Raw genomic sequence first — 230,686 nt, 5'->3', positions numbered from 1 at the left:
GGCACGGGGTCCGCGCTGGTCCGGAGCGTGACGCCGATCCCGGGGTGGGTGGACCGCAGTCGCGCCAGTGCTGGTGCCACCAGGTTCGCCCCGGCCGTGGCGACGTAGGGGATCGTCAGGCTGCCGGTGCGGCCGGCGCGGAGGTCGGCCAACGCGGCCTCGGCTTCGGAGATCCCCTTCCCGATCGTCGCCGCGTGCTCGGCGAGGAGCCGGCCGGCGGCGGTGGGGCGCACTCCCCGGCCCACGCGTTCCAGCAGAGCGGAGCCCGTTTCCCGTTCCAGGGTCCCGATCTGCTGGCTCACGGCGGAGGGGGTGTAACCCAGGTTCGTGGCGGCCGAGGTGATCGACCCGGTGGTGATCACGGCACGCAACGTCTGGAGGCGACGAACGTCCAACATGTAGCTCAGCTTACGCGTTCCTGTTGAACCTTTCGCTTGTCCTTACGTATGTGGCGGGGCAGGCTTCAACGGGACAGGACGTGGTCGAGTCGAGGAGGTCGGCGGTGCTGGGCGAAACCAGGGGCGTGGCGGGGCGGATGGTCGTGCTCGCCCTGCTGTGGGGTTCCGCGTTCCTCTGGGTCGACCTGGCGTTGGCGGGCGGCATGACCCCACCCTTGATCGCCACGCTGCGCAGCGCGTTGGGCGCGGTGGTGCTCCTGCTCCTGGCCGGGCTGGCCCGGCAACGGCTGCCCGCGACCTGGCCACCTGGGGTCGGGTCACGGTCGCGGCGTTGTGGTGCAACGCGGTGCCCTTCCTGCTGATCGCCGTGGGCCAGCGGACCGTGGATTCGGGGACGGCCGGGGTGGTGAACGCCACGACCCCGTTGTGGTCCCTGCTGCTCGGACTGGTCCTGGGGATGGAACGCCGCCCCCACCCCCTGCGGCTGACGGGCCTGCTCGTCGGTTTCGCGGGAACGGTGGTGCTGCTCGCCCCGTGGCGGCAACCGGTGGACATCGGCCTCGGCGCGATCGCCCTGCTCGGCGCGGCGATCAGCTACGCGGTCGCCTTCACCTACATGGCCCGCCACCTCACCGGCACCGGCTCGGGCCCGCTGGCCCTCTCGGCGGCGCAGCTCCTCGCGGCCACCGGGCTGAGCATCCCCCTGCTGCTGGTGGACGGCCTGCCCGCGTCCCCGCCGTCGGTGACCGCGACGGGCTGGGCCGCGGTGGTGGCACTGGGCGTGCTGAGCACGGGGCTCACCTTCTACCTGAACTTCCGGCTCATCGGGGACGTCGGCGCCACGACCACGGCCAGTGTCGGGTACCTCCTCCCGGTGGTCTCGGTGTCCCTGGGGGCGGTGGTGCTCTCCGAGGTGGTGGACGTCCGCGTCGTGCTCGGGATGGTGGTCGTGCTGGTGGGAGTGGCCCTGACCCGGCGGCACGCGCCGCCGCGGGCGCACGCCACGAGGTCGCGCGCGGGGTCGAGCGGGTCGTCGTGATCCTGGCCGGCCGCTGGGGCCGCGTGGCGCGGTCACCCCGAGCCGTGGGCGGCGGGCTCGCCCCCACGGTCATCCGGTCTCATCACCCGCGCGCGTCCGCCGGGCCCTGGGTGGGGTGGGAGAGGGGGAGGTCTCGGTCGCCCCGGGAATCTCCCCGGTCGCGGCGATCCGCTCGGCGAGGTCGCGAATCTTGACGTTGCGATGTTGGGACTGTGTCCTGATCAAGGCGAACGCCTGGTCCTCGGTCATCTTGTAGCGTTCCATGACGATGCCGAGCGCTTCACCGATGTGCTGACGGGTACCGATGGCCGCGTGCAGTTGTGCCCCCAGCCGGGCGGAGGAGAAGGCGACGGCAGCGTGGGAGGCCAGAATCCAGCCCACCAACTCGGAGCGCTCGGTGAACATGTTCGGCCGGGGGGAGTAGAGGTCCAGCGAGCCGAGTTCGTCGTCGTCGGTGTACAGCAGGAAGCCCATCATGCTGCCCACACCCAGCTCCTGGGCCCAAGGGGCGTAGCGCGGCCACCGCTGCTGCTCACTGGTCATATCCGCGATGCGGTAGACCTGCTCGCGGTGCTTCGCCGCGTCCAGACAGGGGCCTTCGTCCAGCTCGGCCTGGATCCGGTCGGACCGCCGGACCAGGTCATCGGTGGCGGCAGCGTCCGCACCTGCCGTGGCCGGTCCTCGCCGTGGCCCACACGCAGGGTGAGGATCCCGGCGTGTTCGCAGCCGTCCACCAGGTCCACCGCGTGTTCGACGACGCGGTTCAGTGTGTCCTGCACGGTGTTCTCCGCCAGCAGGCTCCGCGCCATGTGCGCCAGCGCGACCGCCAGCTCCTCCTCACGCTCGGTACTCATCGCGCACTCCTTCCTCCGGGACGGTGCCGGCACCTGTGGCCCCGATCGACCCGGTCGAATCCTCGACATGGGTCCGCGAGTGCCGTACGGTCAATGGTGGCTGGTTGAGCAGCAGCTGGCAGAGCCCGAGAGGCCCGCGACTGCATATGTTCCCGCCGTTTCGAACCCGTCGGTGATGCCGTCACGGTGTATCTCCTCGGCCACCGCGCCCACCCGTAGGTGAGCACGGTGGACGGCTCCTCCTCCACGTTGAACAGGAGACCGACGATGCCGCTACGCCCGCACCAGCGCGACGACGTCCATCCCCCTTCGCCCGGCGGCAACCCTGACCGGCCGCGGTCGACCTCCGCCGCGCCGCGACCGCATCTGGACGTGACCGATCAGGCAGTCGCGGTACTCACCGTCTCCGGCGACCTCGACTCGGCTGTGACTCCGCGATTGGCGGATCTGATGTGGCAGCGGTTGCTCGCCACGCCGAGCCGGCTCGTCGTCGACCTCAGGAAGGTCAGTTTCCTGGGTGTGGACGCTCTGCGACTGCTGGTGTGCGCGCACCGCTACGCCACGCACCGGGGCACCACGCTGTGCCTGGTCGACGGCACCCCTGCCGTGAACCGGGCACTGACGGCCGCCGGCCTGCACCACACCGTGCCCTGCTTCGGCAGTGTGGAGGCCGCCCGCGCCATGCCCTGACGCCACACCCACCACTTCGGGCCGGGTGGCAGGCCTTGAGCGCGGCCGACAACGCGGCCCCGGGGGAACGGGGCCGCTACCCCGGGAGGTCGCCGTGCCCGCGTCACACGCCAACCTCCCGACCCATCCCATCCCTCGGTCGACCCCGGATGAACCGCTCCGATGACGCGGGGCCCTGGGGGAGACAACACCCCGCGCGCCCCTCCGGGGCGACGCGGCGGCATGACGAACGAGCCGGAAGGACTTTCGCAGTGCACACACGCCACATCGCCCCGGACCTGGTCAGCGGCTGGCAGATCACCAACGCCGAAGGACAGCAGACCGCTCGCGTCGGTGGGAGCAGGCAGGACGCCCTCAATCGCGCGCACCGGCAGCTCAGCGTCGACGGCGGCGGGTACGTCACCGTCGAGGAGGACGAAGCCTAGGTCTCCCCCTCCCACTCCGGGTCGAAGGGTCGTGAGGAAAGCTCGTACCGGTGCTCGGGACCCCGCCCTGGTCGCACGAGACCCCGTGCCCAACGCCGGGCCGTCACCCACCCGGCCGCACCGAGGTCACCTCGCCGGCAGGGGGCCGGTACTCGGCACCCTGCCGCCCGGGTATCGCGGCCCCACCGCCGTCTCCGCCGCGCCCGGCGTTCTTGACCCGCGACCGGGGGCCCGGACCAGGTGGGGCACCAGGCACGCTGGCCGTGGGTACACCGCGCATCCCCGGTTCAACCCGCCTGCGCGATGTGCTGACCACCACTGGTTCCGAAGCGCGCCCGGCCTCGACGGGCGCACCAGGCCTGGTCCGCCGCGTCGTTCGACCCGACCGTCCTCACTCCGCCTCGGGCCCGGGTCCCTCCACCAGCCGTCCCTCGGACAACCGCAGCCAACGCTGGACCCCGATCGCCGAGAGGAACCGTTCGTCGTGGCTGACCACGACGAACGCACCCTGGTAGGCGTTCAGCGCGCTCTCCAACTGGCCGACGCTGACCAGGTCCAGGTTGTTGGTGGGTTCGTCGAGCAGCAGCAACTGGGGAGCGGGCTCGGCGAACAGGACACAGGCCAACGTGGCGCGGAGCCGCTCCCCACCGGAGAGCGCGCCCACCGGTAGCTGGGCGCGTCCGTCCCGGAACAGGAACCGGGCGAGCAGGTGCATCCGCCGCGACGGCGGCAGCTCGGGTGCGAAGGCGGCGAGGTTCTCCGCCACCGTCCGGTCGGGATCGAGCAGGTCCAGTCGTTGCGACAGCGCGGCGATCCGCCCCTCCACCCGACGGGTCGTCCCCTCGTCCGGCCGCCACTCGCCGGAGACGAGACGGAGCAGGGTGGACTTCCCCGAGGCGTTGGCACCGGTCAGCGCGATCCGTTCGGGGCCTCGGATGGCCAGGTCGACCCCGTCGCCACCGAAGAGGTCACGGTCACCACGCCGCACCCGGAGCCCCTGCCCGAGGAACACCGTCCGCCCGGCGGGCAGGTGCGTCGCGGGCAGGTCGAGGGAGATCCGCTGGTCGTCCCGGACGGCGCGTTCAGCCTCCTCCAACCGCGTCCTCGCCTCGGCCACCCTGGCGGCGTGGGTCTCCCTGGCACGGCCCGCCGACTCCTGCGCGCCGCGCTTCAACCCGCCCGCGACGATCCTCGGCAGGCCCGCGTTGCCCAGGTTGCGTGCCGCGGTACTGGCCCGCCGCTCGGCCCGCTCCCTGGCCTGTTGCATCTCCCGCTTCTCCCGGCGGACCTCCTGCTCGGCGCTGCGGACGGCGCGTTCGGCGGTCTCCCGTTCGGCGCGGACAGCCTGTTCGTAGGAGGTGAAGTTCCCTCCGTGGAAGCGGAGCCGACCCCGGTCCAGTTCGGCGATGCGGTCCATCTGGTCCAGCAGCGTCCGGTCGTGGCTGACGACGACCAGGCATCCCTGCCAGGATGCGAGCACCTCGGACAGCCGGCGGCGGGCGGCCAGGTCGAGGTTGTTGGTGGGTTCGTCGAGCAGCAGGACGTCGGGGCGGGCCAGCAGCCGGGCCGCCAGGCCGAGGGAGACGATCTGCCCCCCGCTGAGCGTGCCCAGCCGGTGTTCGGGACGGACGTCGTGGAGTCCGAGCCGGTCCAGCTCGGTGCGGGTGCGGTCCTGGACGTCCCAGTCGTCGCCGATGGTGTCGAACAGCTCCTCGCGGGTGTCGCCGGCCTCGATCGCGGCGAGCGCGGCCAGCCGTGGCGCCACTCCCAGCACCTCGGCGACGCTCAGGTCACTGGACAGCGGGAGCGTCTGCGGGAGGTACCCGACGACGCCGCGTGTGGTGACGCTTCCCCCGGTGGGCTGCTGCTCGCCGGCGATCAGGCGGAGGAGAGTGCTCTTGCCGGCGCCGTTGGGTGCGACCAGGCCGGTGCGGCCGGCCCCGAGGGCGCAGGACAGGCCCTGGAGGACCGTGGTGCCGTCGGGCCAGGCGAAGGACAGGTCGGAACAGGTGATGGCGGCATCGGACATGGGATACCTCGCGGTGCTCGGACCGTCCGGCCCCGCACGCGCGGGACGGGAACGGGAGGAGGAAGGGACGACGGCGGCCCCGGCGGCGTCACACGCTGATGCCGGCGGCCAGGGCACATCCGGGCTCACCCGGAGATGTCGTCGTCACTCACCACGTTCGGTCTCCCCCTGCTGGGAACACTGCTCCCGGCCACGGTAGCAGCAGTGTCCACCCAGTTCCGGGGGCCAGGCGCACCGAGGGCGGCGGGGAAACCGGCGGGAGGCGGACGACGCTGTCCACCTCCTGGTCACCGCTGGCGCCGCCGGACCCGGACGATGCTGTCGGTCATGGCACCGGGCTGGCCGTCCGGGCCGTCCTGGGCGCGGGTCCACTCCTCGCAGCGCAGCTCCTCCCACTCCTGATCCGCCAGCGCCAGGCTGTCCAGGACCTCCCGCGCGCTCGGGAACCTCACCTCCTGGTGCTCGCCCGTGGCCCAGGACGGGCCGGCGGCGTGCCCGACGACCAGCAGCGTCCCGCCCGGTCGCACCGCGGCCGCCGCCCTGCGCAGGACCCGTTCCCGGGGCAGTTCCCTCGGTGACTGGAGGAACTGCGCGGAGACGAGGTCGAACTCCCCGGCGGGGAAGGACACCGCGAGGTCGTGGTGTTCGTCGTCGACGAGGTGGCCGACGCCGGCCTCGTCGGCGTGTCGCCGGGTTCGGGCCAATGCCACCCGGGAGATGTCGGTGGCGGTGACCCGCCAACCCCGGCTGGCCAGCCAGACGGCGTCCCCTCCCTCACCGCACCCCAGGTCCAGGGCGTGGCCGGGGCTCAGGTCAGTGGTCTCCCGCACGAGTGCGGCGTTGGGTCTGCCGCTCCAGATCCGGTCCGAGCGGTCGTAGAGGTCGTTCCAGAACTGTTCGTCCTGGCTGGCGGCAGTGGACATGGTCGACTCCTCATCGCGGTGGTGGTGACGTCGTGTCTCCCGCCGTCGGCTCCGTCCGGGGAGCCCGTCGGTGGGCTGGGGCGGGCGGGCTGGTCTCGGGACGCCGGCGCCGGGGCGCGGCCCAGGAACGGGGACGCGGGCACCGGGTCATAGGCCGTGCCGCGCGCCACCCACGACCCGGTCGGTGACCTCCTGTTCCCGGCGGGGGGTGAACCCGCCGTAGGCCCGCACGGCCTCGGCGGTGTCCTCGGTGACCAGGTCGGTGTTGATCAGGGCCCCCGCGCGGACGCCCGAGGCGGCGGCTCCGACGATCTGGTCGGCCAGGCTCGTCACGTTGCCGGCCACCCACACCCCCGGCACGGTGGTGGCGCCCGTGGGGTCCGCCGGTACGTGCGCTCCGATGGAGTGGCCCCGCATCTCCTGGTCGGCGGCGGTCAGTCCGAGAGCGCTGAGCACCTCGGCGCGGGCCGCGAAACGCGGCGACACCACCAGCGCCTGGCAGTCCACCTGGCGGCCGCCACCCAGGGTGACCCCGGCCAGTCGGTCCTCCTCCAGCCGCACCCCGGTGACCTCTCCCCGCACCCGGGTGACACCACGTGCGGCGAGCTGCTCGGCCTCCTCGGGGGTCGGTCCGGCCCAGGTGTGCTCGAACAGCGTGACGTCGGTGCTCCACTGCCGCCAGAGCAGCGCCGCGTGCACCGCCATCGGTCCGGTGGCCAGCACCCCGATGCGCTGGTCCCGCACCTCCCAGCCGTGGCAGTACGGGCAGTGCAGCACCTCCCGGCCCCACCGCTCCCGAAGACCGGGCACCGGGGGCAGTTCGTCGACCAGGCCGGTGGCCACCAGCAACCGCCGGCTGTCCACCACCGTCCCGTCCGCCGTCGTGAGCTGGAACTCCCCGCCGCCCCGGGTGGCGGACACGACGGTCCCGGTCAGGAACTCCCCGCCGTAGGAGGCGACCTCGGCGCGACCGCTGTCCAGCAGTTCAGTCGGTGCCGCGCCGTCGCGGGTCAGGTAGTTGTGGGCGTGGGCCGCCGGCGCGTTGCGCGGCCGACCGTCGTCGATCACCAGCACCGAACGCCGCGCCCTGGCCAGGGTCAGCGCGCCGCTCAGCCCCGCCGGCCCGCCGCCGATGACGACGACGTCCCACCGGGGCCCCGCGCGCCGATCTTCCTGCGGGGCACCGTTCTCCCTCTCGGTCATCTCAGGACCTCCTCTCCGACACGAGAGTGCCGACCAAGACGCGATGTCGCCAACTCCTGTTGCCGGTATGGCAAAAATTGGTGTGCGCGGAGGGGACCCGTGACGCCACCACAGCCACCTCGGGCGCGCTCACCCCACGGACACGGCGTCCCACCGGACCACGACGACCACACCGAGGTCGGATGCCGGCACGGGCCTTCCGGGGCGCCGGGCGACGAACCCGACCACAGCCCTGGCCCTCGGCCCTCGGATCACTCCCCGGAGGCCGACACCGCCGCCGAGTAGCGGCGGGCCAGACGCGCGAAAGCCTCCCGCAACTCACGCGGCCCGACGATCTCCAGGTCGACGTCGAAGGAACCGATCTCGGCGGCCAGCCGCGTCCAGGACCACGAACCCAGGACCAGGCGACAGCGGTCCGGGCCGACGGCCTCCACCACCCCGTCCCACGAGTGGCGGGTCACCGCCGACGCGGGAAGATCGAGGATCACCTCACCACGACAGGGCCAGTCACCGGACTCGCCCGCCCCGAGGAACCGGCTGGTCACGAAGGCGGACACCCCACCTCCCGGTAACGGCCTGGGGGTGAATCGAGGCCCCGTCGGGGTGCGCGGGGTGATCCGGTCGGCGCGGAAGGTCCGCCAGTCCCCGCGATCCAGATCCCAGGCCACCAGGTACCAGCGCCCACCCCAGGCGACCAGGTGGTGGGGCTCCACCCGCCGAGGCGGTCCGCCCACGCCGCCCTCCCCCTGGTCCACCGGGCTGGCGTAGTCGAACCGGAGCACCTCCCTGGCGTGGACGGCGGCGCCGAGCGCCACGAGCACGGCGCTGGCGACACGGCCGCCCGTCCGCGCCGGTGGCTCCACCGAGGTGAACGGGAAGGTGTCGATGCGACGGCGCAACCGGGCCGGCAGCACCTGCCGCACCGTGGTGAGCGCCCGCGCCGAGGCCTCCTCGATACCCGCCCCCGTCACGGTGGCGATCTGGAGCGCGATGGCCAACGCGACCGCCTGCTCGTCGTCGAACAGCAACGGCGGCAGCTCACTGCCCGCCCCGAGCCGGTAGCCCCCGTCGGGCCCCTTCACGGCGCCGATGGGATAGCCGAGTTCCCGGAGGCGGTCGACGTCCCGGCGCACGGTGCGCGGGCTGACACCCAGCCGTTCGGCCAACGCCGGACCCGGCCAGTCCCGACGCGTCTGGAGCAGCGAGAGCAACGACAGCAGCCTCGCCGAGGTTGTCGGCATGGTTTCCAGCATGCCCGAAGAAGCGGACACACCCTGTCCTCTTCCGGTGCCATCGTGGGCGACGTGCCAGTCAACGACACCCACCACGAGGACGGAGACCCCGTGTCCACCACCCCCGCCGCCGCTCTCGACACCGAGCGGGCCGACCTGCTCGACGCGCTCGCCGCCGCCCGCGCCGCCCTGATCACGACCGTCCAGGGGCTCAGCGACCAGCAGCTCGCCGAACGGCCCACCGCCAGCGCGCTGTGCCTGGGCGGAATCGTCAAGCACGTGACCAGCGCGGAGGAGGAGTGGATGAACTTCGTGCTCCACGGCCCGTCGGCCCTGCGCTACGAGCTGCCCGAGGGCGTCACCTGGGACGACGTGGCCGCCGGCACCGCACGTGAGTTCCCCCAGTGGATGATCGACCACCAGAACGACTTCCAGTGGTCGCCGCAGGACACCCTCGCCGGCATCCTCACCCGCTACGAGCAGGTCGCCGCCCGCACGGAGGAGATCATCAACGGCGTGCCCGACCTCTCGACCGCCCACCCCCTGCCCGAGGCACCCTGGCACCAGCCCGGCACGGTGCACAGCATCCGACGGGTGGTGGCGCACGTGATCATCGAGACCGCCCAGCACGCCGGACACGCCGACATCCTGCGGGAGACGCTGGACGGGCAGACCTCGAGCTGACCGGACGGGGGCGGTGCCCGGTCCCCTTCCGGGCCCCGCCCCAGCCCGCGTCGGTCCGCTCCCCAGCACGACGACCCCGGTCGCGGCCGGGCCCGCTCCCACCCCCTTTCCACGCCCCGCCCCGGTCGCGCACGACACCGCCACCTCCCCGCGCACCCACCGCACCCACCGCACCTCGAGGAGAACGCCGCCCCATGAGCCCGACGACCGTCCTCGACACCCGGGCGCTCAACCGCGCGACACTGGCCAGGCAACTCCTGCTCGACCGCGCGCACCTCCCGGTCCTCGACACCGTCGCCCACCTGGGCGGGCTCCAGGCACAGGAACCGCAGGAACCGTTCGTCGGGCTCTGGTCGCGGCTCCGCGCCTTCCGCCCGGACGCGCTCTCGGAGCCGTTGACCGGCCGCCGCGTGGTGCGGGCGCACCTGATGCGCCGGACCGTCCACCTCCTCACCGCCGAGGACGCGCTGGCCTGGCGCAGCCGCCACGACGGGATGCTGCGCCAACGAGTGCTGGGTGTCTACCGCGACGCGCTGACCGGGGTGGACCTCGACGCGCTCGCCGCGGCGGGTCGCGCGGTGCTGGCGGACGGCGAGCCCCGGTCGATGTCGGAGCTGGCGCGCGCGGTGGCCGACGACTGGCCCGGGGTCGGCCCACGACCACTGGGGGAGATGCTGGTCGCCGCCCTCATCCCCACGGTGCAGATACCGCCCCGCGGGCTGTGGCGAACGAGGGCCGGAGCACGGTACCGCCCGCTCGCCTCCTGGTTGGGCCGGGAGCCCGCCGAGTCACCCGCCGAGGGGGAGCCCGACGCGGTCGGCGCGGCGCTGCTCCGCCGGTACCTCGCCGCGTTCGGGCCGGCGGCCTCGGCCGACCTGCGGGCCTGGTGCGGCCTGACCGGTCTGCCCGCGGCGGTCGCCTCGATCCGCGAGGAACTGGTCTCCTTCCGGGACGCACGGGGCCGCGAACTGCTCGACCTGCCCGACGCGCCCCGCCCGGACCCCGACACGCCCGCCCCGGTCCGGTTCCTCCCTGCCTTCGACAACGCGATCCTGGGCTACCACGACCGGACCCGGATCATCGACACCGCCCACCGCCGCCTGTCCGTCGAGGGAGCCCGCGTCGTCCTGGTCGACGGGCGCGTCCGCGCGACGTGGACCGTCGACTCCGCGACCGTGGTCGTCACGCCGTTGTCGCCCCTGTCCACGGTCGACCGCGACGCGGTGGTCGAGGAAGGCCGCGCGCTGGCGTCGTTCCTCTCCGACCACGACACCCAGGACGTGCGGATCGCCTCCACCTCGGATTGAGGGAGAACGACCCCGCGCGCCGTCCAGCGCGGAACCCGGTGCGGTGCCGATACTGGCTGCGACCGGACGACACCGACCCGTCAGCCGGGTTGACGGCGTGCGGGACGCACCCACGACGGAAGGAACACCACCGATGACGTTCCCCATTCTCGAAGGCAAGGTCGCGATCGTGACCGGCGCGGCCATGGGCATGGGCGAGGCCACCGCCAAGCTGTTCGCCGAGGCCGGGGCCCGGGTGGTGGTCGCCGACCTGAACGAGGAACGGGGCAGGGCCGTCGCCGCCGACATCGAGTCCGAGGGCGGCAGTGCCCTGTTCCACCAGGTCAACGTCGCCGTCAGCGACCAGGTCCAGGCGCTGGTCGCCGCGACCGTCGAGCGGTACGGGAGGCTGGACGTCGCCGTGAACAACGCCGCCGTGGCCCCCGACGACCAGCCTGTCTCCGACTTCGACGAGCAGTACTGGGACCGGGTGCTGGCGGTCGACCTCAAGGGCACCGCGTTGTCGATGAAGTGGGAGCTCCGCCAGCTCCTCCGCCAGGGCGAGGGCGGTTCCATCGTCAACATCTCCTCGGTCAGCGGCTTCCGCCCCCAACCCCACAACCCCGCCTACGTGGCCGCGAAGCACGGCGTCAACGGCCTCACCAAGACGGCGGCCCTGGAGAACGGCGCACACGGAATCCGGGTGAACGCGGTCGCCCCGGGAGCGATCGACACCCCGATGCTGCGGGGCGCGCTGGAACAGCTCGGCCTCACCGAGGAGCAGTACGCACCCCAGCTGAGCCTGCTGGGCCGTTTCGGCCAACCTCGTGAGGTGGCGCAGGCCAGTCTCTGGCTGGCCTCCGACCTCTCCTCCTACGTCACCGGGTCGGTGATCCACGCCGACGCCGGGTACACCAGTCGCTGACCGCCCACGCGGTACGCCGCGGGGCGGCACGCCCGGGACCGGTAGCTCAGCGTTCCGCCCGCCCGGTCGGGAGCCCCGCTGTCGCCGTGGACCGTGGGAGACGTGGGCCGGGGCGGCGGGGTGCACCGGCCCGCGGGGCAAGCCAGACGAACGGCCGCCGGCGCGCGGGGAAGCCGGGTCCCCGACGGCCGTGGCCCTCCGCCCTGGGCGGCACCGGATGGGCACACCCACAGCCGGTTTCGGCTCATCGGCCGTGAGGGCCCTCGACCAGGCTTGGAGCGGCCTCTCCGCCTGGCCACCTCGACTGCTCACGCTTCCCGGACCGGCGCGCGGCGGCCGTCGGTGCCCGACCGTGGCCGTCCCAGGGGACGGCACGTCACCGGCGGCCGGCGCCGGTCGTTTCCCGCGGGTCCCCTGAGCCACGCGGTGCGACCAGGAGCCGGTCCTCTCGTGGTGGGGTTGACCCGTCGGCCGCATGGGGCGTGCGCGATGCCGTGAGCGCGGTTCCCCGCCGATCCGCTGCCGTCCAGTCCCAGTCCTCACCGTGGTCCCTTCGGGGACGCCGCCGCGACCGAGGACCGTCCGCGTGAGGCCGACGGTCCCGCGCCTTCCCGGATCTGGACGCTGTTCGGCTGCCCACCGGCTCCCGGTGCGCCCCTCGCCGGTTCGGGTGAGGCGCGCGGCCGTCGCGCCCAGGACCGGCGCCCCGGGGTTCCTCGGGAGAACGTCCCGCATACCCCGTGGTGGTCCACCTCTGCCCAGGTCCGCCTGGGCCAGGGCCGGCGGGATGGCAGGGGACAGGCCCGCTCGGTGTGCGGCGCCACGGGCACCGTTACCGCTGCCCCACCGCTCGGGGCGAATCCGTGGTCAGGGCGGGGGAACCCGCCGGCCGTTCTTACGTCACCGTGACGGAACAGCCCGGTGTGGCTACGCCGGCGAAGATCCCTGCTCCACCCCGCCCAGGCGCCCCTCGACCCAGGGGCGCGGGGTTCACGACGTCACCGTCGAGGCACCCGCGCCCCTGAACCCGGCGGAGCGGCGCGGACTTGGGGGTTGTCCTCGCGCGGGGACGACCGCCCCGCCCCCTTCGCTGAGCCCCTACTCTTCCCCCGCCTTTCCGTTGGTTTCGTTTCGTAGTCACCAACCAAACGATACGAAATACCGTGTGCAGGTCAGCGCGTGACGCTTACCGCGCATAATCGCGCTTATGTGCGGTAAGCGGGTTGTGGGGGTGCCCTCGCGCGCCGAGGGGCGGCTATCCCGTGGCTCGCGGTTCCGAGACCCGGACGCCGGGTGCCAGGGTGCTGATCCGGTGGACGCGATCCCCCGGTCGCCGACCGAGCATCGACGACCGGGGGCGTCGGTGCGGCGGTGTAGACAGGGAGGCCGAGAGCACGCCCACCCTCCGTGCCCCCGCGAGGAACACGACAAGGAGACCCCGATGGCCAAGTACCTGCTGCTCAAGCACTACCGAGGGGCACCGGCCTCGGTCAACGACGTGCCCATGGCCCAGTGGGCGCCGGAGGAGGTCGAGGCTCACGTCCAGTACATGAACGACTTCGCCGATCGGCTCAGGAGCACTGGCGAGTTCGTCGACGCCCAGGCGCTCTCCCCCGAGGGCACCTTCGTCCGCTACGACGGGCCGGGGCGCCCACCAGTCACCCACGGCCCGTTCGCCGAGACCAAGGACGTGATCGCCGGGTGGATGGTGATCGATGTCGACACCTACGAACGGGCACTGGAACTGGCCGGCGAGCTGTCGGCGGCTCCGGGGGCGGGTGGCGAACCGATCCACGAGTGGTTGGAGGTGCGCCCCTTCCTGACCGAGCCCCCGACCACCGCGGAGTGATACGGAGGCGACACTCGTCGGCAAGGGTGACCGCGCCCTCCCGGGCGCCCGGGCAACGGGTTCCCTGCGCCGCTCCGGCTAGCTCGCCGACCACCCCTGCGCCGACGAGCTGCTCTGCCCGCACACCTCGGCCGCGTTGCCGTGTTTCCAACGGTTCTCCGGGCTCACCCCCCATCACCGGCACGCGGCGACGGTGAAGCTCATGGACCGCCCCCGCTGCGGTGCCTCCGACGTCGACCCGATCCAGACCGGCGCGGTCGCGGCCGACGAGGACACGACCCCTTCACCTTCTCGGTACTCCCCGGAACACGCACCGGGTCCGCTGGGCAGCGTTCAACGGCACCAGCCGACATGACCGACGAGGAGTTCCGGGGGAAGGCCGCGGTGGGCGCCTGGGACGGGATGCTGCCGATCTCCCTCCCTCCCCGGGCCTCGGTGGCTCGGCCAGCGTGACCCTCGACATCGGGTTCATCAGCCCGTTCCTGGCGTGGTGTTCGGTGAGCATGGTGGATTCCCTGGTGGACTTCGACCGGGACAACGCCTACGCCACCGACATCTTCACCGTGGACGAGACGCGCACGACCTCGCGGGTGACCGGCGGGGACCACTGGGGACCGCCGGGCAGCGACGACAACGTGTTCGAGCCCGCGCTGGTGGGTACCGGGCAACGAGTCAACTGCTGGCTGCGCGGCGTGCACGCCGACGATCTGGACACCTTCGGCTACGCCTGCCTGCTGGTCACGGAGTGACCGGCCACCCCCCAGCAGGTGCTGCCGTCACGTGGAGCCAGAGGTCCCGGGTGGCCCTGGCACCCATGCCCGTCGCGGGTGGTTCCGGTCTCACCCGGAGCGGCCAGGGCCGGTCGGGCGACGCGGCAGCCGCCGGGATCCTGGCGGGCCCCGGTCTCTAGGGTGACCTGATGACTGAGCTCGGACCCGTCACCTGGCCGCCCGCCCCGATCAGGACCGATCGGCTCGTGCTCCGCGAGTCCGAGGCCCGGGACCGCGCGAGGTTCGTCGAGCTCTTCGCCTCGCCCGAGGTGGGTACGCACATCGGCGGGTCCCGCCCGCACGCCGAACTCGAACGCGCGGTGCCCGAGGTGCCCGGGCGGCGACCCGGTTCCTTCGTGGTCGAACTGGGCGGGACGATGATCGGTGTCGTCACGCTCGACCGGCGCGACGCCGAGCACGGGGGCCAGGTCCGCCCGATCACCGGGAAGGTCGAACTCGGTTACCTGTTCCTCCCCGAGGTGTGGGGGCGGGGCTACGCCACCGAGGCGTGCGCGGCGGTCCTCGCCTGGTTCGCCGCCGCGCTGCCCGGCGAGCAGGTGGTGCTGCGCACCCGGACCGCCAACGACCGCGCCAGGCGCTTGGCGCTGCGGCTGGGGTTCACCGAGGTGGAGCGGTACGAGGAGTACGGTGCCGAGCAGTGGTTGGGGACGTGTGCCCCGAGCGCGTCGACCGGGTGAGTTCGGCAGCGGGGCGGGTGGTGTCCTTGAGCTCCCGGGACCCCTGACCAGCTGAACCACCGTGGGCTCACCAACGAGGGGTGGCGCACGGTGGGCTGGCGCCGGACCGCACGCGCCCGCGCCTAGTCGCGCCCGCCGTCGAAGGTGATGTCGAGTTCCGCGAGGAACGCCGTCGCCGCCGGCGTCAGGGTCCCCTGGTTCCAGATGAGGTGCTCCACCCGAGTGGGAGCGTCCCGGACCGGGACCGTGACCACCCCCGACAGGTGGGGGGCGTAGCGGGAGGGCAGCAGCGCCACGCAGAGGTTCTGGCGGACCAGGCGCACCATCATGACGTCCACCGTGGTCACCTCGAAGGCGACCTCGCGGTGGACACCGGCGGCGGCGAACGCCTGGTCGGACTGCGCTCGTCCCGCCGTCCCCCCGGGGAGGTCCACGAACGGTTCGGCGCCCAGTCGGGCCAGGTCCACCTCGGCCTCGTGGGCCAGGGGGTGGGTGGGCGCGACCACCGCCACCAACCGGTCCTGGGCCAGTCGCCGCGCCCTGACGCCCTCTGGTCGGGACGTCACCGGCAGCCCGAGGAACCCGATCTCGATCTCGCCGTTCCTGACCTGGTCGACGAGGTGTTCGCTGGGCCCGACCCGCAGGGCGACCCGCACGTGGGGGTACCGCTGGCGGAAGGCCCGCAGGGCGGCTGGGATGTCGACCGCGGCGACGGTGGGGATCACCCCGACGGTGAGGCGCCCCCGCACCTGGCCGACCGCCGCGGCGACCTCGGCGGCGGCCCGTTCCGCGGCGTCGAGGCACTGGCGGGCCAGGGGGAGGAACGCCGCGCCGGCGGGTGTCAGGCGCACGCGTCGGCTGGTGCGGTCGAAGAGGCGGGCGCCGAGTTCCCGTTCGAGGCGGGCGATCTGGTGGCTGAGCGCGGACTGGACGACCAGGCACCGCTCGGCGGCCCGAGTGAAGTTGTTCGTCTCGGCGACGGCGACCACATACCGCAGTTGGTGAAGTTCCACGAAATCCATCGTGATCGTCGATCAATGCCATGACAACCATGTGTTGGACTCATTGATCGTCGGCGGTGATGCTGGTCGTCGTGAGAAACCTGATCACGGTGCCCGCGGCGGCCGGTGTCGCGGGTGTCGTCACGACGGCGTTCGCGCCCGCGGTGTGGGGGACGACCTACGTGGTCACCACCGAACTGCTGCCCCCGGGCCATCCGCTGTTCGCGGGCGTCGTGCGCGCCCTGCCGGCTGGGCTGGTCGCGTTGGCGATCACTCGCGCGCTGCCGCGTGGGGTGTGGTGGATGCGGGCGGCGGTGTTGGGGGTGCTCAACATCGGGGTGTTCCTCCCCCTGCTGTTCGTGGCCGCCGAGCGCCTTCCCGGCGGGGTGGCCGCCACCCTGGCCGCGGCCCAGCCGCTGGTCGTGGCGGTCCTCGCGGTGGTGGTGCTCCGGCAGGCCCCGTCGGTCCGGGGCATCGGGTGGGGGTCGCGGGGGTCGCGGGGGTGGGCCTGGTGGTCCTCGGTCCGGACGCGGTGTTCGACGCGGTCGGGCTCCTCGCGGGTCTGGGCGGTGCGGCGGCGATGGCGTTCGGGGTGACGTTGACCAAACGGTGGGGACGACCGGCCGGTGTGGGTGCGACCGCGTTCGCGGGTTGGCAGCTCGCGGCCGGTGGTCTGTTCCTGGTACCCCTCATGCTGCTGGTCGAGGGCCCGCCGCCACCGGTCGACACCCCCGCCGTGCTCGGCTACCTCTGGCTGGGCCTGCCGGGCGGGCTCCTCGCCTACATCCTGTGGTTCCGGGGCATCACGGCACTCCCGGTGACCTCGGTGGCCGTGCTCACCCTGCTCTCGCCGCTGGTGGCGGCCCTGCTGGGGGCGGTCCTGCTCGGTGAGCTCCTCGGCCCCCTCCAACTGGTCGGGTTCGCGCTCTGCCTGGCCGCGATCGTGGCGAGCCAGGCCACCCCGAACCTCGTTCGGACAGTCAAGCGAAAGGAAACCACCTCATGAGGATCATCGTGGTCGGAGCCGCCGGGATGGCCGGTTCCCGTGTCGTGACCGAAGCCGTCGAGCGGGGCCACCACGTCACCGCCGTGTTCCGGGAGACGCGTCCCGAACACCTGCCCGCGCAGGTGGAGATCACGCACGGCGATGTGACCGATGTCGACCGCATGACCGGGGTGTTCGAGGGTGCCGACGCGGTGGTCGGCGCCACCCGACCCGCCCCGGGTGCGGAGGACACCGTCACCGCGACCACCACGGCGCTGCTGGACGCCGCCGAGGCGACCGGCGCCCGTGTCCTGGTCATCGGCGGTTCCGCTCCGCTGCGAGGGCCGTCCGGTGGCCTGGTGTTCGACGACGCGCGGTACGTGCCGCCAGCCGTGCGCGCCATCGCCGGCGCCAGCATCGCGCAGCTGGCCGCCTGCCGGGTCCACCCCGCCGACTGGGTCTACCTGAGCCCGCCCGCGTTGCTCGAACCCGGCCGTCGGACCGGTGGGTACCGGCGTGGCACCACCACACTGGTCACGGCCGCCGATGGAACTTCCCGGATTTTGGCGGAGGACCTCGCGGTGGCCGTGCTGGACGAACTGGAGAACCCCAGCGGGGATCGCCAGGTCACCGCGGCCTACTGATGAGATCGGCCGCACGGGAGGTGGCCCCGGATGTTCACGGCCCGCACCTTCCGCGCGGTAGGACCGGGGACGGGCCGTTGGGGCGCGGCCGCCGTCCGCGTCGGGACGAGTGGTCGGCCGCTCTCCCCGACGGGCCGCATCTCCACCCCGCTGGGCTGGGTGGTGGGTGCCAGGACCAGCGACCGGGGGCGGTGTCCCTTCTCCGCCGGGGGTTCCGGTCGGGTCGCGGCGGGCCGGGGGCGAGGCGGCGCTGTCCTCATTTGCCCATCGCCGCGGCCAGGGCGGCCCGTCGGGCGAAGACCCGGTCCTGGGAGGCGGCCATCTCCCGCAGAGCGGATTTCCGTTCCCTCCCGGACAGCCTGTCCAGGTACAGCTGACCGTTGAGGTGGTCGGTCTCGTGGCGCAGACACCGGGCGAAGTAGCCCCTGCCCTCGATGACCAGGGGGTTTCCGTCCAGGTCCTGGCCTCGGGCCACCACCCGGTCGGGGCGGGCCACCACCCGGTAGGGCCCGGGCACCGACAGGCAGCCCTCGGGTTCCTCGACCAGCCGCCGCTGGTCGGCCGGGATCTCGTCGAGGACGGGGTTGAGGATGTGGCCGACGTGGCGGATCCCCCACTCGTCGGTCATGTCCCACACGAACACCCGCAGGTCCACGCCGACCTGGTTGGCGGCCAGGGCCGCGCCCTCGGCCGCCTGGTTGCTGGCGAACATGTCGTCCACCAGCTGGGCGAGTGCGGCGGTGCCGAACTCGGTGACCTCACGGCACGGGCGCCGCAGCACCTCCTCACCCACCACGGTGATGCGACGGACCGCGCCCCGCTCGACCTCGGGCGGAACGCGGGGGTAGGAGTCCACGGGGATTCCCCGCAGTCGCACTCGTCGGTCCCGTGCCGCCCCTGCCTGGACATCCATCGTGCACCGGCGCCTTCCCTGCTCCCTGGGCGGCTCCTCCGCGTCCCGTGGGACACCACCGGGCGGGGGGCCGCCGTGATCGAACATTCTGCAAAGTAGCAGACTTTGCAAAATGGACGTTGATCCGAGGTCTCCCTCCACACCAGGCGGGGGCAGGCGCCGCTCCCGGCGCAGCCTGCCCGACCACCCGGTGCGGGTCGCCCTGCTGGACCTGCTCGCCGAGCACGGCAGTCTCACCTCGAGCGAGGCCGGGGCCCGCCTGGGCCGCAGCTCCGGCGTCTGCTCCTTCCACCTCCGCCAGCTCGCCCGGCACGGCCTCATCGAGGAGGTGCCCTCCGACGACGGACGTGCCCGGCCCTGGCGGTTGCGCTGGGGCCCGACTGAGGATCCCGACCCGCACCCGAGGCGCACCGCCACCCTGCCGTCGAAGGACGGGGTGGCGGCGGAGGACCCGGGTGGGTCGCGGCACCGGGAGGTGGCCGAGCCGTCGACACCGGACGCCGCGTCGTTCACCGCCGTCCTGCACCTGTGTCCCGAGGAGGCGGCGGACCTGGCCGCGTCGATGCGCCGCCTCGTGGCGAGGTATCGGGAGCGTGCCCGTCCCTCCCCCTCCCGCCCCTCGGGGGGCGTGCCGGTGGCCGCCCTCGTGCAGCTCCTCCCCCTGCTGCCCGAGGAGCGCTGAGCAGCTCGGCCCGCTACCGGCCGGTGGGCACGGGGGCGCGGTGACGCGGGCGCGACCCCACCGGTCGGGTCGTCGAGGGGTGTCGCCTCGTGGCCGGCCCGGCCGGCCCACCACCCGCGCGCCCCTCGGCTCCCTCGACCACTGCCGCCGGCGGGATAGCCGGGGTCAGCCGGCGGCGGCGAAGGGGCCGCCGGCTCCGAAGACGCGGGCGGCGAACCGCTCGCCGATCCGGTGGTGCGTCGCGGTGTCCGGGTGGAGACCGTCGGGCAGAGGGAGGTCCTCGGCGTCCCCCCTGCCGTAGAGGTCGAGCCCGTCGAGGTAGTGCAGGTGCGGGTCCTGGGCCGCGCGGCGGCTGACGACGCGCGCGAGTTCGTCGCGGATCACGGTGAGCGTGAGCTTGCCGGCGGTCCGCTCGGCCGGGTCACCCAGGGCACGGAACGCCAGGGTGCCCGAGCTCGAGTCGGGCACCAGGGGACCGGGGGTGTCCTCGTGCAGGGGGCAGAGCAGCGGGGAGATCACCAGCAGGGGGATGCCCGGGTGGCCCTCCCGCAGGGTGTCGAGGAAGCCGTCCACCGCCGGGGTGAAGGCCCGCAGTCGCATCAGGTCGACGTTGACGAGGTTGATGCCGATCTTGACGCTGATCAGGTCGGCGGGGGTGTCCCGCATGCTGCGCGCGGTGAAGGGGTCCAGCAGCGCTCCGCCGCCGAATCCGAGGTTGACGAGGTCCACCCCGCCGAGGGAGGCGGCCACGGCCGGCCAGGTGGAGGTGGGGCTGGCCGCGTTGGAGCCGTGGCTGATCGAGCTGCCGTGGTGCAGCCACACCCTGCGGCCCTGTCCCGGGCTGGCGTCGAGGGGCGCGTCACTGCGCAACGCGACGAGTTGGGTGATCTCGGTGTGCGGCAACCAGATCTCGACGTCCTTGACCCTGTCGGGGAGGTCGGTGAACCGGACGGTGCCCACGGGTCCGGGCACGGTGCTCGTGTCACCGGTGGAGGGGTCCAGGGTCAGGACGTCACCGCCGGACAGGACGCCCCGCGCGGTCAGCCCGCCGTCCACGACGAGGTCGTAGACACCCTCGGGGAGCGCGAGATCGGCCATCCCGGCGTAGCGGGTCGTCGTCCGGTGCGCGTCGAGTTCCAGGGTGGTGGCGCGGGTGCGGAACGCCAGCCGGACGCCGGCGGGCCTGGCCTCGGCCAGCCCCAGGTGCTGGTCGGGGATCTGGGCGCGGGCCCAGGCCGGGAGGCGGTGGGGCAGCAGGCCGTACTGGCCGTGTTCCAGGTCGAGGGCGCCGCGCACCAGGCTCGCCGTCACCGGTGTGGTGATGGGGGCCGCGGGTGCGTGGTGGTGCCCGGCCGGGACCGGTTCGTGCTGGGGGTTCATCCGCTCACCCTGGCAAAACCCGCCGCCGGGAGGCACCCCGTTTCCCGTGCTTCCCCCGACCGCACCGCCCCTCCCTCACCCGATCGGGGCGGCGGTCGGCGGTGTGTGCCGGTGGTGCGCGGCGGAACCGCCCGTCCCGACCGCCCCGGGCCGCCCGCCCACTCACCCGATCCGCGGGCGCACCAGGGGTGATCCCGGGTTCCCCGGGAGCGGAGCGAGGCGGCCGTCCCGGCGACGAGCCCGGTGAGCGGGTGGCAGGGCTCCACCAGGGCGAGGGTGCCCTCGGTGTCGGGCGCGCGTTCGTGCTCGGCCACACCGGGGTTCGGGTATGACCGCGTCTCCCAGCAGGACGGCGACCTCGTCGGGACGGTGCGGATCTCGCGGGTGAACGCGGTAGCCGCCCGCGGCGCCGGGCCTCCCGCCTCCCCCGCCCGGGGTGCTGGTGGAGAAGGCGACCGTGACGACCCCGAAGATCGACCCGCGCGGGAGCGTGGACCGTGGGACTCGACGTCGAGGGGGACACCGTGCCGCCCTGACCCCACGGGGCTCGCGCGGCCTCCGGTCCCCCTGGTCGAGCAGCGAAGAGCGGCCGGCAGGGCCGCCCGGTACCGGTCCATCGTGCCCTCCGGTGCCCTGACCTGGTCCTGGGTGAGCGCCCCGGTGGCGGCCAGGCGGTCGAACCCCGCGCTCACCACCGCCGCCGAGTCGGGGGGTCGACGGGGAACGCGGGCGGGAGCGGGGGCCGGGCCGGCGCCGGGTCGATCCGGTGGAGTGCCTGGGCGTGCGAGTCGACCTGGTGGAGCGGGTGCGGCCGCTGGTCGGCGGTGCGGGTGGGCCAGGGCCTCCTCCTGGTTGCTCCAGGCGTTCACCGGGGGGACCCGCTCGTGGCCGAACGGGGTGCCGGCGTCACGCTCCCCGGGGCGCCGCCCTCGGCGGGGAGGACGGCGGTGAGCCGGGACTCCCGGAGGAGGCCGGACCGGGGGGCGACCCGGATGAGGGGCCGCTCGGCGAGCCAGGCCGCGTTCGTCCACCCCGCCCGTCCGTCCCCTGGTCGGGGTCGACGCCGTGGTTGCGGTGCACGGCGTCGACGATCAGCCAGGGCGGGTGTCCCTTCCCGCTGGTCCGCCTCGGGCGTGGTCCGCGGGTCGGGCGTGTGTGGGCGGCCTTCTCCGGGTGTGTGGGGGGAGAAGGCCGCACGGGCTCAGACGAGGGTGGACAGGCAGAACGGGTGGCCGGCGGGGTCCAGCAGGACGCGCCACCGGTCCGGCGCGGGTTGGTCCACGGCCTCGACCGCGCCCAGCGCGACCAGCCGGTCCCGTGCGCCGTCGAGGTCCTCGACGCCCAGCTCGAGGTGGGCCTGCTTTCCCCGGGCGGGTGCTGGCCAGGTCGGCGGCTGGTAGTCCTCCACGCGGGTGAAGCCCAGGTCCGGGCCACCGTGGACACCGAGGAGCACGAAGTGGTCGCTGGAGTGGATGACCGGCAGTCCCAGTGCCTGGTGGTAGAAGCGGGCGAGGGCGGCCGGGTCGGCGCAGTCGAAGGTCACGGCGACGTAGCGGGGCAGGCCCTCGGTGGGGGTGGTGGTCGTCATGGGGAGGACTGTAGGAGGGGATCAGGTCAGGTTCGGTCCTGTTCGTGGTGGCCTCTGGTGGTGTCCCGCCGTGTCGGCCGTGCCCACGCGGTGCCGCGCGTACCCGCCGGGTTCCGCTGGGGGTTCCGGGACGGCGGCGGGGCGCGGGGTGTCGCGGGGTTCAGTCCTCGGTGAGCGCGGCATCCCCGACGAGGTTCCGCAGCCGGCTGGTCGCCTGGTCGAGGACGGTGAGGGCGGTCTCCCGGTCGGCCGGGTCGAGGTCACCGAGGGTGTGCTCGGCGAGGTCGGCCCAGGCCCGTTCGATCTCGGGGACGAGGGCTCGCCCGGCGTCGGTGACCACGATGCGGACCTGCCGCCGGTCGGTGGCGACCGGTTCCCGGCGGAACCAGCCGCCGTCCTCCAGGCGGGCGAGGCTGCGGGTGGCGGTGGGCGGTTCGACGCCCAGGCGCGCGGCGAGTTCCGAGACGGTCATGCCGTGCCGTTCCCTGGCGAGGATCCACAGCAGCACCTCCTGGCCGGGATGCAGCCCGAGCTCGGCGAGTCGCCGCGCCTTGGCGGCCCGGTAGAGCTTGCTGAGTTTGTTCAGGGTCCGGTTGATCCGGATCGCCGCACTCGGTTCCACCGCGGCATCCTACCGGTATATAGTCGGCTAACCATAAGTCGACTAACTAATTGGGGTGCGCATGGACCTCGGACTCGACCGCCGCGTCGCACTCGTCACGGGAGCCTCCGGAGCCATCGGCCACGCCACCGCGAGGACCCTCGCCCGCGAGGGAGCGCTGGTCGCCGCCACCTGGTACCAGGCGGAGACCGAGGCGCGGGCCCTGGTGGAGACGATCGAGCAGGAGGGGGGAACGGCCCTCGCCGTCCACCTCGACCTCACCGACCCCGCCTCGATCACGCGGGCGGCGCGGCGCATCCGCCGCGACCTGGGAGCGGTCACGGTCCTCGTGGCCAACGCCGTGTCCTGGCCGCCCCGCGAGGCCGACACCGCCGGCGCGCTCGCCGCCTCGTTCGCCGCCAACACCACCGGGACCGTCGCCCTGGTCGACGAGGCGCTCCCCGACATGCGCGCCGCCGGATGGGGACGCATCGTGGTGATCTCCACCGACCTGGTCGACCAACCGCTGCCCGGGCCGGTGGCCTACCCCGCGGCCAAGGCGGCGCTGGAGGGCGTGGCCCGGGTGATGGCCGCCCGGGAGGCCCGACACGGGATCCTGACCAACGTCGTCCGCCCCGGCTTCACCCTGACCGACCGGGTCCGCTCCCTGCCCGACCACGGCCAGGCGGTCATCGACGCCGAAGCGGGGCGCACCCCGACCGGGCGGCTCTCCTACCCGGAGGACATCGCCGCCACCGTCGTCTACCTGGGCTCCGCCGCCAACGGCCACGTCAACGGGGAGGTGGTCTCGGTCTCCGGCGGGCGCGGTCTGACCCGGTGAGCGGCGGGAGGGCACCGGAGGCGGCTCACCCCGGTGGGGAAGTCGACCGGGCCGACCGCAGGGCGCACAAATGCCGGACCGCACCCACCTCGGCGACGTTCTTCGTCAGCTCCACCGTGACCCAGCCGGCGATGTCGACCAAGCGCAACCCGCGGCCCCAGGGCAGGCCCTCGACCCGGTCGGTCGCCTCCAGGTCCTCCTCGGTCAGCCGCCCCAGTTCCGCCCGCCACCGCTGGTGGAGATCATCAAGCCAGGCGACGGTCTCCACCGCGCCACCCGGCCAGGTGATGTCGGTGCGCTCCGGGGCACCCGCGCCGAAGCAGTGCTCCAGGGTGGTGGTCCACCAGTAGCCGAGGTGCCAGGTGATCCACCCGATGGTCTGGGCCGGGACGGGGTCGGGTTCGGGCACCTGCCAGTCGGGCAGCCACCGGCCCCGCTCGTCGGGTCGCACCGTCCAGCAGTGGGGATCGGGTTCCCACAGGCAGGTGGCATCGTCGAGATCGCGGACGTGGTGGGAGAACAACGCCCAGGCGATGTCCAGCTGACGGAGGAGGAGGTCGACCCGCGGGCTCGGCACCGGCGGAGTGTGCCACCCGGCGGCCCACCCCGACCACCGAATATCCCGTGACCAGCTCCTCCGCCCCGCGGCGTCCGCGACCGCCAGCCCGGGGGGTGAGCACTCCCGCCCGGACACCACGCCGGCTCGGGCTGGGCGCGCCGGCCGACCCAGGACGGCGCCCCGGAGCACCCGATCCCTTCTCGTTCCGAGTACCCACACCGGAACGGCCCACCCGATTGAGTGGTCGCCATCATCTACTAGTGTGATGATCGTGACTGCCGGGTCGGCCATGGGCCAATCACGAATGGGGCTCCCGGCCCTGGCGTGAGCACGGTGCGGGCACGCGCTCCGCCCGCCCCTCCGTCGCCGGCCCCCGCCGTCGTCCCCGCACGGTGGCCGTCGATCCTCCACCCCTCCGCGCGCCGTTCCCCCCGTCCCGCGCACGGGACCGACACCGCGCGCCCGCGCCCCACCCGGCTCCCCCGCCGCTCCAGGCCACGCCGGGTCGGGCGTTCACGCACTGGCCGCCCCCTGCCGTGTGGCGCTCGGCCACACCTCGACTCCCCGGGAGAGAACACCGCACATGTCCCCGTCCCCTGACGTCACGACGTCGATCATCGAGGAGTTCCGCGCCAACGAGGGCCGAGTGGGTGGCCCCGTCGACGGCACCCGACTCCTGCTGCTGACCACGACCGGAGCGCGCAGCGGCGCCCCCCACACCGTTCCCCTGGGCTACCTGCCCGACGGGGGAGAACGCATCCTCGTCATCGCCTCCGCCGGCGGAGCACCCCGGCACCCCGCCTGGTTCCACAACCTCGTCGCCCACCCCCGGGTGACCGTCGAGGACGGGGTGTTCACCTACCAGGCGGAGGCCGAGGTCCTGCGCGGCCCGGAACGGGACGCGGCCTTCGCCCGCGCCGTCGAGTCCGACCCGGAATGGGCGCGGTACCAGGAGAACACCTCCCGCACCATTCCCGTGGTGGCGCTGCGGGAACTCCCCGGACCGCCGTCCTGGCCGTCCCCCGGCGCGGGCCTGCGCATGGTGCACGACGCCTTCCGCCGGGAACTCGACCTGGTCCGCGCCGAGGTCACCTCGGCCGGCACGGGCCTGGGGGTCCAGCTGAGGATGAACTGCCTGACGCTGTGCGCCGGGCTCGGCGCGCACCACCGGTTGGAGGACGAGCACCTGTTCCCGGCGCTGCGCGCCCGCCACCCCGAGTTGGGTGCGGTCCTGGACCGGTTGGACGAGGAACACGAGCGGATCGCCGCCGCGCTCACCGAACTGCGGGCGGTCCTGGACCGCACCGACCTCGACCGGGACGAACTGGTGGAGCGGGTGGACCAGCTGACCGGGGAGGTGCTCGGCCACCTGGACTACGAGGAGGAAACCCTGATCCCCGTCCTGGACGCGCACCTGAGCTGAGGCACCGCGCCGGTCGGGGGCAGGCCACCGAGGACGCCCCGCCCCCGACCGGACACCCGGCGACTGCCAGACTCCCCCGCGACACCACGCCGGCCTCCCGAACCCGGCCGGGGAGAGGGGAACATCCGTGGCAGAGCCACCAACGCCTGGACCCGCCGCCGAGACGACCCTGCGCGCGGACTGCCAACGGTGCGTCGGGTTGTGCTGCGTCGCGCTCCCCTTCACCGCCTCCCAGGACTTCGCGGTGAGCAAGGACGCCGGCCAACCGTGCTCCCACCTGCGGGAGGACCACGCCTGCGGCATCCACGACCAGCTCCGCCCCCGGGGGTTCGCCGGGTGCACCGTCTTCGACTGCTTCGGAGCCGGCCAACAGGTCACCCAGGTCACCTTCGGAGGGCGGGACTGGCGGGGCGACCCCGGTGTCGCCGGACCCATGTTCGCGGTGTTCCCGGTGATGCGGCAGCTCAACGAACTGCGCTGGTATCTCACCGCCGCACTGGCCCTGCCCGCCGCCCGCCCGGTGCACGCCGACCTCGACGCGGTGCTCACTCGGGCCACCGCACTGGCCGACGCCGACGCCGAGGTCCTGCTGGGGCTGGACCTGCCCGCGCTGCGAGCCGAGGTCGGTGCCCTGCTGGGGCGGGCCGGCGACCTGGCCCGCGCCGAGGCACCCGTGGCCGGCCGCGACCACCGGGGCGCTGACCTGATGGGGGCGCGGCTGCGGCGGGCGGACCTGCGGGGCGCCACCCTGCGGGGGGCCTACCTGATCGCCGCGGACCTGCGCGGCGCGGATCTGCGGTGGGCGGACCTGCTCGGCGCCGACCTGCGGGACGCGGACCTCTCCGGCGCCGACCTGCGGCACGGCGTGTTCCTCATCCAGGCCCAGCTCGACGCGGCCCGGGGCGACGCGGCCACCCGGCTCCCCGCCGGTCTGCGACGGCCCTCGCACTGGGCGGACCGCGAGCGCAGCTGACACCCGAGGGCGGCCGCGTCCCGGCCCCGGGCCCGCCCGGCGGCGGTCCTGGCGGCGGTGGTCCGCCCAGGTGGCGGCCTCCCGCCCTGGCCGCCACCGGGCAGGACCAGTGGCGCCCCGACCTCGACGGGGCCGGGGAGACCGCCAGCCCCGCCGGGGCGACGGCCCCGCCCCGCGCGTCCCACCAGGACACGGGGGTGGCGGCGTCGGCATCCCGCCACACGCGCCCGCCCGAGGCCACCCCCGGAGTAGAGTTGCCCCCGCACGAAGATCAACTCGACGAGTGCCGGTGGCCCGACCGGGCCGGCGTCCGGCGGGGGTGAGGCCCACCCGCTCGGCAGACCGGAGGCGCCCTGTGCCGAACACGCCGACCCCACCCCCCTCCGATCCCGTCGTCGACGCGCTGCGGGAGGCCGGCTGCGTGTTCGCCGAGGACGAGGCCCGCCTGCTGCGAGATGCCGCCCGCACCCCGGCGCACCTGGACGCCCTCCTCCGCCGCCGGGTCGCCGGCCTGCCCCTCGAACACCTGCTCGGCTGGGCCGAGTTCGCCGGATGCCGCGTGCGGGTGGCCCCCGGCGTGTTCGTCCCCCGACGCCGCACCGAGTTCCTCGTCGACCGCGCCGCCGAGGTGACCGGTCCCGGCAGCGTCGTGGTGGACCTGTGCTGCGGGTCGGGCGCGCTGGGACTGGCCCTGGCCACGCGGCGTCCCGGGATCCGCGTCCACGCCAGCGACATCGATCCCGCCGCCGTGTCCTGCGCCCGGGACAACCTCGCCGACCTCGACGGCCAGGTGTTCCTGGGGGACCTCTACGCCCCGCTGCCCGCCGGGTTGCGCGGCCGCGTGGACGTCCTGCTGGCCAACGTCCCCTACGTCCCGACCCGGGAGATCGCCCTGCTCCCACCGGAGGCCAGGTTGCACGAGGCCCGGGCCGCGCTCGACGGCGGCGGCGACGGCCTCGACCTGCTGCGCCGGGTCAGCGCGCGGGCCGAGGAGTGGTTGTCCCCCGGCGGTCACCTGCTCGTCGAGACCAGCGACCGGCAGGCCGGGCCCGCGGTCGCCATCCTGCGGGCGGACGGGCTCGACGCCACCGCCGCCCGCTCCCCGGACGTGACGGCCACCGTCGTCCTCGGCTCCGCCCCCGCCCGCTGAGCCCCGCCGCCCCGGCGATCCCGCCGCGTGGGACCGTGACCTCCTCCGGTACGCCGCCCGGCACGGGCAGGTGGTGGCCGAGCCCGTCAACGCCGACGCCGCGCCACCGGGGACGGCGTGGACCAGGGCGCGCCCACCCGGCCACCCCGCGCCCCGTCGGACCCCGCCCCCGGCGACCGGGCCCCGTTCCCTTCCCGGGCGCGGTCCACTCCACGCTCTCCCCGCCCCGGCCGTTCAGCACTCGGACGGTCCCCGCAACCCCACCGGGAACACCGAACACCCCCGCAGCCGCTGGGGACCACTGCCCTCCTGCCCGCACACATCCCTCGGATTGGCCAGGGCGCACCGGTCCAGCGACAGGCACCCGCAGCCGACGCAGTCGGTGAAGTCGTCCCGCAACTGCTCCAGGTACCGGATGCGCTCACTGAGCTCGTGGTGCCACCGCTCGGAGATCCGCTGCCAGTCCTCCCGGTTCGGTGTCCGTCCCTCCGGCAACAACGCGAGCACCTCGGCGACCTCGGACAGCGGGATGCCCACCCGCTGGGCCACCCGGACGAGCGCGATCCGGCGCAGCGTGTCCCGCCGGTAACGCCGCTGGTTGCCACTGGTCCGGCGGGAGCGGATCAGCCCCTGCCGCTCGTAGAAGTGCAGGGCGCTGACCGCCACCCCCGCCCGCCGGGCCACCTGGCCCACCGTCAGCTCGTCCTGGTCCCACCGTGGACCCTCCACTGTCACCACATCCCCCACCACGCGCAGTTGACCTGAAGATTGGTTCAGGTTCTACCGTTCCGGGGCGGCGCCGGTCAAGGAACCCGCGCCCCACTCCGAGAACAGGAACTCCGATGACCACGACACACACCGGCCCCCGCGCCGGCCGCCGGCAGTGGCTGGGCCTGGCGGTCCTCGCGCTGCCCACGCTGCTCATCGCGATGGACATGACGGTGCTGCACCTGGCCGTGCCCGCGCTGACCGCCGACCTGGCGCCCACCGGCACCGAACTGCTGTGGATCACCGACAGCTACGGGTTCCTCATCGCCGGCACGCTCATCACGATGGGCACCCTCGGCGACCGCATCGGCCGGCGGCGCCTGCTGTTGATCGGCTCGGCCGCCTTCGGTGTCGCCTCCGTGCTCGCGGCGTTCTCCCCCACCGCCCTCACCCTGATCCTCAGCCGGGCACTGCTGGGCGTGGCCGGCGCGACCCTCATGCCCTCGACCCTGTCGCTCATCCGCACCCTGTTCACCCACCCCCGGCAACGCACCCTCGCCGTCTCGGTGTGGATGACCTGCTTCGCCGCCGGTACCGCGCTCGGCCCCGTGGTCGGCGGGATACTCCTCCACCAGTTCTGGTGGGGATCGGTGTTCCTCCTCGGCGTGCCCGTCATGGCCCTGCTCCTGGCCACCGGCCCCTTCCTGCTGCCCGAGACCCGGGGCGAACGCGCCGCGGGCCTCGACCTGACCAGCGTCCTGCTGTCCCTGACGGCCGTGCTCACCGCCGTGTACGGGATCAAACACCTCGCCGAACACGGCCCGACCGGCACGTCCCTGGTGTGGTTGGCCACCGGCGGCGTGCTCGGCGTCGTCTTCGTCCGCCGACAGCGCACCCTGACCCACCCCCTGCTGGACCTGGGACTGTTCCGCAACACCACCTTCACCGCCTCCCTTCTCGCCCAGACCGTCACGGTGTTCGCCATGTCGGGGGTGATGTTCTTCCAGGGCCAGTACCTGCAACTCGTCCTCGGCCTGTCCCCCCTGGACGCCGGCCTGTGGATGCTGCCCGCCGTCGCGGCCGGAGTGGTCGGCACCCTGTGCGCGCCGCTGCTGGTGCGCTGGATCCGCCCCGCCGTCCTGATGGCCGCCGGCCTCACCCTCGGAGCGGCCGGCCTGATCACCCTGACCTGGACCGACAGCGACGGCGGGCTACCCGTCCTGGTCGCCGCGTTCACCGCCATCCAGTTCGGGCTGGGCCCCACGCTGACCCTGACCACCGACGTCATCCTCAGCTCGGTGCCCGCCCAGCGGGTCGGCTCGGCCTCCGCGCTGTCGGAGACCGGGAGCGAACTGGGCACGGCCCTGGGCATCGCCGTCCTGGGCAGCGTCGGCACCGCCCTCTACCGGGGCGCGATGACGGACCTGCCGAGCGGCCTGGGAGCCGACGCGGCCACCGCCGCCGGGGACACCCTCGGCGCCGCGGCCGCCCTCGCCGACACCCTGCCCGCCCCGCTGGCCGGCGACCTGCTCAGCCTGGCCCGAGCCGCGTTCACCGACGCCTTCCACGGGGTGGCCCTCATCGGGACCGCCCTGACCCTCGCCGTCGCCGTCACCGTCGTGCTGACCCTGCGAACCCCACCGACCGCCGACACCGCCACCGACGCGGCCTGACCACCCCACCCCGTTCGGAGACACCATGAGCATGGACATGACCGCGTGGACGTCGCTTCACCACGCGATGCACGGCCAGCACCGCCGTCACCCCCTCTCCCGCGACACCCTGCGCCGCATCGCCCGGTTCGCCCACCCCCACCGGCGTCTCCTCACCGGCTTCCTCCTGCTCAGCGTGATCACCGCCAGTCTCGCCGTGGTGACCCCCGTGCTGGCCGGCCGCGTCGTCGACACCATCACCGCCGGAGGCCCGGCCAGCGCCGTGGCCTGGGTCGCCCTGACCATCGCCGCGGTCGCCCTGGCCGAGGCGGGCCTGGGACTGCTCACCCGCTGGCAGTCCGCCCGCCTCGGCGAGGGCCTCATCCTGGACCTGCGCACCGCCGTGTTCGACCACGTCCAACGCATGCCCCTCGCCTTCTTCACCCGCACCCGCACCGGCGCCCTGGTCAGCCGGCTCAACAACGACGTCATCGGCGCCCAACGCGCCTTCAGCGACACCCTCTCCGGAGTCGTGGGCAACCTCGTCACCCTCGCCCTCACCCTCGTGGTGATGCTCGGCATCTCCTGGCGGATCACCCTGCTCGCCGTGCTGCTCCTGCCCGTCTTCGTCCTGCCCGCCCAGCGGATGGGCACCCGGCTCGCCCGGCTCCGCCGGGAGGCCGCCGCCCACGACGCCGCCATGGGCACCCAGATGACCGAACGGTTCTCCGCGCCCGGCGCGACCCTGGTCAAGCTCTTCGGCCGGCCCCACCAGGAGTCCGAGGAGTTCGCCCGCCGCGCCGACCGCGTCCGGGACATCGGCGTCCGCTCGGCGATGGTCCAACACGTGTTCCTCACCGCCCTCACCCTGGTCTCGGCGCTGGCACTGGCCCTGGTCTACGGCGTCGGCGGCGTCGCCGCCCTGACCGGGCAACTCGAACCCGGCGCGGTGGTGGCACTGGCGATGCTGCTGACCCGCCTCTACGCGCCGCTGACCGCGTTGGCCAGCGCCCGCATCGAGATCTCGACGGCCATCGTGGCATTCGAACGCGTCTTCGAGATCCTCGACCTGGTGCCGCTCATCCGGCAACGCCCCGACGCCCGCGACACCCCACCCGGGCCGGTGGCAGTCGAGTTCGACTCCGTCGACTTCACCTACCCCACGGCCGACAGGGTCTCCCTGGCCTCCCTGGAGGACGTCGCCACCCTCGACACACGGGAGAACCAGCCCGTGCTGCGCTCGGTGTCCTTCCGGATCGAACCCGGCACCACGGTGGCCCTCGTCGGCTCCTCCGGCGCCGGCAAGTCCACCATCGCCCACCTGCTCTCCCGCCTCCACGACGTCACCGCCGGGGCCGTGCGGATCAACGACGTCGACGTCCGAGACCTCACCAGCGCCTCCCTACGCGACACCGTCGGCATGGTCACCCAGGACGGACACCTCTTCCACGACACCATCCGCGCGAACCTGACCCTGCCCCGCCCCTCGGCCACCGACGCCGAGGTGTGGGACGCGCTGCGCCGAGCCCGCCTGGCCGACCTCGTCGCCGACTTACCCGACGGACTGGACACCGTGGTCGGGGAACGCGGCTACCGCTTCTCCGGAGGAGAACGCCAGCGGTTGACCATCGCCCGACTGCTGCTGGCCGCCCCCCGCCTGGTGATCCTCGACGAGGCCACCGCCGCCCTCGACGCCACCTCCGAGGCCGCCGTCCAGGACGCCCTGGCCGAAGCGACCACCGGCCGCACCTGCCTGGTCATCGCCCACCGACTGTCCACCGTCCGCGCCGCCGACACCATCCTCGTCGTCGAGGAGGGCCGCATCGTCGAACGCGGCACCCACGACGCACTCCTCACCGCCGGGGGCCGCTACGCCGAACTGCACCGCACCCAGTACGCCACCTCCCCCACCGCGCCGGTCACCTGACCCGCCCGCCCCGGCGCACGACTACGATCCCTGCCTCATGGCCCCCGAGAACCCCGGCCCCGCCGACCCGGCTCGCAGCCTCGCCCTGCTCTGGAGGACCAGCGGCCCGTCCGGCCGGCGGGGCCGGCAGGGCATCGACGTCGAGGACATCGTCCGCGCCGCCGTCGACCTCGCCGACACCGAGGGCCTGGCCGCGCTGTCCATGCGCCGCGTCGCCCACCAGCTCGGAGTGGGCACGATGTCCCTCTACACCTACGTGCCCGGCAAGGACGAACTCGTCGAGGCCATGGTCGACGCCGTCTACGGGGAACTCGACCTCACCGCCCCCGCCCCCGGCGGGTGGCGGCGGCACCTCGAGGCCGTGGCCCGGCGCAACTGGGAGCTCTACCAGCGGCACGGCTGGTTGGCGCAGGTCGCCACCGGCCGTGCCGTGCTGGGCCCGCACGCCATCGCCAAGTACGACCACGAACTCCGCGCCCTGGACGGCATCGGCCTCACCGACGTCGAGATGGACGCGGTCCTCACCCTCGTCCTCGGGCACGTGCGCACCGCCGCCCGGGCCGCGTGGGAGGCGGCGCGGACCGAACACCGGTCCGGCATGAGCGACGAGCAGTGGTGGGCCGCGCACGCCCCCCACCTCACCCGGGTCCTCGACCCCGACCGGTTCCCGGTGGCCGCCCGGGTCGGAGCCGCCGCCGGCACCGCCCACCGCGCGCCGCACGACCCGGCGCACGACTTCGAGTTCGGCCTGCTCCGCGTCCTCGACGGCATCGAGGCCCTCGTGCGAACCCGCACCGTCGACCCCGGCGCGACCACCCCGCGCTGAGACCGTCGGCCCGGGGAGAAGACCTCGACCCCACGGCTCACCACCCGGTGGCCACTGACGGAATACCGCGACAGTCGAGTGACCAGTCAATTCCTGAGGTACCCGCTCCACGCGGGCAGGGGTTGTTCCCCGCCCCTCCCCCTGCGGTAGGTTGATCGTCCGCCAATCCACCCCCACCGGGGGCATGGGACATACCAGGGGGAACCAGGGAAATCGAACCCGACCGAATCAGCGGACCCCGCCGTGAAAGCACGTTCGTCGCCCAACGATCCCCGCAGGGCGGCCGCACGGTCCACTCCACGCGAATTCCCCTGACCAGTCTGGACGTCATCCTGACCACTCCCAACCCGGATGAACCCGACCCGGACAACCGCAAGGTGGACAGCCGCCACGCGAAGGCGTTCGGTGACGACATCCGCCAGCAGGAGACCTGGGTGGCTCCCACGCTGCTCGCCCGGGACAACGGCGGCTGCTCCTTCGAGGAGGCAGCGGGAACCAACGGCCACATCGGGTACCTGACCATCCCCTGGGCGACAGGGGCGCTCTCCCCGCTGTCGACCATCGACGGCCAACACCGAATCCTGGGAGTGCACCTGGGAATCAAGGGCCTCGGGGACGAGATCACGAAGATCGACCGGGAGATCGGACGCACCACCCGGAAGGACACGCTCGCCACCCTCGAGAACACCCGCCAGAAACTCCGCGTCCAGTTGGACCGACTCGAATCGGAATCCATCGGCGTCGACATTGACGTCGAACCCAGCACTGTGCTCGCGCGGCAGATGTTCGTCGACGTCGCGGACAACGCCAAGGGGATCTCCAGCGCACTGCGGGCTCGTTTCGACAGCAGCAAGGTGGCCAACCGCATCCTCGACCGTGTCGTGAACCACGCGCTCCTCACAGGGAAGGTGGATCTCGAACAGGACAGGATGACCAGGAAGAACCCCAACCTCATGGGCGCCGAGCACGTGGCGGACCTGACCCGGGGTGTCGCCGTCGGCGTCGCGGGCCGCATCGGGAAGCAGCGCGAACGCGAACTCGCCGACGAAAGCCTCGTCGAGCTGGTGCACGGCTTCCTGGACTGCCTGACCGACGGGTTCAAGGACCTCGGCGCCGTGGCCGAAGGGACCCTCACCCCACTCGACCTGCGATCGCAGTCGCTGCTGGGCCACGTCGGCATGCTGCGCGTCCTCGCCGGCGTCCACCACACCCTCATCGAGGAGCACGAGGCGAACGACGAGGAGGTCACCACCTTCTTCACCGCGCTGGACCCGCACATGAACGCCCCGGTGTCGGCCACCAGCATCTGGCGCGGCACCGAGGCCAGCGCCGACTTCGAGGTCAACGCATTCTCCCCGGTGATGCGCACCCAGAACCTGGCCCACCTGGTGCGGGTGATCTCCGGCTGGTACCGCACCCGCCCCTCGGGCCTGTAGGGCACCGGGCCGGCGGGAATCCCCGGGCCACCCGCCGGCTCACCCCGCACCGCCGGGACCGAAACGGCCGGTGAGGTCGGCGAGCAGGACGCGGAGCAGGTCGGCGAGGTGCTCCCGCTGCTGGTCGGTGAGCCCGGAGAGCAACGACTCCTCGTGACGCAGCAGTTCGTCAACCGTGCCCCCGATCACCTCGTGCCCCTCCGAGGTGAGCTCGACCAGCACCGCCCGCCCGTCCGGCCCCTCCCGCCGGCGCCGCACCAGCCCCGCCGCCTCCGCGCGGGCCACCCGCTGGGACACCGCACCCGGACTGACCAGCGCGCGCCGCGCGATCTCCGAGGGCGCCAGCTGGTAGGGCGACCCCGCCCGACGCAGAGTGCTCAACAGGTCCCGGGTGGCGGCGTCCATGCCGAGCCTGGCCATGGTGCGCCGCCGCTCGTCGTCCAACAGCTTCGCGACCCGCCAGATCCTGGTGATCACGCCGATGGAGCCCACCGGCGCGCCGGGGCGTTCCCGCCGCCACGCCCGGACGATCAGGTCGACCTCGTCGACCGCTCGTCCGGTGTCGTCGGCGTCCACGCCGGACGCGGGTCCCTCGCCGCCCGAGTCGTCCCGTGCCGGTCCGGCGCTGGTTGCGGTGGTGTCGTGTTCGGGAGTACGGTCAGCCACCCCACTAGTTTAGACCTAAAGGAGTTTGTGTGGTGCGCAACATCGTGGTCACCGGCGGCGGTACCGGTATCGGACTCGCCGTGGCGGCCCGGTTCGCCTCCCAGGGCGACTCGGTCACCATCACCGGACGCCGAACCGACGTGCTCACCGAGGCCGCGAACACCCTCGGAGCCCGGGCGGTCGCCTTCGACGCCAGCGACCCCGACGCGGTGACCGCCGCCCTGCCCGCCCTGCCCGACCGGGTCGACGTCCTGATCAACAACGCCGGCGGCAACGTCGGCTTCGACCTGCCCGCCCACGACAAGGACGACCTCACCGGACTGGCGCGGGAATGGCGGGCCAACCTCGCGACCAACGTGCTCTCCGCCGTGCTGGTCACCACCGCGCTCACCCCGCGACTCGCCGACGACGGCCGCGTCATCATGGTCGGGTCGATCGCGGCCCGCACCGGAGCCGGCTCCTACGGAGCCTCCAAAGCAGCCCTGGAAGCCTGGACCATCGACGTCGCCACCCGCCTCGGGCCCCGCGGCATCACCGCCAACCTCGTCTCCCCCGGACTGATCGAGGACACCGAGTTCTTCCGGGGCCGGCTCAGCGACCAGCGACGGGCCACCCTGATCTCCCGCACCGCCACCGGCCGCGCCGGCGCACCCGACGACATCGCCGCCACCTGCGCATTCCTCGCCTCCCCCGGAGCAGGTCACCTCACCGGCCAGGTGCTCCACGTCAACGGAGGCGCCCACTTCGGACGCTGAACCCCACCGCGACACCACCACCGGAACCGCGTGCCGCCCCGCCTCGGCTCCCCGACCGGACACCACCCCGCCAGGACGGGCCCCGGCCGGGCCCGATGTGGTCGAACCGGACGTCCCGGCATCCCGCGTCGACCGGGGTGCCGGGTCAGTCCACCCCGAACCACCGGTCGGCCACCGAGGCCAAGGTCGGCTCCTCCGGAGCAGGCAACAACCGCAGGTAGGTGCTCAGGTCGCTGTAGACGTGCAGCAACGCGTAGGCCAGGAACCGGCGGGACAACACCGGCCCGACCGCCGCCCGGTCCAGCCCGTACCCGGCCAGCAGCGCCGCCAACGCCCCCGCATCTCCCCGGGTCAGGAACAGCCCCACCGCGGCGAACTCGTACTCCGCGGCTCCCCGCATCGCCGGTTCGAAATCGAACAACCCCGACACCTCCCAGCCCGCCGCCCCCGGGCGGACCAGCACGTGCTCGGCCATCACCTCGGTGTGCAGCAGCACCGGCCGCCCCGCCGGCACCGGGGTCGCGTCCAGGAAGTCCGGGATCTGCTCCACCCAGGCCTCCGGCAGCCCCCGAGACCGCTGCCGCCGCACGCAACCCGCCCGCTGGGCGGCGAGGAACTCCTCCCAGCAAGGCGGCCCAGCACGTCCAGACCTCGGTGGTCCACCTCGTGCAGGGCGGCCAGCGCACCCCCGACCCGAGCGGCCACCGACCGGCGTTCCGCCGGGGACAGCGCTGGCCACACCTCACCCAGCGGCCGGCCCCGCAACCGGCTCATCAGCACGTACGCCCACCCGTCACGGACTCCCACCTGATGCACCCGGGGAGTCGCCACCGGCAGCCGCCCCGCCACCAGGTCAAGGACCCCGGCCTCCACCGCCGCCTCCCCGGCGTGGACCGGGGGGTACAGCGTGAGCACCAGGTCCTCCCCGACCGCGTACACCGGCAAAGACCCGTCGGCGAACCGGACCAGCTCACCCCCGATCCCCAACCGGCGGCACAGCTCCACCACCCCGGGCCGCAACCGCGCCTCGTCCTCGACCACCGCCTCGAACCGCGCCACCGTCGTCGCCTCGGGCAGGGAACCACCGCTCACACGGCGGGTGACCGTAGACACGACCTCCCGGTCACCGCACCCCAATTTCCCCCGGCACTCCGTCCTTCCCCAGCGCGCGCCGCAGGTGCCGGGCGGTGTGCCCCCGACCGGACGCCACCTCCTCCGGGGTGCCCACCGCCACCACCCGACCGCCGTCCCGCCCGCCACCCGGGCCGAGGTCGATCACCCAGTCCGCCGCCCGCACCACATCCATGCTGTGCGAGACCACCACCGCCGTGTGCCCCCGGTCGACCAACCGGTGCAACACCCCGACCAGCCGCTCCACGTCCCGCGCGTGCAACCCGGTCGTCGGCTCGTCCAACACGTACACGGTGTGCCGGCCGGCCCGGCGGTGCAGCTCGGCGGCGAGCTTCACGCGCTGCGCCTCCCCACCCGACAACGTCGTCCCCGCCTGCCCCAACCGCAGATACCCCAACCCCACCTCGCACAGCACCCGCAGGGGCCCGCGCACCGCCGGCGGATCCTCCCGGAAGAACTCGGCCGCCTCCTCCACGGTCATCGCCAGCACCTCGGCGATCGTGCGACCCCGGTAGGTGACCGACAACGTCTCCGCGTCATACCGGCTCCCCCCGCACTCCGCGCACGGCAGGAACACGTCCGGCAGGAAGTGCATCTCCACCCGCACCACCCCCTCCCCCGAACACTCCTCGCACCGGCCCCCCGGCGAGTTGAACGAGAAACGGCCCGGGGTGAACCCGCACCGCCGCGCCCGCTCGGTCCGCGCGAACAACGTCCGCACCGCGTCCAACACGCCGGTGTAGGTCGCCGGGGTCGACCGCGCCGACCGGCCGATCGGGGACTGGTCGACCCGGATCACCCGGTCCACCAACTCCACCCCCTCCACCCGCTCGTGCGCCCCCGGCGGGGGAGCATCGCCCCCCAACGCCCGGTCGATCACCCGGTACAGGATCTGATCCACCAACGTCGACTTGCCCGCACCCGACACCCCGCTCACCGCCACCACGCACCCCAGCGGGAACGCCACGTCCACTCCCCCCAGGTTGTGCTCGACAGCCCCCCGCACCACCAGCTCCCGCCCCGGCTCCGAGGCCCGACGCCGCTCCGGCAACCCCCGCCCCCACCGGCCCGCGAGGTACCCGCCCGTCACCGACTCCTCCGAGGACCGCAGCGCCTCCACCGGCCCCGAGAACAGCAACCGACCACCGTGCTCGCCGGCGGCCGGCCCCAACTCGACCACCCAGTCCGCGGCCTCGATCACCCGCGCGTCGTGCTCCACCACCACCACCACCGAGTTGCCCCGGTCCCGCAACGCCCGCAGCGTCCCCACCAACTCCTCCACGTCCTGCGGGTGCAACCCGGCCGTCGGCTCGTCCAACACGTACAACAACCCGAACAACCGCGTCCCCACCTGGCCCGCCAACCGGACACGCTGCGCCTCACCCGTCGACAGGGTCCGCGCGGGGCGGTCCAGCGTCAGATACCCCAACCCCACCTCCACCAGGCGCGACAACCGCTCCAGGATCTCCTCCACCGCCTGCTCGACCAGTACCCGCTCCCGCTCCGCCAACTCCAACCCCGCGAAGAACTCCCGGCACCCGGTGACCGGCAACGCGCTCACCTCGGTGATCCCCCGACCACCCACCCGCACCGCCCGCTGCTCGGCGCGCAACCGCCCTCCCCCGCAGGACGAGCACGGCACCGGACGCAGGAACACCTGCCCCGGGAAGGAACCCCCCGCCGCCGCCCGCTGCCGCTCGGCCAACCACGGCAGCACCCCGGTGAACACCTCCGACCGCCCGGGCACCGCCACCTCACGGCCCCGCAGCAGAACCTCCCGCAACCCCGGCGGCAACGACCGCCACGGAGCCTCCGGCCGAACCCCCCACCCCGACACCACCGCGACCGCCGCCTCCCGACACCCCGCCGCCGACCGCTCCCGCCACGGAGCCACCGCGCCCTCCACCACCGACAACTCCAGGTCAGGCACCACCAACCCCTCGTCCCCCGCCAACACCACACCCACCCCCGCGCAGTCCGGGCACTGCCCGAACGGCAGGTTGAACGAGAACGCCGGCCCCGCCACCTCCACCGGCCCCACCTCGTGCCCCGCCGGACACGCCCACCCCCGATCCCCCGGCCAAGCCCCTCCCCACACCTCGGGCAGTGCGGCACCCCCACCCGCCCCCACAACACCCGCATCAGGTCGTACACCTCGGTCACCGTCCCCACCGTCGACCGAGGACTCCGCGACGCCGAGGACCGCTGATCCACCGCGACGGCCGAGCACAGACCCTCGACCTGGTCGACGTCCGGGCGACTCATCTCACCGAGGAACTGCCGGGCGAACGACGACATCGACTGCACCTGCCGCCGTTGCGCCTCCGCGTAGATCGTGTCGAACGCCAACGAGGACTTCCCCGACCCCGACACGCCGGTGAACACCACCAACGCCCGGTGCGGAACGTCGAGGTCCACCCCCCGCAGGTTGTGCACCCGCGCCCCCCGCACCCGCAGGGTGTCCGGCAACACCGCCCGGGCCGAGCCGGGCAGGACGTCACGGGCATGGGACATCGTCATCGGAAACTCCTCCACCAGGGATCGGAACGCCGCCGAACACGCACACGGGGCAGGTCCCCGCACGGCGTCACCACGACCCCGAGAGCATACTCAAACTTGTGTACCCGTCCCCGCGGCCACCCACCACACCACCGCGACACCAGCCGGAACCCCCGCCACGCACCAGCCCACCGGCCTGGCAGACGATCTCCTCCTCGCGCATGGTCAGGAAGTCAACCGAGACCACGGACTCGTGGGCGAACATCTCCTCGAACGAGGTGCGGCGAGCGCCCTCAGCCAACCCCTCGACCACACCCGGGTGGCCACCCCCCACCACGACACCCAACCTCTAACCTGAGCCCGGCCTCGAACAACGGCAGAGCGGAACGGCATGTCAGCGACACGACTCCTCGTACTCGGCGTAGTACGCCAATGCGGAACAGCACACGGCTACCGAGTACGAGCGGAACTGGTCGCCTGGGGCGCCGAAGAATGGGCCAACATCAAATGGGGCTCCCTCTACCACGCCCTCAGGCAGTTCGCCAAGGAAGGGCTGATGATCGCCACCCCCGCCAAAGACACCCCAGGACGCACCGACTACTCCCTCACCACCACCGGAGAAACGGAGTTCCACCGCCTGCTCCGCGACGCCCTCCGACGACCAGAACACCGACCCGACACCCTCGGAGCCGCACTCGCCCTGCTCCCCGCCCTCACCCGCGAGGAAGCCATCACCCTCCTCACCGAAAGACTCCGCACCCTGGAAACCGAACGCACCGAGAAGGCCGAACTCGCCGAACTCGGCACGGCCCCCGGCACCGAACACCTCCGCGAACTACCCCGCCTGTGGGAACACACCGCACGCGGAGGCATCGAATGGACCCAAGGACTGCTGCACCGACTGCGCTCCGGCACCTACGCCATGACCAACGACAACACCCACACCACCCCACCCTGAGGCGGGAGAGCGGACGCGCACCGGACCGGCACGCAGGCACACGCCGCCCTCCCCACCCACCCAGGCCGCCGATCCACCCGGCACTACGACGACCCGCGGAAGGGATCCCTTCCCCGCGACACCTCGTAACAACGGTTCAACTCCGCCACGAACCGCCTGACCCGCATCACCAGAGCCCGCATCCCACTCACCTCCCCTCCTCCACCGACACGGCCCGCCCCACCGGCGCCGACCACTCCACCGCCCGCTCACCGCCACGCACCTCCGAACCACCACGCCACACCAGGTCAGCCACCACCCCACCACCAACACCACCCCGCTCACCACCGCGAACAACCGCACCGCCCCCTCCAACGGCACCCACAACGCCAACGCCCCCACCCCGACCGCCGGCACACCCGCCCCCAGGTAGAACAGGACGTACAACGCCGAGGTCGTCTCCACCGAGGCCGACCGGGGAGTCACCGACTCCACCTCCGCCGTCGCCCCCCAGTACACGAACCCGTGCCCCACCCCCGCCGCCACCGCCGCGGCCCCCAACACCCACAACCCCGACTCCGCCACCGGCAACGCCAACCCCACCAACCCACCCCCCAGCAACACCACGCCCACCCGCTGCGCCACCACCGGCCGCAACCCCGGCGTCATCACCTGCGCCACCGCGGAACACGCCATCACCACACCGATCACCAGTCCCGACACCACCGGACTCGACACCCCGAACTCACTCCGCAACAAGTCCGGCACCAGCGCCAGGAACAACCCCACCACCGCCCAGGCGACCCAACCGTTCACCCCGCCCACCACGAACGACCGCCGCACCACCCTGGGCACCCTCGGCCACGCCAACCGCCACCCCCGCAACGGCCCCGACCGCTCAGGGAGACGGCGCACCAGCCCCATCACCACCACCGTCGCCACCACATGCACCGCGAACGACATCGACAACGGCGCCGGCGCGAACGAAGCCAACAACCCAGTGCCCAACGGCCCCACCGCCCCACCCACCACGAACACCACACCCGCCACCAACGCCCCCCGCTCAGGCGAGGAACACCGCGCCACCACCACCGCCACCCCGGCCCCGGTGCCCGCCCCCAACGCCAGGCCGTGCAGCACCCGACCCGCGAAAAGAGCACCCACCCCCTCCGCACCCACCAACAGCAACGACGCCACCGCCGACACACCCAACCCCCACAACAACAACCGCCGCGGCCCCACCCGCTCCACCGCCGCACCGAACACGACCAACGCCGGCACGCTCACCAGCGAGTACGTCGCGAACAGCGCCGTCGACGTCAACGACGAGAACGCGAACTCCCGCTGGTACAGCGGGTACAACGGGCTCACCATGTTCGCCCCCGCCGTCAGCACCAACAACGCCGCGGCCGAAGCGACCAGCGCACCCGTCCCGCCCCCACCCCGGGCCCCGCACCGTCCCCGGCACCCGTGAGGACCCCCGCCACCAGGCATCACCACCCAGCCAGCTCCCCACCGACCACCACGGCGACGCACCGAACCACCGACCGGACAGCACACGAGATCGAGACACACGCCCAGGGTGCGCAACTCGATAGGCGACGAAAAGCAAACGTTGATGCAGCGATCCGTACAGTTGCACTACATGATCGACCGGCGACTCCATATGCTGCAGCTACTCGACCGACACGGCACCGTCCACGCGGTGGCCACCGCCCTGCACTACACCCCATCGGCGGTATCCCAGGCCCTCCGCAGCCTCAGCGCCGAACTCGGAACCGACGTCGTCCGCCCCCGAGGACGAGGCGTCCGCATCACCCCCGCCGGCCGCACACTCCTGGCCCACGCGGAGATCCTCTTCGCCCAGTGGGAACGGGCACGCGCCGCCCTCGACGCCTACGACGAGGAACCGTCGGGCACCCTCGGCATCTGCGGTTTCTCCACCGCGGCCGCGGTCGTCCTCCCCCGCGCCGCCGGCGCCCTCCGAGAACGCTTCCCCAACCTCGGCATCCGCATCACCGAGGCGGAACCCACCGAATGCTTCGACCTGCTGCTCTCCGGCGAGGCCGACATCGCCCTCGTCGTGGCCACACCCGACACGCCCTCACCCAGTGACCCCCGCTTCGACCAACGTCCCCTCTTCGACGACGCCCTGGACCTCCTGATCCCGCAGGACCACCCGCTGGCAGGCGCGGGTGAGGTGCGACTCGTCGACGTGGCGCACGAACAGTGGATCGTCTCCAAACCAGGGTCGACCTACCACCAACTCGTGCTCGCCGCGTGCGCGACCGCCGGGTTCTCCCCTCGGATCGCCCACCGCAGCGACGAGTGGGAGACGGCCACCGCACTCGTCGCGCAGGGCTTCGGGGTCTGCCTGGTCCCCCAGCTCGCCGGACTTCCCAGCACCCACCCGGTGTCCCGCCTCCGACTGACCGGGGACCCGGCTCCGGCGCGCCGCGTGCTCACCGCCACCCGGCTGGGGAGCCGGGACCGCCCTGTGATCAGCAGTGTCCTCGACGCGATCACGGCCGTCGTTCGGCGACTCGACCTCCGCCCGCTGGCGGGATCGGCTGACCACCCCTCGGCGGTCAGTTCGGACCTCCCCCACTGACCCCGCTCCGCCCCGGAACCCGACCACCGCGTGGGAGAACTCAGCTGCCTTCGGCCTCGAGACCGAGCCGGCGCCTGGCGTCGTCGATGCGCTTCAGCCCTTCCATCGCCGTCGCACGGGCCGCCGCGCACTCCTCCGCCGTGGTGGCCCTGGCGAGCAGCTCACCAGTCGCCCTCCACCGCTCGCTCGCGTCCTCCCACGCACGGCGGGCGACGACATCGTCACCGACGCCCAGCGTCTCGACGTGGAAGCCCAGCCGCCGGTACGCCGAGCGCGCGGCGGACTTGGCCGAGCGAACCTCCCGGTGCCGTGACGCTCCCAGGATGACCGGAACGAGCACCCCGGCGGCGACCGCGGTCGCGCCGACGATCCACAGGATCATGGACACCATCTGTTACCTCGATCAGTTGACGGGGCCGCCAGTATCTCACCCGTCCGCAGGTCCACCTCCACCTCGTTCCCTCTCGTCCCCCACTGGCCCGCCGCGGGCCCAGCACCCGCGATGGCACGGTCCCCCCGCCGCCACGAGGACAGCACCCATCCACGGGTGCTCCGGATCTTCGCACGTCAGGGCTTCGATCAGTGGGCACGGGAGCGGGTGTGATCGTCGGCGGAGGTACCGGCGCGTTCCGGAGGGGCCACCAGGCGAGTGGGCGGCACCCGGCGGACGCACAGGGCTCCGCGTCCCGCTCCAGGTGCTCCGACCCATACTCCCCGGTAGTGACTCTTGGTAGTCGGGGTGCCTTTTTCGTGGCGGTTGGTGTTTGTTGGTTGGTGGTGAGTTGATTTTGATTGACACTGAAATAACGGACAAATATGAATTCAATGGGGCGTCGGGGATGGGTAGCGCCGGCGGTGTTCGGATCGAACCCACGGTGAACACCACCCCCGCGGCTCCAACCCTTACGACAGTCGAGTGATCACACGGGGAAACCAGGTGCGTTCAGGCGGTCATGATCGGTAGGGTGTCAACAGGTCGTCGCCGACCACACCCCCCGTGGTGCGGGGCGCGACGAACGCCGTTCCTCGCAGGATCTCGAGACTTGTCCCACATCCCGCCGCGATGGCGCGGCAGGCAGGTGGGGCACCACCGACTGCACCCACTTCCGCCGCCCGCCACTGAAAGGCCAGGCGCTCCGGGCGCCCGCGAGTGACTTCCTCGGATGGGCGGCCCGGCCCCGGGAGCCTTCTTGACCTACGTCATCTGGGCGCTGCAAGTGCCACTCGCGCTGATCCTTCTCATCTCCGGCGGGATGAAACTCGTCCAACGGGAAGAGCTACTACTGGCGAACATGCCGTGGGCGGAGGATTTCTCCAGCCAGGAGGTCAAGATCATCGGAGGGATCGAGGTGGCGGCCGCCGCCGGCCTGATCCTGCCGGGCCTGCTCAACTTCCTGACCGTGATGACGCCCGTCGCCGCGTGCGGCGTGGTGCTGCTGATGATCGGGGCCATCGTCGTGCACGGCAGGCGGTGGAAGTTCAAACCAGTGCCGATCAACCTGTTGCTGCTGGTCATGGCCGGGGTCGTTGCCTGGACCCGCTTCGGCCCGGTGCCCTTCTGATCACGTGGCGCCCGGGGTGGGATTCGTTCCCACCCCGGGCGGGTACCACCCCCGGTGAACGGTGCTGAGCGTGGTGGCGACCGCGCCGGCAGCACACCGTGCACGGGAGGAGGCCGACGATCATGGCCGAGCACACGCACGAGAGCGACGCCCTCTGGAACGAATTCCACCGGGTGGTGAACATGTCCTCCCGTGAACTCAGCGAGTGGCTTCGGACCAGATCGGCAGGGGAGACCGCTGAGGAGTTCCCTGACCAGTCGGGAACGCCGACCGGCCAGGAGGTGCTGCGCATCCTCAACAAGCGCAGGACCGACCTCGAGGACGGCGACCTCCATGTCATGCGCCGGGTCGTGGAACGAGTCCACGCCGAACGCCGCGACGACCTGGAGCCCACCAGCGGCCAGTCGGGCTGGCGGCACCGGCTGATGTCGATCGGGCACGATCCCCTGAAACCCGTCTGAGCCGGGCCTCGTCGACGGTGGGAGGCCTGGGGTAGGGATGCTGGATCTCCTCCCCGCGTGGTGGGGAGATCCGTGCGTGGGTTCAGTGTTGGATTCATCCAACACTGAAATGATGGATCCGGTCGACGAATTGGGGCTTAGTGGCGGTATTTGCGCGCCATCGCCTACTCGAGACCGCGGAGCAGCGACCCTGGTGCTCAGCCGAGCAATGCGCCCAGGACGCGATGGCAGCGGACCGGGTCCGTGGTGAGGCCGTTCTCCAGGCCCCACAGCCAGTAGTCCACGCACCGCGCCACCGCCCAGCCGTTCGCCGCGCGAGGCTCCAGCTCCCCGGTCTCCACGAGCATGGCCAGCAGGCGGCGCAGGTCGGCATCAGAGCCGATGGCGTCGTCGTCCGCCCTGGTCCACAACAGTTCGGGCACGGAGAACTCCGGGCGGCCCCGCACCGGACGAGGATCCACCGCCAGCCACGGCTCGCGTTCGCCCGCCAGGACGTTGCCGTAGTGCAGGTCGGCGTGGATGAGCGTGCCGTGGTCCTCCGCCCCGAGGTCAGCGGCGAGGCCTCGCGCCGTGTCGAGCCAGGCCGGCGGAATGGGGTCGCCCAGCGTCCGCTGCCGAGACGGGAGGCGCTCCACCATGTCGTCGGCGATCTCGCCCAGTGAGCGCAGCCCGGGTGGTGCCGGCACCGCGAGGCGACGCAGGAGCGTGCCCGCCACCTCGGCCGCCTCCCACAGGCCAAGGCCGCGCAGGCTGCGCCGCTGGTTCAGCCGTTCCATCAGCAGCCCGCCGATATCCGGCCTGGCTCCGAGCAGCCGGACGGCCCCGGCGCCATCCCAGGTGCGCAGTGCTCGCGCCTCGTCCGCGGTGGTGCCGGTCGGCCAGCTCACTTTGAGCGCGCAGGCCTGGTGCCGACGGTGCGCCATCACCACCAGGCCGGAACCACCATGTTCCGGCGGTGTGTCGTCAAGGGTCAGCCCCCAGTCAACGCACAGCTGGCGGACCAGCTCGGGCAGCGCCGCCACCCAGCTGCGGCCCTCCTCGCCGTCGACACGTGAGCGCCACTCCGCGAACTCACCGGGAACGATCACGCTGACCATCCTGCCCGGTGGGGACACCTCAGCCAGGTACCTCCCACCCACCTCCCCCGTGTCGCGCTGTCCGGGACGCGCATCCGAGAGCACCGCGGTGCACCGCCCACGGGGCCGCGCCGGGGCCAGGAGGAGCACCTGCGGCTCGGTCCTCGGGGTCCGCTGCCACTCCCCTACCGACCGCGCTGCTCCGGGTGGTCCCGAGGACCGAGCCGCCACCGCACCGTGCCACTCGGACCGGTGTTCGTCCGCCGTGCCGCACGAGATGTGCGACTGACGGGGCGGATCCGGGCGGTACCTCCCGTGTCGGGGAGCCCACCGGGACTCCCCGACACGGAACCGCTGGTCAACGGGTCACGGGTAGTAGATGTTGGGCTGGTCCGGGGTCTCCATGTCGAAGCCCAGGAAGAAGCTGGTGTGCGGCGGCTGGTTGTAGGCGACGTTCTGCCAGGCCACCCCGAGCCGGTACACCGGGTCGTGCATCAGGGTGTGGATCCGGTGCTCCGTGGGGTGCGTGGTCGTGTAGACCCGGAGGGCCGTGTCGTCCTCGGTCGGCCACAGCACCTCCTCGCGCCAGTCGCCGAGGATGTCCGCCTGGAGGCTCGGATTGCCCTTGGTGTCGTTGATCGACTGGGTCCCGGTCGGCGTGAGCAGGTTGACGAGGGTCTCGGTCTCCCAGTCCCACTTGTCGATCCGGCCCACTCCCCGGCGGTCGCTCTCCCGGAAGTCGTGGTCCAGGATCTCCCGGCCGAGGTCACCGTCCCACCAGACGACGAAGTTCGCCGGGGGGATGTTGTTGGAGATGAGCTCGCCGGAGGCGCTGACCAACCAGCCGGTCGGGCTGTTCCACTCCCCGTCGATGGCCCAGGCCTCGGCTCCGGGGAACCGGGGGTCGATGTCACCGGCGGTCCCCCGGCCGGTGTCCCGCCCGGTGTGCTCGCCCCACAGGACCTCGCCGCTGCCCGCGTCGCGCAGCGCCAGGCCGTACGGCGCGGAGGAGTTCTCCTGCACTCCGAAGACCTCCAGGCCGTCCCGGCTCGGGTCCAGGTTGCCCAGGTGCATGGCGTCGCCGTGGCCGAGCCCGGTGGAGTAGAGACCGGTGCCGTCGTCGTCGATGGTCATCTGGCCGAACACGATCTCGTCACGGCCGTCGCCGTCAACGTCGCCCACGCTCAGGTTGTGGTTGCCCTGTTGGGCGTAGGCGCCGTTGCCCGGCTCGTCGCTGTCGAAGATCCACCGCTGGGTGAGTTCCCCGTCGCGCCAGTCGTAGGCGGCCAGCACGGTCTTCTCGTAGTAGCCCCTGGACATCATGATGCTGGGGCGTTCACCGTCCAGGTAGGCGACGGCGGCGAGGAACCGGTCACCCCGGTTGCCGTAGCAGTCACCCCACTGGCAGATGTCGCCGCGTGCCGGCTCGAAGTCGACGGTCTCCACCGCCTCACCGGTGAGCCCGTCGAAAACGGTCAGGAACTCCGGGCCGGTGAGGACGTAGCCGGAGGAGTTCCGGTAGTCCGCGTCGGGGTCGCCGATGACCTGGCCGAGGCCGTCCACCGCGCCGTCGGCGGTGCGCAGGACGACCTCGGCGCGGCCGTCACCGTCGAAGTCGTACACCAGGAACTGCGTGTAGTGCGCTCCGGCGCGGATGTTGGGTCCGAGCCCGAGCCGCCAGAGCTGTTCGCCCTCGAGGGTGTAGGCGTCGAGGAACACCTCACCGGTGTAGCCGGATCGGGAGTTGTCCTGCGCGTTGGTGGGCTCCCACTTGACGACGATGTCGTACTGGCCGTCGCCGTTGAGGTCGCCGACGCTGGCGTCGTTGATCCGGTACTCGAACTCGCCCCCGTCCGGGGTCGTGCCGCCTTCGGGCTTGTTCAGCGGGATGTCGAAGTGCGCCTCGGCCAGGGCGGTGGTCGTCTCCGACGCGGCGCGCCCACCCTGGCCGAGTGGCAGCAGCTCGTAGGTGGCCCCGGGGGCACCGTCGGGATCGAGGAAGTTGGTGCTGGAGCGGATGGGCTGGCGGTTGATCTTCCGGCCGTCGCGGAACAGGTGGAAGCCGAGGTCCTGCGGGTCGGTGCCGAACAGGCGCCAGCTCACCAGGACCCCGTCCTCGGTGGGGACGGCCAGCAGTCCCCGGTCCAGGCGTTCGGCCTGCCGAGCCGGGGTGACATCCCCGGTCGTGGCGGAGCCGGCCGGTGCGGCCGACCGGTCCGCTCCGGCTGGGTCGTCGAGTGCGGCGGCGCTGCCGGCGGACACCACGAGGGCGCTTCCGGCCACCAGCGCGAGTAGTGATCTTCGTGCACGCGTCATTGCGTTGGGCCCTTTCCCGGATCAGGGGCAGGTTGTCACGGTGTCGGGCGGTCCCTGGGTTCTCCTCGGTTCGGCGTCCCGTTCCCGGCGTCGTCACGGGTTCGGGGAGCCGTCCTGGTCTGGATCTGCCGAGAAACCGCTTCCCGACCTAGTGATAGCTGATCGCGGGGCGGGTGACCGGGTCGGCCGGGCACCGTTCGACCGGTGTTGTCGCAGGTCAGGGCCCCCGCGGGTCCGGGGTGACCTCGGAACGGGCTGTTGGCCGTTACCGGTCAGGCCCTCGGGGACGCTGGCCGGGGTCATCGAGGGCCTGGTTGAGTGCGGCCGGCGGGGAGCGGCCGTCGACCGGAGCGTCCACGCGGATCCCGTGGTGGTCCCGACGGGCGCCGCGCCCCGCGTGGGCATGTCCCAGCCCGCCACCCGCACGGGGGTCCGACGCGTCAGGCTTTGGTGGCGACGATCAGGTCCCGGGTGATGGCCTGGTCTACCCGGTGCCGGAAGCCGTGGTGGGCGGGGGTGTCGCACACCCGCAGCCCGTTGTCGGACAGGATCGCCGCGATCTCGTCCCGCCCGGCCCCGTACGTGTTCCAGGAGATCCCCACCGCGCCACCGGCGCGAAGGAGGCGGCACCACCCGGGGACGGCGGCGTTGAGGAGTTCCAGCGGGCTGCGGGTGAGGCCGTCAGTGCGGTCCCTGCTGCCGTGCTGAACGCCGTAGGGGGCGTCGGTGACGATCAGGTCCACCGACCGGTCGGGGAAGAACTCCGCCGCGCGCAGGGTGTCGGCGTGCACCAGGTCGAGGGTGAGCCGCTCCCCCGCCTTGTAACTCTCCCGGTCGACGCCGATCTCGGCGTGGAGGCGTCGGCCGATCTGCTTCTTGTCGCGTCGGATCCTGGTGATCTCCGCGTGGTGCTTGACGCGCTTGCGCTTGAGCCAGGTGCGGAGGAAGGCCGCGTAGGCGTCGACGTGCTTGCCGTCCGCTTCGACGCCGAGCGCGTCGAAGCCGTACGTCAGGGCCTGGCTCAGGGTGGTGCCGCGCCCGGCGAGCGGGTCGAGCACGCGGAGCTTCCGCCGTCCCCACTCGGCGGCCAGGTCGGAGGAGAGCAGGGTGACGTTGAGCAGGAGTTTCGTGAACAGTTCGTTGGTCTTGCCCACGTACTTCGGGATGGTGAGGAGGTCGTCGTCGAAGCGGTCCTCGGGGTGGGCGTCCAGCGGGAGCAGCAGGTCGTCCCGCAGTTCGAAGAGGGCGTAGCGGGAGGACAGGTTCGCCAGGCGGTTGAGGTCCTCCTCCGAGAGCTCGTCCGCGTCGAAGGTGACGTAGTCCACACCGCCAAGGCGGCGGGTATCGATGCCGGTGAGGCGGCCGGGGAACAGGCGGTCACCGAAGACCGCGAGTTCGGCCCTGGTCAGTTCCACCGACGCCCCGGTGTAGACCTTGTTCGCAGCGGGAAGGATCAGGATGCCGTAACGCCTCATGCGCTTCTGTTCCACCAAGGGTTCACTCCGTCGGGACCGCGCAAGGATACTGAAGGCTGGTGGAGCCCGTCCCCCGCCCGGGACGCGACGGCACCGCCGGCGAACGACGTGTCCGTCGACGGTGCCGGGCGCGGCGCTACCGGCGTTGGGCCGGCTGGAGGTGTTCGGCGGGCACGGCCCGTTCGATGGCGCGGGAGTTGCCGACCTCGTCGAGGTAGGTGAGGATCTCCCGCCACGACTGGATCAGGTTGGTCTCGTGGTACGGGACGCCCCGTTCCTGGCAGAACTCGATCACGATGGGCCTGGCGTGCCGCAACGCGGGTCGGGGCATGCTGGGGAACAGGTGGTGCTCGATCTGGTAGTTGAGCCCGCCGAGCCCCCATTCCAGGAACCGACCACCCGTGACGTTGCGGGAGGTGAGGACCTGGCGGCGGAAGAAGTCGATCTTCTCACCGGGTTGGAGGATGGGCATGCCCTTGTGGTTGGGGGCGAACGTCGATCCCATGTACAGGCCGAACAGGCACTTGTGGACGAAGAAGAACGCGATGGCCTTGCCGGGCGAGAGGACGAGGAAGAGCGCGGAGAGGTAGGCGGCGAAGTGGACCACGAGCAGGCCGCCCTCCAGCCAGCGCCGCCTCGGGGGCAGGGTCGGCAGTGCGCGGAAGGAGGACACGTGCAGGTTGAGCCCGGCGAGTAGCAGCAGGGGGAAGAAGAGCCGGCCCTGCCACCTGGTCCACAGCAGGCGGAGTCCTCGTGTCTTGCCCACCTGCTGTTCGGTCCAGGACAGCGCTCCCTCGGCGATGTCGGGGTCCCGGTCGACGTGGTTGGGGTGGCTGTGGTGCCGGTTGTGCTTGTCCACCCACCACCCGATCCCCAGGCCGATGCCGAGGTTGCCCAGGGTGAGGCCGGCGACCTCGGAGGCCCGACGGCCTCGGAAGATCTGGCGGTGGCCGACTTCGTGCCCGGTGAAGGCGATCTGGGTGGACAGCACGGCGAGGACGACGGCGGTCAGCAACTGGTACCAGGAGTCGCCGAGGAACGGGAAGACGGCCCAGGTTCCCAGGTAGAGCGCCACGTTCGTGGCGATGACGGCGGTGTAGTAGCCGTGCCGTCGACGCATCAGCCCGGCGTCCCGGATCCTGCGGGAGAGCACGCTGTAGTCGCTGCGCCGGTCGGAGGCGTCCTGGGGCTCCTCGACGGCTGCGGGGAAGGACATGGGGTTCCCTGTCTTGGGTAGGGGGCGGGTCCGGTCCACCGAGGCGGACCGGTCGAGGTTCTGGCCGGGGTCGGGCGTTCCCCGGTGGTGCCGACGGGGCGTCACCGGGCGTGGGTGGACCGCCGGTCGGGTGAAATCGGGCACGTCGCACCGGGCGCCGGACGTGGGCGCTGGTGCGTCTGTGGCGGAGAAATGCCTGGTTGACCGGGCGCGCGGTTCAGCGTCGACGGAGGAGGCCAACGGTGCGCATGGGCGGACGCGCTCGTCGCCGACCCCGGCGCGGTGGTCGATCTGTCATAGGATCTCGACCTTCCTTGAGTGAGTTGAGGGACTCGGTTGAGGAGTCGTCCCCCGGCCGGGGTGCCAGTGGTGTGGTGTGCGGCCGGGGGACGATCGTCGTTCGGGATGGGTGGCACGAGTGGTGCTGTGTGGTGTGCCGCCCGGGGGCGGCCTCGTTGTCAGTCGCTGAGCGGGCCTGGTGACCGCAGGACTCGCCTGGCTGGTTCCAGGGGGTCGACCGCTGGCCCGAGGAGGGATCGGGCGATCGCGGCGTGTGACCTGGCCGCGCGGACCATGAGCGGTGCGGTGATCGTGGCCACGATGAAGCAGACGGCCATGACCAGGAGCGCCGTGGGCAGGTCACCGACCCAGATCCCGAAGCCACCGTCGAACAGGTTGTGTTCGGGGCCCGTGACGTATCCGATCATGATGCCGTGGCCGACGGTGCCGTCGTCGAAGGTGATGGGGATCGACCAGTACCACAACGGCAGGGTGATGCCGGCGACCGGGATCACCCACAGGACCGCGACGACGAGGTCGAAGACGAACAGCAGGGGCGCCAGCGGCAGGAGGTAGGCGAGGTTCCGGAACGTGGCCGGGTCGGTCCACCGGGTCCTGATCTGGCTGATGATGCCGGGATCGGTGACGGGCCGGTAGGCGCTCTCGACGCGCCGGGCCACCAGGAACGCCCGGCGCCGCTCCACCTCCGCCATCCCCCTGATCAGCAGGGCGGCCCCGAGGAGCAGCGGGAACCCGAGCCAGAAGATGCTGAGCACGGAGGAGACGATCACGCTCACCAGTGCGACGGCCATGAAGGCCACGGCGATCGGCAGGTAGCTGATCAGGTAGGCGAGGGCCCACCAGCTTTCTCGGGTGAACAGCGCCATCGCCGGTGACGCGGGCGCTGTCGGTTCATTCGTGCTCACTCCACGCTCCGCAGCAGTTTCTCGACCGCTCCCAGCCTGGCCGCCAGCTCCGCGAGCTCCCCCCGGAGCATCGCCTGGTTGGCGACGGCTTCCTCCGCGAGCTTGCGGTAGTGGGCCATCGCCACGGCGTCCGCCCGGTGGCGCTGCAACCGGAAGTAGGAGACGAGGCTCAGCGAGAGCCCACCGATGACGATCAGCACGATCGAGATGGCGATGACAGCGCCGATCATGTGGATGTGTCCTCCATGTCCGTAGGGCCTTCCTCGTTGCCCGATGTACCGGGAGACGCGTCCTGGTCGGCCCGCAGGGCCTGGCGGACGGTGTCGACGTTGAGGCGAAACTCGAAGGGCGTCAGCTCGAAGTACTTCATCGCCTTGCCGTCGGCTGAGAGTTCCAGGGCACCGGTGACGATCCCGGCCTTCTCCAGCCGTTCGAGGTGCATGTAGAGCAGGGGACGAGACAACCCCAGGCGCCTCGCCAGCTCGCTGACGTGCACGCGACCAGCCGCCAGTTCCTCGATGACGCGGAGGCGCTGGACGTGACCGAGGGCCGCGAGTACCGCGAGCAGTTCCGCGCTGTTCAGAGGCAATCCCCTCCACTACCCCAGTTTCACCTGTCAGGGTGACATTACACGTGAAGTGCCACCGTGGGTGCGCGGGGTCCCCCGGGGAACGGCGTGCTCCCTCGCCCGGGGAGCAGCGGCGGGACCGGAACCACGGTTGTCGGGGTGGATTGGAACCGCACCGCGAGGCGGGTCTGGTCGCGCTCCTCCCCTGCCGGGTCCGGGTGGGGTCGCGACGGCGAATGTCCCCTGCCGCCCGGGACGCGACGGCGGAGGGGATGGGGCCTGGCAGGCCGCCAGGGAATGGCGGCAGGAGTTCCGAGGGTGGGGTGGGTTCGTGGCCTCCGGGCACCGGCCACTGGCCACCGGGTCCGCCGGTCGTCGCACTGGCGCGGAAGGGGTATCACCGCGACGACGGGTCGAGGGCGTGCTGACGCGCCCGTGCCCCCGGGCCGTGGCGGCACGGGGCATCCGAGACGATCTGGACGGGTCTCCCGTGCTGGGGCGGCGGGGTTCCGCCGGCGAACCGGGGCGGGAGTGGCCGGAGTACCGGGCTGGTCAGGGTGGGACCGTCCCGCTCCGCCCGCCCGGGATCACCGGTCGGCGGGGTGCCGGTCGGGCGGGGCCCACGGAGCGGCGCTTCCCGCGCGACCGCCGGACCGGTGGTGCCGTGGGAGGACGACCCGGGCGGGCTGGCGGGGCCTTGCCCCGGCTCCCCCCGATGCTCGGTGCGGTCCTGCCGCCCGGTGCGACGCGCGTCGGGGGCAACCCGCTTGGCCTGCCGGTGTCCCCGCCCGACGCGGGTGGGTATGGCGTCGGGCGGGGCTCGGCTCAGTGGTGGCCGTGGTGGGCGAAGTCGCACCCCTCCGCGTCGGCGGGGATGAGATGCGCGTCCTCGATGTCCACGGGGGCGCACCAGAGGTAGTGCAGCCCCATCTCCTCGGCCCCGGTGGGCCCCGAGGTCACGGCGAAACCGTTGCCGAAGGACCAGTCCGGGTTGCCCCGCACCTCACCCTCCTCGACGGCGTCACGCCAGGACTCCTGGAACTCCGTGAAGCGGTCGGGGTCGAAGATGACCAGGCCGAGTTTGTCGTGCGGCGGCACGGCACAGGTGGCCCACTCCGCCACGTAGGGTTCGTACAGCCCGATCAGCAGGGGTCCGACGAAGTCCCGGAACTCCTCCTCGCTGGCGGGTGTCGGGTCGGCGCACTCGCCGGTTTCCTCGGCGACCCAGGACGCCAGTTCGAGGGCGGTGTCGAAGGACTGGCCCATCGCCGCGGCACCGGTCTCCTCCGCCGCCTCGTGGTCGTGGTCGTCGTGTCCCCCACCCTCCTCCGAGGGGGCCGCGTGCTCGGTGCTCGCGGGGGGTGGGGCCTCGGCGGAATCCTCGCCTCCGCCGCAGCCGGCGAGGACGAGGGCCACCGCCGCCAAGGACCCGGTCGCGGCGAGCCGTGCCCTGGTGAGCAGGCTGGAATTCACTCGGTTCTCCCTTTCCTGTCCGTCCGGTGTTCCCGTCGGCACGCGCGGCTCACTGGAAGACGACGTCCGAACAGTTGTAGAAGGCCTCGGGGCTGTCCGAGCGCTGCCAGATCGAGTAGATGATGTGCCGCCCGGTCTTGCCCTCCGGCAGCTGCCCGTACATCTGGTAGGAGTCCCACCAGCTCCCGTCGGTGTGTTCCTTGGGCGGGTCGGTCGCGACCAGGAAGGGTTCCTCTTCGAGGTCGGACCAGGCCAGGGGGGTGGTGGGGTCGTAGCCGTCCTTGGTCACGTACAGCTCGAAGGTGCCGGGGTGCGGCGCCCAGGCGGCGTAGCGGAAGTTGTAGTCGGCGCCGGACCGCAGGGTGGTCGCCGGCCAGTCCGGGCGGGCGGCGTTGTAGGCCGCGTACTTGTCGGTGCCCGCCGCGCACAGCTCCCCGTCGGGGATGATCTCGCGGTGACGTCCGGCGGCGTCGGGGATCAGGATGGCGAACCAGTCCCAGAGCGGCTGGGTCCCGCCCTCCGCCACCGCGTCCCGGCAGGCGTCCGAACTGGGGGTCTGCGGCCCTTCGTCGAAGCAGACGTAGGTCCGGGTCGCCGGTGCGGTCATACCTCCGTGCGCGTGCGCCACACCGGCCGTGAGGGTGCTGGCGAGAAGGGCCAGCGCCACTCCGACCACGCCCAGCGACGCGACGTTGCGTCGTCTCGTTCTCATGCGCTGCTCATTTCTGTGCTGGACAGACAAAGATCGCGCGCCCTGGAACGGAGTGTAGGCAGCGGTGGACTGGCCGAACAGCGCCGTTCATCTCAACCCGGCTGCCTCCCTCGGCGAGGAACGAGGCGGTCATGGTCGGCGGTGGGCGGGGAGGCGCGACGCCCGCACCTCCCCGAGCCGGCTGGCGCGTCAGCCGACCAGCCAGGCCTCCTCATCACCCGACCAGCGGTTCACGCCCGTCGGGGTGGCCGCGCAGCGGCGGTGGATCTCGGTGAACGCCGGGACGAAGGCGGCGTTCACGCTCTCCCACTCCTCCTGCCACTCCCGCACCCGGGGCAGCCAGTGGCGCAGCTCGGCGAGCACGGCGTCCTCGTCGACCCTGGTCAGCCGCCCGTTCTCGACCACGGTCTCCCCCGCGACCATGACCTGCTCGATGGACGAGCCGTTCTCGGAGTAGACGAGGTGCACGGCGAGGTCGTTGCGCGGGGTGAACGGGAGGGTGTTCAGGTCGTAGATGACCAGATCGGCCTGCTTGCCGACCTCAAGCGATCCGGTCCTGTCCTCCACGAGCGCGCTGCGCGCTCCGCCGAGGGTGCCGGCGCGCAACACCTCGGCGACGCTGGGCCAGCGGTGGTGGTCCGGTTCGCTGACCTTGTGCAGCAGCCCGGCCGCCTTGACGACGTCGAGCATCCTCGGGCTGTCGCTGCTGGAGGCTCCGTCACTGCCCAGCGCGAGGTTCACCCCCGCGTCGAGCAGGTCGCGGAAGGGAGCGATGCCCGATCCCAGCTTCAGGTTGGAGATGGGGTTGTGGGACACCGACGCGTTGGCCGCCCCGAGTATCTCGATGTCGGACCGGGTCAACCAGATGCCGTGGGCCAAGGTCGTCTCCCGGCCCAGCGCGCCGATCCGGCGCAGGTGTTCCACCAGGGTGGTGCCGTGGAACTCCCGGCCGGTGACGGCCTGGACCTTGGTCTCCAGGACGTGGATGTGGTACTCGGCGTTCCAGGCACGCGCGAGTTCCGCCGCGCCGACGAGGAGGTCGTCGGTGCACCGTTGGGGACCGGAGGGTGCCACCATGTACCGGAGGCGGCCGCCGGCCCGTTCGTGGTGCCGTTCGAAGGCCCGCCTGCTGAAGTCGAGGTACTCGTCGGTGCGGGGCGGCGTGATCGCCCGGACCTCGTCGAGCAGGTCGGGGCGGAGGACCTCCTCCACGAAGGGCAGGGTGTCGACGAAGGGTTTGTTGATGACGTGCCCGGACACGTTCGCCCGGATCCCGGCGAGCTCGTAGGCGTCGAACACGGCGGCCAGCTGGTCGACGTTCTGGGTCGGGGTCTCCAGGACGTCGTCGACCACGCAGGTCACGCCGGCCCGGAGTGACTCCATGGCCACCAGCAGGGTGCGCAGCCGGACGAGGTCGGCGGGAAGTTCCCCGATCCCCAGGATCGGGTAGGAGAAGAGCATCCACAGTTCGAGCGGCAGGTTGTCGTAGCGTCCCTTGAACAGCGCCTCCCACGAGTGCAGGTGCCCGTTCACCAGTCCGGGGGTGACGAGCCGGTCCCGGCCGTCGATGACCCTCTCGTCCGGTCGTGGTTCCAGGTCCGGTCCGATCTCGGAGATCCGGTCATCGCTGATCCGGATGCTCGTGGTGATCGGCCGGGCCCCGGTCACCTCGTCCATCGTGATGACCGAGGCGTGGCGGATGAGTGTTCCCACGTGTTGTTCTCCTGTTCCTCGTGGGCGGCCAGCGGGCGTCTGCTGGTCCTCAGCTGGTGCTGGCCGGGGTGGCCCGCTCCGCCGGGGTCGGCGTCGGTGACGCGGCGTCCCTTCGGTGTCCGGGCAGGACCCGGTGCAGCAGCGGCGCCGCGACGACGGCGACCAGGATGCCCTGGAGCGGCGGCACGCCGAGTTCGTACACGTTGCTGACCGCCGCCACCAGCGTGCCGGCGAGATAGGCGCCGAGCCCACTCCACCGGACCACGGGCTCGCGTCCCCCCGCGGCGGCGGGCAGACGACCGCGCCAGGCCAGGAAGTACTGGCCGATCACGGCGCCCCCGAGTGGGGGGATCACGATCCCCAGGACCACGAGGAAGGTCTCCAGTGCCTCGTAGACACCGGTCACGGCCAACAGGATCCCGAGCAGGACCCCGCCGATGACGAAGGGTCGTTTGTCGTTCACCCCGAAGAGTTCCGCGCCGGCGACGCCGAACGCGTAGGCGGCGTTGTCGTTCGTGGTCCAGAGGTTGGCGACCAGCAGGAGCAGGCCGAGGACGAGGAGGTCGAGCTGGATCAGGACGGCGGCGAAGTCCGGTTCGCCGTAGACGACCGCGCCGACGGCGCCGAAGAACAGCATGAGGGTCTGCGCGACGAGGAAGGCCACCAGCGCGGCGGCGAAGGCGTGCCGGGGGCGTCGCGCGAAGCGGGTCCAGTTGCCGACCTGCGTCCCTCCGCTGACGAAGGTGCCGACCATGATGGTGAGGGCGGTGGCGACGCCCAGCTCGGCGGTCGGTTCGATCGAGAGCAGTCCGTGCCAGCCGCCGGCGTCGCCGAGGGCGCGAGCGACGACCCAGAACGCCAGGACGAACATCAGGGGCACGGCGATCGCGCTGAGGATCTCCAGTCCCCGGTATCCGAAGTAGGCGGTGGTGCCCATCAGCAGCCCGGCGACCACCATGATGGGCCAGGTGCTCTCCCAGCCGAGCGCCCTGCCCGCGAGGTCGGCCAGCAGCGCGACCGTGACGCCGAACCAGCCGATCTGGGTGCCGCCGAGCAGCACCGACGCCCACTTGCCGCCGGCGAGACCGAGGGTCCGGCGGGCGAGCAGCACGGTGCTCAGGCCGGTCCTGGCGGAGATCACCCCGATGACGGCGACGTAGCAGCCGAGCAGGACGCTGGCGGTCAGGCTGAGCACCAGGAACTCCGCGAAGGGGAAGGCGCCCGCGATCTGGCCCCCCGCGAGCATCGTGGGTGCGAAGAACGTGAAGCTGACCAGCATCAGCAGCAGCGACCCCAGGCTTCGGCGGGCGGACATCGGCACCGGGGCGAGCGGGTAGTCGGGGTCCACCACCGGCTGACTACCCTGGGCCACCCCCTGATCACCCTTGTTGCTCAACGTCCGCGGTGCCCGTGGCGACATGGCCCCCCCCTTTCACTACTTTCCGTCACACGTTGACGAGCAAGGGACGGTAGGAAGTGGGTGTTTCACGCGGCTCCGTGCCGCGTTACGGGGAGATGACGAAGCCGGGGTGTGAGCAACCGCACCGCTTGCTCGGGCGCCCGAACCAGGCTCGGGTCCTGGTGGGCTCGGGTGGGGTCCGGCGAACGAGTCGCGGTGGAGCCGCCGGCTGCGGGACCTCGGTCCTCGTCCGGGTGGCGGAAGGTCCCGCGCGGTGGAAGGCCTCCCCCATCGCCGGCCGGCGGCACGGGCGATCCGGCTCTCCGTGTGGCGGTCGCCAGCGGGTCGCCCGCCTGTCGCGCGGTGTCGGCCCGCCCCCGCCTTCCGCCCGATCACGAGGTTCCGGGTTGCGCGGTGCGCGGTTCCGACCACCGGCCTCGCCTGGGGCGTCACCGCCTCGGACGGCGGGTCGGGACGATGTGCCCGGTCTGTTCGGCTCACCTCGCTGGTGCGCGGCGTGACTCCGAGCGGCCGAGGTGGTCGCCCGCCCAGGTGAGTGGGGCCGCGGCGGACCGTCGCGACCGGCGTGCGCCACCTCCCCCGCCGGCACGCCAGGGGAGGTGGCTTCGGCGTCCGCCAGGCACACCCGGGCTGGCGGCCCGGCGCGGGGTCGCAGCGCGGGCCTCCTACCCGACCAGTTCGAAGTGACCGAGTCGCGCGGACCACCGGTAGCGGTCGACCCAGGTGGTCTCGGTCGACCAGTCGGTCATCGTGACGACGACGTCACCGTCCTCGACGGCGAAGTCGGTGGGCCGGAGCATCCAGTGCGGTCCGTCGGCAACGGTGCCCAGTAGGCTCGGCCGCCCCTCCTCGTCCACCGTGACGGCGACCAACGACCCGGAGTACTCGGAGTTCCGGGGGCCGCAGTCGATCATGAGGAGGGCGTCCTCCACGCCGTCGGCGGTGACGTCGGCGAACGCGACCTCGTGTCCCGGCGCGAAGCGGTAGACGTGGCCGGGGGTCTCGGCCGTGCCCCCGGTGAAGGAGACCGGCGCCTCCGGACAGGCGCCGATGGCGGGCAACGGGACGACCGCGTCCCGCCAGGCGATGTCGCGGACTCCGCCGGCCGGTTCGGCGGCCTGCGCCGCGAGGGTTGGACCCGCCACCGCCGCGGTGACCGCCAGGGACAGCGCCGCCGCCCATCGAGGGAACGTTCCCCCGTGCCGCCTGCTCGGTCTCATGTGCGCTCCCGTTCCTCGTGGACGTCCTGGGGCCGCCGCCGACGTACACCGCCGGCACCGGCAGTGGGAGGACGGAACGGCCCCGGGGCCGGGTTGCCTCCCGGCGAGCACCGCCCGCGGAGTGCGCGCGTCCTGGCGCGCGGGGTCAGGTTGACGGTGCCTGCCCGACCCGTTCCTGGGGCGAGACGGACTCACGACCACGGCACCAGCCCCGGGCGCGGAACGGTTCGGGTCGCGACGCCGGCGTCCACCACGGCGGCACCAGCAGGTGCTTCCCCACCAGGCCGGCTCCGGCACCAGGGAACCGCGCCCGGCGGGCGCAGCGCCCGCTCCCGTCCACCCCCCTCGCTCCTCGGAGGTCCCCGGGTGGACCAGCGCTGCCCGGTCGTCCCGCCCGCTTCGTCCTCGCGGACGAGGGGCTGCTGGCCGGGGAGGGGACGGCCCAGCCCGTTGACCCGTCCCACGTCCGACCGGGACGTCGGCGTCGCCCCCTACGGCGCCGCCTCGACGTGGACCGCCAGCACCCGACCGGTGGCGGTGTCCACGTGCGGCACTCCGGGTTCCTCCGGTAGTGGGGTGTCGAGGTAGAGGCTGCGCAGTCGCGCCGTGTCCCGGCCCAGCTCCCGCGCCTTGTCCACTGCCTCCCGCTCGGCCTCCTCCCGGGTGATGCGCCTGGCGCCCTCGAGCACGACGACGTGGTGGAGGTGGACGACGCGGTTGTCCGAGGGGTCGTAGAGCGCCACCACGTGGGTGAGCGCGACGGCGGGTGCGTCCCCGGCGACGGCGAACTCGGTCATCTCGCCTCCCGGAGGGTGATGATCGGCCAGTGGAACACGTTCGCCAGGGCCCGCGCGTGGGCGTTCCTGACCAACGCGGCGAGGTGGATGGTGGTGACCGCGTTCCTCGCGACCATGTTCCTCCCCTCGGAGGCGGGGTATTCCTCGGATGCTCCGGTGCCGTCGGGATTGATGCGGTCGATGTGCGTGATGACCATGTTCGCGTGAGAGGTGATGTCCGGCTGGTAGGTGATCCACCTCGACATGGAGATCTCGACGATGGTGTTCCTGGGTGGCTGTTCGACGTGGAGCGTCACTCCCAGTTCCGTGTTGGAAGTGCTCGTCATGCTCCAGGTACGAGCGAGCATCCCGTCCATGGGCACCTGTCCCTTCCGCGTCGGCTACGCGTTCGTGGGTTCGGGCACTCCGAGGTGGGTTCCGCGTTCGCACGCCGTTCGTTCTCCGAGGCCGTGCGGCGCTCCCGGAGTTCGAAGTGGGTTGGTGGCGGGTTGGCGGCGCCGTGCGCCCGGTCAGGACCTGCGGGGTGCGGCCGGACGTCGGCCTCTCCAGTCCGGGGGTGGTCGCTCCTCGCGCGGCGCGACCCGGCGATCCGGGGCGCGTCGCCGTCATCGCTGCGCGTCGGGCCGGATCGCGACGAGTCGGCCGCCGGCGCCCACGTGCAGCACACCGGGCTCGTCGGGGAGGGGCGTGTCGAGGTGGAGGCCGGTCAGGCGTTCGGGATCGTGGCCCAGCAGCCGTGCCTGGTCCACCGCATGCCGCTCGGCGTCCTCCCTGCTGACGGTTTCGCCGCCTTCGAGCACCACCACCTGGTGGAGGTGGACGACGCGGTTGTCCGAGGGGTCGTAGAGCACGACCAGGTGGGTGGCCGTGGCCCGGGGTCCCGTTCCGCCGCCTCCGAACCTCATGCTCGCTCCTCGGCGGGGACGACGACGGGCCAGAAGAACAGGTTGACCAGTCCCCGAACGTACGCGTTGCTGACCTGGGCCGTGACGACGACGCTGGTGACGTTCTCGCGCACGATGACGTTCGGGCCCGAGTCCACGTCGAATTCGTCCAGGTCCGTGGTGCCATCGGGGTTGACGATTCGCACCGCGGTGATCGCCAGGTTCGCGCGCGACGAGATGTCGGCGCGATAAGTGACCCATCGCGCCATGCAGAGCTCGATGATGGTGTTCTTCCGGGGTTGTGTGATGAGGAGCGACGATGTCACGACCTTGTCGGAGTCACTCGTCGCGGACCTGGGTTCGACGTGCATGCCATCCACGATCATTGCTCCTCTCGGCAATGAGTGGAGAATCGTTCCGCGCCACGACTCTAGGTCGGTGGTCCGAGGGGCGCAGGGCGGCTGACCGCGTTGGGTGAGGGGTGCGTCGTGCTCGGAACGCGCCCCGTTCCCGGCGAGACCGGGCCGGGGCGGGCGGGGTGCCCACCCCGGCGTCCGGGTGGCGTCGGTGCGCTGGAGCGCTGTGGCACGGCAGGTCGGGCGGCTTGGGCTCCGCGCGACCCGTCGGAGCACTCGGGTGGGGTTGCGCCGTCGGGGCCGTTCGTCCGCCGAGCGTGTCCGGCACCGCTCGCCGCCACTGAGCCGGGCGGCGGTCCGCGCCGCGCGCGGCCCCCGCCCGCGGTCACCGCCGGTGGCCGTCCTGCCGACCGTCCCGGGGGTGGGCCTCCGTGCCAGCCGCTCGGTTCCACGCGGCCGCCGACTGGCTCCCCCTGCTCGCCGACCTCGGGCGGCCCGCCGGTGGGAGGGCGGAACGGCCCGGGAGGTGGCGGGTCCCGGGGCGGAGCCCGCGTTCCGCGGCGAACGGCCGTCTCGCGCGCCGCGGGCTTCCAGCTGGTCAGCGCGGGGCCGGTGGTCGTGTTGGCCCTCGCCGCGCGGCCGTGGTGGTGGACGGTGTTCGGGCGAGCAGCCGCGAGTAGGCGTCCACGTTGTCCTCCACCGTGTGCTCGAGGAGCTCGCGCAGATCCGGGTCGTCATCCTCGGGGCGGGTCGCGGTCGCGGCGAGCGCGCTGGTGAGCAGTCCGTTGGCCAGGAACCGGGCAGCGTCGCCAGGGCCGAGACCCGCGTCGTCGCGGAGCGACCGGTGCAGGCTCGACAGCGTCTCCCGCGCGAGGCGCGCGAGGTCTGGGTCGGTTCCGGAGGAGATCAGCCGGAGGAGGACGAGCAATGCGGCCGGTTTCTCCGCGATGGCCCGGAGGTAGGCCCGACCGAGGACCTGACGGGTGCGCGCCGATGCCGGGTTCGCGGTCGGCCCGGAATCGGGGGTGGGCCGGAGCGCGGCGCGGACGTGGTCGAGGCTGGCGGCGACGACGTGCTGGAACAACGCCTTCTTCGTCCCGAACAGGCGAACGATGTACCCCTGGCTCACCCCGGCGAGGCGAGCGACGGTGTCGGTGCTCGTGCCCTCGTAACCGTGGTTCGCGAAGGCCTCCTGGGCCGCGGTGATGACCAGTTCGCGGCGCCGGGCCGCCGGGAGCCGACGCGGCGTGGGTGCGGGCACGCCACGGAGGTTATCAACCGATTCCTTCCGGGGTGGGCCGCGGCGTACGATGAGGAATCACGTGATTACCGAAGGATGGTCGATGTCTCCCCCACCACCCGCTCGCGACCAGGTGGCCGTCTACGACCTCGACGGCGTCGTCACCCGGCGGGACTCCTTCACCGCGCTGCTCGTCGACCGCCTACGTGCGTCACCACCCCGACTGATCAGGGCGTTTCCGTCCCTGCTGCGCCTGACGCTCCACCCGGGCGACGCACAGCGTCGGAGCCGCGCCGCGCGCCGGGTCACGGAGGTCGCGCTCAGCGGGCTGTCCACTCCCGAATACCAGCAGCTCGCGGACGAGGTGGGCGCGCGCATCGGGGGCGACCCGGCGTGGCTCCGCGCGGAGGTGGTCGACCGCATCAGGCGCGAGCACGGAGCGGGAACCCGGGTCGTGGTGGCCACCGCCAGCGAACACCGCCTGGCGACCGCGTTGCTGCGGGCCGCCGACATCCCGTTCGACCTGCTCTCCGCCTCACGGCTCACCGGGGGACCCACCGGGCAGCGGGTCGCGGACCACCGTGTCGGCGCCCGCAAGGCCGAGGCCCTGCGGGAGTGCGGGGTTCCGCTCGACGAGGCCGTGTTCACCACCGACTCGTACACCGACCTGCCCACCGCTCGCCTGGCGGCACGGGTGGTGCTGGTCGGGGCGACCCGCCGCACCCGGGAACGCTACGCGGCGGCCGGCATCGACGTCCGGGCGCGGTGACCCGGCACCACCCCGGGGCCGCCGGTGCTGCCTGACGGACCACTGCCGTCAGCGCCGTCCACGTCCTGAGGGGACGCCGGGTGGCGGGTGGTCCGCGTTCCCGCCGTCACCGTGGGACACCCCTACCGGGCGGCTGAAGCTCCGGACTCGCTCATGCCACCGAGCGTCAGCCGCCGACGAGGGCAGGGGACGCCGCCCGGACCTGGGTCCGCCGCGGGTGCGGGGACCCGGTCCGCGTGATCCTGGGTAGCCGGTCCGTCCCCTCGCGGGTGGCCGCCGGCGGGACAGGTCCGACCCGGTGCGGCTCAGCCGGTGGGGTCCCCGTAGATGATGCCCCGACCGTTGGTGGCGATGTAGATACGACCGTGGACACGGGGGTCGCCGGTGATCGCCGCACCCGTCCACGCCCACTGGTGGTCGTCGTCGTTGATCCGGAGCCAGGTCCCTCCCGCGTCGTCGGACCGGTAGATGCCACGAACTCCGTTGACCTTCGCGCTGGAGTAGAGCGCGGGGTACGCCTCCCCCGGCGCGGCCCGGCCGAAGCCGATGTTGTCGGCCTCCTCGACTCCGGCGACGCGGCTGAAGCTGGAGCCCTGATTGGTGGAGCGCCACAGGCCGTAGTGCCCCGGTGCTCCCCCGGCGAGCCACAGGTCCCCCGCCCGCCCCGGCACGGCCTTGAACCGGACGTCTCCGCTGCTGGGCAGACCGCTGGCACTGGTGGCGGTGAAGCTCGCTCCCCCGTCGACGCTGACGTAGAAGGTGCCGCCGCTGAAGCCGTAGAAGACGGCGGGATCGACCCGGTCGGCTTCCACGGTGGCCCCGGCGGGGATACCCCTCGCCGGTTGCCAGCTGCCGCCGTAGCTGGTCGAGACGTGCACGCCCGTTCCCTCCGGGCTCCACACGATGCTGCTGGCGTTCGCGGCCACCGCCACCGTGCCGCCGCCGGTGACGCCGGCCGGTCGCTGGCCCTGCCACCAGGTCTGCCCGTTGTTGGTGGAGATCCCGATGTGGGAGGACGCCGAGTCCTCGACGTCGCCCACCCTGACGACGACGGAGGGGTTGAGCTCGGCGAAGTCCAGGCTGCGTACCGCGCTCATGAAGGGGGTGGTGTGCATCATGGCGGGGACCTGGTCCAGATCGGTGTGCCGGAAACCGCCGATGTCGAGCATCCCACTGAGCAGGGGAGCTCCACCAGGGGGGCTGATGAGGTCGAGGACGGCCGTCTCCTCCAGCCCGAAGACCATCGGGCGGATACCGACACGGCCCCCGACGTCCCACGCCGTCAGGTTGTCCGTGCCGTAGATGGTGGCCCCGGTCCCGTACATCATGCGGTCCGAGTCGAACGGGTCGATCTCCAGCGCCTCGGTCATCCAGCCCAGCTTCGGGGAGACCTCCGGCGGTACCGGGTTGTCCTGGCCGAAGGACAACCAGGGCGCGGAGGAGGTGTCCAGGGAGTAGCGCGGGGTGCGGGTGGGGTAGTCGGCCCACTCCCAGATCGGGCTCCAGGTGCCTCCCCCATCGGTGGTCCGCCAGATCTGGGTGTCGGGCCACCACGAGCTGTAGGCGGTGACCATGAGCGTCTCCGGGTTGCGCCGGTCGATGGTCAACCCGCTGTAGCCGAAGTAGTTGTCGTCGGAGTCGGAGGGCACCGGGCTGATCCGGGTCCAGTGCCCGCTCGTGGTGTCGAACTTCCAGACGTCGCCAGCCGCACCGTCGTAGGGCCCTCCGGTGTCGGAGGTCGCGAGGTAGAGGTAGCCGTGCTCGCTGTCGAGCACTCCCTTGTGGGGCAGGAACCCGGTGGGCTGTCCCGGTAGTCGCTGCCAGGTCGTACCGCCGTCGGTCGAGCGGTAGACGTTGTTGTTCTTGTCCGCGACGCCGACGTAGATGTGCTGGGTGCGGCTCCCCGGGGTGCCGGTGCCCTCGTCGAAGGTCACCCAGACGACGCCCTGGTTGTCGCTGAGGTACCCGCTCGGGTCATCCGGGTCCTGCGCGTAGTCGCCCGCGTTCGGGAAACTGGCGACCTTCGACCAGCTGACGCCCTGGTCGGTACTGCGCCACAACCCGTTCCCGCTGGGCGTCCCCAGGTACAGGACCCGGTTGTCGTTCGGGTCGATCGCCAGGCGTTCGCCCATCCCCCGCCCCGGCATGTTCCCACCGAGTTTGAAGGGCAGTTCGGTGACCTGCCAGCTCTCGCCCCGGTCGGCCGAGCGGAGGATGGCACCGTTGTTGGGGTCCCAGTCGTTGGTGTAGGTCCCGGCGGCGAGGTAGACGCGGTCCGGGTCGACGGGATCGGTGGCCAGGCTCGCCACGCCCGTCCAGCCCCAGTCGTCCCACCCCACCCAGTCCAGCAGGGGCGTCCAGCGCTGGGTGGACTCGTTCCACCGGTAGGCACCGCCGATGTCGGTGCGCGCGTAGATCAGGTCGGGCTCGGTCTGGTTGAAGATGATGCCGGGGACGAAGCCGCCCCCACCGATCTCGACGTTGCGCCACGAGTAGGACGCCCGGGGCGTCGCCTCGGCCCGGGGTGCCGTGTCGGTGCCGGAGGGCACCACCAGGGTGCTGGCCACCATCCCGACCACCAACGCACCCGCCAGGTGTCTTCGCATGTGCTGTCCTTCCGGGGACACCGGCCCCGCGCACGCGCGGCGGCACCGGAGTGCGCGTGGGGACGCGCTGGCCCGGCGACGGCGGCGGAACAGCGGAGCCAAGAACAAGGAAACAAACGGGGACGATTCAGCGTCGGGAAAGGTTCACACACACGGAAACGAAATGTCAACCATTCTCCCGAAATCCGGACGCCACCGTTTCCCAGCACCGGCGATCGAATTCACCTGGCTCTCGAATACCCGTCGGAGGCGGAGTTCGACGGCCCGTCGACCAGCACCGGGATACCCCTGGACGGGTATTCCGAAAATCCCCCGTCCGTCGCATTCCGGTGGCCTGCTCGCCACGTCGGTCCGCGTTTCCGCGTTCCCGTCAACGTCGTGTTCGACAGCGGCGTGCCGAACACCGTCGAACCGGCGGGCCGGCCTCAGTGCTGGGTGTGGCGCAGCACGCAGAGCATGCTCTCCGGGGGGAGCGCGTGCGGGGCGGGCTCCTCGCAGGCCCGCAGGCGCGCTCGGATGTCCTCCGGGTCCACGCCACTGCCAATCAGGACCAGGGTGCTGGTCCTGCCCTCACCTCGGCGCCACCGGGTGGGTTCGAACCGGAGGAAGCTGCCCACCGCGTGCACGGTGTACCGCTCCCGGTGGCCGGGGACGCCGAAGTGGACGAATCCCTTGATGCGGTAGAGCCCGGTGGGGCGTGCGTCCAGGAAGTCCATCAACCGACGGGGGTGCAGGGCCTGGTCGGTCACGAAGTCCACGGCCTCGTAGTGCTCGTGGAGGTGGTCGTGGTCGTGCCTGGTCGCGGCCAGGAGTTCGTCGAAGGACAGTTGCCGCGGCACCGAGTCGGACTGGGCGGGGAGGCGGCGGTCGAACAGGAGGCCGGGGTCGAGCCGACCGCGAGTGGTGGCCACCACGGGCACCTCCTCGACGATGTCCCGGAGAACGGCGGTCAGCCGGTGCCGGTCGTCAGCCGCCAGCCGGTCGACCTTGTTGAGGACCACCAGGTCGGCCACTCTGAGCTGGGCGTCCACCTCGGGGTGCCGCTCGCGGGTCCGCTCGAACTCGACGGCGTCGACGACCTCCACCAGGCCGCCGTAGGTGATCGCGTCGTTGTCGCTGGCCAGGAGGAGCCTGATCAGGTCGCGCGGTTCGGCGAGCCCGCTCGCCTCGACGACGATGACGTCCAGTCGCCTCGATGGGCGGGCGAGCCGGCCGAGGAGGTCGTCGAGACCGCTGGCGTCGACCGCGCAGCAGAGACAGCCGTTGGAGAGCGACACTGTGGAGTCCACGTGCCCGGCCACGCTCATGGCGTCGATGTTGACGCTGCCGAAGTCGTTGACGACCACGCCGATCCGGAGCCCGTCGGCGTTGCCCAGCAGGTGGTTGAGCAGGGTGGTCTTCCCCGCTCCGAGGTGTCCGGCGAGGATCACCACCGGAATGCGAGCGCTGCCCATCGTGCCTCTCCCCGGGTGGCGCCGGATGTGCCTGTGGGCGGCCGATCGTAGCGGCGCCGCCGGACCCGCCACCGGCCGGGGTGGGGCGGTGACGAGCACCTCGCACGGGGCTCACGCGAGCGGCCGCCGTGAGCGGCCCGAGGCCCGGCGGCGTGCGCGCCCGCACCGGTTCCCTCCCCGGTCCCGCGTCCGGCAGGCCAGCCGCGGCGGTGTCCCGTCCTGGTCCTGGGTGTCTCAGCCGCCCGCGACCGGTCGAGGCATCGCGCGGTTCCGGGTGTTCCCCGCCGCCGGCAGCCGCACCAGCTCGTGGTGTGGACCCACGCCGTGGGGTGTTCGGCGTGCGCCCGGTGGTCCGGGGAGCGGGGAAATGGGCCCGAGGTCCCCGTGGCAGCCCCTCACCGCCCCGCACCGGCCGGGGCGTACTCGTCGGTCAGGGCGTCCGCCAGCGCGCTGACCAGGGGGCTGACCTGGTCGGCGAGCGTCCAGGACGCGGACCAGGTGGGGTCGAGTTCGAGGAAGTACCACTGCCCGCCGGGCGTCACAGCCCAGTCACTGGCCGCGCAGGTCAGACCCAGGGTGTCGACCATCTCCACGACGGCGGCGGCGACGTCGCCGGGGACCGTGACCGGTCGGTACGGGAGGTGGTGGGCTGGTCGGTGCCAGTCGTGCCGCCCACCGAAGCCGGGTTCGTGGTCCACCGCCACCCCGAACGCGCGTCGGCCGACGACGGTGATCCGGACGGACCGCGCGGCGGGCACGGCTGCCTGGAACAGGTGGGTGCGCGTCCGCCCGCCGGCGCCGTCCGCGCTGGCTCCGGGCAGTCCGCACGGGGCGCACCCCGGGGCCGCCGGGGCGTCGGGAACGGATCGGTAGACCACTCCGCTCCCGGCGCGCAGGGAGCAGAAGGCCGCCGCGGTGCCAGGGTCGCTCGTGATCAGCGTCTCGGGAACCCGCAGGCCGCACCGCGTCGCGGCGGCCAGCTGCCGGGGCAGCTGGTCGGCCTCCGCGACGCGCCGTGGATGGTTGCACCAGCGGATTCCCGTGTCGCGGGGGAGGAAGGTCTGCCCGTGCTCCGGGCACGTCCCGGTCACCCTCGCCGACCACCGGGGCAGACGCCGCCAGTCGCGGTGGCCCGGCCGGGGAGCCGGCCACCACACCGAACGCACCTCGGCGAGCGGCCGGGGCTGGGGTGAGGTCGGCTCGGCGAGGGAGCAGCCATCGCCACCGGGTATGGACGGCGTTCCGGTGAGCATCGCCCGGGCGTCGACCGGGAACACGCTGACCTGTCGGCGCAGGAGTTCCACCACCACCGGATCGGCGGTCGGATCGACGCCTCCCGTCACCACCACCAGGATCTGCATGTCGCTCCGCTCCCGTCACCTGGGCCACCGCGCCCCGGTGCGGCGGCCCGAACCCGGGTCGTGGGCGGCGCCGCCGGTCCGCACGGCCCGCCACCACCGTGAGGTGAACGGTGGACGGTGCCCGTCGCCTCGAATGTCGTGTACCGGACCCGGTATAGCGGAATCGGAAAGTTGAGGACCTGAAGTTCAGGTTTTGTCGTCCGAAGGTGTCATACTTCGCGCCTTCTCACCGAAAGCGTCGTCGGCGCGGGAAAGGGGCGGCAACGCTGGAGGGGGTGGGGTCGCGCTGGTGTGGACCTGGCACGAAACCCCGCTCGGCCCAATCCCACCCCCTGAACGGGTGGTTGCCGGGAGGCGCGGGGGGCGCCCTAAGGTCAATCGCTATGAGCACCGCTCAGGGAGGGCTGGGCCCTCGCCTCCGCCAGCTCCGGGAGCGTTCCGGCATCAGTGCGCGGCGGCTGGCGGAACTGGTGGGGATGAGCCCCTCCACGGTCTGCCGCGTCGAGACCGCGAAGCGGCTCCCGACCGAGACCGAGGTCGCCTCCATCCTGGCGGCGTTGGGTGTCGCGGGTGAGACCCGCGCGGAACTCGTGGCGGAGGCCCGGAGGGCGCGGTACCCGAACTGGTGGGAGACGGCGCACCCGGCACTGCCGGCCGGGGTGTCGGCCCTCCTCGAGTTGGAGGGCCGGGCGACCCGCATCGTCGACGTCTCGGTGCTGGTGGTGCCCGCGCTGCTGCGCACCCCCGAGTACGCCAGGACCCTCGTCGGATTGGACGGCCTGGACCGGGAGGCGGTCGAGGCCCGGGTGGCGGTGCTCGTGGGACGCCAGGCGATCCTGTCGGGTGAATCGGTCACGCTGACGGCGTTCGTGGACGAGCAGGTGTTGCGCCGTCCGGTCGGCGGGCCGGCGGCGATGGCTCGACAACTGCGGCATCTCGCCCGGATGGCGACGAGGCCGAACGTCGTGGTCCGGGTCATCCCGGTGGATGTCGGGGCGCACCCGGCGCTCAGGGGTCCGAGCCTGGTCCTGGAGTTCGCCCGCGGCGGCCCGGTGGTGCACCTCGAGCACTGCCTCTCCGATGCCTTCCTCACCGACCCGGCCCAGGTCCGACCCCACGTCGAGGCATTGCCCGCGCTGGACGCGGTGGCGCTCTCCCCCGACGCGTCCCGGGAACTGGTCCTGGGTCACGCCGACGAGATGGAACAGCAGCACTGCGAGCGGGGACTGGACTGGCTGGCGCACCTGACCCCCCGGGCGCCGGACGGCTGAGGGCACTCCCGGTCGGGTCGTGGGAGTGGCCGAGGTCGGGTCGGGGACCCGCCGGTGTCCGCGCCCCGCCGTCCGGTCGGCGCACGCGCGGTCGGCCGCCGCACCACGAGCCCCGGGGGGAAGGGGCGTAGAACACGGCGTCCTCCTCCGTGCGCTGGACGATCGTCGATGGTCCAACCCGACCGCGCACCGCGTACGAACGGTCGAACCGCCGGCACATACGATCGTCGGCATGACGACGACTGTCACCCTCTCCACCTCGCACGGCAACATCGTTCTGGAGCTCGACGAGCAGCGCGCCCCCATCACCGTCAAGAACTTCGTGGCGTACGCCCAGGCCGGCCACTACGACGGCACGGTCTTCCACCGGGTGATCCCCGGTTTCATGATCCAGGGTGGCGGTTTCGAGCCCGGCCTCAAGCAGAAGAAGACCAACGACCCGATCAAGAACGAGGCCGACAACGGCCTGAAGAACGTGCGGTACAGCGTCGCCATGGCCCGGACGTCGGTCGTCGACTCCGCGACCGCGCAGTTCTTCATCAACCTGAGCGACAACGACTTCCTGAACCACGGCAGCCGTGACTTCGGCTACGCCGTGTTCGGCAAGGTCATCGAGGGCCAGGACGTGGTGGACCAGATCGCGGCGGTGCCGACGGGCAACGCCGGCGGCCACCAGAACGTGCCCACCTCCGACGTGGTGATCACCACGGCCTCCGTCGCCTGAGCCGGTCGCCCCACCGGCGCCCACGCCCGCCCGGTCGGGACCGTGGGCGCCGGTCGTTCCGGCTCAGCGGGGCCGACCGGCGACGCCAGGCCGGGTCTGCCAGGGACGCGGCCCGGTGAGTGGCCGGTACTCCACCCCCAGGGCGTCGAGCCGGGGCAGGTGGTGCGCGGCGAGCCGCCGTTCGAACCCGTCGGGTTCGCGGGCCTCACGGGGGCTCCACACGACCTCGGCGAAGGCCGCGAGCCGGGGGAAAGCGGCGTAGTCGACCCGGCGCGGCGAGTCGAGGTGCTCGCTCCACAGTTGGGCCTGTGCTCCGAGCACCCGCGCGGCCACCGCGTCCGGCGTCCCCGGTGGAACCGGTTCGTAGCGGTAGACGTCGGCCAGGGTCCGCAGGAAGCCGACCGGGACGGGCTCGTCGGGGTGTTCGGACTGGCGGTGGTCGAGGTAGACGTGCTGTTCGGGGCAGAGCAGGACGTCATGCCCGGCCGCCGCCGCCCGGTGGCCCGTCTCGACGCCCCGCCAGCACCCGATCACCGCCTCGGCGGGCAGGTCGGGGCCGTCCAGGATCTCGTCCCAACCGAGTGCCCGCCGTCCCCGGTCGTGCAGGTGGTCCACCATCCGCCGTACGAACCACCCGTGCAGGTCGGCCGGCCGGGCGAGCCCGAGTTCCGCCGCCCTGCGCCGGGCCAGCGGGCTGTAGTCCCACTGCTCGGTGGGCACCTCGTCCCCGCCCAGGCACACCACGGGAGAGGGGAACACCTCCATCACGTGGTCGAAGACGTCCCGGAAGAACGCGACCGTGTGGTCGGAGGCGTTGAGGATGTTGGAATTGACCCCCCACGACGGCCACACGTCCAGCAGGCGGCTCTGTTCGTTGCCCAGTTCGGGGTAGGCCGCGATCGCGGCCTGGCTGTGGCCCGGCACGTCGACCTCGGGGACGACCATGACGTGCTGTTCGGCCGCGTAGGCGACGATCTCCCGGAGGTCGGTGGTGGTGTAGTGACCGCCGTGCGGCCGGTCGTCGAAGGCGTCCGGGGTGCCGCGTCCCACCATGGAGCGCCGCCGCCACCCACCCACCTCGGTCAGCCGGGGGTAGCGCGGAACCTCCAACCGCCACCCCTGGTCGTCGGTCAGGTGCAGGTGCAGGACGTTGAGCTTGTGCGCGGCCGCCAGGTCGACGAACCGGAGCACCTCCCTGGTGGGCAGGAAATGCCGGGCCACGTCGAGCAGACATCCCCGCCACCCGAAGCGGGGCCGGTCCACGATCCGGCCGCAGGGCAGCGACCAGTGGCGGGGACCGGTGGGCGCGGCGCGGAAGGCGGCGGGCCCGAGCAGCTGCCGCAGGGTCTGCGCCGCGTGGTGGGCGCCGGCGGGGTCGGTGGCCGCGACGGTCACGAGCCGTTCGGTGAGTTCGATCCGGTAGCCGGCGGGCCCGGGAACCGTCCGGTCGAGGGTGAACCGGATCGAGCCGCCGTTCCCGGTGGAGTTCAGCGGCAACCCGGTGGCCGCGCCGAGTCGGCGCCGCAACCACCGCACGGTGTCGGCGGTGGCGCGGTCCCCCACCAGGGCGGTGGAGGTGTCGAGGGTGAACCGGCCGGGTGTCGGTACCGCCGACACCGGACGCGGCAGCAGACCGTCGAAGGACAACGTGATCACCCCTTCACGGCGCCGGCGAGCCCCGACACCAGATGGCGTTGCACGAGGACGAAGAAGACCAGGACGGGAATGGTGAGCAGCGTCGAACCCGCCATGATCGCTCCCCAGTCGTTGCCCTCCGGGGAGAAGAACACCAGGATGGCCATCGGCAGGGTCTGGTTCTCCGTGGCGGAGATGATGAAGGTCCTGGCGAAGAGGAAGTCGTTCCAGGCGTGGATGAACGACAGGACGCTCATCGCGACGAGGCCGGGTGCGACCAGCGGGAAGAGCACCTGCCACGTGAAGCGGAACCGGCTGGCCCCGTCGAGGGTGGCCGCTTCCTCCAGTTCCCTCGGCACCGCGGCGACGAATCCCCGCAACATCCAGATCGCGAACGGCAGGCTGAACGCCAGGTGCACCAGCACGAGCGAGCCGAGGTGGTTCAGGCCCAGCTGCGGTACCACGCCCCCGACCGAGCGCATGAGGAAGAACAGCGGGATCGTCAGCGCCTCGACCGGCACCATCTGGGCCACCAGCAGCATCACGGCGAGCACGGTGCGGCCCCGGAAGCGGAACCGGGTGAGGGCGACGGCGGCCAGGAACGACAGGAACAGCGAGAGCACCACGACGGCCAGGGCGACGACCACGCTGTTCAGGAGGTACCCGCCCAGGCCCTCGACCTGGAGGACCCGGCGGAAGTTGTCCCAGGTGGGGGCGGTGGTCCACGGGCGGGGTGCGCTGCTCTGGATCTCCCCCGGGTGTTTGACCGCCGACAACACCATCCAGTACAGGGGGAAGGCGACGACGAGGGCGATGAGCAGGGTGAGGACCTCGGCCAGGGTCCGCCCCGGACGGGCGAGGAGACGTCTCCGGCGGTGCCCGGGGGCCGCGGTGCTCATGACTCCTCCGTCCCCCGCTGGGCCCGCAGGTAGCCCAGGGTGATCAGTAGCAGGATGCCGGTCATGACCACGCCGATCGCGGCGCCCAGACCGTAGTTCGACGCGGCGAACGCCTCCTGGTAGGCGTAGACGTTGAGCACCAGGTTGCGACCGGCGACCCCGCCGCCGTTGGTCATCACGTAGATCTGGGTGAAGACCTTGAAGTCCCAGATGATCGACTGGATGGTGGCCACCACCAGCAGGCCGCGCAGCATGGGGATGATGACACCGCGCAGGGTCCGCCACGGACTGGCGCCGTCCAGCGCGGCCGCCTCGAGGACGTCAGCCGGGATGGACCGGATCCCGGCGTAGACGGTGATCATGACGAACGGGAACGAACACCAGACGACCTGCGCGGCGACGAGCCCGAAGGCCACGTAGCGGTCGTAGGTCCAGGAGAAGTTCTCCATGCCCGCGAGGCCGATCCCCGCGAGCACCTCGTTCACCAGGCCGAAGTCCTGGTCGAACAGGAAGAGCCACACCGTGGACCCCGCGACGGCCGGCGTCGCCCATGCGCCGAGGGCGGCGAGGAACAGCGCCATCCTGGGGACGACCCGGACCCGGCTGGCGAGCACGGCGAGCCCGATACCGACGGCGAGGCTGCCCACCACGCACACGGCGGCGAAGACGCAGGTCTGGACGAGGACGGTCCAGAAACGGGGCTCCCCGAGCAGCCGCGCGTAGTTGTCCAGGCCCACGAAGTCCAGCGGGGCTCCCCCGCTGGCCTGGGCCTGCCCGTAGTCGAACAGCGAGATGACCCCGAGTTGGTACAGGGGGTAGGCCAGCATCGCGGCGAGCACGAGCCCGGCGGGGGCCAGGTAGAGCAGGGCGATCCTGAGGTCGGAGGACCGGTGCCGGCGGCGTCGTGGTGCGCCACCGCCTGGGGGACGGGCGTCGCCGGGAGCGGTGGTCGTGGCCGGGACCCGCATGGTCAGCTCCCGAAGGCGACGTTCATGGCGTCGGCGGCGTCGGCCGTCGCGCTGTCCACGGACTCCCCGGTGGCCACGCGCTGCACCATGGTCGGCAGCACCGCCTGCGCGTCGATGCGCGCCCAGGCCGGGGTGGGGGGCACGAAACGGGTTCCGGCGCGCAGGGTCTCCACGAACGGTCGCACGGCGGGGTCCTCGTCGGCGAGGTCACGTTGCAGGTCGGCGAAGGTGGGCAGGTTCCCCATGGCGGCGTACATCTCCCGCTGGTACTCCTTGCCGCCGAGGAGCTGGACGAACTCGCGGGCGAGGGTGGACCGGCGGGAGGAGCCGAGCACCCCGAGGAGGTTGCCGCCGGCGAACGCCGGCGCGATGGTGCCCGGTTCGGTGCCCGGCAGGGGGACGACCGCGTACCGACCGGCCGCCTCGCCCGCGTCGACCGCCGCGCGGTTGAAGTCACCGCCGATGGTCATCGCCGCGGCACCGGAGGCGAAGACCTGCACGCTCTGGGTTCCCGTGAGCATGGCGCACTGCTCGGGCGGGCAGATGTCGGGCGCGAGGAGGGAGGAGAACAGGTCCACGCCCGCCCGGGATTCGGGGCTGTCCACGGTGGCCCGCCACGTCCCGTCCCGCTGTTCGGCGAGGCCCCCGCCGGCGGCCCAGAGGAACGGCATCAGGGCGTAGTGGTAGTTGCCGCCCACCGCGATCCCGTACAGCTCGGGGCGGGCCGCCCTGATCCTCCTGGCGGTGTCGCGCAGCTCGGTGAGGGTGCGGGGCGGTGCCAGGCCGAGCTCGTCGAAGACGTCCGTCCGGTAGTACAGGGCCCGCGCCCCCGTGTACCAGGGCAGGCCGTAGACCCGGCCGTCGACGGTGGCCGTGTCCAGCACGGAGGGGAGGAGGTCCTGCGCCTCCGGCCACGTGGCCAACGCCTCGGTGAGGTCGGCGAACCCGTTCGCCTCGACGTAGGCGGCGAGATCGGTGTTGCCGAACTCGGCGACGTCCGGGGCGCTGGCGGGGTCGTTGAAGGCGCCCGTGAAGCGCTCGGACCTGGCGTCGACCTGGAGGTAGCTGACGTCGACCTCGACATCCTCGTACTGCGCCTCGAACTCGGCCACCGCGCGGTTCACCACCTCTTCCTTGGGGCCGCGGTCGGCCTCGTCGAACAGCCAGACCCGCAGGGTGCCGGTGAGGTCGTCCTCCTCCGCGAGGCCGCTGGTGACCTGGGGTGGCCCGCAGGCGGCGAGTGCCAGCACCAGCAGGGACAGCGTGGCGGCCGGGGCGGGTGTTCTCCGTGGCATGGGTCCTCCGTCGGAGTCGACTCGGTGGTGCGCTGGGTGCCGGGGTGGGCTCCGTTCTCCAGCCGTGGGCCCCCTGGTGCTCCGGTGACGCGGACGGACGCGGGACGCCTCGCGCGGGTGCGGGTGGACGGGCCTCGCCGGGAGCGGGGCCGGGGGCGGTGGGCTGGGACGGCCACGACCCGTGGACCCGTTACTGGGCCGCGCGCTCCGGGTTCGTGGGCTCGGCCGCGTGTGGGCGGGGTCAGGGGTGGAAGGCGAGGAAGCAGACTCCGGGGACGGCCAGCGCTGGCGTGCCGTGGGTCAACAACCCGGTCCTGGCGTCCCGGGTGAGCCTGGTGACGGTCCCCGAGTCCTGGTTGGCCACGTAGAGGGCGCGCTCGCCCGGGTCGAGGGCGAAGTGCCGTGGCCAGGCTCCGCCGGTGGGGGTGTTGTCGAGCAGTGCCAGCGACTCGTGCGAGGGGGCATGGCGCCCGGGGGTGTCGTGGGTGGAGGTGGCGAACACCGCGATGTCGTCGTCTCCCCGGTTGGAGGCGTAGACGAACCGCCCGTCCTCGGACACCGCGATCTCGGCCGGGAAGTTGTCGCCCGACGCGGTGGGGTGCCGGGTGCTGGTCGTCCCCCCAGGGGTGATGCGTCCGGTGGTGGCGTCCCACCCGAGCACGGTGACCGTCGAGTCCAGTTCGCCGAGCAGGTAGGCGCGTCGCCCGTCGGGGTGGAAGGCCAGGTGACGGGGCCCGGTCCCCGGCGGCAGGTCGCACCGCTGGTGCGCGCGCAGTCGCCCCGCCCGGGCGTCGAGGGTGTAGACGAACACGGCGTCGGCGCCGAGGTCGACCGCGAGTACCCAGCGGCCGCTGGGGTCCGGGAGGATCTGGTGGGCGTGCGGGTCTCGGGTTCCGCCGGGGTGGCGGACGAGGTGGGTGGCCGGGCGGAGCCGCCCGTCGGCTCCCAGCGGGTGCACCACCACGGAGCCGTCGGTGTAGTTGGCGGTCAGCAGGAACCGGCCGTCCGAGGTCACGCTGAGGTGGGTGGGTCCCGCGCCGTGGGTGGGTTCGGAGTTCAGCACGGTGGGCCGGTGTGGGTTGGCCAGGCTCAGGGCGGTGACCCGGCCCTCGGGGACGAGTTCGTTGGTGGCGTAGAGGAAACGCCCGCTCGGGGAGAAGGCCAGGAACGAGGGGTCGGGGACCCCGCCGACGGTGGAACTCCGCGCCAGCTCACCGGTTCCCTGGTCGTACCCGGAGATCTCCAGGTCGCCGCCGGGCGGGTGGGTCCAGGAGAATCCTCCCAGGTAGACCGGGGTCAGCGTCGGGTCGGCACCGGTGCCCGCCGGGGCGGACGCTCCCGCTGCCGCTCCCGCCGCGCCGTGGTGGATGGGCAGGAGGGCCGCGCCGACCGCGGCACTCGTCGTCAGCAGGAACCGTCGTCGGTTGGTTTCGGCGGACATCGTGCGCCCCTCCCTGGTCGTCGCGCCGGGTGTGAGCGGTACGCGGATCGGACCGTGGTCATGGGTCGGGTGGTGGACGGCCTGGTGTCACCTCGCCGGGCGGCGGTCGCCGCCTCGGGTCCACCCAGTCTGCACGGGCACCGAGGATGTGGTATAGACCATTTCGGCGCAATCGACCGGACATCTTGTCGGACTGGGCCGTTCGGTGTCGGCGGGCCCGCCTCCTCCTGGTGGAGCGCCGGGGTGGGCCTGGTACTCCGCCGTCGCGCCGTCCCCGACGCCCGCCCGTGACGACGCCCGCTCGGGTACGGGGTGGTGGGTTCCCTGCCACGTTCCCCGCGCTCTGGCACCCGTCCCTCGTGGCGGCGCACCCCGCGCCCGTCCGCCCGCACCCGACGGTCCCCCACCCGACGGGTCTCCCACCCCGGGGGTCGGCTCGGACACGGCACCCGTGCCGGCAGGGCATCGGGGCGGTTCAGCTGCCCCCGCGCGCGACCACGAGAGCACCCTCGCGCCGCAGGGCGCGGCCGGGGAGCGCGTCGGTGCGCCGGCCGTCCGCGATGACCGGGACCCCGTTGACCAGCACCCAGGGGATTCCCACGGCCGGCGTGCGGGGTTGGGCGAACGTCGCCGCGTCGAGCACGGTGCGGGGGTCGAAGAGCACGAGGTCCGCGGCGTTCCCCCGCCGGATGCGGCCCCGGTCGCGCAGTCCGATCCGGTCGGCGGCGCGGCCGGTCATGCGGGCCACGCACTCCGCCAGCCCGAGCACCCCCCATTCCCGGACGTAGCGGCCCAGCAGGCGGGGGAACGTGCCCCAGGCGCGCGGATGGGGTCTCGCGCCCACGAGGATGCCGTCGCTGCCCACCGTGTGCCTCGGGTGGCGCATGATCTCCCGGACGTTGTCCTCGTGCCCGACGTGCATCAGGCAGGTCGTGCCCAGTCGGTCGGCGAGCAGGACGTCCAGGTACAGCTCACCGGCGGGGCGACCGAGCCCGCGCGCCGAGGCCGCGACGGTGTGCCCCACCAGGTGACCGTGGGCGGCGGTGTCGGCGACGCCGTTGATCTCGATGGTGTCCCAGTCGACCGGGACGCCATGGCAGCCGTCGGACCCCTCGACCTCCAGCGCGTGGAGGACGGCGGCACGCCGCTCGACGTCACGGAGGAGGTGCGGGATGGCGTGCACGCCGCCGGCCGCGGCCCAGCTGGGGAGCAGGGCGTGCAGGGAGGTGCTGCCGGCCCGGTACGGGTAGGTGTCGAGGCTGACGTCGAGGCCCGAGGCGAGGGCCCGGTCGACCAGGGCCAGGAGTTCCCCCGCGCGGCCCCGGTTGACCTCGAAGTTCATCGTCGCGTGGGTCAGGTGCACGGCGCACCCGGCCCGTGCTCCGATGTCGACCACCTCCGCGTAGGCCTCCAGTGCCCCGGCACCGTAACCGCGGTGGTGGGGGGCGTAGTAGCCGCCGTGGCCGGTGACGACCTCGCAGAGCGCGACCAGTTCGTCGGTGCTGGCGAACATGCCGGGCGGGTAGGTGAGCCCGGAGGACATCCCGACGGCGCCCTCGCTCAGCGCGGTGTCGAGCAGCCGCCGCATGTCGTGGATCTCGGCGGGGCTGGCGGGCCGGTCGTCGTGGCCCACGCACAGCATCCGCAACGTGCCCTGCGGGACCAGGTAGGCGACGTTGGTGGCGACACCGCGGTCGAGGCGGTCCAGGTACTCACCCACCGACCGCCAGGTCCAGGCGAAACCGGCCGGATCACCGTTCCACCCGGCGAGCTGGACCCGCAGCGCGTCCAGGGCCTCGGCGTCCACCGGGGCGTAGGACAGGCCGTCCTGCCCGAGGACCTCCAGGGTCACGCCCTGCGACACCTTGGCCAGGTGGTCGGGCTCGGCGAGGACGCGCAGGTCGGAGTGGGAGTGCATGTCGATGAAGCCCGGGGCCAGGACCAGACCGTCGACGTCGAGCTGGCGGCATGCGGTCAGCCGGCCCGGTGGTCCGATGTCGACGATGCGGCCGTCGCGGACGAGCACGTCCGCACGCGTGCCCGGTGCTCCCGTTCCGTCGAGGACCAGCGCGCCCCTGATGGCCAGTTCCATACGTGTCCCGGTCCTTCCCGTTCCCCGGTGCCCGCACCGGGTGGTCGTACCGGGGCGGGCGGCCGACCACCGGTCGCCGTGGCCGACGCCGAGGTGCCCCACTCCGTCCCGGGTGATCGCCCGCCGCGACGCGACCCACACCGTGGGTAGCAGTCACCGGCCGATCTGGTCAACGGCGTCCCACCACGACCGGCACACCGGCGGCCCCGCCGGCGTGCCGGGTTCCAGCGGAACGGGGTGAGACGCACGTGAGACTCCACGGGGCGCCGGGACTCCTAACGTCAGGGATGTCAGGGCACCAACGACCTGGTCCGGTGCCACCCACGCGGCCCTGACGGTGGGAACCGCCGGCCCGGGAGCGACACGAGGGGGTTTCCATGATTCGTCGACTGCGTACCGCGGTGGTCGCCGGCGTGCTGGCGCTGGGAGGAATGCTGGCGGTGCAGGCGCCCGCGATGGCCTCGGCCGCGCCGGCCACGGCGGGCACGAAGGTCGTCCTGGTGGACGAGGCGGAGGCGGACATGGTGGCGCAGAGCTGCCGGTACGCCGGGTACTTCATCTACTCCGACGGTCGGGTGGTGCACGTCTACGTGTGCGAGGCGGCCTGATCGCCCGGCGGGTCCGGTTCGCCCGGGCCCGCCGCTGCCTCCCTTCGTGTGATCGCGACCCGTTCCGCCCTCGGATCCGGGCCTCAGCGGCTACATCAGAGCTGAGCGGCGCACCCGCGCTCGGGAGGGAGGCGCGACGTGGACTGGGGGGACGGGGAGGGGACGCGGCCGACCGCGGGGCAGTCCCGTGCGCTCGCGGCGGTGTCCGGGGCGCTCGCGCACGCCGGGCCCGGGCACGTCGTCGCGCTCGTCGGCCCGCTGGGGGTGGGCAAGAGCACGCTGCTGGCGTTCCTCGCACGGGGCGAGCCGGTCATCGAGGCACGACGGGCCGGGGCGCGGGTCGGTGTCCGACGCGCGCTGGGCTCGGCCCGGCCCGTCGTGTACGTCGACGGTGATGAGGGACCCGGCCTCGCCCGAACCGTCCGGGAGGAACTGGACCGCGCCGGCTCCGACGCGCCACGGGTGGTGGTCACCAGCCGTCGCCCCCTGGTGCCGGCGCGGCCCCCGCCGGGCCGCTGACCTCCGTGCCGGTCCCACCCTGGAACGACGAGGAGATCCGCTCCCACGCCAGGGCTCTCGGCCTGGAAACCGGGGTGGACCTGGTGGCCGGCCTCGCCGGGGGGATCCCACTGGTGGCCGCCTGCCTGGCTCGGGCGCTGCTGTCCGGTGTCCCCGCGGAGGCACCGGGGGCGGTGGCCGACCGGGCGCTGCGGGAGCTGTCGCGGCGGCTGGCACGGGAGCGGGCGGCCTCCCGGGCTCGGGACGTCCTCGACTCGCTGGCCGTGGTGGGTCACGGGGACGAGGAACTGCTCGGCGAACTCGTCGAGGGCCCGCGGGGGCAGGGCTGGTTCTCCGCGCTGGCCGACCTGAGCCTGGTCACCACCACCACCTCGGGGCTGGCGGTGGCGGAACCGTTCCGGACGCTGTTGGACCTGAGCTACCGGTGGCGCCGCCCTGTCGCCCACCAGGTGGCCCTGACCAGGGCCGCCGCCCGCAACCGCCGGCTGTTGGACTCGGCTCGGGGCGGGGCGCGGCGTCCGCTGACCGAACACGCCCTGTTCCTCACCGGTCATCCGCTGCTGCGCGAGACCCTGTTCCCGCCGGGAGCAGAGGGGTTCGGGGTGCGGCGCGCCACACCCCGGGACCACGACCGGATCGGCGAGCTGGTGCGCCAGTGGGCCGCCCGACGCGGGGTGGCGACCGCGCGGTGCGAGCGCCTGCTCGACGGCTGGTTGACCAGTACGGCGGACGGTTTCCACCTGGTGTGCGGGCCCGACGACCGCCCCTTGGGCATGACCTACACGCCGCGGATCACCGACGAGGCGCTCGGTGTCATCGAACCCCTGACCCAGCAGCACACCACTCGGATGCTCGGCGGAGGCGTCTTCACCGGCATGGCGGTCTGCGAACACCCCGGGGCGCACGCCGCCCTGCTCCGCCACATCGTCGCCGAGGGCATCAGCGGCGGACGGCTGGTGATCTCGACCCCGTCACCGCAGTACCAGGATCTGGTCCAGGCGTTCGGGTTCGACTACTGGGGAGACACCCGCCACGACCCCTACGACTGCGGCCGCGCCTCCAAGCTCTACCACGAACGCTTCACCTGGGAGGGAATACCAGCCTGGCTCGACAAGGTGGCCGCCCTGACCTCACCCCGACAGGACGAGCCCGACCGCCGCTGGTGGACCCGGGCGGTACGCCAGGCACTGGAACACCTTCGCGACGACACCGGACTGGCGCGGAACCCCCTGCTCGCGGTGACCCTCGACCCGACTCCCCAGGGACTCCGGTCCCAGCTCGTCTCCTCGATCCGGGACCTCGCCGAGCACGAGGACCCGGTGCTCTCCCAGTGCGGCCGGATCCTGCGGGCCTATTACCTGCGGGGCCACCAGGAACACCACGCGGTGGCCCGCCAACTGCACCTGAGCCGGGCCACCTACTTCCGACGCCTGGACCGAGGGCTGGCCTGGCTCACCCAACACCTGCTCAGCCGCGACGAACCGGAGTGACCCGCCCCGACCACGCCGGACCACGAACACCGGGGCGGCCGGCCCCACCGGGCCGGCCGCCCCTTCCATGACGTGGTCAGCAGCTCCCGGTCTCCTCGTAGTCGGTGATCGCGGCGACCTTGGCCGCCGACGCGGAGGCCGGGTCGAACCGGTAGCCCAACCACTCCCTGGCCAACCGCCGGGCCAGTTCCAACCCGACGACCCGTTGACCGAAGGTCAGCACCTGGGCGTCGTTGCTCAGCACGGACCGCTCCACCGAGAAGCTGTCGTGCGCGGTGACGGCCCTGATACCGCGAACCTTGTTCGCGCTGATCGCGACACCGAGGCCGGTGCCGCACACCAGCAGCGCCCGGTCCGCCTCACCCCGGGCGACGAGTTCGGCCGCCGCCACGGCGATGTTGGGGTAGGCGGTGCCGTCCGCCTCGGTGACGCCCACGTCGCGCACGGACGCGACCCGGGGGTCGGCCGCCAGGTCCTCCTTCAGCACGTCCTTGTAGGCCAGGCCGGCGTCGTCCGCCCCGACCACGATCCTCCACGCCGGGTTCACGCTCATGCCCGTTCCCCTTCCCCCTCGGTCCGCGCCATCGACGCGACGGTTCGGACGATGAGGGCCATCGAGACGGCCCCGGCGTCCGGTGTGCCCACGCTGCGTTCGGCCAACGGCCTGGCCCGCCCGACCCGGGGGACCAGGTTCGCCGTCTCCTCGGCGGCCCGGGTGGCCGCCGCCGCGGCGGTCGTCCACGCCTCCCGCCCGGCACCGCCGCTCCGCTCCAGGGCCTCCACGGCCGGGACCAGCGCGTCGAGCATCGTCTTGTCACCGACGGCGGCCCCGCCCAGTTGCCGGACGCGTTCCAGGAACGCCCGCGCCCCGGCGACGACGGCGGCGTGGTCAACGGCGCGGTCGTCCCCCAGCTCGGCACCGAAGGCCCGGAGCCCGGCCCCCCACAGCGCCCCCGAGGTGCCCCCGGCACGGGCCGCCCAGGCGTCCCCCGCCTCGGCGAGCGTGGACGCGGCTCCGGCGCCGCGGTCCACGGCGGCGCGGGCGGCGGGCTCGGCGGCGGTGACGCCCTTGACCATGCCCCGCCCGTGGTCACCGTCCCCGGCCACGGCGTCGATGCGACCCAGTTCGTCCTCCGCCGCCTCGATCGCGGCGCGCACCGCCTCGAGCACCTCGACCACGGTGCCGGCGAACTCCCGCGACTCGGGGGTGGCTCGCACCGCCGTGCCTCGCGGCTGGTCGCCGGGACCGGTGTCGGCGTGCCGGTTGGCGGCGAACAGCTCCGCCGGGGCGCGGGGGACCTCGCCGGTCCCCTTGCGGTAGGCGGGACTGTCGGCGGGGGCCCGCCACAGGCGTTCGAGCTCCTCGTCCAACCAGACCAGCGTCAGCGAGGCACCGGCCATGTCGAGGCTGGTGACCAGTTCCCCGACCTCCGGGTCGACCAGTTCCAGGCCGGCCGCCCTGAGCCGGGCGGCGACCCGGGTCCACACGACGAAGAGTTCCTCGTACTTGGTGCGGCCCAGTCCGTTGAGGATGACGCCCACCCGGTTCCCGGCACCCGAGGGTGTCTCGGCGAGGACCCCGTCGACGAAGGTGTCCGCGAGCTCCGACGCCGTGGGGAGGTCCACCTCGGACACACCTGGTTCGCCGTGGATGCCCAGGCCGAGCCCCATCTTCCCGGCGGGGACGGTGAACAGCTGGCCATCCTGACCGGGCAGGGTGCACCCGTCGAAGGCCACGCCGAGCGTGCGGGTGGCGGCGTTGGCCGCCGCGGCGACCCGTTCCACCTCGTCGAGGGAGTACCCCGCCTCGGCGGCGGCGCCGGCGACCTTGAAGACGACGAAGTCACCGGCGATGCCGCGCCTGCGGGTCTCCTCCCCCGGCTGGGCCGAGGCGATGTCGTCGGTGACGACGACGGTGCGGGTGTCGACACCCTCCGCCCGCAACCGTTCCTGGGCGGCGCCGAAGTTCAGCACGTCGCCCGCGTAGTTGCCGTAGCTGAAGAGGACGCCCCCTCCTCGGTTGGCCGCCCGCGCGACGTCGTAGGCCTGCTGGGCGGATGGCGAGGTGAAGACGTTGCCGACCACGGCGCCGTCGGCGAAACCGGGGCCGACGACGCCGCAGAACGCCGGGTAGTGCCCGGAGCCACCGCCGACGACGACCGCCACCTTCCCCTCCGGGGTGTCCGAGGCGCGGACCACTCCGCCCTCCACCGGGCGGACCCGGTCGGAGTGGAGGTCGCAGAACCCGGCGAGCGCGTCCTCCGCGAAGCTCGCTGGGTCGTTGAACAGGCGTGTCACGAAAATCCTTCCTCTCCGGTCACGGGGTGATGATGAGTGCGGGCACGTAGGTGACCAGCGCGAGGACGGCGAGCGCCGCCAGGTAGAAGGGGACCAGCGCCACGACCGTGCGTTCGATCTTGATCCCCGCGATCGAGGTGGAGATGTAGAGCGTGGTACCCACCGGCGGGGTGAACAGGCCGATCGCCAGGTTCAGGACCACGATGATGCCGAGGTGGACCGGGTCGAGCCCGATACCGGCTGCCAGCGGGAGCAGCACCGGCGTCAGCAGCAGGATGGCCGGCGACATGTCCAGGAAGGCCCCGACGACCAGCATGATCACGTTCATGATCAGCAGGATGAGGACCGCGCTGCTGACGTTGTCCAGGAAGAAGGTCGCCAGCTTCGGCGGTACCTCCTCGACGGTGAGCAGCCAGCTCAGCGACGAGGAGACCATGATCAGCAGCATCACCACGCCGGTGGCGGCGGCGGTGTTCACCAACGACTTGGTCAGCATCCGCAGGGTGAGGTCCCGGTAGATCACCAGCCGGACGAGGACCGCGTACAGCGCGGCCAGGACCGCGACCTCGGTGACCGTGGCGATGCCACCGAAGAGGACCACGCGGATCAGGATGATCGGCAGCAGGATGGCCGGGGTGATGACCACGATGTCCTTCAGGACACCGCTCCAGCTCAGCTTCACCTTCTTGCGCGGGTAGTCCTTGCGCCAGGCCACCCACCAGCAGACGACCACGTAGGCCAACGCCAGCAGGATGCCCGGCACGATGCCGGCGATGAACAGCGCGGCCACCGAGGCACCGGAGACCGAGGCGTACAGGATCAGCGGGATGGACGGGGGCAGGATGACCCCGATGATGGACGTGGAGGAGTTCACGGCCGCCGCGAACGGCGCCGGGTAACCCTCCCGCTTCGTCCAGGGGATGAGGACGTTGCCGAGCCCGGACGCGTCGGCGACGGCCGAACCGGACACACCCGAGAACGCCAGGCTGGTGGCGATCGAGGCGTGGCCGAGGCCGCCCCGGAACCGCCCGATGACCCTGGTGGCGAGCCCGATCGCCCGTTGCCCGAGCTTCCCGCCCGCCAGCAGGTCGCCGGTGAGGATGAAGAACGGGATCGCCAGCAGCATGAAGTCGGTGCTGGGCGAGAACGCGGTCTGGGCGACGATCTGGAGGGGGAAGTCGCCGATCAGCAACAGCCCCACGACGGTCGCGGTGAGGATCGAGAACGCCACGGGGACGCTCACGGCGAGCAGGACGAAGAAGACCAGGAAGGCGATGCCCACCTCGATCATGCGGCACCTCCGGCGGTGGTGACCTGGGCGTGCACCGGACCGATCCGGATGCTGGAGACCAGCCGGCACCCGCACTGCACGGTGAGCGCGACGACGGCCAGCGCGAAGCCGGCGAAACTACCGACCACCGGCCACCCCAGGATCGGCGTGACCTGGGCGGTGAGCGGGGCGAGCAGCCGCAGGCTGACGAAGGTCAGGATGATCAGCACCACCGTGGACAACCCCCAGGCGGCGATGTCGACCACCCGGGCACGGGCCGGCGCCATGCGAGCCACGAAGAAGTCCACGGCCAGGTGACCGCCCCGGCCCATGGCGGCGATGACGCCGCCCGAGATCAACCACGGGAACAGGTAGGTCGGGAGTTCCGTCGCGTAGTCGGCGCTGCTGTTCATGAAGTACCGCAGCGCCACCCCGACGACGAGCACGAGACCGATCACGCTGATCGAGGCCACGGCGATGGCGGAACCGACCATGGTCAGGGCCCGGTTGACCCGCTCCTCGACGCTGCCCTCCGCGAACAGCCCGGGTGGCGTCGCCGTGTCGCCGTCCGGGGTGGGGGAGGTCGCCTCCCGGCCCTCGCCGGCTGGTTGTTCAGTCATGGGACACCTCGCTGGGACGGGTGTCCTCCACGGCCTGGACCAGCCGTTCGAACACCTCGGGGTACCGCTCCTCCCAGCGCTCGTACACGCTGTCCGTCGCGGCGCGGAACTCGTCGCGGTCGATCTCGGTGACCCGCATGGCGTCCTGGAACTCGGCGAGGATGCGGTCGGTCTGCTCGGCCATCAGCTGGCGCTGGTGGTCCCGAGCCTCGATCGCCGCGTCCTGGAGCAGCCGCTGGTCCTCCTCGGACAGCGACGTCCAGGTCTGCGTGCTCACCACGAAGGGCGTGACCTCGTACTTGTGCCCGCTGAGGGTCAGGTGGGTCTGCACCTCGTGCAGGTTCGAGGCCTCGATGTTGACCAGCGGGTTCTCCTGGCCGTCCACGGCGCCCTGCCGCAAGCCCAGGTAGAGCTCCCCGAAGGCCATCGGCGTCGGGTTGGCCCCGAGGGTGCCGAAGATGTCGATGGTCATGCCGTCGTCCGGGGTGCGGATCTTCAGCCCGGCCAGGTCCGAGGAGTCCTCGACGGCGCGCCGGCTGTTGGTGACGTGGCGGATCCCGTTGTCCCACCAGGCCAGGACCTTGTAGCCCTTCTCCTCGGCCATCTCGGCGAACTCGTCGCCGACCGGGCCGTCGAGCACCTCGTAGGCGTGCTCGGGGGTGTCGAAGAGGAAGGGCAGGCCCACGAGGGTGAGCTCGGGGACGCTGGTGGCCAGCGGGCCCTGGGAGTTGACGGTCATGTCCAGGGTGCCCGAGGCGATGGACACCATCATCTCCGAGTCGGAGCCGAGCTGTTCGGAGCCGAAGACCTGGACGCGGAGCCGTTCCGAGGACTTCTCGCCCACGATCTGGCTGAACCGTTCGGCCGCTTCGGCGCGTGGGTTGCCTGGCGCCGCGCCGTGCCCGAGCAGCAGGCGCCGGGAGTCGTCGCCGACCCCACAGCCGCTCGCCAGGAGCGCCGCCGCGAGCGGGAACGCCCACAGCGCCCGCCGCCAGCGCTTCGCGCTCGGTTTCTGGGTGGCTCGCACCGTGCCACACACCTCCTTGTGTGTCGCTGAGTCAGATGTCGCTGAGGTCAGCTGGATGGAAGTCAGCCGCGACGTCGGCGGCGGGGTCGGTCGGGCGCGGGGCCCGACGGCGGACCGGGGAGGACCGGCGTGGGTCAGTTGATGTGCGAGCCACCGTTGATGTCGAAGGTGCCGCCGGTGATGTAGCCGACGTTCTCGCCCGCGAGGAACGCGATGGTGGCGGCGACGTCCTCGGTGCGGCCGTTGCGGCCCACGGGGATGTCGGCGACGATCCGCGCCTTGCGCTCCGGCGTCATCGCCCCGGCCGTGATGTCGGTGTCGATCAGGCCCGGGGTGACGGCGTTGACGACGACGCCGTGCTGCCCGACCTCCCGGGCGAGGGCCTTGGTCAGACCGAGCACGGCGGCCTTGGCCGCCGAGTAGTGCGAGCCACCGAACACGCCGCCGCCGCGTTGCGCCGAGACCGAGGACAGGTTGACGATCCGGCCGTAGCCCCGCTCGATCATCCCGGGCAGCACCCGCTGGGTGACCAGGTAGGTCCCCGTCACGTTCACCTTGAACACCAGGTCCCACTCGGCGTCGTCGATGTCGAGGAACCGGGTCGGCCGGGTGATGCCGGCGTTGTTCACCAGCGCGGCGACCGGCGGCAGGTCCGAGTCCTCCACTTCGGTGATGGCACGGTCGACAGCGCCCCGGTCGGTGACGTCGGCGGCGACGCCGACGGCGGGCACCCCGTACTCCTCGCTGATCAGCGTCGCGGTGCGGGCGGCGGCGGCCCCGTCGATGTCCAGCACGGCGACGGCGAAGCCGGCGGCCGCCAGGTGCCGGGCGGTCTCCCGGCCGATTCCGCGCTCGGAACCGGCGCCGGTGATGATCGCGGTGCGGGTGCTGTTCTGGCTCACGGTGTTTCTCCTACGGGTGTTCACTCGTTGTCGCGTGCGGTGCCCGGGGGCCCGAGGTCAGGTGAGGAGGCCGGCGATGGTGTCCCGGGCCTGGGCGGCCACCGGGACCCGGTCGGCCTCGTCGACGTCGTGGGTCTCGAGTTCGAGGACGTACCGCCCCTGGTAGCCCCGGCCCTCCAGCGTCTCGACGAGTCGCGCGAAGTCGGCGCGCCCTCGCCCGATGCTCAGGTTGATGTCGCCGGGGCCGCTGGCGGTCTCGGGAACGGCGTCGCGCAGGTGGACGTGCTCGGTCCGGTCCGCCACCTGGTCGGCGAAGGCGATCTCGTCGGTACCGCTGGCCACGACGTGGCTGACGTCGTAGACGAAGCCGGCGACCTCGGTGGGTACCAGCTCGAGCAGGGCCAGCGCGCGGTCCTCGGAGTGGCAGAACCGGAAGTGGTGCAGGCCCTCGGTGACGAGGCGGACCCCGGAGGTCGAGGAGAGGTCGGCGAGGACCGCGAGGTTGTCGGCGATCCGGCGGAGGTCCTCGGTCTCGGTGGTGAAGGGGGATCGGGACTGGGCGCCGCAGGGGACGATGAGCAGGCTGCCCAGTCGGGAGGCGAGCTCGACCAGCGGCGTCGCCCGCCGGACCAGCGTGTCGTGGTCCAGGGCGGGGTCGTTGAGCGGACCGGGGTCGACGTTCAGGCCCCAGGTGGCCAGGCCGCTCGCGAGCACGGCGTCGGCGATGCCCGGCCCCTCGTCGACCAGCGGGGTCGGCACGTGGTCGCACACGCCGGGCAGGCCGCCCAGGTCGATGCCCTCGATGCCGAGCGAGTCGATGAGCGCGAGGGCCTCCGGCAGCACGCGGCGACGGAACGAGATCGTCGAGCAGCCCAGCCTCGGGGACGTCACTGACGCACCGTGTTTGCTGCCCGGCTCCTCCATTGGAACCATTGAGTTACCTCCACCCGGACGTGTGGCGCACAGTAAACGTCCTCGTTCTGTCGACCGTCAACAGTCAACCGAAATTCGATGCCAACATGTCCGCTAAGGTTGAGATCGCTCATCGGCGCGAGGGGGTAGAAGCACACGTGTCACTGGACGTTCCAGCTCTGACCGGGGTCGAGCGACAGACGCTGCGCGAACAGAGCCTGCGACGACTTCGGGAGGCGATCCGCAGCGGCCAGCTGGCCCCGGGCACCCGCCTGATCGAGACGGAGCTCAGCAAGGCGCTGTCGGTGTCCAGGGGGACGTTGCGCGAGGCCCTGCGGCACCTGGAGCAGGAGGGGCTGGTGGCCGCCGACGAACGGGGCCGTTTGCTCGTCCGTGCCCTCACCCGGTCCGAGGTGATGGACATCTTCGCGGTCCGGGGGGCGCTGGAGGCCCTGGCGGTCGAGACGCTGTGCTCCGCCCCCGACAGGACCGAGATCGTCCGCGAACTGCGCGCCGCTCTCGCCGACCTCCGCGATGCCGGTGACGACCTGGACGACCTCGCCGAGGCGGACCTCGCCCTGCACACCCGGATGTGCGAGCTCACCGGGAACTCCACGCTCGCTCAGTCCTGGTCGCACATCTCCGGCCTCACCAGGGCCACGATCACCAGGGCTGGGCCCGAGCTGGCGTTGCGCAACATGGACTGGAACCGGCACCAGCCGATCGTCGACGCCATCGAGGCGGGCGACGCCGCCCGGGGGCGGGAGGTCGTGCGCGAACACATGATGGACGCCGCCCAGCGCATCGTCGCCCTGCTCGACGTCTGATCTGACCTGCCCCGCGCCGCCCGTCGACGGGCGGGCGGACGGCCCGGCCCGGACCCCTCGTCCGGCGGGACACCCTGGTGACCTGGCCACACGACCGCCGCACTCGGGCTGGGGCCCGAGGGAGACCGGGGCCGGAGCGGCCCGGTCGTGCGGCGCCGCCCACCGGAGGCGGCGCCGTCACCAGGTCAGAGCTGGTCGACCGAGGTCACCGTGAGGACCGCCGTTCCCTCCTCGTCGGAGGCCGCCAGGTCCACCTCGGCGCTGATCCCCCAGTCGTGGTCGCCGGCGGGGTCGTCGAAGATCTGCCGGACCAGCCACCGACCGGGTTCCTCGGTGATGACCAGCAGAGCCGGCCCCCGGGCGTCGGGACCGGTGCCGATCTCGTCGTGTTCCTCGAAGTAGGGCTCGAGGGCGTCCCGCCAGGCCTCGGCGGTCCACCCCGCGCCGCCGTCGAGCTCGCCCAGCTCGTGGTACCGGCGGCGGGCGGCGAGTTCCACCCGGCGGAAGAGCGCGTTGCGCACCAGCACGCGGAACGCCCTCCGGTTCGCCGTGACCGGCGGCGCCGTGTGCTCGACGACCGGGGCGGCGGCCTCGCCCACCTCGACCGGGTTGACCAGCCGTTCCCACTCGTCGAGCAGGCTGGAGTCGACCTGGCGGACCAGTTCCCCCAGCCACTCCACGAAGTCGTTGAGCTCCTCGGTCTTGGCGTCCTCCGGCACGGTCTGCCGCAGGGCCTTGTAGACGTCGGCGAGATACCGCAGGACCAGTCCCTCCGAGCGCGCGAGCCCGTAGAAGGCGACGTAGTCGGCGAAGTCCATGCCGCGCTCGTACATGTCCCTGGCCACCGACTTCGGGGACAGTTCGTGGTCGGCGACCCACGGGTGCCCGCGACGGTAGGTGGTGAAGGCGGCGTCGAGGAGCTCGGCGAGCGGCTTGGGGTGGGTGACCTCCTCCAGCAGCTCCATCCGCTGCTCGTACTCGACCCCCTCGGCCTTGAGTTCCGCGACCACCTCTCCCCTGGCCTTGAACTGCTGGGCCGAGAGCACCTGCCGGGGGTCGTCGAGCGTGGCCTCGATGACCGAGACCACGTCCACCGCGTAGCCGGGGGCCTCGCGGTCGAGGAGCTCGATGGCGGCCAGCGCGAAGGGCGACAGCGGCTGGTTGAGGGCGAAGTCGAACCGGAGGTCCACGGTCAACCGGACCCGCCGGCCGTGCTCGTCCGGCTCGTCGAGCCGTTCGACGACACCGGCCGCGAGCAGGGCGCGGTAGATCGCGATGGCCCGCCGGATGTGGCGGAGCTGCCGACGGCGGTCCTCGTGGTTGTCCTCCAGCAGCTTGCGCATCGCGGCGAAGGCGTCACCGGGGCGGTCGATGACGTTGAGCAGCATCGAGTGGCTGACCTGGAAGCTGGAGTGCAACGGCTCGGGCTGCGCCTCGGTCAACTTCTTGAAGGTCGCGTCGCTCCAGGTGACGAACCCCTCCGGCGGCTTCTTCCGCACGACCTTGCGCCGCTTCTTGGGATCGTCGCCCGCCTTGGCCAGCGCCTTCTCGTTCTCGACGACGTGGTCGGGCGCCTGGACGACCACGGTGCCGATCGTGTCGTAACCCGCTCGCCCCGCCCGTCCCGCGATCTGGTGGAACTCGCGGGCGCGAAGGATCCTGGTCCGCACGCCGTCGTACTTGCTCAGAGCGGTGAACACGACGGTGCGGATGGGCACGTTGATGCCGACGCCGAGCGTGTCCGTGCCGCAGATGACCTTGAGCAGGCCGGCCTGGGCCAGCTGTTCCACCAGCCGCCGGTACTTGGGCAGCATGCCCGCGTGGTGCACGCCGATCCCGTGCCGCACCAGGCGCGACAGGATCTTGCCGAAGCCGGGGGCGAACCGGAACCCTCCGAGCATCTCGGCGATCGCGGCCTTCTCCGCCTTGGTGCACACGTTGATGCTCATCAGCGACTGCGCCCGTTCCAGCGCCGCCGCCTGCGCGAAGTGCACCACGTAGACGGGGGCGTCGTTGGTGGACAGCAGCTCGCTGATCGTCTCGTGCAGGGGGGTCGTCACGTAGCGGAAGAACAGCGGCACCGGACGCTCCGCCGAGGCGACCACGGCCGTCGGCCGGCCGGTGCGCCTGGTCAGGTCCGCCTCGAACCTGCTCACGTCGCCGAGGGTGGCCGACATCAGCAGGAACTGGGCCTGGGGCAGCTCGAGGATGGGCACCTGCCAGGCCCACCCGCGGTCCGGCTCGGAGTAGAAGTGGAACTCGTCCATCACGACCTGGCCGACGTCGGCGCGGTCCCCGTCCCGCAGGGCGATGTTGGCGAGGATCTCCGCCGTGCAGCAGATGATCGGCGCGTCGGCGTTCACGCTGCTGTCGCCGGTCATCATGCCGACGTTCTCCGGCCCGAAGATCGCGCACAGGTCGAAGAACTTCTCCGAGACGAGAGCCTTGATCGGGGCGGTGTAGAAGCTGCGGACGCCCCCGGCCAACGCGGTGAAGTGGGCGCCGACCGCGACGAGGCTCTTGCCTGACCCGGTCGGGGTGTTCAGGATGACGTTCGCCCCGGAGACGACCTCGATGAGCGCTTCCTCCTGGGCCGGGTAGAGCTCGGTCCCCCGCTCGGAGGCCCAGGTCGCGAAGGACTCGAAGAGCGTGTCGGGGTCGGGGTCGTTCGGCAGCAGGTCGTTGAGTCTCATGGTGATGTGGATCGTGCCTCGTCTCGGAGGGCGGGGAGAACCGGGGTGCTGGCCGGTTCCTCCCGCGGCGGCCGCCGCCCCTGGTGCGGGCCGACGGGGTGGGTTGTGGGGGTGCGGGATGGTTCTCGGGGTTGGGAGGTGATGGTGACGTGGATTTGGTTTCACTTGACACTGAAGCAACCGTGCGCACTGAAGGAGGCGGCGCACTCCAGGGCGCGCCCCCGGTCGGCCCGACTCAGCTCGCGTGCACGGCCACCGCGGCACCGGTCGCGACGGCCACCTGGATGTCCGCGAGCACCGTGCGCAGCGCCGGCGCGGCCTCGCCACTGCGTTCGGTGAGGGCCGCCAGGCGTTGCTTGTGCTGGCGCTTGTCCCGGCGCGGCACCACCGACGTCACGGAGCCCGCCGACAGCAGCGAGACCATCGCCGCGTCGAGGGCGTCCACCCGCTCCACGGGTTCGGTCCCCGTCAGCACCTCGACGACTCGACGGCGCAGCGAGGTCACCGTGTCCCCGTCCTCCACGACGACCCGTTCGACGGGGAGGACACCCAGCGCGAACTCGCGCCGACGCCGCAGGTAGCCGCGCTCCTCGAGCCCTCCCACGACCTCGTCCACCGCCGGGCGGGGCCGCCGACGCACCCACGCCTTCCAGGCACGCGGGCGCTCCTGGGCGATCTCCCGCAGGACGCCGTCCAGGAACGGGTCACCGGTGGCCTGGGCCCGCAGGCACGAGGCGCGTCCCCGGGAGTCCACGAGCCGCCCGGCCAGCAGGAGCTCGGTGAGCGCCCCGGCGCGCAGCAGGTAGCCGACCACCTGCCTGCTGTCCAACCGGTTCGACCGGATGTCGCAGCATGCCAGCAACAGGCGCCCGGGGAGTGTCTCCGGCAGTCGCGGTCTGGGCACTCTCGTCTCCCGTCCTCGTGCTCCGCGCCGGAGGTGTCGACGGCGCACCCTCGTTCGATGGCGCACCATTCAACCAGCATCCACGCGGGAACGGGACCGCTCACCCGCCGCGAGGCGGCTCATCGCTCAGGTCATCCGACCGCTGCTCCCCGAGTCGATGAGGCCACGCATCTCCTCGGGCAGGGAGTCGCGGACGCGGTGCAGCGTCTCCCCCTGCGTGGCCTCGCCGAGGACCTCCAGCACCACCCGGGCGTCGTAGACCGCCTTGGGCGGGTCCACCCCGGCGCGGCGGGCCACCCGGTGGGTGAACTCGTCCAGGTCGAACCGCTCGCCCGACCCGGCACCCCCCATGGTGATCGTGCGGCGGAGGCTCACCGCGATCTCCCGGGGTAGTTGGGCCGCCAGGTGTTCGGCCTGCGGTTCGGGTATCCGTTCGCCCAGGGTCTCCAGGGTCGCCCGGGTGACACCTTCGGCCTGCCCCCGACTGGACAGGCGCGCCCGGTGTTGCACGGCGCCGATGAACTCGTCGTGTCGCATCCGCCCCACCTCCTGCCTGGTGTCGCCGTCCGAACAGTCGGGGGTTACCCGGCTCGTCAGGGCATTACCCGCACGACGCCGTGGACGTTCCGACGGGCACGCGAGGAGGGAGGTTGAGTCATTCGGAACACGCGGATGACAGCGAGGTTCGAAGCGTGGACGCCCTCTGCTAAGATTCAACACCCTGCACAGCAGGAAGTGGAGCGTTGAGGGCAACGCCCTGACAAACTAGCAAGGGACGGAGACCGTTGTCAAGCACCTCGCGTCACGCGGACACCGACGGCAGGGAAGCCGAGCTCCGCGCGGAACAGGACTACGTGTCCATGCTCTACGGGCGACTCGACGCGCTCCGCTACGAGGCCTCCGACAAACATGCCACGGTCCTGCGGGAGAACGACCCGGAGAACCCGCAGGAACGCTGGGAACGCGACGTGTCGGCGGGGATGTACGCGGAGCGGCTGTCCCGGTTCCGGGAGGTCGAGGACGGGTTGTGCTTCGGACGGCTCGACCTGGACACCGGTGAGCGCAACTACATCGGTCGGTTGGGCCTGTTCGACGAGGGCAACGAGTACGCCCCGCTCCTGATGGACTGGCGCGCCCCCGCCGCTCGCCCCTTCTACACCGCCACCGCCGCCTCCCCCGAGGGTGTGCTGAAGCGCCGGCACATCCGCACCGTCGCGCGGACGGTGAAGGCGGTCGACGACGAGGTCCTGGACGTCACCGCCGCACGAGGCGACCGGCCCTCCTCCTCGCTCACCGCCGAGGCGACGCTCTTCGCCGCGCTCGACGAGAGCCGGACGGGGCGGATGAAGGACATCGTCGCGACCATCCAGCAGGAGCAGGACCGCATCATCCGTTCCTCGCGCAACGGGGTGTTGGTCGTGCAGGGCGGTCCGGGAACCGGCAAGACCGCCGTCGCCCTGCACCGCACCGCCTACCTGCTCTACACCTACCGCGACCAGCTCGCCAAGCGCGGCACCCTCGTCGTCGGCCCCAACCCCACCTTCCTGCGCTACATCGAGCAGGTGCTGCCCTCGCTCGGTGAGACCGGCGTGCTGCTGGCCACGGTGGCCGAGCTGTACCCCGGCATCAGCGCGACCCGACGCGAGTCCCCCGAGGCCGCGGAGATCAAAGGCCGAGGGGAGATGGCCAAGGTCGTCGCCAAGGCGATCAAGGACCGCCAGCTCGTACCCCGGCAGCCCGTCGAGCTGACCGTGGAGATGGAGCCCGTGGTCCTGGACAAGACCATCGTCACGCAGGCCAGGACCCGCGCCCGCCGCTCCCGCCGGCCGCACAACGAGGCGAAGGAGATCTTCGTCCGCGAGGTCATCGCCGCGCTCGCCAGGCAGATGGCCGACCGGCTGGGCAGCCACCTGCTCGAACGGGGCGACCTCACCGACATCAGGGCCGAGTTGGAGGAGGACACCGAGCTGAGGAGGACGCTGGACGAGCTCTGGCCCACCCTCACCCCGCAGCGGCTCCTCTCCGACCTGTTCTCCTCACCCGACCGGTTGCGGCGTGCCACGCCGAAGCTGAGCGACGAGGAACGGGCCATGCTGCTGCGGCCCAAGGCCGGGGGCTGGACGCCGGCGGACGTCCCGCTGCTCGACGAGGCGGCCGAACTCCTCGGCAAGGACGACAGGGCCGCCAGGAAACGGGAGGCGCGCCAGCGGCGGCGGGAACTCGCCTACGCCCAGGGCGTCCTGGAGATCCTGGAGCTTGAGGAGGAGCTGGACCCCGAGCTGCTGCGCGCCACCGACATCGTCGACGCGCGTCTGCTGGCCGACCGCCACGAGGAACGGCGGTTCGAGACCACCGCGGAACGCGCCGCCGCCGACCGGACCTGGACCTACGGCCACGTCGTGGTCGACGAGGCCCAGGAGCTCTCCGACATGGCGTGGCGGATGCTGATGCGCCGCTGCCCGAGCAAGTCCATGACACTGGTCGGGGACGTCGCCCAGACCGGCGACGCGGCCGGTACGAGCTCGTGGGGAGCCGTCCTGGACCCCTACGTCAACGACCGGTGGCGGCTGGAACAGCTCACCGTGAACTACCGGACTCCGGTCGAGATCATGGCCGTCGCGGCGGAGGTCCTCACCGCGATCGACCCGGCGTTGGAGGCACCCAGTTCGGTACGGGAGACCGGTTCCCACCCGTGGAGCACCCGGGTACCCGGCGCCGAGCTGGCCGAGCGGGTGGCGGCGCTGACCGCGGCCCAGGTGGAGGAGGTCGGCGACGGCCTGGTCGCCGTCCTGACCCCGCCCGCGCTCCTGGCGGAGGTGGGCAGCGCCGTCCACGCGGTGGTACCGGACGCGGCGACCGGCGAGGGCGGCCCGGAGGCGCTGACCAGCAGGGTGACGGTCCTGACGGTGGGTGAGGCGAAGGGCCTGGAGTTCGACGCCGTGCTGGTCGTGGAGCCCGCCGAGATCCTCGCGGGTTCGGCCCGGGGCCTGAACGACCTCTACGTCGCGCTCACCAGGGCCACCCAACAGCTAGGGGTGGTGCACAGCACTGATCTCCCACCCAGCCTGACCGGGCTGCGCCCCCGGGGCTGAGGCCGATCCCCGACACCGGGGTCGGGGGTTGGTCGGGGTGGCGGGAGGGTCGTCGCCGGGACGGATGGGTTCGGTTCGCACTGAAGTGACGCACGTGGATGAACTGAGCTGGGGAACGTGCCCCACGGATCCTGGGGCGGGCGGCACCACCCGAGGGCACGGGGTGGCCGGGGCTCGAGCAACGCCGTCCGCCCCGGGGCCCTGACCGGTCGCCACCGGGAGTTCGCCCTCCCGCGGCGTCAGAACTCGAGCACCACCTGGACGGTCGGAACCCGCCGGTCCGCCACCGCCGACAGCGCCTCCACGCCGTGGGCGAACGGGACGACGTGGGTGATCGCGTGCTCCCGCACCGCCGGACCGTGCGCGCGGAGCAACCGCACCGTCTCCTCCGCCAGTCTCGAACGGTCCCACACCGCCCCTGTCCCCACGGGCAACCTGCCGCTGCGGACGCCGCGGAGGACCAGACCGTTGTGGTGGAACTCCTGGCTGAGGTCCACGTCGGTCAGGCCGTCGCGGTAGGTGGCGAGGTCGATGACCGTGCCCTGTGGGCGGACCGAGCGGAGCGCGGTGGCGAGGCTCTCCCCCGTGCCCCGGCACTGGAAGACGAGGTCGGCTCCCCGCTCGACGGTGTTGTGGCGCCAGGCGCTCTTGCAGTACTCCCAGGCAGGCAGTTCCGCCTCGTCGACGGTGGGCAGCCCGAGACCACGGGCCGCCGCCAGGCGGGTCGGGTCCCGGTCGGCGACGACGACGGCCGCGCCGTGGTGGGCGGCGAAGAGCGCGGTCAGCAGGCCGACCATGCCGGCGCCGGTGACCAGCACGCCACGGTCCCGGACCCCGTCTCCCAGGCGTGCCGCCGGAGCCGGCGCGGCGTGCAGCAGCGCGTTCGCGCACAACGGCCCCAGTTTCGCCAGGTAGATCCCCAGCACGGGGTCCAGGTCCGGCGGCACGGGCATCGAGAAGTAGTCCCGCCGGGAACGCTGCCCGGTGCGGTGGCCGTAGGACATGGCCAGCACCTCACCCAGTCGGACCGCGTGCGAGCGGGACTCGACGACCTCGGCCACCTCCATGAACCCCAGGCGGCTGATCGGGTATCCCACCGCCGCCTCGCCGGGGACGAACACGCCGTGTTCCCGGTGCCAACCGTGCGTCAGGTAGGGGTGGGTCCCGTCGACGAACGACGCCTCCGCGCCCGAGGAGAGGCCGCTGAACAGGGTTCGGACCCAGAACTCCTCCGGTCCCAGCGCCGCCTCGACGGAGTCGAAGAAGTCGGGCACGCCCGGTGCCCGCACCCCCAGGGACCTCACCGGCCAGGACTCAGTGGGCATGGGCGTGCCACCTGAGGTCGGCCGCACCCCCGGTCCGGGTCGCCTCGGCCACGGCCACGGCGACGCGGTGGCTGCGCAGGGTTTCGGTGTAGGGGGCGCGCACCCGGTTCTCCTCCCCTCCGACGGCGCGGACGAAGTCGCGATCGGCGCGCAGCACGGCGTCGGCCTGGGCGTCGTGGACCTCGCACCGCCCACCGTGGTCGACGAGGAGCTGAGTGCTGCGCAGGTCGAGCGCGAGCCCTTCCGCGACGACGCGCAGACCGGGGCGGGGGTTGGGGGACGGCGCGGGGGTGGCGGCGAAGCTCCCCGCCGCTCCCCCGGCGAACCGGAGGGACACCGCCGAGGTGTCGGCGGCGTCGGGTTCCGGGGGGCACGTGGTCGGTCGCCCGACGGCCCAGGCCTGGGCGATCTCCCCGACCAGGAGCCGGCAGAGGTCGACCAGTTGGTTCGTCTGTTCGATGAGTTGACCGCCCATGCGCCGCTGGTCCTCCCACCACGCCGTCTCGTGGGTGCGTGCCGCCCAGCCGCCGATGACCATCCGCGCCGGGTTGTCGGCGAGCACCTCGGCCGCCCGTTCGACGGTGTCGAGGTATCGCCAGCGGCACCCGGTCGCGGTGACGACGCCGCGCGCGTCCACCTCGGCGGCGATGCGGTCGGCGATGCTCAGGTCCACGTCGAGCGGGCGCTCCACGAAGAGCGCGAGGGAGCGTTCCAGGACGGCGAGCTCCGGGCCGCCGTGCTCGTGGGCTGGGACGCAGAGGTAGACGGCGTCCAGGCTCGGATCGTCCAGCAGGGCCCGGTAGTCCACGTGGGCCTGGGCGTCGCAGCGTCTGGCGAGGTCGGCCGCGCGGGCGACGTCGGTGTCGGCGACGGCGACCACGCGGGCCTCGTCGAGTTCGAGCAGGTTGAGCGCGTGCCGGGTGCCGAGGTGCCCTGCTCCGATGATGCCCACCGAGACGGTCATGGCTTCCTCCTCACACGCGGCGCCCGTGGCCGCGCTCCGGGCTGGGGGTCGTGGTGTCACCGTGTCGACTGGGCCGGCGGTGCGGGACTCCTCCTCGTCGGACGTCCTGGTGGCGGTGGGAGCCGCGGAGCCGGCTCTGGGTGCGTCCACCGCCACCACTCCCCGCCCTGGCGCGTCGCCGGGCGCGCGGCGCAGCCGACGGGGCCGCCGAGGGGCACGGACCGACTAGCACCCACCGCGGCTCCATCACGTCACTGGTCCCGTCTCGGCCGTCCGTGCGCGTGCGTCGTCGACGGTGGGGCCAGTCAACCGAGCGTCACCTGGGCTGGTCAAGACCCGGCGGCGTGGTAGCTGTGCGTGACCAGCCGAGGGGTCCGTTCGTCCGCGCAGGTCGTGTTCCGGACGGCCGACGACCCGAGCCGTCGAACGGAGGATCCCCTCGACGGGCCCGCCTCGGCCGGTCCCTGGCGGCGCCCGTCCCCCGTCGGAGCATCCGGTCCACCCGCTGGCCCACCACTCACCGGTGGTCGGTCCGGCAGGTCGTGCGGGAGCCGACCCACGTCGGCCCCCTGCTCACCCGAACGGGTGAGGCGGGGCGTCCGGGTGCAGCGCGGACTCCGTCCGTTCGTCCGCCGGCAGCCGACGAACGGCCGGCGCGACCACCCGCATCACCACCGTGTCGCGGTTCATGGGCAGGTCGAGCGTGGTGGGTACCGCCACGACGTCGTCCCCTCCGTACTCGGCCAGCACCGAGGTGACCTCCGGCCCGGGCTGGTCGAGTTCCTCGATCCAGCCCGGCTCGTACGGGGTGCTGCCCTCGAGGAGGACGGCCAGGGAGTTCTGGTGGTGGTAGGCGTGCACCGAGTGCTGGATCGGATCCAGCGGAGCCCGGTCGGCCCGCCCCCGGAGGGCGGCGAGCGCCGCGGCCGCCGCGCCGGTGCGCATGCTCCACCGCACCATCAGGGCCTCGTAGACGGCGACCCCGACCGCGGAGACCAGGCTCTCGTCGTCGAGGGTGGGGACCGCCCTCGCGCCGAAGCTCTGCCGGCCGCCCTCCGCGTCGGTGAGCGCGACGGCGACGCACCCGCTGCCCTCCGGACCGGGGATGAGGAAGGCCGTGCAGCGGAGCTCCAGGGTGCTGATCGGCCGTCGCAGATCCTCCGGGACGAAGGTGTCGGGCAGCACCATCCGTTCCGCGCCGTCGTACCAGGCCCGGGCCAGTAGGTCGCGCTCCAGGATCTCCAGCGCGGCGTGCCGGACGGCGCTGATCGGGTCCTGGTGGGCGGCCAACCCCGGTGACCCGGCCAACAGCAGGCCCCGGCACTGGGGTGGGGGACGGTGCCGGAGGAAGACCGCCGAGGCTGGCACCAACACCTCGTCCCCCTCGATCAGGGAGAAACCCCGCACCCACAGCATCAGGGACTGCCGCCAGCCGGGATCGGTGATCTCCGGCCAGGAGAGCGGGTCGAGGGCCAGCCTGCCGGACCTGCGCAGCTCGTCGAAGCTGGCGACGATGTCCGCTCGCTGCTCCTCGACCCGGGCGGACAGGATGTTCTGCATCCGCTCCAGCAGTTCCGAGCGGGCTCTCGGCGTCGCGTCGTCGGCGGAGGGCCCGGCGGCGGAGCCGATCACCACGGGAGCACCCGCCGCCGCCGAGGTCGGTCCGAACGCGTCCGTCCGCGCCGCGGTACGCGCGAACACCACGTTGTCGCAGTCGGGGAAGGGGCGGAACACCTGCACCGGCCACGAGACCGGCCGGGGTCGTGCGAGGCGTCCCGCAGCGGTGGTGGTCGGTTCACCCGTCGTCATCGGTTGCCTCCTGGATTCGGTACTGCTGCGTGCCTGTCAACGCCAGGTACGTCGTCGCTCGCCGGTGTCCGAGATGATCGGAGGGGCCGCGTGCGGGGACGGCGGTGCCTCGTCCGGTCGGTGGACGGGTGGGGCCGGACCCGGGGTTCGGCGGGTGACAGGCACCCGGGACGAGCACAGGGCGGAATCCACGACCTGCCCTCCCGCGTCGCCGGGACGCGGGGGACGTCGTGGGACGTCGCCACCGGCGGAGGTCACGGGGTTCCGCTGTCGCCTGGTCCTGAATAGCCGCCTGCCGTGGGAAGTGGTCCATCGGTTCGCCTCCCCCGAGCCGTGCCCGTGCGAACGGTCGGAGCCGGTCGGGGGAAGCCGACGCCGAAACCGCGTCCGGGGGGTGGTCGCCAGGTGGAACGGGGCTCCCCGCCCCGATACCGGCGGCGGTCCGGATCCCAGTCCTCCCCTCCCCGGATTCGTGCCGACCGGGATCACCCGGTCCGGACAACTCGACTATCACCGATCACGGCGCCGAGAACAACGCACTTCGTGACAATGCGACCTCATGGAGTAGTGGCGTTCGCGGGAAGAACGGGCTGGGGCCCGCCGGCGGCGGGGCGGCGCGATGTGGCGCGCATTCGGCGACACGCCGTCGGGCCCCCGGGAAAACCACGCCGTCCCTCGATTCCGGTCGGCCCTCGGTTCCGTAGGCCGCGACATCACGGTGCGTGCCGCCCGGGCGTGTTCGCGGGGGTGGGGACTTTTCCCCTGCGTTTCGCCCGCGACATCCTCGCGAACTCGTCCGAGGATGGGCAGGTGGCCTGACCTGGCCGTACGCAACGGATCAGCGGGAGGGGACCCGTGTGCGCGGGGGAACGGAAAAGCGCGGTGGGAAGGCGAACCCGGCAGGCCGGTATGGCACCGGTGACGGTGCGTGCCGGGCCGCTCGGGACCGCGACTCGGCCGCTCAGGGTCGTCCCGAGGAAGGTCCGACGAATTCCCCTGTCGTTCATTGGGTCACGGCTCGTCTACGCATAGTGTGCCCCTCCAGGGAGTGCTCTTCGTGGGAGGCAGTTGTGCTCGATGCGCTGGACAGGGTCGAAGCGACGGCGGACGCCGGGAGGGGGTCCCCGGACGACGACGTCCTCGTTCTGGTCGAGAAGGGGAGCCACGCGCTCAGCTTCTACGACACGGGCACGGGACGTCGGGTAGGCACCGTCGAGCTTCCGGCGTTTCCGCACGAGATGGTGGTGGACTCCCGTCGGCGTCTCGCCTACGTCGGCCACTACGGCGTGCGGATGTCCTCGGACTCGGGTGCCGGGGGTTCCGCGGTGTGCGTGGTGGACCTGGTGGCCCGCGAGTTGGTCCGCACCATCGACACGCAGCCCTTCCACCGGATCCACGGTGTCCGGTTGGACTCCGAGGACCGGTTGTGGGCGCTGAGCGAGTCCTCGGCCGTCCTGCTCGGCTTCGACGAGCCCGAGCGGGACACCGCGCCGAGCAGGGCGGTGCCGACCGGAGGAGTGAAGACGCACCTGTTCTCCCTCACCCGGGACGGCAGTCGGGCGTACGTGACGGGCCTGTTGTCCCACACGGTGAGCCTGGTCCGCCCGCAGGACCCGACCGCGGGTCCCGAGTTGATGAACCCGGGCCTGATGCCGGAGGGGAGTTGCCTCAGCCAGGACGAACGCACCCTGTACGTCGGGTCCCGGCGGAGCGCCGAGCTGGTGGCGGTGGACGCCGACACCCTGGAGGTCCGGGAGTCCGTGAGCGTCGAGGGGGACCCGCTGCGGGTGTACACGGTGTCCGACGACGAGCTGCTGATGACCGACGTGGCCGGGAACAGCGTTCTCCTGCTGACCGGGGACCTCCGACCGATCGAGCGGATCCCGCTCTCCGGCCCCCCGTCGGCGGTGTCCTTCCACCCCGACCAGCCGATCGCCTACATCTCCCAGATGGGTGACAACAGGATCAGCGTCCTCGACCTCGAGGCGCGCGAGATCGTCGGAGGTTTCCCGACCAGGACGGAGCCGGACTGCTCGGCGTTGCTGCCGAGGCAACGCGGCTAGGCCGGTGGCGGGCACCCCCACCCTGTCGCACCCTGGAGTACCAGGACGGACGAGGTGGGCGGTCAGCCATGTGCGGTGGACGGGGGAGACGGTGAGCAGCGCCGCGCTGCCGCGATCGGGCCGGGTTCCCGACGACACGACGAGCTTCGTGGGACGGCGGCAGGCGGTCAGCCAGGTCAGGAAGCTGCTGGCCACGTCGCGGCTGGTCACCCTGACCGGGGTGGGCGGGGTCGGGAAGTCGAGGCTGGCCATCTCGGTGGCGCGCCGGCTGCAACGGGCGTTCCCGGACGGGTGTTGGCTGGTCGACCTCGACCGGCTCACCGACGCCTCGCTGTTGGACACCGAGGTCAGCGCGGAACTGGGCGTCTTCGACCAGTCGGGGCGAAGCCCTCGGGAGGCCCTGCTGTCCCATCTGCGGGGACGTCGGCTCCTGTTGGTCCTCGACGGCTGCGACCGGTTCGTCGAGGAGTGCGGGACCCTCGTCGCGGAGGTGCTGGCGGAGGCACCCGAGGTCCGCGTGCTGGCGACGAGCAGGGAGCCACTGCGGGTGGCGGGTGAGCACATCTGGCCGGTTCCCCCGCTCGACGTCCCCCGTTCGGGCCGGGCGGGGGCCGGTCAGCGGGAGGCGGTCCTGTTGTTCGAACAGCGCGCGGCCGCCGTCCTCCCCGGATTCCGGGTCGACGAGGGCAACCGGGACGCGGTGGTGCGGCTGTGCCGCCAGCTCGACGGCCTGCCGCTGGCCATCGAGCTGGCGGCCGGGCGGATGCGCACCCTCTCGGTGCACCAGGTGCTGGCCAGGTTGGAGGACCGGTACGCCTTGCTGACCGGTGGGGACCGCTCGGCGTTGCCTCGTCACCAGACCTTGCGGGCGGCGATCGAGTGGAGCTACGACCTCTGCGACGACCGGGAACGGGAGCTGTGGGCCCGGCTCTCCGTCTTCGCGGGGGCGTTCGAGCTCAGGTCGGCCGAGGAGGTGTGCTCGGGGGACGGCCTCCCCCGGGAAGAGGTGTTCGGCGCGCTCGCGGGCCTGGTCGACCGCTCCGTGCTGAGCCGGGAGTGGAGCACGGGCGGCGCCGAGGCCAGGTACCGGCTGCTGGAGTCGATCCGCGAGTTCGGTCGGGAGCACCTGGACGGGCCCCGGCTCCGAAGCCTCCGGCGACGTCACCGCGACCACTACCTGGGGGTGGTCAGCCGGGACGCCGAGGAGTGGTTCGGCCCCGGGCAACGGGACCGGATCGCGAAGCTCGGCGCTGACCAGTTCAACCTGTGGGCCGCGCTGGACTTCTGCCGCACCGAGCCCGGCGAGGCCAGGACCGGTCAACGGCTGGCCGCGGTCCTGGCGTTCTTCTGGATCGCCCGAGGCCAGCTCCGGGACGGTCGCCACTGGCTGGACAGCCTCCTCGCCGAGGACGAGACGCCGAGCCACGACCGGATCCACGCGTTGTCCATCGCCGGGATGGTCACCGCGATGCAGGGTGAGACCGCGACCGGTTTCGCCCGTGCCTGGCGTGCCGCCGAGGAGGCCCGGGAGTCGGGGGACGCCGACGCCCTGCACTACGTCGACCACTCGGTCGGCACCAGCGCGATGTTGGACGAGCGCCTCCAGATCGCCGAGGAGCACCTGGCCCGTGCCGTCCAGGACGGGCGCGCGGACGGCCGGTGGCCGGGGCTGACGGTCATGTCCCTGCCGAACCTCGCGGTGACCTCCCTGCTCGCGGGGGACGCCGGTCAGGCGGTGCGGCTGTGCGAGGAGGCGATTCGCCTCTCCGACGAGCACGGCGACGAGTGGTGCCTGTCCTGGTCACTGTGGGTGAAGGCCCTCGCCCAGTGGGCTTCCGGGGAGCTGGCCTCGATCTCGGACGACATCCGCCGCTGCGTGGAGATCAAGCAGGGTTTCGGCGACGTCCTCGGCATCGTCCACTCGTTGGAGCTGCTGGCCTGGGTGGCGGCGGCGCGCGGGGAGCACCAGCGGGCCGCGGTCCTGTTGGGCGCGAGCAGGCGGCTGTGGCGCCCGTTGGGGGTCTACCTCTTCGAACTCGCCCCGTACGTGCGGTGGCACCGCGAGTGCGAGGAGAGGTCGTTCGCGGCGTTGGGCTCCCGGCGGTTCGACGCCGCCGCCGCGCGCGGCGAGCGCTTCGACCTCGCCGAGGCGGTGGACTACGCCTTGGGACGGCAGCGCGCCCGGCGCGAGTCGGGGCGCGACCCGGTCGTCCTCACCAGGCGGGAGTGGGAGGTGGCGCGGCTGGTGGCGGAGGGCCTGTCGAACCGGGCGGTCGCCGAGCGGCTGGTGATCAGCAGGCGGACCGCTGAGACGCACGTCGAGCACATCCTCGGCAAGCTGGGATTCCGGTCGAGGACGCAGATCGCCTCCTGGGTGGCGGAGCGCTCCCACGGCGGTGATGGGCCGGGGGCGTCCGGGTAGCCAGGCACCGGACGCCCCCGGTCGTCCCGGCGCGCCGCTGGCGGCGGCGCGGCCCGCCCGGCCGCCGGAACGCCTCGGGTCGGGGTCCGGGCGTCGGGGGAACCGGCGGGCTGGTGCTCTGTCGGGGGGAGCGCACCAGCGGGGCGGGGCGGATCGGGGTTCGGAGGGTGGGAAGTCAACCGGCCGTGGCGCGACCGGCGGGGCTCATCGTTCGTGCGGGACGCGGGCCGGGTACCCAAGTCGCCGGTTGGTCACCGGGCGCCGGCGGGGGTCGCGGAGTGCTCGCTCGCCCTGACCCACGAGGGTTGGCCGCAGTGGGGCTGCCAGGTGCCGACGTGCAGCCAGCGGCGGCCGGAGCGGTCGGTGACCAGGACTGTGGGCCCCACACACCGGGGGCACGGCTGTGTGGTGGAGTCCACGTGCATCGGAAGGCTCCCCTCCCCTACGCCGTCGTCTGGCGCAAGAATGAACCGGCTTCTGTCGTTCCGCGACCGCGACGGGCTCCCGTCTCGCTGACCGCTGTCGGGGTGGGCCAGCCGCTGCTCGTCGACGTGTTCCACCTTCTCGCGGACACGCGCCGAGGACAGCGGGGAAACTACGGAGATGGCTACGGATAGTGGGAGACGTGGGGCGGTCTGACCGCGTCACCACCGGTCAGTCTCACCTGTTTGGGTGAGACCTCGGTGACTCGCTGTCGCCGCCGGTCTGGCTCGTCCACTGGGTGAGGGCGGGTGCGCGGTCCAGGCCGCGCGCGATCCACGCCGAGTCTCCTCGCCTCGCCTGAGCGGTTGCTGGTGCGGAGCTGGACGCGTGGTGCGGGAGTGAGGGCCGGACCACCGGCTCGACGCGGTCACGGGGCGGGGTGGCGGCGCGCCCTCCTCTTCGACGGGCTGAGCGGACCGTGGTCGCCTCGTCGTGGGTCGAACCCGACGCGGTGGCCGTCCCGCGGAACGCGCGCCGCGAGTGTGACGGCGCGCGAACTCGCCAGCCGTCGGCCCGGAGCCTCCTTCGATGGCTCCGGCTGGGCTCGGGACACCGCGCCCCACCCGGCGGGCGCCATTCCGCCGCCAGCCGGCGGGCCACCCCACGATGGCCCGGTGGTGGCTTCCCGTGCGCGGAGAGCGCTCGGAGCGAACGCGGATCGGTGCGCCCCGTCGCGGAGCGCGGAACCGGTGCGGCCGCGGAGGCGCCGCCCAGCCGGGTGGCGCCGCGTGCTCACGCCTCGGCGGCGCGCGGCGCCACGTGCCGGGTGACGTGGGCGACACGCGGCGGGCGGTGGAGCGGGCTCGGTGGGACCCCGAAACCGAGGAGCGCATCGCCGGTTCCGTGAGGAGCCTGGGCGGCCGAGGTCAGCCGGGACCGGCGAGCGCGTCGGCGGGCGCCTCCGGTGGGAACGGGCGGAGATCGGCGGGTGGCACCGGGTGTGGGAACGCCTGGACCCCCGCACCCGGTGCGGACGTCGCCGCCACCGCTCCGCGCTGGGCGGCTCGAAGGCGACGACCGGCGATGCCGCTCAGCGAACGGGAGCGGACGAACGCTGTCCGCCCGCTCAACCGTCGGCCGAGAGCGCCGCCACCAGCTCGCCCACCTCCGCGTCGTCGAGCGACCGGGCCACATCCGCCTGGGACACCATGCCGACCAGGGTGTGGCCGTCGATCACGGGCAGCCGCCTGACCCGGTGCCGGGTCATGGTGCGGAGGATCTCGTGCGAGTCGTCGTCGGCCCCGACGGTGACCGCCTCGCCCTGCGCGAGTTCCCCCACGTGGACCGCGCGCGGATCCTTGCCCTGCGCGAGCACCCGCACCACGATGTCCCGATCGGTGATCACGCCCTTCAACCTGTTGTCGTTACCGCAGATCGGTAGTGCTCCGACATCGAGTTCCGCCAGCCGGTTGGCCGCGTCCCGCACGCTCTCCTCGGTGGAGACACAGCGCGCGCCCGGTGTCATGATCTCCCTCGCGGTCGTCACGATCCCGCTCCCTTCGTCCTTCGAACGTCCCCTGCCCTCCTGTCGGGTACCCGTGAACGAGATCCCACACCTCGGCGCGACGGGAGCGGGGCACCGGAGCCTCGCCGATCCGGGACCGTGGCGAGGACCGCGTACGGCCAGGCGGCGTGCCTGGCCACCAGCCAGCGACCGAAGGGTCGGCACGGTGTCGTCGCCGGGCCACCGGCCGGGAAGGGTGGAGCCTCCTCCACGCGCCGTTCCCGGCGGGACGGGCCCTGCCGTCTCGTCGACCGGTGTCACCGCCCGCTCGGGCTGGCCGCCCTGGCGGAGGGGTCGGGCGGCCGCCGGGGAGTGACCAGGGCACGGTGGCGCTCCGCTCGCCGTTCCGGCCGCCGAACGGCGGCGGTCCCGGTGCCCGGCGCTCCCCCGAGTGCCACCGTGGCCCGCTGCCCACCGGCCCGGGCCGTCACCTCTGGGGCACGGCGGCCGCGAGGCATTCGGCTGCGTTCCCGCGCGTTACCGCCCCCCTCTTGACGAGGGGCAGCGCCACCGCCGACACCAGGCGGTCGCCGTCGAGGAGGGCGCGAGCGACCACCAGTGCCTGTTCCGCCGACCTCGCGTCGAGCCGGAACCGGCCACCTCGGGCGCAGTCCAGCACCAGGTTGAGGGCGGGAGCGACCCAGTCGACCGACCCGGGAGGCAACCCGAACAGGGGGAGCCCCCGGTTGTGCCACCAGGTCAGGGTCACCGCCGCCCCGGCCCACAGCGCGCAGTGCCTGTCGACCCGGCTCGCGGTGCTCCCGGGTGCGGCCTCCCGGTCGCCGGTTCCCCGGCCCTCCGCACCGAGTTCGGTGAGCAGCGCCGTCAGCGCGGTGAGGGCGTCCCGGCCCGAGTCCCCCAGCTCGGTGAGACCGGCCTGGATGGTGGGCGCCACCTCGAGCAGTGCGGGCACCAGCGGGTCGGGACGGGCCGAGGCGAGGGTGAACGCGGCGAGCCCGAAGGGCGGGAGGTCACCGTCCAGGGCGCAGACGCGCGGCACCAGTCCGGTGTCGGCCGGCCGCCCGGCTCCTCCGACGCGGTGCGCCGCGTCCAGCCGGGTACCGAGCTCCCGCACCAGGTCCTGCGGTGAGGTGTCGACGTAGCGGGCGACGGCCAGGTCACGCCGCACCACGTCGAAGGCACGCAACGGCCCGTCGGTCAGCAGCCCCCGCATCCCGAGGACGTCCGAGCAACGGGCCACCGCCTCCGAGGTCAACTCGCCCACCAGGCGTTTGGCCAGCGCCGCACCGGTGGCGGCCCAGCCCGGCACCACCTGGGCCGCCCGGACCGCGACAGCCGAGACGAGGTCGGCGACGGCCAGCGCCGTCGTGGCCACCGCCAGATCCTGGCGGGTCACCGCGTCCGGGCCGGTCTGGAGCCGTCGATCCGCGCCGCCCACGGCGTACCCCCAGGCCAACCGCAGAGCGGTGTCGCAGCCGGCCAGGTTCGCGGCGAGGCTGACCAGCCGCACCACCTGAAGGGAACGGAGGGTGATCTCCATGCCCTCCCCCTGCCCACCGACGAGTTGGTCGGCGCGCACGGGCAGCCCGGCGAAGTGGAACCTCCCGAAGCTGACTCCCCGGAACCCGGAAGCACGGCTGTCCGAGGGGGACCGCGTGGCACGCGCCGACTCCTGATCCAGCAGGACCAGGGAGAAGGCCGCCGGCCCCCGCCCACCGTCGTTGCAGAGGACGACGAGCCCGTCGGGGTCCTCCCCCAGCCCGACGAGCCACTTGCCGCCGTCGAGCCGGTGACCGCTCCCCTCCCTCCCGAGCTGGCAGCGGGTGGCGAACAGACCCGCCGTCTCCTCCTCGAGGCCGGCGAAGCCCAGCGCCCCGCCCGCCTCGGTCACAGCCAGGACCCGGGCCCGCTGGTCCGGTCGACCGGCGAGGAGGACCTGCGTCACGGCCGTGATGTTGAACATGGTGGCGGGCATGACGGTGACGTCCCGGCGGGCCGCCACCCGCACCACCAGCAGGGCCTGGTCGAGGTCCAGTCGTTCGCTGTCGTCGCGGGGCGCGAACACCCGCCGCAACGGACCGCCCGCGAGGGCGGCGAGACCGACCGGCGGCGCACCAGCGGCGTCCCTCGCGACCATGCCACCGAACCCCGCCGGGTTCGCCGGATCACCTGCGGCCCCGAGCCTCGCTTCGAGCTCGCTCGCCGGGAGGTGCCGCCTGGCCAGTGCCGCACCTGGCGTCCCGACCGCGACCGGACCGCCCACCGCACGGGTGCCCTTGCCGGGGATCACCGCGCCACCGCCCCTTCCGGGGACCGGCGGTTCAGGACGGGGGCGGGACGGTAGTCGCGGCATCCCACCGGCAACCGAACCCCGGCGGCGGCGAGCTGGGCGACCCGGGTGCTGAACGCCGCGCCCCGCAGCAGGTGCCAGGACACCTCGGCCACCCGGCGGTTCTCGGGCGCGGAGAGGTAGGTCCCCCGCACCCAGTCGTTGAAGGCACCCATCGAGGGGCCGCACCAGATCTGGTAGTCGATGGCCCGTTCCTGCCGGCCCTCGACGGCCCACCGGGACGTCAGTCCCAGGTACCAGCGGAAGACCAGCGCCATCTTCCGCTTGGGGTCGTTGCCCGCGCGTTCCACCTGCGCCGGGTCGCGCGCGGAGAAGTACTCGACCACCTCCCGCCAGACCTCGTCCACCGACCGGCGGAGCACCTGCTTCTCCAACATGGACCGCTCCGCGCTGGGAAGCTCGTGCAGACCCGAGTAGGCCCGGTAGAGCTCGGAGAGCCGTCTGGCGCGCTGGGCGAACATCGTGCCCCTGCGCAGCACCTGGAGCTCCACGCCGAGTTCGAACATGTCGGCGGCCGGGGCCATCGTGCAGTCGGCGACATCGGCGGTGCACAGGAGCCGGCGCACCCGCGCCGAGGTACCCGACTCCACGCAGGCCTGGTTGACGGAGCCGGTGACCACGTAGTCGGCTCCCAGGGTGAACGCGGCGGCCACCGCTTCCGGCGTGCCGAGGCCGCCGGCCGCGCCCAGCCTGGTGCCCGTCGCCAGCCGCTGGTCGGCACGGACGCGGTTGCGCAGCCGGTGGAAGATCGGGAAGAGCGCCAGCAGCGGCCGGCGGTCCGTGTGGCCACCCGAGTCCGCCTCCACGGTGATGTCGTCGGCCATCGGAACGACCCGGGCCAGTTCGGCCTGCTCCCGCGTGACCAGACCCCGGTCGAGCAACTCGCGTACCTTCTCCGTGGGCGGCGGCGAGAGGAACCGGCGGGCGACCTCCGGGCGGGACACCTTGGCGATCACCCGGTTGCCGACCACCACCTCACCGTTCGCGCCCCGGCTCAGGCCGGCCACCCGGTAGCGGACGACGTTCGTCGTGAGTTCCAGGAACGCCGAGGCCTCGACGCAGCGCACGCCCCTGGCGAGGTAGAGCTCGACGCAGGCGCGTTCGAGGCCGCTCTCGCTCGGGCTGTGGATGAGGTTGCAGGCGAAGGGCAGCCCCGGGATCTCCCGTTCGAACCGGGTGAGCGCCCGCTCGATCCGCTCGGGCGGCAGCCCTGCCGCTCCGAACGACCCGAGGCTCCCGGAACGCGCCAGTTCCACGACCAGCTCCTCGGAACCGATACCCCCGGCCATCGCTCCCGCCATCAGCGGGTAGCGGAGTCCGTAGGTGGCGCGGAAGGCCGCCGAGCCGAGTTCGCTCGGCGGCAGCGGACCGTGGGCGGCGACCACCCCCGAGGCGGGCCGCACCGAGGTGAGGGCGTACCCGGACTCCGTGGACACCACGAAGCACGGCTCCTCCAACCGGGCCAGGACCTGGTAGATCCCGGCGGAGTCCGACCTCGTCTCGGTCCCATCCGGAGACCGGTGCTCACCGGTCGCGGACTGCGTCATGCTCGTCCTTCCTCAGGAGGTTCACCGGCCGTGCTGACCCGGACGTCCGGTTCCCGAACCTCGACGGTGACGTCGGTGAGTTCGTAGATCCGCAGCCCGGGCTTCCACACGCTCGCGTCGGCCACCACCTGGAGACGACCAGGCAGCCGACGCACGTCCTTGATGTGCGCGTCGAACAGGAGTTCCCGGTCCTGGGGGAGGACCTGGCCCCGGTACTTCCAGGACGACGTCCGCCCCACCGGGAGGGTGAACCGGGGAGACCGCATGCCGGCGGTCAGACCGGAGTCCAGGACGAAGACGCGCAGGCCCTGGAGGACGGTCTCCACGCCGAGGGAGCCCGGCATCACCGGATCCCGGTGGAAGTGCCGGGAGAAGTACCAGTCGTCGGGGCTGACCGGTCGGCGCCCTCGGAGGTAGCCACGTCCGTGGGCTCCTCCCCCGTCGACGACCTCGATGCCCTCCAGCGGGCTCAGCCGTCCCGCCCCGGCTCGGAGGGTGTCGGCGCTCGCGTCGGGCACCGGAACCCAGCGGGGACGGACCTGGGAGGCGTCCTGGGTGTCGAGCCAACTCCGGACGTGGCGGCCCGAGTCGAGTCCCACCTGGCGGGCGAGGGCCTCCCGCGTGAAGTAGCCGAACAGGGACCGCCCCGAGTAGAAGACGGTCCCCTCGACCGAGAGCTCGAACCGGAAGGACTGGAGGACGGCACCGGGCGTCTCCTCGTGGGAGAGCAACTCCGTGGAGTGGCTGATGGTGCGACCACGCGTGTCGACGTCGGCGACGAGGGTCGCCTCACCGTCCAGGTTGCGGATGGACAGCTCCGCGTCCGGGCTCCCCAACGTCGCGCCCAGGTAGTAGCCGAGCAGGATGGCGGCCTGGAGGGCGGTCTCCATGCACACGCAGTGGGGCAGGTCGGCGGTGGCACCGTCCTGGTAGTACCAGGCGTCGCGGGGTGAGTCGTACTCGGTGCGCATCCGGGAACCCGGGGTGAAGGCGCCCCTGACCCCCTCCAGGGCCATCACCCGGTCGACGAACTGGAAGTCCCCGTTGGGGATGTGGGGCGCCCCGCGCCCCCGGTGCACCTCGAACTCCGGGCCCATCGCGGTGGCCAGGTCACCGCGCGCGGCGTGCGCGAGGTGCAGTTCGTTGATCATCGCCGGTTCACCGAGGGCGTTCCGACGGCCGAGGAACGCGGTGGGGCGCCCGCCCCGCTCCGGGCGGTACGGGGTCCCCGGCTTCTCCCGCAGTCGGATCCCGAGGTCTCGGATGACCCCGACGACCCGGTCGGCCACGGTCAGCACGACGTCGGCGACCACGGTCGGTCGGGGCAGCAGGGTCAGGGTCGTCACGTCCACCCGGTAGTGCAAGGGAGGAGACCCGGGGGTGACCTGACCCCGGCAGCTGACGGTCGTCTCGAGCCCCGGAACGGGTTGGAACTCCGCGTCGGGCAGGACCAGGTGCAGGCCGAGGACGAGCGCGTACACCTGCGCTACCTGCACGGCGGCCTCGGTGATCAGGGACCCGGGGAGCACGGGGTCGTCCGGGAAGTGGGCGGCGAAGTACCAGGAGTCGGGGCGGTGGCGGAGCACCGCCCTGATCTCGCCCAGGCCCCTGCTGCCGCCGGTCCGGTCGATCGAGGTGACCTCGTCGAGGAGCAGCAGGTCGGGCCCGGGCAACCGGACCGACGGATTGGCCCCGCCCTGGTCCCACTCCGCGCCGAGGACCTCGGCCGCGCCGCCCGGGGTGGAGAGCCGTTCCAGCTCCCGCCGGGACAGGGAACGTCGGTCGGTCCGGGCGATCGGCTTGAACCACCCGCGCTCGCCGGGTGGCGACAGTGCCCGGCGCAGCGCCTGGGCGGACAGTCCCGTCGAACCGTCGAGTTCGGCGTCCAGGAAGAAGCCCGCCGTCGCCCTGAGCAGTTCGAGCACGAGGGTGTCACCGGAGAAGCACTGGTAGTGGAAGGAGAACAGCAGCGTCTTCCCGTCGCGCACGAACCGGTCGACGGTGATCTCGTACCGGAGGGTCTGGCCGGCACGGGGCAGCCGGTCGTGGAAGACGACGGTGCTGTCGAGGAGCCGGTAGCCACGTTCACCCCGGTTGAGGGCGTCCGCCCCGAGAAGGGACAACAGGAGCAGGGTGCCCTGACCGGCCTCGATGGCCACCGCGCAGCTCAGGCTGCCATCGACGGTGAAGGGGCCGTCCTCGGGAACGTCGTACTCGGTGGTGATCCCGCAGGGGCGCAGCGCGCCGGGGGTCGCGTCGACCGAGGTCACCCGGCTGATGAGCAGGTAGGGCCTGGCCGGCAGCCGGAGGCGGCGGCGGTAGGTGTCCGCCTCGACGTGCGCGGGTCCGAAGAGGTCCTGGAGCCGGCCCTCGGCGAAGGTGACGAGGTCCTCCTGGGTCCACACCGGGGCGCCGCCGGCGCGCCCTGGTGACGTCGGACGGGGCGAACGCGGAGGGCCGGGAGGGGACTCGCCCACCGCGCCGGGACCGGCCGGTACCGGCGTGGTCATCCGTTCCGTCGCCGGCCCCGCCGAACCCGGGGCGGCGAGGGTGAGGGCCGGTGGTCCGGTGTGGGCGGACCCGGCCAGCGGGTGCGTCGGTGATCCGCCGTCCTGCCGGGTGGTCAGGGCGAGCAACGCCAAGGTCTGGAGACTGCCCTGCGTCCGCAGCGCGGCGCGGTGTGCCTCGGCGACCTGGGCCGCCAGTGCTCCCAGGAGGTGGGCCCGGGGCTCGACGTCCGGCCGGATCGAGGGGGACGGCGGGCACTCCACCCTGGACGGGACGCCCGACGACGGCCCGGCCGTCGGGTGGAGCGCGGTCGGGTCGGGAAGCTGCACGAAGGGCGTCCGCTCCATGCTGATCTCATCGTCGCCAGCCGACGAGTGCTTGACGGGTGTGCGGTGGTCGGGGCGCCCCGGAACCGGCACCACCCGATCGAGTGCCCCCTCGGCGGGGCGCGGCGAGTCCCGCACCGGAGCCGGTCCCGGGGCGGCGAGCACGGGTCGGGCCGCGCGGGCGATCCGGTCGACCAGTGGTGTCCGCTGCCGCCGCACCCGCTCCGGCCACCCGGTGGGGCGCTCGACGGGGATCGGCCCGGAGGGCCCGCCGGTGAGGGCGTCGAGGCGGACGGGAACGCCGTGAGCGGCCAGCCTGGCCACCGCCGCGGCGATCGCCGCGCCAGCCGGGGCACCGCGCCGGTCCACCGACACGGCCAGGTGCTCCCGCCCGGCCAGCGTCGCCGACACCCACCGCGTGCAGGTGGCCCCGGGGCCGACCTCGACGAAGTAGCGGAAACCCTCGGCGTGGGCGCTTTCCGTCAGCCCGGCGAAGTCGACCGTCTCCGCCAGGCCGCCCGCGATCCGCCTGCCGTGGGAGGCCGCGTCACCGGCCTCCAGCCGGAGTGGCCCGCTCTCCCCCGTCCCGAACAACCTGATGCCCGGCGGGACCTCCCCCAGCGGATAGGTGTTGAGCGCGGCCAGCTCGTCGGACGCGGCGGCGACGAGCGGGCAGTGCATCACGTGGTTGGCTGGCGCCCTCGCCGAGGAGGCACCCACCCGCTCGACCAGCAGCCGGCACTGGCGGGGGTCGCCCGCCACCACGACCTCGGTGGGCGAGTTGACGTGGGTGAGGAACACCCGGTCCAGCCCGGCGAGGTGTTCCCGCACCCGGTCCGCCCGGGTCAGCAGGACGTGGGTGGACCAGATCTCGTCGTCGGCGACGGCGTCGTCCAGCTCCCACTGGTCGCGGACGAGCCGTTTGCGTCCCCGCAGCCCGTCCCGGAACAGCGTGGTCCTCGTCAGCGAGTCGTCGTCCCGTGCGGTGTGGTCCCACACCCCGGTGGCGAAGAGCATGCTGCTCTCCCCGAGGCTGTAGCCGATCCCCCCGTCGGGGGTCAGCCCGAGCTCGTCACGCAGCAGTTGGGTGTGCAGCACCGCCATGTTCGTCCCGACCACGAGCATGGAGGGGATGTCGGCGAGCAGGTCGACCTCGTGCCGGAGGAGCTCCTCCCTGGTCAACGGGTGTTCGGCCACCGGGAACAGCAGCTCGGTCCGGAACGCCGCCCTGGGTTCCCCGGCCTCCCGCTCGAACCGCTGCCGCAGGCGCGGGAACATGCGGAACAGCTCGTGCCCGAGCCCCGGGTAGCTGGTGAACGCCCCGGGGTAGACGAACGCGACCGGAGCCGGTCCGATGGGACGTGCGGTGGCGTAACTCCCCGAGGGGGTGGCCCACTCGCCACCGGACGCGAGCACCGTGGGCAGGTCCCGCTCGGCCGCCAGCAACTCGGCGAGGAGCGACTGGGCGTCGACGGCCACCAGGACCGCCCGGTGACGCCGGGCGGGCAGGCTGGTGGCGGTGTGGGCCACGTCCCTCGGGGGCGTTCCCCCGGCCAGCCGCCTCCGGCACTCGACGGCGTGGGCCACGAGTTCCTCGGGGGTGTCACCGGTGAGCCGCAGCAGGATCCGCCCGCCCCGGTCCCGCCACTCGACCGCGGGCCGGGGACGGGGCCGTTCGCTGTCGGCGAGCACGAGGTGCGCCGCGCCCGTTCCCCGGTCCGGCACGCTCAGGCTGGCCAGCCGGCGACCACCTCGCCGGGTCGGGAGCCAGGGGCGGGCGCGTCCCGGGACGACGAATCCCGTGCCGGGCACGCCGCCCAGACCGCCCGGAGCGGCCGGGAGCTCGGCGCGGTGCAGGCACCAGGCCAGTTTGACGAGGGCCGCGATGGTCATCGCGTGGGGCGCGACGCCGGTCACGGGTCCGAGGGCCCCCACGGCGGGCCGTCCGGCCCCGAGCACCGTCGACAGGCCCCTGGCCTCGACCGTCCGGTCCCGTTGCGTCCAGCCGCCGAGCTCGACGTGATCGATCTCCCCGGCGGGGACGCCGGCGGCGCCGAGTGCCGACTCCGCCGCGTCCGAGGTCGCCCTGCCCTGCTGTTCGGTTGGCTCGCCCGGGTGCCGTACGGCCACCGACCGGATCACCGCGTAGTGGTGGGTCGCCTCGTCATCCGCCCGGACGAGCACGACCGCCGCCGCCCCGTCGACGGCGGACGTGCCGGGAGCGGGGTCACCGCCGGGTGCGGGGTCACCGGCGGGAGCGGGTTCCCCGGCGGGAGCGGGGTCACCGGCGGGAGCGGGGTCACCGGCGGGGCGGGCGTCGCCCGCGAGGTCCACACCGACGAGCAGGACGGCCTCCACCGAGGGATCGCGCAGCAGCAGCGCGGCGACCTCCACCGCCCGCGCGCCGGCCGTGTCGTCACCGGAGAGGGTGAAGGCCGGTCCCGTCAGGTTCCGGGAGGCGGCGATGCGGCTGACCACCACGCTGCCGACGTAGCTGAGGACCTCGTTCACGCTGAGCGGCTCGTGGACGGCATCCCGCACGGCGCGTTCCAGCTCGTCGAGCTGGGCTGGTGGCGGGGCGACGCCGGCCCGGTGGCATTCGGCGCGGACGCGGGCGCCGATGTCGAACCGATCCCGGTGCCGGTGGGCGTCCGGCTCCAGGTCGAGGACACCGACGACCGCGACCCGGCGCGGCTCGGGGCGGCGGCCGGGGACGCAGCGCGGGTAGCCGGCGTCGTCGAGCGCCTGGTCCGCCGCGGCGAACGCGGCGAGGTGTTGCGGGTTGGCGTTGCGCAGGTCTCCCGGCGGGACGCGGTAGGCCGGGTCGGGCGCGGGCAGGTCGCGGCCGGGCCTCCCGTGGTCGGTCGAGGCCGGGCGCCCCGGCCTGGGGACGTCGCGGAGCACGGCGTCGAGGTGTCGGACGTCGTCGAGTTCGCCGAGGCGGATGCCGAGCCCGGTGATGCCGAGCGGCGGGAGGGCCTCGGAGCCGGTCCGGGATGGTCGCGTACCCGGTCGCGGACGGGTGCCGGTCTCGGTGGCGGGTGTCCCGCCCGCTTCGTGGTCGGTCCGAGTGCGAGCCGGTTCGGGGGCGGCGGCACGGGTGGTGGGCTGGGCGTCGTGGTCCTCCTCCGGCCCCAGCCGGGTGGTGCTGGTGACCTCTGCCGTGGTCATCGCCCTGGTCAACGCGCTGGTCCGGCCGGCGGTGTCCCCCGCCGCGGGCTGCGCCCGCGTTCGCGGGGAGGGGACCGGGAGGTGGTCGCGGAGCACGAGGTGGGCGTTGATCCCCCCGAAGCCGAAGGCGGAGACGGCGGCGCGACGGGGTCGGTCCCCGGCGGGCCAGGGGCGTCCCACGCGCAGCACGCCGTCGGCGACCGCCTCGGCGTCGACCGGTCGGCGAAGCCGACCGACTCCCGGTGTGGGCGGGAGCCAGTCGTGCCGCAACGCCAGGATCACCTTCGCGAGGCTGCTGAAGCCGGCGACGGTGAGGAGGTGGCCGAGTTGCCCCTTCACGGAGCCGATGTCGGGTAGCCGACCAGCCCCGCCGAAGAACGCGGCGATGCCCGACAGCTCAGTGCGGTCCCCCAGCGGTGTTCCGGTGGCGTGACACTCCAGGTAGTCCACGGTGGTCGGGTCCGGCCCCTGGGCGTAGGCGGCGTGGTAGGCGGCGAGCTGCCCCTCCACCCGGGGGCGGAGCGGATGGCGGCCCGCCCCGTCGCCGGCCAGCCCGACGGATTCCAGCACCGCCAACACGCGGTCGCCGTCGCGGACGGCGTCCTCGAGGCGCCGCAGCACCAGCGCCCCGGCGCCCTGGCCGGTGACGATGCCCTCGGACTCCGCGTCGAAGGGTTGGCTGCGGGCCGGGGGACGCGGGTAGGCGCCCAGGTCGGAGAAGGACAGCTGGAGCAGGAGTTCGTCCGGGACGCAGACGGCACCGGCCAGCATGGTGTCGGCGGATCCGGTGAGCAGGTAGTCACGGGCGAGCGCCACCCCGTACAGGGCGGACGCGCAGGCCGCGTCCAGGCCGAGGCGGGGCCCGCCGAGTCCGAGGGCGCTGGCCAGGACGGTGGCGGGCTGGCCGAGGGGCCGCGCGTCCCCGGGGAGGTCCTCGGGCGGTCGGGGGGCCGCCAGCTCGGGTGCTGGTCCGCCCAGACCCGCCTGGTGCAGGCCGTGGGCCACGGCGTGCTCGATCAGGGGCCGCCGGGCCCGCACCGAGTGCGCGGTGGGGAACGCGTAGTTGCCCAGCACCAGACCGGTCCGCTCGACGGCACTCCGGTCACGGTGATCGACGCCCGCGTCCCGCAGCGCCGCGCGGGCCACGGCGAGCGGCCATCGCACGACCCTGTCCTCCTTGGCCAGCTGGTCCTCGGGGAGGTGGAGCCCGCCCAGGTCCAGCGGTGGGTCGGCCACCCAGCCGCCCAGGGTGGTCACCAGGTGGTGGTCGGGATCGCCCCACCCACCGGGGACGTCGGCCGAGGTGCCGAAGCGGGTCGCGTCGGCGGGGGTGACGGCGCTGCCCCCCGAGGTGAGGAGCCGCCACAGCTCGTCGGGGTTCCGGGCACCGGGCAGCAGGCACGCCATCCCGACGACGGCGATCTCCTGCCCGGTCATGCGAGACGACCCGGCGGTGTGGGGCATGGGAACCTCCGTGGGGACGGGGCCGTCGCCCCGGTGGGATGTCGCGGTCGGGATGGCCGTCGACTCCTCACGAGCTCGCGAACTGGTCCTGGAGCCCGGCGTGCGGGACGACCAGGACGTCGGTGAACCGCAGGAGGAGTCCTCCTGCCGGCGTCACGGCGGACACCGTGCAGCGGGGGTTGCCGCCCCCGGTCATCCCGTCGACGACGACGAGGAACGGGGTGTCGTCCGGCAGGGGCCCGTGGAGTTCCACGGTGCCGATGCCGGTGGGGAGCGCCGGCAGCCCGGTGGCGAGCCGGGCTCGGAGCAGCGCCGCCTGGAGGAGCAGGTCCGCCAGCACCGGCGAGTAGTTCGCCGCGTGGTAGGAGCGGGCCGCCACCGGCACGTCCGTGAGCTGGCATTCCAGCACGAGCCTGGGGTCCTCGGTGAGGACGCGTCGCAGGCCGCGGAGCTCCGGCCCGTGGAACAGGGTGCCGTCGGAGTAGTGTTCCGCCGCTCCCCGCCCGCTTCCCGGCGTGGGGAGTCCGCTGAGCCTGGCCGGCAGCGCGGGCCGCTCCGGCGGTGTGGGGAGGAGCGCGCGGTATCTGGGGCGACCGTCCGGGGTGGAGACGAGGACCTGGAGCCCGTCGGCCGTCCCGGTGGCGGTGGCGCGGAGCGCCGGTGGATCGTCGTCGGACCACCGGACCCCGCTGAGGACGGTGAAGTCGGTGACCTGCCGCACCGGGAGTTCGGGCCGCAGCCGCCGCGCGACGTTCAGCACGAGGCCCAGGGCGAAGGTCACGGGCAGCACGACGGCCCCGCCGATGCGGTGGTCGGACACGACCGGTTCGTCGACGAGGGGGCGGAGGGACCGCTCGACCGTCGTCGTCGGTGCCCGGACCGGGGTGATCGGCGCGAGCGGCATGTCCGGTCCCACCGCGCACACCAGGTCCGAGGCGCGGTCCGGGCGGAACTGCTCGACGAAGCGGGCGACGCCCGTGTCCTCGGGGATGAGCGGTACGCCTCGGGCCGTGAAGAGCCGCGCCACCTCGGGGGTGACCATGCCCCCCTCCCAGGCTCCCCAGTTGACCGACTGGACGGTGGTCGCGGGGTGGTGGCGGCGGACCGCGCACGCCAGCCGGTTGAGGGCCTCGTTGGCGGTGGCGTAGTCCGCCTGGCCCGGGTTGCCGAACAGGCCGGCCACGGAGGAGAAGAGCAGCAGGTGGCGGAGGTGGTCGGTGTCGAGGGCGTCGAGCACGTTCCGCAGGCCGGTGATCTTGACGTCCAGGACCTCGGTCATCTCGCTGGCGCGCTTGTCCACCAGACGGCGGTCGGCCAGTACGCCTGCCCCGTGCACCACCCCGGTCACCCGTCGCTGGTACGGCTCGAGGGCCCGTGCCGTGGCGACCGGGTCCGTGATGTCGACGGCCACGTACTCGGCGTGCGATCCGGCGGCTTCGGCGTCGGAGAGGGTGCGGCGGATCTCCCGTCCGGCGAGTACCCGCCGGCGCTCCCTCTCGACCTCGGGCGGAGTGGGCCGGCCGCCGGAGGCGGCGAGGGCCCGCGCCGCGGCGGTACGCAGGTCGATGTCCTCGACCCCCACCGCCCACGGGGGGTCGGGTTCGAGACGTGACCTGCCGAGCAGGATGAGTCCCGGCTGGTGGGTCCGTGCCAGGCCGACCGCGCAGGCCGCGGTGATGCCCCGCCCGCCTCCGGTGACCACGAAGAGGTCCTCGGCGCCCGGTTCCTGTCCCGCCGTCCCGGCGGGCAGGGGCAGCAGTCCCTGGCGCTCCTCCTGGTCGGTGAGACCGATCGTGCGCCGGACGCCGGCCGCGTCCCACCCGACGTCGTGGAGGTCGGTCTCCGCGTCCCGGAGTTCCCGCACGAGCAGCCTCGCCGCCCGCTCGGGGGCGAGTCGGGCGTCGAGGTCGACGATCCTGGCGAAGAGGGCGGGGTGTTCGAGTGCCGCGGTGCGCACCAGGCCGGCGAGGCCGCCGAGGGCGGCGCCGGCGAGGTCGGTCCCGGTGTAGCCGAGCTGACCGTCGGTCCTGGTCACGCAGAGGAAAGTCGTCCGGTGTCCGTCGGGACGCCCGGCCAGGCGTCCCAGGTTCCTCGCCGCCAGCATCAGACCGGCCAGCAGCGCGTCCCGCGCGTCGGAGAGGTCGGCGGGGCGAGGCGCGAGGTAGACGACGAGGTCGAGGGGGGTGCCGTCGTCGGTGTCCTCCTCACCGATCGTCCACCCTTCGGAGGTGAGCGCTTCGGCGAAGCACCTGGCGTGGTCCTCGGTGAGAGCACCGGCGAGCAACGCGGTCGGCGTGGCCCGGTAGGCATCGACAGCGACGTCGGGAGGCGGCAGTTCCACCGGGCGGGCCCACCGCCGCCCGACGGCGGGACCGCCCTCACCTTTTGGGTCGGCCGCCACCTCCTCGGCTGGCGCGGGAGGAGCGATCCCGACGGATTCGGGGACAGGGTCGGGGGCGTGGTCGGGGACGAGGACGTCCACGAGGTCATCCAACGTCCGCGACTCCCCCAACTCCTCCAAACCCACCCCACCCAAACCAGGCCACCGCTCCCGCAACGCCCCCACCACCTCGACCCGCTTGATCGAGTCCACCCCCAGATCCGCCTCCACATCCATCGACGGATCGACCATCTCCACCGGATACCCCGTCCGCTCCGCCACCACCTCCACCAACACCCGACGCACCTCGTCCCGGGACGGCACCACCGACACCCCACCCGCACCCACCACGACCGGTTCCCTGGCGTCCTGACGAGCCGAGACCGAGGGATCGGGGGCGTGGTCGGGGACGAGGACGTCCACGAGGTCATCCAACGTCCGCGACTCCCCCAACTCCTCCAAACCCACCCCACCCAAACCAGGCCACCGCTCCCGCAACGCCCCACCACCTCGACCCGCTTGATCGAGTCCACCCCCAGATCCGCCTCCACATCCATCGACGGATCGACCATCTCCACCGGATACCCCGTCCGCTCCGCCACCACCTCCACCAACACCCGACGCACCTCGTCCCGGGACGGCACCACCGACACCTCACCCGCACCCACCACGACGGGTTCCGCCGTGATCGGCTGGGCCACGGGTGCCGTGTCCGGTGTGGAGGCCCGGGCAGGGGACAGGGGCACGACATCACCGCTGCCGCCTCCGGTGCCCCCGGTCTCGCCCGGTTCCCCCACGGCCGGTCCCGGTGCGGGCGCGGGCACCAGGACGGCCCGGTCCCCGGAGGTCGGGGGTAGCGCCCCGCCGGGCACCGCGCCGAGCTCGGCCAGGGCACGCAGGGTCTCGCTGGCCCGCACGTGGCTCCGCCCGATGGCCAGCGCGGTGTCGGTCACCGCGCCGATCCCGGCCAGCACGTCGGGCGGGTCTCCCCGCGTCCGTGCGCGTGCAGCAGCCCGGCGAGCTGCTCGGCGACGCGGAGCTGGCTCGTCAGGTAGTCGTCGTGCAGCGCCAGGTGCCGCGCGGCGAGTTCCGTGAGCGCGCCGTCTCCCCCGAGGGGCCGGGGGGCCGGGCTGGCACCGGCGGGCCCGGGCGCGTGGGGACGTGGGCTCGTCGGGGCCGCAAGCCGGGCGGGACGTCCTCGGGGTGGTGGGGCCGCCGGTCGGGCCGCCGCCTCCGGGATCCGGTACCCCTCGCGGAGCGCCTGGCGGTAGCGTTCGCGCCGGTCCGCCGGGACGTGGTTCGCGCCGTTCATGGGAATGCTCATCTTCGGTTTCTCCTCGTCGCGCGGCGGTGCGGCCGCGTGACGGTTGGGGTGGGTCAGCGGGTGGCCGAGCACGATCAGGCGGGCGACGAGTTGCTTGAGCGAGCGGTCGGCGTCGCCGTGCGGCCCGGGGTCGCAGGTCAGGACCTCGACGTCGGCGCGCCCGGTCAGGAGGCGGCGGACCAGTCCCGACAGGACCCGACCCGGTCCGAACTCGACGAAGACCCGGACACCCTCCTCGTGGAGTTCCTCGACCCTCGGGCCGAACGACACCGGGCCGGTGAGCTGGTCGACCAGGATGCGGGCGTCGCGCAGCGGGTCTGATCCGTACTCGGCACCGAGGGTGGTGCTGCGCACCGGGAACGCCGGGGTGGTGAGGTCGACGTCGGCGACGGCCGAGGCGAAGGCCGGCTCCGCCGCGCGCATGCGCGGGGTGTGGAACGCCGCGGCGACCGGGAGCACCCTCGCCCCGACGCCCTCGGCACGGCAGGCGTCGACGAACCGCCGCACGGAGTCCGTGCCGCCGCCAACGACCACCTGGTCGGGGGCGTTGTCGTTGCACAGGACGACATCGTCGTGCCCGGCCAGCAGGGTGGTCAGCCGGTCGGCGCCGCACCCGACCGCCGCCATCGCGCCCGGGTCCCCCGCTGGCTCGTGCCGCTCCTCCGAGGACTCCTCCTGAGCGTCGCGGTGGGTCCCGGCCGCCGTCATGGCCCGCCCCCGGGCCACGGCGAGCCGGAGGAAGTCCTCGTCCGAGAGGCTGCCCGCGCTCCAGAGCGCGGTGAGTTCGCCGAAGCTGTGCCCGAGGGCGGTGTCCGGCCGAAAGCCGAGTTCACGGACGTACCGGTACTGGCCGAGGGACAGTGCCCCGATGGCGGGTTGGGCGCGGTCGGTGGCGCGGAGCGCGGTCTCCTGCCGGGCCTCGTCGTCCTGGTCGAACGCCGGTGGGGGGAAGACGGCGGCACCGAGCCCGGCGGCGTGGCGTTCGGCCTCGTCGAAGGCGGCACGCAGCGGGGGGAGGGCGAGCACCGCCGTGCGGCCCATGCCCACGTACTGGCTGCCCTGTCCCGCGAACAGGGCCGCCGTCCGTCGGGCGGGGCGCGCGCGGGCGGCGAACCAGATCCCTTCGGGCAGCTCGAACCCGCCGACCTCGGGGTCGCGCCGCAACGTGGAGAGCGCGAGCTGGCGGAGGGTCTCCAACTCGGCCTCGTCCCTGGCCACCGCGGTGATCCTCGGGTGTTCGTCGGGGACGGGCTCGGTCAGCTCCGGAGGGGCACCGGGGACGTCGAGTCCGAGGAGGAGTTCGGTGACCGTCGGAGCGTGCCACCCGTGGACCTGGTACGCGCGGTGCAGCACGGGGGCCGCGAGGCGGGGGTCGTTCGTGTCGACGTCGTCCCGGTGTTCCTCGAGGAGGCAGTGGAAGTTGGTGCCACCGAAGCCGAAGGCGGACACCCCGGCTCGCCGCCGGGGGTGGTACGGGGTCGTCAGCCAGGGTCTCGCCCGGGTGTTGACGTGGAAGGGTGACGAGTCCAGGTCCGCGTCCCGGCGGGGCGTGTCGACGTTGATGGTCGGGGGGAGGACGCGCTGGTGGAGGGCCAGGGCGACCTTGATGAGGGAGGCCGCGCCGGCCGCGGCCTTGGTGTGGCCGATCTGTGACTTGACGCTGCCGATCGCGGTGGCTCCCGCCGGCGCTCCCGCCTCCTCGAAGACCTGGCGCAGCGCGGTGAGTTCGGTGAGGTCCCCCACGACCGTCCCGGTGCCGTGGCACTCCAGCAGCCCGACCTGTTCTGGGCCGAACCCCGCCTCCTGGTAGGCGCGGCGGAGCGCCACGACCTGTCCCGAGGCCCTCGGGGCGTAGATGCTGGTGTACCGCCCGTCACTGGAGCTGCCGACGGCGTCGAGCACGGCGTAGATCCGGTCCCCGTCGCGCTCGGCGTCGGCCAGGCGCTTGAGGGCGAGCATGCCGAGGCCCTCCCCGATGAGCGTCCCGTCGGCCTCCTCGTCGAAGGGCCGCACCCGTTCGCGCCTGGACAGCGCGGGCGTCTTCGAGAAGCACAGGTACATCAGGATGGTGTTCTCGGCGTCGCACCCACCGCTGAGCATCAGGTCGGCGCGCCCGGACGCGAGTTCCGCCACGGCCATCCGGAGCGCGGCCAGGGAACTGGCGCAGGCGGCGTCGACGGTGCAGTTGGTCGCGCCGAGGTCGAACCGGTTGGCGATCCGCCCCGCCACGACGTTGCCGAGCATCCCGGGGAAGGAGTTCTCCTCCCAGGGCGCGAAGGCGGCGGTGAACTTCGCCGCGATCTCCTCGGCGTCGGTCTCGGTGAGCCCGCAGCTGCGGACGACCTCCTTGAGGACCGGGGTCTGCAACCGGGCCGAGAGCGGCTGGGTGAGGGAGTTGGAACCGGTCACGCCCAGGATGACGCCGGTGCGGGACGGGTCGTACCAGCTGGCGGAGGCGGTACCCGCGTCGGCCAGGGTCTGCCGGGCGACCACGAGGCTGAGGAGTTGGAGCACGCCGGTGACACCCAGCGTGGTCGGGGGCAGCCCGTAGTAGAGGGGGTCGAAGTCGATGGTGGGCACGAACCCGCCTCGGCGGGCGTACGTCTTGTCGGGGGCGGTGGGGTCGGGGTCGTAGTAGTCCTCGATCCGCCAGTGGGTCTCCGGGACCTCGGTGAGGCAGTCGACGCCGTGCACGATGTTGGTCCAGTACTCGTGGACGTTCCTCGCGCCGGGGAACAGGCCACCGAGGCCGATGATGGCGATCCGGCCGTCGGCGGCGCCGGTGTTCGTCTGCGGGGTCATCGTGGTCCCAATCGGAGGGGGTCGCGGACGGCGGGGGTGTCCTCGGCCAGCTCGGCGGAGATCAGCTCGACGCTGGCCGGCTCGGTGAGCATCGTGTAGTGGTTCCCGGGTACGACGACCGTGCGGAGGTGGGGAACCGCCCGCCACCCCGGGACGTCGTCGTCGGGGATGATCGAGTCGCGGGCGCGGATCAGGGTCGTGGGCATGGTCACCGCGCCCGGGGCCGCGCCGGAGCCGAGCCGGCGGTTGCGCAGCAGGCCCCACCGGTAGGACTGGAACACCTTGCGGAGCCCCGGGAGGCCGACACCCTCGTCGAGGGCGCCGACGGCCAGGGCTGCCTGGCGGAACCCCCACAACCACTGGTCGTGGGAGTTGGCCTGCTCCTGACCGGGGGGCGGCGCCGGGCGGATGGCACCGGGGTCCGGCGCCGGCACTCCCGCGCGGGCGGCGAGGTACCGGCCGAACTCGGGCAACAGCGCCGCCGTGTCCTCGATGCTGTCGGCCCCCGTGCCCGACCACGGTGGCAGGCTGTCCAGGAGGACCAGTCGACCGGGTCGCCGGGGTGGGGGGAGGCCCGTCGCGATCGCGCAGGCGAGGGTTCCGCCGCCCGACCAGCCACCGAGGGTGGTGCGCTGGTCGAGGAGGTGGTGGGCGTCCAGCACCTCGGTGACGGTGTCCACGAGCCCGGACAGGTCGGTGTCCCCGCCGTGCCTGGCGGCGAACACGAACTGGGGCAGCGCGTCGAGGTCCACCAGGTAGGGGGTGCCGTGGGCCGCGAGGGCCGCGGCCAGTGGACGGTAGTGGGTGGCGGGGAGGCCTCCCGGATGGATGAGTGCGGCGCGGCGTTCCGCCGGGCCTCGCGCGAGCTGGCGGAGCAGCGGCCGCGTGTCAGGTGCCGGCGTCATTCCCGATCCCGCTCGCCGCGAGGTGCCGCGCGAGCCTCGCGATGGTCGGGTGGTACCAGAGCGCGGTCGGGCTGACCTCGACGCCGAGCCAGTTCTCGAGTTCACCGGCGAGTACCAGGGCTTCGGTGGAGTCGAGCTGGAACTCGTCGAGGAACTGGTCGACGTCCACCTCGGAGGTCGGGACGCCGGTCCTGGCCGCGACCTGGGTGACGAGCCACTCGCGGATCGTGTCCGCGTCCGGGGCGACCGTGGTGGGAGCGTGCTCGTCACCGGTCTCGTGGGGTGCTGTCATGCCGGGGTTGTCCAATCTGGTGTGGTGGCGCGTCAGGCGCGTTGCGGGGAGCGGGCCAGGAGGCGCAGGGCGGCCTCCGCCGCGTCGAGCCCGGATTCGTGGGCGGCCTCATGGGACGCGAGGTTGTCCGGCCCGACCCGGCGGGCGTGCAGGTAGGAACCGGCGAGCAGCACCCTGCTGTCCCGGTTGACCAGGCGGCGGGTGTCGTCCTGTTGCAGGTTCCGCAGCCGGGTGTCGACCACCGGGTGGCGGAACCGGAACTCCGCCAGGACCGGGTCCGGAGTGCCCACCGGGTCCATGCTGAGGAAGTAGTCGTTCTCCGCGCGGAAGCGCTGGAGCGCGTTGAGGTGGTAGGTGGCCCACGAGGCCCGGGCCGGGGCGGGGGCCTCGCCGGCGGGCGGGACGGCGAAGTTCAGCGCTCGCCACTGGCGGCGGTCCGCCGGCATCTCCGTGGGGTCCTGGTGGAGGACGACCCTGCTGTCGCGATACCGCACGGCACCCAGTACCTCGACGGCGGGCAGCGGAGCGGCGAGGAGGCCGAGCGCCTGGTCCGCGTGCGTGGCGAGCACGACGGCGTCGAACCGCTCGGCGGGGCCGTCGGTGGTGAGGTCGACGCCGTCGCCGTCGGGCCGGACGGCCCGCACCGGGCACTCCGTCCTGAGTTGGACCCCGGCGTCCTCCAGCGCGCGCCGGGCCGCCGCCACGTAGGTGCCGCTTCCCCCCACCACCGTGCGCCACCTCGCTCCCTCCGCGCCGAGTCCGTGCCCCCCGTGGGCGAGGCTGAGCGCGAGGACGGCCGAGGTGGGCGCGTCCCAGATCACCTCGGGCGGCAGGGACCAGGCCGCGCAGGCGAGCAGCACGGCTGGCCCCCGGCGGAAGGGAGCGCCGTAGCCGTGCTGGTCGAGGTAGTGGCCGAGCGGCAGGTCAGCCGCGCCCCGCACCAGGTGCCGGGGTGCCTCCCGGAGGAACCTGTCGGACTCCTCCCACGCCGCGGCCCAGTCGCCCGGGCGCTGTTCCGGGTCCGGCTCGTCGACGAGCACGGCCTCGCCGGTGCCCCTGACGAACCGGCACATGCTCAGGGAGGCGACATGGGAGTCGACGCCCAGTTCGGCGAGGAAGGCGGAGTACTTCGGATAGCTGGCCTCGTTGTACACCACGAATCCCACGTCGAGACCGCGACGCTCGCCGTTTTCGAATACGTCGACGGTGCGCGCGTGCCCACCGAGGTGCGGGGTGGCCTCAAAAAGGGTGATGTGCGCGTGGCCGCGCAACCGATAGGCGGTCGAAATTCCGGCCGCCCCGCCGCCAACAATCGCCACCTTCGCCATCCGCACCGCCGTTCGGTTCGCCTTCGCACGGTTCTCACCGCACCCGCCACGTACACAGACCAGCGGGAGTCCCCACTGGATACACATCGGACGCGGAAATTCCTCCGTCCCGTGGGTCGGGTCCCGATCGGGAGCGACCGGCCGGGGATGGGCGGAACCGGCATCGGGAACCCGACGGCCCGCGGGCCGGCCGGGAGGCGGGAACGGCGTCCGAGCACCGCTGCCTCACCCATCCCCACCTGGGAGTATCACGCCGTGTACCCGTTCCTACTTCCGCTCCCCCGTCTCACCACCGCCACTCAACCAGCCACCATAACCTCGTTACGCAGAGCACCGGGGGAAGTGGCTTCACGCGACGAACTTCACCCGCCGGAATGAGGTGACACCATTGACGCGCGAATTCCCGCGCTCGTTCCGGCCGCCGGAAGTTCGCCGCGACGCACTGCCCGTCAGGCTTTCGGGTGAGATTCATCAAACGGCGCGGATGAGCCCCCGAAGGATGATCACTGACCCCGCGCAATCCCGACACCACCCACCCATCAGGTGAACTTCCCGGACCGAGGACCGGCCCGTGGTTTCACCCGGGGCGCGGCGCGGCCCTTTCCGCACGAAACGAACACCGTCCCACCGTGGGGACGTGTCGATGGGCTGATCGGCTAATGTTCTCCCGTTGGTGTGAAGCGTTGGGGGCTCCGTCTATGAGTACCAGTGACCGCGACGGGTACGGCGTCCATTCCGTCCCCCGGAAGGAGCCGAAGAAGGGTGACGAGGAGAGCATCGAAAGGTTGGTGCGGCGTTGCAGGGCGGGAGATCGTCTCGCCTGGTCGGAGGTGATCTGCCGGTTCAGCCCCGTGGTGTGGACGGTGGCGCGGTCCCACGGGCTGTCCAGACCGGACTGCGAGGATGTCTGCCAGCTGACCTGGCTCCGCGCGGTGGAGCACCTGGACTCGATCCGGCAGCCGGAGAAGCTGGGGGCGTGGCTGGTGACCGCCTCCCGGCGGGAGTCGCTGACCCTCCTCGCGCGTCGTGGTCGGCAGATCCCCTTCGGAACCGCGTCGTTCCTGGAGGGCCGGACCGACGGCCAGGCCACCCCCGAGGAGAGCGCCCTGCTGCACGCGGAGCACTCCCAGGTCCACCTCGCCTTCCAGAGCCTGCCGGAACAGCACCAGGCGCTGCTCAGCCTGCTCATCGCGGACCCGCCGCTGCACTACGACGAGATCAGTCGCACGCTCGCGATCCCCCGTGGCTCCATCGGCCCCACCCGTCGCCGTCTCCTCCAACGCATGCGGGATCTGATCGACGATCTCCAGGGGGTGCTCACCTGAGGTGCCGGTTCCGTCCCCTGTTGGGGCGGAGCACCAGGGCTCCGTGCCCGGGCAGGGAGATCCGGTCGTCGAACCCGGCGCCCGTGAGCACGTCCCGCCACGAGCCGGCCACGGTGATCTCGGCCGGGCGGTCCCGGTGGTTGAGCAGGAAGAGCAGGCCGGCCCGTCGGACGACCTCCACGCCGGGGGGCAAGGGGCCGGCGGGCGCGTCCACCCCGGCCCGCGCACAGGCCGCCGCCACCAGGCGCCGCAGGGTCTCCTGGTCCGGACGGGTGCCGACGTACCAGGCGAGACCGGTCCCGTGCCGGTTGCGGAGGATGACGGGCACACCGTCGAGCTCCCCACCCCGGACCGCCGCCACCGGCTCGGCGGTGGTCGGTCTCGTCCGGTCGACCCAGAGATCCGAGGAGAAGTCGCCGAACTCGGCCGAGGCGCACCGCACCCGGGTGCCCTCCGGTTGGGGGCAGAACTCCTCGACGCGGAGGCCGAGCAGGTCGAGGAACGGCGCGGGGTACCCCCCTGTCCGGACCCGGTCGAACTCGTCCACGATCCCGGAGAAGAAGCCGAGGACGACGTGCCCTCCCGACCGCGTGTAGTCGACGATCGCGCGTGCCTCGTCGTCGCGGACGAGGTACAGGTTGGGCACGACGACCAGGGCGTACGCCGTGAGATCGGCGTCCGGGGCGACGACATCGACCGTCAGCCCCAACCGGTTCAGCGGTTCGTAGTAGCGGTGGAGCTGGTCGAGGACGTCGAGATCGTTGGACGGGTGCGCCTCCTGGCTCGCCGCCCACCAGCTCTCCCAGCTCAGGACGCAGGCGACCCGGGCCCGTTCGGTCCGCCCCACGACCTCCGACAGCCGCGCGAGGTCGGCTCCGAGGTCGCGGATCTCGGTGAAGATCCGACTGTCGGGGCCGCTGTGCGGCACCATGCCGGAGTGGAACTTCTCCGCTCCCCCGGTCGAGGCGCGCCACTGGAAGAAGCACACCACGTCGGCTCCGCGAGCCACGGCCTGGAGTGACTGGACGCGGGTCAGGCCGCCGGGTTTGGTGGGGTTGCGACCGCGCCAGTTGATCGCTGCGGCGGCCTGCTCCATCAGTGCCCACGGCCGGCCCCCGGCGAGCGAGCGCATGAGGTCGAAGGCCAGCCCCGAGGACACGTGGGCGTTCTCGTCGCCCGGGTCCGGGTACCAGTCGAGGGAGACGACATCCTCCTCGGCCGCGAACCGCCGGTAGTCGACCGGTACCCAGGTGGCCAGGCCGGGGAAGTTGGTGGTGATCGGAACGTCGGGGGTTCGCCGCCTCAGCAGGTCGCGCTCCAGGGTGAAGCACTCCAGCAGGGCGTCGGAGGAGAACCGCCGGAAGTCCAGCTGCTGGGTGGGATTCCGCAGGTAGGTCGTGTCCCGGGGTGTCCCGATCTCGTCCCAGTCCCCGTAGCGTTGGCTCCAGAACGCGGTCGTCCACGCGGCGTTCAGGGCGTCCAGGTCGTCGGCGTACCTGGTTCTGAGCCACCGCCGGAAGTGCTGGGCGGAGACGTCGCAGTGGCAGGTCTCGCAGTACTCGTTGTTCGCGTGCCACATCCGCAGCGCCGGGTGGTCGGCGTAGCGGTCGGCGAGGTCGCGCACGATGGCTTCGGCGTACCGGCGGTAGGTCGGGGATGAGGGGCAGAAGTGGTTCCGGGACCCGACGGCCATCCGGCGGCCGTCCTGGGCGACCTGGACGGTCTCGGGATGGCGGTGCGCCATCCAGGGTGGCGGGGTGGCGGTCGGGGTGGCCAGGTTGACGGCGACGCCGCCCTCGTGCAGCAGGTCGAGGACCCGGTCCAGCCAGCCGAACTCCCGCGCCCCTGGGCTCGGTTCCAACCAGGACCAGGCGAAGACGCCGACGGTCACGACGGTCACACCGGCCTCGCGCATCAACGCGACGTCCTCGGCCCACACCTCCTCGGGCCACTGCTCGGGGTTGTAGTCGCCCCCGTAGGCGAGGCGGCCCCGGGTGAGCTTCGCCAGTCCTGGCATGGTCCTCCGTTCCTCTCGTCAGCCCTTGACCGCTCCGATGATCACGCCCTTGGTGAAGTGCTTCTGCACGAAGGGGTAGACCAGGAGCACCGGGAGCACCGCGATGACGACGACCGCCATCTTGACGGCCAGGGTGGGGACGGGACCGCCGGCGACGGTGTCGGTCGGCCCGGCCCCGGGGATGGGTATGCCCTCCAGGACGTAGGTGCGCAGGATCAGCTGGAGCGGCCACTTCCGGTTGTCGTCGAGGAACAGGAAGGCGTTGAAGAACGCGTTCCAGTACCCGACACCGTAGAAGAGTGCGATCACCGCGGTGACCGCCTTGGACAGCGGCAGCACGATCGTCCCGAGGATGCGGAACTCGCTGGCCCCGTCGATGCGGGCGCTGTCCATGATCTCCTGCGGGATGTTCATGAAGAACGAGCGGAGCACGATCAGGTTGAAGGCGGCCACGGCCGTGGGCAGGATCAGCGAGGCGTAGCTGTCCAGCAGCCCGAATGCCTGCACGGTCAGGTAGGTGGGGATGAGGCCCGGTCCGAACAGGAAGGTCAACAGCACCAGGAACAGCAGGGGCCGGTGCGCGTAGGAGTCCCGCCGGGACAGGCCGTAGGCGGCGAGGATGGTCAGGGTGGTGCTGAACAGCGTTCCGACGAGGGTCACCCCGGTGCTCACGAGCACCGACCTCGTCACGACCCCACCGGAGAGGATCTCCTGGTAGGCGGCGAGGCTGAGGCCATCGGGGACGAGGACGAGCCCGCCGGCCCTCGTGATCGCCTCCTGGGGGGACAGGCTGGTCAGCACCACCACGTAGAGGGGGAAGAGGACGGCCAGCGCGATGGCGGCGACGAGGACCGCCTTGGCGGCCTTGCCGAGGGGCCCGGGTTCCTCCTCCCAGGCCGCGCGGCCGGCCCGGCGGGGTCCGCGTCGAGCGGCGGTGGGTTCGGACACGACGGTCATCGTCGGGAGTACACCCCTTCCTCACCCAGCAGATGGGCCACCTTGTTCGCGCCGAGGACGAGCAGCAGCCCGACGACGCCCTTGAACAGGCCGGCGGCGCCGGCGTAGGCGAAGTCCCCGTTGACCACGCCCTCGTAGTAGACGTAGGTGTCGAGCACCTCGGAGGCGTCCGCGCCCACCGCGCCCCGTTGCAGCAGGAACTGCTCGAAGCCGACGGACAGGGCGTCGCCGAGGCGCATGATCAGCAGCAGCACGATGACGGGGACGAGCGCGGGGAGGGTGACGTGCCACATGCGCCGCCACCTGCCGGCGCCGTCGACGGCGGCCGCCTCGTAGAGGTTCTGGTTCACCGTGCTCAGCGCGGCCAGGAAGATGATCATCCCCCAGCCGGCGTCCTTCCAGATGCCCTCCGCCGTCACCAGGAGGACGAAGGTGTCGGGGTTCGTCATCACGTCGAACGGCGTCAGCCCCTGTTGTCGCAGGAAGGTGTTCAGCGCTCCGGCTCCGCCGAGCATCTGCTGGAAGAGCGTGATCACCAACACCCAGGAGAAGAAGTGGGGCAGGTAGACGACGCTCTGGATGAACAGGCGGATCCGCGCGCTGAGGAGGCTGTTCACCAACAGGGCCAGCAGGATCGGTACCGGGAAGTAGAACACGAGCTGGAACGCGGTGATGTAGAGCGTGTTCAGGGTGGCGTTCCAGAACGCCGGGTCCCCGAACAGCCGCTGGAAGTTGTCGAAACCGACGAACGGGCTGTTGAGGATGCCCACGAACGGCGAGTAGTCCTGGAAGGCGATGACGTTGCCCAGCAGCGGCAGGTAGTGGAACGCGCCAAGGACGAGGATCGCCGGCGCGGTCATGAGCAGCAGGGGCCAGTCCCGGCGGAGGCGGCGCCGGCGGTCGGCTCGGCGCCGCTCCCTCGGTGAGGCGGAGGACCGCGTCGCCGTGGTGTCGGAGTCCATGGTCGGTCCGCTCAGCGTCCGACGTCGCTGAGGGCGTCGTCGTAGAACTCGCGCAGCTCGTCACCACCGTCGGAACGCCACCGGTCCATGATGGAGTCGAGCTGGTCGAGCGGGGTTCGGCCGCGCAGCAGGTCCTGGATCTGGTCGTCGAGCCGCTGTTCGAGGCTGGTGAGCCGGGGAGGCTCCTCGATGTGCAGCCCCTCGTCGATCTTGGACACCTTGTACTGGGCCGCCGCGACCTCCCAGTCGTAGCGCGCCTGGACGTAGCCGGGGTACTGGGCCTGGGCGATCGAGGGCGGCGGAGCGCCCAGGAACCCGTAGGTGAAGGTGACCTCCCGGCTCCCCTTCGCGTTGAGCTGGGGTGAACCTCCCTCGCCCCGCTCGCTGTGCACGCCCTCGACCCCGTAGTTGACGAGGTAGTGCTCCTCGGTGCCGATGGGCGCGGCGCAGAAGTTGAGGATGCCGAGCAGCTCCTCGATCCGTTCGGGTTCCAGGTCGCCCCTGATGAAGGTGGCGATGCTGGCGCCCTCCTCGGTGAAGTAGACGGGGTCCCCGCCGTCGTGGGAGAAGGGCGGTATCGGCCGCATGTCGAAGGCGGGGTTGCCGGGGAGCTGCCGGGCCAGCGCCTCGTGCCAGGAACCGAGCCCGTCGACCATCATGAGCATGCTGCCGTTCTCGAACAGCTCCTTCTCCTGCCCGGTGTTGCTCCCGGCGACCGTGGGGTGCACGTGGCCGTCGGCGAAGAGGGCCCGCATGAAGGTGAGCGCCTCGCGGAACCCCTCGGTCTCGGCCTCGTTGACGAGCCGTCCGGAGCTCTCCCGGCTCCAGCCGGGTACCACCCCGAACATGCGCTTGACGTCCAGGAAGAGGTTCCCGCAGGCCCAGCGGTTGCGGTTGGGGTCGGTGATCTGCTCGCACAGGGCGCGGAGCTCGTCCGCCGTCGTGGGCGGGGCGAGCCCCAGCTCCTCGAACAGGTCGTGGCGGTAGAAGCTGGTGACGGCGAAGAGCTCGGCGGGCGTCGGGACTCCGAAGAGCCGGTTGCCACGTACGCAGTAGGCCCAGGCCCGGGTCGGCAGGTTCGCCAACATCGGGTACTTCTCGACGGCGTCGCCCGCGAGGTGCTCGGTGAGGTCGGCGAAGACGGTGCCGACCGCCTCACCGAAGCGGGGTGGCACGTCCCAGTCCGGGATGACGGTGAGCTCCGGGAGCTGGTCGCCGGCGAACATGGCGTTCAGCTTCGCGGCGTAGTCGCTGCCGTTGACGATGTTGAACCGCACCCGGGCGCCGAGCCGCTCGTTGACCGCGTCGTAGTAGTCGTTGTCCGCCGGGGGGATGGGCCAGAAGGCCGGGGTCATCGCGGTGACCTCGCCGCCCGTGCCGGGTGCGTCGGGTACACCCCGGACCAGTTGGGCCGGGTAGCTCAGGTAGCCGGGAGCGGCACCGAGCCTGCCGGGGAGATCCGGGGCGACGAACTCGACGGGCACGTGGTTGGGGAGCACCGCGCCCATCGCGTCGGGGTCGGAGACGGCTCCGGTGGGGGATGCCCCCGGGCGGGATCCGCAGGCGGTGAGCAGCGGGCTGGTCGCGGCGAGGGCGGCTCCCGCTCCGAGGGCGGAGAGGAAGGAGCGGCGGCTCCAGGTGTGGTGCGGTGTGCGTCTCATCGTGGGCCTTTCGGGCTGTGCCGGCGTGGGCCGGGTCCGGTTGCCGGGGCGGGTCGGATCACGCGGCGGGCGGGTCGGTGGGCGGACACCGGGAGGAGTGCCCGAGGGGAGGTCGTCGGGCGGGAGTCGCCGGTGTCGCGGGCGGCTAGCCGGGTAGGGGGGCGCGGCCGCAGCTGCCGCGTTCGACCAGCCGGGGGGTGAGCAGGGTGGCGGGGGCGACGCCCTGCCCGGCGAGTTTCGCCATGAGCAGTTCGACGGCTCGCTGGCCGAGGTCCTCGGTCGGGATCTGCACCGAGGTCAGCGGTGGGAAGACGCGGTCGGTGACCTCGTCGGGGCAGATGGCCACCACCGAGACGTCCTCGGGGACACGTCGTCCCCCGGTGCGGAGCGCGGCGAGCAGCGGGCTGATGGCGGACTCGTTGTGCACGACGACCGCGGTGAGCCCGGGGCGTTCGGCGAGCAGCGCCGCGACCGTGCGCGTGACCTCGGCCGGATCGGTCTCGCAGGACCGGGTGGTGGCGTGGACTCCTCGGCGCAGCGCCGCGTTGGTGAAGCCGGCCATCGTGCGGTGGGCGAAACCGGTGTCCCGTTCGTAGACGGCGCGGGGGGCGCCGAGGAGGGCGACCTCCCGGTGCCCGAGGTCGGCGAGGTGGTCGACGCAGAGCGTCCCCGCCGAGGAGAAGTCGAGGTCCACGCAGGTCAACCCGGTGGCGTCGGCGGGGAATCCGATGAGGACCGAGGGCTGGGGAAGGTCGCGCAGCAGTGGGACGCGTTCGTCGTGCATCTCCACGTCCATCACGACGAGTCCGTCCGCCATCGCGCTGGCGGAGATCCGGTTGATGCCCGAGACCCCCTGGTCGCCGGTCACCAGGAGCACGTCCTGGTCCCGCTCCCTGGCGGCGGTGACGACCGACAGGACGAAGCGCATCGCCACCGGCACGTTGACCCCGGTGCGCAGCGGCAGGACCAGGGCCACCACGTTGGCGCGGTTGCTCGCGAGGGAACGAGCGCCGGCGTGGGGGTGGTAGCCCAGGAGTTCGATGCTGTCCCGGACCTTCGCCCGGGTCCGCGCGGAGATCGCCCGCCTGCCGGTGAGCACGTAGGACACCGTGCTCGGGGCGACTCCGGCGTGTTTCGCCACGTCCGCGATCGTGACCACGACACCTCCATTGGTGGTGAGCCAAATCACATTGAAGCGATTCGATTGCCAGGACGTTACGGATCTCCCCTGTCGGGAACAATCCGACGTCTGGCCTATCCGAGCAGGTCGAACGAGGGAGCGAGTGGCTGGCCGGGGGACTGGCGCGACGCCGGGCGGGGCGTTCCGCGCCTCAAGCGGCCTCGTCCTCCTCCGGGGGCCGGAGTTCGAGCAGCAGCGCGTGGACCACCGCGTCGCCGTCCGTGAAGACGATCCGCAGTTCCGCCACGCCGGCGTCCGTCTCGACCTCGGCGTCCAGGACCGCGTCCCGGCTACCGGGGGGCACGGTGAGCGGCACGGCCGGCGCACCGCCGACCCCGGGGCGGAACTCGATCCTCGCCCCGGCCGCCCCCGGTCGACCGCCGGTCTCCGGGGTGGACGCCCGCACGGTGATCCGATGTCGGCCGGCGGGGAACGAGACCCGGTGGAAGGCCAGCCAGGCCCCGTCCCGTCCCGCGACGGCGGTGCCCGAGAGCGGCGTGTCCGGCACCAGGTGGACACCGCCCTGGTCGTCGAAGGAGTCCGCAGCCGTCCAGCGACCGTGCAGCACGCGCGGTGGGACACGCTCTCCCAGGACGAGCAGGGAGGTGGTGGCCCGCTGGTCCGCCGAGGACGCTCCCACGGAGAACTCGTGCTCGGCGTGTTCGACGGTCCACCGGTCCGACGCGGTGTTCCAGGTGGCGAGCTCCTGCGCGGCGACCACGAACTCGACGGTGCGGCGCTCGCCGGCCCGCAGGCGCAGCCGGCGGAAGCCCCGGAGGCGTCGCCGGGGTTGGCGCCAGCACGACGTCAGGTGGCGGGAGTAGAGCTGCACCACCTCGTCACCGTCGCGGTCGCCGCTGTTGGTGACCTCGACGCTCAGCGTGACCACCGCGTCCGGGGCGAGGGTCGAGGTGTCGGCGCGCAGCGGTCCGTAGTCGAATCTGGTGTAGGAGAGCCCGTGCCCGAAGGGGTAGAGCGGCTCTCCCCGGTGGTACAGGTAGGTGCTGGCCGCGCTGATGATGTCGTAGTCGAACGGGTCGGGCAGGTCCCGGGTGCTCCGGTACCAGGTCTGGGGCAGTCGCCCTCCCGGCGAGTGGTCACCGAAGAGCACCTCCCCCAACGCGGTCCCCTGCTCCTGCCCGCCGTGCGCCGTCCAGAGGATCGCCGGCACCCGTTCGTCAGCCCACGGGATGGCCATCGGGTAGCCGCTGACGACGACCAGCACCGTGCGGGGGTTGGCTCCCACCACCCGCCGGAGCAGGTCCTCCTGAACGGGAGGGAGCTCGATGTCGAGGCGGTCCTCGGTCTCGCGACCGTTGATGTGCGGGTCGTTGCCGAGCACGACGATCGCGACGTCCGAGGCGGCGGCGGCGCCCTCCGCCCGCCGGGCACCGGAGTCGACGACATCCACCAGGAACGCGGTCGCCTCCTGCTCGTCCTCCCCGTCGGCGGTGAGCACGCCGTCGGGATCGCACCGGACCCACCTGTCGAGTGCCCGGTTCCGCAGGCGACGGGTTCCTCCCGGCCCGGCCCGGAGCTCGAAGGTCTCCCGGACGACCCACTCTCCCGGCGTGACCCGGTCGTTGAGGAGGTGGCCGTCCGGATGGGCGGCGACGTACCGCGCGTTGGCCACGGCCCGGAGGGTCACCGCCTCGTTGCCCCAGTCGAACAGGTCGAACAGGGCCTCGTCCGACCGCGCGGTCTCCGTCGCCACCGCGAGCCGCAGCGGGGACGTGCCCGTCGGGTCGGCGCGTACCTCCCGGCCATCCGCGGCGCGGAGCGCGACCCGGTCCACCGCCTCCACGGTGGTCACCTCGCCGTCGAAGGCGGCCTCGATCCCGGCCGACGGTGTGATCCGGTAGGGCAGGGTTCCGCTGTACCAGTCCTCGAAGAGCGTGTCCGCGTGCCACCCGATGACCGCCAGGCGGCGGATCCGGTCGCGGTCCAGTGGGAGGGTCTCGTCCTCGTTCCTGAGCAGGACGAGCGCCTGGCGCGCGGCCTCCGCCGCGAGGTCGCGGTGGGAGGGGCGGTTGATGACCTCCGAGGTGAGCCCCGCGTAGGGGTTGTGCTCGGGCGGGTCGAACTCCCCGAGCCGGAACCGGACGGCCAGCAGGCGGCGGACCGCGGTGTCCACGTCGTCCTCGGTGATCAGCCCGCGGTCGAGGGCGGTGCTCAGCTGCTGGATGGTGTGGTCGGAGTCGCGGTCGTGCTCGGTGAAGCTGTCCACCCCGGCGCGGAGCGCGGCCGCGAACCCCGCGGGGTGATCGGGCAGGTACCCCTGGGACCCGGCGATGTTGGAGGGTGCGTAGGCGTCGCTGAACACGGCCAGTCCCGGGCCCGCCCACTCGCGGAGGGTGTCGTTGATCAGGGGTGAGAGGTGGGCGGGCCGCCCGTTGACCAGGTTGTAGGAGGGCATCACCGCCACCGCCGCACCGGCCCGCAGCGGGATCTCGAAAGCCGGCAGCTCGTACTCGTGGAGCACACGGGGACGCAGGTCGGACGAGGTGGTGTCCCGGTCGGTCTCGTTGTTGTACCCGAGGAAGTGCTTGAGCGTGGGCGCCGTCCTCCAGTACCGGGGGTGGTGGCCCCGCAGCCCCGCCGCGTAGGCGGTGGCCAGTGTTCCGGTGAGCAGCGGGTCCTCCGCGTACCCCTCCTCGTTGCGCCCCCACCTCGGGTCGCGCAACGGGTTGACGACGGGTGCCCAGACGTTGAGCCCGCCGCCCCGGTCCGGGTTGTCGTGGTGGAAGCCGCGAACCTCGTCGCCCACGGCGGAACCGATCCGCTCGACCAGTTCGGGGTTCCAGGTCGCGCCCAGCCCGACCGCCTGGGGGAAGACGGTCGCCGGCCCGAGCCAGGCCAGGCCGTGCAGCACCTCACCACCGGTGCGGAACTCGGCCATGCCCAGCTCGGGCACGGCGGGTTGGACCTGGTGGAGCAGGGCGATCCGGGTGCGGAGGTCCAGTCGACCGAGCAGGTCGTCCACCCTCACCGGGATCGGGAGCTCCGGGTCGAGGTAGGCCCGAGATTCGCCGCCGACCGGTTCCGGGTCGCGCCGTTCGTTGGCAGCCACTCCTGACCTCCGTCCGCTCCGTCGCGTCCGCGTCGTTCCACGCCCACTGGTTCCGGCGGATGAGGCGCCCACCAGTCGAACATTCGACGAATACCCTGTCGAACGAATTCGAAGCGCTTCGATTCCACCGCTACTCCGGCGGATTCGCGAATTCGATCGGCATGAAACTGGCACAACCGGGCGAGGCCGTCAAGAGTCGTCCCGCAATTCCCCCGGCCGGTTGGGCGGCCTCGTTGACTTCGGGAACTCGCGGACTACCGTGCCGCGCTCGCGCACGGCGGAGGTGCCGGCACTGCGCCGCCCGGCCCAGTGACCGTCCCGGCGCGGCGGGCCGCACTGCTCCGACCGGCCCTCCTCGTTCGACGACAGCGCCGCGGCCCCGCCGGGCACGGCGGTACCGGCGCACGGCCGGATCGGGCCAACCCCGGCGCCACACTGGCCAGGGGTCGGGCTCGGGGCCCGCCGCCGTGCGCACGCCCCACCCGAGTCGTGACCTGCCCGGGGACGAACGTCGTGTCCCGCCGGGACCGCCTCGGCGACGGGGACGTCCCCTGCCCCGCGCGGAGCCACGTCGCCGGATCGCCGTGGTGGGGGCGAGCGCGCGGAGCGCGGTTCGACCGGCGCGTGATGGGACGAGCTCGGTTCCCCGTGCCGGGACCACCTACCCCACCAGCTTTCCGAATCGGAATCCCCCTGCCTTTCCGAATCGGATTTCCCTGCTTTTCCGAATCGGGCACCCCCGGCGGGGAGTTCGCCGATCCCATTGGCGTTCACACCGGTTCTGGGTCCCGCACGGAACGTGCGACCCAACCCCGAGATTGGATCACGAAATCATCACGAATGGAAAGCGGTGTACCCGGCGAGCGACTCCGCGCGAAATCGCGACCGCGGCCCCGTTGCCGGGTCCCTCGAATGGTCCGGGGCGCGGGCCGCCGACCGACCGGACGCGCGCCGCTCGGTATCCCGGACCGTCAGCGCTCTCGAACGAACAGCAGACCGGACCGGCCCGGAGCGGCCCGGAACCGGCGGGCGAGGAGGCGGGCTCCGACGGGCAGCCACACCGCGAAGGCGGCGTTCTCGGTCGCGGCCGAACCGTACAGCAGCAGGTCGACGGCGAGCGCGCGCACCGTGCCCGTGTAGACAGGGCCCGCGACGGCCCCACCTGGGGCACGCCAGCCACCGCTGCCCGTTCGCCCACGCACGGCCCGTCCAGTGCCCTTCCGACTTCCTCGCGGCACGGTGTCCCGTCTCCTTCCGCTCTCGCCGGGCGGGACCGGCTCGCGGCCATCGTGCTGGAGGCGTGGTGGACACCACAAGCGGGAAATGTCCACGGTTCGTCCGTGGTCGGTGGTCATTTCGGCGGTACCGCCAGCCCCACCCCCCGGACGCCTCGCTCATCGGGTGCGGACGCACCGACGTCGAGATCGGGTCAGGGAACGACGATGACGTACACGTGCACCGGTAGACCGTCCGGGAGGAAGAAATTCCCGTCGGCGTCGGTCATCTTCCATTCCGTCAGGCTGTGCCCGAGGGACCAGGGCGCTCGCATCGGCACGCTGACCAGAGCCGTCTCGCCGGGTGCGGTGGGTGGGATCGGAACGCGCCGGGGCGCCTGGCACGAGTCCGGGTCGTCCGGGCCGAGGCGCTGGAGGTAGCGGTGCCGCCAGAAGACGCTCCCGGTGTTCGCGAGTTCCCAGATCTTCACGAAGTCCTCGCCCCGGTGCACGGTCGTGCCGTCCGGGTAGTTCACGTCCCTCCGGAGCTCGGAGTCGTCGCCTGGCACGAGTCGTCGGGTCGTGCTCAACGGGTCGCGCACCACCGCCTCCAGGCCCGGGGTCCCCGCACCAGCCGAGGGGAAGGTCGTCGTGGTGATCTCGATCCCCAGCAGCGCCCCGGCGCGCAGCGCCCAGGTCGTGCGGCGGGGCGCCCAGCTGGGTAGCCAGCGCGTCGGCGGGGACGGTGCCTCCTGCGGCACGGCCGTGCGGGCGGGTACGGCCTGGCCGGTGGCCCGGCGGTCGGGAACGCGCAGGGCGGCCGCCCCCAGTACCGGGGGCTCGCACGCTGGCTCCTCGTCCAGGCCGTCGAGCCGGGCCCGAGCGCGTTCCCAACGGCCGCGCCACTCGGTGAGCACCTCCTCGGCGTCGCGTTCCAGGACTCCGACGGCGAGGCAGCGAACGAACTCCCAGGTGGTCTCCCAGGAGGGCAGTTCCCGGCCTCGGGCGGCCGCCGACAACGAGGACTTGCAGGCCACCGCCCCGAGCCGGCCGCTCATCGCCTCGAAGGACGGATCACCGGCGCGCTGCTTGAGCTCCCAGAGCCGTGCCGCGAACTCCGCGACCGGTCCGGCGTTCGGGTCCGGGGTGCGCGGTTTGCGTCCACGTTTGGCCATCGGTGCGTGATCACCCGCTCCACTGTCCACAGTGTCCCGCCAGGTGCCTCCGGCGGGCGTCCGGCTGACATCTTGCAGACCTGGTCTCCGCTGTTCGGCGCACCCGCTGGTTGATCACCCGATTCCGCACCCGTACCACCCGGTCGGGGTCCTGGCGGACGAACGCCGGAGGCGGACCGGCTCCGCTGTTCCGGCGGGCGGGCCAGGACCGGGGCCTCCGGGAGGGCGAGGGGCCCGTCGACGGGAACGACCGATGTTCGCGCCGGATGGGCGGCGGGGCAAGATACCCGGGGGCACCGGACGGTCGACGGCACGAGTTGCCGATCGCCGGTGCTGGAACGAGCATGGTTGCGGCAGGGCGCAACCGACACCGGAGAGGGCGGTCCATGATCTCGGCCGTATCCAGGCGGGACCGCCGGCACCTGCCGAGGGCCGTTCCCTCGGCCTCCCGCGCGGTCACCCGGCCCGCTCGCCGACCACGCCCCGCCGCGGCTCGGCTCGCGGACCCGGCTCCCCCGCGCACCGCGAACGGGCGCACGACCGCTCCCTCGGCGCGCGGCGTCGGCAGACCCGGGTGGGCCCGCCGGTGCCTCGGCGCGGCGGGCAGGACGCGTTGGGGCTGGTCGACCGGATGGACCACGCGGAACCGGACCGCGCGGAACGAGGAGGCGTGATGCGGACCGTTCCGGGACGCACGGACCATGTGGTCGTCGTGGGCGCCGGCCTCGCCGGCCTCTCCGCCACCCTGCACCTGCTGGGCGCCGGCCGGCGCGTGACCGTGGTCGAGCGGGACCCGCTGCCCGGTGGGCGCATGGGGTTGGCCGAGATCGACGGGTACCGGATGGACACCGGGCCCACCGTGTTGACGATGCCCGACCTGGTGGCCGAGCCCCTCGCGGCCGTCGGGCGCCCGTTGGAGTCCGTGCTGGACCTCGTTCGGCTCGACCCCGCCTACCAGGCGAGGTTCGCCGACGGCAGCGTGCTCGACGTGCACACCGACGGTGACAGGATGGAGCAGGCCGTCCGCGAGTTCGCCGGTCCGGTCGAGGCCGCCGGCTACCGCCGGCTCCGCCGATGGCTGACCGACCTCTACCGCGCCGAGTACGACGACTTCATCGACGCGAACTTCGACTCACCGCTGGACCTGTGCACCCCCCAGCTCGCCCGGCTGGTCGGGCTCGGCGCCTTCGGCAGGTTGGACCGCGCGGTGGGCCGTTTCCTGCGCGACCCCCGCCTGCGGCGGGTGTTCTCCTTCCAGGCGCTCTACGCCGGTGTCCAGCCGCGACAGGCCCTGGCCGTGTACGGGGTCATCGGGTACATGGACACCGTCGCCGGCGTCTACTTCCCCCGAGGGGGGATGTGGCAGGTACCGAGGAGGTACGCCCAGGTGGCGGCGGAGTGCGGTGCCTCGTTCCGCTACGGGGCCGAGGTCGCCGAACTGGTGAGGTCGGGGGGGCGGGCCACCGGGGTCCGCACCGCCGACGGGGAACTCATCCCGTGCGACGCGGTGGTCCTCACCCCCGACCTGCCGGTCAGCTACCGCCTGCTCGGCCGGACGCCCCGGCGTCCCGTGCCGCTGCGGGCCTCGCCGTCCGCCGTCGTCGTCCACGCCGGTTCCACCGGTTCGTGGGCCGACCTCGGCCACCACACGATCTCCTTCGGTGAGTCCTGGGCGGGCACCTTCGACGAGATCGTCAACAAGGGCAGGTTGATGAGCGACCCGTCGTTGCTGTTGACGAGACCGACCGCGACCGACCCCTCGCTCGCGCCGCCCGGGCGGGAGCTCTGCTACCTCCTCGCGCCCTGCCCGAACCTGCGCACCGGCCGCCTGGACTGGGACCGCATCGGCCCGGCCTACGCGGAGGAGATGATCCAGGTGATCGAACGGCGCCACCTGCCCGGGTTCGGGGGCTCCCTGGAGGCACGGCAGGTGCACACCCCGTCGCACTGGGCAGACCGGGGGCTCCTCGACGGTTCCCCCTTCAGCGCGGCGCACACCTTCGCCCAGACCGGACCCTTCCGACCGGGGAACCTGCCTCGTGGACTCGACAACGTCGTCCTCGCGGGGGCCGGCACCACGCCCGGGGTCGGCATCCCGACGGTGTTGGTGTCCGGCAAACTCGCCGCCGCCCGCATCACCGGGCTCGGCTCGCGGCGCGCACCAGGCGGGTCCGTGCCCCGTTCGGCACGGGCGCGGACGGGCCCAACCGACACCGGCCCCGCACCGCACCGGACACCCTGCCGGCCCGGGGCCCGATCCCGTGACCCGGAGGGAACTGGTCGCCGCCGGTGTGACGGACCCGGGTCTGCACCGGGCGTACCAGCGCTGCCGGGAGCTGCACGCGGCGCACGGACGGACCTACTACCTCGCCACCCGGCTGTTGGAACCGGCCCGACGGCCCGCGGTGCACGCGCTCTACGGCTTCGCCCGGCTGGTGGACGACGTCGTCGACGACCTGGAGGGGATGCGGGACCAGGCGGCCAGGGCGGCGGAGCTGTCCGCGTTGGAGGCGGACCTGGTGACGGGGTTCCGATCCGGGCGCAGCGAACACCCCGTCCTGGCCGCCGTGGTCGACGTGGTCCGGCGCTACCGGATCGACACGTCCTACTTCCGCGACTTCATGCGGTCCATGCGGATGGACCTCACCGTCGACAGGTACCCGACCCGCCGGGCGCTGTCCGTCTACGTCCGGGGCTCGGCCGACGTCATCGGCCTCCAGGTCCTGCCGGTGCTGGGCACGGTGGTCCCCCGGGAGGAGGCCGCTCCCCACGCCGCCGCCCTGGGCACGGCTTTCCAGCTGACCAACTTCCTGCGCGACGTCGGGGAGGACCTGGACCGGGGCCGTGTCTACCTCCCCGAGGACGAGCTGGCGGAGTTCGGTGTGGACCGCGACCGGCTGGTGTGGTGCCGGGCTCGGGGCTGGCCGGACCGGCAGGTGCGCCGGGCGTTGGCCGACCAGGTCAGCAGGACCAGGGCGGTGTACCGGTTCGCCCAGCCGGGCATCGCGATGCTCGACCCCGTGTCCCGGCCCTGCGTGGCGGCGGCATTCACCCTGTACGGCGAAATCCTTGACCGCATCGAGGACCGTGACCACGACGTGTTCTCCGGCCGGGCGCGGGTGACCCGTCGACGACGACTGGCGGTCGGTCTCACCGGGATGGGGAGATCCCTCCTGGTCAGGGTCGCCGCCCGCGCCGCCCGGTCAGCCGGTTCCGGTGGCCGGTCGGGTGGACCGGCTCCCTCGCTCCCGCCCTCCCCAGAACAGGCGCGGGTACCGGTGAGGCGGCAAGGTTCGTCACGGAGCACCGGGTCGCCGACCGGCGTGTGACGGTCGGCGACCGGGGTGCCCAGGCTGGATGTCGGCAGTGACTCGGAGGCGACACGTGACCCCACCCGTGACAGGCCGTCCAGGACGGGACAGGAAGGCGACGCGGTACGAGGCCCCGCCCGGGTACCCGGACACCGGTCATCTCCGCCAGCGGCCCCGGGTCGCGGTGGTGGGTGGCGGGATCGCCGGCCTGGCCGCAGCGGCCGCGCTGTCCGAACGCGGTGTCGAGGTGCGGCTGCTGGAACGGGAACCCCAGCTGGGGGGCCGGGTCGCCGGCTGGACCACCACGCTGGCGGACGGTTCGGTCGCCGGCATGAACCGGGGCTTCCACGCGTTCTTCCGCCAGTACTACAACCTGCGGGGGCTCCTGCGCCGGGCCGACCCCGCGCTGGCGCGGCTGCGCCCGGTCGAGGACTACCCGCTGCTCCACCGGGAGGGGTTCCGCGACAGCTTCGCCCGGTTGCCCAGGACCCCGCCGTGGAACGCCCTGGCGTTCGTGGCCCACAGCCCCAGCTTCACCTTCGGTGACCTGGCGCGGTTGGGCACCAGGGCCGCGATACCGCTGGGCCAGGTGCGGGTGCCCCGCACCTACGGGCAGTTGGACGACCTGGACGCCGACGCCTTCCTCGCCCAGATCCGCTTCCCCAGGAGGGCGCGGCACCTGGCGTTCGAGGTCTTCTCGCGGAGCTTCTTCGCCGAGCCGACCCAGCTGTCGGCGGCCGAACTGGCCACCATGTTCCACATCTACTTCCTGGGATCCAGCGAGGGCCTGGTGTTCGACGTCGCCGACGACTGCTTCTCGCGAGCGCTGTGGGACCCGCTCGCGGCGCACCTGCGCCGGTGCGGGGCCTCGGTCCGCACCGGGACCTCGGTGGAGCGGGTGGAACGGGGCGGCACCCGGCGGTGGGCGGTCGTCCACCGCACGGGCACGGAACCGCCGGAAAGGACCGAGGTCGACGGGGTCGTCCTCGCGCTCGACGTGCGGGGCCTTCGCGCGGTCGTCGACTCGTCCCCCGACCTGGGAGACGACGACTGGCGGCGGCGCGTCGGGCGGTTGCGGACCGCGCCCCCCTTCCTCGTCTCCCGGTTCTGGCTGGACCGCCCGGTCCACCCGGCCCGGGCACCGTTCCTGTGCACCAGCGGTTTCGGGTGCCTGGACAACATCAGCGTGCTCGAACGCTACGAACGCACCGCCAGGGACTGGTCCCGCCGCACCGGTGGCTCGGTGGTGGAACTGCACTCCTACGCTCTGCGGGGCGAGCCCGACGTCGAGCGGCTCAGGCAGGGCGTGCTCGGCGAGCTCCGACGGGTCTACCCGGAGACCGGGGCGGCGGGCGTGGTGGACGAACGCCACGAGATCCGGGACGACTGCCCCCTGTTCCCCCCGGGTGGCTTCACGGACCGGCCACCGGTGCGCACCCCGGACCCGTTCGTGACCGTGGCGGGGGACCTCACCCGGGTCGACCTGCCGGTCGCGCTCATGGAGCGGGCAGCCACCAGCGGGTTCATGGCGGCGAACGTGCTGCTCGGCGAATGGGGTGTTCACGGCCACGACCTGTGGAGCGTCCCCCAGGGGGGCCGGTGGCCCCTGCTCGACCGCCTGGAGTACGTGCGTCCCGCGCCGCGACGGCACCGGACCGCCGCGCCCGCCAGGGCGGAGGTCGCACGGGACGCGGCGGTGCCGGTGCGGGAGGTTCCCGCCGGTCAACCGGGCCAACGGCCGGTGGAACGCAGCTCGTAGCGGCGTTCGGCGTAGTCCATGTCGTCCCGCCACAGCCGACGCGCCGTCATGTTCATGAGTGGGCGGACGAGCGGGGTGAGGCGGCGCGCCACCGCGAAGCCCCGCCGGTCCGAGCTGGCCACCGTCGCCTCGATCACCGCCGTCCTCGGGTGACCGGCGCCGTCCGGTGCCCAGGGCGTGGCATGCGTCTCCACGACGCTGCCCCTCCCCTCCCCCTCGGTGATCCGCATGACGATGGTCCTCGGTCCCGGGCAGGTGAAGGTGGCCTTGACCGGTACGCCGATCTGCCGGGACAACCGGAACGACACCTCCACGTCGAACCGGTCGGACTCCGGGTCCTCCGGGTCGGCGTCGACGGGGGCGTCGAGCACCCGCAGGTTCGCGAAGGAGTACGGGTGGAACCACGCCCCGTGCCACGGGTCGAGCCGGTTGGCGATCACGTCCTGTGGTTCGCAGCGGCCCACCACCGTGGTGACGGCGGCGATCGCGCCGGCCGCCGGGGGCCGGCGGGGGACGACGGGTTCCGGGAGCGGAGCCTCACCGCCCACCTCGTCGAGGCGGACCCAGGCGAGCACCCCGTCGTCGTGGGCCGGGTAGGGCTGCCAGCCGGGCGCTCCGCCCGCCCCCAACCGCAGGCCGTGCCACCGGCACACCAGTTCCCCGCAGTGCACGACCGCTTCGGACAGCGGAGCGCCCAGGTGGGGGCAGGTACCGGGACCGGCGCGCAACCGCCCGTCCTGGGTTCGCCAGCAGACGACCTCCACCCCGCCGATCGTCCGGCCCAGCGGAGCGCCACCGAGGGCGATCTCCCGGCTCGCGCCGAGCACGAACCAGTTGCCCGAGGGCCGGGCGAGCGCCCGTTTCAGCGCGGACTCGATCACCGAGGGCCTGGCGCCGCGCCACGTGCCCTCCTGCTCGGCCCACCTGGGGGCGCGCAGACGGCGGAGGGGGATTCTGGACAGCCACGACCCGGCTCGCGGCGACGTACCGACCACGACAGTGTTCACCTCGTTCACCTGGGGAGATCTGGCCCCCGGTGTCCACCGGGGACCCGGCCGACTCGACTGTAGGCGCGTCCGGATCTTCCCGCGCTTCTCGACCTCCCGCCGGGTGAGCACCCCCGGGTGATCCCGGTCCGTGGCCGCCGTCTCCTCGGGCGGTGCCGGTCGGTGGCCGCCGGGGTGGCTCAGTCCTTGCCGCGCGCCGCGCGGAACCGCCGGGCGGCGTCCATCAGGTCGACCAGGGGTGGGGGGTAGTCGCGACGCCGCAGTTCCTCCTCGCCCAACCGCCAGGGCTCGTGGATCTCGGGAGGTGCCAGGTCCGCGAGCTCGGGCACGTACCGGCGGACGTAGGCGCCGTCCGGGTCGTACCGCTCGGCCTGGCGGGTCGGGTTCAGCACGCGGTTGGGGCGCGTGTCGGTGCCGGTACCCGCCACCCACTGCCAGTTCATGTTGTTGTTGGCGATGTCCCCGTCGACGAGGAGCCGGAGGAAGTGCCGTGCGCCCTCCCTCCAGTCCAGGTAGAGCGACTTGGTGAGGAAACTGGCGGTGACCAGACGAGCCCGGTTGTGCATCCACCCCTCGGTGGCCAGCTGCCGCATGCCCGCGTCGACGAGGGGAACTCCGGTGCGCCCGTCCCGCCAGGCGGCCAGCTCCTCGTGGTCGGTGCGCCAGTGGTCGTTCCGGGTGCGGTAGTCGTTCCAGGCCGATCCGGGACGCGCGGCGAGGACCTGGTGGTGGAAGTCCCGCCAGGCCAGCTGCCGGAGGAACGCCCGCTCGCCGTCCGACTCCCCGACCCGCTGGGCGATCTCGGTGGGGGACACGCAGCCGAAGTGGAGGTAGGCCGACAGCCGGGACGTCCCGTCGCGCGCCAACCGGTCCTGGTCGCTGGCGTAGTGGTGGACCCCGTCGTCCAGCCAGTCGTCCAGCAGGCGACGGCCCTCCGACTCCCCACCCGTGGGCAGGGAGGGCGAGACGTCTCCGTCGACGAGGTCCGCCCTCCCCGGGATGCCACCCGGTCGCAGCGGGGGGAGTCGGAGCGCCTTCGGCGCGGGGTGGAGACCGCGGGTGTGGTGCTCCCGCCAGTGCCGGAAGTAGGGGGTGAACACCGCGAAGTGGTCACGGCTCTGGGGTGCCAGCTCACCGGGAGCCGCGACGGTGACGACGGTGTCGTGCACGACGAGTTCACGGCCGGCACCCGACAGGGCCTTGGACAGGCGACGCGCCCGACCGGTCGCGTAGGCGCTGACGTCCGCCGCGACGTGCACCGTGGCGGCGTCGAACCGCTCGGCCAGCCCGACCACCTCCCGGACCGGGTCGCCCCGGGTGATGAGCAGGTCGCCACCGAGCTCCCGGAGCTCGCGTCGGAGGTCCCGCAGGCAGTCCAGCAGGAAGGCGACCCGGTTCGGGCTCCGGTGACCTCCTCGGAGGATCACGTCGTCGAGCACGAAGACGGGTACCGCGTGGTCGGCCGAGGCCGCGGCGCCCAGCACCGGGTTGTCATGCACGCGGAGATCACGGGTGAGGAGCGCGACGGCGGTGGGCAAGGATCCTCCAGGCGACGGGGCCCGACCGGCGGGCCGGGACGTTCCGCCAGCCTGTCGGTCGGTCTCCCCGCCGGCCAGGCAGGGGCGCCGGGCCACGGCTGTTTCACCCGGAGGTGTGAGGCGGGACGTGGGGCACGACCCGCCTCACGGCGTCGGTCAGCCGACGCCCAGGTAGGCGTCCTTGATGCTCGGGTCGGCGAGGAGTTCCGCCCCGGTGCCCGTCCTGGTGATCTCACCGGCGTCGAGGATGTACGCGCGGTGCGCCCGGCTGAGGGCCTGCTGCGCGTTCTGTTCCACGAGCAGGACGGTGGTCCCCTGTTCGTTGATCTCCGTGATGATGCGGAAGATCTGCTGGATGAACTGCGGGGCGAGCCCCATCGACGGTTCGTCGAGCAACAGCAGCCTGGGTCGGGCCATCAACGCGCGGCCGAGCGCCAACATCTGCTGCTCGCCCCCGGACATGGTGCCGCCGACCTGCGTGCGGCGTTCCTCGAGCCGGGGGAACAGGCTGAACACGCGCTCGTAGTCCTCGGCGATCGCCGCGCGGTCCTTGCGGGTGTAGCAGCCCATGTCCAGGTTCTCCTGGACCGTCATGCCGGGGAAGATCGCCCGTCCCTCCGGGGACTGGCAGATCCCCCGCACCACCCGCAGGTCGGCGCGGAGGCGGGTGATGTCGTCGCCCTCGAAGGTGATGCTGCCGGAGGTGACCGGCAGCAGACCGGAGACGGTCCGCATGGTGGTGGTCTTGCCCGCTCCGTTGGCCCCGATGAGGGTGACCACCTCCCCCTCCTCCACGGTGAGGGAGAGACCGCTCAGCGCGCGGATCCGTCCGTAGTGCACGGACACGTCGGAGATCTCAAGCAACGTCATCGTCAGGAACCCCCAGGTAGGCGGCGATGACCGAGGGGTCCTCCCGGACCTCGGCGGGGCGACCGTCGGCGATCTTCTTGCCGAACTCGAGCACGACCAGCCGGTCCGTGACGCCCATGACCAGTTTCATGTCGTGGTCGATGAGCAGCACGGTGTACCCGTCGTCCCGGATCTCGCGGATGAGCCCCATGAGCTCCTCCTTCTCCGCCGGGTTGAACCCGGCGGCCGGCTCGTCGAGGCACAGGAGCTTCGGCTCGGTGGCCAGCGCCCTGGCGATCTCCAGGCGCCGCTGGTAGCCGTAGGGCAGGTTCTTCGCCTTGTCGGCGGCCCGGTCGGCGATGCCGACGAACTCCAGCAACGCCATCGCCCGCTCGACGCCCTCGCGTTCCTCCCGGTGGTGGCGGGGCAACCGGAGCAGCGCGCCGAGCACGCCGGTGCGGTGGCGGGCGTCGGTGCCCACGACCACGTTCTCCAGCGCGGTCATCTCGCCGAAGAGCCTGATGTTCTGGAAGGTCCTGGCGATGCCTCGCCGGGTGATCTGCGACTTCTTGAGCCGCCCCAGGGGCCGGCCCTCGAGCAGCACGTCCCCCGAGGAGGGGCGGTAGACGCCGGTCATCGCGTTGAAGCAGGTGGTCTTGCCCGCCCCGTTCGGTCCGATGAGGCCGAGGATCTCCCCGCGTCGGATGGAGAAGGACACCGAGTCGAGGGCGACGAGCCCGCCGAAGCTGAGGGTGACGTCCCTCATCTCGAGCAGGGTCTCGCCGACCTCGACCTCGATGTCCCGGTCCGGCGCGACGACGTCCGCCACTTCCGCCTCGTGCTCGGCCCGTTCCTCCGCGCTCATCCGCGCGACCTCACCGACGAGACCGCCTGGCTGGTCGGTCCCGGGGTCGTCGAGGTGGTGGCGCATCTCGGGTGTGGAACCGCTGGTGGTCGTCATGCTCCCGTCCCCTTGCCCGAGTCCTTCATGGGGCTTTCCGTCGACACGGGCTCCGGTTTGCCCACCAGGCGTTTGTACGCCTGCCTTCCTCGTGCCAACAGCCGCTGGCGGGCGCCGAGCAGCCCCTGGGGGCGGAAGATCATCAGGACGATCAACGCGAGCCCGAAGATCAGGTAGCGGTACTCGGACACCACCTGGAACCGCTCCGGCGTGTAGGCGATGACGATGGCCCCCAGGATCACCCCGACCTTGTTGCCGGACCCGCCGAGGATGACCGCGGCGAGGAACAGCACCGAGGTGACCACGTCGAACCTGGCGTTGTTGACGAAGCCGAGCTGCCCCGCGTACAGGACACCGGACAGGCCGCCGATGGCGGCGCCGATGACGAAGGCCCACACCTTGAAGCGGAAGGTTGGCACCCCCATGATCTCGGCCGCGTCCTCGTCCTCCCGGATGGCCACCCACGCGCGGCCGACCCGGCTGCGTTCCAGGTTCCCGACGAGGATGAGCACGGCGATGATGGCGGTGACGGTCAGCCAGTACCAGGGGATCCCGTCGCCCTGGGTGAAGATGCGGGTCCCGTCGGACCACTCCCCCGGCGGCCGTTCCAGGTTGCGGAAGCCCACGTTGCCCCGCAGCGCCGGGATGTTGTCGGCGAGCAGCCGGACGATCTCCCCGAAGCCGAGTGTCACGATCGCCAGGTAGTCACCGCGCAGCCGCAGTGTCGGTGTGCCGATGATGACACCGGACACCATCGTCACCGCGATGCCGACCACCACGACGAGCAACCACGGGTACTCGGCGTAGAGTGCGGAGTCGCGGCTGGTCATGAGCGCCGCGACGTAGGCGCCGATCGCGAAGAAGCCGACGTAGCCCAGGTCGAGCAGGCCCGCCTGCCCGACGACGACGTTGAGCCCGATGGCGATCAGCACGATGCGGGCGGTGTTGAACAGGGCGAGCTCGAAGTCGGTGCCCGGTTCGGTGGTGATGGGGAAGAAGTTGAGGAACGGCATCAGGTAGACGAGCACCACCACCGGGATGATGATCGCCCACTGGTGGAACCGGCTCAGCCCGTTCCACCAGTCACGGATTCGTTGGCCGAACGGCACCTTCGTCGCGGTCCCGCTGCGGAAGTGGTGCGCGCTCATACCCGGGCCTTTCCTAGCGACTCACCGAGGATCCCGGTGGGGCGGAACATCAGGATCACGATCAGCACGACGAAGGCCACCACGTCGCGCCACTGACCGCCCAACAGCGACTGGCCGTAGTTCTCGAAGACCCCGAGCAGGAAGCCACCGAGCAGCGCCCCGCGCAGGTTGCCGATGCCGCCCAGCACGGCCGCGGTGAAGGCCTTGATGCCCAGGAGGAAGCCACCGTTGTACACCACTCCCTGCGGGATCTGCATGATGTAGAACAGGGCCGCGGCTCCGGCGAGCAGCCCACCGATGATGAAGGTGAGCATGATGACGCGTTCCTTGTTGACGCCCATCAGGGTCGCCGTGTCCGGGTCCTGCGCGACGGCGCGGATGCCCCGCCCCAGCCGCGTGCGGTTGATGAAGGAGTCGGCGATCAGCAGGAGCACCAGCGCGGCGAGGAACACCGTCAGCTGGATGTTCGTCACCGACACCCCGAACACCTCGAACAGGGGCCGCGGGGCGATCAGCTGGATCGCCAGCTCCGGGTTCGGGTTGCGCCACAGCATGATGGCCTGCTGGATCGCGAAGGACGCGCCGACCGCGGTGATGAGGAAGACCAGGCGAGGCGCCTTCTTCCTGCGCAGTGGTCGGTAGGCCACCCGTTCGAGGGTGAGCGCGACGAGCCCCGAGCAGATCATCGCGACGGCCAGCGCCAGGATGAGGTTCACGATCGTCTCGACCAGTGGAGCCTGGGCGATGCCACCGGACTCGTAACCGAGGAACTGGAAGGTGAAGTAGGCGCCGAACGCGCCCACGATGAAGACCTCGGAGTGCGCGAAGTTGATGAGTTTGAGCACTCCGTACACCAGGGTGTAGCCGACAGCGACCAGGGAGTAGATGCTGCCGTAGGCGAGGCCGTTCACCGTGTTGTACCAGAACTGGTCGACCAGGCGACCGATGTCGAAGCTGATCCAGTCCACGCCACCCTGAGCGAGGACCGTCGGAAGGTTGCCGATCACTCAGATACTCGTTTCTCGCGAGATCGCCGGTTCACCGTCAGTCGGTCGGGCAGGCGAGGTACGGCCAACGCGCGGCGCGCGCTGGCCGTCCGCCGCTGGCGCCGCTCAGCCGATCTCGCGGTCCCGAACGATCTCGCCGTCCTCGACCTGGTAGACCCAGACCGGGGTGTCGGTCAGCTCGCCGTCCTCGTCCCACTTGAAGTGCTTGGTGAGACCGGGCGCGTCGTAGTCGCGCACGTACTCGAGGACCTCCTCGCGGGTGGACAGCCCCTCGTCCAGCGCGCGCAGCAGGACGGTCGTGGCGTCGTAGCCCTCGGCGGAGTAGGTGGACGGTTCGGTGCCGGCCAACTCGGTGAAGGCGTCGAAGAAGTCACCGAAGCCGTCGGCCGGGACGCACGGGCAGGTCAGGTAGACGCCCTCGGCGGCACCCACGGCGTTCTGCACGAACTGGTCGTCGCGCACGCCGTCGGGAGCCACGAGGGTGGTCTGAAGCCCCCGGGCGAACAGCTGCTGCGCGAAGGGCGCGGCCTCGGTGTAGTAGCCGGCGTAGAAGACGGCATCCGGGCCGGAGGCCTCGATCGTGCCGACGACCGCGGAGAACTCCCGCTGGTTCGTCTTCACCTCCTCGGTGCACACGACCGCGTCACCGAGGGCTTCCCGCACCTCGCGAGCCAGGCCGATTCCGTAGGAGGAGTCGTCGTTGACGACGCAGACGCTCTCGGCGCCGAGGTCCTCCCCGATGAAGGTGGCGGCGGCCGGACCCTGCTGCGCGTCGTTGCCCAGCCCGCGGAAGAAGGTGTCCCAGCCGTTCTGGGACAGCGCCGGGTCGGTGGCGGACGGGCTGATCGTGACCAGGCCGGCCTCGTGGAACGACTGCCCGGCCGCGTCGGACTCGCCGGAGAAGGGCAGCCCGACCACGCCCAGGATGGAGTCGTCGTTGATGGCCTGGGTGACCACACCGGACGCCCGGTCGGGGCTGCCCTCGGTGTCGAACTCCTTGAGCGTCACCTGGCAGCCCGCGTTGGCCTCGTTGTGCTCCTCGACGGCGAGGCGGACACCGTTGAGGATCGCGACGCCGAGGGCCGCGTTCTGGCCAGCGATGGTGCCGATGTAGGCGATGCTGACGCCGTCCTCGCACTCGCCGGTGCCGTCCCCCGCCGGCAGGACGGCATCGGTGGGGGCGTCAGGGGCGGCGGCGGCGCTGTCGTTGGTCGCGGCGCCCCCCTCCGCCGGTTCCTCGTTCCCGCCCTGCGCGCACCCGGCGAGCGTCAGCGACGCCGTCGCCGCGACTGCCAGGATCCGTAAGCGACCGTTTTTCGACACCCGTGCCTCCACGTGAACCCGCCCACGAGCAGCAGTCGTGGGCGTCGTTCCGCTCCTCGGAACGATGAGTTAGGCACGGACCGTAGTCCGATCGTGGCACGTTGCCCATACTGGTCACGTGGCCGTAGCCACATCGTGACGCATGTCGCTCTTCTGGGCTCCGAAAGGGGGAACTTTTCCCTAGGAATGGGATCGCGCACCGCCACCCGGGTGGACATGTGACCGCGACGTGTCAAGGCATGACGTCGGGATGACCGCTGGATCAGCTGAGGGTTTCCAGTACCGCCTCCGCGACCGCCTTCATCGTGGTCCGCCGGTCCATCGCGGTGCGCTGGATCCATCGGAACGCCTCGGGCTCGCTCAGCGACTGGTTCTTCATCAACAGGCCCTTGGCCCGTTCCACCACCTTGCGCGCCTCCAACCGCTCCTGGAGGTCGGCCACCTCACCCTCCAGCGCCCGGACCTCGGCGAAACGGGACATGGCGAGCTCGATGGCCGGGATGAGGTCACGCTTGGCGAAGGGCTTGACCAGGTAGGCCATCGCCCCCGCGTCCCGCGCCCGCTCCACGAGGTCGCGCTGGCTGAAGGCCGTGAGGATCACCACGGGGGCGACCCGGTCGCCGACGATCAGGGACGCGGCCTCGATACCGTCCATCCGGGGCATCTTGACGTCGAGGATGACCAGGTCGGGCTGGAGCTCGTTGGCCAGCTCGACGGCCTCCTGCCCGTCGACGGCCTCGCCGACGACGTCGTAGTTCTCCTCACGAAGCATCTCGACGAGGTCAAGACGGATGAGGGCTTCGTCCTCGGCCACGACCACACGGCGGGCGCTGGTGTTCGGGGCCTCGGTCCGGGCCTCGGCAGCCGGCTCGGTCACCGGGCTCCTCCTGGTTGGTGTCGGCTACTGCGGCAGGTGGGCCGGCAGCGAGTGGCCCACCGTGACTGAATGTCGAATCCTACCCGGTGGGGGCCCTCAACCCGGTAGCGCCCGCGTGGTGAGAGGCCTCACTGTCGGGCGACGCGGGTCCCCCGGACGGGTTGACGGTCAACCGTTCAGGAAAAGCGGCGACCCCCACACGGGAATACCCCGAGCAAACAGCCGGTTCCGTGACCCACGGTCGTGTCCGATGCTCGGCGAGAGGGAACGGAAGATGGCGTTGCGTATTCCGATTTCGCCCCTGGCGAGTATTCCTTGGTTCCATCGGGTCTCCGTCACCGAAATATCGAGTATCGCTCATTGCGCCTCCGTTCGCCTTTCGGAATCGTCGTTGTGGCGCAACCCGATCCCCCCGGAACCAACGTCGGAGGAACTGGTGGACTACGTGCGACGGGTCTTAGCCGGAATCGCCCCCCAGGACGACGTCCTCGTTTCCGAGAACCGGTCGCTGAATGGCGCCGAAACCCATCGTCTGGTCGCCGGTATGGCCGCGGTCCTCGCGCGGTTCGGAGTGGGCCCCGGAGTCCGGGTCGCCTGCCTGCACGGGAACACGCCGGAGGCCGTCCTCCTCCGGCTCGCGGTCCAATGGGCGGGGGGCTGCTACGTCGGCCTGCGCCCGATGTTCTCCCCCACCGTGCACGCGGCGTGCCTCGCCCACGCGGCGCCGGAGGTGCTCGTCCACGACCAGCAGCGCGAGGAGCGCGCCACCGAACTGCTCCGCCGCGCGTCGGTGCCCCGCGTCCTCTCGCTGGGTCCCTCCGCTCTCGGCGAGGACCTGGCCGCACTCGCCGCCGCCGCCGTGGCCGACGCTCCCACGCTCCCCGCCGCGCTCGACAGGCCGGCGTCGCTGGCCTACACCAGCGGGACGACCGGCAGCCCCAAGGGCGTCGTCCACGGCACCACCGCCATGGCGGCGTGCCTCGACGTGGCCCGCGCCATGTACGGACCGCCACCCTGGCGCTTCCTGGTGGCCATCCCGCTCTCCGACCTGGGCGGAGAGCTCGCCCAGTGGATCCTCGCCTGCGGCGGGGTGGTGGTGCTGCGGGAGGACCTCGACCCCCTGGCGACGCTCGCGCTGCTGGAGCGGGAACGCATCACCCACCTGTTCACCGCGCCCAGCTCGCTCTACCAGCTCGCGGAGCACCCCGACCTCGACCACTTCGACCTCACGGCCCTGCGACTCGCCGTCTACGGAGGGGCCCCCGCCGTGCCAGCCCGCACGTCCGCCGCCCTGCGCCGGCTCGGCCCCCGCCTCATGCAGAACTACGGCACCCAGGAGACCGGGTTCGTGTGCGCGCTCCTGCCCGAGGACCACGGGCACCCCGAGCTGCTGGACCACGCCGGTCGGCTGCTCCCGGGAGTCGAGGTGGAGATCCGGGACACCTCGGGCGCGGTCGTCCCGCCGGGGGTGGTCGGCGAGATCTGGGTCCGCTCCCCGATGACGATGAGCGGGTACCACGCCGATCCGGCCCGGACGGGCGAGGTGCTGGTGGACGGGTGGGTCCGCACCGGTGACCTGGGCCACCTCTCCGAGGCGGACCTGCTCCGCATCCTCGACCGCGCCAAGGACCTCATCATCGTCGAGGCGTACAACGTCTACTCCCGTCGGGTGGAGGACGTCCTCTGCCACCACCCGAAGGTCCTCCAGGCCGGGGTCGTAGGCCTTCCCGACGTCGACCGAGGTGAGCGGGTCTGCGCGGCGGTCGTCCTCGCGAGCGGAACCGCGGACGCCGACGAGCTCCGCGAACACGTCGAGGCGCAACTCGGTGAACCACACGTACCCCGCCTCATCCGATTCGTCGACACCATTCCACTCACCGACGGGGGAAAACCGGACAAGTCGGCATTACGCGCCCTGTTCGCCCCCGACACCCCCTCCCACTGATCCCACGACCAACCGGACGAAAGGATTCCCAATGAAGTTGTCAAGTGGTGAAGGTGTCGGGCCGTGAGCTCGTCAGGCCGCTGCGGCTTCGGGTTGCGGCGTGCCGATCTGGAAGGCGCGGTTGTCGCGGATGAGTGCCCACAACACGTTCAGGCGTCGGCGGGCCAGCGCGAGGACGGCCTGTTTGTGCGCCTTGCCTTCGCGCCTTTTCCTGTCGTAGAAGGCTTTCGACGTCGGGCAACAGCGGGCGGCGACCTGCGCGGACAGGTAGAACATGCGCAGCAGGCGCCGGTTGTAGCGGCGTGGCCGGCGCAGGTTGCCCCGGACTCGTCCGGAGTCCTTGGGCACCGGCGCCAGGCCCGCGACACCGGCCAGCCGGTCGGCGCTGCCGAACGCGGCCATGTCGCCGCCGGTCAGCGCGATGAACTCGGCTCCGAGCAGGGGCCCGACGCCGGGCATGCTCAGGACCGCGACGGCGTGACGGTGTCGGCGAAACCGGCCCTCGATGAGCGCGTCGGTCTCCGCGATCTCGTCATCGAGGGCCATCACCCCCTTGGCGAGCCGGGCCACCATGGCCGCGGCCGTCATCTCTCCGGGGACGGTGGTGAACTGGGCTTCGGCGGCGGCGACTGCGGCGGCGACCGTCGCGCTGTTGCGGACCTTCCGGGCGCGCAGCCAGTCGGCGAGCTGTTCCCGGCCGCGCTCACGCAGTGCGGCGGGGGTCTGGTGGCCGGTGAGCAGGACCAGGGCGGCCTTGGAGGTGCTGTAGTCGAAGGCCCGTTCCAACGCGGGGAAGTACTCCAGCAGTTGGGCGCGCAGCCGGTTGATCGCCCGGGTGCGGTCGGCGGCCAGGTCGTAGCGGCGGGCGGTGAGGATCCGCAACTCCACCGCGATCTCGTCGCCGGCGGTCACCGGGTGCAGGTCACGGCGCATCCGGGCCTGGTCGGCGATGACGAAGGCGTCCTTGGAGTCGCTCTTGCCGTCCCCACGATAGGTGCCGGCGGCGCGGTGGACGGTGCGACCGGGGATGTAGAGCAGCTTCTGTCCGTGGTTGACCAGCAATGCGATCAGCAGCGCGGCCCCGCCGGAGTTCAGGTCGATCGCCCACAGCACGTCCGGGGCCAAAGCCCGTACGTCACCGATCAGCTCCAACAGGTCGGCCTCGTTGTTGGCGACCCGGCGGGAAAGCACCTTCGTGCCGTCGGTATCAATCACCGTGCAGTGGTGCGCGGCCTTGCCCGCGTCCACGCCGGCCCAGAGTTCGGGCACGGCCACCTCCGTCGTCGTTCGTGCGGAACACCCGGCAGACGACCTCGCCGGCACGTCCTTATGCAGCGATCGGTTCGCTCATCCCAATCAGCGGTCGAGTCGTCGCGGGACCTCGGGCGGCCAATCCTTTCAAGCCACACCAACGGCGACCACATGACAGCCACACCCGAAGTCCCCGGGCCCTCCCGATCTTACGACTGACCAGAACAGACCCGACTTAGAAGATAAGGAACAGCATGCGGCAGATCGAGATCGAATGGGTGCAGCCCGGAATCACCGTCACCGCCGACCTGAACGAGGAACGCAATCCGCGGCTGGCGGATCTGCTGTGGAACGAACTGCTCCCGTACAACAGCCTCCAGAATCACGCACTGGTATCCGGGAACCACCTCTACCACCTCGTTCCCCACCACCAGCTCGTCTACACCCGCGCCGAGTACAAGGAGGACCGGACGAAGTCCCCGGACGGAACGGTGTTCCTCTCCCAGCTGCAACACCTCGCCGTCAAGTACGGGCCGCTCAGCGAGTACCTCCCCGCCGCCCCGGTCGGGCACGTGGTACCGGAGGACGTCGAGGCCTTGCGCGCCGCCGGCCGCGCCTGCTGGGAGGCGGCGTGGAGCAGCAAGCAGGTGATCGAGGTCCGGGTCCGGCGCAAGGGGGAGGACGTGCGGAACTTCGTGCTCCCGCGCACCGCCCCGGTGGACTCCCCCGCCGTGCAGAAACTGGTGGAGGAGATCCACGACGAGGTCGCGCGGGTGTGGATCGATCCACCCCAGGAGATCGTCGCCATGCACGAGGGGCGGATCGCCAGCCGCGCCGGTAGTTACGACCAGTACTTCTCCACGCTCGTCTTCCTCAACGGCGAGGTGCGGCCGCTGGGCTACTCCGCCCTCAACGGCCTGGTGACGATGTCCCGCACCACCGACATCTCCCTCACCGACCTCCTCCGCATCACACCGATGCTGATCAAGACGCCCGCCGAGTTCCTCGGCTACACCGGGCTCAACACCTTGTGGGACTTCACCCAACGCGTCCTGGAGACGCTGCCCGGCGTGGAGACGCGTGACGAGTACTTCGCCCTGATCAACGCGCTCGCGCTGTACGCCAACGTCCTGAACACCTGGAACCTGCACTTCTTTCCCTGGCGAGCCGGCGCCGACCACGCCTACGCGACCGTCTGATCCGGTCGAAGGAGTCAGCCATGCCCAGCAGGGAATTCGTCGAGACGCTGACCGAACTGCGTCACCGCACGCTGCATCCCACGGAGCACAACCGAGGTCAGCTTCCCGAACGGCTCAGCCACGCGCTCCGCACGCTGGCCGTGCCCTCCCATCCCGACGGTGCCTGGCTGGGCACGGCTCCTCCCGACCTCGGCTGGCTGCGGGACTTCGAGGCGGTGCCCGAGCACATGTCCGACCCCGACCTGGTGTTGCGCGGGGTGACCGCCGGGCTGGGCGCGCAACTGCGCGCCCACGCCCCCGGCAACCTGTTCAACATCTTCCCGGTCCCGCTGTTCGACGCGGTGACCGCGGCCACGCTGGCCCAGCTCTACACCCCCAACGCGCTGTGGGACCTCCTGGCCGGTGGCACGCTCGAGATCGAACGCCAGCTGGTCCGACAGCTCGCCGACCTGGCTGGCTGGCCGCGCGACGACGCGGGCGGCACCTTCTCCTTCGGCGGCAAGGCCGGTCTGATGTACGCCGTCCGGATCGGGCTGAACCGGTGCCTGCCCGAGTCCGGCCGGCGCGGGCTGGCCGGTGGGGCCGCGCCGGTGGTGGTCACGACCGAGCACAACCACGACAGCGTGGAGCCGGTGTGCGCTCTCCTCGGGCTGGGTTCGGAGGCGTGCGTGCGCGTGCCGGCACCGGGACGGGACCGGGCGGCCACCGCCGAGCGGGTCCTCACCACGGTGGCCGACCTGGTCGCACGGGGAACTCCGGTGGCCTGCGTGGTGCTCTCCGGCGGGAGCATCATGGACCACACCATCGATCCGGTCGGCCTGGTCGCCGCCGGCCTGAGCAGTCTGAGCGGTTCGCTGCCCTACCGGCCTTACCTGCACTTCGACACCGCGCACGGCTGGCCGTGGTTGTTCTTCCGCGACTACGACTTCCCCGGCAACCCGTTGGAGATCGACCCGGTGACGCTCGCCGCCCTCCGCGAGGTCAGCGACCTCGTCGCGGAGGCGGCCTGGGCGGACTCGATGACGGCCGACTTCCACAAGGCCGGCTTCTGCCCCTACCCCTCCAGTGCCTTCCTGGCCAGGAACGCCGCCGAGCTGCACACCCTGCACGAGGACCCGCACACCGCCGAGTGGCGGCCGTGGGGCGGCAACCTGGTACTGCACCACACCATCGAGCACTCCCGGGGCGCGGCGGGAATCCTCGCGGCCTTCGCCGCGCTCCACAGCGTGGGGAGGACCGGGTTCCGGGTCCACCTCGCCCACGTCACCGCGATGAACAACGTGTTCCGCGCGCACCTCCCGGAGTTCGGCTACGAACTGGTGAACCCCACGAGCCCCGGGATGGCGTCGGTGTTCTGGCCGGTGGCGCCGGGGGGCCCGGCCACCTTCGCGGAACTGGGCCGGGCGGAACCCCTGCTCGTCGACGACGCCAACCGTTACACGCAGGCCCTCTACCAGCGCCTGGCTGGGCTGGACCCCCAGCACGAGGTCGCCGCGCCGATCGTGCTGGGATTCCTGCCCGCGTTCACGCACGGCGCGCACGGCCATCCGCTGTCGGCGCTGCGCCTGCTCCCCAACTCGCCCCACCACGACGAGGTGACCGTCGCGGCGATCGCGGACCGGATGGCCACCGCCAAGGCGGAGTTCGACCGCTCCGTCACCTCCCGCACCGGTCCCCTCGCCGGCCTCCGCCTCCGCCACGTCCCGGAGTGAGCCGGCACCCGCCGGCCCTCCAGGACCGACACCCCGAGGAGTTCGAGGTGACCGCATCCCCCCGCCCGTGCCCAGCCCAGGTTCCCGACTCGTCCGCGGCGTTGCGGCTCGCCCGGTTCTTCGCCGCGGGATGCCTGGGACAGGCACTCGCCGCTCTGGTCAGGGCGGGCGTCGTCCGGGAGATGGCCAGGGACCGGCCCTCCGTCGACGAACTCGCCCACCGGACCGGGACCGATCCGGCGACGCTGTCGCGGTTCCTGCGCGCCGGAAAGGCGGCTGGCGTGTTCGTGGAGGACCCACCACACCACTTCGCCCTGTCGGACACGGGAGAACTGCTGGCGGAGGGGCCGGGATCGCTGGGTGGTCTCCTCGAACTGGCGAACACGGCCCCGGTGTTGGCCGCGTGGTCCGCCGCCGAGCACACCCTGCGCACCGGGGAGTCCGCCTTCGCGGCGGTGCACGGCTCGTCCGTGTTCGACCACCTCGCGCAGGCGCCGGCCCTGGCCGGCGCGGTGGGGCGGGCGATGGGGGCCAGCGTCGCCGCGGAACTCGTCCCGGCCTCGGTGGATCTCCCCTCAGCGCGCCACGTGGTCGACGTGGGCGCGGGGGGCGCGCGCCTCCTCACGGCGCTGCTCGCCGCCCAACCGCACCTCGTGGGGACGCTGGTCGGCGTGCCCACGGCGGCTCGGGAGCAGGTCGCCGAGGAGCTGCGGCGGTCGGGGGTGCGTTCCCGCTGCCGCCTGCCCGACGGCGAGGTCCTCCCCCAGGACGGGGACGTCTACCTGTTGTGCCACGTGCTGCCGTGCCTCGACGACGAGGACGCGGTCTCCCTGCTCCGATCGCTCGTCCCCGTGCTGCGGGAGGGCGCCCGGCTGCTGGTGATCGGCTTCGTTCCCTCGGCTCGGGACCGCACCCCGGTGATCCCCGCGTTGGACGTGTGGATGGCGGCGATGTGCGGCGGACGTCAACGCACCGAACACGAGTACTCGGCTCTCCTCGACCGAGCCGGATTGCTGCTACACGCCCGGCACGGGGTCCGCCCCGACACCGAGTGCGTCCTCGAGGTGGTTCGCCGGTAGTCGACGCCACCGGCCGGGAGGGCGTTCGCGGACGCTCACCCGGCCCGGCGGGGCAACCGCCCGATGATCATGCCGGCCTCGCCGTGGTCGGTGAAGTGCCCGCCCGCGAGGACGGCTCGCAGCCTGCCCTCCGCGGCGGTGAGGAAGTCCTCCCAGACAGCGTCGGCCGGGAGCAGGTGTCGCCACGCGGGACGCAGGGAGTCCAGGTACCCGAGCAGGGGTTCGAGCTCGTCGCAGACGACCGTGTACGCGCGTCGCCGTACCGCCACCTCCCCGAAGGCGGCCGCCAGGAGGTGCGCGTGGTGCAGGCCGAACCGCGCGTCCGGCCGAGGCGGGACGGGCCCGCCGCCGACGTCGGCGAACGCGTGGTCGGCCAGCGTGTACAGCTCGGTCAGCGAGCTCGAGTCGTTGGTGGTGGCCACCGCGATGCCGTCGGGCCGCAGGGCTCGGGCCATCTCCCGGACCGCCGTCACGATGTCGGGCACGTGGTAGAGCATGTGCATGGCCACCACGGCGCCGGCCGCGCCGTCGGCGACCGGGAACGCCTGGACGTCCCCGACCACGTCGGGCGCCATGCCGGTGGAGACATCGACACCGAAGAGGTCCAGGTCGGGTCTGCGGGCGGCGAGCCGGGCGCGCAGCAGACCGTTCCCGCACCCCACGTCGATGACGGGTCCCGGCGCGGTGGCGACCACGGAGGCGACGTCGTCGTGGAGGTCGAACCGAGGACGCTGGAAGTCGAAAAGGCGTTGGCGTGCCCGCAGGATCCTGGTGGTCCCGTAGTACTCGTCCGCCACCAGCTGCCGGTCGGTGTGCATACCGGAATGCTATTCCCCGGCGGGGGCTCCGTGGTCTCCTCGAGCTCCGATTCCGGAATTCGGGCGACGGAAGCGTCCCGCCCGGTGGACGGCTCTCACCGACCGTGCCGGCACGACCTCCCGCACTGCTCCAACCGACGGAGCGGAAAGCCCCCCGTTCAGGATTATCCCGAACCCCACGACCGCGCGGAAAACGACGCGGAACACGTCATCCCAGGAGTCAGGAACGGCCGTTCACCCGATCAGCGAGGCCAGGTTCACGAAGCGCACCGGGCGAGCGACCACCCGCCCATCAGCCAATTCACCCTACTCGGATGGGGGAAACAGCCACCCTGCCACCCACTCGTTCTTGCCGACGGGTCACCGACGTTGGTATATCTCTATTCAGCGGTTCACGTCATGGATTCCACCACCGGCCCACGACTCCGCATTTCCGATGTCGCCATTCCTGACCACCCGGTTCGTGGACGCACCAGCACCCACCACAGAAAACCGGGCCCGCGCCACCTGCTTCCCCGTGGCCCGTTCCGGCGGCCGCGATCAGCGCGCACCGTTCCGCACGAGGAGACCGCACGTGATTCTGGATTCCGGCCGAAACAACGGGGTCAACTGGGAACGTTACTGGCGGGACGTCACCAGCGACGCCGGCACTCCCAGCCCGCCCTGGCACTTCGGTTCGGGTGCCGAGATGGCTCCCTACCTCCCCGTCATGCTCGACCACCTCGCTCCCGAGCTCCCCCTGGTCGACCTCGGGTGCGGCGACGGTCTCCTGACCGACCACCTCGCCAGGCACTACCCGGTGGTCGTGGGCGTGGACGTCTCCCCGGCGGCGATCGCCGCCGCGCGCGGCCGGGCCCGTCCCGGTCTGTCGTTCGACGTCCTCGACGCCACCGACGTGGAGGCCGCGGCGAGGTTGCGCGCCACGGTCGGTGAGGCCAACGTCCACCTGCGCGGGGTGCTGCACGCGATGGACCCGGCCGACTGGCCCGCCGCCCTGACGACACTGGCGACGCTCACCGGCCGACGGGGGCGGGTCTTCGACATCGAGATCACCCCGGCCTTCTCCGACGCCGTGGAGGAGATGCTCGGGAAGTTCGCCGCCCCGCCACCGGGGATGGCCGCGGTCGCCCGCAGCGGCCTGCGGCCGACGGAGCTGGACTCGCCGAGCCTGCGAGCCCTGTACGAGGACACCGGCTGGGCGGTGGTGGCCGCCGAGGAACTGACGGGACGTTCCACCATGCGGCTGCCCGACGGCTCCTACTTCGAGTACCCGTTCACCTACCTCGTGGCCGGGCGACGGTGAGCTCGGAGGGCTCCGTGGCGGGCGGAGCCGAGGTGGAGGGTGTCCCGCGCTCACCGGACCCGACCGGTCCGGTCTTCACCCTCAACGAGGTCCCGGCCCTCGACAGCGATCCGCTGTTCGCGCTGTTCCGGCGGGAGCACCCGCTGAGCCGGATCCGGCTCCCCCACGGCGGGGAGGGCTGGCTGGTCAGCCGTTACCAGGACGTGCGCACCGTGATGACCCACCCGGCGTTCAGCGCGGCCGCCGCCGCCAGCGACCAGGTACCCCGGATGACGGTGGTGGCGGGCCGGCCCCCGGAGACCATCGCCGGCCTCGACCCACCGGAACACACCCGGCTCCGCCGGCTCGCCGCGCCCACGTTCCGGGCGAGCCGCATCGCGACCTTCCGGCCGCTGGCCACCCGTATCGCCGTGGACACCCTGACCGAGTTGGTGGACGCCGGGCGACCCGCCGACTTCGTACGGCACTTCGCCCTCCCGTTCCCCGTCCGGTTGATCTGCACGGTCCTCGGCGTTCCCTACGAGGACCACTCCCGCTTCGTGCCCTGGTCGGAGGCCGTGCTCTCCACGACAGGGCTCAGCGGCGCCGAGTCAGCCCAGGCGTTGGAGGAGATGAAGGAGTACTTCCGCCACCTCATCGCCGAACGCCGACGCGCCCCGTACGACGACCTGCTCGCCGACCTCGTCGCCGCCCGCGACGCCACGCCGGAGCCGGGAGGGTCCGACCAGCTCAGCGAGGAGGAGCTGGTGATGTTCGCGGTCCTGCTGCTCATCGCCGGTTACGAGACCTCGATCAACCAGATCGGCGCTTCCTGTTTCCTGCTGTTGGAACGGCGTTCCCGGTGGGAGCAGCTGGTGGCGCACCCGCGACTCGTCACCCGGGCCGTGGAGGAGTTGCTGCGGTTCGTGCCGCTGATCAACGGGGTGACGCTGCCCAGGGTGGCGGTCAGCGACGTCGAGGTCGCGGGCGGCACGATCCGGGCCGGTGAGGCGGTGTTCGTCTCCATCCCCTCGGCGAACCGCGACGAGCGGATCTTCGACGACCCCGACACCTTCGACCCGACCCGGGTCCACAACCAGCACGTGGCCTTCGGGCACGGGCCCCACTACTGCCTCGGGGCGCACCTCGCCCGCCTCGAACTCCAGGTGGCACTGACCGAGCTGATCCGGGTGCTCCCCTCGCTGCGGCTGGCTACGCCCAGGGACGACGTGCCCTGGCGCACCGGTCTGGTGGCGCGCGGGCCGACCGCGCTCGCCGTCTCGTGGTGAGCACCGCGACGTTCCTCCGCATCCGTTCCGACCAGGAGACGAGACGATGAGTCAGGAAGACGCGTCGGGGGTGTGCTTCCTCGAGGAGATGGACGCCCTCGAGATCGACCCCCACTTCGCGATGGCCCGACGTGAACGGCCGCTGAGCCGGATCAAACTGCTCTACGGGGACGAGGGCTGGTTGGTCACCCGGTACGAGGACGTGAAGCTGGTGCTGTCGGACCCCCGCTTCAGCGCGGTGGCGGCGGCCAACGACAACGTTCCCCGCATGACGGCGGTGGGGAAACCGGTCGACACCCTCGCTGGGCTCGATCCGCCCGAGCACACGCGGTTGCGCCGACTCGCCACCCCGGCCTTCACCGTGTCCCGCCTCGAGTCCTTCCGCCCCCAGGCAGTGCGGATCGCCACCGAGCTGCTCGACGCGCTGCGCGAGGCCGGGCCACCCGGAGACGTCGTGCAGGGGTTGGCGCTCCCGTTCCCGGTGCTGGTCATCTGCGAGATGCTCGGCGTCCCCTACGAGGACCGCGCGCGGTTCCTGCCCTGGTCCGACACGATCCTGGCCACGACGGCGCACTCCCCCGAGGAGGCCGTCGTGGCGTTGGAGGAGATGAAGGAGTACTTCCGCCACCTCATCGCCGAACGCCGACGCGCCCCGCACGACGACCTGCTCGCCGACCTCGTCGCCGCCCGCGACGCCACACCCGGCCCCGGGGAGAGCGACCAGCTCAGCGAGGACGAACTGGTGATGTTCGCCTCGGTGCTGCTGATCGCCGGTCACGAGACGTCCGTGAACCAGATCGGGGACTCCTGCTTCCTCCTGCTGCGGGACCGCCACCGGTGGGAGCTCCTCCAGCGGCGTCCCGAACTGCTCCCCAAGGCCGTGGAGGAGCTGCTCCGCTACGTGCCGCTCGTCAACGGGGTGATCCTCCCCCGCGTCGCGACGGAGGACGTCGAGGTGGCGGGGGGTGTCATCCGGGCGGGCGAGGCGGTGTTCGCCTCGACGGCGGCGGCCAACCGGGACGAGCGGTTCTTCGACAGGGCCGATGAGCTCGACCTGCTCCGCCAGCGCAATCCGCACCTGGCCTTCGGCTACGGGCCGCACTACTGCCTTGGCGCGCACCTCGCCAGGATGGAACTGCGAATCGCCCTGGGCGAACTGCTGCGCACGTTCCCCGCGCTGCGGTTGGCGGACCCGCCCGAGGAGGTCAGGTGGCGGAGTGGGTTGGTCATGCGGGGGCCGGTCGAGCTGCGCGTCACGTGGTGATACCGACGGCGGCCGGGACGGTGGGCCAGGACCCTGCCGCGATGCTCGCGCCCCCGCCCCGGATCCACCCCGGGCGCTGGTCGGGCCGGTGGTCCCGGGTGTCCCGCCGCCCGAGGCGCCCCGCCCCTGGCGGGGAGGTGCGCCAGGCCCGGGCACGACCTGCGGTCCGCGCCTCGTGGCAGGCGGGCGAGGCGGCGGGCCGCGCGGCCCACGGGCGACCGCGAGGCGTGCTGGACCGGATCGGTCCCGCCCCCGGTCCACCGGGGGTGCCCCAGCCCGGACGTCCCGGGGAGACGCGTTGGAGCGGACCTCCGATCCGACGGCGCACCCGCGAGTGGCGGGCGCACGGACCCTGTTGATCGACGAACGGACGAGAGATGACGGACACGACCACGGACATGGTCTTCGGCCTGTCCGAGATCGACGGGATCGAGATCGACCCGCTCTTCGGGCGGCTCCGCCGCGAACGACCGCTCGCCAGGATCCGCATGCCCTTCGGCGGTGAGGGCTGGTTGGTCACCCGCTACGAGGACGTGCGCACCGTCCTGGCCGACCCCCGGTTCAGCGCGGCGGCCGCCGCCGGCGACTCGGTTCCCCGGATGACCGCCGTGGGCAGGCCGGACGACACGATCGCCGGCCTGGACCCACCGGACCACAGCCGGCTCCGCCGGTTGGCGGCACCGGCGTTCAGCCCCGCCCGCCTGGAGTCGTTCCGCCCCCGGGCCACCAGGATCGCCTCGGACCTCCTGGACGCGGTGGAGCGCACGGGGCCGCCCGCCGACCTCGTCACGGCGCTGGGCCTCCCGTTCCCGGTGCAGGTGATCTGCGAGATCCTCGGGGTTCCCTACGAGGACCGGGCGAACTTCCTCCCGTGGTCGGACGCCGTCCTCTCGACCACCGCGTACACCGCCGAGCAGGCGGCGGCGTCGCTCGCGGAGATGAAGGCGTACTTCGCCCACCTGGTGGAACGGCATCGCGTCCACCGCCACGACGATCTCCTGGCGGATCTGGTGGCGGCCAGGGACACCACCGTGCCGGGCGAGGCGGACCGGCTCTCCGAGGACGAACTGGTCATGTTCGCGCTCGTCCTGCTGATCGCGGGCCACGAGACGACGGCCAACCAGATAGGCAACTCCTGCTTCCTGTTGCTCTCGGACCGCTCGCGCTGGGAACAGCTGGTCGACCAGCCCGAACTCATCCCCCGGGCGGTGGACGAACTGTTGCGGTTCGTGCCACTGGTCAACGGCGTCACGCTGCCCAGGGTGGCGAAGGTGGACGTGGAGATCGCGGGCGGGCTGGTGAGGGCAGGAGAGGCGGTGTTCACCTCGACGTCGGCGGCGAACCGGGACGAGCGGGTGTTCGAGGACCCGGAGCGCCTGGACCTGACTCGGCGGCACAACCCGCACGTCGCGTTCGGCCACGGGCCCCACCACTGCATCGGCGCGCAGCTGGCGAAGGTGGAGCTGCAGATCGCCCTCGGCGAACTCGTCAGACGGTTCCCGACCCTGCGGCTGGCCGGCCCGGCCGAGGAGGTGCCGTGGCGGCGGGGGCTGGTGATGCGGGGGCCGACCGAGCTGCGGGTGTCGTGGTGAGGCCGGGCCACGCGCCCGGTCGCCACGTCCCCGCGACGCGAGCCGGTCCGCCTCCCGGGATGCGGGCCGCCACCGCCGCGCCGCGTACCTCCTCCCGACGTCCTGACCTTGGCCAGCGCCGCCGGGTCACGATCCGAGCGGCCGGAGCGTGGCTCACCGCGTCCCGGCGCTCCGCCGTCGAGCTGGAGCACCGTGAACAGCGGTTCCGCGTCGGCCGCCGGGGCCGGGCGGTGGCTGGTCCCGGCAAAGGGGACCCGTTGCGTCCCGGTGAGCGCGGTTGGCTAAAGTAAGGGCAGCAACGCCCCCGTAGCCCAATCGGCAGAGGCAGCGGACTCAAAATCCGTCCAGTGTGCGTTCGAGTCGCACCGGGGGCACTCGCCTTTCGCCGGGCGATACGGCCCCTGACCAGCATGTTCTGGTCAGGGGCCGCTTGGCGTCGGCGGTAGGCGGTGTCCGGTGGCGGCACCTGTTCGGCGGTCGACCGCGTGCTCGAGCAGCCGCTCCGCCGGCCGTCGTCGGGCGGTTCGGCAGCCCGTGCTGGTACTTCCGCGCTCCTCCCGGGAAGCCCTGCCGCGCGCACGGACTCGCCCGTCGATCTCGGCCAAGCGAGGCCGGTCTCCTCGGCCCGCTCGACGCGGCGGATCCGAGTGCGAGCCAGACGACGCCAGGGTGTCCTCGTGACGTTCGGGAACGGTGCTCGCCTGGGGCGGCGGGGTCAGGTGTCGCAGGCGGTCTCCCGTTCGGCCGCCAGGGCGCGGAGGGCCGCGCGGTCGGTCTTGCCGGTGCCGGCCACCGGGAACGCCGGGAGGGTGCGGCACGTGGCGGGTACCTTGGCGGCTTCGAGGAACCGCCGCAGTTCCCGCAGGACCTGGTGGCTCCCCAGCTCCGTCACGGCGAACAGGACCGCGTCCCGGCCGCCCGCCGGGGGCACCACCACGGCGTCGGTGACCTCGGGGACCTGACGCGCCGCCGCCTCGATCTCGGCGGCGCTGGTGCGCACGCCGCGTTGCTTGAAGATGTCGTCCCGGCGGCCGTGGAAGTACAGGTGGCCGTCGCTGTCGAGACGGCCGTGGTCGCCGGTGCGCAGGAGGCGTTCTCCCGTGCGCGGGTCCCGGCCGAACGTCCTCGTGGTCAGCGATTCGTCACGCCAGTAGCCGGCCATGACGTGCGGCCCGGAGACGACGATCTCACCCTCGGTCCCGGCCGGCACCGGCCGGCCAGCCGGGTCCAGGATCGACACCGACGTCCCGGGTAGCGGGGTTCCGAGCGAACCGGGCCGGACCAGGTCGCTGTCGGCCTCGGCGATGGTGACCCGTTTGCATTCGGTGATGCCGTACATCAGTCGCACGGCGGCGGTCGGGAAGGTCCGCCGGAGGTCCTCGATGCCCGTCGGGGTCAGCTCCTGGCCCGTGTTGGTCAGCAGGCGAACGCTGGGCGCGGGGGCGCGCCGGCCGAGCCGGGTGAGCACGGCGGCCAGCGGGGGCACGACCGGGACGACGGTGACCTCGTGGCGGCGGATGGTCGCGAGCAGGCCGGCGTCGTCGCCTGGCCCGCGCAGCACCACCGCCGCGCCCACCCGGGCGGCCAGGAGTGCCTGGTAGAGGCCGTAGTCGAAGGACAACGGCAGCCGGCACAGGATGACGTCGTCCGCTCGGTACCCGAGGGTGCTGCCGATCGCGCGCACGGCGAACATGACCGCGCGGTGGGGGCAGACGACGGCCTTCGGTTCAGACGTGCTCCCGGAGGTGTAGAGCAGGATGGCGGCGGTGTCGGGGTCCGGGGCGCGGGGCGGCGTGGGTGGTCGGCGCGGGCCACCGGTGGTGGGGGGAGGCTCGGTCAGGACCAGTGTCGGCTCCGCGTCGGAGGTGATCCGCTCGAGTCGCTGGGGTGGGGCCTCCGGGTTGAGGAGCACGGCGGCGACGCCGGCTCGGGAGCACGCGTAGAGGGCGGCGAGTACCCACGCCCGCGCGCTGGCCCTGATCGCGACCCGGTCCCCGGGGCGTGCTCCCGAGCGGACCAGGTGGTCCGCGTACTCGCGGCTGGCCGCCGCCAGCTCGGCGTAGGTCCACGTGCCGTCCACGTCGTGCACGGCGCTGGCGGTCGGCCGCCGCGCCGCCGCGGTGTCGACGAGGGTGTGCAGCGGGCCGGTGTCCTGCCCAGTCACGGTCACCGGGTGGACGGTACCGGCTTTTCGAGGGGGTCGGCCCCGGTCGTGGGGTCTCTTGGGGGTGGCTGTTCCCCTGGCGGAGCGGTCGCGGCCGGCAGCCTCCCCGCCGCCGGGTGGGAGGGGCGACCGGTTCGGCGGCTTCGGCGGATCGTCCGTGTCCAGGGAGGTTCGACTGTGCGGTGACGGGACCGGCTCGCGATGCGGGGGTGGCGCGGACAGCGCGCTCGACGCCGGAGCGGGCGCGGGGATGGTGCCCGCCGTGGCCTTGTCCCGGTCCGTTCGGGGTTCAGGGCACCGTCGGACGGGACGCCTGCCGTGGTGGGGGTGTCGGGAATCCGGGGCGGGGGTCCGGTTCTTCGCCGGTGCGGAGTTCCCCATTCGTGATCTCGCCCGCCTTGGTTCGGGCGTTCTCCGTGGGTCGCTCAGTGGGCTCGCGGTCGGAGGAGGAATGTTCCTCGTGGTGCGTTCGGCCAGTGGCGAGCGCTCCTACTCGCAGGTTTCCCCACTCGCGGGGCAGGCGGGTTGGGGACGACGTGCGCTGGTCAACCCTCCGGCGGATCCTTCATTGACAGTCACCGCGAGATCACTTAGGGTCGCCGGTCGACTCATCGCGAGCGTTCCCCACCATCCCGCTACCGGTCCTGAGGCGGATGTGCCGCGAATTCCGTTCAGGCGTCCGAGGAGATGACGACGATGGCGCGTGCCCCGTGGTTTCCCACGCTGGACCTGGGTCCGGAATGGGCGTTGCTGGAACTCCTGTGCCCCGGCCCCTTGGAGGGGCATCGGCGCGCGATGTTCCTCCGCCTGCTGCGCGGGGGTGTCCACGGGGGCGAGCTCGTGGAGCAGGCGATGCGCCACCGCCTGTTGCCGGTCCTCGCGGACTCGTTGCGGGATGAGGAGGTCGCGGACCTCGTCCAACCCTCGCTGCGGTCCGAACTCGTGGGCGCGCTGATGGCGAGCCGGCGCCGGAACGCGACCCTGGCACGGGTGGCCGGGTCGGTGTGCCGTGCGCTCGGGGAGGCGGGCGTTCCGGTGGCGGTGACCAAGGGCGCGGCTCTCGAACCGACCGTGTACGGCGGTCGCGGGTGCCGGCGGATGTCGGATGTCGACCTCATGATCCACCCCAGGCACCGGGAGGTGGTGTCGCGGATCATGACCGAGGCCGGCTACGTGAACGGTCTCTACGACTGGCGGGAACACCGGATCGCGCCGCTGCCCAGGGACATCCAGCTGACCTACCGGTTGAGCCCCGACCACCTGCCGCACTACCTCAGGGTGGACGAGGACGGCGGCGTCATCGCCGTGGACTTCGCGAACTCCCTGACGTGGGCCGCCAGCGACCACCAGGTGGACATGGACGATGTCCTGGGCGTCCTGGTGCCGGTCCGCGCCCTCGCGGGTGAGGTGGAACTGCCCACGCTGGCGCCCCGGTTCCAGTTCCTGTTCACCGCGCTGCACCTGTTCCGCGAGTCCTGGTTCGAGGCGAGTGTCGAGCGGGGGAACGACCGGCTCCTGAAGTTCGCGGACCTGCTGCGGCTGTGGCGCGCCGACCACGCCGACATCCTGGAGGGGCTTCCGGAGGTGGTGGTCCGCTACGACCTGGGGGCCCTGCTGGGCTGGGTCCTGGTGCACACCGACCGCACCTTCGGCACGTCGATGGCCGAGGAACTCGGGGTGGCCGGTGCCGTCTCGGAGGGCTGGTTGGCGAGCGCGCGGGCCAAGGGTGGGCGCGGCCTGGTCTGGACGGGGACGATGCGGGAACGCCTCCACGCCCGGGACCGTCAGGGGCTGTTCGCCCCGGCTCCCGCCGCCCCGGTGTCCTCGGCGCCCTGATCGGGAGGGCCGGTTCCCGCTCCGGCGTGGTCCCGCCGGGGAGGGAGGTGGTCCGCCTCGTTCACCGTGCGGACGACGGGTGTTCCGAGCCGGGGTACGAGCACGCGGCTGACCGAGGTGTGCCCCAGCCGGTGGACGAAGGTGTCCTCGGTGCCCCGGACGGCGGCGACGTAGGCGTTGATCACGCCGGTGTGGCAGACGACGGCGACGGAGGCCGAGGGGTGTTCCCTGGCGATCGCCGTCATGGCCGCCGCCACGCGGAGCCGGAAGGCGGCGAGGTCCGGGTCGTCTCGTTGGGTGGCGAGGCGACGAGCCCACGCCCGCCACCGGGGTTCGACGGCGCCGGCGGCGGTCGGGGCACCGTCGTGTCCGAAGTCGAATTCGGCGAGGTCGTCCCTGGTGGTGATGGGCAGTCGGAGCCGGTCGGCCAGCGGCCGGGCGGTGTCGACGGCGCGCCGCAGCGGGCTGGAGTAGATCACCGAGATCGGGTGTTCCGCGAGCGCCTCGGCCATCAGCTCCGCCTGGCGGGTCCCGAGTTCGGTGAGGGCGGGGTCGGTCACGCCCTGGTCGGCCGCCGCGCGCTGGGGGCGGGCGTGGCGAATCAACAACAGTTCCGTGGGAGCGTCGTCGTCCACGACCGCGACGGTAGCACCGGCGCCGTCCGGCACCGGGTCGTCAACCAGTGCCCGGTTGGCGAGGGCCGGGCCCGACGGTCCTTCGGCGATATGGCGCGATCGCCCCCTCGGCTGGTGCCCGGTCGGCCGAGTGCCCGGTCGGGGCAAGCGCGGCCCGCCGGGCCGGCGGGGCCGGGAGGGGCGGCGTGGCCTGGTCCGGAGGGAGCAGGGGACGGGCGGCCCTCCCCTCGCGGATCTCGCCCGCGTCTTGACGGGGAGCGTGGCCTTCGACGAACGTAGCCTGTGGTCGCCTGACCACCCAGCGCGACCGCGCGCTTCCGGCGGCCCGGTTCGGACGGGTGGACGAGGCAACGGACGGAGGACGGATGACCTCTGGTGGGAAGCTCGACGCCGGTCCGGTCGTGGCCCCCTCCCAGCACGGCGGGGAGCCGGCCGCCGACCAGGTCGCCGTCCGGACCGTCACGACGCCCGTCGCGGAGTACGAGATCACCCTCGGTGGGACGCTCGACGGTTTCAACTCCGCCGCCTACGTCACGACGAACAACGAGAAGACCATGATGGAGGCGCCGAGGTTCCAGCCCGACCGGTTCCTGCGGCTGGAGAACATCGGGGGCACCGACGTCGTCAACCCCCGCGTGGTCATCAACGGCAGACGTCAGTGGCACACCGCCGAGGACCTCCTCGACTCGATCCTGCGGCCCGGCATGAGTGATCGCGAGAAGGCCTTCGCGCTGTTCCGGTTCTTCAGCCGGATCGACGTGCAAGCCCACAACAACGACCTGCGGGTGGACGAGGTCGTTCCCGACCCCGACGCGGCACCGGGTTCCAACACGTTCCGGGAACGCGCCGATCCGATCAAGGCCGTGAACTGCTACTACCCGAGCGGGTGCATCCTCTCCGCGGCCAACCTGGTCATCATGGCCCGCCGGGCCGGGCTGCCAGCCCGGCTGCTCGCCGCGGCTCCCCTGGAGGGCCCCTACGACCAGCACGGGGGCGCGGAGATCGAGTACGACGGCTCCTACCACTACTTCGATCCCGAGGCGCGTACCTTCTTCCTCCGCCGGGACAACGAGACCGTGGCCTCCTACGAGGACATCCACCGGGATCCGGCGCTGGTCCTGCGCACCCACGCCCACGGTTTCGCGGCGCGGGACTGCAAGGGCGCGTTCATCCTGCTCTACCGGGAGCACTTCCCCCCGTACCAGGTCCCGGTGGAGCAGTGGACGCACCGGATGGACCTGCGCCTGCGGCCGGGTGAGGAACTGGTCTACCGCTGGCGGCACGAGGGCAGGTACCGGTACGGCAGGAACCCGCGTCGGGCCCCGGGGGTGCCCTACCGGTTGGCCAACGGCCTGTTGCGGTACTCGCCCCCGTTGCGCGACCGGGTGTACCGGGACGGCATCGTGCAGGAGGTCAACACCGCGATGTCGTCCCCGGGCGCGCGGTTCCAGGGGCTGTGCGCCATCCTGGCCGGTCAACCCGCATCGGTGACGTGGAAGGTGGAGAGCCCCTACCCGATCGTCGGTGGCAGGGTGCTGGGCCGGTTCGTCCTGGGCACCGAGGGGTACTGCGAGGTGGACGTCTGCGTCGGCGCCTCCTGGGAACGTGTCTGGGTGGGCGAGGGGCGAGGTGTCCTCGACGTCGCGGCGGACGTCAGCCCGGTGTTGGATCCGCTGACCTCGCCGGCGATCTACTCCTACTACGTGCGTTTCACCTTCGGAACGTTGGAACGGCCGGACGCCGTCGGTCTCCAGTCGGTGCGGCTCGAGTCGGATCTCCAGATGAGCCAGACGGCGCTGCCGGCGTTGTCGGTCGGCCGCAACGACGTCGCGGTCCGGACGGACGGGGTGGGCGGGCAACGCGGGGGGATGCGGTTGCGCGTCTCGCACGGGTGGAACGAGAGCACGGAGTCGGCGCCGCCGGCCGCGCCGGTCGAGGCGAGCTGGCCGCCGGACGGTGCCGTCGTGGCACTGCCGGAGTTGACCGAGCTCACCTGGGTGAACGCGGTGCCGGACGAGGTCGCCGACCACCACGTCGTGGTCAGCACTCGGCCGGACTTCCTCCTGCCGGTCTCGCCGAACTTCGACCGCCTGGTCTTCGCGGCGGAATCCCGGTGGAAGGTGGCCCGCAGCTTCCTGCGCCGCGGCGTCACCTACTACTGGCGGGTCCGGTCGCGCAACCACTGGGGTTGTTGGAGCGACTGGGGCCCCACCTGGCGGTTCACGGTGGCCGCGTCGGGAAGGCCCGGCGATGGCTGAACCGGTGCCCGGTGGTGGCGCGGCCGGGGACGACGCGCTGCGGATGCTGGTGGTCTCGTCGTTCACGGCCACCCCGGTGCGCACGGCGCTGGAGTTCTGGGGCCGGCGGCTCGGGGTCGATGTCGAGCTGGCGTGGGGTGCCTATGGCCAGGTGTTCCAGGAACTCCAGCTGGTGCGCTCCGGGAGGTGCCCGGAGGTGGTGGCGGTCCTGGTCCGGTGGGAGGACTTCCTCCCCGCCGGCGACGACGAGGCGGCCGGGGTTGTCGCCGAGGAGTTGGGCGCGGCGGTCGACGCGGCCGCCCGCCGCGCGCCGGACAGCGCGTTCCTCGTCGTCAGCTGCCCACCGTCGCCCCCGGCCCTGGCCGATCCGGCGCGGTCGCGGTCGTTGACCGTGGCCGAGGAGGTGCTGTTACGACGCTGTCCTCGAGCGGAGAACGTCACCCACGTCGGGCGGGACGAGGTCCTCGACCGGTACCGGGTGTCCCGGGTGGACGACGGTCTCACCGACGAGTTGGGGCACATCCCCTACACGCCGGAGTTCTTCGCCGCCCTGGGGACGACGCTGGTGCGGCGGTGGTACCTCGGCCGCGTGGTGGAGCCGAAGGTGCTGGTCGTGGATGGCGACGGCACGCTGTGGGACGGCGTCCTGGGCGAGGACGGCGTGTCCGGTGTGGAGGTCGGACCCGCTCGGCGGGAAGTGCACCGGTTCCTGGTCGAGCAACGGCGGGCCGGCCGCTTGCTGTGCCTGTGCAGCAAGAACGACCGGCGCGACGTCGAACGCGCGTTCACCACCGTCCCGGGGATGGTGCTCCGGCGGGACGACTTCGTGCGCGTCCGAGCCGACTGGTCACCGAAGTCGGTGACGGTCGCCGAGCTGGCGGCGGACCTCGGTCTGGGGCTGGACACGGTCGTGTTCGTCGACGACAGCCGGGTGGAGTGCGCCGAGGTCCGCGCGCGCCACCCGGAGGTCCGCACCGTCGGCCTCCCACCGGAGGCCGAGGGGGCGCTGCGGACGCTGCGGCACTGCTGGCCGTTGGACATCGGTCGGCCCACGGCCGAGGGGAGCCGCCGGACCGAGTGGTACCGGCAGGACGACCGGCGCCGGGAGCTGCGGGACCGCTCGGCCACGTCCCTGGCCGACTTCCTCGACCGCCTGGGCCTCGAGGTGACGATCCGACCGCCAGGGCCGGCTGACCTCCCCCGCATGCTCGAGTTGACCCGCCGCACCACCCAGTTCACCCTCAGCGGGCGGCGGTGGGGCGCGGCCGAGCTGACCGCGTGCCCGACCGGCGGTCGGGTCGTCGACGTCCGTGACCGGTTCGGCGGCTACGGCACGGTGGGTCTGATGCTGTTCTCGACCGAGGGCACGGTCCTTTCGGTCACCGGTTTCCTGCTCAGCTGCCGGGCGCTGGGGCGCGGGGTCGAACACCGCATGCTCGCGCACCTCGGTGAGGTGGCGCTCGCCCGTGGCCTCGACGAGGTGCGTCTCAGCTTCGCGGACACCCCCCGGAACCTGCCGGCGCGGCGGTTCCTGTCCGAGGTCGCCGTTCCGCACCCGGACACCGGTTGCTCCGGCTACGTCCTCGGGGCGTCGGCCGCCGCCCACGTCCGGTTCGACCCGGACGGTGCGCCGCCGACCGGAGCCCCGCTCGCCCCGCCCGGACCGAAGCCCGCACCGGAGGCCAGACCACCGGTGGGCCTCCCGTGGTTCTGGGACGACCCCGGGGACATGCCACCAGGGTTGACGACGGCCGACGGGATCCGCGAGGCCCTCGGTGCCGAGCTGTGGGCCGACACCGTTCCCGCCGACACCGTGCCGGACGACGAGCGCGCCGTGGTCCGGATCTGGACGGAGATCCTCCAGTTGCCACCGGACGGGATCGACGGGAACTTCCGCGCGCTGGGTGGGGGGTCGCTGGAGTTCGTGCAACTCGTGGCGCGGGTCTACGACGAGTTCGGCGTCGAGCTCCCCGTCGACCCGCTGCTCGACGATCCTCCGACCGTCGCCGACCTGCTCTCGATGATCCGGCGACCGGACACCGCCGGTGCGGTGCTCTCCGACGAGGAAGGCGTTCCATGGATCGAGTGACGCCGTGCCCGGCGGGGGCGGTGTCGCCCCGATGACGCCGGGTGGGCCGCTGCTGGGGCACCCGAGCCGCGTCGAGGCTTCCGCCGAGTGCGGCGCGTGGACGGTCGACCTCTCCGCCGACGCGTTCCCGTTCCTCGCCGACCACCGGGTGGGCGGGGCGGTGGTCCTGCCTGGCGCGGCCGTCGTCGAGATGGCCTCGGCCGCCGTGGCCGCCGCGACGGGTGATCGGCCGTCGGCGCTGGTCGACGTCCGCTTCGAGCGGGTGTGCCCCCTCCCCCGGGTCGGTGCCCGGCGCCTCCGGACCGCGCTGACGTCCGACCAGGACGGCGGTCACACCGCGTCGGTGACGAGTGGGAGCGGGAGGCGTTGGACCCACGCCACTGTCCGGTGCGCGGCACGAGGCGGGACAACGCGTCCGCTCGACGTCGCCGGCCGTCCGAGCTGCCTGCGGGGCATGGGGGGTGGCACGGCCGGCGACGGGTTCTACTTGGGCCTCCGCGCGGCCGGCAACGACTACGGGCCGGCCTTCCAGCTGGTCAGGCACCTGTGGCGGCGGGGCGGCGAGGCGGTCGCGGCGGTCGGTGCTTGCCACGGCGCCGCCGAGGTGCCTTCCTGGTGGGCCGGTCCGATGTTCCTCGACGCCGCGATCCAGGTCGTGGCGTCGGCTGGCCTGGACGGCCAGGCCTTCGTGTGGGTCGGCTGTGATCGGGTGTCGTTCCACGGTGCGCCGGCGGACGGCGACCAGGTGTACGCGCGGGTGCGGGGCGGCGGTGACGGCGGTGACGTGGTCGTCGGCGACGCCGTCCTGCTGGGCCCCGACGGGCGGCGGGTCATCGAGGTCACCGGTGCCCGGCTGCGCCCGCTCCGCTCCGGACTCGCCACCCGGCGCGGCACCACCGTGGACCCCGACCGGGCGCGGGTGCCGACGCTGGCCGTGGCGTCCACGTTCCCCGCCGCTCCGCTCGCCGCGCGACTCGAAGCGGAGCTGGCGGCGGCCGGCGTCGCGGTGCGGGTCGTGGTCCACCCCGAGCCCGGGACGGTGTCCGAGCTGACCGCCCCCGGCGGTCCCCTCGACTCCCGTCGCGGTGACAGCGGTGTCCTGCTCGTCGGCCCGGGCGGTGAGGGGGACGGGAGGGCCGGTGAGGAGGAGGCGCCCGGGAGGCGGTTCTCCCTGCCCGGGGTCGGCGAGATCCTGCACCTGCACGACTACGAGACCGAGTACCTCTACGACGAGATCTTCGTCCGCAACGCCTACCTCCGGCACGGCGTCACCCTGCGTCCGGGCGACACCGTCTTCGACGTCGGCGCCAACATCGGCATGTTCACCCTGTTCGCGCACCAGTGCTGTCCCGACGTCCGGGTGTACGCGTTCGAGCCCGCCGCGCCGGCCTTCGCCGCGTTGCGGGAGAACTGCGCGCGGCACTGCCCCGGCAGCCGGGTCTTCAACCACGGGATCTCCGACAGGGACCAGGTCCTGCCCTTCACCTTCTACCGCAACTCGACGGTCTTCTCCGGCTTCGACGCGGACGCGCGGCGCGACGCGCGGACCATCCGCACGGTCGTCGAGAACGCCGTCCGCGCGCGGGTGGGGTCCAGCTCGGTCGACATCGGTCCGATCGTCGACCGGCTGTCGCGGGACCGCTTGGTGTCCAGCGTCCACGACGTCCCCACCACGTCCCTGTCCGCCGTGCTCGACGAGACGGGTGTCGATCGGGTCGATCTGCTGAAGGTCGACACGGAGGGTTCCGAGGTCCCGGTCCTCGGCGGGATCGAGGACCGGCACTGGGGCCGCATCCGGCAGGTGGTCATGGAGGTCCACGACGGGGACGCCTCCGTCGTCGCCGCGTCGTTGCGGAGTCGTGGTTTCGACGTCCTCGTCGATCCGCAGGAGGACCCGCTGCGTGGCACGCCGCTGCTCACCGTCTTCGCGCGCCGGCAGGACCGCCGGGTCGACGGCCCCCCACCGCGTCTGGCGGCGCCCGACGGGATCGGTCCGTCCCGTCGACGCGTGTCCGGGCTGGCGCGGGCCGTGGCGGCGCTGCGGTCCCGCACCGGTTCGCCCTGCGTGGTCGCGCTGTGCCCGTCGCCGACCGCGACGGGCTGGGACGGCGAGCGGGAGGGGGCCCGGCGGTCCCGCTCGGGGCTGGCGGCCGAGGTGGTGGCCGCCGTCCCGGGGACGCGGGTGATCGGCCCCGGCGAGGTCGTCGAGGAGCGGCGGGACGGCGACGGCGGGGACGACGACGTCTTCTTCGCGGCGCTCGCGAGGGTGGTCGCGCGGGCGTACCTCGGCGTGCGCGGGCCGGGTCGCTGATCGTCAGACCGGGCCGTCCAGGCCGGTGGTGTCGAAACGTCCCTGGTCGCGGAAGAGCCGCAGGGACGCTTCCGCCTGCGGCATCAGCGGCTGCGGGGGGTCGGCGCGGGGAACCCACCGCACGAGGGCGGCCCTGTCCGGTTCGGCCGCGTACGCCTGCCCGTCGAACCGCCGGGTGAGGAAGGTGAAGGTCACCTTCTCCGACCGGGTCGGTGGCCGGTGGTGGGTGACGCTGCTGAAGACGAGGTCGGTCGGACTGGTCCGCAGCCCCACCTCCTCCCGCAGCTCCCGGACGGCCGCGCTGACCACGTTCTCGCCCGGCAGCACGTGTCCACCGGGCAGGTTCCAGTGCCCGGTGAAGCTGCCGCCGGTGAGTTGGATCAGCAGCACGTCCTCGTCCCGGAGGGCGAGGACGCGCACGTCCACGAGGGCGCGTTGTCGTTCCGAGCTCATGTTCCTCCACCTTCCAGTGCACGGGTGACCCACGTCCTGACCTCGTCGGGGACCAGGGCGGCGGCCACGGCGCCGGGTTCGGCCGCCAACACCTCCCACGCCCGCTGGTGGTCGGCGCCCGCCGTGGGACGCAGCCACACCAGGAGGACCCGCCGGGCGAGCAACCGGGGGATGACGGACTCCCGGGCCGTGGTCGTGGTGAGCTGCTCTCGGAGCAGGATCTCGATGGCCACCCGGTTCAGTCGGACCGCGACCGCCTCGACCTCCCGCAGCCCGACCTCCCGGGCTCGGGCGTTGAGGCGCTCCCGCGTCCCGTCGCTCGTGGAGAGCGGGACGATGACCGCCACCACCGCCGTCGCGCGGTCACCGCGCACCGGGGTCGTTCCTCGTCACCAGCCAGGAGCCCATGACCAGGGCGTCGAGGCCCAGCCGGACGAAGCTGCGGATGGCGTCGCCGGGGGTCCGGACGATGGGTTCGTCCGGGCCGTTGAACGAGGTGTTGATGAGCACGGGGGTGCCGGTCAGGCCGTGGAACTCGGTGAGCAGCTGGTGGAAGTGCGGGTAGTCCCGGGCGTCGGCGATCTGCAGCCGGGCCGTCCCGTCCACGTGCACGGCCGAGGGGATGCGGTTCGCCAGGCCGGGGCGTACTCGGGCGGTGGCGAGCATGTAGGGGTACACGCGGGTCCCCGCGGGGTGCAGTTCGAAGTAGTCGGCGGCGTCCTCGGCGCGTACCACGGGCGCGAGGGGGCGGAACTCCTCCCGCTGCTTGATGAGCGCGTTGATCCGCGCGGTCATGCCGGCCTCGGCGGGGGAGGCGATGATCGATCGGGAGCCCAGTGCCCGGGGCCCGAACTCCATCCTGTCCTGGAACCAGCCGAGGACGTGGTCGTCGCGCAGCAGCTCCGCGGCGGCGCGGTACCTGTCGGGGACGGCGGCGACCGCGAAGCGCGTCTCGGGCAGCTCGCCGGCCGCCCGGGCGCGCGCCAGGGCCTGGCCGATGTCGTCGTCGGAGAACCGGGGGCCGAGCAGCGTGCTGTGGTTTCCCCCGGTCGGCCGAACCCGGTCGGACAGGTGGAGCGCGCCACCGAGGCTGGTGCCGGCGTCGTTGGCGGCGGGTTGGATGAACACCTCGTCGAACAGGTCCGACTCGATGATCCGCTGGTTCGCCAGCGCGTTGAGCGCCACGCCGCCGGCCAGGCAGAGCTTCCGGCTCCGGGTGATCCGCCGGGCGTGGGTGGCGTAGCCGAGCACGACCTCCTCGAGCACCCGCTGGGTGGCGTGGGCGATGGCGCGGTGACGGTCGGTCAGGGCCTGGTCAGCCGTTCGCGGGGGCCCGAACGCGTCGACCATCCGACTGCCGAACAGTCCCCGGCGGTGGCTGGGACGGCGGTGGTGGTCGAAGTAGTCCAGGTCGAGCCGCAGACGTCCCGTGGCGGTGTCCATGCTGACGAGCCGGCGCATCGCCGGCACCAGGTCGGGGCCGCCGTGCGCCGCCAGCCCCATCACCTTGTACTCGTCCCGTTGCGGCCGGAACCCGAGGAAACGGGTCAGCATGCTGTAGAAGTAGCCGATCGAATGGGGGTAGGTCACGGCGTGCCTGCGGTCGAGACGGCGGCCGGCCGCGTAGACGCAGGCGGTCTCGTACTCCCCTCGACCGTCCAGGGTGATGACCGTGGCCTCCTCGAACGAGGACACCAGGAAGGCGCTCGCGGCGTGGGCGACGTGGTGGCGCACCGGCGTCACCGGCACCGGGCGCACCCGGCGCCGCGCCTGGCGGAGGGTGGTGCGCCGCTTGTCGAACTTGGCCAGGTCCGACCGCAGGCTGCCCAGCGAGAGCGGGAACGTGTGCCGCGCGTTCGTCACGGGCAGCAGGAGTTGGAGCCGGGGGTCGACGAAGTAGGCGACCCGGGTGAGGTCCGCCAGGCGCAGCCCCGCGGCTTCCAGGCAGAACTCCACCGCGCGTTCGGGGAAGACCTTGGTCTGCTTGACCCTGGTGAACCGCTCCTCCTCGGCCGCGGCGAGCACCCGCCCGTCGACGACGAGACTGGCCGCCGAGTCGTGGGTGCCGAAGTTCAGGCCCAGGACCGCGGTCACCGCCGCACCCCTCCCTCTACCGGGGCGTCCGCCGCGGCGGCACCGCCGGTGAGGGGATCGGGTGGCCAGTCCAGCCCCCAGGCCTCGAAGTGGCCCCGTTCCCGGGCTGGGTCATAGCGTTCCCGGGTCGCCGCGAGCACCCCTTCCCAGTGGTCGACGGACGACACGGTGACCACGGCCCTGCTGACGTCGGTGTGGTTGAGCACCCAGGCCAGTGGAGTCGTCGCGGGTGGACCGCCTGGGCCGGCGCGCGCGGTCAGCCGCCCGCGCCACAGCGGTGCCATGCCCAGGAACGGCAGGCGGCGGCTCCTGAGTTCGGGGAAGAACCGCCGTGGCCAGGTTTCGGCCGGCGAGAACTGCGCGGCCACTCCCGTCACGGACTCGACCGCCAACGCGGCCGCCAGGTGCTGGGGCGAGTGGCAGTAGGCGAAGGCCTCCGCCACGTCGCCCGTCGCCAGCACCTCCTCCGACGCCTGGGCGTAGAACGCGCGCACCCGCGCCGGGTCGGACAGCGCCCCCAGGTCCTCGGTGCCCTTGAGGTCGATCTCGAGGACGGCGGCGTGGACCCGCGACACCTCCAGGGCGTGGAGCGATCGCTCGACGCTCCGGCGCGCGGCTGATCGCGGCGCCGGCCCCTGGGTGATCGGGCTCTCGACCTTGACCGCGTGCCTCAGTGGTGGGCGGTCCGCGCGTTCCCACGCGGTGCGGACCGCCCACTGGGTGCCCAGCGCGGGATTGGTGTGCACCCAGTCCAGACCGTCGGAGAGGGCCCGGACGAGAGCCGTCACCCCAGGCTCAGAGTCCTTCCCGGGCGACAGCCGCCCTGCCACGAAGGTGCTCGTGCCAAAGCAGACGCGGTCCATCAATCGCCTGCCTCGGCCTCACTCGCCCGTTGGGCTTCGAGCTGGTCCCTGGTGAGGATCTCGCGGAAGTGGACGATCTGTTTCTGGGGGCCCACGACCTTGTCGAACCGCAGTTCACCGAGCTGGGGTCGGTAGTGCCGGCGGTCGGGGAAGTCCACGTCGAACCGCGGACCGTCCCGGTAGTCGGTGAGCTGGCGGATCGTCGCCAGCTTCTCCTCGTAGCTCATGCCCCAGAGCACCGGGGGGTTCTTCTGGCTGATGCAGATCGTGGCGAGCCCCTGGGGGCTGATGCGCAGTTTCTTGCAGCCGCCGCACGGGTAGTCCCAGGTGAACATCGCCAGCACCGCGACGCGAACACCGGAGTCGCCGATCTCGTAGTAGTTGTAGCTGGGGTTGTCACCCTCGATGGATGATCTGGGGATCGGCTTCAGTTCACCGATGTCCCTGAGCGTCGCGAGGATCTGCTCCTCGTCGACGAACTCGTTCCGCCAGAAGTCCTCACCCTCGTCGGACAGCTGCGCCGGGTTGCTGGGGAAGAACTGGTTCAGCTTGATGGCCAGTTTTCCCTCGTGACCCTGATTGTTCAGGTCGTGCGCGAAATCGACGAACTTCGGCAGTTCCTTGAGGGTGGAACGCATCGTGACACAACTGATCTTGGTGAGGGTGGGCAACTTCCGGACGGACTCCTCGATGCTCTTGACCGTGTCGTTGAAGAACTGCGCCCGGGTGAGGAACGCGTTCTGCTGTTCCTCCAGCGTGTCGAGGCTGACGATCACCCGGGTGAGCCCCGCGTCGACGGCCTCGTCGATGAACCGGTGCAGCCGGTAGCCGTTGGTCGTCACGATCTGCTGGGTGAACCCGATCTCCTTGGCGGAGCGGAGGATATCGACGAAGTCACGCCGGACGGTGGGCTCACCGCCCGTGTAATGCACCCGCCGGATTCCGACCTCGTGGGCGGCCCGCTGCACTTCGATGAGCTCCTGCAGATTCGCCTGGGTGATGACTCCCTGCGGCCCAGCGGGGAGGCAGTACTTGCAGCGAATATTGCACCGAGACGTCAAGCCGATTCTCAGGTTCCAGCTCCGCCGTCCCGGCGCTGAACGCCCATCCATCACCTTCATGCGGAATCCCCTAGAGTGTGGGTGTTGGGTCCAGTGCCGCGGAACGATCAAGCACGTGCGATCAACGCTAACACCGAGTAGCTACCCGAACAACCCATGTCAGTGGTTTTACCTATTCGACTTCCACCAATGGGCGCACTTCGGGTGGACAGGCACCGGGACCAGTACGTTTCGCCTTGTGGAACGGTGGCGCGTGCTTACCGGCGCCACCTGGCGCAACCCACTCCGGAAACTCCTACCAAAACCCTGATTTCGGGCGATATCGAACCGCGTTCCGTTCCGCGAAGCGGGGGAATTCACTCTGGTCGTAATGGCGGAACGGGCGCGCGGCCACCACCACGACGGCGGGCCCGGGCGGGCCGCCGTGCCACCAGGTCAGGAGGGAACGGCCGGGGGTCGGCGGTCGGTCGCGATCCGATGCCGCGACCGACCTGGCACCGTCGCCGTTGGTCCGTCCTCGGGTGTCACCGCCTGACCCATTCGGAGGACCCGTCGGAAGGGATGTGGGGAGCGACGCCGGGGAGGTTCATCCGCAACACCATCGAGGCCACCATGATCAGATCCCACCTCGGGACCGGGACCGGGAGATCGTTCAGGGCACCCACCAGCTCGGGCCAGGTCAGGTCCGGGTCGGCGCCGGTCTCCAGGGCCTTGACGAGTTGGGCCGACCGCGTCAGGTCGTCCTCCGCGCTGTCCCGCAGCGCACCGAGCACGGCCTCCCTGGCCGCGTCCGGATCGAGGGTGACGGCGGGGTGGGCGGCGTGGAGCCCGTCGGCCAGGGCCCGCACCACCTCCGTGGCATCGCCGTCCCAGGACGCGGCGACGCTGGTGAGGAGCTCCCGTCGGGCGTCCACGTCGAGGACGATCCCGAGCTCGCGGATCATGTCGATCGGCTCGTCGGGCGAGTGGATCAGGCTCAACATCGGGAGCGGGCTGGACGCGACGCGGCGCAGACCGTTGGGCTGCTTCTTGCCCCGGTAGCCGTTGCCCTTCAGGTTGCGCAGCCGCACGGTCGCCGGGGGGTTCGAGGAGGAACCGCCGTTGCGGAACACGACGAGCAGGCAGGGGGTGGCGCTCATCAACGCGTCGATCACCCGGAACCTGTCCAGGGTGGCCGCGTTGCCCTGGAAACGCCAGATCTCCCGGGTCATGTGCCTGGTGAAGTCGAGGGTTCTCGCCGCGACCGGGCGGAACCCGTGTTCGGCGAGGAAGTCGAGGCACGTCGCGATCCGGCGGCCGACCACCGCATCTGGCTTGAAGAGCACGGTCACGGCGCCGTTGAGGAGGTCCGGAACCCGGTCGACGAGCTCGGACAACTCGTCCCAGGTCTCACGGAAGTAGATCTCGTCCGCATAGGCCGCCACCTTCGCGGGCAGTGTGGTCAGTGCCGACCAATCCGTGGGTGACGACATCGGATTCCGCGTCCCTTCCCGCCCCGGGGCTCCCGGAAGCGAGTCTCGACATGATCACGCATTCTGCCATGCTGGGACCCGCCAACGGCCTCGTCGGCGGGGCCTCCGCCCGCCGGTTCCCGGCAGGAGGGCTCGGATCCATGCGCGCACGTTCCGCCGCACCTGACCAGGCCGGCCCGGCCGAACTCGACTCCCTCGTCCGGAGGTACGGCAGTCCGCTCTACGTGTACCGCCTCGACTCCGTCCGCCGCGCCCACGCTGATCTGCGGTCGGTGCTCCCGGAGCCCTCCGTCCTCTACTACTCGTTGAAAGCGAATCCGCATCCCGCCCTGGCCGCCGCCCTGGCCAAGGCCGGGTGCCGCGCCGAGACCAGTTCCCGTGGCGAGCTGGACACCGCCTTGGACCGCGGGTTCTCCCCTGCCGACTGCCTGTACACCGGCCCGGGCAAGACCGACGACGAGATCCACCACGCGCTGTCGGCCGGGGTACGTCGCTTCTCCGCGGAGTCGGCCGCCGAGCTGCACCGCCTCGGAAGCGCCGCGCGGGCCCTCGGCACCGAGGCGTTCGTCCTGTTGCGCGTCAACGGAACCGCCGCCGGTACGACGGGCCTGCGGATGACGGGAGCGGCATCGCAGTTCGGCGTGGACGAGGCGCGGGTCCGGGCCGCCCCCGGGGAGTTCCTCGCCGTGCCGGGTGCCCGCCTCGTCGGGGTCCACCTCTACCCCCTGAGCAACGCCAGGGACGAGGCCAGCCTGATCGCGGCGTTCCGGTCCAGCATCGCCCTCGCCGCGCGGCTGCGCGATGACCTCGGGTTCCCGATGGGAGTGGTGGATCTCGGTGGCGGGTTCGCCGCACCGTACGGCGGGCCGGGCGCGCGTCCGACCTACCCGGCCCTCCGCCAGGCGCTGGAGGAGGACCTCGACGCGCGGTTCCCGGGGTGGCGCGCCGGCCGGGTCGAGGTCGCCTTCGAGTCGGGCCGTTACCTGGTCGGTGACAGCGGTCTGCTGGCCGTCACGGTGCGGGACGTCAAGACCAGCAGGGGCCAGGTGTTCGTGGTGGTGGACGCTGGGATCAACCACCTCGGGGGCATGTCGGGGCTCGGTCGGTTGGCCCGGGCGGGCATCACCCCCGAACCCGCCGGCGCGCCCACCACCACCGCCTCGCTGGTCGGGCCGTTGTGCACCCCGGCCGACGTCCTCGGGCGCGGAGTGGCCGTTCCCGAGGTGGGCGTGGGTGGCCTGCTGTCCATCCCCAACGTCGGGGCCTACGGGCTCTCGGCGAGCCTCCTGGCGTTCCTCAGCCGGCCGGTTCCCGCCGAGGTCGTCGTCGACGGGGGCGCGGTGGTCGCCGCGACCCGGGCGAGGCTGATCCACGAGTCGCTGCCCGTCGCGGACGGGGAGGCGGGGGAGGCGTGACCTCCGCCGCGGTGCCGCTCGGCGGGCTACCGCGGCCGATCCGCCGGTGCGGTACCTCGCCGGTGGCGGCACGGCGCGCGGCGGGCAGGGGATGGTGCCCCAGCGTCGGCCGGGGCTCATTTCCGCCGCAAGGCGATGGCGAGGGACTCCAACGACCGGTGCGAGCAGAGGTCCTGCCAGGACAAGCCGTCCCAACCTCGTGCTCCGAGCCCGCGCAGGATCGACGGGAGGTGGCGGGCAGCGCCGCCCGCCGCCAGGTAGCTCAGGCGCGGATCGACCGCCGGCAGTCCGCACAGGCGACCGACGATCTCGACCAGGTCACGCAGGGCGGGTGCCCTCTCCGGGCCGTCCTCCCTCGGCGCCGCTCGGCCCCGGCTGAGGGTGATCTCGTCGGGCACGGCGAACCCGGGCACGTCCAGCATGGCCAGGGCGGCCGTGCGCACCGCGTCGACGGAGTGGGCGGTGGACGTCGTGAGGTGGGCGTGGAGGCGCGTACCTCGGTCCCCCGCCACGAGGCGGACGTCCACGGACTCGACTCCCACCAGCGAGGCCAGCACGGCACGCACCACGTCCGGGGCGGTCCAGCGACCACCGTCCAGCCGGGTCCAGCGGGGCGAGGCGGTCCGCCGCCGGTCCGGTCCGCCGCTCGCCGCCGTCGCGGACGGGACGGCGGCGCGGTGCAGGAGCGCGGCGCAGCGGGCGAGCACGGCGCGGAGGGCGGCGACGTCGGCGTACCGTTCGTGGGCGTAGACGCCGATGCGCAGCTGCCCGGGCTCGCGCCACACGTAGAGCAGGAAGTCGTCTCCCGGGGTGCGGTCCCCCTCGTACTCGTCGAACCCGGTGCCGCGTCGGAGCTCGTCGGCGGGATCGGTGAGGTCCTGGGGTGCGACGGCCCGGCGACCACGGCTGTCCACGAAGTTGAACCAGAACGGTGTCTCCACCCGGACACCCCGGGTCCGCGAGACGTGGTGGGCCTCCTCGTCGATCATGCGGTCGCCGAACGCCCGCGCGCGCAGGGACACGAGGAGCCTCCGGTACAGCTCCGAGGACGCCGCGAGCAGGTCACCGTCCGGTGCGAGCCCGGAGGCGGGCAGCAGCGTCGTCACGGGTTCGTAGCAGACGGAGGATGACCCGGTGAGCGGTCCCGCGCGGTCACCGAACACCTGCCAGGCGAGCGCCGACTCGTCGACCAGGTCGTGGGCGAGGGCGCGGGAGACGGCCGCCAGGAGGACGGCGGAGTGGGGGACGCCCCACTCCTGGGACAGCCAGGAGAGGCAGCCGTCGACGGCGGGCGAGGTCAGGGTGACGCCGACGCGGCGGGCCGCTCGCGGGTCGCTGGCGCCTCGGAGGTTGGCGGCCACGGGGAAGGGCGTGCTGGGCAGGTCGCGCAGTATCCGCCGCACGTGTTCGCGTGCCCTGGCGTCGAGCCGCCGACCCCGGGGGCTGTCCTCCTCCGCCCACCACTGACGTGGCCCCCTCGCCTCGGGTAGCCCCGCCGAGGGCGCCCGCCCGCTGGCCAGGTTGTCGAGGACGACGGGGATCTCGTGGTCGAGGACGGCGCACCCCTGGAACCCGGCCACGAAATGGTGCACCACGGCGACGAGCACGTGGTCGCCGGAGGACCGGCGGCCGAGGAACCACCGGACCGGCCACTCCTCGTGGAGGTCGAAGGGCTGGTGGGCCAGCTGGTCGAGTCCGGACTGGAAGCCCTGGGGGGCGCTCTCGCCGAGCACGAGGTCGGGCCGTGCGCGCACGACGTCCTCGTCCACCGGGTCGACCACCTGCCGCACCCCCCGCTCGGTGTCGCCGACGAGGCGCGTTCGCAGTGCCTCGTGCCGGGACAGGACGAACCGGACGGTCGTCTCGACGAGCTCGTCGGTCAGCGCGGTCGGGACGGCCCACCACCGGGACCGGGCGAGGTGGACGGGTTCCAGGCCTTCCATGTTCGTCCACGCCGAGGCCTGGCCGGACGTGAGGGGGAACGCGTCGCGCGGGTCGGCCCTTCGTGGACCCGTCGCTGGCACGGGCTGACCGGGAACGGGTGTCGCACTCTCCACGGATGCCCCCGTGCTGTCCGTCGTGTCGGTCACCGCGACCCGAGCCCATTGGTAGCGGCGCCCGTCCCGGCATGTCAAGCGGTACGGCGGCGGGTCGCCCTCCATCGCGGGCGCACCGCGGCAGGCGCCCCCGGCGCCCCCGAAGCGGCTGTCCGATCCGCCGCCCGGGTGCGGGTGGGCCGACGGGTCGAGGCGGCCGCCCGCCCGCGACCGGTTCCGCTGGTGCGCGGCGCCCGGTGCCGGGGCGGGGCCGGGGCGAGGCCCGGGCCGGGCCGGGGCACGCCTACTCGTGGGTCACTCCGTACGCGCCCAGCTGGGCGCGGTAGAGCGTGGCGTAGACGCCGTCCCGAGCCATCAGATCCCGGTGTCGTCCCTGCTCGACGACGCGGCCGCCGGCCAGGACGAGGATGTGGTCGGCCATGCGCGTCGTGGAGAACCGGTGGGTGATGAGGATGGTGGTGCCGGCCCCGCCGGCAACGCCGACGTGCCGCGCCATCCGCTCGTACAGCTGGTGCTCGATCCGCGGGTCCAGGGCGGCCGTCGGTTCGTCGAGGAAGGTGAGCGCGGCGTCCGGGCGCATCATCGCGCGGGCGAGGGCGAGCTGCTGCCACTGCCCACCGGACAGTTCGAGGCCGTCGTACACGGCGCCGAGCTGGGTGTCGAGCCCGCGCGGCAGGGCCAGGACCAGCTCGCCCGCCCCCGCCCTGTCGACGGCCCGCTCGACGGCCTCCCGGTCGTCGAGGTGCTCGACGCGGCCGACCCCGATCGCCCGACCCGCGGGGAGGGCGAACTCGGCGCCGTCCTGGAAGGCCGCCGTGACGCGGTCCCGCCAGCGCGCCGGCGCGGTCTCGTCCAGGTCGACGCCGCCGACGGAAATGGCCCCGGTGGTGGGCCGGTACATGCCGGTGAGGAGTTTGACGAGGGTCGTCTTGCCGGCGCCGTTGTCCCCGACGACGGCGACGGTGCTCCCCTGCGGGATGTCCACCGTCACCCCGGAGAGCACCGGCTCCTCGGTGCCCGGATAGGTGAAGCCGACGTCCCGCAGCCGGATTCCCCCCGACGGGGACGACGGGAGCTCGACGGTCCCGGTGGCTTCGTGCTCGGCGGAGTACCGGCGCAGCCACAGGTACTGCTCGCCGCAGTGCAGCGACTCGGCGAAACCGTCGAACTGGTCCGCGGCCTGGGCGAGCTGCGCCCGGAGCTGGCCAGCGAGGGTGATGAAGAGGATGAGGTCCCCGAGGGTGGCGTGGCCGCCCACGACCAGCCAGGCGACGAGGCCCAACGCGGCGAGGTACCCCAGGGTGTGGATCGCCCAGCCACCGAGTTTCCACCCGAGACCCCGCGACCTGGCCCGGTACGCGGTGTCCAACGCCGCGTCCCACGCTCGGTCGGCACTCGCGGCGACGACGTCGACGGCTCCCGCGAGCCGGAGTTCCCGCGCGCTGTGGTGGCTGGTCGCCATGCCGTGCAGCCGGGCGTCGTGCCTGCGCAGTTCCGCCGTGGCGGCCGCGGCCGCCCGGACCGGGCGCTGCGCGCGGTGGACCGCCCAGACGGGCGGCACGGCGAACAGCACCAGGAGGACCAGCGCCGGGTGGACGCCGAACAGCAACCAGCAGGACAGCCCCACCTGGACGGCCACCGTGGCGAAGGTGACGAGTTGCCAGGGAGCGAACGCCAGTGACCTGGTCCCCCGGAGCAGCAGCGAGAGCCGATCGAGGTAGTCGGTGCGTTCGAGGTGTTCGATCGTCGGCACCGCCGTCACGGTCCGCAGGACCTCGGCGCTGACGAGAGCGTCGACGCGCTCGACGACGTCGGCCTGGAGGTTCGCCTTGGTGCGCAGCACCCCGCTGATGACCAGGTTTCCCAGGCCGCCGAGCAGCGCCGCGGCGAGCACCCCGGCGAGCACCCCGTTCGTGGCCGAGTCGGCCAGGTGCCGTTGGGCGACCGAGACCAGCGCGAAGCTGGCGGCCTCCAACGGCGCGAGGAGGGCGATGAGGAGCACGACGCGGCGGTGCGCCCGCCAGTGGAGCGTGACGAGATGCCGCCAGACGGCCCACCGCGTCGTCATGTGCCGACCCCCTCCGCGTCGTTGCCGGCGGTCGATGGGGAGTTCTCGGCGAACCGTGCGGTCTGGAGGCGGTGGAAGTCGTGGTACTCGCCGCCGAGCGCCAGCAGTTCGTCGTGGCTGCCCTCCTCGGCGACCCGCCCGTCCCGCAACAGCACGATGCGGTCGGCGTGCCGCACCGTGGACATCCGGTGCGAAACGATCAGCACGCTGACCCCCCGCGCGAGGTCCCTGACCTGGCGGTGGAAGTCGATCTCGGTGCGCACGTCGAGGTGGGCGGTCGGTTCGTCGAGCATGAGCAGGTCCCGGCCGTGGTGGACGGCGAACATCGCCCTGGCGAGGGCGACCTTCTGCCACTGGCCGCCGGACAGGTCCCGGCCGTCCGTGAGGTCCCGGGACATCGGGGTGTCCAGGCCGAGGGGCAGCGCACGCGCGATGGCGTCCACGCCGGTCGCGGCGGCCACCCGCGTGATCCCGGCCCGGTCGTCGCGGTGCTCGGGCGCGCCGAGGGCGATGTTGTCGGCGAGGGTCAGCGGGTAGCGGTTGGCGCTCTGGAACACGACGGCGATCCGCCGGCGCCAGTGGGTGGGGTCCAGAGCGGGGAGGGGGGTGCCCCCCACGGACACCACTCCCGCATCCGGCTCGATCAGCCCGCCGAGCATCGTGATCAGGGTGGTCTTGCCGGCGCCGTTGCGCCCGACGACGGCGAGGACCTCACCGGGGCGGATGTCGAGGTCGAGGCCGTCGAAGACCTTCTCCTCGCCTCCGGGGTAGGTGAACGTCAGGTCGCGGACCTGGATCCGGGGCGGGCTCGGGACCGCCGTGTCGGGAGTCGGCGCCGGGTGTTCCTGGTCGGTGGGGAACCGGGCGCGCAGCGAGTCGAGGGCTCCCACCGCCGCCCGGCCGTACTCGATGTCGAACGCCTCGATCCCCATCGCCCCCATCTGCAGGACCGCGAACGCGGCGACGACGCAGGAGAACAGGGCGCTGTGCGGGAGGTCCGTGCCCAGCACCGTGAGCCCGGGTACCAGCAGGGCCGCGGCGCCGGCTCCGAAGCCGAGCAGGTAGATCCAGTGCTGGCGGGAGAGGATCGACAGCCGCAGGGCGCGCAGGGGTTCGGACCAGCGGCGCTCCTCGTCGACTCGGACCGAGGTGAGCCAGCGGGAGAGCCCGAACAGCCGGATCTCCTTGGCCGCGGCGCCCTGCGAGCCGAGGCGGTCCCAGTAGCGGACGCGATCCAGGTGGGGTTGCCTCTCGGTGTCGGCGTGGGCCAGCCGCAACCACTGGCGTCGGATGGTCGCGCGCATCAGCAGCGACGCGAGCAGCAGGCCCGCGGCGAGGGGTGGTGAGACCTGGGCGACGACGGCCGCGCTGGCGAGGGCGGCGACCAGCCGGAAGGTGAGGGTGAGCTGGCCCGTGGCCGCCCGGCCGGGGCTGCGCCGCGCCCCGTGCCCGATGTCCGACGCCCGGGACACCAGGGCGGCGACGTCCGTCCTCGCCAGGTGCTCCACTCCGAGCGGACGGGTGGCCAGCCGCCGCACCTCGCCCCGGATCCGGCCGTCGATCCGGCCCGCGACCAGGAACTCGACGTCACCCCGGACGGACAGCGCGGCCTGTTCCACCAGCAGCAACGCGGCGATGGCGGTGAGTGGCAGCGCCAGGGTGGACGGTGGGGCGCCGAGGGCGCTGACGTCACTGATCCGGGAGACCAGCCAGCCGCCGCACAGCGCGATCGCGGCGGGCGCGAGGGCGGCGGCCGTGTGCGACGACAACAGGACCGCCAGCGGTCCACGATCGCCGTGGAGGAGCGCGAGGAGGCGGAACCGTTCGACCGCCAACATCCGCCAGCGCGCCGTCGCGGTCCGGGCACCCTTCACCACGGTGGACGTCACCGATCCCGGTCCTGGTCGGGTTCGCCGGGTCCACGAACCCCTCGTGGAACCAGGCCGCCGACGGTGCCCCGTTCGGACCTGCCTCCCCGGTTCGCCCCGGTCGTCGCTCGGTCCCCGGGCCGGGATCCCGGGGCGCCGCGACTGCCTCGTGGCGCGTGGTCGGCGGTGGCCCCGGTGCCCGGGGCGGGAACGGCGCGCACTCAGCACCCGGCCGGGCGGTACGGCGCGATGGGGTTGCGGAGTGTCCCGACCAGTCGCAACGCCGCGGTCGGATCCGCGAGGTCGACCATCTGGCGGGTGTCGCGGAGTTGGAGGCGGTTCAGGCAGGACAACGCGAACTCGTCGGCGAACAGGTCGTAGCGGCGGACGCGGTCGGCGAGGTGCGGGACGGCCCGCACGTAGTCCGCCGCGCACTCGCCGACGGTGCGCCAGAACGCGTCCTCGTCGAGCACGCCACGGGTGTGCAGGACCGCGCTGAGGAAACGGAGGAACCCGTCGAACACGTCCGACAGGATGGAGAGCAGTCTCATGTGTTCCGGCACGTCCGCGTACACGCGGGCGACCTCGTCGGGAAGGGGCGCGTCGGGGTCCATCACGACGACCTCCTCGGCGATGTCCTTGTGGATGACCCGTTCCACGACTCCGCCGGACAGCACGAGGATCACGTTCTCGCCGTGCGGCATGAACGCCAGCCCGTGGGCGTAGAAGCAGTGCAGCAGCGGGACCAGGTAGGCGTCCAGGTACCGGCGCAACCACTCGGCCGGGGGCAGGCCGGACTCCTCGATGAGCGCGGCGGCGAGGGCGTGGCCGTCACGGTCGACGTGCAGCAGCGCGGCCATCGAGCTCAGCCGCCTGCCCGGTTCGAGCGTGGGTACCGGGCTCTCCCGCCACAACGCGGCGAGCATCTTCCGGTACGGGGAGGTGCGTTCGGTCGCGGCGTCGAGGTGGCGGTGGTGGTAGCCGACGGAGGCCAGCTCCCGGAGGATCGACACCCTGGTCGACACCAGCAGTTCGTCGCCGGCGATGAGGTCGGCGACCCAGTCGTTGATCGCCGGGGTGGCGGCCATGTAGGCGGCCGACAGCCCGCGCACGAACCCCATGTTGACCACGGACAGGGCGGTCTTGACGTAGTGCCGTCGCGGGTTCGTCACGTTGAACCAGGTGCGCACCGACTGTTGGGGCTGGTACTCGTCCGGCCCCTCCCCCAGGCACACCAGCCTGCGGGCGCCGAGCTCGGCGGCGAAGGTCACCGACACGCGATGCCACCACTGCCACGGGTGCACGGGCAGCAGCAGGTAGTCGTCGGGGTCGAGGCCCAGCCCGCCCAGCACCGCGGCGAACGACGCGCGGGTCCGGTCGTCGAGTTCGGCCGACACCAGCGCGTCGTAGTCGAGGTGCCCGGAACAGCGGAAGGTGCAGTGATCGCGATGGGCGGCCAGCCACACGAGCCGTGTCGGTCGGGCGCTCTCCGGGGTGTAGCGGTGCTGGCCGTCGACGCCGAAGCCGATCCGGCCGCTGTTGGCGACGAAGGCGGGGTGGCCCTCGGGGAGGTTCGCCTCGATGGTCTGGAAAGCGGCGCGGCTCAGTTCCGCGGCGCCGGGGGCAGGGGTGGCGAGCCGGAACGCGGCGGCGGCGAGGGTCGCGCTGATCTCCTCCAGGTAGGTGGGGAGCGGTTCGCCGTCGAGGTCGAGGGCGCTCCGGAAGTCGAGGAAGAAGCCGAGCGCGTCCAGGGGGGTTTCGGCTCCACCCTGGTGGCGGACCACACTCGCCGCGTCCACCACCCAGTGGTCGAGGGCCAGCACGGACGCGGTGAACCGGTACTCCACCAAGGGGTCGTCGCCGCGCACCAGGTAGGTCGAGCCGTCCCCGGTTGGCCGTGGGCGCAGCAGCCGTTCGTGCGCGAACTCGGCGAGGGCCTTGGCCAGCAGCGCGCGACTCGCCAGGTCCCACGACGTGGGGGTCAGGTGGGCGACCGACTCGTCCGGGGTCACGGCACCTCCGTCATCCGGGTGCCGTCCCGGAAGCCGTCCCGGGTGCACGTGCTCAACAGGGCGACCTTCTCGGGTTTGACGACCGGGCCTCGCGCGGTGAAACCGACGGCCGCGTTGAGGGCTTGCACCGCCGTGTTGCGGACGTCCGGTTCGACCACCACCCGCCGGGTCGCCGGGTCGTCGAAGAGCCAGCACATCACCGTGCTGATCACGGCGTGGCTGAAACCGCGCACCGGGCGGTCGGTGGGGGCGCACAGGAAGTGCATGCCGACGTCACCGTCCTGGGCGGGGTACAGGCCGCGCAGTTCCACCCTGGTCGGGTCGTACCGTTCCGCCAGGAACGCCGGTTCCCCCCGCCACAGCCCGAGGAACGCGTCGTGGTGCGGGTGGGCGGTGATGCGCCGGTACTCGGCCGCGACGGCCGCGACGTCCCAGTCGCCCATCAACCAGAACCGCGCCTTGGGGTGGGTGACCCAGCGGTGGAGCAACGGGGCGTCGGCGTCGGGGTCGAGGTCGCGGAGCGCGAACTCGCCCAACTCCGGGTGCACCCGGCGGTAGCGGATCTCGATCACGGTCCGGCCCCGAGGTGGACGGGGTACGCGGGGAGCGCGGTCGTCCTCCCGTGCGGGCGTGGCACCGGCGGGTGGGCGGCCCGCCCGTGGCGGGGTGGGGCGGGGCGAGCGGACGTCAGGGGCCCGGGCCACCGGCGGTCGGGGCCGGGGCCGGGGCCGGGGCCGGCGGGCGCGGCGCTGGTCGGCTCCGCCCCGGTGGTGGTGCCGACGGTCGCGGGATCCGCTCGGGGCGGGCACGGTCGAGGGCCGTCCCGGCCCGGTGGTGGGACTCGACCCGGCGGGAGGATCGGTGGTTCAGGCGGACGGTGACGACGTCATGGACGGGCATGCCGCTCTCCGTTCCGCGGTGTCGGGGGCGGTGTCCGCGTGGTGAGCCCGGACGTGGTCACCCGCGTGTTCGGCGACCAGCTCGGCGAGCCGCGTGATGTCCTCGACGGTGGTGCGCGGGTTGAGCAGCGTGAGTTTCAGGTAGTGGCGGCCGCGCACCCGGGTGGCCGCGACGACGGCGTCGCCGGTACCGGCGAGGGCCTCGCGGGCGTGCAGGTTCGCCTCGTCCACCAGCTCCGGGTCCGCTCCCTCGGGGAGGTGGCGGAACACGACGGTGCTCAGTGGTGACCGCGTCACCACCTCGAACCGGGGGTCGGCGCTGAGCGCTCGCCACGCCTCGGAGGTGCGCTCGACCAGCTCGTCGACCAGCTCGCCGAGCTGGTCCGCTCCGGTGACGCGCAAGGTCAGCCAGAGTTTGAGCGCGTCGAAGCGGCGGGTCGTCTGCAGGCTCTTGTCGACCTGGTTGGGGATGTCCCGATCCGCCATCCAGCGCGGGTTCAGGTAGTCGGCGCGGTCGGTGGCGTGCCGGAGCGCGGTTCCGTCGCGGACGACGAGCGCGCTGGAGCTGACGGGTTGGAAGAACGTCTTGTGGAAGTCGATGGTGACCGAGTCGGCACGGTCGATCCCGGTGAGCAGGTGGGACCGGGTGCGTGAGAGCAGCAGGCCGCCCCCGTAGGCGGCGTCGACGTGGAGCCAGACCCCGGCGTCGGCGCACCGGGCGGCGATCTCGGGCAACGGGTCGATACTGCCGAAGTCGGTGGTGCCGGCGGTCGCGACGACCGCGACCACGTGCTCGCCGCGTCGCCGGCAGCGGTCCAGTTCCCGTGCCAGGGCGGTGGGCGACATCCGCCAGGACCGGTCGGTGGGAACGGGCAGCACCGCGCCCGGTCCGAGGCCGAGCAGCCTGGCGGCCTTGCGCACGCTGAAGTGCCCGACCTCCGAGACCAGGACGCGCAGCCGGGGCCACTGCCCGTGCCGATCGGTGCCAGCGCCCAGCCCGGCGAGCAGTTCCTCCCTGGCGAGCAGCAGCCCCTGGAGGTTGGACTGCGTTCCTCCGCTGGTGAAGACCCCGTCGGCTCGGTCGTCGAAGCCGATCCTGCGGGCCGTCCAGTCGACCAGGCGGCGTTCGATCAGGGTGGCCCCGGCGCTCTGGTCCCAGGTGTCGAGTGAGGAGTTGAGGGCGCTGAGCACCACTTCGGCGAGGAGGGCGGGAATCGCGACCGGGCTGTTGAGGTGCGCGAGGTACCGGGGGTGGTGGTAGAAGATCGCGTCCCGCAGGTAGACGTCCACCAGCTCGTCGAGGGCGGCGGTGGTGTCGGCCAGTGGCCGGTCGAGGTCCACCGAGGACACGACGGAGTCGAGTTCGTCCGGGGAGATCCCGGTGCAGGGCCGCCGCGCGTCCGCCACGGTGCGCGCCACCCGGTCGATCCCCTCCGAGAGCACCTGGCGGTAGTGCTCGACCGTCTCGTTGTGCAGCAGGTGGGCGCGGGCTGCCCTCCGCGCGGAGGCGGTTCCCTGACCGGGTAACATGGGCGACGATGGCGGTTCGACCACGGCCATGCCACGCCTCCCGGAGTTCGGTGCTGGTGATCACCAGTTTCGGAGAGTAACACGGTGGTCGCGGATCTCCAGGGGCGATTCGGCCCGCGCCTCGTCGCCGATGGTCACTCCGATGGCCTCGACCGCGCCAGTGGATCCCCGACCCGAACCAGGTCACCCCGCGCCCAGAGCGGGAACTGGTCGTGGTGGTGGGGGTGGTCGGTCCTGCCCGCCGCTCCGAACGGCACGACCCAGTGGCTGTCCTCGCGTCGGGCGAGGTCCCAGACGAACCGGGCGACGGGCGCGCGGGTGAACGCGTGGGTCGAACCGGGGACGCTCGAGGTGGCCAGCACGCAGTCGTGGTCGCCTCCGACGCCCTGCGCCGGCGTGGCACATCGGTCGGGCAACGCCCGCCACGGCGCGAAGCGGTGCCGGTCGCCCCAGGTCAGTCCCGGGGGCGCCGCCGTCGTCGCGACCGAGTCCACGGCGGCCCGCAGGATCGCGATCAGGTCCCGTCCGTCGAGCAGACCACCGGCGAGGACGGACGTGAGCGCGTAGGCGGTGCGGGGCACCGGGTCCAGCCACGGCTGGAACACCTCCGGGTAGGGCAGGGGCACGGCGAGCGCCCGCAGCGCGGGGTGGGCGACCAGCCCACGCACCACCTCGGAGCGGACGTCGGCGAACTCGACGGCCACACGGCTGTCGACCTCCATCCGCCGGTCCCACGCGGCCAGCCGCCGCACCAGCGAGGTCGCCTCCGCTCCCAGACCGGGCAGGTCGGCGGCCAGGGCGATCAGCGGGGCCGCCGTGGCGAGCAGGGTGTCGTGGTGCACGACGCCCAGCTCCTCGGCGGTCCAGTCACCCGCTCGTCCCAGGAGTTCGGTGATCCGGCGGTGCCGGTGGGGGGCTGCGAACTCGACGCCCAGCGGTGCCGCGAGCCCGCGTTCGTTGGCCATCACGGCCACGCCGCCGACCTCGGACCGGGGCAGGGGCCGCCAGCCCTGCCACGCGTACCGGGGATCGTCGGCGGGTACCACCCGCCAACCGTTGGTCTCGTCCCGGTCGGGCACGGCCCCGGCGACCCGGTGCAGCGTGCCGCCCGCGGTGTCGGCGGCGAGCACCACGTTGACCGGTTCCACCCAGCGGTCCAGGGCCCGGTCGACGTCGGCGACCGTCCGCGCGGCGAGCAGCGCGGGTAGCGCGGCGAAGCCGGCGTCGGCCAACGCCCTCGGCGGGTACCGCAGGCTCAGCGCCACCGGCTCGTCCGGCCCGCCGACGACGACGGGGCCGCGCGCGGTCTCCACCACCTCGACGAACTCGTCGGGGCCGCCCGCCACCCGCAGCGCCTCCCGGTGCGCCGGGGCGGGGCGCCAGCCCCTCGGGCCGAGCGCCTCGACGCCGCTCCCCCGCCGGCGCAGGCGCTCCGCGTACAGGTCCTGGCAGTCGGCCATCGCGTTCGTGATCGCCCACGCCACCCCTCCGGTGTGGCCGAAGTGCGGGATGCCCGGTACCCCGGGAACGGCGAACCCGACCACGTCGTAGTCGGGGCAGGCCAGCCCGATCTGCTGGTACATGCCGGGGTCCTCCGCGTACCGGTGGGGGTCCCCGGCGAGGAGCGCGGAACCGGTCGCGGTGTGCTCCGAGGTCACCAACCACCCGTTGCTGCCCGCCGTGCCCGGCGCGTCCGCGGCGAGGACCTCGACCCCGGCGGCGCCGAGCAGGCGGGACGCCTCGGTCCGCCACAGCTTGGCCGGGAAGGCTGCGAAGAGGATGTGGTGCGACAGCCACACCGCCAACGGTGTCCACGTCCGCCACCGCCCGGGGCGCACGCCGACGATGTCGAACTCGGGGGCGGTGCGGGCTCCTTCGGCGAGCCCGGCGTTGACGCCGGCCACGTACCGCCCGAGCCACCGGGCGGTGCCGGGGTCGAGCGCCCGCAGGCACCGCTTCGCGGTGTCGGCCAGGCGGGCCCGCCGCGCGAACCGGTCCCAGTCGAGGGCGGCCGGTCCGAGGAAGGCCGCGGTGGTGCCCTGCGCGCGGTGCCGCTCCACCTCGAGCTGCCAGGCCCGGTCCCGCGCGGTCACGACTCCCTGGAGGTGCGCGAGGTCGTCGGGATCGCGGGCCACGAGGTGCGGTACGCCCCAGTCGTCCCGCAGCACGCCGTCCGGGTCATCGCGCACGTCCGCCTCCCGTCCGTCGCGGTGGCCGCTCTGCCGCCGCCAGGTGGGTTCGGCCTCGTCCGCGTCGGGTGGGACGAGGCGGGTCCCCGGTGACCGACGCGTGTGGCCCGAGCCCGAGGTCGGCCGGTGGTCGCCCGCGCGGGCGCTGGGCTACCAGGTTCCGGCCGGGATCGCCACGACGTCCCGGGTGGACGGCGGGCTCCCGAACCCTCCTACCGGGCCGCCGGATCATGGTAACTTGCCGGATCGGCACGGTCGCCGTGCGCGACTTCCCACGCTGCGCGGACCAGCGAGGAGTGACGTGAGAACCGACGAGTCCCGCCCTCATCCCGCCGGCCCGGTGTTCGAGTTCGACGCGGGTGCCCTCGGACTGATCGCGCTGCACCCGCTCGTCCCGGCGTCGGACGTCGACCTGCTCCACCGGTGGGTGACACAGGACCGCGCCCGTTTCTGGGGGATGACCGGCCTGAGCCGGGCGGAGGTCCTGGAGACCTACCGGTACGTGGACTCCCTTCCGACCCACCACGCCTTCCTCGCGCGCCGGCGCGGTGTGCCGGTGGGCCTGGTCCAGACCTACGAGCCAGCCGAGGACCCGATGGGCGACTACTACGAGGTGCGGCGGGGGGACATCGGGTTCCACCTGTTCAGCGGCCCCCCGGCTGGTGACCCGGAGCCGGGTTTCACCTCCGCCCTCCTCGCGGCCGTGGTGGCCTTCGTGTCGCGCGACCCGGCCGTTCGTCGGGTGGTGGCCGAACCGGACGCCCGCAACGCCAAGGTCCTCGACCTGCTGCGGCGCAACGGTTTCGATCTCGGTCCCGAACTCCGGATGGCCGACAAGACGGCGCGTCTCGCGGTGTTGGACCTCGGAGCCGACCAGCGTTGACAGGCCCGGGAACCACCGGTACGAAGGGAATGGTCACCGAGGGTGGCGACGCGTGGCGGTTCGTCGCCCGGCTCGGATCAGCGGACGAGTAGGCGGGAACCACGTGAGCATTCTCCGTCCACGCGACTTCTACCACTTCGGCTACGTCGTCGACGACCTCGACGCGGCGGCCAGGCACCTCACCGCGTTGTCCGGGGCTCGCTGGACGACTCCTGTCGAGTTCGAGATGGGGCTCCGGTACGGCGGGGTCGACCGCGAGGTCGAGTTCCCGGTGGTCTACTCGCTCGAGGCGCCGCACTTCGAGCTCATCCAGGCGACGCCAGGCACCCCGTTCTCGACCGGGGCGGGGGGTGGGGTGCACCACCTGGGGTACTGGGCCCAGGACTTCGCGTCCGACCTGGACCGGTTGCGCGACCTGGGGTTCACCGAGGAGGTCGTCGGCCTCGACGACGACGGTGGGCCCTGGGGGTTCGCCTACTTCACCGGTCCGACCGGGCAACGGTTCGAGATCGCCGACCGGGCGACGTTCGACGAGGGTTGGGACGGATTCCTGAACTCCCGGGTGGCCTGACCCGCTCCCCCGCGCCGCGCGTGTTCCACCCGGGACGAGGTGGCCGGGGCGCGGGGGTGCATGGATGTGGTGCGGCCTGGTGCCGATGGCGGTCGACGGCTCTCCGCGACGAGGCCGGTCCTCGGGGTGGACGTGGCCTCGCGCGGGCGCTCGCCCCGACTCGGATGCGGAGGTGAGGTGAGCGGCGCCGGGGCTTCCGCCGGGGTCCGGGTCTGCCGCGCGCCGTTCCCCGTCGCCCCTTCCGCGACCGCTCCCGGGAAACACCGGACCCGGGGGCGGGTGGGCGCCGTGGAGGGCCTGTCCGGGGACGACCGGGCGGGCCGGGGAGCGCCTGGCGGCCGGCTCCCCCGCCACGGCCCGGGTGGTTCCCGTGGGGCGGTTCCCGATGCGTCGAGGCCCGAGGACCCGGATGCGACCCGCCGCCCGGGACGCTCGTCGCCGGGGTCTGGTGGAGGGCTCACGGGCGGCGAACCGTGCGGGCGGCCGCTGGGGTGGGGCCGGGTCACCGGCCTTGGTCGCGCAAGCCCGACCAGACGCGGTCCGGGGTGAGTGGCAGCGTGGTGAAGCGAACGCCGGTCGCGTCGCGCACGGCGTTGGCGAACGCGGGTGCCACCGGGACGAACGGGCTCTCGCTCATGGACTTCGCCCCGAAGGGCCCGAGGTCGTCGGTGGTGACCGCGAAGTGGACCTCGGTGCGAGGGGTGTCGGCGAAGGTGGGGATGCGGTAGCCGCGCAGCGCGGTGGTGGTGACGGCCCCGGTGGGGTCGAGGCGGATCTCCTCGGACCGGGTGGCGCCCAGCGCCTGGGCCACTCCACCCTCGACCTGCCCCCGGCACTGGAGCGGGTTGACCACGGTGCCGGCGTCGGCCGCGTGGACGCTGCGCAGGATGCGGATCTCTCCGGTGTCCGGGTTCACCGCGACGCGGAACCAGTGGGCGTTGAACGACACCGAACGGGGTGTCCCCCGGGAATGGCCGGTGGCCGTCAGGCTGGTGCCGGCGGCGAGCGCGGCGGCGTGGAGCCCTTCGAGCGGGACGCGGTCACCCGCGCACACGACGGCGCCGTCGGTGAGGCGGCAGCGCGCCCGGTCCAGCGCGTGGAACGTGGCGGCCGCGTCGAGGAGGGTGTCCACGAGGGCGCGGGCCGCCCGCAGGACGGCCGCGCCGGCGACGACGGTGCCGGTGGATCCGAACGCTCCGGTGTCGTGCCCGACCAGCGCGGTGTCGGACTGGTGCACGGTGACCCGGTCCACCGTGGTGCCCAGCGCGGTCGCGGCGATCTGGCGGTGCACCGTGGTGGTGCCGTTGCCGAACTCGGCGGTGCCGACGGCGAGCGCGAAGGTGCCGTCGGGCAGCAGGGTGAGCGCCGCGTCGGCGAGGTGCCCGCGCGGGGGGATGGTGGCGATCATCGCGACGGCGGCGCCGTCCCCGACGAGCCACCCCGGGGGTGCCGGCTCGGCTGGGGAGCTCCCGGCGGCGCGGACGACGCGGAGGCACTGGTCGAGACCGTAGCCGCCGAGGTGGAGGTCGTGTTCGGTGTCGCCGGGAGCGACCAGGTCGTCGCCGGGCCGGATGAGGTTGCGTTCGCGCAGCGTGAGCGGGTCGAGGCGCAGGCGCCGGGCCAGCTCGTCCAGTGCGGACTCGACGGCGAAGGTGACCTGCCCGAGCCCGTAGCCCCGGAAGGCCCCGGAAGGCACGGTGTGGGTGTAGACGGAGCGGGCGTCGGTCCGCTTGTTGGGGCACCGGTAGAGGGCCACCGACTCGCCGCAGCCGTGGAGGAGCACGCCGGGGCCGTGGTTGCCGTAGGCGCCGGTGTCGGCCACCACGTGCAGCTTCAGCGCGGTGAGGGTGCCGTCGTGGCGGGCCCCGGCCGTGACGGTGACGGTGAACGGGTGGCGGGTGGTGGCGGCGGTGAACTGCTCGGCGCGGGTGAACTCGAGGCTGACCGGGGCGCGCGACCTCAGCACCGCGAGGGCCACCACGTCCTCGACGAGCATCTCCTGTTTGCCGCCGAAGCCGCCGCCGAGCAAGGCCGTGACGACGCGGACCCGGTCCGGGGGCAGGTCGAACAGCGCGCACAGCGCGCGGCGGGTCAGGAACGGCGCCTGGGTGCTGGACCGGATCACCAGTCGCTCCGCGCCGGTGGCGGGATCGGCGTCGAGCCAGCCGATCGCGCCGTGGGTCTCCAGGCTCGCGTGTTGCACGCGCCGGGTGTGGAAGGTGTTCTCGTACACCGCGTCCGCCGACCTCAGTCCGGCGTCGACGTCGCCGACCCCGGCGTGCAGCTCGGCCACCACGTTGTCCCGTGGCCGGGCGATCCGGCTGGTCACGGGGTCCTTGTCGTGCACGACGGGCGCGCCGGGTGCGGTGGCGGCTTCCGGGTCGGTCACGGCGGGCAGCACCTCGTAGGTCACGGCGAGGCGGCGGCAGCCCTCCTCGGCGGCGGACACGGTGTCGGCGACCACGGCGGCGACGCGCTGGCCGACGTGTCGAACGACGTCGTCGAGCAACCGGGTGTCGGCGGGGTCGTCGTCGACGGATTCGTGCAGGGCGGAGGAGTACAGCCGGGGTGGCGCGTCCTTGTGGGTGAGCACCAGGCGCACGCCGGGAACCCGGAGCGCCTCGTGGGTGTCGATCGCCAGGACGCGGGCGTGGGCGTGCGGGGAGCGCAGCAGCTTCATGTGCAGCAGTCCGGGCACGTCCAGGTCCAGGGTGTAGCGGGCCGTCCCCGTCACGATCCCCGGTCCGGCCGGTGCCCCGGGGCTTCGACCGACGGCCGTCCCGGCCTGGGGGTGTTCGACGTGCCGGACGCCGCGCAGCGCGTCCTCGATGGCCCGGTAGCCGGTGCAGCGGCACAGGTTGCCCTTGAACAGGCGACGCAGCTCCTCCGGTGGGGTTCCCGCGAGCCCGGCGGCGGTGTCCAGGCCGGCGGCGGTCATGACGAACCCGGGGGTGCAGAAGCCGCACTGGAACCCCTGCGCGTCGAGGAACCGCCGCTGGACCGGGTGGGGGTGCCCGTCGCGCGCCAGGCCCTCGATCGTGGTGACCCGCCGGCCGACGGCGCGGAACGCCGGGAACACGCACGAGTGCACCGGAACCCCGTCCACGTGCACGGTGCAGGCTCCGCAGTCGCCGGCGTCGCACCCCTTCCTCACCCCGAGTAGGCCCCGCTCGCGCAGGTAGGTGCGCAGGCACTGCCCCGGTCGGGTCGGGCCGTCGAGGGACCGGCCGTTGACCTCGACGGTCACGGCGCTGCCCCCAGTTCGGCCAGCACCTCGTCCGCGAGTCGCAGGGTGAGGTGCCGCCGCCAGGCGGGTATCCCGTGCACGTCGTCGAGCCAGTTTCCGCCCACGGCGCCGTCGATCGCGGTGCTCAGCGCCTCCGCCGTGGGCGGAGCGGCGAACTCGAGCACCACAGGGCGGGGGGTCGACGCGGTGACCGTGAGCGAGAACCGCCTCCCGTCCAGGGTTCCGACCAGCAGGGCCGAGGACCGGCCGTGCTGGTGCTGGGACGCCCGCCGGAACGCGGTTCGGGCCGACAACGCCCGGGCTGGGATGGTGACCGAACGCAGCAGCTCGCCCTCGGTGAGGGCGGTGCGGGCCGGCCCGGTGATGAGGTCGGTGACGGGGAGCGCGCGGCGGGTGCCGTCGGTGGCGATGAGCCGGCAGACCGCGCCGAGGGCGGCGGTGAGTGAGATCATCGGTCCGGCGGGCAGCGCCAGGCACAGGTTCCCGCCCACCGTGGCGGTGTTCCAGATCTTGACCGACGCCAGGAACGCCCGGCAGCACCGCTCGACCAGCCCGGAGGTCGCGGGTCCCGTGGTCGCCGCGAAGGCGGACAGCTCGGCGATCGTGCAGGTCGCCGCGATTTCCCACGAGCCGTCGGCCAGGATCGCCACGGGCGGCCAGTCCATGCGGGCGAGGTCCACGAGCCGGCGCAGGTGTGGTTGGGGCTCGGAGAACAGGTACGTGCCACCCGCCAGCCACGCGTCGCCGGGCCGCCATTCTCCCCGCTGCCGGGCGTCGCGCACCTCGGTCACCGTGTTCAGGTCCATGCTCGTCCCCCTCCCGCACCGCCGAGGTCGGGTGTCCCAGCCGGAGCGGCCCGGGGCCCCTGTCGAGAATCTGCCGCATCGTCGGCCACCCGGCAGGGCGGAACCGTGTCCCGCGCGCCTGGGGCGGGGTGCCGGGGGTGGGGCTCCCGGCCCGATAGCGCCAGCCGTCCCGGGGGTGCGCGACGAGAGGACGCCGGTCAGCGGCGAGTTCGATTCCCTCGGTTGGACGACGTGGCGGCACCGGGCGGCAGGGGGTAAGCGTCGGACGCGGGCTGACGCCGGTGGTGGGACCGGCCGCGCGACGGCTCCGACGGCGGCAGGTCGGCCACACCGCCGGCGCTGACCGCTCCGCGCACCGAGGGACGACGAACAGGGGTTCCGCGCGACTTCCCACTGGTGAGGTCCGTGCGCTGGCGTGGTGGTTCCTCGCCGAGGCTGGCGCGGTGTTCCTCGCTGGGGCGGGTGCGGTGGGAACGCCCCGCGCTGGTCGGGTACGTGGCGGGGTGGGACACGATCCCGGGGGACGCGGCCCGGAGGAGCGGTCCCACCCCGCGTCGGCTCAGGCGATGATCCGCAGCGGGTGTTCGAGCAGGCTGGTGAGTGTGGACAGGAACCGCGCGGCGAGAGCGCCGTCGATGATGCGGTGGTCCGCCGAGAGCGTGCAGCGGATGCGGTGGCGCACCGCGACGGCGCCCTCGACCGCCGCCGGTTCGGGGAGGGCCGCTCCGACGGCGAGGATCGCGCCCTCCGGTGGGTTGATGATGGCGGTGAAGCTCTCCACCTGGTACATGCCGAGGTTGCTGATCGTGAACGTGCCGCCGGTCATGTCCGCGCCGCTCAGCTTGCGGTCCTTCGCCAGCCCCACCAACCGCCGGGACTCGGCGGCGATGCGGGAGACCGCCATGCGGTCGGCGTCGGCGATGACCGGGACCACGAGGCCGTGGTCGGAGGCGACCGCGATCCCGATGTTGACGTGCTCGTGCAGCAGGGTGGCCCCTCGGCCCTCCTCGGAGTAGGAGGCGTTGACCCCGGGGTGTTCCCGGAGGGCGACGGCGCTGGCCCGGACGATGAGGTCGTTGAGGCTGACCTTCCCCTGGCCGGCGTCGTCGAGCTCGGCGTTGATCCGCGCCCGCAGGGCGAGGAGTTCCTCGACGTCGGCGACGGCGGTGACGGAGAAGTGCGGGACCGAGCTGCTGCTCTCGGTGAGTCTCCTGCTGATGACCTGCCGAGTGGTGTCGAAGGGGACCGAGGTCGCTCCGGTGGGAACGCCGCCGTTCGGTGTGGTGGCACCGCCGCTAGCGGCGGGAACCGAGTGCCCGGTCGCCCCGGGGCTTCGGGCCAGCGCCCTGTCGAGGTCGGCTCGGATGATCCGACCCCCCGGCCCGCTGCCGATGATCTCGTTGAGGTCGATGGCGTTGTCGCGGGCGAGTCGCCGGACGAGCGGCGTGGCGAGCGGGCGTCGCGCGGGTGGGGAGGTGGCCGCCCCGCCCTCGGTGGGGGCCGGGTCCGTGGCGGGGGCGGAACCGCTCTCGGGGATGGGCGGCTCGCTCGTGGCGGGTGCCGGGGGCTTCCCTTGGCTGGTGCCGTCCCGCGGAGGAGTCCCCGCCAGGGGTTCCCGGCCGTCGTCGATCCGGGCGATCACGGTGCCGATGCGCACCGTCTCGCCTTCCGGGAGGAGGATCTCGTGGAGGGTTCCCGCCTCGTAGGCCTCGTGTTCCATGGTGGCCTTGTCGGTCTCGATCTCGACGAGGACGTCGCCGATCTCCACCGCCTCGCCGGGCTTCTTGCGCCAGGCGACGATGACGCCTTCCTCCATCGTGTCGGAGAGGCGGGGCATGAGGATGTCGATCACGGGATGTCCTTCCCCGCGCGACGGCCGACGGAGGCGAGCGTCTGGCGGATGGCGGTGGTGACGTCGTCGGCGGAGGGAAGGGCCGCCGTTTCCAGGGTCTTGGCGTAGGGGAGCGGGACTTCGGCCATGGCGACCCGGCGGACGGGAGCGTCGAGCCAGTCGAAGGCGCCGTCGGAGATGGTGGCCGCGATCTCCGCTCCGATGCCGTAGGTGAGCCAATCGTCCTCGAGGACGACGGCGCAGTGCGTCCTGCGGACGGAGTCGACCACGGTCTCCCGGTCGAGTGGGCGCAGGCTCCGCAGGTCGACGACCTCGATGTCGATGCCGTCGGTCTGGGCCATCCGCTCGGCGACGGTGAGGGCGACGGCGGCCATCCGGGAGTAGGCGACGACGGTGATGTCCCGGCCCGGGCGGGTGACGGCGGCTCGGCCGATCTCACCGGGGGTGTCGTCGTCCGGCACCTCGCCCTTCGCGTTGTACAGGGCGAGGTTCTCGAGGAACAGGACGGGGTCGTCGTCGCGGATCGCCGCCAGCAGCAGGGACTTGGCATCGGCGGGGTTGGAGGGCGCGACGACCTTCATCCCCGGCACGAACGCGTAGTACAGCTCGATGTTCTGCGAGTGGGTGGCGCCGAGTTGCTGGCCGCCACCTCCCGGGGTGCGGATGACCAGCGGGACCCGGGCCTGGCCGCCGAACATGCCGTAGATCTTGGCGGCGTGGTTCACGATCTGGTCGAGGGCGAGCAGCGAGAAGTTGATCGTCATGATCTCCACGACCGGTCGGAGGCCGAGCATGGCGGCGCCGATGGCCGCCCCGGTGAACCCCTCCTCGGCGATGGGGGTGTCGCGCACGCGCTTCTCGCCGAACTCGGCGAGCAGCCCGGCCGTGATCTTGTAGGAGCCCTCGAACACACCGATCTCCTCGCCGAGGAGCAGCACGTCCGGATCCCTGCGCATCTCGGTGCGGAGGGTGTCGCGGAGCGCCTGGCGGTAGGTCATGATGCTCACCGGTCAGCTCCGATCCTCGGGAGGGGCGCTGGTTCGAACAGGGGTTGTCCCGGTAGCCGCCGGGAGTCGTTGGGAACCGGCGTCGCGTAGGTGTAGTCGAACAGCGTGTCCACGGATGGCGCCGGACTGGCCTCGGCGAAGGCGACCGCGGCCGCGACCGCGCTGGTGGCCTCGGCGTCGATCTCGGCGATCGCCTCGTCGGTCAATTCGCCCTCGTCCCGCAGTCGGAACGCGAGGGCGGCGACGGGATCGCTGGTCCTGAGCGCCTCCACCTCCTCACGGGTGCGGTACTTGGCGGGGTCGACGACCGAGTGCCCCTTCAGGCGTGAGCTGACCGCCTCCAGGAGGAAGGGCCGCCCGGACCGGGCGCTCGCGAGGGCGCTGAGCATCGCCTCGCGCACCGCGACCGGGTCGTTGCCGTCCACGCGGGCCGAGGACATCCGGTAGGAGGCGGCCTTGCGGTGGAGTTCCGGTTCGCCGGAGGCCTTCTCCACCGTGGTGCCCATGCCGAGGCCGTTGTTCACGACGACGTAGACGACGGGCAGGTTCCACAGGGCCGCGATGTTGAGGGATTCGTGGAACGCGCCGATGTTGGTCGTTCCGTCGCCCATGACGCAGGCGACGGCCTCGTCGCCGCCCCGGTAGTCGATGGCGAGGGCCGCTCCGGTGGCCAGGGGGAGCTGTCCACCGACGATGCCGTATCCCCCGAGCAGCCGGGCGTTCCCGTCGAAGAGGTGCATCGAACCGCCCCATCCCTTCGAGACACCGTCGCGGCGGCCGTAGAGCTCCGCCATCACCCGCCCTGCCGCGACGCCCCGAGCGAGGGCGTAGCCGTGCTCGCGGTAGTTGGTGAAGAGGTAGTCCGTCTGTTCCAGGGCCGACATCAGGCCCACGACGGTCGCCTCCTCTCCGAGGTTCAGGTGGCAGTAGCCGCCGATCTCGGCCTGGGTGTACGCGCGTGCCGCGCGCTCCTCGAACCGGCGGATGAACACCATCCGCCGGTAGAACTCCCGCCGCTGGCCGCCGTCGGTGGCGGCGTCCTCCCCCGCCGGGCCGTGCTGCCCTCGCGGTTCGCGCACGGTGGGCCTGCGCTTGGCCATCGTGTACTCCTCGCTTCGTGCCCTGGCGGGCTCCGCGCCGGGTGTGGCGGAACCCGCAGATAATGACACTATTTAGTATCATTATAGGATGTGGGGCAGGCCGCCGACCCCGGCACGGTGATGACGAAGGGCATGCGATGACGCACGTGGAGGCGACGGGACGGCCCAAGCGTGGCCGCCCCACCCAGGAGGAACGCGAGCGCCGGCGAGACCAGGTCCTCGACGCGGCGGTGAGCCTCTTCGTGGCCAAGGGGTTCGGCCAGACCTCGATCGACGAACTCGCGGCGGCCGCCCGCGTGACGAAGCGCACCATCTACACCTACTTCGGCGACAAGGCCGAGGTGTTCACCGCCGCGGTGGAACGGTTCCGCGTGAGCGCGCTCGCCCAGCTCACGGCGGAGGACGAGTCGCTGACCGACGTGGCCACCCGCCTCGTCCTCGTGCTGCACTCCGACGAGGCGGTCGGACTGCACCGCCTCATGATCGCCGAGGCCCCCCAGTTCCCGCGTCTGGCCGAGCGCTTCTACGCCAGCGGCCCCCTCGGCTACATCGAACTCCTCTCAGCACTGCTCGACGCCGAGGGCACACCACCGGACGCCGCGGCGGACGGTCGCGCCGAGGCGCTGTTCGGCCTGCTGCTGGGCGAACCGCATCGACGCCGACTCCTCGGGCTGACCGCCGCTCCCTCCCCCGCCGAGGCACGACGCCACGCGCGGGCGGCGCTCCGCCTGGTGGTGGGCGAGGTGACGGCGCCGGCTGACCGCCCCACCAGCTGATCCGGGCCGGGCGCGCCTCACCCAGAGCGCCGGAGGGCCACCACCTCGCGCGACGCTCGCTCGACCACCGACCACCGACCACGCGATCTCCGCTACCGCCGGCCGCCCCGGAGTCGAGCTGAGCCTGGCGGGTGGGCACGGCGGGACGCCCGACGGAACCGGCGGGCGGGTCGGTCACACCCGCCCGGCCACCCCTCCTCGGGGGCGGCGTGTCTGGGGTGGGCTCGTCGGTGACCGGCGAGCTGGCCCCGCGCCGGGCCGCTCTCGCGACGCTGCCGCGCGCCCACGATCCTCACCCGCCCGTGGTCGTGGACCGGTACTGGAACGTGGTCAGCGGGAACGCCGGGGCGGGCGTGCCGACGGACGGGGTCCCGGCGACCCCGCTGGGCCCGACGACGAACGTCTTCCGGCTCACGCTCGGCCCGGAGGGGCTGGCGACCCGCCTGGTCGACCTCGCGCGGGTCCGCCGGTTCCTGCTGGACCGGCTCGCCCGTCAGGTGAGGCCGTCCGGGGCCCCGGCTCCGGGGCTTCCTCGAGGAGGTCCCGTCCTACCCGACGACGGAGCCGGACGAGCCGTCGTCGGGCACCGCCGACCTCGCGTCGGGCCCCATCCGGGTAACGCCGCGGGTCAGGAGCCCGTACGGGGTGCTGTCGAGATTCAGCACCCCGTGCTCTCGATCGGAACTCCGGCGGACGTGACGGTGGCGGAGCTGGCGGTCGAACTCCCCTACCCGCTCGACGAACGCGCACGACGACGGTGCCGCGCGGCCGGTGATGCCCCAGCTCGCGCCGGTGCCGGCCGGTGGTCAGCGGCGGGAGCCGTCCTCGGCGTCCCGCTCCCGCAGGCGCTGCTCCTCCATCCGGGTCTCCGCCCGGATCTCCCGTTCCCGCTGGAGCCAGTCGGGGTTGTCGCTCCGGAGCTGGTTGATGTCCGCCGTGGTGAGCGCGTCGGTGATCCCGGCCCTGGCGAGGCCGCTGATGGAGACGCCGAGCCGGGCGGCCACCACGGGCCGGGGGTGCGGTCCGTCGCGCCGCAGGTCACGCAGCCAGTCCGGCGGATCGGCCTGGAGCGCGTTCAGCTCGTCCCGCGAGACGACCCCCTCCTGGAACTCGGCTGGGGTCGCGTCGAGGTAGACCCCCAGCTTCTTCGCCGCGGTGGCGGGCTTCATCGTCTGCGGGGTCTTCCGTGCCGTCATACCCGCCAGGATAACGAGCGCCTGGGGCGAGCGCGGTCACGCCCGGTAACCTGGCGCCGTGGCAGGACCGGAGGCACCTCACTCGTTCAGACTGGCGCACGTACCGGGAGTCACCCCGGGCAAGTGGGCGCGGATCTGGGAGGAACGCTTCCCCGAAGTCACCCTGGCCGTGCTCCCCGTCGACGTCCCGGACGCCGTGGGACTGGTGCGGGACGGCAGGGCGGACGCGGCCGTCACCCGGTTGCCCATCGACCGCACCGGCCTGCACGCGATCCCCCTGTACTCGGAGACCTCGGTGGTGGTCGTGCCGAAGGAGCACTTCGTGGCCGCCGCCGAGGTGGTGTCGAGCGAGGACCTGGCCGACGAGGTCCTGCTGCACCCCCAGGACGACGTGCTGGAGTGGGAACGCCCACCGGGGCGGGTCGCGGGTGAGCGGCCGGCGACCACCGCGGGCGCATTCGAGCGCGTGGCGGCCGGCGCCGGCCTCCTCGTCGTCCCCCAGTCACTCGCCCGTCTCCACCACCGCAAGGACCTGACCTGGCGCCCGGTCTCCGACGCACCCGAGTCGGGGGTGGCGTTGGTGTGGTTGGACGTCGAGACCACCGATCTGATGGAGCGGTTCATCGGGGTCGTGCGCGGGCGCACCGTCAACAGCAGCCGGGGGGTGCCCCAGGCGGAGCCGGCCCCGGCGAAGCGGGAACGCGGCACGACCGATCGTCGGGAACGCCGGACGCCGGCGGCCGGCAACCGGAAGGGCGGAGGTCCCCGCCGGGCACCCCGCGCGTCGGGCCGTCGCGGTCGCCGTCGCTGATCTCGGGCACCCGCGAACGGCGATCCGCCGGGGACCCGCTCCGCCACCTCGGCGTCGTCGATCGCCCGGCCCGGCCACGGGGACGTCACCGGCGTCGTCTGGTCGTGGAACCCTCGGGCTTCGATGTTCGGCGTCGCGGGTGGCCGGTCAGGCCGCGTAGTGCAGGACCACGACCCCGTTGGCGAGAGCGCGGGTCCTCGTGTGCGTGAACCGCCGTCGGTCGAGGTTCTCGAACAGCGGTGCGCCGGCACCGAGGACGACGGGGTGCAGCATGAGTTTGTACTCGTCGACGAGGTCCAGGGCGGCGAGTTCCGCGACGACGCTGGCGCTGCCGATGACCGCGATGTCACCCGCCACCTCGCGCTTCACGGCGGCGACGGTCTCCCGCCGCAGGTCGGTGAGGACACGAGCGGGAGCGTGATCACCCCACGGCGCGCGGTCGAGGGTCGTCGACACCACGGCCTTCGGGGTGTCGTTCATGTGCCGGGTGATCTCGGGGTGGTCGGTGCGCACGGTCGGCCAGTAGCCAGCCAGCTCCTGGTACGTGACCCTGCCGAGCAGGATCAGGTCCACGGTGCGTTGTTGGGCGAGTGTCTCCTCGTCCATGTCGCCGTCGAACGTCTCGGTCACCCAGCTCTGGTCATTGCCGGGGCCGCTCATCCTGCCGTCCAGGGTGAGGAACTCCGTCACCACGATCCTGCCCATCACTCACCACTCCACCCTCGTCGGGGCGGGGGACGCCCAGCCGGCGCGGCACCCGGCGCCCCGGTGGCGGAGCCCGGTCGCGCCGCCACCGGGGATGCCGTACCGCACGAAGCCCCCGCATCGTCACTTGCAAAAAACAAGCTAACACTTGCGATAAACACACTCGCATCGGGTGGCCAGCGCCGCGGCCGCTGGGCTCGGAGTTCCCCTCGGCAGGTCGTCCCTTGCGCTCACTCCCTCCCATCCCGCCGGTGTTCCGCCGCCTCCACCACCGAAGGGCCTCGAACCCGGCGTTCACCGTCTCCTGACCTCGAGGAGAGCGAGCAGGCGTGGCGGCCCGCACGCCGTCATGGCCACCGACCGGACACCTGACCCCGCCGCCGGGACGACCTCGGGGCAGTGACCACGAGCCCCAGTAGTCCGCGTGGGGACCGCCTCCCCTCCCGGGGCGGGACCACGACCCGCCAGGGTTCAACCCCGGCCAACCACCCCCACCGGCCCAGCGCCCGCGCGGCCGACTCCGCGGGCGGCTCCCGGTAGCGTTACCGGCTGCGTCCGACGGTCGCCGGATGTCCAGATCGGACGCGAATGGGCGAGGAGGCTCCGATGTCAGACCACACCGGCGTGCCCGGACGCGGCGGCGAGGGCGACGCGCCCGGGGCGCCGGAGCGGAGCGGGGGCGTCCGGGAGGTGAAGTCGGCGGCACGCACCCTCGAGCTCCTGGAACTCCTCGCCGCGCGCCAGAACCGCCCCGCCCGGCTCCGGGAACTCAGCGAGGCGCTGGGAATGCCCCGGAGCAGCTGCCACGCCCTGCTGCGGACGCTGGTGAAGCACGGCTGGGTGCGCACCGACGCCTCGGGGGCGCTGTACGCCATCGGCATCCGCGCCCTCCTCGCGGGCACCACCTACCTGGACACCGACGCCCACGTGCGGGTCGCCAAACCGGTGCTGGACTCGCTGGGCGAACTCCTCGACGAGACGTTCCACTTCGGGCGGCTGGCGGGCGAGGACGTGGTGTACCTGGTGACCCGGGCGTCGAGCCAGTACCTGCGGCCGCACAGCCGGGTCGGTCGCCGACTGCCGGCCTACTCGACCGCCCTGGGCAAGGCCCTGCTGGCGGAACTGCCCGCCCCCGAGCTCGCGGAGCACCTGCCCGCCGAACTGACCGCGTTGACCGAGCACACGCGCACGGACCGGGCCGCCCTCGAACGCGACCTCGCGGCCGCGCGTGAACGGGGGTATGCGATCGACCGGCAGGAGAACAGCCTGGGCCTGCACTGCTTCGCGATGCCGCTGCGCTACTCGACACCGGCGAGCGACGCGATCAGCGCCTCGGTGCCGGTGGCCCGGCTCACCCCGGCCCGTGAGGCCGACATCGTCGCCGCGATGTTCCGGGCGCGGGAGCGGATCGAGCACGCGGCATTGACCGCCGAGCTGGGCTCGCTGGGCAGCGCCTGACGGGACGGGGGCACCCCACCACCTGGCGTCTTCCCCCGTGGATCGCGTCTACCCATGTGGACAATCGGCGGTTAGGCTGCGTCGGTACCCGCCGTTCGCCGGCCCCGGGTCGGCCGTACAGCCGGAGGAACAGGATGCGCGACGCGGCCATGATGGAGCACCGCATCCGGGAGGTGCGGATCACCCCGGTCGCCTTCCGGGACCTGCCCCTGCTCAACACGGTCGGGGTCCACGAACCGTTCGCGCTGCGCGCGGTCATCGAGGTCCTGACGGACTCGGGCCTGACCGGGTTGGGCGAGACCTACGGCGACGCCGGGCACCTCGACCGGCTGCGCCTCGCCGGTGCCGCTCTCGTGGGCGTCGACGTCTGGCACCTCAACGAGCTGGCTCGCCGGGTGCGGGCGGTGGTGGCCGGGGACCACGGCACGCGTGGCCACGGGATGAGCGGCATGGTCACCGGCAGCAGCACCGCCGACCGGGTGCTCTCCCCCTTCGAGGTGGCGTGCCTGGACATCCAGGGCAAGGCGCTCGGCCGACCCGTGAGCGACCTGTTGGGCGGAGCGGTCCGCGACCGGGTCGACTACAGCGCCTACCTCTTCTACAAGTGGGCCGGGCACCCGGGGGCCGAGCCGGACCACTGGGGTGAGGCGCTCACCCCGGACCAGATCGTCGCGCAGGCCCGCCGCATGGTCGACGAGTACGGGTTCGGCGCGATCAAGCTCAAGGGCGGCGTGTTCCCGCCCGAGGAGGAGGTCGCCGCGATCCACGCCCTGCGCGTGGCCTTCCCGGACCACCCGCTGCGGGTCGACCCCAACGGTGCCTGGAGCGTGGAGACCGCCATCCGCGTCGGCCGCGAACTCGACGGCGTCATCGAGTACCTGGAGGACCCGACCACGGGCATCGAGGGCATGGCCAGGGTCGCCGAGGCGGTGTCGACTCCGCTGGCGACGAACATGTGCGTCGTCGCCTTCGACCACGTCAGGCCCGCCGTCGCCCGTTCGGCGGTGGGCGTGGTCCTCTCCGACCACCACTTCTGGGGTGGTCTGCACCGCTCCAGGACGTTGGCGGGGATCTGCGACACGTTCGCGCTCGGGCTGTCGATGCACTCGAACTCGCACCTGGGCATCAGCCTCGCCGCGATGACCCACCTCGCGGCGGCCACGCCGAACCTCACCTACGCGTGCGACACGCACTGGCCGTGGAAACACCCCGAGGACGACGTGGTCGTGCCGGGCGCGCTGCGCTTCGAGGCGGGAGCGGTCCCGGTGCCGACCGCTCCCGGGCTGGGCGTGGAACTCGACCGCGACGCGCTGGCCCGGCTCCACGAGCGCTACCTGTCCTGCGGCATCCGGGAGCGGGACGACACCGGGTACCTGCGCCGTTTCGAGCCCGCGTTCGACCCGACCGCGCCCCGCTGGTGACCGGCGACGGCCACCGGGGCTCGGGCACGCGCGACACGGGAGGAGTCCGTCCGATGCGGATCGTGCTCACCGACCCCATCATCGACAGGTTCCGGGACGTGCTGACCCGGGGCGGGAGCGACGGCCACGACTGGGAGTTCCTGGTGGGCCGGCCGGACGAGGAGGTCATCTCCCGCCTCGGTGACGCCGAGGTGCTGGTGGCCTCCCGGGTGTCGGCGGAGATGGCCGGGGCCGCCCCCGCCCTGCGGCTGGTGCACGTGACCGGGGCGGGGGTGGACCGGGTCGCGCTGGACGCGCTGGCCCCGGCGGTCCACGTGTGCAACACCTTCCACCACGGCCGGTCGATCGCCGAGTACGTGGTGATGGCCGCGATCATGCTGTTCCGCCGGGTGCCGCGCGCCGACCGGTCACTGCGGGCCGGTCGGTGGGAGTCGGTCGCGCTCGACCCGGCGGTCCCCCTGGGGGGCACCCTCGCCGGGCGGACGGTGGGCCTGGTGGGCATGGGTGAGATCGGGGGTGCGGTCGCCAGGGCGGCCAGCGCCCTGGGGATGCGGGTGCGGGCCGTGCGGCGCGACCCGGGTGCCCCGGTTCCGCCGGGGGTGGTGGTGGACCGGGTCGACGGCCAGGACCGCCTGCCGGACCTGTTGGCGTCCTCGGACCTGGTCGTCCTGACCGTCCCGCTGTCGGCGGAGACCCGGGGGCTGGTGGGTGCGGCGGAGCTGGCGGCGATGCGCCCGGACGCGGTGCTGGTCAACGTGTCGCGGGGGCCGATCATCGACGAGGACGCGCTGTACGAGGCGCTGGCGGAACGGCGCATCGGCGGTGCCGCGCTGGACGTCTGGTGGGGCCACCCGAAGGACGGGCTGGGCGCCCGGGGCTACTCGCGGCCCTTCGACGCGCTCGACAACGTCGTGATGACCCCGCACCATTCGGGCCACACCCTGGAGACCTTCGCCGGCCGCGCCCGCGACATCGCGGCGAACATCGGCCGCCTCTCCAGTGGTCATCCGTTGGAGAACGTCGTGCGAGCTGGCGTCCGGCCGTGACCCTCCTGCTCGGGGCCCCGCCCGGCGGCCGAGGGACGCCGCCACCGCCTTCGGCACCCGGGGCTCCGACGTTCCCCGGCCCGACAGCCTCGAAGGGCTGTTGTCGACCCTCCCCGACGCCCGCACCGTCGTCGATCCCGCCCGTCTCGCCTCGGCTCTCGACCGGGAACCAGCGCCACGCGTCCCGGCTGACCACACCTACTTCCCGCTCGACCCGGCCACCACCGACCAGACCGACGCCATCATCTTCGTCCGGGACATCTGAGGCGCCCCGGTCGCGGTGACCGCTCACGGCTGTGCCTCGGAGGCGAGGCCCCTCGTCGGGTAGGGCGGGCAGCGCGGGCACCCCGGGGGGCCGGGGGCGCGGCTTCGTCCTCGACAGGGCGACTCGCCTCGTCACCGGCGCCCCGCGACCAGAGGACCGGCCGCGACCAACCCCGCCGCCCGGTTCCCGGACAGCGCCAGCCCTGACCGGAACAGCTGTGGTGGATGGCCTGGTCAGAGCACCTGTTGGCCGATCAGGACCACGGCACCGATGCTGGCCAGCGCCATCGCGGCGGTGCGGGAACGTCGGCTGTCGAGGGCTCCGGAGACGCGGCGGGCGAGGAGCACCCCGGCCAGGGCGGCGGGCAGCAGCCACAGGGTGTGCTGGAGGGTGGTGATCTCGACGTTGCCGGCGACGGCGAGGGCGGCGAGGCTGAGCAGGGAACCCACGAGGAAGAACCCGCTCATCGTGCCTCGCAGACGGGGGCCGGCCATCCCCTGCCAGACCATCGCCATCGGCGGCCCCCGATGGACGTGGCGGTGCCCATCAGACCGGAGACCGCGCCCGCGAGGGCGACGGCCCGGGTGGTGGGGCGTGGCGTGAGGCCCCCGGCGGTGGCGACCACCCCGAGCAGGACGACCACTCCCACGGCGACCGCCAGCGCCCGGGCGGGCAACGCGGCGACCAGGGCGGCACCCGCCACCGTTCCCACGACCCGGCCGCCGAGGGCGATGCCGGTCCCCCGCAGGTCGACGTGTTGCCGGTCCAGCACCAGGACGGTGGCGGTCACCCCGGTCGCGAGCAGGATCAGGGTGACGGGCACGAGTGTGGGATCGACCAGGGCCACCACCGGGGCGGCGAGCAGGCCCAGTCCGAACCCGATCGAGGCCTGGGCGAGCGCTCCGAGGAGGACGACCGCGCTGAGCAGCCAGAACTCCGCGCCGCTCATGGCGGAGCCGGGGTGGGTCCCAGCGGGTGGTGGCACCACCCCCGGTGATCTCCGGTGCCACTCGGGGCACCGGACCGGGTGGCCGGCGGTGGTTCCGCCTCCGCGCACACCGTCGTCGCCCGGGGGCAGCGGGTGCGGAACCGGCAACCCGATGGCGGGTCCATCGGAGACGGGATCTCCCCTTGGAGCACGGTCCGCCGCCGGCCGTCGCCGGTGAGTTCGAGGGACGGGGCGGAGGACACCAGCGCCGAGGTGTAGGGGTGGACCGGGCGGTCGAGGACCTCCTCGGCCGGCCCGTGTTCGACGACCCTGCCCAGGTACATCACCGAGACCCGGTCGGCGACGTGGCGGACGACGGAGAGGTCGTGGGAGATGAACAGGTAGGACACCCCCAACTCGCGTTGGAGGTCGGCAAGCAGGTTCAGCACCTGCGCCTGCACGGAGAGGTCCAGCGCGGACACCGGTTCGTCGCAGACGATCAGGTCGGGGCCGAGGGCCAGCGCGCGGGCGATGCCGATGCGTTGCCGTTGCCCGCCGGAGAACTCGGTGGGATAGCGGTGGGCGTCCCCTGGGCGCAGGCCGACGAGGTCGAGCAGCTCGCGCACCCTGGTGTCCCGGCGAGCGCCCTCGGGGGCGATGTCGCGGTGGCTGCGCCACGGCTCGGCGATGATCTCCGCCGCCGTCATCCGGGCGTTCAGGGAGGCGAAGGGGTCCTGGAAGACCATCTGGACGCGGCGCCGCCAGGCGCGCAGGGCGCGGCCGCGCAGGGTGAACGGGTCGATGCCGTCGAAGCGGAGGGTGCCCTCGTCGGGCCGTTCCAGCAACAGCAGGACGCGGGCCAGGGTCGACTTGCCACAGCCGGACTCGCCGACGAGACCGAGGGTGCGGCCCCGTTCGACCCGCAGGTCGACTCCGTCGAGCGCGGTCAGGCGCGCGTTCCCGGTCCTGTTCCTCGCGACGCGGAACGACTTGCGCAGGCCGGTCGCCGTCAGCAGGGGGGCGGGCTGGTCCGAGGGTGGGGACACGTCAGTCACTGGCGAGCTCCTCGGAACGGTGGCAGGCCGCCGCGCGGGACGGTCCGGTGGGACGCGGTCGGGGGCGCTCGGCGGCGCAGACGTCGGCGGCGAGCGGGCAACGGCTCTGGAACACGCAGCCGGTGGGGATGGAGCCCAGCTCCGGTGGGCTGCCGGGCACGGCGTGCAGCGGTCGCCCCTTCGCGGCCCGCTCGGGCACGGAGTCGAGCAGCCCCCGCGTGTAGGGGTGGCGGGGGTGGGTGAACACCTCGGTGACCGGTCCGGTCTCCACGACGTGCCCGGCGTACATGACGGCTACCTCGTCGGCGTGTTCGGCGACGACGGCGAGGTCGTGGGTGATGAGGACGAGGGCCATGCCCTGCCGGGCCTGGAGGTCGGCGAGGAGTTCCATCACCTGGGCCTGCACGGTGACGTCCAGGGCCGTGGTCGGTTCGTCCGCGATGAGGACGTCGGGTTCCAGGGCCACCGCCATCGCGATGAGCAGGCGTTGGCGCATCCCCCCCGAGAACTGGTGCGGGTAGGACCGGGCTCTGGCCCGGGGTTCGGGGATGCCGACGCCGTCCATCAGTTCGACGGCCCGCTCCCGTGCCGCCCGCCGGGAGAGTCCTCGGTGGATGCGGAAGGGTTCGGCGAGTTGGGCGCCCACGGTCCGCACCGGGTTCATGGCGGTGAGCGCGTCCTGGAAGACGATGGACAGGACGGGCCCGGCGAGCCTGGCGCGCTGGGAGCGGCTGAGCCCCAGGACCTCGGTCCCGTTGACGTGGGCGGTGCCGCCGGTCACGCGGGCGACGGGGTCGAGGAGGCCCACCACCGCCTGAGCGGTCATGGACTTGCCGCAGCCGGACTCCCCGAGTAGGGCGAGCGTTCGCCCCTTGTGGACGCTGAAGCCGACTCCGTCGACGGCGCGCAGCTCGCCGGTCGGTGTGGTCAGGTCGACGGTGAGGCCCTCGACCCGCAACGCGGGTGGCGGTGCGCCGGGTTCCGGTTGGCGGGCGGGCGGGGCGGTGGTCGGGGTCATGGGGTGCCCTCTCCGGTGGTGGCGGGCCGCCGGCGGCGCCCTCGGGGCAGGGTGAGCCGCCAGCGCTGGGCGGGGTCGGTGGCCAGGCGCGCCCAGGCGGCGAGGATGGTGGCCGAGACGGTGGTCATGACGATGGCGACGCCGGGGAGCACCGCGATCCACCAGGCGGTCTGGAGGTACTGACGCCCCTGGGCGACCATCAGCCCCCAGCTGACCTCCGGTGGTTGGATCCCGATGCCGAGGAAGCTCAGCGAGGATTCGGTGAGCATCACGAAGCAGAAGTCCAGCGTCGCGACGGTGAGCAGCGTCGGCAGGACGATCGGCAGGATGTGCCGCACGATCGTCGCTCCGGAGCGGGTGCCGAAGGTGCGGGCCGCGTCGACGAACAGCCTGCTCCTGATCTCGGCCGACTCCGCCCGCGCGGTGCGCAGGTAGATGGGGACGCGGGCGATGGCGAGGATCAGCACCAGGTTGGCGACGCTGGGTTCGAACACGTAGAGCACGACCACGGCCAACAGCAGGGACGGGAAGCTCAGGATGACGTCGGCGACCCGCATGGCGACGCTCTCCCGCCGGCCGCCGTGGTAGCCGGCCCACATGCCGACGGCCGACCCGACGACCAGTGAGCACAGCACGGCGGGCACGGCGACGGACAGCGTGGTCCCCGCGGCTTCGATGAGGCGGGCGAGCACGCTGCGCCCCAGGACGTCGGTCCCCAGCAGCCCGAAGAACCCGTGGTCGAGGGAGGGTGGGCGCAGTGAGGCGTCGAGGTCCTGGCGGATGGCCCGGTCGCCGATCAGCAGCGGGCCGAGCAGCGCGGTCAGGAGGACCAGGGTGAGCACGACGGCCGCGCAGACCGCGACCCGGTCGCCGCCGAGCAGGGTCCACCAACGCGGTGGGCCGGTGCGCGCGCCGGACGGGTTCCGCCGACGTCGTCCTCCCGGTGTGGTGGTCATGGCGCCTCCTCGGCTCAGGCCGGCACGGTCTGGCGGACGCGCGAGTCGAGCAGCGCGTAGCAGACGTCGATCAGGATGTTCAACGCGAAGATGGTCAGCGCGGTGATCAGCACCGCGGCCTGGAGGACGGCGAAGTCTCGTTGCAGGATGGAGTCGATCATGAGCTTGCCGATGCCGGGCCACCCGAAGATGGTCTCGACGACGACGGCGCCGTTGACGAGTCCGATGGTCAGGTCGCCGGCGACGGTGAGGGCCGGCATCGCGGCGTTGCGGAGGGCGTGCCCGAACACCACGCGCTTCTCGCTCGCCCCCTTGCTCCGGGCCACCTTGGTGTAAGGCGCGGCCAGCGCGGTGACCATCGCGCCCCGGACGACCTGGACGAGTACGCCGAAGGGGCGGATGAGCAGCGTCGCGATCGGCAGGATCCACACCTCCGGGCCGCCGCTGACGCCGGAGGTGGGAAGCCATTCGAGCGTCACCCCGAAGACGAGCACGCCCATGATCGCGAACCAGAAGTCCGGGATGGACGCGGCGGTCATCGACAGGATGCTGGCCACCCGGTCGGCCAGCGAGTTCGGCCGGTAGGCCGCGGCGCAGCCGAGCAGGACGGCGCCGGCGATCGCGATGAGCATGGTCACGCCGGCCAGTTGGAGTGTCGCGGGGAAGGCGGCCAGCACCATCTCGGCGGCGGGTTGCCCGGTCCGCAGCGACTCGCCGAAGTCGAGGACCAGCAGGGAGGTCAGGTAGTCGGCGAGCTGGGTGACGATCGGCTGGTCGAAACCGTGGGCGGCCGCGAACTCGGCGCGTTGTTCGGGGGTCGCGCTCAAAGGCAGGTAGAGGTTGACCGGGTTGCCGGTCAGGCGCGCGAGGCAGAACACGCCGAGGACGACGAAGACGAGGGGGATGGCGCTGGAGACGACGCGGCGCCGCAGGAACGTCAGCATGTCAGCGTGCCTCCTCACGTGCGGGGCGGACCTCGGCGAGGCGGAGTTCGTCGCCGGTGGCCGCGTTCGGTTCGTAGTGGATCGACGGGGACCGGCCGAGCAGCCCGCGCATGTGCGCGAGGTGCGTGTACTGGACGAGGGTGTCGTTCTGGTGGGCGAAGATCGCGGCGAAGGCCTCCTGCCGCGCGTCGTCGGACAGCTCGCCGGCCTCGGAGATCAGCTGGTCGAGTTCGGGGCTGCCGAAGGTCGACTGGGGTCCGTCGCTGAGCAGGTACTGGCTGGTGGTGAAGGCGGCGTCGCCGGCCTGGTTGCCGTGCATGACGAGCAGCGCGACCGGGCCGACGTCCTCGGGGAAGGGGCGCAGCTGGTACTCGAGGTGGGCGGCGGTGTCGGCCATCTGGATGCGCACGTCGAGCCCGACCGAGGCCAGCTGGTACTGGATCGCCTCCGCGGTCTCGGCGACCCGCGGGAACTGGGCGTTGCGCGCGATGAGGGTGATGCGCCGGTCCACGGGTACGCCGTCGGCGGCGGCCTCGGCGATCAGGGCCCGGGCCCGGTCCGGGTCCGGTGGGTCGATCGGCAGGTCCGGGTTGTGCCCGACGACCCCGTCGGGGACGAGTTGCGCGGCCGGGTCGGCGAGTCCGTCGAAGAGGGTGTCCACGATGGCCCGCCGGTCGATCGCCAACCCGATCGCCCTGCGGACGCGGATGTCGTCGAGCGGCGCCTCCCGGCCGTCGAGCCGCAGGGCGGTGGTCTCGTTGTTGGGGTAGGCCACCGAGTTGTCCTCGGTCGCGTCCTCGGGATTGAGGGCGGTCGAGAGGTCCGCCTCCCCGTTGTTGATCATGGCGGCGCGCACGCTGGGTTCCGACCGCCACACGTACCTGGCCCGGGGGTAGGCGGGCGGCTCCCCCCAGTAGTCGTCGTTGCGGCGCAGGGAGATGGACACCCCGGTCTCCCACCGCTCGATCAGGTAGGGGCCGGTCCCGACCGGTTCCCGCACCTTCGCCTCGGTGCTGGTGGTGCGGGGGACGACCTCGATGAAGCTGAGCCTCAGCGGCAGGATCGGGTCGGGGTCGGTGGTCGTGACCGCCAGGCGGTGCTCATCGACGACCTCGAGTTCGAGGCGCTCGTCCCCGAAGACGTAGCCGTCCACGTTGCACGCCAGGTCCGAGTTCACCGCCCGATCGATGGAGAAGGCGGCGTCCTCCGAGGTCATGGTCGTCCCGTCGTGGAAGGTGACGTCGGGGCGGAGGTCGAGTTCCCACGTGGTGGGAGTCCGCTGCCGCCAGGTGGTGGCGAGCAGTGGTTCCAGCTCCCCCGTCGTGGGATCACGCTCGATGAGGGGTTCGCTGATGTTGGACCGGACCACCACACCGGTGTCGGTCAGGGAGGCCTCGCAGGGTTCGAGCGTGGGAGGTTCCTGGGCCAGGACGATCCGGAGCGTGTCGCCGGCGTCCCCGGTGTCCCCGCCTCCACCGCTGTTCGCGACGGCGCACGAGGTGGCTGCGAGGATCGCGACGGCCAGCGGTACGACGACGGGTGCGGGGGAACGGGTGCCGCGCGGGAGAGGAACGGAAGACGGCATTGTCTCTCCGATGGTCGGACGGTCGCGTCCGGAAGCCGCGGCCCGGCGCGGGGTGCGCGGGCGGGAATGCGCCGTGCCGTTCGTCTATGAACGCGGATCCGGTCTGCATTTGTAGACGCAGACGGTAAGTGGGCCGTTGCGGGGCGTCAAGAGGTCACGTCGCGGGTCTCCGGCAGGGACAGCAGGGCGCGCAGCGCGGGGCTGGCGTGCTCGGTCCGCCAGAGGCAGTGGGTGCGCACGACGTCCGGCGCCAGTCCGTCGATCTCGGTGAACTCCAGGTTGGGCAGGCGCAGCCGCGCGGCGGACCTGGGCACGACGCCCACGCCGAGCCCGGCGTCCACCAGCGCCAACAAGCTGTTGACCTGCCCGACCTGCTGGACGTAGCGGGGTTCGACGTGCGCGTCGTGGAACACGCTGACGACCAGTTCGTACAGGTAACGGGCGTCCACCGGCGCATAGGTGACCACGTCGTGCCGGCCGATGTCGGCCAGCGTCGGGGGACGTCCCAGCACGCTGAGGGGATGGCCTCGGGGACAGGCCAGGACGAGGCTCTCCACGTGGACGCAGCGGGCGCTGATCAGCTCCGATGCCGGAACTCCCCTGGCGAGGCCGAGGTGCAACCGCCCGGCGAGCAGCGCGTCGACCTGGTCCCTGCTCACCATCTCGGTGAGGGTCAGCTCGACGTCGGGCAGGTGGGCGCCGATGGTCTTGATCCAGGACCCGAGCACCGTGGTGGCCGACACCGCGGTGAACCCGATGTGGAGGTTCCCCGCCGTTCCCCGAGCGGCGTTCCGCGCGGCCAGGGGGGCGGAGCTGGCCAGGCCGAGCATCCGGCGGGCGTCGACGAGGAGGACCTCCCCGGCCGGTGTCAGGCCAACGGCCCTGGCGTCCCGGGTGAACAGCTGGACGTCCAGGGCGTGTTCCAGCTTGCGGATCTGGCGGCTCAACGGCGGCTGCGTCATGTTCAGCCGCGCCGCCGCCCTCCCGAAGTGCAGCTCCTCGGCGACCGCGACGAATCCCCGCAGCTGGTCGAGGGTGAACCGGGGGGACATCGCGCCTCCATACCAGGAAGGTATCGTCACATGCCACATTCGACTTGGACAGGTATCGGCGCGAATCCTACCCTCGGGTCAGCCCTTCGAGCCTGGAGTCGACGATGACCCTGTTCGCCCCCGAGGAGCTGAGGTCGACCCTCGGCTCGGGACTGCTCTCCTTCCCCGTCACGCACGCGCGGCCGGATCTCTCCTTCGACGAGGACGCCTACCGGGACCACGTGTCCCGGCAGGGCGAGTACGAGACCTCCGGGGTGTTCGCGGCCGGTGGCACCGGAGAGTTCTTCGCGCTCACCCCCGAGGAGGTGGGTCGTGTCGTCCGGGCGGCCGTCGCCTCGGCGCCGGACGGCAAACCCGTGGTCGCACCGGCTGGTTACGGCACCGCGCAGGCGGTGGCGATGGCCAGGGACGCCGAGGCCGCCGGCGCGCACGGCGTGTTCCTGCTGCCGCCCTACCTGACGGAGGTCTCCCAGGAGGGACTCGTCGCGCACGTCAGGGCCGTGTGCGCGGCGACCGACCTGGGGGTGGTGGTCTACCACCGGGCCAACGCGGCCTTCGGTTTCGACGCGGTCCAGCAACTGGCGGCGGACTGCCCGAACTTCGTGGGGTTCAAGGACGGCGTCGGCGACATCGACCTGATGACCCGCATCCACGCGAGGCTGGGCGACCGCCTGTTGTCGGTCGGCGGCCTGCCGACCGCCGAGACCTACGCGCTGCCCTACCTGGAGATGGGGGTCACCACCTACTCCTCGGCGATCTTCAACTTCCTGCCCGAGTTCGCGCTGGACTTCTACCATGCCGTGCGGGCGCGGCGAGCCGAGGAGGTGTACCGCCGGCTCGCCGAGTTCGTCCTGCCCTACCTCGACATCCGGAACCGGCGGGCCGGGTACGCGGTGTCGATCGTCAAGGCGGGGCTCTCGGTCGTCGGGCACCCGGCCGGTCCGGTCCGACCGCCGCTGACCGACCTCACCGACGCCGAGCGGGACGAGCTCGCCCGGCTCGTGGACCGGGTGGTCGTTCGGTGATCACCCAGGGGGCCGCCGTGGCCGGCGCCCCGGGCGGCGTCCGGTGACGCCGGTCGGGTCGGTGCCGGTGGTGACCGGCTACCGCGTGGTGCCCGTGGCCGGTCGGGACAGCATGCTGCTGAACCTGAGTGGCGCCCACGGGCCCTACTTCACCCGGAACCTGGTGGTGTTGACCGATGGTGACGGTCGCACCGGGGTGGGCGAGGTGCCGGGTGGTCCGGCGATCACCACGACGCTGGAGGAGGCCCGTGACCTGGTCGTGGGCAGCCGGGTCGCGGACCACCTGGCCACGACCCGGGCGGTCGGCGACCGCTTCGGCGGGCTCGACGGGCCGGGACGCGGCGGTCAGACCTTCGACCTGCGGGTCGCGGTGCACGTGCGCACCGCGATCGAGGCCGCGTTGCTGGACCTCCTCGGCCAGTACCTCGACCTGCCGGTGGCGGCGCTCCTCGGCGACGGTCGGCAGCGGGACCGGGTCGAAACGCTCGGGTACCTCTTCTTCGTCGGTGACCGCACCCGCACCGACCTGCCCTACCGGCACGGCGACCCCACCGGTGACCCGTGGTTCGAGGTTCGTGACCGGCCCGCCCTCGACGCGGCCGGCATCGTCGCGCAGGCGGAGGCGGTGTCCGCCCGGTACGGGATGACCCACTTCAAGCTCAAGGGCGGCGTCCTGCCGGGGGACGAGGAGGTTGACGTCCTGCTGGCGTTGGCCGAGCGGTTCCCGGACGCCCGCCTGACGTTGGACCCCAACGGCGGGTGGTCCCTCGCGGACGCGGTCAGCAGGGGCCGCCGCCTGCGGGACGTCCTGGCCTACGCGGAGGATCCCTGCGGAGCGGAGCGCGGGTACTCGGGTCGGGAGGTGCTCGCCGAGTTCCGGCGCGCGACCGGCCTGCGCACCGCGACCAACATGGTCGCCACGGACTGGCGGGAACTGGGCCACGCCGTGCGGTCGGACTCCGTGGACATCCCGCTGGCCGACCCGCACTTCTGGACGATGCGCGGATCGGTGCGGGTGGCCCAGCTCTGCCAGGAATGGGGTCTGACGTGGGGGTCGCACTCCAACAACCACTTCGACGTCTCCCTGGCGATGTTCACCCACGTCGCGGCCGCCGCGCCCGGCGAGATCACCGCCATCGACACGCACTGGATCTGGCAGGACGGTCAGCGGCTGACGACCGATCCGGTCCCGCTGGTCGACGGGCACCTCGTGGTGCCGGACCGCCCCGGGCTCGGGGTCCAGCTGGACCTCGACGAGGTGGAGGCGGCGCACGAGCTGTACCGCGCGGAAGGCCTCGGCGCCCGGGACGACGTCACACCGATGCGGTACCTCGTCCCGGGCTGGTGCTTCGACCCGGGGCGGCCCGCGCTCGACCGGCGGCCCGCCGCCGGGTAGAACGGTCCGACGCCGGCACCACGGCGAACCGGAGCGCCGCCCCCTTCGACCAGGAGTTGCGATGACCTCACCACCGGAGGGCCGCGTCGTCCTCCAGGTCTGCCCGCTGCTGCCCACCCTCGAGGCGGCGTTGGAGTCCCACCACCGCACGGTCCGGCTGCACGAACGGCCTGACGCCCGGGCCTGGCTCGCCGACCACGGCGACGAGGTCGCGGCCGTGGTGACCAGTGCCCGGGTCGGTGCCTCCCGTGACCTGGTGGACGCGCTGCCCCGGCTCGGCGCGATCGTGCACTTCGGAGTCGGCTACGAGACGACCGACGTCGCCCACGCCCGCTCCCGGGGAGTGGACGTCAGCAACACGCCGGACGTGCTCACCGACTGCGTGGCGGACGTCGCCGTCGGCGCGTTGATCGACGTGATGCGCCGGCTGTCCGCCGCCGACCGCTACGTGCGCCGGGGTGAGTGGACGCCCGGGGGTTTCCCCCTGACGACCAGGGTCAGCGGTACCCGGGTGGGGATCCTGGGCCTGGGCCGCATCGGGCGGGCGGTGGCGACCCGGCTCGAGGGGTTCGGCGTGGAACTCGCCTACCACTCGCGGCGCCGGGTGGCCGGGTGCTCCTACCGCTACGCCGACTCGGCCACCGACCTGGCGGCGGGGGTGGACGCCCTGGTGGTGACCACCTCGGGGGGCTCCGGGAGCAGCGGGCTGGTCTCGGCCGAGGTCCTGGACGCCCTGGGGCCGCGCGGGTTCCTGGTGAACGTCTCCCGGGGTTCGGTGGTGGACGAGCCGGCCCTGGTGGAGGCGCTGGTCTCGGGGCGGTTGGGCGGCGCCGCGCTGGACGTGTTCGCCGACGAGCCGCACGTGCCCGCTCCCCTGCTCGACCTGGACTCGGTGGTGCTGCTGCCCCACATCGCCAGCGCGACCCGGGAGACCAGGGAGGCCATGGGCGACCTCGCCTTCCGGAACCTGCGGTCGTTCATGACGACCGGCTCGCTGGTCACGCCCGTGCCCTAGGCGTTCCCGGCCCAGCTGGGCGGTGTCGAGGCGGGAGGGCGCCCTGGGGAGGGTGTGACCTGCCCGGGATAACCCACGTCACCCCGAAGGCCCCACGTCCCGCCGCGACACCGGGGGCCACGGTCCCGGGCGGGCGGACCGCCGCTCGTCCACGGCCCGTTCCGACGCCGGTGTCGTCGGGGTGTGGTGGACGAGGCCGACCACCCCCGTCAGGCACCAGCACCGAGCTCCACGGCGAGTCCACCGGCGATCAGCGGTGCGGTACACCCGCACCGGGTCGGGGCCCGTCATCGAGGACGACCTCACCGGTGGCCGCGACCAAGGCGGCGCCAGCGGCTACCCAGATCCCGTAGGCCACACCCAGCGGCACCCCTGCCCGGACAGCCGAGCACACCGGGACGGCCGGCGCGCACCAGGACGGGCGGAAACAGCCGGGTGCGCTCCTCGGACGGGTGCCGGGTGATCGTGGCCCTCGCGGTCGTGGACCGCCGCCCCCGTCGAGAACCAGTAGGGCACGGGTCAGCCCCCTCTCGCGGCACGCCCCCCGAGGTGACGGGCCAGGAACCGCTCCAGGGTGCGGTAGAGCTCGATGTTGCTGTCCGGGTTGACGAACCAGTGCCCCTCGCGTTCGTTGAGCAGGTACTCCACCTCAGCCCCTCTGGCACGCAACGCCTCGGCGACCCGGTCGGCGTGACCACGGTCGACCCTGACGTCGTTCGCTCCGTGGATGAGCAGCACCGGTGCGGTGATGTCGTCGACGCGGTCGATGGGCGAGCGGGCGGTCATGTCGGCGACCTGCTCCGGATCGTCCGGGTCGCCGATGTACCGGATGAACGAGTTCCGCACGCTCCGCCGGGCGAAGGGCACGACCCCCCTGACGAGCTCGACCAGGTCGGACATCCCGGTGTAGCTGATCGCGGCGGCGAAGCGGTCCGGGGTGAACGCCGCTCCCACCAGTGCCGCGTACCCCCCGTAGGAGCAGCCGTAGATCGCGACCCGGTCGCGATCGGTGTACCCCCGCGCGATCGCCCAGTCCACGGCGTCGAGAACGTCATCGTGCATGCGACCGGCGAACTCCCCGATCGCGGCCCGCGTGAACGCCTTGCCATATCCGGTCGAGCCCCGGAAGTTGACCTGCAGCACCGCGTAACCCCGGTTGGCCAGGAACTGGACCTCGGGGTCGTAGCCCCAGCAGTCGCGGTACCAGGGCCCACCGTGCAGCAGCACCACGGTCGGCAGGTCGCTGCGCTCCACCCCCACCGGCAGCGTCAGGTGGCAGGGCAGGTCCACACCGTCGCGGGAACGCACGGAGACAGGCGCCATCGGCGCCAACCGGGTGGGGTCGAGGTGCGGGTAGGGGCGGAACAGGCGCCGGGCGGTGCCGGTGGCGTGGTCGTAGGACCAGGTGGCCCGGTGCTCGCGGTCATGGGTGAAGTCCACGACCCACCGCTGCCCCGCGTCGTCGCACGACACGTGGGCGAGGTCGCCATCGGACAGCTCCGCCAGCCGGGGCAGGACCTCGGCGAAGTGCGGGTCGAGGGCGTGGATCTCCTGCCGCTCGCCCAGGTAGCGGACGCCGAGCAACTCCCCGGTGGCCGGGTGAACGATCAGCGAGGACGGGAAACGGGGATCGGCCTCGGGGCGGGGGGTGTCCAGGTCGAACAGCGGGTGGCTGTCCACCCCCGTCTCCTCACCGGTGTCCAGGTCCAGCCGGACCAGCCGGGTGCGGTCCGAGCCACGGGCGGAACCGATCCACAACCCCGACCCGTCCGGGGTGGGGACCTGGGGGAAGGGCCCGAAGAGGTGGTCGAGACCGGAGAACCGGCTGATCAGGCGGAACTCCCCACCATCGCGCTCCCAGAGCAGGTGTGTTCCGTCCTCGGCCATGCCGAAGGCCAGGATTCGTCCCGTCGACGTGCGCAGCCAGCCGAGGACGTCACCGGGGTTCTCGGCGAGCGGGGTCAGCCGGCCGGTGTCCAGGTCGAGCTCGTGCAGGTCGACCAGGTCGGGGCGGCGAGCGTTGATCTGGACGAAGACCGACGCGGGCCGATCGTCACAGCACTGCGTGTTGAGCACGCGCGCACCGGGGAACGGGGTGAGGTCGACCGCGGGTTCCTCCGGGTGGGCCGGGTCCACGCGGTGCAGGTGGTGGTTCTCGTCGCCGTCGGAGTCCTGGAGGTAGAGCAGGTAGCGGGAGTCGGCGCTCCAGAAGAAGGTGTCGATGCTGCGGTGGTCGTCGGAGGTGAGGCGCCGGACCGTCGGGTCGTCCGGGTCGTCGGTGTCGGGCCAGTCGCCGTCGAGGTCGCGGGCGAACACGTTGAGCCGGTCCCGCCACGGTGCGCGGTAGGCGAGCGTCCTACCGTCCGGGGAGATCCGGGCATCGATGCGGGCGGGTGGGGCGAAGAACTCCTCGACGGTGATCAGGTCGGGTCCGGGTGTCACGATTCCACCTCCGAAGATCGCGGTGCGGGTACCTCCATCCACAACCGTGCCGCCGCATCCGGCTCAAGCCCATGCCGGGTGCTCCGCATCACACCTCGTGCCGATGTGGACGGGTGCGCCCGGCTCGAACGCCGCACCCCGACGGGGGCTCTTCCCTGATCGACCCCAGCACCTCCCCACCCGGGACCCGGCCGAGCGACGCACCCGGCGACGCCAGCCGCCCCCGCCCGCCGGTCGGAGTCCGGCGACCGCGTGTCCTGGTGGGCGGTCCGGTGGCACGACCGCCGACCGTTCCCCCCGACGCCAGGCCCCAGGGGTGGCCGACCGCCCGGCGCGGGCGACGACGGGCGCCCAGGAGCCGAGGGTCGGCCGCGAACGACTCAGGGCATGCGCGCCCAGAAGTCGAGCTGGTGGTCGGCGGCGTAGTCGACGCCGCCGATCCGGTCGGGCGCGAGGGACTGGACGTGGCCGGCGGAGTGGTCGGGCCACGGCGGCAGGTCCGGGTGGGTCGGGTCGCCCCGGGTGGCGAAGGTGGCCCAGTACCGGTTCATCCGTTCGGCGAAGGCCCGCTGCTCCCCGGTCAGCGCGGGAGCACCGGCGATGTCGAACTGGTAGGCCAGCTCCGCCGCGTGGTAGGCGCCGAGCGGGAAGTCCGGGACCGGCACCAGCGGGGGCGCGTCCTGGTCGGCGAACTCGTAGAACCACGTCGGGGCGTGGGCCGCGACGGCACGGCCCAGTTCCCAGGTCGGCCACGCCCAGGCGCGGTCGGTGCTGATCCGCGCCCAGGCCAGGCCCGGTGTCGGGTAGCGCTCCGGCGGGTACCGTCGCGCGACCTCCGCCGCCGCGTCCCCGAACGCCTCGGTCAGCAGGGCCGGGTAACGGTCGGCG

At 72.6% G+C, this 230,686-nt stretch carries 177 protein-coding genes, 1 tRNA gene and 8 pseudogenes (2 of these 186 only partly in view); 66 read left to right on the top strand and 120 right to left on the bottom strand.

Annotation, left to right across the window (positions count from 1 at the left end; all coding sequences use genetic code 11):
- A pseudogene (locus G443_RS03640) lies at positions 1-398 on the bottom strand (LysR family transcriptional regulator) (it extends 516 nt beyond the left edge of the window).
- 104 nt (positions 399-502) lie between these two features.
- Between G443_RS03640 and G443_RS25305 the strand changes: the two are divergent.
- Positions 503-760, top strand: coding sequence for a hypothetical protein (locus G443_RS25305; protein WP_308208824.1), 258 nt, complete (start codon positions 503-505; stop codon positions 758-760).
- Complete coding sequence (locus G443_RS03635) at positions 745-1,437, top strand: DMT family transporter (protein ID WP_308208823.1); 693 nt, start codon at positions 745-747, stop codon at positions 1,435-1,437. The genes G443_RS25305 and G443_RS03635 overlap by 16 nt, the downstream gene beginning before the upstream one ends.
- Before the next feature lie 69 nt (positions 1,438-1,506).
- Here G443_RS03635 and G443_RS03630 read toward each other — a convergent pair whose 3' ends face one another.
- Together G443_RS03630 and G443_RS03625 are read right to left on the bottom strand one after the other, a co-directional pair.
- A complete protein-coding gene (locus G443_RS03630; protein WP_245588739.1) occupies positions 1,507-2,043 on the bottom strand; it encodes a GAF and ANTAR domain-containing protein in 537 nt (178 codons plus the stop codon).
- Positions 1,977-2,291 carry a hypothetical protein gene (locus G443_RS03625; RefSeq protein ID WP_245588729.1) on the bottom strand — a complete coding sequence of 105 codons (315 nt, stop codon included), beginning with the start codon at positions 2,289-2,291 and terminating at the stop codon, positions 1,977-1,979. The genes G443_RS03630 and G443_RS03625 overlap by 67 nt, the downstream gene beginning before the upstream one ends.
- 372 nt (positions 2,292-2,663) lie before the next feature.
- Between G443_RS03625 and G443_RS03620 the strand changes: the two genes are divergently transcribed.
- Both G443_RS03620 and G443_RS03615 read left to right on the top strand, forming a co-directional pair.
- Complete coding sequence (locus G443_RS03620; protein ID WP_245588730.1) at positions 2,664-2,981, top strand: STAS domain-containing protein; 318 nt, start codon at positions 2,664-2,666, stop codon at positions 2,979-2,981.
- A gap of 251 nt (positions 2,982-3,232) precedes the next feature.
- Positions 3,233-3,406 carry a hypothetical protein gene (locus G443_RS03615; RefSeq protein WP_169731683.1) on the top strand — a complete coding sequence of 58 codons (174 nt, stop codon included), beginning with the start codon at positions 3,233-3,235 and terminating at the stop codon, positions 3,404-3,406.
- Positions 3,407-3,797: 391 nt separating this feature from the next.
- On the opposite strand, the gene G443_RS03610 is transcribed toward G443_RS03615, so the two are convergent.
- The 4 genes from G443_RS03610 to G443_RS03595 all read right to left on the bottom strand — a co-directional run bounded on the left by G443_RS03610 (position 3,798) and on the right by G443_RS03595 (position 8,802).
- On the bottom strand, positions 3,798-5,435 hold the full coding sequence (locus G443_RS03610; RefSeq protein WP_026418040.1) for an ABC-F family ATP-binding cassette domain-containing protein: 1,638 nt from the start codon (positions 5,433-5,435) through the stop codon (positions 3,798-3,800).
- Positions 5,436-5,722: 287 nt separating this feature from the next.
- A complete protein-coding gene (locus G443_RS03605; RefSeq protein WP_026418041.1) occupies positions 5,723-6,358 on the bottom strand; it encodes a class I SAM-dependent methyltransferase in 636 nt (211 codons plus the stop codon).
- Between the two features lie 147 nt (positions 6,359-6,505).
- The gene (locus G443_RS03600) at positions 6,506-7,561 is read right to left on the bottom strand and encodes an NAD(P)/FAD-dependent oxidoreductase (RefSeq protein WP_026418042.1); all 1,056 of its coding nucleotides are present in this window, start codon (positions 7,559-7,561) and stop codon (positions 6,506-6,508) included.
- Between the two features lie 251 nt (positions 7,562-7,812).
- A complete protein-coding gene (locus G443_RS03595) occupies positions 7,813-8,802 on the bottom strand; it encodes a WYL domain-containing protein (RefSeq protein WP_026418043.1) in 990 nt (329 codons plus the stop codon).
- 63 nt (positions 8,803-8,865) lie between these two features.
- On the opposite strand from G443_RS03595, the gene G443_RS03590 reads away from it, so the two are divergent.
- The 6 genes from G443_RS03590 to G443_RS03565 all read left to right on the top strand — a co-directional run bounded on the left by G443_RS03590 (position 8,866) and on the right by G443_RS03565 (position 15,005).
- Positions 8,866-9,477 carry a DinB family protein gene (locus G443_RS03590; RefSeq protein ID WP_372492946.1) on the top strand — a complete coding sequence of 204 codons (612 nt, stop codon included), beginning with the start codon at positions 8,866-8,868 and terminating at the stop codon, positions 9,475-9,477.
- 194 nt (positions 9,478-9,671) lie between these two features.
- Positions 9,672-10,784, top strand: coding sequence for a winged helix DNA-binding domain-containing protein (locus tag G443_RS03585; RefSeq protein ID WP_026418045.1), 1,113 nt, complete (start codon positions 9,672-9,674; stop codon positions 10,782-10,784).
- A 133-nt stretch (positions 10,785-10,917) separates the two neighbouring features.
- A complete protein-coding gene (locus G443_RS03580) occupies positions 10,918-11,688 on the top strand; it encodes an SDR family NAD(P)-dependent oxidoreductase (protein WP_026418046.1) in 771 nt (256 codons plus the stop codon).
- A 1,441-nt stretch (positions 11,689-13,129) separates the two neighbouring features.
- On the top strand, positions 13,130-13,537 hold the full coding sequence (locus G443_RS03575; RefSeq protein ID WP_026418047.1) for a YciI family protein: 408 nt from the start codon (positions 13,130-13,132) through the stop codon (positions 13,535-13,537).
- Positions 13,538-13,986: 449 nt separating this feature from the next.
- Positions 13,987-14,286 carry a hypothetical protein gene (locus G443_RS03570; RefSeq protein ID WP_026418048.1) on the top strand — a complete coding sequence of 100 codons (300 nt, stop codon included), beginning with the start codon at positions 13,987-13,989 and terminating at the stop codon, positions 14,284-14,286.
- A gap of 170 nt (positions 14,287-14,456) precedes the next feature.
- Complete coding sequence (locus G443_RS03565) at positions 14,457-15,005, top strand: GNAT family N-acetyltransferase (protein ID WP_026418049.1); 549 nt, start codon at positions 14,457-14,459, stop codon at positions 15,003-15,005.
- A 122-nt stretch (positions 15,006-15,127) separates the two neighbouring features.
- Here G443_RS03565 and G443_RS03560 read toward each other — a convergent pair whose 3' ends face one another.
- On the bottom strand, positions 15,128-16,018 hold the full coding sequence (locus tag G443_RS03560) for a LysR family transcriptional regulator (protein WP_026418050.1): 891 nt from the start codon (positions 16,016-16,018) through the stop codon (positions 15,128-15,130).
- Between the two features lie 68 nt (positions 16,019-16,086).
- Here G443_RS03560 and G443_RS03555 point away from each other — a divergent pair.
- Positions 16,087-17,012, top strand: a pseudogene (locus G443_RS03555) (EamA family transporter).
- Positions 17,009-17,635, top strand: a complete 627-nt coding sequence (locus G443_RS03550; RefSeq protein ID WP_026418052.1) for an NAD(P)-dependent oxidoreductase — start codon at positions 17,009-17,011, stop codon at positions 17,633-17,635. The pseudogene G443_RS03555 and the gene G443_RS03550 overlap by 4 nt, the downstream one beginning before the upstream one ends.
- Positions 17,636-17,891: 256 nt before the next feature.
- On the opposite strand, the gene def is transcribed toward G443_RS03550, so the two are convergent.
- Positions 17,892-18,491 carry a peptide deformylase gene (def, locus tag G443_RS03545; protein WP_211237475.1) on the bottom strand — a complete coding sequence of 200 codons (600 nt, stop codon included), beginning with the start codon at positions 18,489-18,491 and terminating at the stop codon, positions 17,892-17,894.
- 169 nt (positions 18,492-18,660) lie between these two features.
- On the opposite strand from def, the gene G443_RS03540 reads away from it, so the two are divergent.
- On the top strand, positions 18,661-19,230 hold the full coding sequence (locus G443_RS03540; protein WP_051313691.1) for a winged helix-turn-helix domain-containing protein: 570 nt from the start codon (positions 18,661-18,663) through the stop codon (positions 19,228-19,230).
- Positions 19,231-19,395: 165 nt separating this feature from the next.
- Here the strand turns inward: G443_RS03540 and G443_RS03535 are convergent, their stop codons facing one another.
- The 3 genes from G443_RS03535 to G443_RS03525 all read right to left on the bottom strand — a co-directional run bounded on the left by G443_RS03535 (position 19,396) and on the right by G443_RS03525 (position 22,820).
- Positions 19,396-20,610: a GDSL-type esterase/lipase family protein gene (locus tag G443_RS03535; protein WP_026418055.1), complete on the bottom strand. Its 1,215-nt coding sequence runs from the start codon at positions 20,608-20,610 to the stop codon at positions 19,396-19,398.
- A gap of 1,201 nt (positions 20,611-21,811) precedes the next feature.
- The gene (locus G443_RS03530; RefSeq protein WP_016697942.1) at positions 21,812-22,198 is read right to left on the bottom strand and encodes a VOC family protein; all 387 of its coding nucleotides are present in this window, start codon (positions 22,196-22,198) and stop codon (positions 21,812-21,814) included.
- 160 nt (positions 22,199-22,358) lie between these two features.
- On the bottom strand, positions 22,359-22,820 hold the full coding sequence (locus G443_RS03525; protein ID WP_016697943.1) for a MarR family winged helix-turn-helix transcriptional regulator: 462 nt from the start codon (positions 22,818-22,820) through the stop codon (positions 22,359-22,361).
- Positions 22,821-22,881: 61 nt separating this feature from the next.
- On the opposite strand from G443_RS03525, the gene G443_RS03520 reads away from it, so the two are divergent.
- Entirely contained in the window at positions 22,882-23,640 is a 759-nt protein-coding gene (locus G443_RS03520) for an SDR family NAD(P)-dependent oxidoreductase (protein ID WP_016697944.1), read from the top strand.
- Positions 23,641-23,665: 25 nt separating this feature from the next.
- Here the strand turns inward: G443_RS03520 and G443_RS03515 are convergent, their stop codons facing one another.
- Complete coding sequence (locus G443_RS03515; protein WP_016697945.1) at positions 23,666-24,217, bottom strand: DinB family protein; 552 nt, start codon at positions 24,215-24,217, stop codon at positions 23,666-23,668.
- Positions 24,218-24,782: 565 nt separating this feature from the next.
- Between G443_RS03515 and G443_RS03510 the strand changes: the two genes are divergently transcribed.
- The 3 genes from G443_RS03510 (at position 24,783) to G443_RS03500 (ending at position 27,745) form a co-directional block, all read left to right on the top strand.
- Positions 24,783-25,622: a nitroreductase/quinone reductase family protein gene (locus tag G443_RS03510; RefSeq protein ID WP_016697946.1), complete on the top strand. Its 840-nt coding sequence runs from the start codon at positions 24,783-24,785 to the stop codon at positions 25,620-25,622.
- A gap of 127 nt (positions 25,623-25,749) precedes the next feature.
- Positions 25,750-26,595, top strand: a complete 846-nt coding sequence (locus G443_RS03505) for a pentapeptide repeat-containing protein (RefSeq protein WP_026418056.1) — start codon at positions 25,750-25,752, stop codon at positions 26,593-26,595.
- Between the two features lie 355 nt (positions 26,596-26,950).
- Positions 26,951-27,745 (top strand): putative protein N(5)-glutamine methyltransferase, encoded by a 795-nt coding sequence (locus G443_RS03500; RefSeq protein ID WP_026418057.1) that lies wholly within the window; start codon positions 26,951-26,953, stop codon positions 27,743-27,745.
- Positions 27,746-27,979: 234 nt separating this feature from the next.
- Here the strand turns inward: G443_RS03500 and soxR are convergent, their stop codons facing one another.
- Complete coding sequence (soxR, locus tag G443_RS03495; RefSeq protein WP_308208822.1) at positions 27,980-28,483, bottom strand: redox-sensitive transcriptional activator SoxR; 504 nt, start codon at positions 28,481-28,483, stop codon at positions 27,980-27,982.
- 104 nt (positions 28,484-28,587) lie between these two features.
- Between soxR and G443_RS03490 the strand changes: the two genes are divergently transcribed.
- From G443_RS03490 to G443_RS03475, 4 genes are all read left to right on the top strand, one after another.
- Positions 28,588-30,126, top strand: a complete 1,539-nt coding sequence (locus tag G443_RS03490) for an MFS transporter (protein WP_026418058.1) — start codon at positions 28,588-28,590, stop codon at positions 30,124-30,126.
- 31 nt (positions 30,127-30,157) lie between these two features.
- Positions 30,158-32,032, top strand: a complete 1,875-nt coding sequence (locus G443_RS03485) for an ABC transporter ATP-binding protein (RefSeq protein WP_211237488.1) — start codon at positions 30,158-30,160, stop codon at positions 32,030-32,032.
- A gap of 37 nt (positions 32,033-32,069) precedes the next feature.
- Positions 32,070-32,858 carry a TetR/AcrR family transcriptional regulator gene (locus tag G443_RS03480; protein ID WP_026418060.1) on the top strand — a complete coding sequence of 263 codons (789 nt, stop codon included), beginning with the start codon at positions 32,070-32,072 and terminating at the stop codon, positions 32,856-32,858.
- Between the two features lie 191 nt (positions 32,859-33,049).
- Positions 33,050-34,294, top strand: a complete 1,245-nt coding sequence (locus G443_RS03475) for a DNA sulfur modification protein DndB (RefSeq protein WP_026418061.1) — start codon at positions 33,050-33,052, stop codon at positions 34,292-34,294.
- Positions 34,295-34,333: 39 nt separating this feature from the next.
- Here G443_RS03475 and G443_RS03470 read toward each other — a convergent pair whose 3' ends face one another.
- Complete coding sequence (locus G443_RS03470) at positions 34,334-34,960, bottom strand: MarR family winged helix-turn-helix transcriptional regulator (protein WP_103056705.1); 627 nt, start codon at positions 34,958-34,960, stop codon at positions 34,334-34,336.
- 29 nt (positions 34,961-34,989) lie between these two features.
- On the opposite strand from G443_RS03470, the gene G443_RS03465 reads away from it, so the two are divergent.
- Positions 34,990-35,715, top strand: coding sequence for an SDR family NAD(P)-dependent oxidoreductase (locus G443_RS03465; RefSeq protein ID WP_211237476.1), 726 nt, complete (start codon positions 34,990-34,992; stop codon positions 35,713-35,715).
- A 145-nt stretch (positions 35,716-35,860) separates the two neighbouring features.
- Here G443_RS03465 and G443_RS25300 read toward each other — a convergent pair whose 3' ends face one another.
- From G443_RS25300 to G443_RS03450, 4 genes and pseudogenes are all read right to left on the bottom strand, one after another.
- The gene (locus tag G443_RS25300) at positions 35,861-36,304 is read right to left on the bottom strand and encodes a phosphotransferase (RefSeq protein WP_308208821.1); all 444 of its coding nucleotides are present in this window, start codon (positions 36,302-36,304) and stop codon (positions 35,861-35,863) included.
- On the bottom strand, positions 36,190-36,807 hold the full coding sequence (locus G443_RS25295; RefSeq protein ID WP_308208820.1) for an aminoglycoside phosphotransferase family protein: 618 nt from the start codon (positions 36,805-36,807) through the stop codon (positions 36,190-36,192). Before G443_RS25295 ends, G443_RS25300 begins: the two co-directional genes overlap by 115 nt.
- A 31-nt stretch (positions 36,808-36,838) precedes the next feature.
- Positions 36,839-39,315, bottom strand: a pseudogene (gene uvrA / locus G443_RS03455) (excinuclease ABC subunit UvrA).
- A 118-nt stretch (positions 39,316-39,433) separates the two neighbouring features.
- Positions 39,434-39,691: a hypothetical protein gene (locus G443_RS03450; protein WP_253860111.1), complete on the bottom strand. Its 258-nt coding sequence runs from the start codon at positions 39,689-39,691 to the stop codon at positions 39,434-39,436.
- Between the two features lie 45 nt (positions 39,692-39,736).
- Between G443_RS03450 and G443_RS03445 the strand changes: the two genes are divergently transcribed.
- Positions 39,737-40,303 carry a PadR family transcriptional regulator gene (locus tag G443_RS03445; RefSeq protein WP_026418066.1) on the top strand — a complete coding sequence of 189 codons (567 nt, stop codon included), beginning with the start codon at positions 39,737-39,739 and terminating at the stop codon, positions 40,301-40,303.
- A gap of 408 nt (positions 40,304-40,711) precedes the next feature.
- On the opposite strand, the pseudogene G443_RS03440 reads toward G443_RS03445, so the two are convergent.
- Positions 40,712-41,776 (bottom strand): annotated as a pseudogene (locus tag G443_RS03440) (MFS transporter); the annotation flags it as partial.
- A gap of 124 nt (positions 41,777-41,900) precedes the next feature.
- Between G443_RS03440 and G443_RS03435 the strand changes: the two are divergent.
- Positions 41,901-42,893 (top strand): LysR family transcriptional regulator, encoded by a 993-nt coding sequence (locus G443_RS03435; RefSeq protein WP_030228277.1) that lies wholly within the window; start codon positions 41,901-41,903, stop codon positions 42,891-42,893.
- A 40-nt stretch (positions 42,894-42,933) separates the two neighbouring features.
- On the opposite strand, the gene G443_RS03430 is transcribed toward G443_RS03435, so the two are convergent.
- Positions 42,934-43,281, bottom strand: a complete 348-nt coding sequence (locus tag G443_RS03430; protein WP_162147283.1) for a hypothetical protein — start codon at positions 43,279-43,281, stop codon at positions 42,934-42,936.
- Between the two features lie 802 nt (positions 43,282-44,083).
- Here G443_RS03430 and G443_RS03425 point away from each other — a divergent pair.
- Together G443_RS03425 and G443_RS03420 are read left to right on the top strand one after the other, a co-directional pair.
- Positions 44,084-44,455, top strand: a complete 372-nt coding sequence (locus G443_RS03425; RefSeq protein ID WP_026418068.1) for a DoxX family protein — start codon at positions 44,084-44,086, stop codon at positions 44,453-44,455.
- A gap of 122 nt (positions 44,456-44,577) precedes the next feature.
- Positions 44,578-44,916 (top strand): DUF3140 domain-containing protein, encoded by a 339-nt coding sequence (locus G443_RS03420; protein WP_026418069.1) that lies wholly within the window; start codon positions 44,578-44,580, stop codon positions 44,914-44,916.
- A gap of 197 nt (positions 44,917-45,113) precedes the next feature.
- On the opposite strand, the gene G443_RS03415 is transcribed toward G443_RS03420, so the two are convergent.
- The 17 genes from G443_RS03415 to G443_RS03335 form a co-directional block, all read right to left on the bottom strand.
- Positions 45,114-46,004, bottom strand: coding sequence for an aminoglycoside phosphotransferase family protein (locus G443_RS03415; RefSeq protein WP_211237477.1), 891 nt, complete (start codon positions 46,002-46,004; stop codon positions 45,114-45,116).
- Positions 46,005-46,358: 354 nt separating this feature from the next.
- The gene (locus G443_RS03410) at positions 46,359-48,308 is read right to left on the bottom strand and encodes a rhamnogalacturonan lyase (RefSeq protein ID WP_026418070.1); all 1,950 of its coding nucleotides are present in this window, start codon (positions 48,306-48,308) and stop codon (positions 46,359-46,361) included.
- 440 nt (positions 48,309-48,748) lie between these two features.
- Positions 48,749-49,783 (bottom strand): TRM11 family SAM-dependent methyltransferase, encoded by a 1,035-nt coding sequence (locus G443_RS03405; protein WP_026418071.1) that lies wholly within the window; start codon positions 49,781-49,783, stop codon positions 48,749-48,751.
- A gap of 136 nt (positions 49,784-49,919) precedes the next feature.
- Positions 49,920-50,999, bottom strand: coding sequence for a fatty acid desaturase family protein (locus G443_RS03400; protein ID WP_026418072.1), 1,080 nt, complete (start codon positions 50,997-50,999; stop codon positions 49,920-49,922).
- Between the two features lie 458 nt (positions 51,000-51,457).
- On the bottom strand, positions 51,458-52,204 hold the full coding sequence (locus tag G443_RS03395; protein ID WP_155886061.1) for a sensor domain-containing protein: 747 nt from the start codon (positions 52,202-52,204) through the stop codon (positions 51,458-51,460).
- The gene (locus G443_RS03390; RefSeq protein ID WP_016698257.1) at positions 52,201-52,434 is read right to left on the bottom strand and encodes a hypothetical protein; all 234 of its coding nucleotides are present in this window, start codon (positions 52,432-52,434) and stop codon (positions 52,201-52,203) included. Before G443_RS03390 ends, G443_RS03395 begins: the two co-directional genes overlap by 4 nt.
- Positions 52,431-52,793, bottom strand: a complete 363-nt coding sequence (locus G443_RS03385) for an ArsR/SmtB family transcription factor (protein ID WP_211215291.1) — start codon at positions 52,791-52,793, stop codon at positions 52,431-52,433. Before G443_RS03385 ends, G443_RS03390 begins: the two co-directional genes overlap by 4 nt.
- Positions 52,794-53,597: 804 nt before the next feature.
- Positions 53,598-54,245: a hypothetical protein gene (locus tag G443_RS03380; RefSeq protein WP_016698260.1), complete on the bottom strand. Its 648-nt coding sequence runs from the start codon at positions 54,243-54,245 to the stop codon at positions 53,598-53,600.
- Positions 54,246-54,294: 49 nt separating this feature from the next.
- A complete protein-coding gene (locus tag G443_RS03375) occupies positions 54,295-54,957 on the bottom strand; it encodes a lytic polysaccharide monooxygenase (protein WP_026418074.1) in 663 nt (220 codons plus the stop codon).
- A gap of 189 nt (positions 54,958-55,146) precedes the next feature.
- The gene (locus G443_RS03370) at positions 55,147-56,670 is read right to left on the bottom strand and encodes an amidohydrolase family protein (RefSeq protein WP_016698262.1); all 1,524 of its coding nucleotides are present in this window, start codon (positions 56,668-56,670) and stop codon (positions 55,147-55,149) included.
- 49 nt (positions 56,671-56,719) lie between these two features.
- On the bottom strand, positions 56,720-58,042 hold the full coding sequence (codB, locus tag G443_RS03365) for a cytosine permease (RefSeq protein WP_035291644.1): 1,323 nt from the start codon (positions 58,040-58,042) through the stop codon (positions 56,720-56,722).
- Positions 58,043-58,755: 713 nt separating this feature from the next.
- The gene (locus G443_RS03360; protein ID WP_016698264.1) at positions 58,756-59,310 is read right to left on the bottom strand and encodes a hypothetical protein; all 555 of its coding nucleotides are present in this window, start codon (positions 59,308-59,310) and stop codon (positions 58,756-58,758) included.
- Between the two features lie 491 nt (positions 59,311-59,801).
- The gene (locus tag G443_RS03355) at positions 59,802-60,107 is read right to left on the bottom strand and encodes a hypothetical protein (protein ID WP_016698265.1); all 306 of its coding nucleotides are present in this window, start codon (positions 60,105-60,107) and stop codon (positions 59,802-59,804) included.
- A complete protein-coding gene (locus G443_RS03350) occupies positions 60,104-60,433 on the bottom strand; it encodes a hypothetical protein (protein ID WP_155886063.1) in 330 nt (109 codons plus the stop codon). Before G443_RS03350 ends, G443_RS03355 begins: the two co-directional genes overlap by 4 nt.
- A 279-nt stretch (positions 60,434-60,712) precedes the next feature.
- Entirely contained in the window at positions 60,713-61,012 is a 300-nt protein-coding gene (locus G443_RS03345) for a hypothetical protein (RefSeq protein WP_016698267.1), read from the bottom strand.
- A complete protein-coding gene (locus G443_RS03340) occupies positions 61,009-61,377 on the bottom strand; it encodes a hypothetical protein (RefSeq protein ID WP_016698268.1) in 369 nt (122 codons plus the stop codon). Before G443_RS03340 ends, G443_RS03345 begins: the two co-directional genes overlap by 4 nt.
- 568 nt (positions 61,378-61,945) lie before the next feature.
- Positions 61,946-62,608, bottom strand: coding sequence for a TetR/AcrR family transcriptional regulator (locus G443_RS03335; protein WP_016699727.1), 663 nt, complete (start codon positions 62,606-62,608; stop codon positions 61,946-61,948).
- A gap of 82 nt (positions 62,609-62,690) precedes the next feature.
- On the opposite strand from G443_RS03335, the gene G443_RS03330 reads away from it, so the two are divergent.
- Positions 62,691-63,356, top strand: coding sequence for an HAD family hydrolase (locus G443_RS03330; RefSeq protein WP_157163063.1), 666 nt, complete (start codon positions 62,691-62,693; stop codon positions 63,354-63,356).
- A 305-nt stretch (positions 63,357-63,661) separates the two neighbouring features.
- Here the strand turns inward: G443_RS03330 and G443_RS03325 are convergent, their stop codons facing one another.
- From G443_RS03325 to G443_RS03315, 3 genes are all read right to left on the bottom strand, one after another.
- Positions 63,662-65,962, bottom strand: a complete 2,301-nt coding sequence (locus tag G443_RS03325; RefSeq protein ID WP_035291646.1) for a xyloglucanase — start codon at positions 65,960-65,962, stop codon at positions 63,662-63,664.
- Between the two features lie 425 nt (positions 65,963-66,387).
- Complete coding sequence (locus G443_RS03320) at positions 66,388-67,416, bottom strand: CobW family GTP-binding protein (RefSeq protein WP_026418076.1); 1,029 nt, start codon at positions 67,414-67,416, stop codon at positions 66,388-66,390.
- Between the two features lie 395 nt (positions 67,417-67,811).
- Entirely contained in the window at positions 67,812-68,777 is a 966-nt protein-coding gene (locus G443_RS03315) for an MvdC/MvdD family ATP grasp protein (protein ID WP_026418077.1), read from the bottom strand.
- A gap of 383 nt (positions 68,778-69,160) precedes the next feature.
- Between G443_RS03315 and G443_RS03310 the strand changes: the two genes are divergently transcribed.
- Together G443_RS03310 and G443_RS03305 are read left to right on the top strand one after the other, a co-directional pair.
- Positions 69,161-70,048: a helix-turn-helix domain-containing protein gene (locus tag G443_RS03310; protein ID WP_016701301.1), complete on the top strand. Its 888-nt coding sequence runs from the start codon at positions 69,161-69,163 to the stop codon at positions 70,046-70,048.
- Between the two features lie 232 nt (positions 70,049-70,280).
- Complete coding sequence (locus G443_RS03305; protein WP_030228035.1) at positions 70,281-70,772, top strand: peptidylprolyl isomerase; 492 nt, start codon at positions 70,281-70,283, stop codon at positions 70,770-70,772.
- 63 nt (positions 70,773-70,835) lie between these two features.
- Here the strand turns inward: G443_RS03305 and G443_RS03300 are convergent, their stop codons facing one another.
- From G443_RS03300 to G443_RS03275, 6 genes are all read right to left on the bottom strand, one after another.
- Entirely contained in the window at positions 70,836-72,419 is a 1,584-nt protein-coding gene (locus tag G443_RS03300; protein ID WP_035291728.1) for a beta-N-acetylhexosaminidase, read from the bottom strand.
- A gap of 5 nt (positions 72,420-72,424) precedes the next feature.
- A complete protein-coding gene (locus tag G443_RS03295) occupies positions 72,425-73,306 on the bottom strand; it encodes a carbohydrate ABC transporter permease (protein ID WP_030105672.1) in 882 nt (293 codons plus the stop codon).
- Positions 73,303-74,274, bottom strand: a complete 972-nt coding sequence (locus G443_RS03290; RefSeq protein WP_026418081.1) for a carbohydrate ABC transporter permease — start codon at positions 74,272-74,274, stop codon at positions 73,303-73,305. Before G443_RS03290 ends, G443_RS03295 begins: the two co-directional genes overlap by 4 nt.
- Before the next feature lie 2 nt (positions 74,275-74,276).
- Positions 74,277-75,569 carry an extracellular solute-binding protein gene (locus G443_RS03285; RefSeq protein WP_026418082.1) on the bottom strand — a complete coding sequence of 431 codons (1,293 nt, stop codon included), beginning with the start codon at positions 75,567-75,569 and terminating at the stop codon, positions 74,277-74,279.
- A gap of 241 nt (positions 75,570-75,810) precedes the next feature.
- Entirely contained in the window at positions 75,811-77,010 is a 1,200-nt protein-coding gene (locus tag G443_RS03280) for a lactonase family protein (RefSeq protein ID WP_026418083.1), read from the bottom strand.
- Positions 77,011-77,485: 475 nt separating this feature from the next.
- A complete protein-coding gene (locus tag G443_RS03275) occupies positions 77,486-79,102 on the bottom strand; it encodes an N-acyl-D-amino-acid deacylase family protein (RefSeq protein ID WP_026418084.1) in 1,617 nt (538 codons plus the stop codon).
- A gap of 377 nt (positions 79,103-79,479) precedes the next feature.
- On the opposite strand from G443_RS03275, the gene G443_RS03270 reads away from it, so the two are divergent.
- From G443_RS03270 to G443_RS03260, 3 genes are all read left to right on the top strand, one after another.
- Positions 79,480-79,710, top strand: a complete 231-nt coding sequence (locus G443_RS03270) for a hypothetical protein (RefSeq protein WP_155886064.1) — start codon at positions 79,480-79,482, stop codon at positions 79,708-79,710.
- 138 nt (positions 79,711-79,848) lie between these two features.
- A complete protein-coding gene (locus tag G443_RS03265; RefSeq protein WP_253860110.1) occupies positions 79,849-80,229 on the top strand; it encodes an ATP-binding protein in 381 nt (126 codons plus the stop codon).
- A gap of 5 nt (positions 80,230-80,234) precedes the next feature.
- On the top strand, positions 80,235-81,719 hold the full coding sequence (locus G443_RS03260) for a hypothetical protein (protein ID WP_253860109.1): 1,485 nt from the start codon (positions 80,235-80,237) through the stop codon (positions 81,717-81,719).
- A gap of 76 nt (positions 81,720-81,795) precedes the next feature.
- Here the strand turns inward: G443_RS03260 and G443_RS03255 are convergent, their stop codons facing one another.
- The 7 genes from G443_RS03255 to G443_RS03225 all read right to left on the bottom strand — a co-directional run bounded on the left by G443_RS03255 (position 81,796) and on the right by G443_RS03225 (position 88,727).
- Positions 81,796-82,272: a ribose-5-phosphate isomerase gene (locus tag G443_RS03255; protein ID WP_026418087.1), complete on the bottom strand. Its 477-nt coding sequence runs from the start codon at positions 82,270-82,272 to the stop codon at positions 81,796-81,798.
- Positions 82,269-84,017 (bottom strand): dihydroxyacetone kinase family protein, encoded by a 1,749-nt coding sequence (locus G443_RS03250; protein ID WP_026418088.1) that lies wholly within the window; start codon positions 84,015-84,017, stop codon positions 82,269-82,271. Before G443_RS03250 ends, G443_RS03255 begins: the two co-directional genes overlap by 4 nt.
- 19 nt (positions 84,018-84,036) lie before the next feature.
- Positions 84,037-85,308: a TRAP transporter large permease gene (locus G443_RS03245; protein WP_051313701.1), complete on the bottom strand. Its 1,272-nt coding sequence runs from the start codon at positions 85,306-85,308 to the stop codon at positions 84,037-84,039.
- The gene (locus G443_RS03240; RefSeq protein WP_026418090.1) at positions 85,305-85,907 is read right to left on the bottom strand and encodes a TRAP transporter small permease; all 603 of its coding nucleotides are present in this window, start codon (positions 85,905-85,907) and stop codon (positions 85,305-85,307) included. The genes G443_RS03245 and G443_RS03240 overlap by 4 nt, the downstream gene beginning before the upstream one ends.
- Positions 85,900-86,934: a TRAP transporter substrate-binding protein gene (locus G443_RS03235; protein WP_211237478.1), complete on the bottom strand. Its 1,035-nt coding sequence runs from the start codon at positions 86,932-86,934 to the stop codon at positions 85,900-85,902. Before G443_RS03235 ends, G443_RS03240 begins: the two co-directional genes overlap by 8 nt.
- Before the next feature lie 134 nt (positions 86,935-87,068).
- Entirely contained in the window at positions 87,069-87,836 is a 768-nt protein-coding gene (locus tag G443_RS03230; RefSeq protein ID WP_026418092.1) for an SDR family NAD(P)-dependent oxidoreductase, read from the bottom strand.
- A 57-nt stretch (positions 87,837-87,893) separates the two neighbouring features.
- Positions 87,894-88,727, bottom strand: coding sequence for a sugar phosphate isomerase/epimerase family protein (locus tag G443_RS03225; RefSeq protein ID WP_035291649.1), 834 nt, complete (start codon positions 88,725-88,727; stop codon positions 87,894-87,896).
- Positions 88,728-88,906: 179 nt separating this feature from the next.
- Here G443_RS03225 and G443_RS03220 point away from each other — a divergent pair, with 179 nt between their 5' ends.
- Positions 88,907-89,575: a GntR family transcriptional regulator gene (locus G443_RS03220; protein WP_026418094.1), complete on the top strand. Its 669-nt coding sequence runs from the start codon at positions 88,907-88,909 to the stop codon at positions 89,573-89,575.
- Between the two features lie 185 nt (positions 89,576-89,760).
- Here the strand turns inward: G443_RS03220 and G443_RS03215 are convergent, their stop codons facing one another.
- The 3 genes from G443_RS03215 to G443_RS03205 all read right to left on the bottom strand — a co-directional run bounded on the left by G443_RS03215 (position 89,761) and on the right by G443_RS03205 (position 93,709).
- A complete protein-coding gene (locus G443_RS03215; RefSeq protein ID WP_026418095.1) occupies positions 89,761-92,268 on the bottom strand; it encodes a DEAD/DEAH box helicase in 2,508 nt (835 codons plus the stop codon).
- 235 nt (positions 92,269-92,503) lie between these two features.
- Positions 92,504-93,172 carry a GOLPH3/VPS74 family protein gene (locus tag G443_RS03210; protein WP_051313704.1) on the bottom strand — a complete coding sequence of 223 codons (669 nt, stop codon included), beginning with the start codon at positions 93,170-93,172 and terminating at the stop codon, positions 92,504-92,506.
- Positions 93,173-93,298: 126 nt separating this feature from the next.
- The gene (locus tag G443_RS03205) at positions 93,299-93,709 is read right to left on the bottom strand and encodes a DUF2267 domain-containing protein (RefSeq protein WP_026418097.1); all 411 of its coding nucleotides are present in this window, start codon (positions 93,707-93,709) and stop codon (positions 93,299-93,301) included.
- Between the two features lie 248 nt (positions 93,710-93,957).
- Here G443_RS03205 and G443_RS03200 point away from each other — a divergent pair, with 248 nt between their 5' ends.
- Positions 93,958-96,264, top strand: coding sequence for a HelD family protein (locus G443_RS03200; protein ID WP_026418098.1), 2,307 nt, complete (start codon positions 93,958-93,960; stop codon positions 96,262-96,264).
- Between the two features lie 239 nt (positions 96,265-96,503).
- On the opposite strand, the gene G443_RS03195 is transcribed toward G443_RS03200, so the two are convergent.
- From G443_RS03195 to G443_RS03185, 3 genes are all read right to left on the bottom strand, one after another.
- Positions 96,504-97,589, bottom strand: a complete 1,086-nt coding sequence (locus G443_RS03195) for a zinc-dependent alcohol dehydrogenase (protein WP_026418099.1) — start codon at positions 97,587-97,589, stop codon at positions 96,504-96,506.
- Positions 97,579-98,553, bottom strand: coding sequence for a Gfo/Idh/MocA family protein (locus G443_RS03190; RefSeq protein ID WP_051313706.1), 975 nt, complete (start codon positions 98,551-98,553; stop codon positions 97,579-97,581). The genes G443_RS03195 and G443_RS03190 overlap by 11 nt, the downstream gene beginning before the upstream one ends.
- A 573-nt stretch (positions 98,554-99,126) precedes the next feature.
- On the bottom strand, positions 99,127-100,362 hold the full coding sequence (locus G443_RS03185; protein ID WP_026418100.1) for a YcaO-like family protein: 1,236 nt from the start codon (positions 100,360-100,362) through the stop codon (positions 99,127-99,129).
- A 1,070-nt stretch (positions 100,363-101,432) separates the two neighbouring features.
- Between G443_RS03185 and G443_RS03180 the strand changes: the two genes are divergently transcribed.
- Together G443_RS03180 and G443_RS03175 are read left to right on the top strand one after the other, a co-directional pair.
- Positions 101,433-102,425 (top strand): YncE family protein, encoded by a 993-nt coding sequence (locus G443_RS03180; protein ID WP_051313708.1) that lies wholly within the window; start codon positions 101,433-101,435, stop codon positions 102,423-102,425.
- 91 nt (positions 102,426-102,516) lie between these two features.
- Complete coding sequence (locus tag G443_RS03175) at positions 102,517-104,847, top strand: ATP-binding protein (RefSeq protein ID WP_026418102.1); 2,331 nt, start codon at positions 102,517-102,519, stop codon at positions 104,845-104,847.
- A 1,549-nt stretch (positions 104,848-106,396) separates the two neighbouring features.
- On the opposite strand, the gene G443_RS03170 is transcribed toward G443_RS03175, so the two are convergent.
- The 10 genes and pseudogenes from G443_RS03170 to G443_RS03130 form a co-directional block, all read right to left on the bottom strand.
- Entirely contained in the window at positions 106,397-106,816 is a 420-nt protein-coding gene (locus G443_RS03170) for a CBS domain-containing protein (protein WP_026418103.1), read from the bottom strand.
- Between the two features lie 445 nt (positions 106,817-107,261).
- Positions 107,262-108,932, bottom strand: coding sequence for an acyl-CoA dehydrogenase family protein (locus G443_RS03165; RefSeq protein ID WP_162147284.1), 1,671 nt, complete (start codon positions 108,930-108,932; stop codon positions 107,262-107,264).
- Positions 108,933-109,081: 149 nt separating this feature from the next.
- Positions 109,082-110,692, bottom strand: a complete 1,611-nt coding sequence (locus G443_RS03160; RefSeq protein WP_051313710.1) for a PfaD family polyunsaturated fatty acid/polyketide biosynthesis protein — start codon at positions 110,690-110,692, stop codon at positions 109,082-109,084.
- Positions 110,689-118,161 (bottom strand): type I polyketide synthase, encoded by a 7,473-nt coding sequence (locus G443_RS03155; protein ID WP_081715316.1) that lies wholly within the window; start codon positions 118,159-118,161, stop codon positions 110,689-110,691. The genes G443_RS03160 and G443_RS03155 overlap by 4 nt, the downstream gene beginning before the upstream one ends.
- Before the next feature lie 67 nt (positions 118,162-118,228).
- Positions 118,229-120,976 (bottom strand): SDR family NAD(P)-dependent oxidoreductase, encoded by a 2,748-nt coding sequence (locus G443_RS03150; RefSeq protein WP_272500005.1) that lies wholly within the window; start codon positions 120,974-120,976, stop codon positions 118,229-118,231.
- Between the two features lie 74 nt (positions 120,977-121,050).
- A pseudogene (locus tag G443_RS25680) lies at positions 121,051-121,146 on the bottom strand (acyl carrier protein); the annotation flags it as partial.
- Between the two features lie 344 nt (positions 121,147-121,490).
- Complete coding sequence (locus G443_RS03145) at positions 121,491-124,667, bottom strand: type I polyketide synthase (RefSeq protein ID WP_253860108.1); 3,177 nt, start codon at positions 124,665-124,667, stop codon at positions 121,491-121,493.
- The gene (locus G443_RS03140; protein WP_026418105.1) at positions 124,664-125,572 is read right to left on the bottom strand and encodes an alpha/beta hydrolase family protein; all 909 of its coding nucleotides are present in this window, start codon (positions 125,570-125,572) and stop codon (positions 124,664-124,666) included. Before G443_RS03140 ends, G443_RS03145 begins: the two co-directional genes overlap by 4 nt.
- Positions 125,556-125,864: an acyl carrier protein gene (locus G443_RS03135; protein WP_051313714.1), complete on the bottom strand. Its 309-nt coding sequence runs from the start codon at positions 125,862-125,864 to the stop codon at positions 125,556-125,558. Before G443_RS03135 ends, G443_RS03140 begins: the two co-directional genes overlap by 17 nt.
- A gap of 32 nt (positions 125,865-125,896) precedes the next feature.
- Positions 125,897-127,183: an FAD-dependent oxidoreductase gene (locus G443_RS03130; protein WP_162147285.1), complete on the bottom strand. Its 1,287-nt coding sequence runs from the start codon at positions 127,181-127,183 to the stop codon at positions 125,897-125,899.
- 707 nt (positions 127,184-127,890) lie between these two features.
- Between G443_RS03130 and G443_RS03125 the strand changes: the two genes are divergently transcribed.
- Positions 127,891-128,517: an RNA polymerase sigma factor gene (locus G443_RS03125; protein WP_026418108.1), complete on the top strand. Its 627-nt coding sequence runs from the start codon at positions 127,891-127,893 to the stop codon at positions 128,515-128,517.
- On the opposite strand, the gene G443_RS03120 is transcribed toward G443_RS03125, so the two are convergent.
- From G443_RS03120 to G443_RS03085, 8 genes are all read right to left on the bottom strand, one after another.
- A complete protein-coding gene (locus G443_RS03120; protein WP_026418109.1) occupies positions 128,510-130,534 on the bottom strand; it encodes a beta-galactosidase in 2,025 nt (674 codons plus the stop codon). The two genes, G443_RS03125 and G443_RS03120, sit on opposite strands and share 8 nt — an antisense overlap.
- Before the next feature lie 18 nt (positions 130,535-130,552).
- The gene (locus tag G443_RS03115; protein ID WP_030105634.1) at positions 130,553-131,491 is read right to left on the bottom strand and encodes a carbohydrate ABC transporter permease; all 939 of its coding nucleotides are present in this window, start codon (positions 131,489-131,491) and stop codon (positions 130,553-130,555) included.
- Positions 131,488-132,453 carry an ABC transporter permease gene (locus G443_RS03110; RefSeq protein ID WP_026418111.1) on the bottom strand — a complete coding sequence of 322 codons (966 nt, stop codon included), beginning with the start codon at positions 132,451-132,453 and terminating at the stop codon, positions 131,488-131,490. Before G443_RS03110 ends, G443_RS03115 begins: the two co-directional genes overlap by 4 nt.
- An 11-nt stretch (positions 132,454-132,464) precedes the next feature.
- Positions 132,465-134,114 carry an extracellular solute-binding protein gene (locus tag G443_RS03105; protein WP_026418112.1) on the bottom strand — a complete coding sequence of 550 codons (1,650 nt, stop codon included), beginning with the start codon at positions 134,112-134,114 and terminating at the stop codon, positions 132,465-132,467.
- Between the two features lie 145 nt (positions 134,115-134,259).
- Complete coding sequence (locus G443_RS03100) at positions 134,260-135,273, bottom strand: LacI family DNA-binding transcriptional regulator (protein ID WP_026418113.1); 1,014 nt, start codon at positions 135,271-135,273, stop codon at positions 134,260-134,262.
- Positions 135,274-135,445: 172 nt separating this feature from the next.
- Positions 135,446-138,364 (bottom strand): glycoside hydrolase family 3 C-terminal domain-containing protein, encoded by a 2,919-nt coding sequence (locus G443_RS03095; RefSeq protein WP_026418114.1) that lies wholly within the window; start codon positions 138,362-138,364, stop codon positions 135,446-135,448.
- A gap of 971 nt (positions 138,365-139,335) precedes the next feature.
- Positions 139,336-139,566, bottom strand: coding sequence for a hypothetical protein (locus tag G443_RS03090; protein WP_155886066.1), 231 nt, complete (start codon positions 139,564-139,566; stop codon positions 139,336-139,338).
- A gap of 227 nt (positions 139,567-139,793) precedes the next feature.
- A complete protein-coding gene (locus tag G443_RS03085) occupies positions 139,794-140,753 on the bottom strand; it encodes an NBR1-Ig-like domain-containing protein (RefSeq protein ID WP_051313718.1) in 960 nt (319 codons plus the stop codon).
- 673 nt (positions 140,754-141,426) lie between these two features.
- On the opposite strand from G443_RS03085, the pseudogene crtI reads away from it, so the two are divergent.
- The 3 genes and pseudogenes from crtI to G443_RS03070 all read left to right on the top strand — a co-directional run.
- A pseudogene (gene crtI / locus G443_RS03080) lies at positions 141,427-142,896 on the top strand (phytoene desaturase family protein); the annotation flags it as partial.
- A gap of 118 nt (positions 142,897-143,014) precedes the next feature.
- Positions 143,015-144,082 (top strand): phytoene/squalene synthase family protein, encoded by a 1,068-nt coding sequence (locus G443_RS03075; protein ID WP_030105627.1) that lies wholly within the window; start codon positions 143,015-143,017, stop codon positions 144,080-144,082.
- Positions 144,083-144,110: 28 nt separating this feature from the next.
- Positions 144,111-145,823: an FAD-dependent oxidoreductase gene (locus tag G443_RS03070; RefSeq protein ID WP_372492945.1), complete on the top strand. Its 1,713-nt coding sequence runs from the start codon at positions 144,111-144,113 to the stop codon at positions 145,821-145,823.
- Here the strand turns inward: G443_RS03070 and G443_RS03065 are convergent.
- The 8 genes from G443_RS03065 to G443_RS03030 all read right to left on the bottom strand — a co-directional run bounded on the left by G443_RS03065 (position 145,787) and on the right by G443_RS03030 (position 154,533).
- Entirely contained in the window at positions 145,787-146,830 is a 1,044-nt protein-coding gene (locus G443_RS03065; protein WP_245588732.1) for a DUF5914 domain-containing protein, read from the bottom strand. The genes G443_RS03070 and G443_RS03065 overlap by 37 nt on opposite strands.
- Positions 146,831-147,009: 179 nt before the next feature.
- Complete coding sequence (locus tag G443_RS03060) at positions 147,010-148,368, bottom strand: cryptochrome/photolyase family protein (protein WP_026418116.1); 1,359 nt, start codon at positions 148,366-148,368, stop codon at positions 147,010-147,012.
- A 156-nt stretch (positions 148,369-148,524) separates the two neighbouring features.
- A complete protein-coding gene (locus tag G443_RS03055; protein WP_026418117.1) occupies positions 148,525-149,238 on the bottom strand; it encodes an ABC transporter ATP-binding protein in 714 nt (237 codons plus the stop codon).
- The gene (locus G443_RS03050) at positions 149,225-150,148 is read right to left on the bottom strand and encodes an ABC transporter ATP-binding protein (RefSeq protein ID WP_026418118.1); all 924 of its coding nucleotides are present in this window, start codon (positions 150,146-150,148) and stop codon (positions 149,225-149,227) included. Before G443_RS03050 ends, G443_RS03055 begins: the two co-directional genes overlap by 14 nt.
- A gap of 26 nt (positions 150,149-150,174) precedes the next feature.
- Positions 150,175-151,326 (bottom strand): branched-chain amino acid ABC transporter permease, encoded by a 1,152-nt coding sequence (locus G443_RS03045; RefSeq protein WP_026418119.1) that lies wholly within the window; start codon positions 151,324-151,326, stop codon positions 150,175-150,177.
- The gene (locus G443_RS03040; protein WP_026418120.1) at positions 151,323-152,333 is read right to left on the bottom strand and encodes a branched-chain amino acid ABC transporter permease; all 1,011 of its coding nucleotides are present in this window, start codon (positions 152,331-152,333) and stop codon (positions 151,323-151,325) included. The genes G443_RS03045 and G443_RS03040 overlap by 4 nt, the downstream gene beginning before the upstream one ends.
- A gap of 105 nt (positions 152,334-152,438) precedes the next feature.
- A complete protein-coding gene (locus G443_RS03035) occupies positions 152,439-153,656 on the bottom strand; it encodes a branched-chain amino acid ABC transporter substrate-binding protein (protein ID WP_026418121.1) in 1,218 nt (405 codons plus the stop codon).
- A 262-nt stretch (positions 153,657-153,918) separates the two neighbouring features.
- Positions 153,919-154,533, bottom strand: coding sequence for an ANTAR domain-containing response regulator (locus G443_RS03030; protein WP_026418122.1), 615 nt, complete (start codon positions 154,531-154,533; stop codon positions 153,919-153,921).
- Between G443_RS03030 and G443_RS03025 the strand changes: the two genes are divergently transcribed.
- A complete protein-coding gene (locus G443_RS03025; protein ID WP_155886067.1) occupies positions 154,448-156,478 on the top strand; it encodes a class I adenylate-forming enzyme family protein in 2,031 nt (676 codons plus the stop codon). The genes G443_RS03030 and G443_RS03025 overlap by 86 nt on opposite strands.
- 72 nt (positions 156,479-156,550) lie before the next feature.
- Here G443_RS03025 and G443_RS03020 read toward each other — a convergent pair whose 3' ends face one another.
- A complete protein-coding gene (locus tag G443_RS03020) occupies positions 156,551-157,753 on the bottom strand; it encodes an IS110 family RNA-guided transposase (protein ID WP_035291653.1) in 1,203 nt (400 codons plus the stop codon).
- 230 nt (positions 157,754-157,983) lie between these two features.
- Here G443_RS03020 and G443_RS03015 point away from each other — a divergent pair, with 230 nt between their 5' ends.
- The 3 genes from G443_RS03015 to G443_RS03005 are packed head-to-tail and all read left to right on the top strand — an operon-like array spanning position 157,984 to position 161,719.
- On the top strand, positions 157,984-158,928 hold the full coding sequence (locus G443_RS03015) for a cucumopine synthase-related protein (RefSeq protein ID WP_026418125.1): 945 nt from the start codon (positions 157,984-157,986) through the stop codon (positions 158,926-158,928).
- A 20-nt stretch (positions 158,929-158,948) separates the two neighbouring features.
- On the top strand, positions 158,949-160,640 hold the full coding sequence (locus G443_RS03010) for a hypothetical protein (RefSeq protein WP_026418126.1): 1,692 nt from the start codon (positions 158,949-158,951) through the stop codon (positions 160,638-160,640).
- A 47-nt stretch (positions 160,641-160,687) separates the two neighbouring features.
- Positions 160,688-161,719 (top strand): methyltransferase, encoded by a 1,032-nt coding sequence (locus tag G443_RS03005; RefSeq protein WP_155886068.1) that lies wholly within the window; start codon positions 160,688-160,690, stop codon positions 161,717-161,719.
- Between the two features lie 35 nt (positions 161,720-161,754).
- Here the strand turns inward: G443_RS03005 and G443_RS03000 are convergent, their stop codons facing one another.
- Positions 161,755-162,537: a class I SAM-dependent methyltransferase gene (locus G443_RS03000; RefSeq protein ID WP_051313722.1), complete on the bottom strand. Its 783-nt coding sequence runs from the start codon at positions 162,535-162,537 to the stop codon at positions 161,755-161,757.
- 574 nt (positions 162,538-163,111) lie between these two features.
- Between G443_RS03000 and G443_RS02995 the strand changes: the two genes are divergently transcribed.
- The 5 genes from G443_RS02995 to G443_RS02975 all read left to right on the top strand — a co-directional run bounded on the left by G443_RS02995 (position 163,112) and on the right by G443_RS02975 (position 168,338).
- Positions 163,112-163,840, top strand: a complete 729-nt coding sequence (locus G443_RS02995) for a methyltransferase domain-containing protein (RefSeq protein ID WP_051313724.1) — start codon at positions 163,112-163,114, stop codon at positions 163,838-163,840.
- A 14-nt stretch (positions 163,841-163,854) separates the two neighbouring features.
- Positions 163,855-165,108 carry a cytochrome P450 gene (locus G443_RS25290; protein WP_245588733.1) on the top strand — a complete coding sequence of 418 codons (1,254 nt, stop codon included), beginning with the start codon at positions 163,855-163,857 and terminating at the stop codon, positions 165,106-165,108.
- 46 nt (positions 165,109-165,154) lie between these two features.
- Complete coding sequence (locus tag G443_RS02985) at positions 165,155-166,372, top strand: cytochrome P450 (RefSeq protein ID WP_026418129.1); 1,218 nt, start codon at positions 165,155-165,157, stop codon at positions 166,370-166,372.
- Between the two features lie 377 nt (positions 166,373-166,749).
- Positions 166,750-167,964 carry a cytochrome P450 gene (locus tag G443_RS02980; protein WP_051313726.1) on the top strand — a complete coding sequence of 405 codons (1,215 nt, stop codon included), beginning with the start codon at positions 166,750-166,752 and terminating at the stop codon, positions 167,962-167,964.
- A gap of 300 nt (positions 167,965-168,264) precedes the next feature.
- Positions 168,265-168,338, top strand: a tRNA-Leu gene (locus G443_RS02975).
- 341 nt (positions 168,339-168,679) lie between these two features.
- On the opposite strand, the gene G443_RS02970 is transcribed toward G443_RS02975, so the two are convergent.
- On the bottom strand, positions 168,680-170,134 hold the full coding sequence (locus G443_RS02970) for a class I adenylate-forming enzyme family protein (protein ID WP_051313728.1): 1,455 nt from the start codon (positions 170,132-170,134) through the stop codon (positions 168,680-168,682).
- A 681-nt stretch (positions 170,135-170,815) separates the two neighbouring features.
- Between G443_RS02970 and G443_RS02965 the strand changes: the two genes are divergently transcribed.
- On the top strand, positions 170,816-171,964 hold the full coding sequence (locus G443_RS02965) for a nucleotidyltransferase family protein (protein ID WP_035291655.1): 1,149 nt from the start codon (positions 170,816-170,818) through the stop codon (positions 171,962-171,964).
- On the opposite strand, the gene G443_RS02960 is transcribed toward G443_RS02965, so the two are convergent.
- A complete protein-coding gene (locus G443_RS02960; RefSeq protein ID WP_162147287.1) occupies positions 171,913-172,599 on the bottom strand; it encodes a histidine phosphatase family protein in 687 nt (228 codons plus the stop codon). The two genes, G443_RS02965 and G443_RS02960, sit on opposite strands and share 52 nt — an antisense overlap.
- Positions 172,600-172,964: 365 nt before the next feature.
- Between G443_RS02960 and G443_RS02955 the strand changes: the two genes are divergently transcribed.
- The 3 genes from G443_RS02955 to G443_RS02945 are packed head-to-tail and all read left to right on the top strand — an operon-like array spanning position 172,965 to position 179,257.
- A complete protein-coding gene (locus G443_RS02955) occupies positions 172,965-174,857 on the top strand; it encodes a hypothetical protein (protein ID WP_026418133.1) in 1,893 nt (630 codons plus the stop codon).
- A complete protein-coding gene (locus G443_RS02950; RefSeq protein WP_026418134.1) occupies positions 174,850-176,946 on the top strand; it encodes an HAD-IIIC family phosphatase in 2,097 nt (698 codons plus the stop codon). The genes G443_RS02955 and G443_RS02950 overlap by 8 nt, the downstream gene beginning before the upstream one ends.
- A 31-nt stretch (positions 176,947-176,977) precedes the next feature.
- Complete coding sequence (locus G443_RS02945; RefSeq protein WP_155886070.1) at positions 176,978-179,257, top strand: FkbM family methyltransferase; 2,280 nt, start codon at positions 176,978-176,980, stop codon at positions 179,255-179,257.
- 3 nt (positions 179,258-179,260) lie between these two features.
- Here the strand turns inward: G443_RS02945 and G443_RS02940 are convergent, their stop codons facing one another.
- The 6 genes from G443_RS02940 to G443_RS02915 all read right to left on the bottom strand — a co-directional run bounded on the left by G443_RS02940 (position 179,261) and on the right by G443_RS02915 (position 185,152).
- Positions 179,261-179,710 (bottom strand): NUDIX domain-containing protein, encoded by a 450-nt coding sequence (locus tag G443_RS02940; protein WP_051313734.1) that lies wholly within the window; start codon positions 179,708-179,710, stop codon positions 179,261-179,263.
- Positions 179,707-180,084 (bottom strand): hypothetical protein, encoded by a 378-nt coding sequence (locus tag G443_RS02935; RefSeq protein ID WP_026418135.1) that lies wholly within the window; start codon positions 180,082-180,084, stop codon positions 179,707-179,709. Before G443_RS02935 ends, G443_RS02940 begins: the two co-directional genes overlap by 4 nt.
- Complete coding sequence (locus G443_RS02930) at positions 180,074-181,804, bottom strand: carbamoyltransferase family protein (RefSeq protein ID WP_051313735.1); 1,731 nt, start codon at positions 181,802-181,804, stop codon at positions 180,074-180,076. Before G443_RS02930 ends, G443_RS02935 begins: the two co-directional genes overlap by 11 nt.
- Entirely contained in the window at positions 181,801-182,592 is a 792-nt protein-coding gene (locus G443_RS02925) for a hypothetical protein (protein ID WP_026418136.1), read from the bottom strand. Before G443_RS02925 ends, G443_RS02930 begins: the two co-directional genes overlap by 4 nt.
- A 74-nt stretch (positions 182,593-182,666) precedes the next feature.
- Positions 182,667-183,779, bottom strand: coding sequence for a radical SAM protein (locus G443_RS02920; RefSeq protein WP_253860107.1), 1,113 nt, complete (start codon positions 183,777-183,779; stop codon positions 182,667-182,669).
- Positions 183,780-184,252: 473 nt separating this feature from the next.
- Complete coding sequence (locus tag G443_RS02915) at positions 184,253-185,152, bottom strand: nucleoside-diphosphate kinase (protein ID WP_162147289.1); 900 nt, start codon at positions 185,150-185,152, stop codon at positions 184,253-184,255.
- Positions 185,153-185,340: 188 nt separating this feature from the next.
- Between G443_RS02915 and G443_RS02910 the strand changes: the two genes are divergently transcribed.
- On the top strand, positions 185,341-186,615 hold the full coding sequence (locus G443_RS02910; protein ID WP_051313775.1) for a type III PLP-dependent enzyme domain-containing protein: 1,275 nt from the start codon (positions 185,341-185,343) through the stop codon (positions 186,613-186,615).
- Between the two features lie 116 nt (positions 186,616-186,731).
- Here the strand turns inward: G443_RS02910 and G443_RS02905 are convergent, their stop codons facing one another.
- The 7 genes from G443_RS02905 to G443_RS02875 form a co-directional block, all read right to left on the bottom strand.
- The gene (locus G443_RS02905; RefSeq protein ID WP_026418139.1) at positions 186,732-188,558 is read right to left on the bottom strand and encodes a condensation domain-containing protein; all 1,827 of its coding nucleotides are present in this window, start codon (positions 188,556-188,558) and stop codon (positions 186,732-186,734) included.
- A 397-nt stretch (positions 188,559-188,955) separates the two neighbouring features.
- Positions 188,956-190,740, bottom strand: a complete 1,785-nt coding sequence (locus G443_RS02900) for an ABC transporter ATP-binding protein (RefSeq protein WP_035291657.1) — start codon at positions 190,738-190,740, stop codon at positions 188,956-188,958.
- Positions 190,737-192,629 carry an ATP-binding cassette domain-containing protein gene (locus tag G443_RS25285; RefSeq protein WP_051313737.1) on the bottom strand — a complete coding sequence of 631 codons (1,893 nt, stop codon included), beginning with the start codon at positions 192,627-192,629 and terminating at the stop codon, positions 190,737-190,739. The genes G443_RS02900 and G443_RS25285 overlap by 4 nt, the downstream gene beginning before the upstream one ends.
- Before the next feature lie 200 nt (positions 192,630-192,829).
- Positions 192,830-194,620 carry an IucA/IucC family protein gene (locus G443_RS02890; protein WP_026418140.1) on the bottom strand — a complete coding sequence of 597 codons (1,791 nt, stop codon included), beginning with the start codon at positions 194,618-194,620 and terminating at the stop codon, positions 192,830-192,832.
- Positions 194,617-195,192, bottom strand: coding sequence for a GNAT family N-acetyltransferase (locus tag G443_RS02885; RefSeq protein WP_211237479.1), 576 nt, complete (start codon positions 195,190-195,192; stop codon positions 194,617-194,619). Before G443_RS02885 ends, G443_RS02890 begins: the two co-directional genes overlap by 4 nt.
- A gap of 294 nt (positions 195,193-195,486) precedes the next feature.
- Positions 195,487-197,079, bottom strand: a complete 1,593-nt coding sequence (locus tag G443_RS02880) for a pyridoxal phosphate-dependent decarboxylase family protein (protein WP_026418142.1) — start codon at positions 197,077-197,079, stop codon at positions 195,487-195,489.
- Positions 197,080-197,183: 104 nt separating this feature from the next.
- Positions 197,184-199,238, bottom strand: coding sequence for a penicillin acylase family protein (locus G443_RS02875; RefSeq protein ID WP_211237480.1), 2,055 nt, complete (start codon positions 199,236-199,238; stop codon positions 197,184-197,186).
- A 301-nt stretch (positions 199,239-199,539) separates the two neighbouring features.
- On the opposite strand from G443_RS02875, the gene G443_RS02870 reads away from it, so the two are divergent.
- Together G443_RS02870 and G443_RS02865 are read left to right on the top strand one after the other, a co-directional pair.
- Positions 199,540-200,121: a GNAT family N-acetyltransferase gene (locus G443_RS02870; RefSeq protein ID WP_162147290.1), complete on the top strand. Its 582-nt coding sequence runs from the start codon at positions 199,540-199,542 to the stop codon at positions 200,119-200,121.
- Positions 200,122-200,224: 103 nt separating this feature from the next.
- Entirely contained in the window at positions 200,225-200,692 is a 468-nt protein-coding gene (locus G443_RS02865; RefSeq protein ID WP_026418144.1) for a VOC family protein, read from the top strand.
- 502 nt (positions 200,693-201,194) lie between these two features.
- Here G443_RS02865 and G443_RS02860 read toward each other — a convergent pair.
- From G443_RS02860 to pdhA, 5 genes are all read right to left on the bottom strand, one after another.
- Positions 201,195-203,939: a molybdopterin-dependent oxidoreductase gene (locus G443_RS02860; RefSeq protein WP_026418145.1), complete on the bottom strand. Its 2,745-nt coding sequence runs from the start codon at positions 203,937-203,939 to the stop codon at positions 201,195-201,197.
- Positions 203,936-204,745 (bottom strand): FAD binding domain-containing protein, encoded by an 810-nt coding sequence (locus G443_RS02855; protein ID WP_026418146.1) that lies wholly within the window; start codon positions 204,743-204,745, stop codon positions 203,936-203,938. Before G443_RS02855 ends, G443_RS02860 begins: the two co-directional genes overlap by 4 nt.
- Positions 204,746-205,304: 559 nt before the next feature.
- The gene (locus G443_RS02850) at positions 205,305-206,597 is read right to left on the bottom strand and encodes a dihydrolipoamide acetyltransferase family protein (RefSeq protein WP_026418147.1); all 1,293 of its coding nucleotides are present in this window, start codon (positions 206,595-206,597) and stop codon (positions 205,305-205,307) included.
- Positions 206,594-207,604, bottom strand: a complete 1,011-nt coding sequence (locus tag G443_RS02845; protein WP_026418148.1) for an alpha-ketoacid dehydrogenase subunit beta — start codon at positions 207,602-207,604, stop codon at positions 206,594-206,596. Before G443_RS02845 ends, G443_RS02850 begins: the two co-directional genes overlap by 4 nt.
- The gene (gene pdhA / locus G443_RS02840; protein WP_026418149.1) at positions 207,601-208,704 is read right to left on the bottom strand and encodes a pyruvate dehydrogenase (acetyl-transferring) E1 component subunit alpha; all 1,104 of its coding nucleotides are present in this window, start codon (positions 208,702-208,704) and stop codon (positions 207,601-207,603) included. Before pdhA ends, G443_RS02845 begins: the two co-directional genes overlap by 4 nt.
- 137 nt (positions 208,705-208,841) lie before the next feature.
- Between pdhA and G443_RS02835 the strand changes: the two genes are divergently transcribed.
- Positions 208,842-209,480 (top strand): TetR/AcrR family transcriptional regulator, encoded by a 639-nt coding sequence (locus tag G443_RS02835; protein WP_026418150.1) that lies wholly within the window; start codon positions 208,842-208,844, stop codon positions 209,478-209,480.
- A 131-nt stretch (positions 209,481-209,611) separates the two neighbouring features.
- Positions 209,612-210,232, top strand: a pseudogene (locus G443_RS25675) (MmyB family transcriptional regulator); the annotation flags it as partial.
- 54 nt (positions 210,233-210,286) lie between these two features.
- Here G443_RS25675 and G443_RS02830 read toward each other — a convergent pair.
- A complete protein-coding gene (locus G443_RS02830) occupies positions 210,287-210,676 on the bottom strand; it encodes a DUF5997 family protein (protein ID WP_026418151.1) in 390 nt (129 codons plus the stop codon).
- Between the two features lie 58 nt (positions 210,677-210,734).
- Here G443_RS02830 and G443_RS02825 point away from each other — a divergent pair, with 58 nt between their 5' ends.
- Entirely contained in the window at positions 210,735-211,487 is a 753-nt protein-coding gene (locus G443_RS02825) for a LysR family transcriptional regulator substrate-binding protein (protein WP_026418152.1), read from the top strand.
- Between the two features lie 147 nt (positions 211,488-211,634).
- On the opposite strand, the gene G443_RS02820 is transcribed toward G443_RS02825, so the two are convergent.
- Entirely contained in the window at positions 211,635-212,192 is a 558-nt protein-coding gene (locus tag G443_RS02820) for a dihydrofolate reductase family protein (protein ID WP_035291661.1), read from the bottom strand.
- 606 nt (positions 212,193-212,798) lie between these two features.
- Between G443_RS02820 and G443_RS02815 the strand changes: the two genes are divergently transcribed.
- From G443_RS02815 to G443_RS02800, 4 genes are all read left to right on the top strand, one after another.
- On the top strand, positions 212,799-213,650 hold the full coding sequence (locus tag G443_RS02815; RefSeq protein ID WP_051313741.1) for an IclR family transcriptional regulator: 852 nt from the start codon (positions 212,799-212,801) through the stop codon (positions 213,648-213,650).
- A 134-nt stretch (positions 213,651-213,784) separates the two neighbouring features.
- Positions 213,785-215,071, top strand: coding sequence for a glucarate dehydratase family protein (locus G443_RS02810; protein WP_026418154.1), 1,287 nt, complete (start codon positions 213,785-213,787; stop codon positions 215,069-215,071).
- Positions 215,072-215,124: 53 nt separating this feature from the next.
- Positions 215,125-216,117, top strand: a complete 993-nt coding sequence (locus G443_RS02805) for a 2-hydroxyacid dehydrogenase (RefSeq protein ID WP_026418155.1) — start codon at positions 215,125-215,127, stop codon at positions 216,115-216,117.
- A gap of 100 nt (positions 216,118-216,217) precedes the next feature.
- Complete coding sequence (locus G443_RS02800) at positions 216,218-216,382, top strand: hypothetical protein (protein ID WP_253860106.1); 165 nt, start codon at positions 216,218-216,220, stop codon at positions 216,380-216,382.
- Between the two features lie 233 nt (positions 216,383-216,615).
- Here G443_RS02800 and G443_RS02795 read toward each other — a convergent pair whose 3' ends face one another.
- From G443_RS02795 to G443_RS02760, 8 genes are all read right to left on the bottom strand, one after another.
- Positions 216,616-216,849, bottom strand: coding sequence for a hypothetical protein (locus G443_RS02795; RefSeq protein WP_253860105.1), 234 nt, complete (start codon positions 216,847-216,849; stop codon positions 216,616-216,618).
- Positions 216,846-217,331, bottom strand: coding sequence for a TSUP family transporter (locus G443_RS02790; protein ID WP_253860104.1), 486 nt, complete (start codon positions 217,329-217,331; stop codon positions 216,846-216,848). The genes G443_RS02795 and G443_RS02790 overlap by 4 nt, the downstream gene beginning before the upstream one ends.
- Complete coding sequence (locus G443_RS02785) at positions 217,328-218,365, bottom strand: ABC transporter ATP-binding protein (RefSeq protein ID WP_245588734.1); 1,038 nt, start codon at positions 218,363-218,365, stop codon at positions 217,328-217,330. The genes G443_RS02790 and G443_RS02785 overlap by 4 nt, the downstream gene beginning before the upstream one ends.
- Positions 218,358-219,383: an ABC transporter ATP-binding protein gene (locus G443_RS02780; RefSeq protein WP_026418159.1), complete on the bottom strand. Its 1,026-nt coding sequence runs from the start codon at positions 219,381-219,383 to the stop codon at positions 218,358-218,360. The genes G443_RS02785 and G443_RS02780 overlap by 8 nt, the downstream gene beginning before the upstream one ends.
- Positions 219,380-220,339 carry an ABC transporter permease gene (locus G443_RS02775; protein WP_051313743.1) on the bottom strand — a complete coding sequence of 320 codons (960 nt, stop codon included), beginning with the start codon at positions 220,337-220,339 and terminating at the stop codon, positions 219,380-219,382. Before G443_RS02775 ends, G443_RS02780 begins: the two co-directional genes overlap by 4 nt.
- 14 nt (positions 220,340-220,353) lie before the next feature.
- Positions 220,354-221,283, bottom strand: a complete 930-nt coding sequence (locus G443_RS02770) for an ABC transporter permease (RefSeq protein WP_026418160.1) — start codon at positions 221,281-221,283, stop codon at positions 220,354-220,356.
- A gap of 1 nt (position 221,284) precedes the next feature.
- Entirely contained in the window at positions 221,285-222,868 is a 1,584-nt protein-coding gene (locus G443_RS02765; RefSeq protein WP_026418161.1) for an ABC transporter substrate-binding protein, read from the bottom strand.
- A gap of 146 nt (positions 222,869-223,014) precedes the next feature.
- Positions 223,015-223,920, bottom strand: a complete 906-nt coding sequence (locus G443_RS02760; RefSeq protein WP_026418162.1) for a LysR family transcriptional regulator — start codon at positions 223,918-223,920, stop codon at positions 223,015-223,017.
- Positions 223,921-224,024: 104 nt separating this feature from the next.
- On the opposite strand from G443_RS02760, the gene kdgD reads away from it, so the two are divergent.
- The 3 genes from kdgD to G443_RS02745 all read left to right on the top strand — a co-directional run bounded on the left by kdgD (position 224,025) and on the right by G443_RS02745 (position 227,356).
- Positions 224,025-224,945 (top strand): 5-dehydro-4-deoxyglucarate dehydratase, encoded by a 921-nt coding sequence (gene kdgD, locus G443_RS02755; protein ID WP_026418163.1) that lies wholly within the window; start codon positions 224,025-224,027, stop codon positions 224,943-224,945.
- A gap of 70 nt (positions 224,946-225,015) precedes the next feature.
- Positions 225,016-226,341 (top strand): enolase C-terminal domain-like protein, encoded by a 1,326-nt coding sequence (locus G443_RS02750; RefSeq protein WP_245588735.1) that lies wholly within the window; start codon positions 225,016-225,018, stop codon positions 226,339-226,341.
- A 61-nt stretch (positions 226,342-226,402) separates the two neighbouring features.
- Positions 226,403-227,356: a 2-hydroxyacid dehydrogenase gene (locus G443_RS02745; protein WP_026418165.1), complete on the top strand. Its 954-nt coding sequence runs from the start codon at positions 226,403-226,405 to the stop codon at positions 227,354-227,356.
- A 519-nt stretch (positions 227,357-227,875) separates the two neighbouring features.
- Here the strand turns inward: G443_RS02745 and G443_RS02740 are convergent.
- Entirely contained in the window at positions 227,876-229,798 is a 1,923-nt protein-coding gene (locus tag G443_RS02740) for a S9 family peptidase (protein WP_035291664.1), read from the bottom strand.
- A 380-nt stretch (positions 229,799-230,178) separates the two neighbouring features.
- A pseudogene (locus tag G443_RS02735) lies at positions 230,179-230,686 on the bottom strand (carboxylesterase/lipase family protein) (it continues 997 nt past the right edge of the window).

This window comes from Actinoalloteichus caeruleus DSM 43889 (genome assembly GCF_000429185.2).
GTDB classification, from domain to species: Bacteria; Actinomycetota; Actinomycetes; order Mycobacteriales; family Pseudonocardiaceae; genus Actinoalloteichus_B; species Actinoalloteichus_B caeruleus.
The sequence above is the reverse complement of the archived record's forward strand: the minus strand, read 5'-3'. Positions and strand labels throughout refer to the sequence as shown.

What these genes read in the sequence shown, in the direction of transcription:
- G443_RS03625 (WP_245588729.1), bottom strand. Translation starts at nt 2,291, where the DNA reads ATGAGTACCGAGCGTGAGGAGGAGCTGGCGGTCGCGCTGGCGCACATG.
- G443_RS03610 (WP_026418040.1), bottom strand. Translation starts at nt 5,435, where the DNA reads ATGTCCGATGCCGCCATCACCTGTTCCGACCTGTCCTTCGCCTGGCCC.
- G443_RS03605 (WP_026418041.1), bottom strand. Translation starts at nt 6,358, where the DNA reads ATGTCCACTGCCGCCAGCCAGGACGAACAGTTCTGGAACGACCTCTAC.
- G443_RS03600 (WP_026418042.1), bottom strand. Translation starts at nt 7,561, where the DNA reads ATGACCGAGAGGGAGAACGGTGCCCCGCAGGAAGATCGGCGCGCGGGG.
- G443_RS03595 (WP_026418043.1), bottom strand. Translation starts at nt 8,802, where the DNA reads ATGCCGACAACCTCGGCGAGGCTGCTGTCGTTGCTCTCGCTGCTCCAG.
- G443_RS03585 (WP_026418045.1), top strand. Translation starts at nt 9,672, where the DNA reads ATGAGCCCGACGACCGTCCTCGACACCCGGGCGCTCAACCGCGCGACA.
- G443_RS03580 (WP_026418046.1), top strand. Translation starts at nt 10,918, where the DNA reads ATGACGTTCCCCATTCTCGAAGGCAAGGTCGCGATCGTGACCGGCGCG.
- G443_RS03575 (WP_026418047.1), top strand. Translation starts at nt 13,130, where the DNA reads ATGGCCAAGTACCTGCTGCTCAAGCACTACCGAGGGGCACCGGCCTCG.
- G443_RS03565 (WP_026418049.1), top strand. Translation starts at nt 14,457, where the DNA reads ATGACTGAGCTCGGACCCGTCACCTGGCCGCCCGCCCCGATCAGGACC.
- G443_RS03550 (WP_026418052.1), top strand. Translation starts at nt 17,009, where the DNA reads ATGAGGATCATCGTGGTCGGAGCCGCCGGGATGGCCGGTTCCCGTGTC.
- G443_RS03540 (WP_051313691.1), top strand. Translation starts at nt 18,661, where the DNA reads ATGGACGTTGATCCGAGGTCTCCCTCCACACCAGGCGGGGGCAGGCGC.
- G443_RS03535 (WP_026418055.1), bottom strand. Translation starts at nt 20,610, where the DNA reads ATGAACCCCCAGCACGAACCGGTCCCGGCCGGGCACCACCACGCACCC.
- G443_RS03530 (WP_016697942.1), bottom strand. Translation starts at nt 22,198, where the DNA reads ATGACGACCACCACCCCCACCGAGGGCCTGCCCCGCTACGTCGCCGTG.
- G443_RS03520 (WP_016697944.1), top strand. Translation starts at nt 22,882, where the DNA reads ATGGACCTCGGACTCGACCGCCGCGTCGCACTCGTCACGGGAGCCTCC.
- G443_RS03510 (WP_016697946.1), top strand. Translation starts at nt 24,783, where the DNA reads ATGTCCCCGTCCCCTGACGTCACGACGTCGATCATCGAGGAGTTCCGC.
- G443_RS03490 (WP_026418058.1), top strand. Translation starts at nt 28,588, where the DNA reads ATGACCACGACACACACCGGCCCCCGCGCCGGCCGCCGGCAGTGGCTG.
- G443_RS03485 (WP_211237488.1), top strand. Translation starts at nt 30,158, where the DNA reads ATGGACATGACCGCGTGGACGTCGCTTCACCACGCGATGCACGGCCAG.
- G443_RS03480 (WP_026418060.1), top strand. Translation starts at nt 32,070, where the DNA reads ATGGCCCCCGAGAACCCCGGCCCCGCCGACCCGGCTCGCAGCCTCGCC.
- G443_RS03445 (WP_026418066.1), top strand. Translation starts at nt 39,737, where the DNA reads ATGTCAGCGACACGACTCCTCGTACTCGGCGTAGTACGCCAATGCGGA.
- G443_RS03435 (WP_030228277.1), top strand. Translation starts at nt 41,901, where the DNA reads ATGCAGCGATCCGTACAGTTGCACTACATGATCGACCGGCGACTCCAT.
- G443_RS03420 (WP_026418069.1), top strand. Translation starts at nt 44,578, where the DNA reads ATGGCCGAGCACACGCACGAGAGCGACGCCCTCTGGAACGAATTCCAC.
- G443_RS03410 (WP_026418070.1), bottom strand. Translation starts at nt 48,308, where the DNA reads ATGACGCGTGCACGAAGATCACTACTCGCGCTGGTGGCCGGAAGCGCC.
- G443_RS03405 (WP_026418071.1), bottom strand. Translation starts at nt 49,783, where the DNA reads ATGAGGCGTTACGGCATCCTGATCCTTCCCGCTGCGAACAAGGTCTAC.
- G443_RS03400 (WP_026418072.1), bottom strand. Translation starts at nt 50,999, where the DNA reads ATGTCCTTCCCCGCAGCCGTCGAGGAGCCCCAGGACGCCTCCGACCGG.
- G443_RS03390 (WP_016698257.1), bottom strand. Translation starts at nt 52,434, where the DNA reads ATGATCGGCGCTGTCATCGCCATCTCGATCGTGCTGATCGTCATCGGT.
- G443_RS03375 (WP_026418074.1), bottom strand. Translation starts at nt 54,957, where the DNA reads ATGAGAACGAGACGACGCAACGTCGCGTCGCTGGGCGTGGTCGGAGTG.
- G443_RS03360 (WP_016698264.1), bottom strand. Translation starts at nt 59,310, where the DNA reads ATGAGACCGAGCAGGCGGCACGGGGGAACGTTCCCTCGATGGGCGGCG.
- G443_RS03355 (WP_016698265.1), bottom strand. Translation starts at nt 60,107, where the DNA reads ATGACCGAGTTCGCCGTCGCCGGGGACGCACCCGCCGTCGCGCTCACC.
- G443_RS03350 (WP_155886063.1), bottom strand. Translation starts at nt 60,433, where the DNA reads ATGACGAGCACTTCCAACACGGAACTGGGAGTGACGCTCCACGTCGAA.
- G443_RS03345 (WP_016698267.1), bottom strand. Translation starts at nt 61,012, where the DNA reads ATGAGGTTCGGAGGCGGCGGAACGGGACCCCGGGCCACGGCCACCCAC.
- G443_RS03340 (WP_016698268.1), bottom strand. Translation starts at nt 61,377, where the DNA reads ATGATCGTGGATGGCATGCACGTCGAACCCAGGTCCGCGACGAGTGAC.
- G443_RS03330 (WP_157163063.1), top strand. Translation starts at nt 62,691, where the DNA reads ATGTCTCCCCCACCACCCGCTCGCGACCAGGTGGCCGTCTACGACCTC.
- G443_RS03325 (WP_035291646.1), bottom strand. Translation starts at nt 65,962, where the DNA reads ATGCGAAGACACCTGGCGGGTGCGTTGGTGGTCGGGATGGTGGCCAGC.
- G443_RS03320 (WP_026418076.1), bottom strand. Translation starts at nt 67,416, where the DNA reads ATGGGCAGCGCTCGCATTCCGGTGGTGATCCTCGCCGGACACCTCGGA.
- G443_RS03315 (WP_026418077.1), bottom strand. Translation starts at nt 68,777, where the DNA reads ATGCAGATCCTGGTGGTGGTGACGGGAGGCGTCGATCCGACCGCCGAT.
- G443_RS03310 (WP_016701301.1), top strand. Translation starts at nt 69,161, where the DNA reads ATGAGCACCGCTCAGGGAGGGCTGGGCCCTCGCCTCCGCCAGCTCCGG.
- G443_RS03305 (WP_030228035.1), top strand. Translation starts at nt 70,281, where the DNA reads ATGACGACGACTGTCACCCTCTCCACCTCGCACGGCAACATCGTTCTG.
- G443_RS03295 (WP_030105672.1), bottom strand. Translation starts at nt 73,306, where the DNA reads ATGAGCACCGCGGCCCCCGGGCACCGCCGGAGACGTCTCCTCGCCCGT.
- G443_RS03290 (WP_026418081.1), bottom strand. Translation starts at nt 74,274, where the DNA reads ATGCGGGTCCCGGCCACGACCACCGCTCCCGGCGACGCCCGTCCCCCA.
- G443_RS03285 (WP_026418082.1), bottom strand. Translation starts at nt 75,569, where the DNA reads ATGCCACGGAGAACACCCGCCCCGGCCGCCACGCTGTCCCTGCTGGTG.
- G443_RS03280 (WP_026418083.1), bottom strand. Translation starts at nt 77,010, where the DNA reads ATGTCCGCCGAAACCAACCGACGACGGTTCCTGCTGACGACGAGTGCC.
- G443_RS03275 (WP_026418084.1), bottom strand. Translation starts at nt 79,102, where the DNA reads ATGGAACTGGCCATCAGGGGCGCGCTGGTCCTCGACGGAACGGGAGCA.
- G443_RS03270 (WP_155886064.1), top strand. Translation starts at nt 79,480, where the DNA reads ATGATTCGTCGACTGCGTACCGCGGTGGTCGCCGGCGTGCTGGCGCTG.
- G443_RS03255 (WP_026418087.1), bottom strand. Translation starts at nt 82,272, where the DNA reads ATGAGCGTGAACCCGGCGTGGAGGATCGTGGTCGGGGCGGACGACGCC.
- G443_RS03245 (WP_051313701.1), bottom strand. Translation starts at nt 85,308, where the DNA reads ATGATCGAGGTGGGCATCGCCTTCCTGGTCTTCTTCGTCCTGCTCGCC.
- G443_RS03240 (WP_026418090.1), bottom strand. Translation starts at nt 85,907, where the DNA reads ATGACTGAACAACCAGCCGGCGAGGGCCGGGAGGCGACCTCCCCCACC.
- G443_RS03215 (WP_026418095.1), bottom strand. Translation starts at nt 92,268, where the DNA reads ATGAGACTCAACGACCTGCTGCCGAACGACCCCGACCCCGACACGCTC.
- G443_RS03205 (WP_026418097.1), bottom strand. Translation starts at nt 93,709, where the DNA reads ATGCGACACGACGAGTTCATCGGCGCCGTGCAACACCGGGCGCGCCTG.
- G443_RS03195 (WP_026418099.1), bottom strand. Translation starts at nt 97,589, where the DNA reads ATGCCCACTGAGTCCTGGCCGGTGAGGTCCCTGGGGGTGCGGGCACCG.
- G443_RS03190 (WP_051313706.1), bottom strand. Translation starts at nt 98,553, where the DNA reads ATGACCGTCTCGGTGGGCATCATCGGAGCAGGGCACCTCGGCACCCGG.
- G443_RS03185 (WP_026418100.1), bottom strand. Translation starts at nt 100,362, where the DNA reads ATGACGACGGGTGAACCGACCACCACCGCTGCGGGACGCCTCGCACGA.
- G443_RS03165 (WP_162147284.1), bottom strand. Translation starts at nt 108,932, where the DNA reads ATGGTCGCGAGGGACGCCGCTGGTGCGCCGCCGGTCGGTCTCGCCGCC.
- G443_RS03160 (WP_051313710.1), bottom strand. Translation starts at nt 110,692, where the DNA reads ATGACGCAGTCCGCGACCGGTGAGCACCGGTCTCCGGATGGGACCGAG.
- G443_RS03155 (WP_081715316.1), bottom strand. Translation starts at nt 118,161, where the DNA reads ATGCCCCACACCGCCGGGTCGTCTCGCATGACCGGGCAGGAGATCGCC.
- G443_RS03145 (WP_253860108.1), bottom strand. Translation starts at nt 124,667, where the DNA reads ATGACCCCGCAGACGAACACCGGCGCCGCCGACGGCCGGATCGCCATC.
- G443_RS03140 (WP_026418105.1), bottom strand. Translation starts at nt 125,572, where the DNA reads ATGACGCCGGCACCTGACACGCGGCCGCTGCTCCGCCAGCTCGCGCGA.
- G443_RS03135 (WP_051313714.1), bottom strand. Translation starts at nt 125,864, where the DNA reads ATGACAGCACCCCACGAGACCGGTGACGAGCACGCTCCCACCACGGTC.
- G443_RS03125 (WP_026418108.1), top strand. Translation starts at nt 127,891, where the DNA reads ATGAGTACCAGTGACCGCGACGGGTACGGCGTCCATTCCGTCCCCCGG.
- G443_RS03120 (WP_026418109.1), bottom strand. Translation starts at nt 130,534, where the DNA reads ATGCCAGGACTGGCGAAGCTCACCCGGGGCCGCCTCGCCTACGGGGGC.
- G443_RS03115 (WP_030105634.1), bottom strand. Translation starts at nt 131,491, where the DNA reads ATGACCGTCGTGTCCGAACCCACCGCCGCTCGACGCGGACCCCGCCGG.
- G443_RS03110 (WP_026418111.1), bottom strand. Translation starts at nt 132,453, where the DNA reads ATGGACTCCGACACCACGGCGACGCGGTCCTCCGCCTCACCGAGGGAG.
- G443_RS03105 (WP_026418112.1), bottom strand. Translation starts at nt 134,114, where the DNA reads ATGAGACGCACACCGCACCACACCTGGAGCCGCCGCTCCTTCCTCTCC.
- G443_RS03085 (WP_051313718.1), bottom strand. Translation starts at nt 140,753, where the DNA reads ATGGCCAAACGTGGACGCAAACCGCGCACCCCGGACCCGAACGCCGGA.
- G443_RS03070 (WP_372492945.1), top strand. Translation starts at nt 144,111, where the DNA reads ATGTCGGCAGTGACTCGGAGGCGACACGTGACCCCACCCGTGACAGGC.
- G443_RS03055 (WP_026418117.1), bottom strand. Translation starts at nt 149,238, where the DNA reads ATGACGTTGCTTGAGATCTCCGACGTGTCCGTGCACTACGGACGGATC.
- G443_RS03050 (WP_026418118.1), bottom strand. Translation starts at nt 150,148, where the DNA reads ATGCGCCACCACCTCGACGACCCCGGGACCGACCAGCCAGGCGGTCTC.
- G443_RS03045 (WP_026418119.1), bottom strand. Translation starts at nt 151,326, where the DNA reads ATGAGCGCGCACCACTTCCGCAGCGGGACCGCGACGAAGGTGCCGTTC.
- G443_RS03025 (WP_155886067.1), top strand. Translation starts at nt 154,448, where the DNA reads ATGAGGGCTTCGTCCTCGGCCACGACCACACGGCGGGCGCTGGTGTTC.
- G443_RS03015 (WP_026418125.1), top strand. Translation starts at nt 157,984, where the DNA reads ATGCGGCAGATCGAGATCGAATGGGTGCAGCCCGGAATCACCGTCACC.
- G443_RS03010 (WP_026418126.1), top strand. Translation starts at nt 158,949, where the DNA reads ATGCCCAGCAGGGAATTCGTCGAGACGCTGACCGAACTGCGTCACCGC.
- G443_RS03000 (WP_051313722.1), bottom strand. Translation starts at nt 162,537, where the DNA reads ATGCACACCGACCGGCAGCTGGTGGCGGACGAGTACTACGGGACCACC.
- G443_RS02985 (WP_026418129.1), top strand. Translation starts at nt 165,155, where the DNA reads ATGAGTCAGGAAGACGCGTCGGGGGTGTGCTTCCTCGAGGAGATGGAC.
- G443_RS02980 (WP_051313726.1), top strand. Translation starts at nt 166,750, where the DNA reads ATGACGGACACGACCACGGACATGGTCTTCGGCCTGTCCGAGATCGAC.
- G443_RS02965 (WP_035291655.1), top strand. Translation starts at nt 170,816, where the DNA reads ATGACGACGATGGCGCGTGCCCCGTGGTTTCCCACGCTGGACCTGGGT.
- G443_RS02955 (WP_026418133.1), top strand. Translation starts at nt 172,965, where the DNA reads ATGACCTCTGGTGGGAAGCTCGACGCCGGTCCGGTCGTGGCCCCCTCC.
- G443_RS02950 (WP_026418134.1), top strand. Translation starts at nt 174,850, where the DNA reads ATGGCTGAACCGGTGCCCGGTGGTGGCGCGGCCGGGGACGACGCGCTG.
- G443_RS02945 (WP_155886070.1), top strand. Translation starts at nt 176,978, where the DNA reads ATGACGCCGGGTGGGCCGCTGCTGGGGCACCCGAGCCGCGTCGAGGCT.
- G443_RS02940 (WP_051313734.1), bottom strand. Translation starts at nt 179,710, where the DNA reads ATGAGCTCGGAACGACAACGCGCCCTCGTGGACGTGCGCGTCCTCGCC.
- G443_RS02920 (WP_253860107.1), bottom strand. Translation starts at nt 183,779, where the DNA reads ATGGATGGGCGTTCAGCGCCGGGACGGCGGAGCTGGAACCTGAGAATC.
- G443_RS02910 (WP_051313775.1), top strand. Translation starts at nt 185,341, where the DNA reads ATGCGCGCACGTTCCGCCGCACCTGACCAGGCCGGCCCGGCCGAACTC.
- G443_RS02905 (WP_026418139.1), bottom strand. Translation starts at nt 188,558, where the DNA reads ATGGAAGGCCTGGAACCCGTCCACCTCGCCCGGTCCCGGTGGTGGGCC.
- G443_RS02900 (WP_035291657.1), bottom strand. Translation starts at nt 190,740, where the DNA reads ATGACGACGCGGTGGGCCGTCTGGCGGCATCTCGTCACGCTCCACTGG.
- G443_RS02880 (WP_026418142.1), bottom strand. Translation starts at nt 197,079, where the DNA reads ATGGCCGTGGTCGAACCGCCATCGTCGCCCATGTTACCCGGTCAGGGA.
- G443_RS02855 (WP_026418146.1), bottom strand. Translation starts at nt 204,745, where the DNA reads ATGGACCTGAACACGGTGACCGAGGTGCGCGACGCCCGGCAGCGGGGA.
- pdhA (WP_026418149.1), bottom strand. Translation starts at nt 208,704, where the DNA reads ATGGCCAAGCGCAGGCCCACCGTGCGCGAACCGCGAGGGCAGCACGGC.
- G443_RS02835 (WP_026418150.1), top strand. Translation starts at nt 208,842, where the DNA reads ATGACGCACGTGGAGGCGACGGGACGGCCCAAGCGTGGCCGCCCCACC.
- G443_RS02830 (WP_026418151.1), bottom strand. Translation starts at nt 210,676, where the DNA reads ATGACGGCACGGAAGACCCCGCAGACGATGAAGCCCGCCACCGCGGCG.
- G443_RS02820 (WP_035291661.1), bottom strand. Translation starts at nt 212,192, where the DNA reads ATGGGCAGGATCGTGGTGACGGAGTTCCTCACCCTGGACGGCAGGATG.
- G443_RS02815 (WP_051313741.1), top strand. Translation starts at nt 212,799, where the DNA reads ATGTCAGACCACACCGGCGTGCCCGGACGCGGCGGCGAGGGCGACGCG.
- G443_RS02810 (WP_026418154.1), top strand. Translation starts at nt 213,785, where the DNA reads ATGCGCGACGCGGCCATGATGGAGCACCGCATCCGGGAGGTGCGGATC.
- G443_RS02805 (WP_026418155.1), top strand. Translation starts at nt 215,125, where the DNA reads ATGCGGATCGTGCTCACCGACCCCATCATCGACAGGTTCCGGGACGTG.
- G443_RS02795 (WP_253860105.1), bottom strand. Translation starts at nt 216,849, where the DNA reads ATGAGCGGGTTCTTCCTCGTGGGTTCCCTGCTCAGCCTCGCCGCCCTC.
- G443_RS02790 (WP_253860104.1), bottom strand. Translation starts at nt 217,331, where the DNA reads ATGAGCGGCGCGGAGTTCTGGCTGCTCAGCGCGGTCGTCCTCCTCGGA.
- G443_RS02780 (WP_026418159.1), bottom strand. Translation starts at nt 219,383, where the DNA reads ATGACCCCGACCACCGCCCCGCCCGCCCGCCAACCGGAACCCGGCGCA.
- G443_RS02775 (WP_051313743.1), bottom strand. Translation starts at nt 220,339, where the DNA reads ATGACCACCACACCGGGAGGACGACGTCGGCGGAACCCGTCCGGCGCG.
- G443_RS02770 (WP_026418160.1), bottom strand. Translation starts at nt 221,283, where the DNA reads ATGCTGACGTTCCTGCGGCGCCGCGTCGTCTCCAGCGCCATCCCCCTC.
- G443_RS02765 (WP_026418161.1), bottom strand. Translation starts at nt 222,868, where the DNA reads ATGCCGTCTTCCGTTCCTCTCCCGCGCGGCACCCGTTCCCCCGCACCC.
- G443_RS02760 (WP_026418162.1), bottom strand. Translation starts at nt 223,920, where the DNA reads ATGTCCCCCCGGTTCACCCTCGACCAGCTGCGGGGATTCGTCGCGGTC.
- kdgD (WP_026418163.1), top strand. Translation starts at nt 224,025, where the DNA reads ATGACCCTGTTCGCCCCCGAGGAGCTGAGGTCGACCCTCGGCTCGGGA.
- G443_RS02745 (WP_026418165.1), top strand. Translation starts at nt 226,403, where the DNA reads ATGACCTCACCACCGGAGGGCCGCGTCGTCCTCCAGGTCTGCCCGCTG.